This window comes from Mesorhizobium sp. 8 (assembly GCF_006351905.1).
Lineage (GTDB): Bacteria > Pseudomonadota > Alphaproteobacteria > Rhizobiales > Rhizobiaceae > Mesorhizobium > Mesorhizobium composti.
Map to the genome: position 1 here is coordinate 4,194,633 of NZ_CP040914.1, position 223,781 is coordinate 4,418,413.

213 protein-coding genes, 1 tRNA gene, 1 other RNA gene, 4 pseudogenes and 1 riboswitch (2 of these 220 cut by a window edge) are annotated in these 223,781 nt (G+C 64.7%); of the genes and pseudogenes, 132 read left to right on the plus strand and 87 right to left on the minus strand.

The genetic code is table 11. The annotated features are described in order from the left end of the window. The 3 genes from pcaG to pobA form a co-directional block, all read left to right on the plus strand. Nucleotides 1-187 carry the 3' portion of a protocatechuate 3,4-dioxygenase subunit alpha gene (pcaG, locus tag FGU64_RS20145; protein WP_139954763.1) on the plus strand. Its footprint begins 440 nt before the window's first position, so 187 of the gene's 627 nt are visible here — the last part of the coding sequence; its start codon lies off the left edge, out of view; its stop codon occupies nt 185-187. A 63-nt stretch (nt 188-250) separates the two neighbouring features. Then, entirely contained in the window at nt 251-1,324 is a 1,074-nt protein-coding gene (locus FGU64_RS20150; RefSeq protein ID WP_139954764.1) for a 3-carboxy-cis,cis-muconate cycloisomerase, read from the plus strand. Between the two features lie 29 nt (nt 1,325-1,353). Then, complete coding sequence (gene pobA / locus FGU64_RS20155; protein ID WP_139955474.1) at nt 1,354-2,541, plus strand: 4-hydroxybenzoate 3-monooxygenase; 1,188 nt, start codon at nt 1,354-1,356, stop codon at nt 2,539-2,541. Here pobA and FGU64_RS20160 read toward each other — a convergent pair. Together FGU64_RS20160 and FGU64_RS20165 are read right to left on the minus strand one after the other, a co-directional pair. Then, nucleotides 2,531-3,610 carry a quinone-dependent dihydroorotate dehydrogenase gene (locus tag FGU64_RS20160; RefSeq protein WP_139954765.1) on the minus strand — a complete coding sequence of 360 codons (1,080 nt, stop codon included), beginning with the start codon at nt 3,608-3,610 and terminating at the stop codon, nt 2,531-2,533. The two genes, pobA and FGU64_RS20160, sit on opposite strands and share 11 nt — an antisense overlap. Continuing rightward, nucleotides 3,607-3,957, minus strand: a complete 351-nt coding sequence (locus FGU64_RS20165) for a DUF952 domain-containing protein (protein WP_139954766.1) — start codon at nt 3,955-3,957, stop codon at nt 3,607-3,609. The genes FGU64_RS20160 and FGU64_RS20165 overlap by 4 nt, the downstream gene beginning before the upstream one ends. A gap of 119 nt (nt 3,958-4,076) precedes the next feature. On the opposite strand from FGU64_RS20165, the gene FGU64_RS20170 reads away from it, so the two are divergent. Both FGU64_RS20170 and FGU64_RS20175 read left to right on the plus strand, forming a co-directional pair. Next, on the plus strand, nt 4,077-4,496 hold the full coding sequence (locus tag FGU64_RS20170; protein WP_139954767.1) for a hypothetical protein: 420 nt from the start codon (nt 4,077-4,079) through the stop codon (nt 4,494-4,496). Nucleotides 4,497-4,612: 116 nt separating this feature from the next. Then, nucleotides 4,613-5,272 carry a response regulator transcription factor gene (locus FGU64_RS20175; protein WP_139954768.1) on the plus strand — a complete coding sequence of 220 codons (660 nt, stop codon included), beginning with the start codon at nt 4,613-4,615 and terminating at the stop codon, nt 5,270-5,272. Between the two features lie 8 nt (nt 5,273-5,280). Here FGU64_RS20175 and FGU64_RS20180 read toward each other — a convergent pair whose 3' ends face one another. Then, nucleotides 5,281-8,763 (minus strand): PAS domain-containing hybrid sensor histidine kinase/response regulator, encoded by a 3,483-nt coding sequence (locus FGU64_RS20180; protein WP_139954769.1) that lies wholly within the window; start codon nt 8,761-8,763, stop codon nt 5,281-5,283. A 239-nt stretch (nt 8,764-9,002) separates the two neighbouring features. On the opposite strand from FGU64_RS20180, the gene mscL reads away from it, so the two are divergent. Beyond that, nucleotides 9,003-9,428 (plus strand): large conductance mechanosensitive channel protein MscL, encoded by a 426-nt coding sequence (gene mscL, locus FGU64_RS20185; protein ID WP_136358381.1) that lies wholly within the window; start codon nt 9,003-9,005, stop codon nt 9,426-9,428. A 103-nt stretch (nt 9,429-9,531) separates the two neighbouring features. On the opposite strand, the gene hemA is transcribed toward mscL, so the two are convergent. Next, entirely contained in the window at nt 9,532-10,809 is a 1,278-nt protein-coding gene (gene hemA, locus FGU64_RS20190; protein ID WP_139954770.1) for a 5-aminolevulinate synthase, read from the minus strand. 257 nt (nt 10,810-11,066) lie between these two features. Here hemA and galE point away from each other — a divergent pair, with 257 nt between their 5' ends. Continuing rightward, the gene (gene galE, locus FGU64_RS20195; protein WP_139954771.1) at nt 11,067-12,062 is read left to right on the plus strand and encodes a UDP-glucose 4-epimerase GalE; all 996 of its coding nucleotides are present in this window, start codon (nt 11,067-11,069) and stop codon (nt 12,060-12,062) included. 163 nt (nt 12,063-12,225) lie between these two features. Further along, nucleotides 12,226-13,479: a D-amino acid dehydrogenase gene (locus tag FGU64_RS20200; protein ID WP_139954772.1), complete on the plus strand. Its 1,254-nt coding sequence runs from the start codon at nt 12,226-12,228 to the stop codon at nt 13,477-13,479. A 2-nt stretch (nt 13,480-13,481) separates the two neighbouring features. Here FGU64_RS20200 and msrB read toward each other — a convergent pair whose 3' ends face one another. Both msrB and FGU64_RS20210 read right to left on the minus strand, forming a co-directional pair. Further along, on the minus strand, nt 13,482-13,991 hold the full coding sequence (gene msrB, locus FGU64_RS20205; protein WP_139954773.1) for a peptide-methionine (R)-S-oxide reductase MsrB: 510 nt from the start codon (nt 13,989-13,991) through the stop codon (nt 13,482-13,484). 109 nt (nt 13,992-14,100) lie between these two features. Further along, nucleotides 14,101-14,730, minus strand: coding sequence for a class I SAM-dependent methyltransferase (locus FGU64_RS20210; protein WP_139954774.1), 630 nt, complete (start codon nt 14,728-14,730; stop codon nt 14,101-14,103). Nucleotides 14,731-14,868: 138 nt separating this feature from the next. On the opposite strand from FGU64_RS20210, the gene argB reads away from it, so the two are divergent. The 3 genes from argB to FGU64_RS20225 are packed head-to-tail and all read left to right on the plus strand — an operon-like array spanning nt 14,869 to nt 16,261. Further along, nucleotides 14,869-15,762 carry an acetylglutamate kinase gene (gene argB / locus FGU64_RS20215; RefSeq protein WP_139954775.1) on the plus strand — a complete coding sequence of 298 codons (894 nt, stop codon included), beginning with the start codon at nt 14,869-14,871 and terminating at the stop codon, nt 15,760-15,762. Between the two features lie 12 nt (nt 15,763-15,774). Further along, nucleotides 15,775-16,017, plus strand: a complete 243-nt coding sequence (locus tag FGU64_RS20220; protein WP_136358367.1) for a DUF4160 domain-containing protein — start codon at nt 15,775-15,777, stop codon at nt 16,015-16,017. Then, nucleotides 16,007-16,261, plus strand: coding sequence for a DUF2442 domain-containing protein (locus FGU64_RS20225; RefSeq protein WP_168734544.1), 255 nt, complete (start codon nt 16,007-16,009; stop codon nt 16,259-16,261). Before FGU64_RS20220 ends, FGU64_RS20225 begins: the two co-directional genes overlap by 11 nt. On the opposite strand, the gene FGU64_RS20230 is transcribed toward FGU64_RS20225, so the two are convergent. Next, nucleotides 16,262-16,738 carry an Lrp/AsnC family transcriptional regulator gene (locus tag FGU64_RS20230; RefSeq protein WP_139955475.1) on the minus strand — a complete coding sequence of 159 codons (477 nt, stop codon included), beginning with the start codon at nt 16,736-16,738 and terminating at the stop codon, nt 16,262-16,264. 134 nt (nt 16,739-16,872) lie between these two features. On the opposite strand from FGU64_RS20230, the gene phhA reads away from it, so the two are divergent. Continuing rightward, entirely contained in the window at nt 16,873-17,706 is an 834-nt protein-coding gene (gene phhA, locus FGU64_RS20235) for a phenylalanine 4-monooxygenase (protein ID WP_139954776.1), read from the plus strand. Between the two features lie 18 nt (nt 17,707-17,724). Here the strand turns inward: phhA and FGU64_RS20240 are convergent, their stop codons facing one another. Together FGU64_RS20240 and FGU64_RS20245 are read right to left on the minus strand one after the other, a co-directional pair. Then, nucleotides 17,725-18,216 carry a MarR family transcriptional regulator gene (locus tag FGU64_RS20240; RefSeq protein ID WP_136358360.1) on the minus strand — a complete coding sequence of 164 codons (492 nt, stop codon included), beginning with the start codon at nt 18,214-18,216 and terminating at the stop codon, nt 17,725-17,727. Between the two features lie 94 nt (nt 18,217-18,310). Continuing rightward, complete coding sequence (locus FGU64_RS20245; protein WP_139954777.1) at nt 18,311-19,069, minus strand: GGDEF domain-containing protein; 759 nt, start codon at nt 19,067-19,069, stop codon at nt 18,311-18,313. 161 nt (nt 19,070-19,230) lie between these two features. On the opposite strand from FGU64_RS20245, the gene FGU64_RS20250 reads away from it, so the two are divergent. Both FGU64_RS20250 and FGU64_RS20255 read left to right on the plus strand, forming a co-directional pair. Continuing rightward, a complete protein-coding gene (locus FGU64_RS20250) occupies nt 19,231-19,938 on the plus strand; it encodes a pyrimidine 5'-nucleotidase (protein WP_139954778.1) in 708 nt (235 codons plus the stop codon). Continuing rightward, the gene (locus FGU64_RS20255; RefSeq protein ID WP_246671164.1) at nt 19,935-20,822 is read left to right on the plus strand and encodes a DUF817 domain-containing protein; all 888 of its coding nucleotides are present in this window, start codon (nt 19,935-19,937) and stop codon (nt 20,820-20,822) included. Before FGU64_RS20250 ends, FGU64_RS20255 begins: the two co-directional genes overlap by 4 nt. Here FGU64_RS20255 and FGU64_RS20260 read toward each other — a convergent pair. Further along, a complete protein-coding gene (locus FGU64_RS20260) occupies nt 20,800-21,639 on the minus strand; it encodes an LOG family protein (protein ID WP_139954780.1) in 840 nt (279 codons plus the stop codon). The two genes, FGU64_RS20255 and FGU64_RS20260, sit on opposite strands and share 23 nt — an antisense overlap. A gap of 141 nt (nt 21,640-21,780) precedes the next feature. Between FGU64_RS20260 and dapD the strand changes: the two genes are divergently transcribed. Genes dapD through FGU64_RS20275 form a run of 3 tightly spaced genes read left to right on the plus strand, consistent with a single transcriptional unit; the run spans nt 21,781 to nt 23,394 of the window. Next, nucleotides 21,781-22,635 carry a 2,3,4,5-tetrahydropyridine-2,6-dicarboxylate N-succinyltransferase gene (gene dapD, locus FGU64_RS20265; RefSeq protein WP_139954781.1) on the plus strand — a complete coding sequence of 285 codons (855 nt, stop codon included), beginning with the start codon at nt 21,781-21,783 and terminating at the stop codon, nt 22,633-22,635. Nucleotides 22,636-22,689: 54 nt separating this feature from the next. Further along, nucleotides 22,690-22,989, plus strand: a complete 300-nt coding sequence (locus tag FGU64_RS20270) for a DUF4282 domain-containing protein (protein WP_139954782.1) — start codon at nt 22,690-22,692, stop codon at nt 22,987-22,989. 33 nt (nt 22,990-23,022) lie between these two features. Further along, nucleotides 23,023-23,394 carry a DUF805 domain-containing protein gene (locus FGU64_RS20275; RefSeq protein ID WP_139954783.1) on the plus strand — a complete coding sequence of 124 codons (372 nt, stop codon included), beginning with the start codon at nt 23,023-23,025 and terminating at the stop codon, nt 23,392-23,394. A 3-nt stretch (nt 23,395-23,397) separates the two neighbouring features. Here FGU64_RS20275 and FGU64_RS20280 read toward each other — a convergent pair whose 3' ends face one another. Then, on the minus strand, nt 23,398-24,426 hold the full coding sequence (locus FGU64_RS20280) for a 2-dehydropantoate 2-reductase (RefSeq protein WP_139954784.1): 1,029 nt from the start codon (nt 24,424-24,426) through the stop codon (nt 23,398-23,400). A gap of 101 nt (nt 24,427-24,527) precedes the next feature. Here FGU64_RS20280 and dapE point away from each other — a divergent pair, with 101 nt between their 5' ends. Next, a complete protein-coding gene (gene dapE, locus FGU64_RS20285; protein ID WP_139954785.1) occupies nt 24,528-25,715 on the plus strand; it encodes a succinyl-diaminopimelate desuccinylase in 1,188 nt (395 codons plus the stop codon). A 7-nt stretch (nt 25,716-25,722) separates the two neighbouring features. Then, a complete protein-coding gene (locus FGU64_RS20290; protein ID WP_139954786.1) occupies nt 25,723-26,316 on the plus strand; it encodes a transporter in 594 nt (197 codons plus the stop codon). Between the two features lie 21 nt (nt 26,317-26,337). Here the strand turns inward: FGU64_RS20290 and FGU64_RS20295 are convergent, their stop codons facing one another. Further along, on the minus strand, nt 26,338-27,201 hold the full coding sequence (locus tag FGU64_RS20295) for a prephenate dehydratase (protein WP_136358340.1): 864 nt from the start codon (nt 27,199-27,201) through the stop codon (nt 26,338-26,340). A 9-nt stretch (nt 27,202-27,210) separates the two neighbouring features. Further along, a complete protein-coding gene (locus tag FGU64_RS20300; protein WP_139954787.1) occupies nt 27,211-27,939 on the minus strand; it encodes a 3-deoxy-manno-octulosonate cytidylyltransferase in 729 nt (242 codons plus the stop codon). A 187-nt stretch (nt 27,940-28,126) separates the two neighbouring features. Here FGU64_RS20300 and FGU64_RS20305 point away from each other — a divergent pair, with 187 nt between their 5' ends. From FGU64_RS20305 to FGU64_RS20335, 7 genes are all read left to right on the plus strand, one after another. Further along, nucleotides 28,127-28,777 carry a cytochrome c family protein gene (locus FGU64_RS20305; protein WP_139954788.1) on the plus strand — a complete coding sequence of 217 codons (651 nt, stop codon included), beginning with the start codon at nt 28,127-28,129 and terminating at the stop codon, nt 28,775-28,777. A gap of 155 nt (nt 28,778-28,932) precedes the next feature. Continuing rightward, on the plus strand, nt 28,933-30,816 hold the full coding sequence (locus tag FGU64_RS20310) for an extracellular solute-binding protein (protein ID WP_139954789.1): 1,884 nt from the start codon (nt 28,933-28,935) through the stop codon (nt 30,814-30,816). Continuing rightward, on the plus strand, nt 30,816-32,693 hold the full coding sequence (locus FGU64_RS20315; protein WP_139954790.1) for an extracellular solute-binding protein: 1,878 nt from the start codon (nt 30,816-30,818) through the stop codon (nt 32,691-32,693). The genes FGU64_RS20310 and FGU64_RS20315 overlap by 1 nt, the downstream gene beginning before the upstream one ends. 59 nt (nt 32,694-32,752) lie before the next feature. After that, entirely contained in the window at nt 32,753-33,859 is a 1,107-nt protein-coding gene (locus FGU64_RS20320) for a microcin C ABC transporter permease YejB (protein WP_139954791.1), read from the plus strand. Further along, a complete protein-coding gene (locus tag FGU64_RS20325) occupies nt 33,859-35,025 on the plus strand; it encodes an ABC transporter permease (protein WP_139954792.1) in 1,167 nt (388 codons plus the stop codon). The genes FGU64_RS20320 and FGU64_RS20325 overlap by 1 nt, the downstream gene beginning before the upstream one ends. Then, nucleotides 35,022-36,653: an ABC transporter ATP-binding protein gene (locus tag FGU64_RS20330; protein WP_139954793.1), complete on the plus strand. Its 1,632-nt coding sequence runs from the start codon at nt 35,022-35,024 to the stop codon at nt 36,651-36,653. The genes FGU64_RS20325 and FGU64_RS20330 overlap by 4 nt, the downstream gene beginning before the upstream one ends. A 28-nt stretch (nt 36,654-36,681) precedes the next feature. Continuing rightward, nucleotides 36,682-37,623, plus strand: coding sequence for a glyoxylate/hydroxypyruvate reductase A (locus FGU64_RS20335; protein ID WP_139954794.1), 942 nt, complete (start codon nt 36,682-36,684; stop codon nt 37,621-37,623). Nucleotides 37,624-37,639: 16 nt separating this feature from the next. On the opposite strand, the gene FGU64_RS20340 is transcribed toward FGU64_RS20335, so the two are convergent. Then, a complete protein-coding gene (locus tag FGU64_RS20340; RefSeq protein WP_139954795.1) occupies nt 37,640-37,981 on the minus strand; it encodes a hypothetical protein in 342 nt (113 codons plus the stop codon). Nucleotides 37,982-38,198: 217 nt separating this feature from the next. On the opposite strand from FGU64_RS20340, the gene rpe reads away from it, so the two are divergent. Beyond that, entirely contained in the window at nt 38,199-38,873 is a 675-nt protein-coding gene (gene rpe, locus FGU64_RS20345; protein WP_139954796.1) for a ribulose-phosphate 3-epimerase, read from the plus strand. Between the two features lie 6 nt (nt 38,874-38,879). On the opposite strand, the gene FGU64_RS20350 is transcribed toward rpe, so the two are convergent. Together FGU64_RS20350 and pncA are read right to left on the minus strand one after the other, a co-directional pair. Further along, nucleotides 38,880-40,292 carry a sodium:proton antiporter gene (locus tag FGU64_RS20350; protein ID WP_246671165.1) on the minus strand — a complete coding sequence of 471 codons (1,413 nt, stop codon included), beginning with the start codon at nt 40,290-40,292 and terminating at the stop codon, nt 38,880-38,882. A gap of 161 nt (nt 40,293-40,453) precedes the next feature. After that, nucleotides 40,454-41,053, minus strand: coding sequence for a bifunctional nicotinamidase/pyrazinamidase (gene pncA, locus FGU64_RS20355; RefSeq protein ID WP_139954797.1), 600 nt, complete (start codon nt 41,051-41,053; stop codon nt 40,454-40,456). Between the two features lie 215 nt (nt 41,054-41,268). Between pncA and FGU64_RS20360 the strand changes: the two genes are divergently transcribed. The 6 genes from FGU64_RS20360 to FGU64_RS20385 all read left to right on the plus strand — a co-directional run bounded on the left by FGU64_RS20360 (nt 41,269) and on the right by FGU64_RS20385 (nt 48,536). Further along, the gene (locus FGU64_RS20360) at nt 41,269-42,123 is read left to right on the plus strand and encodes a xanthine dehydrogenase family protein subunit M (RefSeq protein ID WP_139954798.1); all 855 of its coding nucleotides are present in this window, start codon (nt 41,269-41,271) and stop codon (nt 42,121-42,123) included. Continuing rightward, entirely contained in the window at nt 42,120-44,879 is a 2,760-nt protein-coding gene (locus tag FGU64_RS20365; RefSeq protein WP_139954799.1) for a molybdopterin-dependent oxidoreductase, read from the plus strand. Before FGU64_RS20360 ends, FGU64_RS20365 begins: the two co-directional genes overlap by 4 nt. Nucleotides 44,880-45,018: 139 nt before the next feature. Beyond that, nucleotides 45,019-46,554, plus strand: a complete 1,536-nt coding sequence (locus FGU64_RS20370) for a 6-hydroxynicotinate reductase (RefSeq protein WP_139954800.1) — start codon at nt 45,019-45,021, stop codon at nt 46,552-46,554. Beyond that, a complete protein-coding gene (locus tag FGU64_RS20375) occupies nt 46,551-47,537 on the plus strand; it encodes a UPF0280 family protein (protein WP_139954801.1) in 987 nt (328 codons plus the stop codon). The genes FGU64_RS20370 and FGU64_RS20375 overlap by 4 nt, the downstream gene beginning before the upstream one ends. Beyond that, nucleotides 47,530-48,114 (plus strand): amino acid synthesis family protein, encoded by a 585-nt coding sequence (locus FGU64_RS20380; RefSeq protein WP_139954802.1) that lies wholly within the window; start codon nt 47,530-47,532, stop codon nt 48,112-48,114. The genes FGU64_RS20375 and FGU64_RS20380 overlap by 8 nt, the downstream gene beginning before the upstream one ends. Next, nucleotides 48,111-48,536, plus strand: a complete 426-nt coding sequence (locus FGU64_RS20385) for a MarR family transcriptional regulator (protein ID WP_139954803.1) — start codon at nt 48,111-48,113, stop codon at nt 48,534-48,536. The genes FGU64_RS20380 and FGU64_RS20385 overlap by 4 nt, the downstream gene beginning before the upstream one ends. A gap of 9 nt (nt 48,537-48,545) precedes the next feature. Here the strand turns inward: FGU64_RS20385 and FGU64_RS20390 are convergent, their stop codons facing one another. After that, nucleotides 48,546-50,138: a trimethylamine methyltransferase family protein gene (locus FGU64_RS20390; RefSeq protein ID WP_139954804.1), complete on the minus strand. Its 1,593-nt coding sequence runs from the start codon at nt 50,136-50,138 to the stop codon at nt 48,546-48,548. A gap of 172 nt (nt 50,139-50,310) precedes the next feature. Beyond that, nucleotides 50,311-51,801 carry a PLP-dependent aminotransferase family protein gene (locus FGU64_RS20395; protein WP_136358299.1) on the minus strand — a complete coding sequence of 497 codons (1,491 nt, stop codon included), beginning with the start codon at nt 51,799-51,801 and terminating at the stop codon, nt 50,311-50,313. 332 nt (nt 51,802-52,133) lie between these two features. Here FGU64_RS20395 and pgi point away from each other — a divergent pair, with 332 nt between their 5' ends. The 3 genes from pgi to FGU64_RS20410 all read left to right on the plus strand — a co-directional run bounded on the left by pgi (nt 52,134) and on the right by FGU64_RS20410 (nt 55,934). Beyond that, a complete protein-coding gene (gene pgi, locus FGU64_RS20400) occupies nt 52,134-53,720 on the plus strand; it encodes a glucose-6-phosphate isomerase (RefSeq protein WP_246671380.1) in 1,587 nt (528 codons plus the stop codon). Between the two features lie 8 nt (nt 53,721-53,728). Further along, nucleotides 53,729-54,445: an HAD family hydrolase gene (locus FGU64_RS20405; RefSeq protein WP_139954806.1), complete on the plus strand. Its 717-nt coding sequence runs from the start codon at nt 53,729-53,731 to the stop codon at nt 54,443-54,445. An 892-nt stretch (nt 54,446-55,337) separates the two neighbouring features. Further along, complete coding sequence (locus FGU64_RS20410) at nt 55,338-55,934, plus strand: DUF2239 family protein (RefSeq protein WP_246671166.1); 597 nt, start codon at nt 55,338-55,340, stop codon at nt 55,932-55,934. Nucleotides 55,935-56,135: 201 nt separating this feature from the next. On the opposite strand, the gene nudC is transcribed toward FGU64_RS20410, so the two are convergent. Together nudC and FGU64_RS20420 are read right to left on the minus strand one after the other, a co-directional pair. Beyond that, nucleotides 56,136-57,080, minus strand: coding sequence for an NAD(+) diphosphatase (gene nudC / locus FGU64_RS20415; RefSeq protein WP_139954807.1), 945 nt, complete (start codon nt 57,078-57,080; stop codon nt 56,136-56,138). A gap of 40 nt (nt 57,081-57,120) precedes the next feature. Next, a complete protein-coding gene (locus FGU64_RS20420; RefSeq protein ID WP_139954808.1) occupies nt 57,121-57,540 on the minus strand; it encodes an HIT family protein in 420 nt (139 codons plus the stop codon). Between the two features lie 137 nt (nt 57,541-57,677). On the opposite strand from FGU64_RS20420, the gene ffs reads away from it, so the two are divergent. The 6 genes from ffs (at nt 57,678) to FGU64_RS20450 (ending at nt 63,551) form a co-directional block, all read left to right on the plus strand. Continuing rightward, nucleotides 57,678-57,774, plus strand: an RNA gene (ffs, locus tag FGU64_RS20425) — signal recognition particle sRNA small type. Nucleotides 57,775-57,899: 125 nt separating this feature from the next. Beyond that, nucleotides 57,900-59,753 carry a DNA polymerase III subunit gamma/tau gene (locus FGU64_RS20430; protein ID WP_139954809.1) on the plus strand — a complete coding sequence of 618 codons (1,854 nt, stop codon included), beginning with the start codon at nt 57,900-57,902 and terminating at the stop codon, nt 59,751-59,753. A 39-nt stretch (nt 59,754-59,792) separates the two neighbouring features. Next, nucleotides 59,793-60,116 carry a YbaB/EbfC family nucleoid-associated protein gene (locus FGU64_RS20435; protein ID WP_139954810.1) on the plus strand — a complete coding sequence of 108 codons (324 nt, stop codon included), beginning with the start codon at nt 59,793-59,795 and terminating at the stop codon, nt 60,114-60,116. 317 nt (nt 60,117-60,433) lie between these two features. Beyond that, on the plus strand, nt 60,434-61,558 hold the full coding sequence (locus FGU64_RS23585) for a cell wall hydrolase (RefSeq protein ID WP_246671167.1): 1,125 nt from the start codon (nt 60,434-60,436) through the stop codon (nt 61,556-61,558). A 104-nt stretch (nt 61,559-61,662) separates the two neighbouring features. Continuing rightward, nucleotides 61,663-62,268: a recombination mediator RecR gene (gene recR / locus FGU64_RS20445; RefSeq protein ID WP_136358285.1), complete on the plus strand. Its 606-nt coding sequence runs from the start codon at nt 61,663-61,665 to the stop codon at nt 62,266-62,268. 62 nt (nt 62,269-62,330) lie between these two features. Then, nucleotides 62,331-63,551: a lytic murein transglycosylase gene (locus FGU64_RS20450; protein WP_246671381.1), complete on the plus strand. Its 1,221-nt coding sequence runs from the start codon at nt 62,331-62,333 to the stop codon at nt 63,549-63,551. A 135-nt stretch (nt 63,552-63,686) separates the two neighbouring features. On the opposite strand, the gene FGU64_RS20455 is transcribed toward FGU64_RS20450, so the two are convergent. Further along, nucleotides 63,687-64,688 (minus strand): LLM class flavin-dependent oxidoreductase, encoded by a 1,002-nt coding sequence (locus tag FGU64_RS20455; RefSeq protein ID WP_139954811.1) that lies wholly within the window; start codon nt 64,686-64,688, stop codon nt 63,687-63,689. Between the two features lie 95 nt (nt 64,689-64,783). After that, a complete protein-coding gene (locus FGU64_RS20460; protein ID WP_246671382.1) occupies nt 64,784-66,796 on the minus strand; it encodes an AI-2E family transporter in 2,013 nt (670 codons plus the stop codon). A 302-nt stretch (nt 66,797-67,098) separates the two neighbouring features. Here FGU64_RS20460 and FGU64_RS20465 point away from each other — a divergent pair, with 302 nt between their 5' ends. Beyond that, nucleotides 67,099-67,527: a DUF6481 family protein gene (locus tag FGU64_RS20465; protein ID WP_136358281.1), complete on the plus strand. Its 429-nt coding sequence runs from the start codon at nt 67,099-67,101 to the stop codon at nt 67,525-67,527. Nucleotides 67,528-67,688: 161 nt separating this feature from the next. On the opposite strand, the gene sugE is transcribed toward FGU64_RS20465, so the two are convergent. Both sugE and FGU64_RS23770 read right to left on the minus strand, forming a co-directional pair. Beyond that, nucleotides 67,689-68,003 carry a quaternary ammonium compound efflux SMR transporter SugE gene (gene sugE / locus FGU64_RS20470; RefSeq protein WP_139954813.1) on the minus strand — a complete coding sequence of 105 codons (315 nt, stop codon included), beginning with the start codon at nt 68,001-68,003 and terminating at the stop codon, nt 67,689-67,691. A gap of 147 nt (nt 68,004-68,150) precedes the next feature. Beyond that, nucleotides 68,151-68,276 (minus strand): hypothetical protein, encoded by a 126-nt coding sequence (locus FGU64_RS23770; RefSeq protein WP_281405281.1) that lies wholly within the window; start codon nt 68,274-68,276, stop codon nt 68,151-68,153. A gap of 181 nt (nt 68,277-68,457) precedes the next feature. Between FGU64_RS23770 and FGU64_RS20475 the strand changes: the two genes are divergently transcribed. Together FGU64_RS20475 and FGU64_RS20480 are read left to right on the plus strand one after the other, a co-directional pair. Then, nucleotides 68,458-69,420 (plus strand): cation diffusion facilitator family transporter, encoded by a 963-nt coding sequence (locus tag FGU64_RS20475; protein WP_139954814.1) that lies wholly within the window; start codon nt 68,458-68,460, stop codon nt 69,418-69,420. A gap of 43 nt (nt 69,421-69,463) precedes the next feature. Next, nucleotides 69,464-69,871: a GFA family protein gene (locus tag FGU64_RS20480; RefSeq protein WP_139954815.1), complete on the plus strand. Its 408-nt coding sequence runs from the start codon at nt 69,464-69,466 to the stop codon at nt 69,869-69,871. Between the two features lie 217 nt (nt 69,872-70,088). Here FGU64_RS20480 and FGU64_RS20485 read toward each other — a convergent pair whose 3' ends face one another. Beyond that, entirely contained in the window at nt 70,089-71,339 is a 1,251-nt protein-coding gene (locus tag FGU64_RS20485) for a DNA recombination protein RmuC (protein ID WP_139954816.1), read from the minus strand. A 95-nt stretch (nt 71,340-71,434) separates the two neighbouring features. Here FGU64_RS20485 and def point away from each other — a divergent pair, with 95 nt between their 5' ends. Continuing rightward, nucleotides 71,435-71,965 (plus strand): peptide deformylase, encoded by a 531-nt coding sequence (gene def / locus FGU64_RS20490; RefSeq protein ID WP_139954817.1) that lies wholly within the window; start codon nt 71,435-71,437, stop codon nt 71,963-71,965. 7 nt (nt 71,966-71,972) lie between these two features. Here the strand turns inward: def and FGU64_RS20495 are convergent, their stop codons facing one another. Beyond that, on the minus strand, nt 71,973-72,212 hold the full coding sequence (locus tag FGU64_RS20495; RefSeq protein ID WP_136358268.1) for a hypothetical protein: 240 nt from the start codon (nt 72,210-72,212) through the stop codon (nt 71,973-71,975). A 158-nt stretch (nt 72,213-72,370) separates the two neighbouring features. On the opposite strand from FGU64_RS20495, the gene fmt reads away from it, so the two are divergent. From fmt to truA, 3 genes are read left to right on the plus strand one after another with little or no spacing between them, the layout of a single operon-like run. Continuing rightward, nucleotides 72,371-73,312, plus strand: coding sequence for a methionyl-tRNA formyltransferase (gene fmt, locus FGU64_RS20500; RefSeq protein WP_139954818.1), 942 nt, complete (start codon nt 72,371-72,373; stop codon nt 73,310-73,312). After that, a complete protein-coding gene (locus FGU64_RS20505; RefSeq protein WP_139954819.1) occupies nt 73,309-73,815 on the plus strand; it encodes an N-acetyltransferase in 507 nt (168 codons plus the stop codon). Before fmt ends, FGU64_RS20505 begins: the two co-directional genes overlap by 4 nt. A 13-nt stretch (nt 73,816-73,828) precedes the next feature. Beyond that, nucleotides 73,829-74,572, plus strand: a complete 744-nt coding sequence (truA, locus tag FGU64_RS20510; protein WP_139954820.1) for a tRNA pseudouridine(38-40) synthase TruA — start codon at nt 73,829-73,831, stop codon at nt 74,570-74,572. 297 nt (nt 74,573-74,869) lie between these two features. On the opposite strand, the gene FGU64_RS20515 is transcribed toward truA, so the two are convergent. Further along, the gene (locus FGU64_RS20515; RefSeq protein ID WP_139954821.1) at nt 74,870-76,807 is read right to left on the minus strand and encodes a long-chain-fatty-acid--CoA ligase; all 1,938 of its coding nucleotides are present in this window, start codon (nt 76,805-76,807) and stop codon (nt 74,870-74,872) included. Nucleotides 76,808-77,242: 435 nt separating this feature from the next. Here FGU64_RS20515 and FGU64_RS20520 point away from each other — a divergent pair, with 435 nt between their 5' ends. The 5 genes from FGU64_RS20520 (at nt 77,243) to FGU64_RS20540 (ending at nt 82,539) form a co-directional block, all read left to right on the plus strand. Further along, nucleotides 77,243-78,826, plus strand: a complete 1,584-nt coding sequence (locus FGU64_RS20520; RefSeq protein WP_230978783.1) for an ABC transporter substrate-binding protein — start codon at nt 77,243-77,245, stop codon at nt 78,824-78,826. A gap of 90 nt (nt 78,827-78,916) precedes the next feature. Further along, entirely contained in the window at nt 78,917-79,921 is a 1,005-nt protein-coding gene (locus tag FGU64_RS20525) for an ABC transporter permease subunit (protein ID WP_136358257.1), read from the plus strand. A gap of 10 nt (nt 79,922-79,931) precedes the next feature. Beyond that, nucleotides 79,932-80,846, plus strand: a complete 915-nt coding sequence (locus FGU64_RS20530) for an ABC transporter permease subunit (protein WP_139954822.1) — start codon at nt 79,932-79,934, stop codon at nt 80,844-80,846. Nucleotides 80,847-80,848: 2 nt separating this feature from the next. Then, nucleotides 80,849-81,703, plus strand: coding sequence for an ABC transporter ATP-binding protein (locus FGU64_RS20535; protein WP_136358253.1), 855 nt, complete (start codon nt 80,849-80,851; stop codon nt 81,701-81,703). After that, nucleotides 81,700-82,539 carry a dipeptide ABC transporter ATP-binding protein gene (locus FGU64_RS20540; RefSeq protein ID WP_139954823.1) on the plus strand — a complete coding sequence of 280 codons (840 nt, stop codon included), beginning with the start codon at nt 81,700-81,702 and terminating at the stop codon, nt 82,537-82,539. The genes FGU64_RS20535 and FGU64_RS20540 overlap by 4 nt, the downstream gene beginning before the upstream one ends. Before the next feature lie 137 nt (nt 82,540-82,676). Here the strand turns inward: FGU64_RS20540 and FGU64_RS20545 are convergent. Continuing rightward, nucleotides 82,677-82,752: transfer RNA gene (locus FGU64_RS20545), tRNA-Thr, on the minus strand. 212 nt (nt 82,753-82,964) lie between these two features. Here FGU64_RS20545 and FGU64_RS20550 point away from each other — a divergent pair. Continuing rightward, complete coding sequence (locus FGU64_RS20550) at nt 82,965-84,182, plus strand: hypothetical protein (RefSeq protein ID WP_139954824.1); 1,218 nt, start codon at nt 82,965-82,967, stop codon at nt 84,180-84,182. A gap of 8 nt (nt 84,183-84,190) precedes the next feature. Here FGU64_RS20550 and FGU64_RS20555 read toward each other — a convergent pair whose 3' ends face one another. Together FGU64_RS20555 and FGU64_RS20560 are read right to left on the minus strand one after the other, a co-directional pair. Further along, entirely contained in the window at nt 84,191-85,876 is a 1,686-nt protein-coding gene (locus tag FGU64_RS20555) for a cisplatin damage response ATP-dependent DNA ligase (RefSeq protein ID WP_139954825.1), read from the minus strand. Then, complete coding sequence (locus FGU64_RS20560) at nt 85,876-86,886, minus strand: ligase-associated DNA damage response exonuclease (protein WP_139954826.1); 1,011 nt, start codon at nt 86,884-86,886, stop codon at nt 85,876-85,878. The genes FGU64_RS20555 and FGU64_RS20560 overlap by 1 nt, the downstream gene beginning before the upstream one ends. A gap of 138 nt (nt 86,887-87,024) precedes the next feature. Between FGU64_RS20560 and FGU64_RS20565 the strand changes: the two genes are divergently transcribed. Then, a complete protein-coding gene (locus FGU64_RS20565; protein ID WP_139954827.1) occupies nt 87,025-87,939 on the plus strand; it encodes a methyltransferase domain-containing protein in 915 nt (304 codons plus the stop codon). Nucleotides 87,940-87,960: 21 nt separating this feature from the next. On the opposite strand, the gene FGU64_RS20570 is transcribed toward FGU64_RS20565, so the two are convergent. Then, nucleotides 87,961-88,899, minus strand: a complete 939-nt coding sequence (locus tag FGU64_RS20570) for an IS110 family transposase (protein WP_139950424.1) — start codon at nt 88,897-88,899, stop codon at nt 87,961-87,963. 383 nt (nt 88,900-89,282) lie between these two features. On the opposite strand from FGU64_RS20570, the pseudogene FGU64_RS20580 reads away from it, so the two are divergent. Together FGU64_RS20580 and pdeM are read left to right on the plus strand one after the other, a co-directional pair. Beyond that, nucleotides 89,283-92,003, plus strand: a pseudogene (locus FGU64_RS20580) (ligase-associated DNA damage response DEXH box helicase); the annotation flags it as partial. A 128-nt stretch (nt 92,004-92,131) separates the two neighbouring features. Beyond that, nucleotides 92,132-92,845 carry a ligase-associated DNA damage response endonuclease PdeM gene (gene pdeM, locus FGU64_RS20585; protein ID WP_139954828.1) on the plus strand — a complete coding sequence of 238 codons (714 nt, stop codon included), beginning with the start codon at nt 92,132-92,134 and terminating at the stop codon, nt 92,843-92,845. 276 nt (nt 92,846-93,121) lie between these two features. Here the strand turns inward: pdeM and FGU64_RS20590 are convergent, their stop codons facing one another. The 3 genes from FGU64_RS20590 to FGU64_RS20600 all read right to left on the minus strand — a co-directional run bounded on the left by FGU64_RS20590 (nt 93,122) and on the right by FGU64_RS20600 (nt 98,860). Continuing rightward, nucleotides 93,122-93,910 carry a TIGR02186 family protein gene (locus FGU64_RS20590; RefSeq protein WP_139954829.1) on the minus strand — a complete coding sequence of 263 codons (789 nt, stop codon included), beginning with the start codon at nt 93,908-93,910 and terminating at the stop codon, nt 93,122-93,124. After that, nucleotides 93,910-94,833 (minus strand): sulfite exporter TauE/SafE family protein, encoded by a 924-nt coding sequence (locus FGU64_RS20595; protein ID WP_136359421.1) that lies wholly within the window; start codon nt 94,831-94,833, stop codon nt 93,910-93,912. The genes FGU64_RS20590 and FGU64_RS20595 overlap by 1 nt, the downstream gene beginning before the upstream one ends. Nucleotides 94,834-95,020: 187 nt before the next feature. Further along, on the minus strand, nt 95,021-98,860 hold the full coding sequence (locus tag FGU64_RS20600; protein WP_139954830.1) for an SEL1-like repeat protein: 3,840 nt from the start codon (nt 98,858-98,860) through the stop codon (nt 95,021-95,023). Nucleotides 98,861-99,306: 446 nt separating this feature from the next. On the opposite strand from FGU64_RS20600, the gene FGU64_RS20605 reads away from it, so the two are divergent. The 9 genes from FGU64_RS20605 (at nt 99,307) to FGU64_RS20645 (ending at nt 109,496) form a co-directional block, all read left to right on the plus strand. Further along, complete coding sequence (locus FGU64_RS20605) at nt 99,307-99,768, plus strand: MerR family DNA-binding transcriptional regulator (protein WP_139954831.1); 462 nt, start codon at nt 99,307-99,309, stop codon at nt 99,766-99,768. A 260-nt stretch (nt 99,769-100,028) separates the two neighbouring features. Next, nucleotides 100,029-101,822: an acyl-CoA dehydrogenase C-terminal domain-containing protein gene (locus FGU64_RS20610; RefSeq protein ID WP_139954832.1), complete on the plus strand. Its 1,794-nt coding sequence runs from the start codon at nt 100,029-100,031 to the stop codon at nt 101,820-101,822. Between the two features lie 33 nt (nt 101,823-101,855). Beyond that, nucleotides 101,856-103,025, plus strand: coding sequence for an acyl-CoA dehydrogenase family protein (locus tag FGU64_RS20615; RefSeq protein ID WP_180375579.1), 1,170 nt, complete (start codon nt 101,856-101,858; stop codon nt 103,023-103,025). Between the two features lie 28 nt (nt 103,026-103,053). After that, nucleotides 103,054-104,262 carry an acetyl-CoA C-acetyltransferase gene (locus FGU64_RS20620; protein WP_139954833.1) on the plus strand — a complete coding sequence of 403 codons (1,209 nt, stop codon included), beginning with the start codon at nt 103,054-103,056 and terminating at the stop codon, nt 104,260-104,262. A gap of 3 nt (nt 104,263-104,265) precedes the next feature. Then, on the plus strand, nt 104,266-104,850 hold the full coding sequence (locus tag FGU64_RS20625; RefSeq protein ID WP_348639773.1) for a cysteine hydrolase family protein: 585 nt from the start codon (nt 104,266-104,268) through the stop codon (nt 104,848-104,850). 10 nt (nt 104,851-104,860) lie between these two features. After that, complete coding sequence (locus FGU64_RS20630) at nt 104,861-107,065, plus strand: 3-hydroxyacyl-CoA dehydrogenase NAD-binding domain-containing protein (RefSeq protein WP_139954835.1); 2,205 nt, start codon at nt 104,861-104,863, stop codon at nt 107,063-107,065. A 148-nt stretch (nt 107,066-107,213) separates the two neighbouring features. Beyond that, nucleotides 107,214-107,798, plus strand: a complete 585-nt coding sequence (locus FGU64_RS20635; protein WP_139954836.1) for a thioesterase family protein — start codon at nt 107,214-107,216, stop codon at nt 107,796-107,798. A gap of 78 nt (nt 107,799-107,876) precedes the next feature. After that, the gene (locus FGU64_RS20640; protein WP_139954837.1) at nt 107,877-108,593 is read left to right on the plus strand and encodes a helix-turn-helix transcriptional regulator; all 717 of its coding nucleotides are present in this window, start codon (nt 107,877-107,879) and stop codon (nt 108,591-108,593) included. A gap of 3 nt (nt 108,594-108,596) precedes the next feature. Next, a complete protein-coding gene (locus tag FGU64_RS20645) occupies nt 108,597-109,496 on the plus strand; it encodes a thermonuclease family protein (RefSeq protein WP_139954838.1) in 900 nt (299 codons plus the stop codon). Here FGU64_RS20645 and FGU64_RS20650 read toward each other — a convergent pair. Beyond that, complete coding sequence (locus FGU64_RS20650) at nt 109,462-111,111, minus strand: lysine--tRNA ligase (RefSeq protein ID WP_139954839.1); 1,650 nt, start codon at nt 111,109-111,111, stop codon at nt 109,462-109,464. The two genes, FGU64_RS20645 and FGU64_RS20650, sit on opposite strands and share 35 nt — an antisense overlap. Before the next feature lie 150 nt (nt 111,112-111,261). Here FGU64_RS20650 and FGU64_RS20655 point away from each other — a divergent pair, with 150 nt between their 5' ends. Further along, nucleotides 111,262-111,675: a tellurite resistance TerB family protein gene (locus FGU64_RS20655; RefSeq protein WP_139954840.1), complete on the plus strand. Its 414-nt coding sequence runs from the start codon at nt 111,262-111,264 to the stop codon at nt 111,673-111,675. A gap of 15 nt (nt 111,676-111,690) precedes the next feature. Here FGU64_RS20655 and FGU64_RS20660 read toward each other — a convergent pair whose 3' ends face one another. Next, complete coding sequence (locus FGU64_RS20660) at nt 111,691-112,557, minus strand: transporter substrate-binding domain-containing protein (RefSeq protein ID WP_246671169.1); 867 nt, start codon at nt 112,555-112,557, stop codon at nt 111,691-111,693. Between the two features lie 209 nt (nt 112,558-112,766). Between FGU64_RS20660 and FGU64_RS20665 the strand changes: the two genes are divergently transcribed. Beyond that, nucleotides 112,767-114,716, plus strand: coding sequence for a glycosyltransferase family 2 protein (locus FGU64_RS20665; protein WP_139954841.1), 1,950 nt, complete (start codon nt 112,767-112,769; stop codon nt 114,714-114,716). Nucleotides 114,717-114,737: 21 nt separating this feature from the next. Here FGU64_RS20665 and FGU64_RS20670 read toward each other — a convergent pair whose 3' ends face one another. Further along, nucleotides 114,738-115,682 carry a DUF937 domain-containing protein gene (locus tag FGU64_RS20670; RefSeq protein ID WP_139954842.1) on the minus strand — a complete coding sequence of 315 codons (945 nt, stop codon included), beginning with the start codon at nt 115,680-115,682 and terminating at the stop codon, nt 114,738-114,740. A gap of 308 nt (nt 115,683-115,990) precedes the next feature. Here FGU64_RS20670 and FGU64_RS20675 point away from each other — a divergent pair, with 308 nt between their 5' ends. Continuing rightward, the gene (locus tag FGU64_RS20675; RefSeq protein WP_136359401.1) at nt 115,991-116,185 is read left to right on the plus strand and encodes a hypothetical protein; all 195 of its coding nucleotides are present in this window, start codon (nt 115,991-115,993) and stop codon (nt 116,183-116,185) included. An 18-nt stretch (nt 116,186-116,203) separates the two neighbouring features. Here the strand turns inward: FGU64_RS20675 and FGU64_RS20680 are convergent, their stop codons facing one another. From FGU64_RS20680 to FGU64_RS20690, 3 genes are all read right to left on the minus strand, one after another. Then, entirely contained in the window at nt 116,204-117,577 is a 1,374-nt protein-coding gene (locus tag FGU64_RS20680) for a glutamate--cysteine ligase (RefSeq protein WP_139954843.1), read from the minus strand. Between the two features lie 290 nt (nt 117,578-117,867). Beyond that, nucleotides 117,868-118,602 carry a 16S rRNA (uracil(1498)-N(3))-methyltransferase gene (locus FGU64_RS20685; protein ID WP_139955481.1) on the minus strand — a complete coding sequence of 245 codons (735 nt, stop codon included), beginning with the start codon at nt 118,600-118,602 and terminating at the stop codon, nt 117,868-117,870. 251 nt (nt 118,603-118,853) lie between these two features. After that, nucleotides 118,854-119,489, minus strand: coding sequence for a DNA-3-methyladenine glycosylase I (locus tag FGU64_RS20690; RefSeq protein ID WP_139954844.1), 636 nt, complete (start codon nt 119,487-119,489; stop codon nt 118,854-118,856). 220 nt (nt 119,490-119,709) lie between these two features. On the opposite strand from FGU64_RS20690, the gene FGU64_RS20695 reads away from it, so the two are divergent. Together FGU64_RS20695 and FGU64_RS20700 are read left to right on the plus strand one after the other, a co-directional pair. Further along, the gene (locus FGU64_RS20695; protein WP_139954845.1) at nt 119,710-120,477 is read left to right on the plus strand and encodes a L,D-transpeptidase; all 768 of its coding nucleotides are present in this window, start codon (nt 119,710-119,712) and stop codon (nt 120,475-120,477) included. A 202-nt stretch (nt 120,478-120,679) separates the two neighbouring features. After that, nucleotides 120,680-121,609, plus strand: a complete 930-nt coding sequence (locus tag FGU64_RS20700; protein WP_139954846.1) for a bifunctional 5,10-methylenetetrahydrofolate dehydrogenase/5,10-methenyltetrahydrofolate cyclohydrolase — start codon at nt 120,680-120,682, stop codon at nt 121,607-121,609. A 249-nt stretch (nt 121,610-121,858) separates the two neighbouring features. Here the strand turns inward: FGU64_RS20700 and glcF are convergent, their stop codons facing one another. From glcF to FGU64_RS20725, 5 genes are all read right to left on the minus strand, one after another. Continuing rightward, nucleotides 121,859-123,178 (minus strand): glycolate oxidase subunit GlcF, encoded by a 1,320-nt coding sequence (gene glcF / locus FGU64_RS20705; RefSeq protein ID WP_139954847.1) that lies wholly within the window; start codon nt 123,176-123,178, stop codon nt 121,859-121,861. A gap of 9 nt (nt 123,179-123,187) precedes the next feature. Further along, the gene (locus FGU64_RS20710; protein ID WP_139954848.1) at nt 123,188-124,393 is read right to left on the minus strand and encodes an FAD-binding protein; all 1,206 of its coding nucleotides are present in this window, start codon (nt 124,391-124,393) and stop codon (nt 123,188-123,190) included. A 160-nt stretch (nt 124,394-124,553) separates the two neighbouring features. Beyond that, nucleotides 124,554-124,910, minus strand: a complete 357-nt coding sequence (locus FGU64_RS20715; RefSeq protein ID WP_246671170.1) for a DUF559 domain-containing protein — start codon at nt 124,908-124,910, stop codon at nt 124,554-124,556. Between the two features lie 158 nt (nt 124,911-125,068). Beyond that, a complete protein-coding gene (locus FGU64_RS20720; RefSeq protein WP_139954850.1) occupies nt 125,069-126,565 on the minus strand; it encodes an FAD-linked oxidase C-terminal domain-containing protein in 1,497 nt (498 codons plus the stop codon). Between the two features lie 340 nt (nt 126,566-126,905). After that, the gene (locus FGU64_RS20725; RefSeq protein WP_139954851.1) at nt 126,906-128,231 is read right to left on the minus strand and encodes a DUF3422 family protein; all 1,326 of its coding nucleotides are present in this window, start codon (nt 128,229-128,231) and stop codon (nt 126,906-126,908) included. A 221-nt stretch (nt 128,232-128,452) separates the two neighbouring features. Here FGU64_RS20725 and FGU64_RS20730 point away from each other — a divergent pair, with 221 nt between their 5' ends. The 3 genes from FGU64_RS20730 to FGU64_RS20740 are packed head-to-tail and all read left to right on the plus strand — an operon-like array spanning nt 128,453 to nt 131,200. Then, entirely contained in the window at nt 128,453-129,250 is a 798-nt protein-coding gene (locus FGU64_RS20730) for an FCD domain-containing protein (RefSeq protein ID WP_139954852.1), read from the plus strand. Between the two features lie 16 nt (nt 129,251-129,266). Beyond that, nucleotides 129,267-130,403, plus strand: coding sequence for an alpha-hydroxy acid oxidase (locus FGU64_RS20735; protein WP_139954853.1), 1,137 nt, complete (start codon nt 129,267-129,269; stop codon nt 130,401-130,403). 35 nt (nt 130,404-130,438) lie between these two features. Next, nucleotides 130,439-131,200, plus strand: a complete 762-nt coding sequence (locus FGU64_RS20740; RefSeq protein WP_246671171.1) for a metallophosphoesterase — start codon at nt 130,439-130,441, stop codon at nt 131,198-131,200. Here the strand turns inward: FGU64_RS20740 and FGU64_RS23775 are convergent. Together FGU64_RS23775 and FGU64_RS20745 are read right to left on the minus strand one after the other, a co-directional pair. After that, complete coding sequence (locus tag FGU64_RS23775; protein ID WP_269142576.1) at nt 131,176-131,304, minus strand: hypothetical protein; 129 nt, start codon at nt 131,302-131,304, stop codon at nt 131,176-131,178. The genes FGU64_RS20740 and FGU64_RS23775 overlap by 25 nt on opposite strands. Before the next feature lie 420 nt (nt 131,305-131,724). Continuing rightward, nucleotides 131,725-132,423 (minus strand): type 1 glutamine amidotransferase, encoded by a 699-nt coding sequence (locus tag FGU64_RS20745; protein ID WP_139954854.1) that lies wholly within the window; start codon nt 132,421-132,423, stop codon nt 131,725-131,727. Between the two features lie 91 nt (nt 132,424-132,514). Here FGU64_RS20745 and FGU64_RS20750 point away from each other — a divergent pair, with 91 nt between their 5' ends. After that, nucleotides 132,515-133,165: a hypothetical protein gene (locus FGU64_RS20750; RefSeq protein ID WP_139954855.1), complete on the plus strand. Its 651-nt coding sequence runs from the start codon at nt 132,515-132,517 to the stop codon at nt 133,163-133,165. 22 nt (nt 133,166-133,187) lie between these two features. Here the strand turns inward: FGU64_RS20750 and FGU64_RS20755 are convergent, their stop codons facing one another. Then, nucleotides 133,188-133,460, minus strand: coding sequence for a hypothetical protein (locus FGU64_RS20755; protein WP_139954856.1), 273 nt, complete (start codon nt 133,458-133,460; stop codon nt 133,188-133,190). A 146-nt stretch (nt 133,461-133,606) separates the two neighbouring features. Here FGU64_RS20755 and hisS point away from each other — a divergent pair, with 146 nt between their 5' ends. The 4 genes from hisS (at nt 133,607) to FGU64_RS20780 (ending at nt 139,093) form a co-directional block, all read left to right on the plus strand. Then, nucleotides 133,607-135,112: a histidine--tRNA ligase gene (gene hisS, locus FGU64_RS20760; protein WP_139954857.1), complete on the plus strand. Its 1,506-nt coding sequence runs from the start codon at nt 133,607-133,609 to the stop codon at nt 135,110-135,112. 180 nt (nt 135,113-135,292) lie between these two features. Further along, nucleotides 135,293-136,408, plus strand: a complete 1,116-nt coding sequence (locus FGU64_RS20770) for an ATP phosphoribosyltransferase regulatory subunit (protein WP_139955483.1) — start codon at nt 135,293-135,295, stop codon at nt 136,406-136,408. A gap of 136 nt (nt 136,409-136,544) precedes the next feature. Continuing rightward, entirely contained in the window at nt 136,545-137,246 is a 702-nt protein-coding gene (hisG, locus tag FGU64_RS20775; RefSeq protein ID WP_139954858.1) for an ATP phosphoribosyltransferase, read from the plus strand. An 86-nt stretch (nt 137,247-137,332) separates the two neighbouring features. Then, the gene (locus tag FGU64_RS20780; protein ID WP_139954859.1) at nt 137,333-139,093 is read left to right on the plus strand and encodes an AMP-binding protein; all 1,761 of its coding nucleotides are present in this window, start codon (nt 137,333-137,335) and stop codon (nt 139,091-139,093) included. A gap of 47 nt (nt 139,094-139,140) precedes the next feature. Here the strand turns inward: FGU64_RS20780 and FGU64_RS20785 are convergent, their stop codons facing one another. Continuing rightward, nucleotides 139,141-139,818, minus strand: coding sequence for an MIP family channel protein (locus FGU64_RS20785; protein ID WP_139954860.1), 678 nt, complete (start codon nt 139,816-139,818; stop codon nt 139,141-139,143). Nucleotides 139,819-140,003: 185 nt separating this feature from the next. Between FGU64_RS20785 and FGU64_RS20790 the strand changes: the two genes are divergently transcribed. The 5 genes from FGU64_RS20790 to FGU64_RS20810 all read left to right on the plus strand — a co-directional run bounded on the left by FGU64_RS20790 (nt 140,004) and on the right by FGU64_RS20810 (nt 146,020). Continuing rightward, nucleotides 140,004-141,290 carry an RsmB/NOP family class I SAM-dependent RNA methyltransferase gene (locus tag FGU64_RS20790; RefSeq protein ID WP_139954861.1) on the plus strand — a complete coding sequence of 429 codons (1,287 nt, stop codon included), beginning with the start codon at nt 140,004-140,006 and terminating at the stop codon, nt 141,288-141,290. Between the two features lie 130 nt (nt 141,291-141,420). Beyond that, a complete protein-coding gene (locus tag FGU64_RS20795) occupies nt 141,421-141,879 on the plus strand; it encodes a PaaI family thioesterase (protein ID WP_136359381.1) in 459 nt (152 codons plus the stop codon). Between the two features lie 289 nt (nt 141,880-142,168). Next, nucleotides 142,169-142,807, plus strand: a complete 639-nt coding sequence (locus tag FGU64_RS20800; RefSeq protein WP_139954862.1) for a 5'-methylthioadenosine/S-adenosylhomocysteine nucleosidase — start codon at nt 142,169-142,171, stop codon at nt 142,805-142,807. Between the two features lie 107 nt (nt 142,808-142,914). Next, entirely contained in the window at nt 142,915-144,471 is a 1,557-nt protein-coding gene (gene guaA / locus FGU64_RS20805) for a glutamine-hydrolyzing GMP synthase (protein ID WP_139954863.1), read from the plus strand. 292 nt (nt 144,472-144,763) lie between these two features. Then, on the plus strand, nt 144,764-146,020 hold the full coding sequence (locus tag FGU64_RS20810; RefSeq protein ID WP_139954864.1) for a site-specific integrase: 1,257 nt from the start codon (nt 144,764-144,766) through the stop codon (nt 146,018-146,020). Here the strand turns inward: FGU64_RS20810 and FGU64_RS20815 are convergent. The 3 genes from FGU64_RS20815 to FGU64_RS20825 form a co-directional block, all read right to left on the minus strand. Next, nucleotides 145,974-146,270 carry an AlpA family phage regulatory protein gene (locus FGU64_RS20815; protein ID WP_139954865.1) on the minus strand — a complete coding sequence of 99 codons (297 nt, stop codon included), beginning with the start codon at nt 146,268-146,270 and terminating at the stop codon, nt 145,974-145,976. The two genes, FGU64_RS20810 and FGU64_RS20815, sit on opposite strands and share 47 nt — an antisense overlap. Nucleotides 146,271-146,513: 243 nt before the next feature. Next, entirely contained in the window at nt 146,514-146,732 is a 219-nt protein-coding gene (locus tag FGU64_RS20820) for a hypothetical protein (RefSeq protein WP_139954866.1), read from the minus strand. Nucleotides 146,733-147,272: 540 nt separating this feature from the next. Next, nucleotides 147,273-148,151, minus strand: coding sequence for a DUF1236 domain-containing protein (locus tag FGU64_RS20825; protein ID WP_139954867.1), 879 nt, complete (start codon nt 148,149-148,151; stop codon nt 147,273-147,275). 423 nt (nt 148,152-148,574) lie between these two features. Between FGU64_RS20825 and FGU64_RS20830 the strand changes: the two genes are divergently transcribed. After that, nucleotides 148,575-149,704, plus strand: a protein-coding gene (locus tag FGU64_RS20830) for an IS3 family transposase (protein ID WP_139950890.1) whose coding sequence is annotated in 2 segments (ribosomal slippage) — nt 148,575-148,818 and nt 148,818-149,704 — 1,131 coding nt in all. Because the reading frame shifts where the segments join, the coding sequence is not laid out codon by codon here. Here FGU64_RS20830 and FGU64_RS20835 read toward each other — a convergent pair. The 8 genes and pseudogenes from FGU64_RS20835 to FGU64_RS20880 all read right to left on the minus strand — a co-directional run bounded on the left by FGU64_RS20835 (nt 149,652) and on the right by FGU64_RS20880 (nt 158,789). Next, complete coding sequence (locus FGU64_RS20835) at nt 149,652-150,194, minus strand: pyridoxal-phosphate dependent enzyme (RefSeq protein ID WP_139954868.1); 543 nt, start codon at nt 150,192-150,194, stop codon at nt 149,652-149,654. The genes FGU64_RS20830 and FGU64_RS20835 overlap by 53 nt on opposite strands. Continuing rightward, nucleotides 150,188-151,138, minus strand: a complete 951-nt coding sequence (locus FGU64_RS20840) for a kinase (protein ID WP_246671172.1) — start codon at nt 151,136-151,138, stop codon at nt 150,188-150,190. The genes FGU64_RS20835 and FGU64_RS20840 overlap by 7 nt, the downstream gene beginning before the upstream one ends. A gap of 1,280 nt (nt 151,139-152,418) precedes the next feature. Then, nucleotides 152,419-154,266 carry an ATP-binding protein gene (locus tag FGU64_RS20850; RefSeq protein WP_139954870.1) on the minus strand — a complete coding sequence of 616 codons (1,848 nt, stop codon included), beginning with the start codon at nt 154,264-154,266 and terminating at the stop codon, nt 152,419-152,421. Continuing rightward, entirely contained in the window at nt 154,263-155,534 is a 1,272-nt protein-coding gene (locus FGU64_RS20855) for an SIR2 family protein (RefSeq protein WP_139954871.1), read from the minus strand. Before FGU64_RS20855 ends, FGU64_RS20850 begins: the two co-directional genes overlap by 4 nt. A 335-nt stretch (nt 155,535-155,869) precedes the next feature. After that, a pseudogene (locus tag FGU64_RS20860) lies at nt 155,870-156,181 on the minus strand (N-6 DNA methylase); the annotation flags it as partial. A 182-nt stretch (nt 156,182-156,363) separates the two neighbouring features. Next, the gene (locus tag FGU64_RS20865) at nt 156,364-156,996 is read right to left on the minus strand and encodes a glutathione S-transferase (RefSeq protein WP_139954872.1); all 633 of its coding nucleotides are present in this window, start codon (nt 156,994-156,996) and stop codon (nt 156,364-156,366) included. Nucleotides 156,997-157,356: 360 nt separating this feature from the next. Continuing rightward, entirely contained in the window at nt 157,357-158,160 is an 804-nt protein-coding gene (locus tag FGU64_RS20875; protein WP_246671173.1) for a LysR family transcriptional regulator, read from the minus strand. Between the two features lie 206 nt (nt 158,161-158,366). Continuing rightward, nucleotides 158,367-158,789 (minus strand): nuclear transport factor 2 family protein, encoded by a 423-nt coding sequence (locus FGU64_RS20880; RefSeq protein WP_139954874.1) that lies wholly within the window; start codon nt 158,787-158,789, stop codon nt 158,367-158,369. 172 nt (nt 158,790-158,961) lie between these two features. On the opposite strand from FGU64_RS20880, the gene FGU64_RS20885 reads away from it, so the two are divergent. Beyond that, the gene (locus FGU64_RS20885) at nt 158,962-159,885 is read left to right on the plus strand and encodes an AraC family transcriptional regulator (protein ID WP_180375580.1); all 924 of its coding nucleotides are present in this window, start codon (nt 158,962-158,964) and stop codon (nt 159,883-159,885) included. A gap of 138 nt (nt 159,886-160,023) precedes the next feature. On the opposite strand, the gene FGU64_RS20890 is transcribed toward FGU64_RS20885, so the two are convergent. The 3 genes from FGU64_RS20890 to FGU64_RS20900 form a co-directional block, all read right to left on the minus strand. Next, nucleotides 160,024-161,037 carry an NAD(P)-dependent alcohol dehydrogenase gene (locus FGU64_RS20890; RefSeq protein ID WP_139954876.1) on the minus strand — a complete coding sequence of 338 codons (1,014 nt, stop codon included), beginning with the start codon at nt 161,035-161,037 and terminating at the stop codon, nt 160,024-160,026. Nucleotides 161,038-161,275: 238 nt separating this feature from the next. Then, nucleotides 161,276-162,034, minus strand: coding sequence for an alpha/beta hydrolase (locus tag FGU64_RS20895; protein WP_139954877.1), 759 nt, complete (start codon nt 162,032-162,034; stop codon nt 161,276-161,278). 179 nt (nt 162,035-162,213) lie between these two features. Further along, nucleotides 162,214-163,083 carry an NAD(P)H-binding protein gene (locus FGU64_RS20900; RefSeq protein WP_139954878.1) on the minus strand — a complete coding sequence of 290 codons (870 nt, stop codon included), beginning with the start codon at nt 163,081-163,083 and terminating at the stop codon, nt 162,214-162,216. A gap of 118 nt (nt 163,084-163,201) precedes the next feature. On the opposite strand from FGU64_RS20900, the gene FGU64_RS20905 reads away from it, so the two are divergent. Next, complete coding sequence (locus FGU64_RS20905; RefSeq protein WP_210239044.1) at nt 163,202-163,678, plus strand: MarR family transcriptional regulator; 477 nt, start codon at nt 163,202-163,204, stop codon at nt 163,676-163,678. 583 nt (nt 163,679-164,261) lie between these two features. Here FGU64_RS20905 and FGU64_RS23590 read toward each other — a convergent pair. The 4 genes from FGU64_RS23590 to FGU64_RS20925 form a co-directional block, all read right to left on the minus strand. Next, on the minus strand, nt 164,262-164,882 hold the full coding sequence (locus tag FGU64_RS23590; RefSeq protein ID WP_139954879.1) for an NAD(P)-binding domain-containing protein: 621 nt from the start codon (nt 164,880-164,882) through the stop codon (nt 164,262-164,264). 47 nt (nt 164,883-164,929) lie between these two features. Continuing rightward, the gene (locus FGU64_RS23595; RefSeq protein WP_246671174.1) at nt 164,930-165,358 is read right to left on the minus strand and encodes an NAD-dependent epimerase/dehydratase family protein; all 429 of its coding nucleotides are present in this window, start codon (nt 165,356-165,358) and stop codon (nt 164,930-164,932) included. 558 nt (nt 165,359-165,916) lie between these two features. Continuing rightward, nucleotides 165,917-166,519, minus strand: a complete 603-nt coding sequence (locus FGU64_RS20920) for an NADPH-dependent F420 reductase (protein ID WP_139954880.1) — start codon at nt 166,517-166,519, stop codon at nt 165,917-165,919. A gap of 70 nt (nt 166,520-166,589) precedes the next feature. Next, nucleotides 166,590-167,324, minus strand: a complete 735-nt coding sequence (locus tag FGU64_RS20925) for an SDR family oxidoreductase (RefSeq protein WP_139954881.1) — start codon at nt 167,322-167,324, stop codon at nt 166,590-166,592. Between the two features lie 268 nt (nt 167,325-167,592). On the opposite strand from FGU64_RS20925, the gene FGU64_RS20930 reads away from it, so the two are divergent. Beyond that, nucleotides 167,593-168,489, plus strand: coding sequence for a LysR family transcriptional regulator (locus tag FGU64_RS20930; RefSeq protein ID WP_139954882.1), 897 nt, complete (start codon nt 167,593-167,595; stop codon nt 168,487-168,489). Between the two features lie 295 nt (nt 168,490-168,784). On the opposite strand, the gene FGU64_RS20935 is transcribed toward FGU64_RS20930, so the two are convergent. From FGU64_RS20935 to FGU64_RS20955, 5 genes are all read right to left on the minus strand, one after another. Further along, complete coding sequence (locus tag FGU64_RS20935; RefSeq protein WP_139954883.1) at nt 168,785-169,804, minus strand: ABC transporter substrate-binding protein; 1,020 nt, start codon at nt 169,802-169,804, stop codon at nt 168,785-168,787. Between the two features lie 20 nt (nt 169,805-169,824). Further along, the gene (locus FGU64_RS20940; protein ID WP_139954884.1) at nt 169,825-170,571 is read right to left on the minus strand and encodes an ABC transporter ATP-binding protein; all 747 of its coding nucleotides are present in this window, start codon (nt 170,569-170,571) and stop codon (nt 169,825-169,827) included. Beyond that, complete coding sequence (locus FGU64_RS20945) at nt 170,568-171,347, minus strand: ABC transporter permease (protein WP_139954885.1); 780 nt, start codon at nt 171,345-171,347, stop codon at nt 170,568-170,570. Before FGU64_RS20945 ends, FGU64_RS20940 begins: the two co-directional genes overlap by 4 nt. Nucleotides 171,348-171,379: 32 nt before the next feature. Further along, a complete protein-coding gene (locus FGU64_RS20950; RefSeq protein ID WP_139954886.1) occupies nt 171,380-171,988 on the minus strand; it encodes a YkoF family thiamine/hydroxymethylpyrimidine-binding protein in 609 nt (202 codons plus the stop codon). Further along, a riboswitch (TPP riboswitch) is annotated at nt 171,979-172,091 on the minus strand. Its footprint overlaps the gene before it by 10 nt. A gap of 141 nt (nt 172,092-172,232) precedes the next feature. Further along, nucleotides 172,233-173,762, minus strand: coding sequence for a winged helix-turn-helix domain-containing protein (locus FGU64_RS20955; protein WP_139954887.1), 1,530 nt, complete (start codon nt 173,760-173,762; stop codon nt 172,233-172,235). On the opposite strand from FGU64_RS20955, the gene FGU64_RS20960 reads away from it, so the two are divergent. Continuing rightward, a complete protein-coding gene (locus tag FGU64_RS20960; protein ID WP_139954888.1) occupies nt 173,761-174,234 on the plus strand; it encodes a hypothetical protein in 474 nt (157 codons plus the stop codon). The genes FGU64_RS20955 and FGU64_RS20960 overlap by 2 nt on opposite strands. A 198-nt stretch (nt 174,235-174,432) precedes the next feature. On the opposite strand, the gene FGU64_RS23600 is transcribed toward FGU64_RS20960, so the two are convergent. From FGU64_RS23600 to FGU64_RS20970, 3 genes and pseudogenes are all read right to left on the minus strand, one after another. Further along, nucleotides 174,433-174,903, minus strand: coding sequence for an IS5 family transposase (locus FGU64_RS23600; protein ID WP_246671175.1), 471 nt, complete (start codon nt 174,901-174,903; stop codon nt 174,433-174,435). Between the two features lie 2 nt (nt 174,904-174,905). After that, a pseudogene (locus tag FGU64_RS23605) lies at nt 174,906-175,178 on the minus strand (transposase); the annotation flags it as partial. Between the two features lie 132 nt (nt 175,179-175,310). Continuing rightward, nucleotides 175,311-175,667: pseudogene (locus FGU64_RS20970) on the minus strand (SDR family oxidoreductase); the annotation flags it as partial. A 179-nt stretch (nt 175,668-175,846) separates the two neighbouring features. Between FGU64_RS20970 and FGU64_RS20975 the strand changes: the two are divergent. The 5 genes from FGU64_RS20975 to FGU64_RS20995 all read left to right on the plus strand — a co-directional run bounded on the left by FGU64_RS20975 (nt 175,847) and on the right by FGU64_RS20995 (nt 181,954). Then, nucleotides 175,847-176,461 (plus strand): glucose-6-phosphate isomerase family protein, encoded by a 615-nt coding sequence (locus FGU64_RS20975; protein ID WP_139954889.1) that lies wholly within the window; start codon nt 175,847-175,849, stop codon nt 176,459-176,461. A 76-nt stretch (nt 176,462-176,537) separates the two neighbouring features. Then, nucleotides 176,538-177,530 carry a sugar ABC transporter substrate-binding protein gene (locus FGU64_RS20980; protein WP_139954890.1) on the plus strand — a complete coding sequence of 331 codons (993 nt, stop codon included), beginning with the start codon at nt 176,538-176,540 and terminating at the stop codon, nt 177,528-177,530. 215 nt (nt 177,531-177,745) lie between these two features. Next, entirely contained in the window at nt 177,746-179,260 is a 1,515-nt protein-coding gene (locus FGU64_RS20985) for a sugar ABC transporter ATP-binding protein (protein ID WP_139954891.1), read from the plus strand. 131 nt (nt 179,261-179,391) lie between these two features. After that, the gene (locus FGU64_RS20990) at nt 179,392-180,357 is read left to right on the plus strand and encodes an ABC transporter permease (RefSeq protein WP_210239046.1); all 966 of its coding nucleotides are present in this window, start codon (nt 179,392-179,394) and stop codon (nt 180,355-180,357) included. Between the two features lie 52 nt (nt 180,358-180,409). Then, a complete protein-coding gene (locus FGU64_RS20995) occupies nt 180,410-181,954 on the plus strand; it encodes an FGGY-family carbohydrate kinase (protein ID WP_139954893.1) in 1,545 nt (514 codons plus the stop codon). A gap of 8 nt (nt 181,955-181,962) precedes the next feature. On the opposite strand, the gene FGU64_RS21000 is transcribed toward FGU64_RS20995, so the two are convergent. Together FGU64_RS21000 and FGU64_RS23610 are read right to left on the minus strand one after the other, a co-directional pair. After that, on the minus strand, nt 181,963-183,000 hold the full coding sequence (locus tag FGU64_RS21000) for a sugar-binding domain-containing protein (protein ID WP_139954894.1): 1,038 nt from the start codon (nt 182,998-183,000) through the stop codon (nt 181,963-181,965). A 590-nt stretch (nt 183,001-183,590) separates the two neighbouring features. Beyond that, a complete protein-coding gene (locus FGU64_RS23610) occupies nt 183,591-183,950 on the minus strand; it encodes a helix-turn-helix transcriptional regulator (RefSeq protein WP_246671176.1) in 360 nt (119 codons plus the stop codon). 118 nt (nt 183,951-184,068) lie between these two features. On the opposite strand from FGU64_RS23610, the gene FGU64_RS21010 reads away from it, so the two are divergent. From FGU64_RS21010 to FGU64_RS21070, 13 genes are all read left to right on the plus strand, one after another. Continuing rightward, entirely contained in the window at nt 184,069-184,635 is a 567-nt protein-coding gene (locus FGU64_RS21010; RefSeq protein WP_139954895.1) for a hypothetical protein, read from the plus strand. A 131-nt stretch (nt 184,636-184,766) separates the two neighbouring features. Then, nucleotides 184,767-184,967, plus strand: a complete 201-nt coding sequence (locus FGU64_RS21015; RefSeq protein WP_246671177.1) for a DUF6499 domain-containing protein — start codon at nt 184,767-184,769, stop codon at nt 184,965-184,967. 244 nt (nt 184,968-185,211) lie between these two features. Further along, a complete protein-coding gene (locus tag FGU64_RS23615; RefSeq protein ID WP_246671383.1) occupies nt 185,212-185,523 on the plus strand; it encodes a DUF2285 domain-containing protein in 312 nt (103 codons plus the stop codon). Nucleotides 185,524-185,644: 121 nt separating this feature from the next. Then, entirely contained in the window at nt 185,645-185,926 is a 282-nt protein-coding gene (locus FGU64_RS21025) for a helix-turn-helix domain-containing protein (RefSeq protein WP_139954896.1), read from the plus strand. 15 nt (nt 185,927-185,941) lie between these two features. After that, complete coding sequence (locus FGU64_RS21030) at nt 185,942-186,979, plus strand: replication initiator protein A (protein WP_139954897.1); 1,038 nt, start codon at nt 185,942-185,944, stop codon at nt 186,977-186,979. Further along, a complete protein-coding gene (locus tag FGU64_RS21035; protein WP_139954898.1) occupies nt 186,976-187,494 on the plus strand; it encodes a DUF2840 domain-containing protein in 519 nt (172 codons plus the stop codon). Before FGU64_RS21030 ends, FGU64_RS21035 begins: the two co-directional genes overlap by 4 nt. Further along, nucleotides 187,491-188,036: a S26 family signal peptidase gene (locus FGU64_RS21040; protein WP_139954899.1), complete on the plus strand. Its 546-nt coding sequence runs from the start codon at nt 187,491-187,493 to the stop codon at nt 188,034-188,036. The genes FGU64_RS21035 and FGU64_RS21040 overlap by 4 nt, the downstream gene beginning before the upstream one ends. Nucleotides 188,037-188,103: 67 nt before the next feature. Further along, nucleotides 188,104-188,439 (plus strand): DUF736 domain-containing protein, encoded by a 336-nt coding sequence (locus FGU64_RS21045; protein ID WP_139954900.1) that lies wholly within the window; start codon nt 188,104-188,106, stop codon nt 188,437-188,439. A 4-nt stretch (nt 188,440-188,443) separates the two neighbouring features. Then, nucleotides 188,444-189,355: a lytic transglycosylase domain-containing protein gene (locus FGU64_RS21050; RefSeq protein WP_139954901.1), complete on the plus strand. Its 912-nt coding sequence runs from the start codon at nt 188,444-188,446 to the stop codon at nt 189,353-189,355. After that, on the plus strand, nt 189,352-189,672 hold the full coding sequence (locus FGU64_RS21055) for a hypothetical protein (protein WP_139954902.1): 321 nt from the start codon (nt 189,352-189,354) through the stop codon (nt 189,670-189,672). The genes FGU64_RS21050 and FGU64_RS21055 overlap by 4 nt, the downstream gene beginning before the upstream one ends. Before the next feature lie 935 nt (nt 189,673-190,607). Beyond that, nucleotides 190,608-191,729: a DUF3363 domain-containing protein gene (locus tag FGU64_RS23620; protein WP_246671384.1), complete on the plus strand. Its 1,122-nt coding sequence runs from the start codon at nt 190,608-190,610 to the stop codon at nt 191,727-191,729. Nucleotides 191,730-191,919: 190 nt separating this feature from the next. Next, a complete protein-coding gene (locus FGU64_RS21065; RefSeq protein WP_139954904.1) occupies nt 191,920-193,911 on the plus strand; it encodes a conjugal transfer protein TraG in 1,992 nt (663 codons plus the stop codon). Nucleotides 193,912-193,921: 10 nt separating this feature from the next. Beyond that, the gene (locus FGU64_RS21070; protein ID WP_139954905.1) at nt 193,922-194,368 is read left to right on the plus strand and encodes a CopG family transcriptional regulator; all 447 of its coding nucleotides are present in this window, start codon (nt 193,922-193,924) and stop codon (nt 194,366-194,368) included. A 440-nt stretch (nt 194,369-194,808) separates the two neighbouring features. Here the strand turns inward: FGU64_RS21070 and FGU64_RS21075 are convergent, their stop codons facing one another. After that, the gene (locus FGU64_RS21075) at nt 194,809-197,268 is read right to left on the minus strand and encodes a membrane-bound PQQ-dependent dehydrogenase, glucose/quinate/shikimate family (RefSeq protein WP_139954906.1); all 2,460 of its coding nucleotides are present in this window, start codon (nt 197,266-197,268) and stop codon (nt 194,809-194,811) included. Between the two features lie 107 nt (nt 197,269-197,375). Here FGU64_RS21075 and FGU64_RS21080 point away from each other — a divergent pair, with 107 nt between their 5' ends. From FGU64_RS21080 to FGU64_RS21155, 16 genes are all read left to right on the plus strand, one after another. Beyond that, complete coding sequence (locus tag FGU64_RS21080) at nt 197,376-198,116, plus strand: cytochrome c3 family protein (RefSeq protein ID WP_246671178.1); 741 nt, start codon at nt 197,376-197,378, stop codon at nt 198,114-198,116. Then, on the plus strand, nt 198,100-201,048 hold the full coding sequence (locus FGU64_RS21085) for a TAT-variant-translocated molybdopterin oxidoreductase (protein WP_139954907.1): 2,949 nt from the start codon (nt 198,100-198,102) through the stop codon (nt 201,046-201,048). The genes FGU64_RS21080 and FGU64_RS21085 overlap by 17 nt, the downstream gene beginning before the upstream one ends. Next, entirely contained in the window at nt 201,041-202,405 is a 1,365-nt protein-coding gene (gene nrfD / locus FGU64_RS21090; protein WP_139954908.1) for an NrfD/PsrC family molybdoenzyme membrane anchor subunit, read from the plus strand. The genes FGU64_RS21085 and nrfD overlap by 8 nt, the downstream gene beginning before the upstream one ends. Further along, nucleotides 202,402-202,929, plus strand: a complete 528-nt coding sequence (locus tag FGU64_RS21095) for a DUF3341 domain-containing protein (protein ID WP_139954909.1) — start codon at nt 202,402-202,404, stop codon at nt 202,927-202,929. The genes nrfD and FGU64_RS21095 overlap by 4 nt, the downstream gene beginning before the upstream one ends. A gap of 53 nt (nt 202,930-202,982) precedes the next feature. Further along, entirely contained in the window at nt 202,983-203,462 is a 480-nt protein-coding gene (locus tag FGU64_RS21100) for a cytochrome c (protein ID WP_139955490.1), read from the plus strand. Continuing rightward, nucleotides 203,459-204,577, plus strand: a complete 1,119-nt coding sequence (locus FGU64_RS21105; RefSeq protein WP_139954910.1) for a hypothetical protein — start codon at nt 203,459-203,461, stop codon at nt 204,575-204,577. Before FGU64_RS21100 ends, FGU64_RS21105 begins: the two co-directional genes overlap by 4 nt. Further along, the gene (locus FGU64_RS21110) at nt 204,570-205,022 is read left to right on the plus strand and encodes a hypothetical protein (protein WP_139954911.1); all 453 of its coding nucleotides are present in this window, start codon (nt 204,570-204,572) and stop codon (nt 205,020-205,022) included. The genes FGU64_RS21105 and FGU64_RS21110 overlap by 8 nt, the downstream gene beginning before the upstream one ends. Beyond that, nucleotides 205,019-205,771 carry an SCO family protein gene (locus tag FGU64_RS21115; RefSeq protein WP_139954912.1) on the plus strand — a complete coding sequence of 251 codons (753 nt, stop codon included), beginning with the start codon at nt 205,019-205,021 and terminating at the stop codon, nt 205,769-205,771. The genes FGU64_RS21110 and FGU64_RS21115 overlap by 4 nt, the downstream gene beginning before the upstream one ends. Then, complete coding sequence (coxB, locus tag FGU64_RS21120) at nt 205,768-206,727, plus strand: cytochrome c oxidase subunit II (RefSeq protein ID WP_139954913.1); 960 nt, start codon at nt 205,768-205,770, stop codon at nt 206,725-206,727. The genes FGU64_RS21115 and coxB overlap by 4 nt, the downstream gene beginning before the upstream one ends. Then, nucleotides 206,724-208,379 (plus strand): cytochrome c oxidase subunit I, encoded by a 1,656-nt coding sequence (ctaD, locus tag FGU64_RS21125; RefSeq protein WP_139954914.1) that lies wholly within the window; start codon nt 206,724-206,726, stop codon nt 208,377-208,379. The genes coxB and ctaD overlap by 4 nt, the downstream gene beginning before the upstream one ends. Further along, a complete protein-coding gene (locus FGU64_RS21130; RefSeq protein ID WP_139954915.1) occupies nt 208,376-209,014 on the plus strand; it encodes a cytochrome c oxidase subunit 3 in 639 nt (212 codons plus the stop codon). Before ctaD ends, FGU64_RS21130 begins: the two co-directional genes overlap by 4 nt. Nucleotides 209,015-209,022: 8 nt before the next feature. Further along, nucleotides 209,023-209,292: a cytochrome C oxidase subunit IV family protein gene (locus tag FGU64_RS21135; protein WP_139954916.1), complete on the plus strand. Its 270-nt coding sequence runs from the start codon at nt 209,023-209,025 to the stop codon at nt 209,290-209,292. Between the two features lie 187 nt (nt 209,293-209,479). Then, nucleotides 209,480-210,106: an NAD(P)H-dependent oxidoreductase gene (locus FGU64_RS21140; RefSeq protein ID WP_139954917.1), complete on the plus strand. Its 627-nt coding sequence runs from the start codon at nt 209,480-209,482 to the stop codon at nt 210,104-210,106. A gap of 137 nt (nt 210,107-210,243) precedes the next feature. After that, nucleotides 210,244-211,212 (plus strand): SDR family oxidoreductase, encoded by a 969-nt coding sequence (locus FGU64_RS21145; protein ID WP_139954918.1) that lies wholly within the window; start codon nt 210,244-210,246, stop codon nt 211,210-211,212. A 142-nt stretch (nt 211,213-211,354) separates the two neighbouring features. After that, nucleotides 211,355-211,858, plus strand: a complete 504-nt coding sequence (locus FGU64_RS21150) for a ferritin-like domain-containing protein (protein WP_139954919.1) — start codon at nt 211,355-211,357, stop codon at nt 211,856-211,858. A gap of 17 nt (nt 211,859-211,875) precedes the next feature. Next, nucleotides 211,876-212,187 (plus strand): plasmid stabilization protein, encoded by a 312-nt coding sequence (locus FGU64_RS21155; RefSeq protein WP_139954920.1) that lies wholly within the window; start codon nt 211,876-211,878, stop codon nt 212,185-212,187. 13 nt (nt 212,188-212,200) lie between these two features. Here the strand turns inward: FGU64_RS21155 and FGU64_RS21160 are convergent, their stop codons facing one another. After that, nucleotides 212,201-212,407: a hypothetical protein gene (locus tag FGU64_RS21160; protein WP_139954921.1), complete on the minus strand. Its 207-nt coding sequence runs from the start codon at nt 212,405-212,407 to the stop codon at nt 212,201-212,203. Between the two features lie 31 nt (nt 212,408-212,438). On the opposite strand from FGU64_RS21160, the gene FGU64_RS21165 reads away from it, so the two are divergent. After that, nucleotides 212,439-212,792: a DUF982 domain-containing protein gene (locus tag FGU64_RS21165; RefSeq protein WP_348639774.1), complete on the plus strand. Its 354-nt coding sequence runs from the start codon at nt 212,439-212,441 to the stop codon at nt 212,790-212,792. A 20-nt stretch (nt 212,793-212,812) separates the two neighbouring features. After that, nucleotides 212,813-213,097 carry a DUF982 domain-containing protein gene (locus tag FGU64_RS21170; RefSeq protein WP_139954922.1) on the plus strand — a complete coding sequence of 95 codons (285 nt, stop codon included), beginning with the start codon at nt 212,813-212,815 and terminating at the stop codon, nt 213,095-213,097. A 109-nt stretch (nt 213,098-213,206) separates the two neighbouring features. Here the strand turns inward: FGU64_RS21170 and FGU64_RS21175 are convergent, their stop codons facing one another. The 4 genes from FGU64_RS21175 to groES all read right to left on the minus strand — a co-directional run bounded on the left by FGU64_RS21175 (nt 213,207) and on the right by groES (nt 215,854). After that, complete coding sequence (locus tag FGU64_RS21175; protein ID WP_139954923.1) at nt 213,207-213,422, minus strand: hypothetical protein; 216 nt, start codon at nt 213,420-213,422, stop codon at nt 213,207-213,209. Nucleotides 213,423-213,560: 138 nt separating this feature from the next. After that, nucleotides 213,561-213,785: a hypothetical protein gene (locus FGU64_RS21180; RefSeq protein ID WP_139954924.1), complete on the minus strand. Its 225-nt coding sequence runs from the start codon at nt 213,783-213,785 to the stop codon at nt 213,561-213,563. A gap of 67 nt (nt 213,786-213,852) precedes the next feature. Further along, nucleotides 213,853-215,481, minus strand: a complete 1,629-nt coding sequence (gene groL, locus FGU64_RS21185) for a chaperonin GroEL (RefSeq protein ID WP_139954925.1) — start codon at nt 215,479-215,481, stop codon at nt 213,853-213,855. A 58-nt stretch (nt 215,482-215,539) separates the two neighbouring features. Next, a complete protein-coding gene (gene groES, locus FGU64_RS21190) occupies nt 215,540-215,854 on the minus strand; it encodes a co-chaperone GroES (RefSeq protein ID WP_139954926.1) in 315 nt (104 codons plus the stop codon). 218 nt (nt 215,855-216,072) lie between these two features. Here groES and FGU64_RS23840 point away from each other — a divergent pair, with 218 nt between their 5' ends. Together FGU64_RS23840 and FGU64_RS21200 are read left to right on the plus strand one after the other, a co-directional pair. Continuing rightward, on the plus strand, nt 216,073-216,534 hold the full coding sequence (locus FGU64_RS23840; RefSeq protein ID WP_348639775.1) for a hypothetical protein: 462 nt from the start codon (nt 216,073-216,075) through the stop codon (nt 216,532-216,534). A gap of 24 nt (nt 216,535-216,558) precedes the next feature. Further along, on the plus strand, nt 216,559-216,837 hold the full coding sequence (locus FGU64_RS21200) for an usg protein (RefSeq protein WP_139954927.1): 279 nt from the start codon (nt 216,559-216,561) through the stop codon (nt 216,835-216,837). Here the strand turns inward: FGU64_RS21200 and FGU64_RS21205 are convergent. Together FGU64_RS21205 and FGU64_RS21210 are read right to left on the minus strand one after the other, a co-directional pair. Next, nucleotides 216,830-217,141, minus strand: a complete 312-nt coding sequence (locus FGU64_RS21205; protein WP_139954928.1) for a DUF982 domain-containing protein — start codon at nt 217,139-217,141, stop codon at nt 216,830-216,832. The genes FGU64_RS21200 and FGU64_RS21205 overlap by 8 nt on opposite strands. 125 nt (nt 217,142-217,266) lie before the next feature. Next, nucleotides 217,267-217,479 (minus strand): hypothetical protein, encoded by a 213-nt coding sequence (locus FGU64_RS21210; protein WP_139954929.1) that lies wholly within the window; start codon nt 217,477-217,479, stop codon nt 217,267-217,269. A gap of 228 nt (nt 217,480-217,707) precedes the next feature. On the opposite strand from FGU64_RS21210, the gene FGU64_RS21215 reads away from it, so the two are divergent. Together FGU64_RS21215 and FGU64_RS21220 are read left to right on the plus strand one after the other, a co-directional pair. Beyond that, nucleotides 217,708-218,208 carry an Hsp20 family protein gene (locus FGU64_RS21215; protein WP_139954930.1) on the plus strand — a complete coding sequence of 167 codons (501 nt, stop codon included), beginning with the start codon at nt 217,708-217,710 and terminating at the stop codon, nt 218,206-218,208. Between the two features lie 95 nt (nt 218,209-218,303). Further along, nucleotides 218,304-218,810 carry an Hsp20/alpha crystallin family protein gene (locus FGU64_RS21220; protein WP_139954931.1) on the plus strand — a complete coding sequence of 169 codons (507 nt, stop codon included), beginning with the start codon at nt 218,304-218,306 and terminating at the stop codon, nt 218,808-218,810. An 858-nt stretch (nt 218,811-219,668) separates the two neighbouring features. Here FGU64_RS21220 and FGU64_RS23625 read toward each other — a convergent pair. Next, entirely contained in the window at nt 219,669-220,091 is a 423-nt protein-coding gene (locus FGU64_RS23625; RefSeq protein WP_348639776.1) for a DUF1515 family protein, read from the minus strand. A 589-nt stretch (nt 220,092-220,680) separates the two neighbouring features. On the opposite strand from FGU64_RS23625, the gene FGU64_RS21230 reads away from it, so the two are divergent. Both FGU64_RS21230 and FGU64_RS21235 read left to right on the plus strand, forming a co-directional pair. Next, nucleotides 220,681-222,003 carry a homoserine dehydrogenase gene (locus FGU64_RS21230; RefSeq protein ID WP_139954932.1) on the plus strand — a complete coding sequence of 441 codons (1,323 nt, stop codon included), beginning with the start codon at nt 220,681-220,683 and terminating at the stop codon, nt 222,001-222,003. Nucleotides 222,004-222,088: 85 nt separating this feature from the next. After that, nucleotides 222,089-223,576: an FGGY family carbohydrate kinase gene (locus FGU64_RS21235; protein WP_139954933.1), complete on the plus strand. Its 1,488-nt coding sequence runs from the start codon at nt 222,089-222,091 to the stop codon at nt 223,574-223,576. Between the two features lie 25 nt (nt 223,577-223,601). Here FGU64_RS21235 and FGU64_RS21240 read toward each other — a convergent pair whose 3' ends face one another. Then, on the minus strand, nt 223,602-223,781 hold the 3' portion of the coding sequence (locus tag FGU64_RS21240; RefSeq protein WP_139954934.1) for a sugar-binding transcriptional regulator. 780 nt of this gene lie beyond the right edge of the window; the window shows 180 of its 960 coding nt (coding positions 781-960); the start codon falls outside the window, past its right edge — the gene reads right to left on this strand; the stop codon is at nt 223,602-223,604.

Sequence of the window (223,781 nt, forward strand, 5' to 3'; positions counted from 1 at the left end):
GCATACGCGCATGTATTTCGCCGACGAGGAAGCGGCCAACACAGAGTGCCCGGTGCTGGCGCGCGTCGAGCACAAGGTACGCGTGCCGACCTTGATCGCGCCGCGTAGCGAAGGCAAGGATGGCGTGGCCTATACGTTCGACATTCGCTTGCAGGGCGAGAAGGAAACCGTGTTTTTCGACGTTTGAGCGACGATCCGCTGTGGGAAGGCCGACCATGACCGAGCTTCCAGCAACTCCCGGAGCGGTCCGGTGACCGGTGCCCCGTCCCGGCCGTTCCTTGCGGCGCTCGTCGGTGACGAGAAGGTCGAGGCGCTGTTTTCGAACGAGGTCGAACTGGCGGCGTTGCTGGCTGTCGAGGTGGCGCTTGCCGACGCCGAGGCGAAGGCGGGCCTGATCGCGGTGGAGGCCGCCGCTCGCATCGGAGACGTATGTCGGACATTCTCGCTGGATCGGCAGAGGCTGGCCGAGGGCCTTGCGCGCGACGGCGTCGTCGTGCCGGACCTCGTGCGTCAATTGCGCGAGGCGGTGGGCGAGCCGCATGGCGATGCGGTGCACAAGGGCGCGACCAGCCAGGATATCGTCGATACAGCCCTGATGCTGAGACTCAAGCGCGTCGCAGGCATCGTGGAGAAGCGGCTGGACGCTCTCGTGGCCGGCCTGCGCGACCTGGCCGCCCGCGACGGTGCCGTGACGCTGATGGCGCATACGCGCATGCAGGGAGCACTTGCCATCACCGCCGCCGACAAGATCGAGACATGGCGCGCGCCGCTCGAGCGGCAGGCCGAAGAACTGCGGCGGCTTGGCCCGTCGATCTTCGTCGTGCAGCTTGGAGGCCCTGTCGGCACGCGCAGCGGATTCGACGGCAAGGGAGACGTGGTGGCACGCGAAATGGCGAAGGCGCTCGGCCTCGCCGACGCACCTTGCTGGCACTCCGAGCGCGACCGGATCGCCCGTTTCGCCGCGTGGCTGTCGCTGACCTCGGGCCTGCTCGGCAAGCTCGGGCAGGATGTCGCGCTGATGGCACAGAGCGAGGTTGGCGAGGCTGAGATTTCCGGCGCGGGTGGCTCGTCTTCCATGCCGCACAAGGCCAATCCCGTATCGGCGGAGGTGCTGGTGGCGCTCGCCCGCTTCAATGCCGGCCTGCTCGGTACGCTCAACCAGGCGCTGGTGCACGAGAACGAACGTTCGGGGGCGGCTTGGACGCTGGAATGGCTGGTGCTGCCGCAGATGGCGATAGCGACGGCGGCAGGGTTGACGACCGCGCGCGGACTGGTGAAGGCGCTGCGCATCCGGCCGTCGCGCGCCGTGGACCGATACGACTGAGCCGGCAGGCCGAGGGGGAGGGGAATAAAATACGCACGCAAGTCGTCATCGTCGGTGCCGGTCCCGCCGGCCTGCTGCTCGGTCGCCTGCTCGAAAACCACGGCGTCGAAACCGTCATCCTCGAGCGCCGCAGCGCCGGCTACGTCCTCGGCCGCGTCCGCGCTGGCGTGCTGGAGCAGAAAACGGTCGAACTGCTGGAGCGAGCCGGCGTTTCGCACAGGCTGCATGAGGAAGGGCTGGTGCATGACGGCGTCGAACTGAGCTTCGACGGCGAGCGCCATCGCATCGATTTCCGCGCCCTCGTCGGCCGCACCGTCACGGTCTACGGCCAGACCGAGGTGACGCACGACCTGATGGACGCGCGCGCGGCGTCCGGTGCGGCAACCGTCTACGAGGCCGAGAACGTATCGCTGCACGGTTTCGATGGTGATTCGCCGAAGGTCCGCTACGTCAAGGACGGCATCGGCCACGAGATCGCCTGCGACTTCATCGCCGGATGCGACGGCTTCCATGGCGTGTCGCGCGCCAGCGTGCCGGCCGGCGCGCTGCAAACCTTCGAGCGCGTCTATCCATTCGGTTGGCTCGGCCTGATGGTGGAGAAGCCGCCCGTTTCCGACGAATTGATCTATGCCAACCACGAGCGCGGCTTCGCGCTCTGCTCCATGCGCTCGCGCCATCGCAGCCGCTACTATGTGCAGGTTCCGCTGGACGAGCGGGTGGAAGACTGGTCCGACGACCGCTTCTGGGACGAGTTGCGCCGCCGCCTCGACGCCGAAACGGCTGAGAGGATTTCCACCGGCCCGTCGATGGAAAAGTCGATCGCGCCGCTACGCTCCTTCGTCGCCGAACCGATGCGCTTCGGCAGGCTGTTTCTTGCCGGCGACGCCGCTCACATCGTGCCGCCCACCGGTGCCAAAGGGCTGAACCTCGCCGCCGGCGATGTCGGCCTGCTGGCCGATGCGCTGGTCGAGTTCTATGCGGAGCGTTCGGCGGCCGGCATCGACGCCTATTCGGCGCACGCGCTGGCGCGGGTGTGGGCGGCCGAGCGCTTTTCCTGGTGGATGACCTCGCTGCTGCACCGGCTGCCCGACATGGACGGCTTTACTCGCCGCATCCAGCGCGCCGAGTTCGACCAGTTGCGGTCGTCCGAGGCGGCCGCCCGCGCTATGGCGGAGAGCTACACCGGTGCTTTTGGCGCAGAAAGCGTCATGCGCTGATTGGCTTGGCTGCCCATGCGTCGAGACGGGTATCGCGCAGATCCCGGATCGAGGCCGCGCCCTCGCGGTCGAGCGCGCGGCTCAGGCCCGAAACGATCCGGCCCGGCAGCGCCGGCCCGCCATAGATCAGGCCGGTGTAGAACTGCACGAGGTCGGCGCCGGCGCGGATTTTCTCCAGTGCCGTCTCGGCTGAATCGACGCCGCCGACGCCGATGAGGATGCGATCCGGCCCGAGCAGCCTGCGCATGCGGGCCACCATGGCGGTCGAGCGCTCGAACAACGGCCGCCCGGAAAGCCCGCCGGTTTCGGTTGCCTTCGCCGATTTCAACGGCGGCCGCGCGATGGTGGTGTTGGAGACGATGACCCCCTCGATGGCCTTTTCGGTCACTTCGGCGGCGATGTCTTCGAGGTCGGCTTCGGTGAGATCGGGCGCGATCTTGAGGAAGACGGGCGGCTGTGCGGCAGCCTTGCCGCGCGCGGCCACGACGCGGGACAGAAGCTCGGCGAGCTGCTCGCGTCCCTGCATGGTGCGCAGGCCCGGCGTATTCGGCGAGGAGATGTTGACGGTGAGGTAGGAGGCCAGCGCCGCGAAACGGGCGACGCCGGCCTCGTAGTCGGCGACGCGGTCGGCGCTGTCCTTGTTGGCGCCGATGTTGACGCCGACGATGCCCCCGCGCCGCTTGCGCGCGACCAGCCGCCGTTCGGCCGCCGCATGGCCCTCGTTGTTGAAACCCAGCCGGTTGATGACGGCGCCGTCCTCGGTCAGCCGGAAGATGCGCGGTTTCGGATTGCCCGGTTGCGGAAGCGGGGTGATCGTGCCGACCTCGGCGAAACCGAAGCCCAGCGAAAGCAGCGCGTCCGGCACCTCGGCGTTCTTGTCGTAGCCCGCGGCCATGCCGAGCGGATTGGGAAAGGTCAGCCCGCAGGCCGAGACCGCGAGCCGGCTGTCGGGAGCCGGCCGAACGGCGACCGGCAGGCCTGAGCGCAGCGCCGCGATCGACAGGCCATGCGCGCGCTCCGGATCGAGGCAGAACAGCAGGCGCCGGCCGATCGCGTCGAAGGCGCTCATTCGTCCTCCAGCGGCGGGAAGATGTGCGACCCGTCGGCGCCAAGCGGCAGCGGCTTCACCCACGACACGGTGTCGAGGGCGAGGGGGCCGTAGAGATGCGGGAACAGCGCGCCGCCGCGCGACGGTTCGTAGCGCAGCGCCGGGCCGAGCCTGTCTCCGTCGATCGCAGCCACGAGCAAGCCGGATTGCCCGGCGAAATGTCGCGCTGCGGTCTCGCGCACCTGGTCGGCGGTGGAGAAATGGATGAAGCCGTCGGCAAGGTCCACGGGCGCGCCGTCGAACCGGCCTTTCGCTTCGGCCTCGCGCCACAGCGCCTGAGGGACTATCTTGTAGATGATCGCGGACATTGCCGCCCTATAATGCGAATGTCCGGCGCGGAAAAGGGCAGGGCGGGGTTGTCCCCATTTCGGGCGCAAAGCCCTGTCATGAAACTCGCTGAAACGGGTATCGGACGAAGGAGGAAGAGATGCGTTTTGCCAGCCTTGCTGCCTGCCTTGCCCTGATGCCGCTTGTCGCGGTTCCCGCCCACGCCAACGATGTCGAACGCTACAGACTGGAGAAATCCGCCAATGGCTACGTGCGCATGGACACCCAGACCGGCGCCATGTCGATCTGCGAGGAGAAGGAAGGCCAACTCGTCTGCCGCGTCGCCGCCGACGAGCGCAGCGCCTTCCAGGACGAGATCGACCGGCTCCAGGACAAGGTGAAGGGTCTCGACGAGCGTGTATCGAAACTGGAGAATTCTCTGTCGCAGAAGCTGGAATCGAGCCTGCCCAGCGAGGAGGATTTCAACAAGACGATGAGCTACATGGAACGCTTCCTGCGGTCCTTCATGGGGATCGTCAAGGATATGGAAAAGGAAGAGCCTGCTCCGCAGAAAACGTGAAAGGGAGCTTGTTGAAAGCGGCAATTCCAGTCTTTGCCGCTTGAAAACGCCGACCGTGGCCTCATAATCCGATCGCTGATCCCAGGACATAACAAGAATGGGGATTGGGAGGGACTATGCCTGGCGGCCACCGCTTCGTCATCGCCGACGACCATCCCCTGTTCCGAGGTGCCTTGCGCGAGGCGATCGCCGGCACCGGTGCCGTTGCCGCCATCCATGAGGCCGGTGACTTCGAAAGCGCCAAGGCGCTGCTTCTTTCCAATGGCGACATAGACCTCGTCCTGCTAGACCTTGCCATGCCAGGGGCGAGCGGCCTGTCCGGCCTCATCTCGCTGCGCGGCATCCATGCGACGGTGCCGATTGTGGTGGTCTCGGCGCACGACGACCCGGCGACGATCCGGCGCGCGCTCGATCTCGGCGCCTCCGGCTTCATCTCCAAGTCCGCCAGCATGGAAGAGATCCGCTCTGCCATCCAGGCGGTGTTGTCGGGGGATATCGCCGCTCCCATTGGCATCGACCTCGGCGTCGAGCGTGATCCCGAGGTTTCCGACCTCATCAAGCGGTTGCAGACGCTCACCCCGCAGCAGACCCGCGTTCTCGGCATGCTGGCCGAGGGCCTGCTCAACAAGCAGATCGCCTATGAACTCGGCGTTTCCGAAGCGACGATCAAGGCGCATGTCTCGGCCATATTGCAGAAGCTCGACGTCGACAGCCGCACCCAGGCGGTGATCCGGCTGTCCAGGATCGGCGGTGACCCGCTGCAGGCGGCAGGCTGATCCGAAGCCTATTCCGCCGCCGATGCGAGAGGGCGCACGCGCGCCATCATCGTGCGCAGCACCGCCGGCTTGAGCGGCTTGTTGACCACCGGCACGTCCAGCTCCGCCGCGGCGGCGCGCACCTCCCCTGTCCGGTCCGCGGTGATCAGCACGGCCGGAATATGCTCGCCGTGCAGCGCGCGGATCGCCGCGATGGCGTGCAGCCCGGTCTCGCCGTCGAGATGGTAGTCGGCCAGCACGATATCCGGGCGCTTCAGGCCGGCGCCGATCTCGCGCGAGCCTGAAAGCGTCGTCACGCTGCATTCCCAGCCCTCCAGCAACAGCCGCATGCCTTCCAGGATACGCGCATCGTTGTCGATGCAGGTGACCTTGAGCCCGGCGAGCGAGTTGGCGGGGCGCGACCGGGACGTTGCCTTCGCTTCGTCGTCCGTGACCTGCGCCGTCACCGGCATCAGCACGGAAAAGCGGGTACCCTTGCCCGGCAGTGAGAAGATGCGGATTTCCAGCCTCAGCACGCGCGCGATACGGTCGACGATGGACAGGCCCAACCCCAGGCCGCTCGCTTCGCGCGCCCCCTCGTCCAGGCGGGTGAATTCGTGAAAGACCGTGCCGAGCTTGTCGCCGGCTATGCCGATGCCGGTGTCGATCACCTGCACTTCAGCAAGGGATCCGCGCCGCCGCACCCCGACAAGGATACGGCCGCTTCGCGTATACTTGATCGCGTTGGAGACAAGGTTCTGGATCAGCCGCCTGAGGAGATTGCGGTCGGTGGCGACGCTGAGCGAAGACGGCACGATGACGAGTTCGAGCTTCTTGCCCGCCGCCATCGGGCGGAAATCCGTGCCGATCTGCTTCAACAGCCCGTCCAACCGGAACGTCGTCTCCTCCGGCTTCAGCGCGCCGGCGTCGAGTCGGGAAATGTCGAGGACGGCGCCCAGGATCGTCTCCACCGATTCCAGCGAGGATTCGATGTTGGCCGCTGCCTGCGCGGTCGGTCCCTTGCCGGCTTTCTCGATCAACGAGGCGCAATAGAGCCGCGCTGCGTTAAGCGGCTGCAGGATGTCGTGGCCGGCGGCGGCGAGGAAGCGCGTCTTGCCGAGATTGGCTTCCTCAGCCAACATCTGCGCCTGCGCCAGTTCCTCGTTCACGCTGGTCAATTCGGCGGTGCGGCGCGCCACCCGCTGCTCGAGCGATTCGTTGACGCGTTTCAATGCCTCCTCTGCCGCTACGCGCGGCGAGATATCGGCATAGGTGGCGACGATGCCGCCGTCCGGCATCGGATTCGAGCGCAGCTCCAGGGTGCGGCCGCTGGTTGTGAGCGTCATCTGCCAGGGGCCGTCGAAGGCGGTGAAACGGTTGAGGATGCCGACATGCTGGTCGGCGGCGATGTCGCCGCGCTCCGCCAGATAATGCAGGACTCGGTCGAGCGAGACGCCGACCTGTCCCATCTCGTCGGGCAGGTCGAACAGCGCGCGGTACTGCCGGTTCCAGCAGGTCAATCGAAAATCCTTGTCGAAGACGGTGATGCCTTGTTCCATCTGGTCGAGTGCGATCTGCAGAAGGTCGCGATTGTGCTGGAGCGCTTCCGTCGCATCGTCGAGCAGCCGCAGCGTGTCCTTGGTCTCGCGGTCGTTGCGCCTGATGAGCAGCGACAGCACCAGCCGTGCCGTCGACGAGCCGACCGCGCTCGCCAGCAACTGTTCGGAAAAGCGCATCACGTCCATGCTCGCCGGCTCGTTGCCGTGCAGCACGATGCCGCCGTCGCTGGCGAAGCTCTGGAAAGAGCGCTCGGTGCGCTCGACGCCGAGATAGCGCGAGATGGTGTCCTTGAGGTCGTTGACCGTGGTGGCGGTGCGGAAGCGCCTGAGCGAAGGCATCGGGTTTGCCTCGCGCGGCACGAAGATGGCGGCCTGTATGCGCTCCAGCGGCGCCGCCGCGCGCGACAGCGAACCCAGCACGTAGAAAAGGATGTTGATCGACAGGCTCCACAGCACGCCATGGTTCAGCGGTTCGGCGAGCGTCCCGAACAATGCCTGAGGTTTCAGGGCGGCCCAGCCAAACAGGCCGTTCGCGACGATGGTGTTGTCGGGCGCGGCGAGCGAGGGGAACAGAAGCGTATAGCCCCACACCAGGAAGCCGGCCGTCATGCCGAGGGCCGCTCCGCGCGCATTGGCGCCCCGCCAGATCAGCCCGCCGATCAGTGCCGGCGCGAACTGGGCGATGGCGGCGAACGACATCAGGCCGATGGAGGAGAGCCGGACGCTGTCGGTGCTGGCGCGATAGTAGAGGAAGGCGATGAACAGCATCGCGAAGATCGAGGCGCGCCTGACGTTGAGGATCAGCGTCGACCAGTCGCCGCTCTCCGAAGCCGCCGTCTTGATGACGCGGCGCACGAACAGCGGGATGACGAGGTCGTTGGAAATCATGATCGCCAGCGCCACGCTTTCGACGATGACCATCGCGGTGGCGGCCGACAAGCCGCCGACGAAGGCGATGATGGCGAGCGCGTCATGGCCGGAAAGCAGCGGCAGCGACAGGACGTAGAGATCGCTGCTGGTGCCGGCGCCGACTTGCGCCAGCCCGGTCAGGGCGATCGGCAGCACGAAGAGATTGATGGCGACGAGATAGAGCGGGAAGACCCAAGTGGCGGTGCGCAGTTCCGCTTCCGAGCGGTTCTCCACGATGGCGACGTAGAACTGACGCGGCAACATCAGCATGGCAAAGCCGGAAAGCCCGCCGAGCACCAACCATGTGGCGAGCGACGTGCCGGTGCCTATCGCGCGGCGCGCCTGCGGGTCCGCCGCCAGCGTTCCGATCATGTCGCCCGGCCCGCCGAAGACGGCGAACGTCACCATCAGGCCGATGGCGACGAATGCCGCCAGCTTCACCACCGATTCCACCGCGACCGCCAGAACCAGCCCGTCCTGGTGTTCGGTGGCGTCGGCGTGACGCGTCCCGAACAGCACCGCGAACAGGGCGAGCAGCATGGCGACGATCAGAGATATGTCGCTGACGAACGGGTCGAAGGACGGCGGCGAGCCGGTATAGTGCTCGACCATCAGGCTCACCGAGCCGGAGATCGCCTTGAGCTGGAGGGCGATATAGGGAACCGCGCCGATGGTGGCGATCAGCGTCGCTATGGCCGCCACGGCCGAGCTCTTGCCGTAGCGGGCAGCGAGAAAATCGGCGACCGAGGTGATCTTTTCGGCCTTGGCGAGCCTGACGATGCGCCTCAGCAGCGGGAAGCCGAACAGGAAAACCGCTGCCGGGCCGATATAGATACCGAGATATTCGAGCCCGCGCTCGGAGGCGAGGCCGACCGAGCCGAAGAAGGTCCACGACGTACAGTAGATGGCGAGGCTGAGCGCATAGATGAAGGGGCGCGCCTTGCCCGGTCCATGCACGGCCGAGCGGCGGTCGCCGAGGCTCGCCACGCCGAACAGGAGCGTGACGTAGAGCAGTGCGATGAAGACGATGAACCAGCCTTGCACGCCGCAAGAACCTCCCTTGTCCTGCAGGCAATCACAGCCGGGCGGGCGAGTCTATCGCGACCTTGGGCGTGGTGGCGCGCCGGCGCGGGGGCGTAAATATTAGCGTAGGATAATCAAAATCGGCACGACCTTTTGCCGATGGTGCGGCGTCCGCTTTTTGCTATTGTGCGGCGGCGTTGCTGCCGGATGCGTACGAATGGGGCGGCAGCAGACGAAAGCAAGGGGATACGGAGGACCGCATGCTCAAAGAGTTTCAGGAATTCATTTCCAAAGGCAATGTGATGGACTTGGCCGTCGGCGTCATCATCGGCGCCGCTTTCGGGAAGATCGTCGATTCGCTGGTCAACGACATCATCATGCCGATTGTCGGCGCCATCTTCGGTGGCCTCGACTTCAACGACTATTTCTTCGGATTAAGCTCGACCGTCACTGCCACCACCCTGGCGGAAGCCAGGAAGCAGGGCGCCGTCTTCGCCTATGGCAGCTTCATCACGGTGGTTCTCAACTTCCTCATCCTGGCCTGGATCATCTTCATCATGGTCAAGGCGGTGAACAACATGCGCCGTCGTCTCGAGCGCGAAAAGCCGGCGCCTGCAGCCGCACCGCCGCCGGCCGACGTTGCATTGCTCACCGAGATTCGCGATTTGCTGGCCAAGCGCGCCTGATCGGCGGCACCTCGCGATCCGAACAGAAAACCCCGGTCCGTTACGGCCGGGGTTTTTCTTGTCGCGTTGGTGAAGCGCCGCCTGGTTGTGGGCAAAGCCGGCGTCAGCCGCCGGATGTCGGCACCAAAAGCGGAATGATGCGCTCGCTCTCGGCGACGGCAGGGCGGCCGGCGGCAGCGTAGGGAATGCCCAGTGCGTCCCAGGTCTCGACCAGAGCGGCCTGAAGCTCGGCAATCAGCGCGTCGGTGTGGAAGGGGCTTGGCGTGATGCGCAGCCGCTCCGTGCCGCGCGGCACCGTCGGATAGTTGATCGGCTGGATATAGATGCCATGCACGCCGAGCAGGCGGTCGCTGGCCATCTTGCACAGTTCCGGGTCGCCGACGAGCACCGGCACGATGTGTGTCGGCGTGTCCATCACCGGCAGGCCGGCGCCGGCAAGCACGTCCTTGGTGCGCCGGGCCTGGCGCTGCTGCGCCTCGCGTTCGACCTGCGAAGTCTTGAGATGGCGGATGGCGGCGGTGGCGGCTGCGGCGACAGCCGGCGGCAGCGCCGTGGTGAAGATGAAGCCGGGCGCATAGGAGCGCACGGCGTCGATGACGCTCTGCGTGCCGGTGATGTAGCCGCCCAGCGTGCCGAACGCCTTGGCAAGCGTGCCTTCGATGACGTCGATGCGGTGCGCCAACCCCTCGCGCTCGGTGATGCCGCCGCCGTGCGGGCCGTACATGCCGACCGCATGCACCTCGTCGATGTAGGTCATGGCGTTGTATTTGTCGGCAAGGTCGGCGATCTGCGCGATCGGCGCGATGTCGCCGTCCATCGAATAGACGCTCTCGAAGACGATCAGCTTGGCGCGCTCGCGGCCCGCCGTCTGCAGGATGCTTTCCAGATGCGCCACGTCGTTGTGGCGGAAAATTTTCTTCTCGGCCCCGGAACGGCGCACGCCTTCGATCATCGAGGCATGGTTCAGTTCGTCCGAGATGATGAGACAGTTGGGCAGGAGCCGGGCGATGGTGGAGATCGCCGCCTCGTTGGAGATGAAGCCGGAGGTGAAGACCAGCCCCGCCTCCTTGCCGTGCAGGTCGGCCAGTTCGGTTTCCAGTTGCACCAGCGGATTGCTGGTACCGGAAATGTTGCGGGTGCCGCCGGCGCCGGTGCCCATGCCGCCGGCCGCCTGCTGCATGGCCGCCACGACATCGGGATGCTGGCCCATACCGAGATAATCGTTGGAGCACCAAACGGTGATTTCCTGCGTCCGGCCGTTGGCCCGCCACAGTGCGCGGGGAAACTGGCCGACGATGCGCTCCAGGTCGGCGAAGACCCGGTAGCGCCGCTCCGCGTGGAGCTGGTCGATAGCATCCTCGAAGAACCGCTGATAGTTCATGTCGTCTTCCCAAGTTTGCGCGGGATCATAAGCATGGGGCCGGCCGTCGTCCATTCCGCGCTTTCGGTCAAAATGCCACGCCTGCCACAGGTGATAATGACGCCGGCGGGGCGCTTATTGCAGGCTTTCCGGCAACTGGGTTTCACGACGATGCTTCCGGATGCAGCGCAATGTTACCACCGCTTCTTAAGGCTTTTGCGCTAGGAGGACAGCGGCGGACGGCTTGATACAGTTTTCACGCGAGCAAAGAGGTCCAGATGGCGGTTCTTGTGACGGGCGGCGCCGGCTATATCGGCAGCCACATGGTCTGGGAGTTGCTGGATGCCGGCGAGGAGGTCGTCGTCATCGACCGCCTGTCCACCGGTTTCGACTGGGCGGTGGCGCCGGAAGCCAGGCTGGTCGTTGGCGACGTCGCCGACAGGGACCTTGTCTCCACGGTGATGCGCGAGAACGGCGTCGATGCCGTGATCCACTTCGCCGGCTCGATCATCGTGCCGGAATCGATGGCCGATCCGCTCGCCTATTACGAGAACAACACCTGCAAGACCCGCACGCTGATCGAGACGGCGGTGCGGCAGGGGGTGAAGAACTTCATCTTCTCCTCCACTGCCGCCGTTTATGGCGGCGCCGGGATGGAGCCGGTGGGCGAGGACGCACGGCTGGCGCCGGAATCGCCATACGGCCTGTCCAAGCTGATGAGCGAGTGGATGCTGCGCGACGCCGCCGCCGCGCACGACCTGCGCTACACGGCGCTGCGCTATTTCAACGTCGCCGGCGCCGACCCGAAGGGCCGCACTGGCCAGTCGACGCCGGGCGCCACCCATCTCATCAAGGTCGCTTCGGAGACGGCGCTCGGCAAGCGGCCGTTCATGCAGGTGTACGGCACTGACTATGCGACGCCGGACGGCACCTGCATCCGCGACTATATCCATGTCAGCGATCTCGCCGCTGCTCACAGGCTTGCCCTGCAGCGCCTGCGCGCCGGCGGGGAGAGCCTGATCGCCAATTGCGGTTACAGCCACGGCTATTCGGTGCTGGAGGTGATCGAGGCCGTGCGCCGCGTCTTCGGCCGCGATTTCGACGTCCGCATGGGCGAGCGGCGGCCGGGCGACGCGACCGCCGTGGTCGCCAATTCCGATCTTGCCCGCCGCGAATTCGGCTGGAAGCCGCAACGCGACGACCTCGACCTGATCGTCAAGGACGCGCTGAACTGGGAGCGCGCGCTGACGGGCAAAAACTCCGTCCGCGCCTGATTCTCTGGAGCGTTTTGCAGCCGGACGGAATCATCTGGCGTTGCATAGATGCGGCTAGAATCTAGCGGCTGGACCAGCCGCCGAGGCTCGAAACGGCCATCGAGACACGCTATGGGATTGTCGGCGGGCCGATGGGTCACGCACGATCTTGCGTGAGGATTGCATGAGAATTCTGGTTCTGGGCGCCGGTGTCGTCGGCACGGCGGCGGCCGCGTATCTCGCCAGGGACGGTCACGAGGTGACGGTCGTCGAGCGGCACGATCAGGTGGCGCGCGGCACCTCCTATTGCAATGCCGGCCTCGTCTCGCCAGGCGACGCCACTGCCTGGGCTTCGCCGGAAGCGCTGAAGACCTTCTTTCGCGGCATTTTCAACCACAATCTCGGCATCCGCGTCAGGTTGCGGGCCGATCCCTATTTCTACCTCTGGAGCCTGCGCTTCCTGCGTCAGTGCACGACACCGCGCCTGCGTGCCAACAGTCTCGCCAAGCTCAGATTGGCGCTCTATGCGCGCGATTGCATCAACGAACTGTCGGCCGAGGCCGGCATCGGCTACGACGAGCGCAAGCGCGGCATCTTCTATTTCTTCCGCTCCCAACGGAGCTTCGACACGGGCTCGGCCAATTATCGCTTTCTCGGCGAACACGGCCTGCCCATCGAGATCGTCGGCCGCGACCGCATCGCCGAGATCGAGCCGGGTCTGGCGGCGGTGAAGGACAAGATCGCCGGCGGCATCTATTCTCCTGTCGACCAGACGGGCGATTCGCGCCAGTTCACCGAGCGCCTCGCGGCCTACGCGGCGGACAAACTCGGCGTCGTCTTCCGCTTCGGCACCACGGTCGAGGCATTTGACACCGAGGGAGACCGGGTACGTGCCGTGCGCACCTCGGCCGGGCCGCTCGAGGCGGACGCCGTTGTGCTTTGCATGGGGCCGGAGAGCGGCCTGCTCGGCCGTCGCCACGGACTCGACCTGCCGGTCTATCCGGTGAAGGGTTATGCCATGACCGTTCCGCTCGAAGACCCGTCTAAGGGGCCGACCATGGGTGGTGCCGACGAGGACAGCCTGATCGGCTATTCGCGCTTGGGCGACCGGCTGAGGGTTTCGTCCACCGCCGAGTTCACCGGCTTCGACCGCAGCTGGCGGCCGCGCGACTTCGCCTCGATCTTCCGCGCCGCGCATGACCTGTTCCCCGGCTCCTTCGACGAGAAGAAGGCCGAGCTTTGGGCCGGTTTGAGGCCGATGATGCCGAGTTCGGTTCCCGTCATCGGCCGTGCGCGCTATCGTAACCTCTACCTGAACACCGGCCACGGCCATCTCGGCTGGACCACGTCCTGCGGTTCGGGAAAGGTGCTGGCGGACCTTGTCGCCGGCCGCGAGCCGGAGATCGACACGCAGGCGCTGCAATACGGGCACGAATAGGGTCAGGCGGTCGCCGGCTTGAAGGTGAGCGCCACGCCGTTGATGCAGTGGCGAAGCCCGGTCGGCGGCGGACCGTCGTTGAAGACGTGGCCGAGATGGCCTCCGCAGCGCCGGCAATGCACTTCCGTGCGCACCATGCCGAGCGTCGTGTCCTTGTGCTCGCCTACAGCCTTGGGAATTTCCTGCCAGAAACTCGGCCAGCCGGTGCCGGATTCGAATTTCTTGTCGGAGGAATAGACCGGCAGGTCGCAGCCGGCACAGGCGAACACGCCCTTGCGATGCTCTTCGAGCAGCGGGCTGGAGCCGGGATATTCGGTGCCTTCGTGCCTGAGCACGTCGTACTGCGCCGGCGTCAATTGCGCCTTCCATTCGGCGTCGGTTTTGGTCACTTCGAACGTTTCGGCCGTGGCGGCGCGGGCGGGCTCGGGGCGCCCCATGCGCAACAGGGAAACGCCACCGGCCACGAAGGCGATGCCGGCGGCACCGTTCAGAAGAAAGTTGCGGCGGTTCATCGGTTCGATCCTTCCTGTCGTTTCTTGCCAGTTTCCCGGTTCGCGGGGAAATCAATTGCGGGTGAGGGCGACCGGCTGTTCTTCACATTCGCGGCAGGATGGGCGTTTGTTACGTCTCCTTGCGGAAAGTGCCGAAATGAAAGCGCTGCATCGCGCCCCAAGGCGTCGCGTGTTCATGGCGGCGGCTGTCGACGAGGCGGAAACCTACCCCCAGTGTCATAGCGAGGCTTTCGGCATCGTGGCGGCAGACCCGCAGGCCGCTGCATCGCTCCGGTCCGTCCGGCGCGAAGGTGCCGATGATGGCGTGCCCGCCTTTGCGCAGCGCCGAACGTAGACGTTCCACATAGGCTTTCCGGTCTTCGGCATCGGTCAGGAAATGAAAGGCGGCGCGGTCGTGCCAGATGTCGTAGGTGCGGGCAGGCTGCCATTTCCTGACGTCGGTCACGATCCAGTCGATGCGGCCGGCCTCGGGGCCCATGCATTTCCTTGCCGAGGCCAGTGCCGCCTCCGATATGTCGAGGACTGTGAGGTCGCCATAGCCGAGCGCCAGCAGCCGGTCGACCAGAACCGAAGCGCCGCCGCCGATGTCGATGACCGCGCTGTCAGACGTCGCGCCGGCTTCTTTCAACAGGTCCAGCGAGGGCGCCGGCTCTTCCTGATACCAGCTTACGCCGGTGACCGGCTTCGTCGAATAGACCTCCTGCCAGTGGGTTCTCGCGTCGAAATCGCCTGTGGTCATGTTTGAAGCTCCGTCGCTGGCAGATGACGCCGCAGGCAATGCAAAGACAAGAGCCGATGGCGCCGGGATCGGTTGCCCTCGCCGGGATTTGCCGGTATGACCGCGCCATCCTCCCCCCAGCCAACCGGGACGTTTGCCATGACGGACATTGCCGCCACCGCCGAGGCGCAGGCCGCGCTGCTTTCGGCCGCCCTGCCTTACATGCAGCGCTACGAGAACAAGACCGTGGTGGTCAAATACGGCGGCCACGCTATGGGCAACGCCGACCTCGGCAAGGCCTTCGCCCGCGACATCGCGCTGCTCAAGCAGTCCGGCGTCAACCCGATCGTCGTCCACGGCGGCGGGCCGCAGATCGGCGCCATACTGGACAAGATGGGCATCGAATCGAAGTTCGAGGGCGGTCTGCGCGTCACCGACGCCAAGACCGTCGAGATCGTCGAGATGGTTCTGGCCGGCTCCATCAACAAGGAGATCGTCGCCCTCATCAATGCCGAGGGCGAATGGGCAATCGGCCTGTGCGGCAAGGACGGCAACATGGTGTTCGCCGAGAAGGCCCAGAAGCGCGTCCGGGACCCCGACAGCAACATCGAGCGCGTGCTCGACCTCGGCTTTGTCGGCGAACCGGTGGAGGTGGACCGCACCTTGCTCGACCTGCTCGCCCGCTCGGAGATGATCCCCGTGCTGGCGCCGGTGGCACCCGGCCGCGACGGCCACACCTACAACATCAACGCCGACACCTTCGCCGGGGCCATCGCCGGCGCGCTCGGCGCGAAGCGCTTGCTGTTTTTGACGGACGTGCCGGGCGTGCTCGACAAGGACAAGAAGCTGATCGACGAACTCACGGTGGCTCAGGCGCGCGCGCTGATCGCCGACGGCACGATCTCTGGCGGCATGATCCCCAAGGTTGAGACCTGCATCGAGGCCATCGACCGCGGGGTCGAAGGCGTCGTCATCCTGAACGGCAAGACGCCGCACGCCGTGCTGCTGGAACTTTTCACCGAGCATGGCGCCGGCACGCTGATCGTGCCGTGAGGCACGATCAGCGTGCCTGTCGTTTTCCGGCGTAACGGTTATCGCTTTCATTTCTATTCCAACGAAGGCGATCCGCGTGAGCCACAGCACGTCCATGTGCTGAAGGATGGCATTGACGCGAAGTTTTGGCTGTGGCCGGACGTTGTGGTAGCCTATAATGACGGGTATAGCGCACGGGTCCTGCGTGAACTGACCGGCATCATAGAACAACACCGCGACGAGATCGCGGTAGCTTGGGATGAGCATTTTGGTTAAGGCGAAAGCCGTCGGCTTCGACGAGGACAGCATGTGGGTCGACCTGTCGGACGGCCGCCGCCTTGGTGTGCCGCTCGCGTGGTTCCCGCGACTGCTCCATGCCAGTCCCGAACAGCGCGCGGATGTCGAAATCAGCACGCGCGGCCTGCATTGGGAGGAACTCGACGAGGATATCTCGGTTGAAGGCCTTCTGGCTGGGCGCGGCGACCAAACCCGCCCGAAGGCGAAAGCCGCCGCCGAATAATCAGCCCCGCAAATGGCCCAGCGGCACATGGCCGGGGCCTTTGATATTCTGCAGGACGAGTTGGGTGTGCACGTCGCGCACACCCTTTAAGCGCATCAGCCGGTGCATGACGAAGGTATTCAACTCGTCCACCGAAGGCACCATGACGTGCAGCAGGAAATCGTGGTCGCCGGTCATCGTCCAGCAGGCCGAGACCTCGTCCATGCGCTGCACCGCGTTGATGAAGATTTCCGGCGACTCGTCGCTGTGGCTGGTGAGCCGGACCTGGACGAACACCTCCACCGCAAGCCCCAGCGCGCGGCGGCTGAGTTGGGCCGAAAAACCCTTTATGACGCCGCTCCGCTGCAAGGCCTCGAAACGCCGCGCGCACGGTGTCGTGGAGAGGCCGATTTCCTGTGCCAGTTCCGATATCGGCTTGCGGCCGTCATGCTGCAGCGTGTCGAGCATCTTGATTTCGAAGGCATCGAATTGAGGCAATTCAACCTCCAGAAAAGTCATTCCTGGTTGATTCTAGCTCGATTGCCTCCTTCGCGCCAGAACTGAGGCAGGTTTGCCTCGCCTCCGCGCGCTATCCTTCTTCGACGATCAGAACGACCCGCGAGGAGGAAGCCATGTCGATCAGCGTCGCCGAATATGCCCGTGAATGCGCCGCGCAGGGGTTGCGCGGCAACTACGCCGTCTGCCGTTCCGATTTCACGGTGGCGCAAGGATACGACTACAGCGCCGAAGAGCAGGACGTGTGGCGCACGCTGTGCGATCGCCAGACCAGGCTGACGCGCCGGCTGGCGCATAAGTCCTACCTGGACGGCATCGATGCGCTCGGCCTGCTCGACCGCATTCCCGATTTCGGCGAGGTGAGCGACAAGTTGCGGAAACTGACGGGTTGGGAGATCGTCGCCGTGCCGGGCCTGATCCCGGCCGCGCCCTTCTTCGATCATCTCGCCAACCGCCGTTTTCCCGTCACCAACTGGCTGCGGACGAAGGAAGAGCTCGACTACATCGTCGAGCCGGACATGTTCCACGATTTCTTCGGCCATGTGCCGATCCTGACTCAGCCGGTCTTCGCCGATTTCATGCAGATGTATGGCGACAAGGCTGGCGATGCGATCGCGCTGGGAGGCGACGAGATGATCACCCGGCTCTACTGGTATACAGCCGAATACGGGCTGATGCAGGAACCGGGCCAGCCGCTGAAGGCCTTCGGCGCCGGGCTGATGTCTTCCTTTACCGAGCTTCAGTTCGCCGTCGAAGGCGCGGATGCCCATCATGTGCCCTTCGACCTGGAGACGGTGATGCGCACCAGCTACGAGATCGACAAGTTCCAGCGCGCTTACTTCGTGCTGCCGTCCTTCGATGCCCTGAAGGACGCCTTCGGCAAGGCCGACCTTACGGCCATCGTCGGACGCTGGAAGGAAAAGCCGGCGCTCGACCCCGCCACGGTGTGAGGTTCCGGCCGGTCGCCGCTATGCCCTGAGGGCACGTCCCTTGGGATGCAGCCGCGCAAGCTGTTCGCGCTGGAGATCGGCGGCCGAAGTCAGGAACTCCAGCACCGTGCCGAGCTCGACGTCGCTGAAGGCTTGCAGGCGCCGCCGGCCCTCGCGGGCGAGATCGCCATAGTAGCGCTCGCACAGCCGTTGCGTGTCTTCCGTCGCCTCGACGATCACCTTGCGCCGGTCGTCGGGATCGCGCTTGCGTCTCACCAGGCCGCGCGCCTCGAGCCGGTCTGTCAGCGCGGTGACGGCTGCTGGTGTAAGGCCCGACACCGTTGCCAGCGTGCCGGCCGTCTGCGGCCCGTTGTAGAGCATGCTGACGCAACGCCGTTCGCCCAGGCTGAGGCCGCTCATCTCGCCAACGGCATCGTCATAGGCCTGCGTCTCGTCCTGCCAGCGCATGATGGCATGTTCGATGGCGTCCAGCAGACCGTCGCGCACTTCGCCGGATAGTCTTACTTCCATGGCGGAAATATCAATTTTTCGAATGTTTCGACAATCTGACTATAAGCCCTGGAGGGGCAAGACGCAACGTTGCCTCGATAGCCGGCGGGAGGGTTCAAGCCGCCTTCGGCACGGCCTCGACGATCACCAGATTCCGGCCGCTGTGCTTTGCCTCGTAGAGCCGGCGGTCGGCGCTGCGCATCAGGTCCGGTATCTTCGCTCCCTGGGGACAAAGCGCGCCGCCGATGCTGACGGTGAGCGGGATGGCCTGCTCGCCGTCCGGTTGGAAGCGGATGGCTTCGACTTCGCGGCGGATGCGCTCCGCGATCTGGCTGGCTTCCCGTTCGTCCGTCCCGGGAAGGAAAGCGCAGAATTCCTCGCCGCCGATGCGGCCGAGCACGTCGCCCGCTCGCACGCCGCGCTTGATCGCCGCGGCAATCAGCAGCAACGCCTCGTCACCGGTGAGGTGGCCGAAATTGTCGTTGATCGACTTGAAATGATCGGCGTCGATGATCAGCAGCGCGCCACGGTCCGCTTTGCGGCGCGACCGTTCAAGCATGGCAAAGAAGCTTTCCCGGTTGAGCATGCCTGTCATGTCGTCGCGCCGGGCCTTTTCGGCCAGCCGTCGATGCGCCGCCGCGAGCTGGGCGTGCGCGCGGGCGAGGTCGCGATGGGCTGCCTTGAGGCGCGCGCTCTGGCTGAACATGAGTGCACTCACCGGCCAGGCCGTGATGAGCGGGCAGACGATGCACAGCCACAGGGCCACGCCGTCGAGCCGGCCGCCGAGGGACGACAGGACAAATCCGCAGATCGACACCGAGATGGCGATGGCGGCGATGGTTACGGCAGTGGCGCGCAGTGCAGTCCGAATCATCCGCAGGTCCTCCTTGCCGCCCCTTCGCATCGGGGGCCTGAAGACCGGCTTTCAGCGATGGATAAAATTTGAACGACCGTGCCAATTTTGCCCAAGTCCGCTCGCAAAGGTTGTGGATAATGCCCGCTGTCCCGAAGGCCGTTTCGTGCCATAAGCAGTCCATGACCGAGTTTCCTGATCCCGCCCGCTTCTCCCACGTCACCGACTGGGTGTTCGACCTCGACAACACCCTCTATCCGCATCACTCGAACCTGTTTTCGCAGATCGACGTGAAGATGACGGCCTATGTCTCGGAACTGCTGTCGTTGTCGCGCGAGGACGCGCGCAGGCTGCAGAAGGAACTCTATCTTGAGTACGGCACCACGCTGAGCGGGTTGATGGCGCGCCACGGCATCGATCCCGACGATTTCCTGCAAAAGGTGCATGACATCGACTATTCCTGGCTGGTGCCCGATCCTACCCTCGGCGCCGCCATCCGCCAGCTGCCGGGGCGCAAGTTCATCTTCACCAACGGCGACCGTGGCCACGCAGAGCGCGCCGCAAGGCAGCTCGGCATCCTCGATCATTTCGACGCCATCTTCGACATCGTCGCCGCCGGCCTGACGCCGAAGCCGGCGCGCCAAACCTACGAGAAGTTCGCGGCGCTCCATGCGGTCACCGGCCACAACACCGTGATGTTCGAGGATCTCGCCCGCAATCTCGCCGTGCCCAAAGCGCTGGGCATGACGACGGTCCTGATCGTGCCGCGCAATTTCGAGCCGACCTTTTCCGAAATATGGGAACGCGATCCGGACAACGACGACGACGTCGATTTCGTCACCGACGATCTGTCCGGCTTCCTCACCGCAATCGTGGGCGCGCCCGTTTGAGGCGTTTCACCTCGGTCGAGGCGGCCATCGATGCGGCTGCCCATCGGGTGCTCGACCGGCTGCCGGCGAATGGCATCTCGGGGGCCGTCGTCGAATTCCTCGTCTTCGGCCTGAAACAGGGCTGGGCCTGCCTGTTCGGCGGCGCGATGCTCGCCCTCATCCTCGCCACGCGCTTCCTGTGGCCGGACCATGCGGCGCTGGCCCGCTACGACTTTCTCTTCCTGGCGGCATTGGGAATCCAGCTCGCCATGCTGCTTTTCCGCCTCGAGACCACGGCGGAAGCCAAGGTGATCCTGGTCTTCCACATCGTCGGAACCGTCATGGAATTGTTCAAGACGTCTGCGGGGTCGTGGATCTATCCGGAGGACAGTTTCTTCCGCATCGGCGGCGTGCCGCTGTTTTCCGGCTTCATGTATGCCGCCGTTGGCTCCTATCTCGCCCGTATCGGCCGCATCTTCGACATGCGTTATTCGAACTACCCACCGCTGTGGACGACGGTCGTACTGTGTGCGGCGATCTATGGAAACTTCTTCGCCCACCATTTCATCGTCGACCTGCGCTATGGCCTGTTCGCGGCAACGGTGCTGCTCTACTGGCGCACGGTCGTTCATTACCGCGTCTTCCGCTTCCGGCATCGGATGCCGCTGCTGGTCGGCTTCCTCCTGGTGGCGCTGTTCATCTGGTTTGCCGAGAACATCGGCACATGGTCGCACGCCTGGCTCTATCCGGGCCAGGCGGACGGCTGGACGCTGGTTTCGATAGCCAAGCTTGGCTCCTGGTTCCTGCTGATGATCATTTCCTTCGTGCTGGTCAGCCTCGTGCACCGGCCGCGCCCGCTCGAAGCGGAAGAGCAGGACGGTTCTACAGTTTGTAGAAGCGCTTGATGATCTCCCACGCCTCGTCAGCCGTCTCGGCGTAGTCGATAATGTCCTGGTCGCCGGGGGTGATGGTGCCCTGCTCGGCGAGGAAGTCGAGGTTGAGCGCCTTTTCCCAGAAGGAACGGCCGAACAAAATGACCGGCACGCGTTCCATACGTCCGGTCTGGATCAGCGTCAGCGTCTCGAAGAACTCGTCCATCGTGCCGAAGCCGCCGGGGAAGACGGCGACGGCCTTGGCGCGCATGACGAAGTGCATCTTGCGGATGGCGAAGTAGTGGAAGTTGAAGCACAGCTCCGGCGTCACGTAGGCGTTCGGCGCCTGCTCGTGCGGCAGGACGATGTTGAGGCCTATGGAAGGCGCGCCGACGTCGTCGGCGCCGCGGTTGCCGGCCTCCATCACGCCCGGTCCGCCGCCGGTCACCACGACGAACTCGCGATAGTAGGACGTGGCGGAATGCTGCGAGCACAGCCGCGCGAACTTGCGCGCCTCGTCGTAATATTTGCTGTTGGCCTCGAGGTTCTTCTTCTGCGTCTCGTTCTTGGCCGCCCAGGCGGCACCGCCCGGTTCGGGCAGGCGCGCGCCGCCGAACAGGATGACTGTCGAGCGGATGCCGCGCTCGGCGAGAATCATCTCGGGCTTCAGCAGTTCGAGCTGGAGGCGCACCGGACGCAGCTCGCGCCGCGTCATGAAGTCTTCGTCGTTCCAGGCCAGACGGTAGGTGGCGGCGCGCGTCTGCGGCGTGTCCGGCACGCTCTTGACCCGCTCCAGATCCTCGCCGGAGTGCGGCAGAGGCGTCCAGCCCGTCGGTTCCATAGGATCCATGTCGCTTATCCCCAAATCTGCTCTGACGGCGCCGTCCCGTGACGCCGTCGCGATTGACCCCCATACTGCCTTCAAATAGGGTCCGCCCGCCTTTCAGACAGGTTAAGAACCGCCCCTTAACAGCTTGGTAACGGAGAGATCATGTCGAAGCCAGACCTGGCCAGCCTCGAAACGACCCTCGACAAGGCCTTCGAGGAGCGCGATGGCGTCTCGACCGCCACGCGCGGCGAGGTGCGCGATGCTATTGAAACGGCACTCGACCTGCTCGACAAAGGCGTCGCGCGCGTTGCCGAACGGCAGGCCGACGGCAAGTGGCACGTCAACCAGTGGCTGAAGAAGGCCGTGCTTCTGTCCTTCCGGCTGAACCCGATGGAGGTCATCGCCGGCGGCCCCGGCAACGCCGTTTGGTGGGACAAGGTAGCCTCGAAGTTCGAGGGCTGGGGAGCGATGGACTTCGAGAAGGCCGGCTTTCGGGCCGTCCCCTCGGCGGTGGTGCGCCGCACGGCCTATGTGGCGCCGGGCGTGGTGCTGATGCCGTCCTTCGTCAATGTCGGCGCCTATGTCGATTCGGGAACGATGGTGGACACCTGGGCCTCGGTCGGCTCCTGCGCCCAGATCGGCAAGAACGTGCACCTCTCGGGCGGCGTCGGCATCGGCGGCGTGCTGGAGCCGATGCAGGCCGGCCCCACCATCATCGAGGACAACTGCTTCATCGGCGCGCGTTCGGAGGTGGTGGAAGGCTGCATCGTGCGCGAGGGCTCGGTGCTCGGCATGGGCGTCTTCATTGGCCAGTCGACCAAGATCGTCGACCGCGCCACCGGCGAGGTCTTCTACGGCGAGGTGCCGGCCAATTCCGTCGTCGTGGCGGGTTCGCTGCCCGGCAAGCCGCTGCCCAACGGTGAACCCGGCCCGAGCCTCTATTGCGCCGTCATTGTCAAGCGGGTCGACGCGAAAACCCGCTCCAAGACCTCGATCAACGAATTGCTGCGGGATTGACCCTCGAAGCCGGCGCAAGCAAGCTGCCGCCGCTTCGAATTGTGAGAGGGAACAATGCAGCTAAGCGATTTTTTCAGTTTCGAGAGACTCATAACGCCGAGCGTCATCAAGATCGTCTACTGGCTGGGTATCGCCGTCCTGCTTGTGTTCGGCGTCGCCAGCTTCTTCATGGGCCTGCTCTCCGGGTCGCTCGGCGCCGGTCTCTTGTCGCTCGTCGGATCGGTGCTGGGCCTGCTCTTGTGGCGGGTGATGTGCGAACTCTATATCGTGATCTTCGGGATGTTCGACCGTCTCGGCCAGATTCGGGACGGTCTTTCGCAACAGCAGCGGGGATACGCGCAGCCGCCTCTGTGACGGCAGCGTTTCTCAAGCGGAAAATGGCCAGCCTTGTCTGATCGAATCCAACTCTCCTGGCTTTTCTTCAGGACCTCGGGCCGCGTCAGTCGCGCGGCCTATTTTCTTGGCGGCCTGCTGGTCGCCATCGCGCAGGCTTTCCCGCTCTATCGCTTCACGCTGGTGCCGGAGGGCACGGCCGAAAGCGAGACATGGGCGCTGCTGTTCATGGTGGCCTTCCTCGGCTCGCTATGGTCGAACGTGGCGCTGGCTATCAAGCGCCTGCACGATCTCGGCAAGCCCGGCATGATGGCGTTCGTCCTGTTCGTGCCGGTGGTTTCCATCGTCGCGTTCCTCGTGCTGTGCCTGTTTCCGGGCGATCCGGGACCGAATCGCTACGGCTCCCGCACCAACGCGCCGGCCTGAGCGTCAGTCGAAAGCGTCCGGAGCAAGTCGCGGCACGCCGGACCCGGCCCGCTCGGCGGCGCGGACAAGCGCGATGGTGCGTTCGATGGTCGGCGCCGCCGTGCCGGCCCGTTTTGCCAGCCTGAGCACGGCTCCTTGCAAGGCATCGACCTCGGTTGGCCGGCCGCGTTGGAGATCGTCCCACATCGAAGACCGGGCTTTCCCGTCGATCGCCAGCATGCGCCGGGCGAGCAGCGCGAACAGCCAGTCGGGCAGGCGCAGGATGGACGGCAAAAGGGCAGGGGGCGCACCGCCTGCCGCTGCCACCGGCCGGATGCCGGACGCTTTCATGGCCGTCAGCGCCTCGTCCATCTGGCGGGCCAGCACGAGTCGCCAGCGCCGGTCGGCCAGTTCGGCCGCGAGCGGCAGGTCCGACAGCGCCACGAGAGCGTTGTTGAGGTTGAAGAGCAGCTTGCCCCACAAAACGTCCTCGATATCGGCGTGAGCCGCGCTCACGCAGCCTTCGACCGACAGCAGTTCAGCCAGTCCCGGCACGCCGGCGCCGACCAGCACCGTTCCCTCGCTGGCCCGGTGCATGTGGAGCGGGCGTTCGCCCTCGCTGGATTGCGCCACGTTGAACGGCACCATTCCGGCAAGGACCGGACGGGGAGCGGTCAGGCTCCTGATGCGGTCTGCATTGTCGACGCCGTTCTGCAGGCTGACGACGATGGCGTCGGGCCGCGCATGCGCAGCGACCAGCTTGCCCATCTCTTCCGTCGCCCCGCGCTTGACGGTGACCAGCACGACATCGGCCCCGGCCAGCACAGCCGGGTCCGCGCTCGCATCGACGGCATCGGGCGCCAGCAGGCGGTCGTGGCCGTCGAGGTCGGAGATGCGCAGCCCGTTCTCGCGCAATGCCTGCTCGATTCGCGGCCGGGCCAGGAACGTTACCTTTCGTCCGGCACGGGCGAGACAGCCGCCGACATAACAGCCTATTCCGCCTGCGCCGGCGACGACGATATGGGCGTCCGTGCTGATCTTCCGTGTCTCCATGGCCGGCGACGATACACAATCGCGGCCGGACTGTCGGCAGGGTCGCGCTGGCCCAACAGCCCATCGTGACAGGTCGCGCGCTTTGTTCTAACCCTTCGCCCATGACGCTGCCCGTTGATCCCGCCGAGAACCTCGCCGCCCTCATCCGCTGTCCGTCGGTGACGCCCGCCGAAGGCGGTGCGCTGGCGGTGCTTCAGACGATGCTGGTGCCGCTGGGCTTCGCCGTCGAGCGGCCGGTCTTTTCTGAAGGAGGCACGCCGGACATCGAAAACCTCTATGCCCGTCGCTCCGGCAACGGCCCACACCTGATGTTCGCCGGCCATACCGACGTCGTGCCCGTTGGCGACGAGGCGGCCTGGGCACATCCGCCCTTTGCCGCAGAGGTCGCCAAAGGGGAAATGTACGGCCGCGGCGCCGTCGACATGAAGGGCGGCATCGCCTGCTTCGTCGCCGCCGTCGCCCGCCATGTCGAGAAGAATGGCGCGCTGAAAGGGTCCGTCTCGCTGCTGATCACTGGCGACGAGGAAGGACCGGCGATCAACGGCACCGTCAAGCTGCTCGAATGGGCCGCCGGGCGCGGCGAGACGTGGGACGCGGCGCTCGTCGGCGAGCCGACCAATCCGGACAAACTCGGCGACATGATCAAGATCGGCCGCCGCGGTTCACTGTCCGGCGTCGTCACCGTCAACGGCAGGCAGGGCCACGCCGCCTATCCGCATCTGGCCGACAATCCGGTGCGCGGACTGATGGCGCTGGTCGACGCCCTGCTCGCCCCGGCCTTCGACGAGGGGACGAGGGATTTCCAGCCGACCAATCTGGAGGTGACCTCCGTCGACGTCGGCAACCCGGCCACCAACGTCATCCCGGCGAAAGCGACCGCCACTTTCAACATCCGCTTCAACGACACCTGGACGGCGGAGAGCCTGCAGGCGGAAATCCACAACCGCCTCGACGCAGCCTCGCGGCGCAAGACTTACCGCAAGGGCCGCAAGGAGCCGGTGGACTACGACCTTGTCTGGAAGGACGGGCCGAGCCATGTCTTCCTCACTCGGGACGACAGGCTGATTGACGCGCTTTCAGGTTCGGTGCATGCGGTAACGGGCTCGATGCCCGCGCTTTCCACGTCCGGCGGCACGTCCGATGCGCGCTTCATCAAGGACTATTGCCCGGTGGTCGAGTTCGGGCTGGTGGGCAAGACCATGCACATGGTGGACGAGCGCGTCGCCCTTGCCGATCTTGAGACGCTGACGCAGATATACCAGCGTTTCCTCGAGGACTGGTTCGGGTAGCGGCGCCATGCTGTCGGGGCAGGACATATCGGCCTCCCTTTCGGGGGCGTGGCGGCTGATGCGGGGCAAGGCCGACGGCCTGCGCCTGCTCGATCTTTCCGCCGACGGCTTCTGGAATTCCTTCTTCGCCATTGTCGTCGCCCTTCCGGCCATGGCTGTCGGCTGGGTCGGGGTCGCCGGCGAGATCGGCGATCCGGATGCGGTGGTCTCGCGCCTTTCTATAGTTCTGCGGCTGGCGGTGGTGGACCTCGGAACCTGGGTGCTGCCGCTGTGCGGGCTAGCCTTCGTCGGCCGGCGCGTCGGCATCGGTGACCGCTTCGTGCACTATGTCGTGGCCAGCAACTGGGCCTCGGCCATCGTCGCCTGGATCATGCTGCCGGCTGCGCTGGTCAGGCTGGTCGCGCCGGCGAGCGACCAGTTCGCCGTCCTGCTGTCGCTCGCCCTGTTCCTGCTGACCATGGTCTTCACCTGGCGCATGACCAACGCCGCCGTCGGCAAGGGCGCGGCGATCGCCACGGCCGTGTTCGTCGGCATGTTCGTCGGCTCGCTGGCCGTCCTGTTCGCCCTGCAGGCACTGCTCGGCATCACCGTCGCGGAGTGAACGGCGCCAGTCCTGAGGGGGTTAGTCCGCCAGCTTCCACTGCTCGCGCGAATCCGCGCGCGGGTAGACGCCGACGATGCGCACCTCTCGCGTGAAGAAGCGCAGTTCCTCCAGCGCGTTCTTCACCCCCGGATCGTCCGGGTGGCCTTCGATGTCGGCATAGAACTGGGTCGCGGTGAAGGCGCCGAGCTGGTAGCTCTCCAGCTTGGTCATGTTGACGCCGTTGGTGGCGAAGCCGCCCATCGCCTTGTAGAGCGCCGCCGGCACGTTGCGCACGCGGAAGAGGAAGGTCGTCATCATCCGGGCGTCCGGCGTCGGCCGCTCGACCCACTGTTTGGACTTGGTCAGCACGACGAAGCGGGTGGTGTTGCTTTCGATGTCCTCGACGTTCTCCTCGATGACGTCCAGCCCGTAGAGCTTGGCGGCGAGCGCCGGCGACAGCGCCGCCATGGAACGCTGCTTTTCCTCCGAAACCAGCTTCGCCGCACCTGCCGTATCGCCGGCGATGACCGGCTTCCAGCCGTTCCTGCGAATGTATTTGCGGCATTGGCCGAGCGCGTGGATGTGGCTGTGCACGGTCTTGATCTCGTCGCGCTTCACGCCCGGCAGCACCATGAGCTGAAAGTGGATCGGCATGAAATATTCGCCGACGATGTGCAGCTTCGATTCGGGCAGGAGATGATGGATGTCGGCGACGCGGCCGGCGATGGTGTTCTCGATCGGTATCATTGCCAGATCGGCCTTGCCCGTCTCGACCGCGTTGAAGGCCTCCTCGAAGGTGGGGCAGGGCAGGGGTTCCATGCCGGGATACATGTCACGGCAGGCGCTGTCGGAGTTGGCTCCCGGCTCGCCCTGGAAGGAAATCCTGTTGGTCTTTTCCGGCATCGTCTCGTCTCAGTTTGAAAGAATCTGGCGGGCCCGCTCGAGGTCCTGCGGCGTGTCCACGCCCAGCGGCACCGAACGCACGATCTCGGCGTCGATGCGCATGCCGGCCTCCAGCGCGCGCAACTGCTCCAGCCGCTCGCGCGTCTCCAGCGGCGACTGCTTGAGGGAGACGAATCGCTCCAGCGCGGCGCGGCGATAGGCGTAGAGGCCGATGTGATGATAGAGCGGCCCGTCACCCCACGGCGCGGTGGCGCGGGTGAAGTAGAGCGCCTTCAGCCGGGTGGGCGAAAGCGGCGAACCGACGATCTTGACCACGTTCGGGTTGGTTTTCTCGTCTTCGTCGATGATCTCGACGCCGAGCGTGGCGATGTCTACGGCCGCCTCCTCGAACGGCTTCAGCGCCGCCTTGATGACGGCAGGCTCGACGGTCGGCAGGTCGCCCTGCACATTGACGATCGTCTCCACTTGGCCGGCCGGATCGAGCGTCGTCAGCGCCTCGAAGATGCGGTCGGAACCCGACTGGTGGTCGGCGCGCGTCAGCACGGACTCGAAGCCGTGCGCGCGCACAGCCTCGGCGACCGCCTCCGTGTCGGTGGCCACCACGACGCGCCCGAGATCGCTTTCTGCGGCGCGGCGCGCCACATGCACGATCATCGGGGCGCCGGCTATATCGGCGAGCGGCTTGCCCGGCAGGCGCGTCGAGGCCATGCGGGCAGGGATGAGAAGAAGTGTGGACATGGTTGGCTAGGGCGTCGAAGAAGAGCGTGGAAAGTGTCAAAAAGTCTCACTGGCTGCGCTCTTATAGGTGTTGCAACGCCCAAGCAAAAGACCTAGTTTCCGCCCGATTTGGCCGCCTTGCGCGCGGCCGCGATACCGACGGACGGATGGACGGATTCGGTCCCGCCGGACAAGGGAGATGGGGTGCATGGACTCTTTCGAGATCAACAAGGTGATCGGCGGCCTGCTGGGAACCGTTTTCGTGGTTTTCTCGGTCGGGCTCGTATCCGACGCCCTGTTCGCCTCGCCTTCTCCCGAGAAGCCCGGTTTTGCCATCGAGGCCACTGAAGAGCCTGCCGGCGGCGCTGCTGGTGGCGAGGCCGCTGGCCCGAAGCCGGTCGCCGAATTGCTGCCGGCGGCCAGCGCCGACAAGGGCGCCGCTATCTTCAAGAAGTGCGAGGCCTGCCATTCCGGCGAGAAGGGCGGCCCGAACAAGGTCGGCCCCGACCTGTGGGATATCGTCGACCGCCCGGTTGCCGAGCATGAAGGGTTTTCCTATTCGGCCGGCATGAAGGAATTCTCCAAGGGCGGTTCGGAAAAGTGGACCTACGACAATCTCTATCATTTCCTTTTGTCGCCGAAGGCTTTCGTGAAGGGCACGGCGATGGGCTTCGCCGGCCTCAAGAAGGACGAGGACCGCGCCGACCTGCTCGCCTATCTGCGCACGCTGTCGGATAGCCCGAAGCCGCTGCCGGAGGCTGCTGCGGCACCGGCCGAGACGAAGCCGGCCGAGGCAAAGCCTGCTGCTCCGGCAGAGGGCGAGAAGCCCGCCGAACCGGCGCCGGCGCCCGCGCAATAACGCATTTGTCAGAGCTGAATTCTTGAAAAAGCCGGGTTCGTCCCGGCTTTTCTGTTAGAAAACGCGCATAAGGCGCCGCAAAACGCCCTGATGCGGTTTCCACATGCGCCGGATGGACTAGATTGTTCGCAATCGGCCACGGGACGAGGAGCAGGATGAAGGCGATACCGAAGACGTTTCCCGCGCTGGCGGGCCTCGCCGTCGTTTTCCTGCTCGGCGTTGCGGCCGCCGCTTCCGCCGACGAATGGCGCACCTCGGGCTGGCTGATCCGCGAATCCAAGTACGGTGACAACTTCCAGCGTTACGACTACGTGAACCCCGATGCGCCGAAGGGCGGCACGCTGAATTCCACCGTGGTCGGCACTTTCGACAGCTTTAACCCCTATGTCGTCCAGGGCTCCCCGGCCGCCGGTTTTTCCCAGTTCGGCGGCGGACTGCTCTACGATACGCTGATGGAGCAGGCGATCGACGAGGGCAGCGTCTACCACCCGCTGGTGGCGGAGGCCTACAAGTTCCCCGCCGATTATTCCTCCGTCACCTACCGGTTGAATCCCGCCGCCCGGTGGCACGACGGCCAGCCGATCACGGTGGACGACGTGGTCTGGTCCTTCAACGTGCTGAAGGCCAACAGCCCGATGTACAACCGCTATTTCGAGAACGTCACCGAGGCGGTGGCGGTTTCCGACCGCGAGGTCGAATTCCGCTTCAACCAGAAAGGCAACCGCGAACTGCCGAATATCCTCGGCGACCTCGTCGTACTGCCGAAGCACTGGTGGGAGGGCACCGACGCCAGCGGCAAGAAGCGCGATATCACCAAGCCGACGCTGGAAATACCGCTCGGCTCCGCCGCTTACAAGATCAAGAGCTTCAAGCCGGGCTCCGAGATCATCTGGGAGCGCGTGCCGGACTACTGGGGGGGCAAGCTGCCGGTCAAAGTCGGCCGCGAGAATTTCGATACCCGCCGCTACACCTATTTCCTCGACGAGAGCGCCGAATGGCTGGCCTTCATCAAGGGCGGCTGGCAGGACATCAATCCGGAAAACAGCGGCCGCGGCTGGATGACCAAATACGATTTCCCGGCGATCAAGGCCGGCGACGTCATCAAGAAGGAATTCAAGGCGGAGTCGCGCGCCAACATGCAGGGCTTCGCCATGAACACCCGCCGGCCCCTGTTCCAGGACCGGCGTGTGCGCCAGGCGCTGTCCTATCTCTACGACTTCGACACCATCAACCGCACGCAGTCCTTCGGCCTGAACACCCGCATCACAAGCTACTTCATGGGCAGCGACCTCGCTTCCAGCGGCTTGCCGCAGGGCGAGGAACTGGAGCTTCTAAACCAGTACAAGGACAAGCTGCCGCCGGTACTGTTCACGCAGGAATGGAGCCTGCCCGCCTTCGACAAGCCGCAGGCCGAACGCAGGATCCTCAAGCAGTCCGTCGACCTGCTGGCTTCGGCCGGCTGGGTGATCAAGGGCGGCAAGATGGTGAATGCCAAGACAGGCGCGCCGTTCCGCTTCGAAATCCTCGACTTCCGGCAGGGTGCGGAAGCGACGATGATGCCCTACGTCACCATGCTTAGGAAGATCGGCATCGACGCCACGCTGCGCTTCGTCGACCAGTCGCAATACGTCAATCGCCTCAACGACTTCGATTTCGACATGACCACGGTGGTGCTGCCGCAGTCGGATTCGCCCGGCAACGAACAGCGCGACTTCTGGTCCTCGAAGGCGGCCGATTCGCCCGGTTCGCGCAATTACGAAGGAATCAAGGACCCAGTCGTCGATGCGCTCGTCGACAAGGTAATCTTCGCCAAAGACCGCGACGACCTGACGGCGGCGACGCGTGCGCTGGACCGCGTTCTGTTGTGGAATTTCTATGTCGTGCCGCAATTCACCCGGCCGGACGTCTGGCTGGCCTACTGGAACAAGTTCGGCATCCCCGACAGGCAGCCGACCTATATCGGCCCGGACATCGAATCGTGGTGGATCGATCCTGAGAAGGAGAAGGCGCTGGCGGCCAAGTACAAGAGCGTTGATTGATGGGCGGCGAGGTGCGTCTTTCCAGGCGGGAGCTGATGGCGCTGGGCGGGGCGGCCGCTGCGGCAGCACTCGTGCCCGGCCGCGCTTTCGCCAATACCCCGACGGAAACGAAACTGCACGGGCTTTCGGCCTTCGGCGAGCTGAAATACCCGACCGACTTCAGCCATTTCGGCTACGTCAACGCGGATGCGCCGAAGGGCGGAACCATCAATTTCGCGCCGCCGAATTCCACCTTCAACCAGAGCTTCCTCACCTTCAACACCTTGAACTCGCTGGTGTTGAAGGGCGATTCGCCGCCGCGTACCGAATATTGCTTCGATTCGCTGATGGTGAGCGCGCTGGACGAGCCGGACGCGGTCTACGGGCTGCTGGCCGAGTCCGTGACGCTTTCGGCCGACCGCAACACCTACACTTTTGCCCTGCGGCCCGAGGCGCGCTGGCACGACGGGTCGCAGCTGACGGCTGCCGACATCGTCTTCGCGTTGAAACTCTACAAGGAAAAGGGCCATCCCAACCTGTCGCAGGCACTGCGCTGGATGACCGATGCCGTGGCCGTCGATGCCGCGACGGTGCGCCTGACCTTCAGCGGTGAGCAATCGAGCCAGAACATCCTTGCCGTCGCCCAGATGCCGATCGTCTCGAAGGCCTACTACACCGCCAACGACTTCGAGGCGGCGACGATGGCGCCGCCGCTGGGTTCGGGACCATACAAGATAGGCCGGGTGTCGGCCGGGCAGTTCGTCGAATACGATCGCGTCGCCGACTATTGGGGACGCGATCTGCCGGTGAATCGCGGCCTTTACAATTTCGATCGCATCCGCATCGATTTCTACCAGAACCGCCAGGCGGCCTTCGAGGCCTTCAAGAAGGGCGACACGCATTTCCGCGAGGAGTTCACGGCGCGCGTCTGGGCGACCGGCTACGACTTTCCGGCGCTTACGCAGGGCAGGGTCGTCAAGCGGGAGTTTCCCGGCGAGAAATGGCCCGACATGCAGGCGGTGGCGCTCAACCAGCGCCGGCCGCAGTTCAAGGACGTGCGGGTGCGCCGCGCCATCGGCCTGTGTTTCGATTTCGAATGGACGCAGCGCACGCTGTTCTACGGCTCCTACGACCGCGCGCAGTCCAATTTCGAGAAATCCGACTACAAGGCCGAAGGCCTGCCTTCGCCGCAGGAACTGGCACTGCTGGAGCCGTTCCGCGCCGAACTGCCGGCCGAGGTTTTCGGCGAGCCGCCTTTGCAGCCGGTGTCGGACGGCTCCGGGCGCGACCGCAAGATACTCGGCCAGGCGGTGAAACTGCTTACCGAGGCCGGCTGGAAACGCTCGGGCGAGTTCGTCGTCGACGATAAGGGCGAGCGGCTGAAGGTCGAGATATTGGCCGAGGACGACGGGCTGGTGCGCCTGTTCACGCCGTGGATGGAGAAGATGCGCACGATCGGCATCGACGCCACCATCCGCCAGGTGGACCAGGCGCAGTATGAACAGCGGCAGAACGACTACGATTTCGATTTCATCCTGCTGCACTGGTCGATCGGCGCCACACCGACGGAGGATTCGCTGGAAGTCCTCTATCATTCGCGCTCGGCCACGATGCCCGGCATGCGCAATTATCCGGGCACCCAAAGTCCCGCCGTCGATGCGCTTGTCGCCGCGGCCGGGCGGGCGCAAAGCCGCGCGGAATTGACCGCGGCGCTGAAGGCGCTCGACCGGGTCTTGCGCGCGCGCCTCGACTGGATTCCAACATACTACCTGGCGAATCACCGCGTCGCCTATTGGGACATGTTCGACTTCGTCGAGCCGAAGCCCGACTACGGCTTCCCGGCGGAGATACTGTGGTGGTTTGACAAGGAGAGGGCGGCGAAGATTGGCAAGGCCTGAGAAGCGGATCGGCCCGAGGGGCACGGTCATTGGAGGCCGGACATGAGGGGCGAGGCCTGATGGGCGCCTATATCCTGCGTCGCCTCCTGCTGATGATCCCGACCCTGCTCGGCATCATGGCGGTGTCCTTCGTCATCGTCCAGTTCGCGCCGGGCGGCCCTGTCGAGCGCGTCATCGCCCAATTGACCAACCAGGGCGGCGATTCCGGTGATCGTCTGGGCGGCGGTGGTGGTGGCGACGTCACCGCCGGCGGCGGCTTCGAGGCAAGCGGCGGTGCCGATTCGCGATATCGCGGGGCGCAGGGGCTCGATCCCGAATTCATCGCCAAGCTGGAGAAGCAGTTCGGCTTCGACAAGCCACCGCTCGAGCGCTTCGGCCTGATGATCTGGAACTATGCCCGCTTCGATTTCGGCCAGAGCTATTTCCGCGACGTTTCCGTGGTCGACCTGATCCTGGAGAAAATGCCGGTATCGATCTCGCTCGGCCTGTGGATCACGCTGATTTCCTATCTGATCTCGATCCCGCTCGGCATCCGCAAGGCGGTGAAGGACGGCTCGTCCTTCGATACCTGGACCAGCGCCATCGTCATCGTCGGCTACGCCATTCCCGGCTTCCTGTTCGCCATCCTGTTGATGATCCTGTTCGCCGGCGGCTCGTTCTGGGACCTGTTCCCGTTGCGCGGCCTGACCTCGGACAACTGGAGCCAGCTCTCCTGGCCGGCCCGCGTCCTCGACTATTTCTGGCACCTCACCTTGCCGCTTACCGCGATGGTGCTGTCGGCCTTCGCCACCACGACGCTGCTGACGAAAAACTCCTTCCTCGACGAGATCCGCAAGCAGTACGTGGTCACCGCGCGCGCCAAGGGCCTGTCCGAGCACCGGGTGCTCTACGGTCACGTCTTCCGTAACGCCATGCTGATCGTCATCGCCGGTTTCCCCGGCGCCTTCATCTCGGCCTTCTTCACCGGCTCGCTCTTGATCGAGAACATCTTCTCGCTGGATGGGCTCGGCCTGCTCGGCTTCAAGTCGATCGTCGATCGCGACTATCCCGTCGTCTTCGCCAACCTCTATATCTTCTCCCTCATCGGCCTGTTCATCAGCCTGGTGTCGGACCTCACCTACACCTGGATCGACCCGCGCATCGACTTCGAGCGGAGGGACGTCTGATGTCGGATGTCCAGTTGAAGGCAGCCGTGGAAACGCAGCGCGAGGAAGTCGGCGCCCGCCCGGTGAAACGGCCGTGGCTGTCGCCGCTCAACAAGCGCCGCTGGGCCAATTTCAAGGCCAACCGGCGCGGCTACTGGTCGCTGTGGATTTTCCTCGCGCTGTTCGTGCTGACGCTGTTTTCCGAGTTCATCGCCAACGACAAGCCGATCATCGTCTCCTACAAGGGCGAGATCCTGTTCCCGGTGCTGGTGGCCTACCCGGAAGAGAAATTCGGCGGCTTCTATGCCGTCACCGATTATCGCGACCCGGTGATCCGCGACGAGATCGAGGCCAATGGCTGGATGATCTGGCCGCCGATCCGCTATTCCTATCGCACCGTCAACAACGCCGTGCCGGAGGCCGCACCATCCAGGCCGTCGTGGCAATATGACGTCAAGACCCGCTGCGCCCAGTACCCCGAGGGCGAGAACGATCCCGACTGCATCGTCGGCAACTGGAACTGGCTGGGCACCGACGACCAGGCACGCGACGTGCTGGCGCGCGTCATCTACGGCTTTCGCGTCTCGGTTCTGTTCGGCCTGATCCTCACGCTGGGCTCGGCCGTCATCGGCGTCTCGGCCGGCGCCATACAGGGCTATTTCGGCGGCTGGGTGGACCTTCTGTTCCAGCGCTTCATCGAAATATGGTCGGCCATCCCTGTCCTCTACCTGCTCTTGATCGTCGCTGCGGTGCTGCCGCCCGGTTTCTTCATCCTGCTGGGGTTGATGCTGCTGTTTTCCTGGGTCGCCTTCGTCGGCGTGGTGCGGGCGGAGTTCCTGCGCGCCCGCAACTTCGAATACGTCAACGCGGCGCGTGCGCTGGGCGTCCCCAACCGCACGATCATCTTCCGCCACCTTCTGCCCAACGCCATGGTGGCGACGCTGACCTTCCTGCCCTTCATCCTCAACGGCTCGATCTCGACGCTGACTTCGCTGGACTTCCTCGGCTTCGGCCTGCCGCCGGGCTCGGCCTCGCTCGGTGAACTCCTGAAGCAGGGCCAGCGCAACCTCAACGCGCCATGGCTCGGCATCGCCGGCTTCGTCACGCTGTCGATCATGCTGTCGCTGCTGATCTTCATCGGCGAAGCGACCCGCGACGCCTTCGACCCGAGGAAGACGTTCAAGTGAGCGCCTCGCCCCTCCTCTCTATCCGCGATCTGTCCGTCGCCTTCACGCAGGGCGGCGCGGAAAGCCTCGCCGTCGACCATGTCTCGTTCGACATCGCCAAAGGCGAGACGCTGGCTCTGGTCGGCGAGTCCGGTTCGGGCAAGTCCGTCTCGGCGCTGTCGGTGCTGAAGCTTCTGCCCTATCCGTCGGCCAGCCACCCGTCGGGCGAAATCCGCTTCGACGGCAAGGACCTGATGGCGCTTGGCGAGAAGGACCTGCGGCGGGTGCGCGGTAACAAGATCACCATGATCTTCCAGGAGCCGATGACCTCGCTGAACCCGCTGCACACGATCGAACAGCAGATCGTCGAGGTGCTGTCCCTGCATCAGGGCATGCGCGATGAGCAGGCGCGGGCGCGAACGCTGGAACTGCTCAACGAGGTCGGCATCCGCGAACCGGAAAAGCGGCTCGGCGCCTATCCGCACCAGTTGTCCGGCGGCCAGCGCCAGCGCGTCATGATCGCCATGGCGCTCGCCAACGAGCCTGAACTTCTGATCGCCGACGAGCCGACGACGGCACTCGACGTCACGGTGCAGGCACAGATCCTCGAACTGCTTGCCAGGCTCAAGCAGAAGAACGGCATGTCGATGCTGTTCATCACACACGACCTCGGCATCGTGCGCAAAATCGCCGACCGTGTCTGTGTCATGACCAAGGGCAAGATCGTCGAGACCGGACCAACGAAGGAAATCTTCGACAATCCCAAGCATGAATACACCCGCCACCTGCTCGCCGCCGAGCCGAAGGGAAAGCCGCCGGCGCCCGATCCCGCCGCCCGGCCGGTGATGATCGGCGAACAGGTCAAGGTCTGGTTCCCAATCAAGCAGGGCTTCTTCCGCAAGGTCGTGGACCATGTGAAGGCGGTGGACGGCATCGACGTGACCGTTCGCGCCGGCCAGACGCTGGGCGTCGTCGGCGAATCCGGCTCCGGCAAGACGACGCTGGGGCTGGCGCTCGCCCGCATGATCTCGTCGAAGGGAGAAATCCGCTTCGACGGCCGTGACATCGACAAACTGTCCTTCAACGCCATGCGCCCGCTGCGGCGCGAATTGCAGATCGTCTTCCAGGACCCCTACGGCTCGCTCAGCCCGCGCATGTCGGTGGCCGAGATCATCGAGGAGGGGCTGCGCATCCACGAGCCGAAGCTCGGCGCCGATGCCCGCGACGGCCGCGTGGTCGACGCGCTGAACGAGGTCGGACTCGATCCGGCCACCCGCTTCCGCTACCCGCATGAATTCTCCGGCGGCCAGCGCCAGCGTATCGCCATCGCGCGTGCCATGGTGCTCAATCCAAAATTCGTGATGCTGGACGAGCCGACATCGGCGCTCGACATGAGCGTGCAGGCGCAGGTGGTCGACCTGCTGCGCGGGCTCCAGGCCAGGCACGACCTCGCTTATCTCTTCATCAGCCACGACCTGAAGGTGGTGCGTGCGCTCGCCAACGACGTCATCGTCATGCGAAACGGCCGCATCGTCGAGGCTGGACCAGCCGATCAGATTTTTGGAAATCCGCAAACCGACTATACTCGGGCCCTGATATCGGCCGCATTCCGCATCGAGACGGCACCGAGCGGCGCGGTGAGCGAGTAGGTGATTGAGGGAATACGAAATGCCCGTCATGGACAAAGGCCGCGTTCTTCTGGCGCTGACCGGTTTCCACCCGCAGCGCTGGCATGAGCTCCTGTCGACGGAGCGTGAGGTGGTGCTGGAGCCGGATGGGCCCGCCGATCCCTCCATCGCCTATGCGGTGGTGTGGAAACACCGGCCGAACCTTCTGACGTCGCTGCCCAACCTGCGTGTGATCTTTTCCATCGGCGCCGGCGTCGATCATGTCTTCGCCGATCCCGGCCTGCCCGACGTCCCGATCGTCAAGATCGTCGCCGACAACCTGACCCAGCACATGACCGAATATGTTGTGTGGCGGGTGCTCGACCATCATCGCCAGGCTATGCTCTACCGCAGCCAGCAGGCCAAGAAGATCTGGCATGAGGCGCCGCAACGCCCGGCGGGAGACATTTCCGTCGGCATCATGGGGATGGGCACGCTCGGCCGCGCGGCCGCGTCGATCCTCAAGTCGCTCGGATTTTGCGTCAACGGCTGGTCGCGACGCGAACAGGCCGTCGAAGGCGTATCCACCTTCGCCGGCGACGCCGGGCTGATTCCCTTTCTCAACGCGACCGATATCCTCGTGGTGCTTTTGCCGCTGACGCCGGCCACCAGGGGCATTGTCGATTACGACCTGCTCAAGCAGTTGCGGCGGCGCAACGGGCTGGGCGGCGCGGTGCTCATCAATGCCGGCCGCGGCCGGTTGCAGAAGGATGCCGATATCGTGCGCGCGCTCGAGGACGGCACGCTGAAGGAAGCGAGCCTCGACGTGTTCGAGGTCGAGCCGCTGCCGAAGACCAGCCCGCTCTGGGCTCATCCCAAGGTGTTCGTCACGCCGCATGCCGCGGCCACTTCGGACCCCAACCATCTGGTGCCGATCATCCTTCGGCAGATGGACGCGTTCGAACGCGGCGAGCCCTTGCGGGACCTTGTGGATCGCGAGGCCGGTTACTGAGCCTCGGAAGCCCGGCTCACGCCTTGGGTGATGCCGGGATGCACTTGCGCCGCACCATCGAGCGGTTCATGGCGTCGATCTCGCCGCGCGCCTGCTCGACCGCCTGTTGCGCCTTCGAGCGCGTGTCGGGCACCACCGGCCCGAGCCCCAGCGGCGTCGCGCTGACGACCGGCTTGGCGTTCTCATCGAGGTAGTAGCGGCTCATCAGCGATTGACGCTTGGCCAGAAGGGTGTTGCAGGGCGTGCTGTCATAGGGCAGCGACGACATGATGTTGCGTTCCTGGTGTCCCACCAACGAATCGGAACCGCAACTCGCCAGAAACAGGCACAGCGGCAGAACTATCAGACTCGCACGCATCTTGGCCTCCGTTTCCGCGACCGGGGTCGCTTATCCTGCGCTATTGACCGTGACCGGGCGATCGTCGTCAAGAGCGCATCCTGCCGGGCATTGCCTCGACGGTTTCCGCTGTGGCGGCGGGGAATGAAGCGGGACGGCTCCGGTTCCTGCGGATTCCAGTCGACAAGCGCAGCACGGGTCGTTACGGCGTGGGCGGCTTTTTGGAGAACGAAGGCGAATGGCTGAAGGAATCGTGATCGCGCCGTCGGTGCTGTCGGCGGATTTTTCCAGGCTGGGCGAGGAGGTCGAGGCGGTGGCTGCCGCCGGCGCCGACTGGATCCACCTCGACGTCATGGACGGGCATTTCGTGCCTAACATCACCTTCGGTCCGCCCGTCATCAAGGCGATCCGCAATCGCACGGACAGGTTCTTCGACTGCCACCTGATGATTGCGCCCGCCGATCCCTATCTCGCCGCCTTCGCCGATGCCGGCTGCGACGGCATGACGGTGCATGCCGAGGCCGGCCCGCATCTCGACCGCTCGCTCCAGACGATCCGCAACCTCGGCAAGAAGGCCGGCGTCTCGCTCAATCCGGGAACGCCCGAGAGCGCCGTCGAATACGTGCTCGACCGGCTCGACATGATCCTCATCATGACCGTCAATCCGGGCTTCGGCGGCCAGGCCTTCATTCCCGCGATGATCGACAAGGTGAAGCGCGTCAAGGCGATGATCGGCGACAGGCCGATCCGCATCCAGATCGACGGCGGCGTGTCGCCTGAGACGGCGCCGCTCCTCAGCAGTGCCGGCGCCGACACCTTCGTCGCCGGCTCCGCCGTCTTCAAGGGCGGCACCGCCGCAGCCTATCGCGCCAACATGGATGCCATCCGCGCCGCCGCCGAGGCGGCCAGATAGGCAGCCTCAGTCGAAGAAGATCCAGCTCGACAGGATGAAGGTCGGGATCAGCACCACGCCCGACCACGCCATGTAGCCGAAGAAGCTCGGCATGTTCACACCACGCTGGCGGGCAATGGCGTAGACCATGAAGTTGGGCGCGTTGCCGATATAGGTATTGGCGCCCATGAAGACGGCGCCCGCCGAGATCGCCGCCAGCGTCGTCGCCATGTCCGTCATCAGGTGCTGCGCGTCGCCGCCGGCGAGTTCGAAGAACACCAGATAGGTCGGCGCGTTGTCGAGGAAGGACGACAGCACGCCCGTCAGCCAGAAATAGGCGAGGTCGTTCGGCCCGCCCGAAGCGGTCGTCACCATCGCCACCAGCGGCTTCAGTGCCCCCTCGTCGCCGGCCTGAAGGATCGCCACCACCGGCACGATGCACACGAAGATTGCCGCGAACAGCTTCGCCACCTCGGCGATCGGTCCCCAGTTGAAGCCGTTCGCCTCGCGGTATTCCTTGCGCGAGACGGCGAGCGAAGCGAGCGCCAGCAGCAGGATCAGGCCGTCGCGCACCAGGTTCTGCAACTCCAGCGCGACGCCGTAGATCGAAACGCTGACGCCTGGCTTCCAGTAGGCCGAAAGCAGGATGGCGGCGATGACGCCGGCCAGAAGCGGCAGGTTCGGCAGGCCGCGCACGCGCACCTTGGAGTCCGGCGTCGGGTCCTTCACCTTCGGCAGGCCGCCCTCGCGGCGATGCAGGATGATATCCAGAACGAGGAACGCCGCCAGCACTACGCCGCCGACGAAAAGCGTGTCGGGCAGGATATGGATGGTGGTCCAGAAGAAATCGACGCCGCGCAGGAAGCCGACGAACAGCGGCGGATCGCCGAGCGGCGTCAGCGAGCCGCCGATGTTGGAAACGAGGAAGATGAAGAACACCACGACATGGGCGTTGAAGGGCCGATTGTCGTTGGCGCGGATGATCGGCCGGATCATGATCATCGAGGCGCCGGTGGTGCCGACCACCGAGGCCATCAGCGCGCCGATCAGCAAAAGCCCGACATTGGTGAGCGGCGTACCATGGATGTTGCCCGCCACCAGGATGCCGCCGGCAATGGTGAACAGCGCGAACAGAAGGATGATGAAGGGCATGTATTCGGTGAGCAGCGCATGCAGCACCGCTTCGGTCGCCAGATGCGGGCCGAAGGCGAAAGCCAGCGGCACCACCACCAGCGCGGCCCAGACGGCGGCGATCTTGCCGTAATGGTGTTCCCACGTGTGGTGGAAGAGTAGCGGGCCTGTTGCGATGGACAACAGCAGCCCGGCGAAGGGCAGTGCCCACCAAAGCGACATGGTGGCGCCCGGCAAGCCCTCGGCGGCAAATACCGGACCGGCGGTCAACACGGCAATCAACGTCGCCAGGATTTTTACTGGATACACTCTGTCCCCCTTAATCGATCGTCGTGCGTCCTTCGAGGCTCGCTTCGCTCGCACCTCAGGATGAGGACCGGTTGTGCCAGCCTCTCTTGGGCGGAGAGCACGACCTCCCTCATCCTGAGGTGCGAGCGAAGCGAGCCTCGAAGGACGCACAATCGGCACCATCAAACCAGCCGCACCCCGGTCTCGCGCATGCGCTTGAGCATTGTCTCCACCGAACCGTTCAGGTCGATGCCGCGGCAGGCGTCCAGCCGCACGGTTGCATCGAACCCCTGGTCGACTGCATCGAGCGCCGAATAGGCGACGCAGAAATCGGTCGCCAGCCCGGCGAAGGTGACGGCGCCGATGCCGCGCTCGCGCAGATACCCGGCAAGTCCGGTCGGCGTCCTGTGGTCGTTCTCGAAGAAGGCCGAATAGCTGTCGATGGCCGGCCGGAAACCTTTGCGGATGACAAGCTCCGCCTTCGTCCAGGCGAGGCCGGAATGGAAATCCGAGCCGGCGCTGCCCTGGATGCAGTGATCTGGCCACAGCGTCTGCGGCCCGTAGGGCATGTCGATCGTCTCGAAAGCCTGCTTGCCTGGATGGCTGGACGCGAAGCTCGAATGGCCGGCCGGATGCCAGTCCTGCGTCATCACCACGTGGTCGGCATGGCGGATCAGGTCGTTGACCAGCGGCACGATCTCGTCGCCGCCAGCGACAGCCAACGCGCCGCCGGGGCAGAAGTCGTTCTGCAGGTCGATGACGATCAGCGCTTCCCCGGCCAAGCCAGCCTCCTGTCCTGTGTGGATGCCGGTCGAGCCGCCGGCGGCGGTCGAAACTTGACCAGATGGCGCGCCGCGTCAACCCGCCGAATCCGGAACGTGCTCGCGCGGGTTGTCTTTGACAATGGCGGGGGGCTTGATATCATTCGTATACAAATGAATTGCCGGCCACGTACCGGCAGCTCCTTGCGAGGGAAGGAGCGACGGGAAGGCAGAGCGTGACGCGTTACGCGAAACCCACCATTCTCAGTGAGGCGCTGGCCTTGCTCGGCGAGCGGCCGTGGCGGCTGTTGGCCGGCGGCACGGATTTCTATCCGGCTCTCGGCAACCGCCCGCTGAAGGAGGATGTGCTCGACATCAACGGACTGGCTGAACTGCGCGGCATCGCCGACAGCGGTGACCATTGGGTCATCGGCGCGCGCACCACCTGGACGGATATCGCCCGCCATCAATTGCCGGCCGCTTTCGATGCGCTGCGACAGGCGGCGCGCGAGGTCGGCTCGCCGCAGATCCAGAACGTCGCCACCGTTGCCGGCAATCTCTGCAACGCATCGCCGGCGGCCGACGGCGTACCGGCGCTGCTTACGCTCGACGCCGAGGTGGAATTGTGCTCGACGGCCGGCGTGCGGCGCCTGCCGCTCGACCAGTTCATCCTCGGCAATCGCCGTACCGCGCTCGGCGCCGGCGAGATGGTTACCGCCATCCGCGTGCCGAAGCGGTCTGCCGTCGGCGGTTCCGCCTTCGTCAAGCTGGGCGCGCGTCGCTATCTGGTGATTTCCATCGGCATGGCGGCCGCTCGCCTGGTGGTGGAAGGGGGCGTTGTCCGCGAGGCGGCCGTAGCGATCGGTGCCTGCTCGGCAGTGGCGCGAAGGCTGGCCGGCGTCGAGGCCGCGCTGCGCGGTATGCCTGTTCCCGCCTTGCGCGATGCGGTTCTGGCGGCACCCATGGACGAGCTTTCCCCGATCGACGACGTGCGCGGCAGCGCTGCCTACCGCATCGAAGCGGCGCGCGAGATCGTCGTCCGCGCAGTGATGGCGGCCGCCGGGCCGGGCGAGGGGAGGCGGGCGGCATGAGCGAAGGGCGCATCGATATCGCCTTCCACGTCAACGGCGCGCCGGTTTCGCTCGTCGTGCCGCCGGTTCGGCGGTTGTCGGCGGTGCTGCGCGACGAACTGCGCCTCACCGGCACCAAAGTTGGCTGCGACGCCGGCGACTGCGGCGCCTGCACCGTGCTGCTCGACGGCGAGCCGGTCTGCGCCTGCCTGACGCCCGCTGCGTCGGTGAACGGCGCGACGGTGACGACGGTGGAAGGATTGGCCAACGGTGCGTTGTCGGCCTTGCAGGCTTCCTTCCTCGCCCATGGCGCGGCGCAATGCGGCGTCTGCACGCCCGGCCTGCTGGTCGCCGGCACGGCGCTGCTGGAAAAGGTACCGCTTCCGAGCGAGGCGCAAGTGCAGGATGCGCTGGGCGGCGTGCTCTGCCGCTGCACCGGCTACCGCAAGATCGTCGCGGCGGTGATGGACGCGGCGGACTACGGTTCAAACGCCGGCGGCATCGATCGCCACCTCCCGGCCTCCGGTCACGCCGTTGGAGCGCGTATTGCCAGACTGGACGGCGTACCCAAGATCAACGGTACCGAAGCCTTTGGCGGCGATTCCTTCCCCGCCGATGCGCTTGCCGTGCTGGTCGTGCGCTCGCCGCATCACCACGCCCGCTTCGTTTTCGGCGATCTTGACGCCTGGGCAAAAGCCAAATCCAGCGTCGTCGGCATCTTCACCGCTGCCGACATTCCGGGCAAAAACTGTTTCGGCGTCATTGCGCCCTTCGCAGACCAGCCGGCGCTGGCCGAAGGCTTGGCACGCTTTCGCGGCGAGGCGGTGGCGCTTGTCGCCGCCGAGCGCGACGCGGTGGCTGGCCTCGACCTGTCGGATTTCCCTGTCGAGTGGACCGAACTGCCAGCCATGCTGCAACCGGCCGAAGCGCAGGCGGACGGCGCATCGCTGATCCATGCCAACCGGCCCGGCAACCTGCTGACAAAGGGCTTCGTCGAGCGCGGCGACCCGGAGGCGGCGCTGGCGGGGGCGGCCGTCGCCGCCACGCAGACAATCGAAACCTCTTATGTGGAGCATGCTTATATCGAGCCCGAAGCCGGCTATGCGGCTTGGGACGGCGACACGCTGACGGTCGTTGCCTGCACGCAGGCGCCCTACATGGACCGCGACGATACGGCAAAGGTGCTCGGCCTTTCACCCGATAAGGTACGCATCGTGCCGACCGCCACCGGCGGCGGATTCGGCTCCAAGCTCGACGTCTCGCTGCAACCGCTGATCGGGCTGGTGGCGATGAAGACGGGCCGGCCGGCGGCGCTTGCCTACACGCGTTCCGAATCCATGATGTCCACCACCAAGCGCCACCCCGCCGTCATGCGGGCCAGCATCGGCGCGGACGCGCAAGGCCGCATCGCCGGCATGGTGTTCGAGGGCGATTTCAACACCGGCGCCTATGCGAGCTGGGGGCCGACCGTGGCGAATCGCGTGCCGGTCCACGCTTCCGGTCCTTACCGCACGCCGAACTACCGCGCCGAGGGCCGTGCCATCCACACCAACGGGCCGATCTCCGGCGCTTTCCGTGGTTTCGGCGTGCCGCAGGCGACGATCATGCAGGAGACACTCTACGACGAACTGGCGGACAGGCTGGGCATCGACCGGCTCACCTTCCGCCTCGCCAACTGCCTGCGCGACGGCGACGAGACCGTCACCGGGCAGAGGCTCGAAGGCGTCGGCATCGCCGCCTGCCTGGAGGCGCTGGAGCCGCATTGGCATCGCGCGCTGACCGAGGCTAAAGCCTTCAACGCCGCGAACGCGGACCTCAAGCGCGGCGTCGGCGTGGCGTCATGCTGGTATGGCTGCGGCAACACCTCGCTGCCCAATCCCTCGACCATCAAGATCGGCATTTCCGCTGCCGGCGAGGTGGTGCTGCATCAGGGCGCCGTCGATATCGGCCAGGGCTCCAATACGGTGATTTCCCAGATCGCCGCCGATGCGCTCGGCCTGCCGCTGGCCGCGATCCGACTGAAGGGCGCCGACACCGCCATCACCCCCGACGCCGGCAAAACCTCCGCCTCGCGCCAGACCTTCGTCACCGGCAAGGCGGCCGAAAAGGCGGCCCGCGCGTTGCGCGAAAAGATCCTGCGCTTCGCCAACGTGTCGGAGGCGGCGCAACTGGCGCTGGAAGCGGGCGTGCTCGTCATCCGCGAAGGGGAAGCCACCCGCCGCATCAACCTCGCCACGCTCGCCGCCGACGCTGATGGCTTGGCCTTCGTCGCGCAGGAGACCTACGACCCGCCGACCCTGCCGCTGGACGAGAAGGGGCAGGGCAAGCCCTATGCCGTCTACGGCTACGGCGCGCAGGTGGCCGAGCTTGAGGTCGACATGAAACTCGGCACGGTGAGGCTGATAAAGATCACCGCCGCGCACGACGTCGGCAAGGCGATCAATCCGCTTCTGGCGGAAGGCCAGATCGAGGGCGGCATCGCGCAGGGCATCGGGCTGGCGCTGATGGAGGAATACATCCCCGGCCGAACCGAGAACCTGCACGACTATCTCATTCCCACCATCGGCGACGTGCCGCCGATCGAAACCATCCTGGTCGAAGTGGCCGATCCGGAAGGGCCGTTCGGCGCCAAGGGTTTGGGCGAGCATGTGTTGATCCCGACCGCTCCGGCGATCCTCAACGCCATCCGCCATGCCACCGGCGTGCTGGTGAAGAAGGTACCGGCGACGCCCTCGCGGGTGCTCGCCGCGATCAGGGCAAAGGGGATGGAAGCATGAGATGTCTTCGCTCAAGGATACCCCCACCCCTAGCCCCTCCCCTCAAGGGGGAGGGGAAGCTGCCGCAAGCCAAGTCCCCCTCTCCCTTGAGGGGAGGGGCTAGGGGTGGGGGTGCCTCGGCAGGCGGGGAGCTCTTATGATGAGCGAACTTTCCGAGCGCTTCGAGACGCATGACCCCGGCGCAAAGAAGGTGGCGGAAAAGATCCGCTGCGATGCCTGCCCGGTCATGTGCTACATCGCCGAGGGCCGCACCGGCGCCTGCGACCGCTACGGCAATGTCGGCGGCAACATCGTGCGCATGGACCCGCTGACCATCCTCGATCACGCCGCCGAGACCGGCGCCGCCGTCGTGCCGTTCGACGACGGCGAGGCGTGGGACGGCGAACTGGTCGACACGCGCCGCCGCTTCGTCTCGGCCATCGGTGCCGGCACCACCTATCCTGATTATAAGCCGGCGCCTTTCATCGTCAGCCAGGAGGTCGAGGGCGTCGATCTGGTGACTGTGGTGACGGAGGGCATTTTCTCCTATTGTGGCGTCAAGGTGAAGATCGACACCGACCGCCATATCGGCGATGAAACGGCCGTCGTGCGCGCCGGCGGCGAGGCGATCGGCCACGTCACCACCGGCGAATACGGCTCGCAGATGCTGTCGCTCGGCGGCGTGCATCACCTCACCGGCGGTTCCAAGCAGGAGGGCCGCGCCACCTGCGACGCCATGCTGGCGCTCTGCAACAAGGAGCCGGTCGAGCTTGCCATCGACGGCGGCGCCACCGTCGTCGTGCAGGCGGGCCGCCCGCCGGTCATCGACGGCAAGGCGGAAAACCGCATGCGCGTCGGCTGCGGCTCGGCCACCATCGGCATGTTCGCCACGCAATGGCGCGGGCTGGTGGACGAGGTGGTGGTGGTGGATGACCACATCACCGGCGTCGTTTCCGAGCATCAGGCCGGCAAGGTGCTGGGCTGGGAGGATACGGGGATAAAAATCCTTGGCCGCCGCTCGACGCCCGGCCGCTATTTCAAGGTGTCGGAGCCGGGGCTGGGCTGGGGCGGCACGACGATCTCCGACCCCTTGTCGATCCTCGGAGAATGGAACGCCAAGAAGGGCGCGCGGCCTGGCCTGTCGCTTCTGATGGTCTCCACTACCGGCGAGCAGTTTTCCTATTACGAGCTGGATGACGATCTGAAGCCGGTCGAAAGGCCGTTTCCCGAGCGGCTGCGCAAGTCCGTCGACCTGATCGAGGACAATTGCGAGCCTGCCCTGTGTACCGTGCTGTTCGTCGGAGGGGCAGGGGGCTCGCTGCGCGCCGGCGTCACCGAGAACCCGGTCAACCTCACCCGCTCCGTGCATAGCCTGCAGACCTACGTCACGGTCGGCGGCGCACCCTGCTATGTCTGGCCGGGCGGCGGCATCACGCTGATGGTCGATGTCAGCCGCATGCCCGACAACGCATTCGGTTACGTACCGACGCCGGCGCTGGTGGCCCCCATCGAATTCACCTTGCGCCGCGACGACTATCTGAGGCTCGGCGGTTACGAGGCCGAAATCCGCAGCGTCGGGGACGTGCTGGCACGCGGCGGCGAGTACCTCAATCCACGCCGCACCGCCGGTGCCCCGGTGGACAATCCGTGGCCGCCGCTGGTGCAGGCGCGGCGGCGCGAGGGGCCGGAGCGATGAACGGCCCGCAGGTGCATTGGCTGGACGACGGGCGGCGACTGCACCTCAACCACGGCCCCATCGACCTGATCGTGGAAGCCTTCGGGGCGGCCGGGGAACGGCAAGCAGCCTATGCGCAGGCGGTCGAGCGCTTCCAGACGATCCTGACCGAACTGGTGGCGGAATTGCCGGAACTGCGTAAGCCGGCTCGCTCACTGACCCCCACCCCTGACCTCTCCCCGCAAGGGGGAGGGGGACTTGGGCGCGGCAGCTTCCCCTCCGCCTTGCGGGGAGGGGTCAGGGGTGGCCAGGCACTCCCGTCGTCGCCTTTCACCGGTCCCACCGCCCGGCGCATGGCGGCCGCCGTCGCCCCGCTGGCCGAAACTTTCATCACGCCGATGGCGGCGATAGCGGGCTCCGTGGCCGACGAAATCCTGGCGGCGATGCTGATCGGACGCCGGCTCGACCGCGCCTATGTCAACAATGGCGGCGATTGCGCTCTGCACCTCGCCGAGGGCCAATCCATGCAATTGGCGATTGCCGGCACCGGCCACGGCCTCGCCGACCGCGTCACGATCCGGGCCGAAGACCCGGCGCGCGGTGTCGCCACCAGCGGCTGGCGTGGCCGATCGTTCTCGCTGGGCATCGCCGATGCCGTCACCGTGCTTGCCCGGACCAGCGCCGGGGCCGACGCGGCGGCGACGATCGTCGCCAACGCCGTCGACCTGCCCCGCCACCCGGCCGTCATCCGACAGCCGGCCTGCGACCTCGCGCCTGACAGCGATCTCGGTGAACGGCTTGTGACCACCGGCGTCGGCGTCTTGTCTCCGACCGAGGTCGGCGCGGCGCTGGAGAGCGGCATGGCCGTCGCCGAAGACTTGCGCCATCGCGGGTTGATCGCGGCGTCGGCGCTGTTTCTTGCCGGGCAATCCCGCATTAGCGGCCCGATATCGCTTCCGGCTGTCTCCCATTCGACAGAAAAGAAAGAACTCGTCCATGCCTGAATTCCCCATCCGCAGGATCGCGGTCCAGATCGAAGACATTTTTCACGAAGGCGGTCCGGTAGCTAGGCAGCCGCGCCGACGCGCCGTCGCCTTCGGCATCGTGAAGAATCCCTTCGCCGGCCGCTACGTCGAAGACCTCCAACCGGCGATGGAGGACCTGAAGCCGCTCGGCCTCGACCTGACCGACCGGTTGATCGCGGCGCTCGGCGGCAACATCGCGGCCATCGACGGTTACGGCAAAGGGGCTATCGTCGGCACCGAAGGCGAGATCGAGCATGGCGCGCTGTGGCATGTGCCGGGCGGATACGCGATGCGCGAACGCCTCGGCCAGGCAAAGGCCATAGTGCCGTCAGCCATGAAGGTCGGCGGCGCCGGCGCCACGCTCGACGTGCCGCTCGGCCACACCAACGCCGCCTATGTGCGCAGCCACTTCGACGCCGTCGAGGTGCGCGCCGCCGATGGGCCGCGGCCGGACGAAATTCTGTTCTGCCTCGCCATGGCCTGCGGCCCGCGCATCCACAACCGCATGGGCGGGCTGGAGGCAAAGGACATCAAGGTCTGGGACGGCCAGCGATGACCGTCGGCCCGGATGGCGGCTATCATCTGCAGGAGCAGATCGGCTTTGTCCTGCGCAAGGCCAACCAGCGCCATCTGGCCATCTTTTCCGCGCGCATCGGCGACCTGACGCCGCCGCAGTTCGCCGCGCTCGCCAAGCTCAAGGAGGTCGGCGAGACCTCGCAGAACCAGCTTGGCAGCCTGATCGCCATGGATGCGGCGACCGTGAAGGGCGTCATCGACCGGCTGAAAGCGCGCGGTCTGGTCGAGATCGGCAAGGACGGCGCCGACAAGCGCCGTCTGCTCGTCAGCCTTACGGCGGAAGGGCGCGACCTGATCGGACGTCTGGTACCGCTCGCCGCCGCGATCACCGGAGAAACGCTGGCGCCGCTGACCCGGCGCGAGGCCGCCACGCTGCTGCGCCTGCTCGGCCGGATCGCCTGAAGCGCCTTCTTAGCCGCCCATGCCGCTGCGCGGCAGCTGGATAAGCTCGCCGAAGCGGGCGCGCAGTTTCTCGTCGACGCTGCGCGGCACGTGGCGCGGGAAACGCTCGGCCAGCACCCGCTTCTTCTCGGCGATGGCCCGCTGGAGAATGTCCGGCTTGCCCTTCTCGTTCCATTCCTTTGGCGAGAAGCGGTCGCCGACAGCCGGATAGAAATATTCGGTCTGCATGAGCCTCAGTGTCTGCTCGTGGCCGAGATAGTGGCCCGGGCCGTTGAGGCAGACGTCGGCGATCGTATCGACCGAGAGCGCCGCGTCCGTCACCTCGATGCCGCGCACGCAACGCTGGCACATGCCCAGCATGTCGTTGTCGATGATGAGGCTTTCGAGACAAAAGCCGAGAAGCGAGGCGTGCATGCCGGCCGATTCATATACGAGATTAAGGCCGGACAGGCCTGCCATGACGTCGGTGATGCCTTTTTCGAAGCCGGACTGGATGTCGGGCAGTTTCGAATCGGCCATGCCGGCGGCCGAGCCACCCGGCAGGTCATAGAACTGCGCCATCTGCGCGCAACAGGCGGTCAGCAGCGCCTGCTCGGCCGAACCGCCCGACATGGCGCCGGTCCTGAGATCCGAGACGAACGGCCACGTGCCGAAGATCGCCGGATGGCCGGGTTTTATCGCGTTGACGTAGATCAGCCCGACCAGCACTTCGGCCACTGCCTGCACCACGGCCCCGGCGATCGCTGCCGGCGCCGTCGCACCTGCCTGTCCGGCCGAGAGCAGCAGGATCGGGATGCCGCCTTCCACGCAGGCTTCCAGCACGCCGCAGGCGTCCTCGGCGAATTTCATCGGCGGCACGACGAAGCAGTTGGAATTGGAGACGAAGGGCCGGGCGCGGAAATTCTCCTCGCCGCCGGCAATCGTATAGAGCATCTCCAGCGCCGGCTTCACGTTCTCGCGTACGGTGAACGACGTGCCGACATGCTTCGACGTGCCCATCACGCAGGCGTAGAGCGTGTTGAAATCCATGTCGAGCGGGTCGGGAATGTCGCGCGGCACCATCGGCCGCTGGAAGAAATGGATGTTATCCAGCCCGTCGACGATGCGGGCGGCGTCGTAGATGTCCTGCAACAGCGATTCGCGATAGACGCGCTTCTCGACATCGACGAGATGAACGGCCGCGCCCGCCGTGCCGTAATGCACGCGCTTGCCCTGGATCACCATGTCGTGCTTCGGGTCCTGGCCGTGCAGCGTGAAATTGCGCGCCGCGCGCTTGATGGTGTCGAGCACGAGGTTGCGCGGGAAGCGCAGGCGCCCGTCCTCGCCCAACGTCGCGCCGGCCTTGGTCAACGCTTCGATGCAGGAGGGAATGGCGTTGGCGAAGCCGACGGTTTCCAGCAGCGTCAGCACCGCCTCGTGGATGCGCTCGAGGTCGTTCTGCGAAAGCGGCGCGTAACGGCCGCCTTCGAGGCCGGCGCGCACCGGCCTGATATCGTCGGCCAGCGGCGCGGCCCGCATGGCACGGCGCGCTTCGCGCCCGCCGGAGCGGCGTGAACGGTGTTCTTCTCCCGGCGCGTCGAGCTTCTCGGCAGTCTCAGACATCACGACAACTCCACCCATGCGGCGAAGCCGGCCGGTAGCGGTTGATCCGCCTTGGTCCAGCTCTGTTCCCGCATCGGACTATGCCGTCATGTCTGGCCCATCAGCATGAGCCAGCCGATTCCGCCGGATGGGCCAGCCCTTGCGTCAGCTGTCGCGCAGCGGAAGGCGATGCTCAGGCGGCCGCCGGTCGGCGCCCCGCTGCCGTCGCAAGCTCCCGTATGCCGGGTTCGATGTGCTGCAGCGCAATCGAGGAAATGCCGAGCCGCATGAAGCGCGACGGCCGGTCGGATCGGTCGAAGAAGCGGTCGCCCGGCTCGATGATGACGCTGCGGCTGGCCGCCGCCGCCGCGAGGTCGCGCGAATCCGTGCCGCGCGGCCCCTCCAGCCACAGCGAGGTGCCGCCGGCCGAATCGGTCGAGCGCCATTCCGGCAGGAAGGCGTCGATCGCATGCACCAGCCGCTTGCGCCTCTCCTCGAACGCCGCCGAAAGCCGGCGCACCAGCGCCTCGTGATGGCCGAGCGAGAGGAACAGTGCCACTGCACGCTGGTTGTTCGCCGGCGGATGGCGCAGCATGAAGCGGCGCAGCGCCCTGAGTTCCGCGATCAGCCCAGCCGAGGCGACGATGTAGCCGAGCCTGAGGCCCGGCGCCAACGTCTTCGACATCGAGCCGACATAGATGACGCGCCCCGAGCGATCGACGCTCTTCAGCGCCTGCTGCGGCGCCTCGTCGAGCAGCTGGCTGTCGTAGCCGTCCTCGATGATGATCTGGTTGTTGCGGTTGGCGCGCGCCAGAAGGTCCTGCCGCCGTTCCGCCGAAAGCGGCACCATGGTCGGACAATGATGGCTGGGCGTGACGAAGACGAAGCCGGAATCGGCCGGAATGGCCGAGGTCACGATGCCGGACTCGTCGACCGGCACCGGCTGCACGTCGGCGCCCGCCAGCTTGAAGATGGAGCGCGCGTCGGGATAGCCGGGGTCTTCCATCGCTACCTTGGAGCCCTTGGTCATCAACAGCGAGGCCAGCATGTAGAGCGCGTTCTGGGCGCCCAGCGTGACGATGATCTCGTCGGGATTGGCGAAGATGCCGCGCCGCGGCAGCAACCGCGCCTGGATCTGCTCAATCAAGAGCGGGTCGTCGCGATCCACCATGTCGGACGCCCAGTTGCGGATTTCCAGCACCGCCAGCGCCATGCGATTGCATTCGCGCCATTCGGCGGTCGGGAAAAGCGCGGGGTCGAACTGACCGTAGACGAACGGATAGGACGACTTGATCCAGTTCTCCTGCTTATTGGGCGGCGGCATGTCGGAGGCGGCGATCTGCCGGCGTGCCTTCCAGTCGATCTCGTTCTGCTGCTCGGGCGACTTCTGCGGCTTGGCCGGCGTGGCGAGCACTTCCGGGTTGACGAAATGGCCGCGCCGCTCGCGCGCCACCAGGAAACCCTGGTCGACCAGCTGCTGAAAGGCGAGCACCACCGTGCCGCGCGCCACGCCGAGCTTCTCCGCCAGGATGCGGCAGGAGGGAAGCGGCATGGACGCGGCGATCTGGCGATCGAGGATGGCGGCGACGATCGCCTGCCTGATCTGCGCCTGCAGCGTCTGGCCCGACTCGGCAGAGATGCGGAACAGGCCCGACCAGATGGCCGTGTCATTACGCTGTGGCATAAAAGCTCTCCTCGATGGTCAGTCTTTTTAATCTTGGTGGACCAGTGGACTGTATGCTTGGCATAAGCCATTGCGCCAATCAATTTTTCTGATTTCTCCGATTTATGCCAATGATCCATCAGCCGGCCCGGGAACCGATCGCGGCCGGTTGAAACGGTTGAAAATTCCGCCGATAGTCCGCGCCCGCCCGCGGCGGGACAAAACCGCGTTACCGGCCTCCCGCCGGTGGCACGCGGTCTGCTAAGTTGCGCCGCAAACCGCTGAGGAGTCCTGCCGTGGATCACAATGCCTTCGCCAAGCAGCTTGCCGCGCTCGGCAGTCACCGCGCCGCCATGAAGATGGACATGCGCGCCGCCTTCGCCGCCGATCCGCAGCGCTTCGACAAATTCTCCGCCACCGACGGCGACCTTTTGCTCGACTGGTCGAAATGCGCGGTCGACGAGGAGGCGATGCGCCAACTCGTAGCACTTGCAGGTGCAGCCGGCGTCGAGGAAAAGCGCGCCGCGATGTTTTCCGGCAAGCACATCAACATCACCGAGGACCGCGCCGTGCTGCACACGGCACTGCGCGACCTCGACGGCAAGGGCCTGCATGTCGACGGGCAGGACGTGAAGGAGGACGTCGAGTCCGTCCTCGCCGCCATGACCGCTTTCGCCGACGCCGTGCGCTCCGGCAAGGCGGCCGGCGCGACCGGCAAGGCGATCACCGACGTCGTCAACATCGGCATCGGCGGCTCCGACCTCGGCCCGGCCATGGCGACGCTGGCGCTGGCGCCCTATCACGACCGGCCGCGCAGCCACTATGTCTCCAACATCGACGGCGCCCATATCCACGACACGCTGAAGGGGCTCGATCCGGCGACGACGCTGTTCATCATCGCCTCCAAGACCTTCACCACGGTCGAGACGATGACCAATGCCGAGACGGCCCGGCACTGGATCCAGGAAAAGCTCGGCAAGGAGGCTGTCGGCCACCATTTCGCCGCCGTCTCCACCGCGCTCGACCTCGTCGCGAAGTTCGGCATCCGGCAGGAGCGTGTGTTCGGCTTCTGGGACTGGGTCGGCGGCCGTTATTCGGTTTGGGGCGCCATCGGCCTGCCGGTGATGATCGCCGTCGGCCCGGAGAACTTCCGCGCCTTCCTGCGCGGCGGCGCCGAGATGGACGCCCATTTCCGCGATACGCCGCCCGAGAAGAACCTGCCCTTCCTGCTCGGCCTCGTCGGCTTCTGGCATCGCGTGGTGTGCAAATATCCGGCCCGCGCCGTCATCCCCTACGACCAGCGCCTGTCGCGCCTGCCGGCCTATCTCCAGCAGCTCGACATGGAATCGAACGGCAAGAGCGTCACCGTCGATTCGAAGCCGGTGACGACGCCGACGGGGCCTCTGGTGTGGGGCGAGCCCGGCACCAACGGCCAGCACGCCTTTTTCCAGCTGCTTCACCAGGGCACCGACATTATCCCGGTCGAGTTCCTCGCCGCTGCCATCGGCCATGAGCCGAACCTGAGGCACCACCACGACCTGCTGCTCGCCAACTGCCTTGCGCAGTCGGAAGCTCTGATGAAGGGCCGCACGCTGGAGGAAGCGCGGGCGCAGATGCTGGCCAAGGGGCAAAAGCCCGATTTCGTCGACCGCATAGCCCCGCAGCGGGTTTTTTCCGGCAACCGGCCCTCGGTCACCATCCTCTACGAGAAGCTCGACCCGCGCACGCTCGGCCGGCTGATCGCGCTCTACGAGCACCGCGTCTTCGTCGAGGGCGTGCTTTACGACATCAACTCCTTCGACCAGTGGGGCGTGGAACTCGGCAAGGAGCTCGCCACGCAGCTGTTGCCTGTCGTGGAAGGCAAGGAGAGTGCCGCAGGCAGGGACGCCTCGACCGCCGGCCTGGTGGGACATATCCGGCGGCTGGGCGCGAAGGGGTGAGGCGGCAATTGGCAACCATCAAGGGGATCCTGTTCGACAAGGACGGCACGCTGGTCGATTTCAACGCCACCTGGTCGGCGGTCGCCGATTTCATGGCGATGGAGGCGGCGGACGGCGACCGGCCGGCGGCCGACGAACTGCTCACCGTGGCCGGCTACGATTTCGATGCGCGGCGTTTCAAGGCCGACTCGATCTTCGCCGCCGGCACCAACCGCGACGTGGTGGAGGCGTGGTTTCCGCAGCTGTCGCGGCAGGAGCAGGGCGCCGCCCTTGCCCGCTTCAACGAGATCACGGCCGTGGAAGGATCGCGCAAGGCGGTGGCGCTGCCGGGCATACCGGCAGCGCTGACGGCGCTGCACGGGCGCGACTACCGGCTCGGCGTCGCCACCAACGATTCCACCAGCGGCGCGGAAAAGACGCTGCTGGCCCTCGGTATCGCTCAGCTTTTCGACGCCGCCTACGGCTACGACGCCGTGGCCAACCCCAAGCCGGCGCCCGACGTGGTGCTGTCCTTCTGCGACTTGACCGGACTGAAGCCGGCCGAGATCGCCATGGTGGGTGACAACCGCCACGACCTCGACATGGCCCGCGCCGGCGGCTGCGGGCTGGCGGTCGGCGTGCTGTCCGGCACCGGCACGCGCGCCTCGCTGGCGCCGATGGCCGACGTGGTGCTGGACTCGGTGGCCGACCTGCCGGCGTTCCTGGAGGAATTGGGCCGGAACTGAGCGCCGTCGTTCCCCCTCTCCTTTGAGGGGGTGAGAAGCGGTCCGCGCAGCGGACGAAAAGCCAATTGCTTGGCTTTTCGAGCGACGAACGGTGAAAGACCGGTTCGCCTCGGGCGGATCAAACCTCCGGTGGACGTTTTGAAGGTCTTGAACGCCCGAAGGGCTGGGAGCCATAGCGGAGGCCGTGGCCGGGCGAAGCCCGGTCGGGAGGGGTTCGCCTACGCGAACTTCATCATCGCCACGCTGCCTTTCGGCCCTGGCCATTGTCAAAGAGCCGACCTCATTGTTTGAGGTCGGGAAGCGGGCGCGGGGGCCGTGCCTGCTAAGTTAAATAGTGGCGCGGCATCCCGCGCCCGCCGGTGTCTTGCCTCCCCGAGGGTCGTTGCCGCCTTTCGGGCGGCCCGCTGGCTCGGTCGAGGCCCGGACTTGGGGGTTCATCGCCCAGCCGCCTACCGCAGACGACCAGCCCGGCACCGTCTCCCGCCACAAGCGCCCGGTTCGCGACCCGCGTTCCCGCACAGGAGATGGCAGGCAGTATGAGGCGGATGAAAAGGACGGGGATAGATTTCGGGAAGATTTTTCAGAATCGCACTCCGTCCAGCACCCCTCATCCGACCTCGCTGTCGCTCGGCCACCTTCTCCCACAAGGGGAGAAGGGAGGAGTTTGCGCCTCCGCTGCGGCAAATCTCCAGCGTTGACGATTGGCCGTGAGGGTGACGCGGCCTTGCCTTCTCCCCTTGTGGGAGAAGGTGGATCGGCGCGTAGCGCCGAGACGGATGAGGGTGCTGGACGGAGTACGGCCTGGGCATCGTTGTTCCTGGCGTGGCAAAGGTCGTGTTACATCGATGTATTTTACCCGGGTAATATTGACGGGCGCGCGTCGGACTGTTAAATGCGCCGCATGGAACAGAACATCATCACCGTTACCGCTTTTGCCGGCGACCGGCTTTTCGCCTCCGGGCAACCGGCCGAGGTTGCGCTTGCCCTGAAGGCGGCCGCCGCCATGCCCGGCGACGTGCCGTTGCTGGCCTTCAACGACCGCAGTGGCCGGCAGGTCGATTTCGACCTGAGCGGAACCGACGCCGAGATTGTGGCCCGGCTGGCGCCGGCACAGGACGGCGCCGACCACGGCGAACCGGCCGCGCGCCGCGGCGCCGGCCGGCCGAAGCTCGGTGTCGTGGCGCGCGAGGTCACGCTTCTGCCGCGTCATTGGCAATGGCTGGCCGAGCAGCCGGGCGGCGCTTCGGTGACCTTGCGCAAGCTGGTCGATGCCGCCCGCGCCGCCGACGCCGGCAAGGCGGCCGCGCGCACGGCGCAGCAGGCGGCCGACCGCTTCATGGCGGCGATGCTGGGCAACCGGCCGGGCTACGAGGAAGCCGCGCGCGCGCTCTACGCCGGCAACCGGGACCGCTTCCTTGCGGTGTCCGAGCCATGGCCGGCGGACCTGCGCGACCATGCCCGGCGGCTGGCCGAGCCGGCTTTCGGCTGAAAAAGCACGGCGGGCCGATACCCCCGCCCCTGGCCCCTCCCCGCAAGGGGGGAGGGGGACGCCGACATCGCCGTTTTGTCCAAAACCGGCAACGTTGGTGGATATGGAAGCGCCGCATAGTCCCCTCCCCCTTGCGGGGGGTAGGGGTGGGGGTACAGCGCCCGATCCGACAGCCTGCCGGCAGGGGCAAAACCCGCCGGTTCAGATGCCGTTTTCGACCCAGGCGCGGATGAGCGTGTGGGCGATCGCGCCTTTCGCCGGCGTGACGAGCCCGCTCGGATGCTCGCGCGCCAGCATCTGCCGCACCTCGTCGCGGAAGAACCAGCGGCAGTCCTCCAACTCGCCGAGGTCTGGCTGGATATCCTCGTTGAGCGGTTCGCCGAAACAGCCGATCATCAGCGAATAGGGGAACGGCCACGGCTGGCTGGCGTGGTAGACGACGCGGCCGAGACGGATGCCGGCCTCTTCCATCGTCTCGCGCCGCACCGCGTTCTCGATCGTCTCGCCCGGCTCGATGAAGCCGGCCAGCGCCGAATAGGAGCCGGGCGCGAAGTGGGGGCTGCGCCCGAGCAGGCATTTTTCGCGCGTCGCGGTCAGCATGATCGCCACCGGGTCGGTGCGCGGAAAATGGTCGGCGCCGCAGGAGGGGCAGTGGCGCCGGTAGCCGCCGGCGCGCGTTTCGCTGGCATGGCCGCATTTCGAGCAGAAGCGGTGGCTGGCGTTCCAGGCAAGCAGCGCGGCTCCCTGTGCCAGTGCGCCGAGCGCGGCCGCATCGATGAGGCCCTGCATATAGACCGAGCGGTAGTCGATGGCCTTGACCGTCGCTGGCAGGTCGTCCGCGCCGATGCCGGCCGATGCGGCGAGGATGGGGCCGCTTGCGTCGAAGCCCAGAAGCACGGCCTCGCCGAGGCGGGGCTTGAACGCCTCGCTTTCGGCCAGCCCGTACCACGGATCGAAGGTGCCGCCGTCGAGCTTCAGGCAGATGCGGCCGTCGCCGAGCAGCATCAGCCGCGTGCGCGGATCGGCCAGTGCCTTCTCGACGCAGTCGTCGGCGCGGTTTTCCGACTGCCGGTCGATCCGGTTGCCGGCGAAGCCGACGAACTGGCTGGGCTCGGCCGAAGGCGCGTCGAAAAGGGCAAAGGTCATGGCGGCTGTCGGAGGATGTGTTCGGTTGGCGGGGTAGCTCTTATAGCGCCGCCTTCACGGTCTGGGCAAACTGGTGGAAATCAGCGCGCTGGTAGGGTTCGCGCAGGCCGTGGCCCCAGACCGGGCCGGGCCAGCCGGGGTCGCCCTCCGAGCGCGCCACCACATGGATATGCAATTGCCGCACGATGTTGCCGAGGGCCGCTGTGTTGATCTTGGTGCAGTCGGTCGTCTTCTTCAGAGCCTGCGCCACCATGTTGACCTCGAAGGTCAGCATCGCCTGGTCGAGCGGGGTGAGGTCGTGGATTTCCTCGATGCCCGGCCGCTGCGGAACCAGGATGAGCCAGGGCCAGCGGCGGTCGTTCATCACCCTCAACTCGCACAGGCCCAGCCATATCAACGGCTCGCTGTCCGCTTCCAGCCGGGCGTCGAGCGTGAATCCGGCCTTGAGGCCAGGCATCATCGGCGTTTCCCTCGTTTGTGACGAGGCTATTGCGGCGCCACGCCCCCCGCAAGCGATTCATGAGGGGACAACGGCAAGCCCATGCGGATTTTTGCCGGGCCTTGCATTCTCGCGCCGGATTGACGATATGGAAGACGGGAGGTTGGTGGTGGACGATCCACTCGCCAACCGGGTCAGGTCCGGAAGGAAGCAGCCCTAACGAGCCCGGAACGGGTCATTGTTCCAGCCTCCCGCCTTCTCCTCCCGCGACCTCCGTTCGGCGACCCCTTTGGTGATGTTGACGGCGCATCGGCACGCGGGCGAAACTCGTTGCGGAATCGGCTGCCGAGGCGGCCTCAGCACAAACCCCGTCGAGGCCGATGAGCGAAGCCGGACCAAGCGAATCGGAAAAGGGCGTGACTGAAAAGACGTCCGGCGCCTATCGCGTCCTGGCGCGAAAATACCGCCCCTCCGATTTCTCCGAACTGATCGGCCAGGAGCCGATGGTGCGCACGCTCACCAACGCGTTCGCCACCGGCCGCATCGCCCAGGCCTGGATGCTGACCGGCGTGCGCGGCGTCGGCAAGACGACCACGGCGCGTATCCTCGCCCGGGCCTTGAATTACAAGACGGCCGACGTCGACCGTCCCTCCGTCGATCTCTCGGTGCCCGGAGAGCATTGCCAGGCCATCATGGAAGGCCGCCATGTCGACGTCATCGAGATGGACGCCGCCTCCCATACCGGCATCGACGACATCCGCGACATCATCGACCGCGTGCGCTACGCGCCCGTCGCCGCGCGCTACAAGGTCTACATCATCGACGAAGTGCACATGCTGTCGACGCCCGCCTTCAACGGCCTGTTGAAGACGCTGGAGGAGCCGCCGCCGCATGTGAAGTTCATCTTCGCCACCACCGAGATCCGCAAGGTGCCGATCACGGTGCTGTCGCGCTGCCAGCGCTTCGACCTGCGCCGCATCGACGCCGGCGCGCTGGTCGGGCATCTCGCTTCGATCGCCGAAAAGGAAGGCATCGCCGTCGATGCCGAGGCGCTGGCGATGATCGCCCGCGCGGCGGAAGGCTCGGCCCGCGATTCGCTCTCCATCCTCGACCAGGCGATCGCCCACGGCAGCGGCAAGGTGGATGCTGGCGCCGTGCGCGCCATGCTCGGGCTGGCCGACCGCGCCCGCATCGTCGACCTGTTCGAGCACGTCATGAAGGGCGATGTCGCCACCGCGCTTACGGAACTGCGCCAGCAATACGATGTCGGCGCCGATCCGGCCGCCGTGCTGACCGACCTTGCCGAGTTCAACCACCTCGTCACCCGCCTGCGCTTCGTGCCCGAAGCCGCCGACGACGCCACCCTGTCGGAGGAGGAGCGCCGGCGGGGCAGGGACTTTGCCGGAAAGCTGTCGGTCCGGGTGCTGTCGCGCACATGGCAGATGCTGTTGAAGGGCATCCCCGAGGTGCAGAATTCCAACCGGCCGCTAGCGGCGGCCGAGATGGTGCTGATCCGCCTCGCCCATGCCGCCGACCTGCCGACGCTCGACGAGGCGCTGAAGACGCTGGAGGGCGGCGGCACCGCCTCTCAGCCGTCCGCGTCATCCTGCCCGGCTTCCTCTGCGTCGGCGCCGGTATCGGGCAGCGCGGTTGCGCAGGCGCGCATGCCGTCCGGCGGTGGCGGCTCCGCCCCGGCGATGCGGTTGGTCGAGGCACAGTCGGAGACCGCGCCGCCGGTGCCGGTCGCCGCAGTCCGGCCCGCCATCGAGGAACCCCCGGCGCCGGCGCTGAAATCGCTGGCCGATATCGTGGCGCTGGCCGAGCAGCACCGCGACGGGTTGGTCAAGGCGATGCTGCGGCGTTACGTGCGTCCGGTCAGGATGGAGCCCGGTCGGCTCGACGTGGCGCTGACCGAGGACGCGCCGCGCACGCTGCTCAACGACCTGACGACGAAGCTGCGCGCCTGGACGGGCCGCAACTGGCTGGTGTCGCTTTCCAAGGAGGAGGGCGGACAGACGCTGGCCGAGATGGAATCCGCCCGGCGCGAGAGCGCTTTCCTCGACGCGCGCTCCGACCCGACGGTGGCGGCCATCCTCGCCCGTTTCCCCGGCGCCAGGATCATCGACGTGCGTATTCCCCAAGCGGTCGACGATGCAGCGGCCGAGGATGACGGGGACGACACCGACGGCCTGCCGGAGGACCCCGTGGACCCGGCGGTCGACGACGACGAATAGCGCCGCGGCCGGCAATGTGACGAAAAGAAGGATACGACCATGAAGGATCTGCTCGGGCTGATGGGCAAGGCGAAGGAAATGCAGGCCAAGATGCAGGCCATGCAGGAGGAGATCGCCGTCATGGAGGCCTCCGGCCAGGCCGGCGGCGGGCTGGTTTCGGTGACGCTGACGGGCAAGTTCGAGATGAAGGCGCTGAAGATCGACCCCTCGCTGTTCAAGGAGGACGAGGTCGAGATCCTGGAGGACCTGATCCTCGCCGCCCACAACGACGCCAAGGCCAAGGTCGAGCAGGTGGTGCAGGAAAAGACCAGGGAACTGACCGCCGGCCTGCCGATGCCGCCCGGCATGAAACTGCCGTTCTGACAGGCCGCCCGAGATATTGCCGGGCCACGACGAAAACGGTGCATGGCAGGCGCCGCAGCGCAGACGAACACCGGTCGCGGGCCGGTCCGGCGGAATTGCCGGATCGAGCCTCGAAGTCTGCCACAATTTGCCCTGTTATCACGCCTTGTAACGACGCGAGCGGATTGTTGATCGCGTCCAAGGCCTTGCAAGACGGCCTGTAAGCTGATCGCTAACCATTTGGCCATCTTTCTGCCCGAAACGATCTCATTCTTGCCACGACTTGGCTCGCTAGGATTTCGGGGGACGGGAGCAGCAGCAACAGTGAGGCGGATCAATTGACTAGCCAGCGATGGAAGGTGCCAGCCCTGCTGTGCGCCGCGCTTTCGCCGTTTCTTCTGGCCGGTTGCAGCCAGACGACATCCCACGGCATGTCCGTTGCCAGTCTCGCCAGTTCCGTCCTGCCTTCCGCCGACGGTTCGACCCGCGTCCGCCCCTATCGCTACACGTCCCGCGACAAGGAATGCCTTGAACGGGCGATGTTCTTCGAATCCAACCGCTCCAGCCGCGCCGGCATGGTCGCTGTCGGCACCGTGGTGATGAACCGGCTGCGATCCGGCAAACACGGCAACACCATCTGCGGCGTGGTCGGCGAGCGCAACCAGTTCGCGCCCGGCGTGATGACGCGCAAGATGAACTCCCGCGCCATGCCCGACGTGCAGGAAGCCGCCGAGGCGGTGCTGAAGGGCGAGCGCTCGAAGAAACTGAAGAACGCCATGTTCTTCCATACCGCCGGGCTGAAGTTCCCCTACAAGAACATGCACTATGTGCTGGTCGCCGGCGGCAACGCCTTCTACGAGAAGCGCGGCCGCAACTGGCAGCCGCTGCCCGACGAGCAGCAGACGATGGTCGCCTTCGCCGGCGATACGCCGGATGCCGCCGGGAAGGCGATCACGGTCGCCGCGGCCGAGTCGGCGAGCGATGCCGGCGGATTGCCGGGCGTGCAGCAGGTCGACCTGCCCGACACCGCGCCGGTGATGACCGCTGCGGCGAGGCCGGCTGCGCGGCCTGCCGAAAAGCCGGTCGCGGTCGCATCCGCCGATCCCGCGCCGCTGCCGCAGAACAGCCCCTTCGCCTTCGCCTCCTCCGACGAGGCGATGGCCGACGGCTTTGACAATGCGGCGCCCCAGGCGGCTGCGCAGAAGAAGCGCAGCCGTGTAGCCGCGCCCGCCCCGCAGGCTGTCGTCGAGGTCGCTTCCGCCGAGCCGTCGCCGAAAGCGCAGAAGAAGATCATCGATTCCGTGCCGTTGCCGACGGCCCGGGCCAGCATGGTGAAGGCGGCGTCCGCCAAGCCCTCGAAGCCGGCCAAGGCGCAGGCCGTGCTGGTTGCCGAGGAAGAGCCCTTGGCTTCGCGCTTTGGCCGCGACGACGATTCCGGCATCTCGATGAGCTTCGCCCAGTAGCACGACACGGGTCGCCGTGGCGCGACCGCGAGGAACCGCGCGTTTGTGCGGTTCCGTTCCCGGCCCACTCCCCAGTGCCCGGCATTCGGCTTATATGCTCTGCCATGTCGAAGCGAATCGCCGGCCCCGAGATCGAACGCCTCATCCAGCTTCTGGCCAAGGTGCCGGGGCTCGGGCCGCGCTCGGCGCGCCGCGCGGCGCTCCATCTCATCAAGAAGAAGGAACAGTTGCTGGCGCCGCTGGCCGATGCCATGGGCGAGGCCGTGGACAAGGTGCGCGTCTGCTCGACCTGCGGCAACGTCGACACCGCCGATCCCTGCATGATCTGCACCGATCCGCGCCGCGATGCCGCGACACTGATCGTCGTGGAGGACGTGTCGGACCTGTGGGCGCTGGAGCGCGCCTCGGCCATGAACGTGCGCTACCATGTGCTCGGCGGCACGCTGTCGCCGCTCGACGGCATCGGCCCGGAGCAGCTCAACATCCGCGCGCTGGTCGACCGTGTCGCCGGCGGCGAGGTCAAGGAGGTGATCCTGGCGGTGAACGCCACCGTCGAGGGCCAGACCACGGCGCATTACCTCACCGACCAGCTTGCCGATTTCGACGTCAAGGTGACGCGGCTGGCGCATGGCGTGCCGGTCGGTGGCGAGCTCGACTATCTCGACGAGGGCACGCTTGCCGCCGCATTGAAATCGCGGACGGCTTTTTGAGCGGGGGCGAGCGCGTCGTGACTTTTGGTGACAAGTTCCGCCACGCCGGGTTCTTCGGGTTCCTGCTTCAAGCCGCATCGGTCCTGCTGGTCCTTGCCGCCCCCGCTTCCGCCGCGAAGGTCGACGGGCAGTTCCGCGCCTGGCTGCAGACCGACCTTTGGCCGGACGCCGAGGCAAGGGGCATCTCGCGCAAGACCTTCAATCAGGCTTTCGACGGCGTGAAGCCGAACCTCAAGCTGCCGGACCTCGTCATGCCCGGCGAAAAGCCTTCGACGCCCAAGGTCCAGCACCAGGCGGAATTCGGCTCGCCGGGGCCTTACTTCGCCGAAAAGACGCTGGCGCCGGTCGCTACCGGCGGACGCGCCCGCGCCGGCCGGTATGCCTCCACGCTTGCAAGGATCGAGCAGCGCTACGGCGTGCCGGGTGGCATCGTGCTCGCCGTCTGGGGGCGCGAGACCGGCTACGGCGCGGCCAGGCTGCGCTACGACGCCTTCGAGGTGCTGGGCACGCGCGCCTTCCTGTCGGCCACCAAGCGCGACATGTACCGCACCGAACTCATCGCCGCGCTGGAGATCGTCCAGAAGGGATTGGAGCCGGTGGGCGCGATGAAGTCGTCATGGGCCGGCGCGCTCGGCCAGCCGCAGTTCATGCCGACCTCCTTCCTCAAGCATGCGGTGGATTTCGATGGTGACGGCCGCGTCGACATCTGGGATTCTGTTCCCGACACGCTGGCTTCCATCGCCAATTATCTCGCCGACTACGGCTGGGTGAGGGGGCGCGACTGGGGCTTCGAAGTGACGGTGCCGGACAGCGTTTCGTGCGCGCTCGAAGGCCCGGATCGCGGCAGGAAGATTGCCGACTGGGGCAAGCTCGGCATCGCCCGGGTCGGCGGCAAGCCGTTTCCGGCCAGCGAGGCGAAGGCTGAAGGGTATCTCATGATGCCGGCCGGCCGCCATGGCCCGGCCTTCATCGTCACGCCGAACTTCTACGTCCTGAAGGAATACAACACCTCGGACCTCTACGCCCTGTTCATCGGCCTGTCCGCCGACCGCATCGCCCATGGCGACAGGCGGTTCTCGGGCGAGTGGGGCGCCGTCGGCGGCCTCTACCGCTCCGACATCGCCGCCATGCAGCGGGCGCTGGAGAAAAAGGGTTACGACGTCGGCAGCGTCGATGGCCTGCCCGGCTTCAGGACGCGCCGCTCCATCGGCGAATGGCAGCAGAAGAACGGCCGCGCCGCCACCTGCTTCCCCGACGAGAAGCTGGTCAAGGCGGTGAAGTGACTTCCTTCTCCCCGTTTACGGGGAGAAGGTGGCGGCAGCCGGATGAGCGGCAGTACAAGCTTTCGCGAGTGGGCGCTGCCCCTCACCCGACCCTTCGGGCCACCCTCTCCCCGTAAACGGGGAGAGGAAAGGGCGCTACGCCGCCGCCGCCATCTCCTTGTGGACGTCGGCCAGGATCTCGAACGAGCGTACGCGCGCCGCGTGGTCGAACACCTGCGCCGTCACCATCAGTTCGTCGGCGCCGGTGCGGGCGATGAAGGCCTCGACGCCGCGCCTGACCGTTTCGGGCGAGCCCACCACCGCCTGCGCCAGCGCATGGCCGAGCATGGCGCGGGCATTGGCGTCGAGGTCGCGGCCGTAGCCTTCGACAGGGGCGGGCAGCTTGCCCGGCCGGCCGCTGCGCAGGTTGACGAAGGCCTGCTGCAGCGAGGTGAACAGGAAGCGCGCCTCGGCGTCCGTAGGCGCGGCGACGACGTTCAGCCCCAGCATGACATAGGGCTTGTCGAGATGCTCCGAAGGCTGGAAGCGCGAGCGGTAGACTGAAAGCGCGTTGTCCAGTTCGGCCGGCGCGAAATGCGAGGCGAAGGCGTAGGGCAGGCCGAGCAGGGCTGCGAGCTGCGCGCCGTAGAGGCTGGAGCCGAGGATCCACACCGGCACGTCCTGCCCTTCGCCGGGCACGGCGCGAAGGCGCTGGCCTTCCGCCGCCGGCTGGAAGTAGCCCATCAGTTCCACCACGTCCTGCGGGAAATTGTCCACGCCGGCGTCGAGATTGCGGCGCAGCGCGCGGGACGTCAGCATGTCGGTGCCGGGCGCACGGCCGAGCCCGAGGTCGATGCGGCCGGGAAAGAGGGCGGCAAGCGTGCCGAACTGTTCGGCGATGACCAGCGGCGCGTGGTTGGGCAGCATGATGCCGCCGGCGCCGACGCGGATGGTCTTCGTGCCCGCCGCGACATGGCCGATGACGACGGCGGTGGCCGCGCTGGCGATGCCCGGCATGTTGTGGTGCTCGGCCAGCCAGTAGCGCTTGTAGCCGAGCCGTTCGGCGTGGCGGGCGAGGTCGAGCGAGTTGGCGAGCGACTGCGAGGCGGTGCCGCCTTCGACGATAGGGGACAGGTCGAGGACGGACAGGGCTGTCATGCGAAAATCTCCGGTGCTCGCGACCATATGGGGGCGCGGCGGCGAGGGCGCAAGCGAACGCGCGCGGACTGGCCCATGCCCGCCCGCCGATGCGCTCAGGCTTTCTGGGGCTGCCTGGCCGGCGCCGGCTTGCGCGCCGTGCGTCCGTTCGCGGCGGGCCTGGCCGTCTCCTGCTTGCCGGAAACCGCCTTGGCGGGACGCCGGCGTCGTACCGGCCGCCGCTTCGGCAGCGCCTTCAGCGGTCTGGCGCTTTCCTGCGCAAGCGCGCGCCGCACCGTTTCCGTGATCGTCGTGGTGACGAAATCCGCTCCGGTCCCGTCCTCGGTGATCGAGCCCCGCCGATTGCCATTGGCTTCCATTGGCACCAGCAGGCCGACGCGAAGCTTCGCCTTACGCCGCTTCAGCCGCCGCACCGCGTGACGAGCCTGCGCCAGCGAAGCGGCGTTGAGATAGGTCACGACGACGGTGTCGGCCTCGCCCAGCGCCAGCGCGCCGAAGCGTTCCGGTTCGAAGGTCTGATAATCGGCGATCGCTGTCTCCGCGCCCTGGATTTCCAGCACCTGCGCCACCATGGCGGCGGCCGCGTCGTCGATCTCGCCGCGTCCGCCGATGCAGACAAGGCTGCGGCCTTCGCCGTCTGGCAGGTCGGGGCCGGCGTCGTCGTTGTCCTCGGTGTCCGCTCCGGCTTCGTTTTTCCCGGCCTCGTCGTCGGCGCCGTTTTCTTCCACCTCGTCCTCAGCGAGGTCGGCGAGCTCCTGCACCAGCGTGCCGGCGGCCGTCGCGAAACGCACGCGCTGCTCGTGGGTCATGACGCCGCGCTGGCGGTCGACCTCGCCCAGCACCAGGGCGGGCAGCGCCACCTCATCGTAGAAATCGACGAGATATTCGTCTTCCAGATAGTCCTCCGCGTAGTCGGCGGCCTCATAGGGGTCGCCGGCAAGCAGTCGCTGATAGACGCGGGCGTGCGGCTCCAGCACCGGCTCGTTGCCGAGCAGCACGCCGAGGAACTCGAACTGCGAGACGTGCCGGCCGAGCACGACGAGACACACCGTCAGCGGTGTCGACAGCACCAGGCCGAGCGGCCCCCACAGCCAGGCCCAGAAGATCGCCGCGACGATGATGGCGAGCGGCGACAGGCCCGTTTCCGAGCCGTACAGCCATGGTTCCAGCACATTGTTGGAGATCAGCTCCATGGCGATGAACAGGGCAGCCGTCCACAGCAGCGGCGCCCAGCCCGGCGACACCGCCAGCGTGAGCAGCAGTGGCATCAGCATGCCGATGGCCGGCCCGATATAGGGCACGAAGCGCAGCACCAGCGTCAGACCGCCCCACAGAAGCGCGTTGGGGATGCCGAGCAGCCACAGGCCGGCGGTGATCGGCACCGCGTAGATCGTGTTGATGACCAGCTGCATCAGCAGGTAGCGGCCGACGCGCTTGCCGGCGTCCTGCAGCGCCTCGGTGGTCTTGTGCAGGTCGCCATAGCCGACCAGCCGGATGAAGCGGTCGCGCAGGTCCTCGCGCTCCAAAAGCATGAACACCACCACGACGATGACGAGGCCGGCCATCGAGAACGGGCTGATCAGCGGGACGACGATGTTGTTGAGGATATCGAGCGGGCTCTGGCGCGAGACGATCTCGACCGGCAGCGGCTTCTGTTCCGGCGTTTCGGCGCTTTGCGTGCCGGCCTGGAGCTCCTGGCCGACGCGCTCGGCCGCTCCCGTCAGGCGCTCGATCAAGCCGCCGCCGGCGCCGAGTTCCTTCAGCGAGCGGATCTTCTCGACGACGTTGGTCTGATAGGTCGGGATGTTCTGGGCGAGGTTGGAGACCTGCGAGGCGACCAGGAAGGCGAAGCAGGCGATGACGATGAAGGCCGAGAGCACGGTGAGCGTCACGGCGACCACCTTCGGCACCGCCATCTTGCGCAGCGCCGAGACGATCGGCGCCAGCGCGAAGGTCAGCAGGATCGCGATCGCCAGCGGCAAAAGCACGTCCTTGCCGAGATAGAGGATGGCGGTGACGCCGACGATGGTGACGACCGGCGGCACGGCAATGCGGGTGAGGTCGCCGTTCGCTGCTTCCGGCGGGGCAGCGGCTGCTTCGCGGCGGATTTCGGAATTCGTCGTCAATGGCTTCCCCCTCACAGACAGGCGCCGCCGGGAAGGCCGTGCGGGGATGGCGGCTAGAACGCCCATGCGCTTCGCCAAATCCCCCGGCGATGCGGCCGCCGTCAGTCCTCCCGGTCCCCTTGTCGGGCCGTGCGCAGGAACGCCGCTGCCCGGGCAAGGTTCCGTCCCCCTCCCAAAGTCGCAGCCAATTCACGGATTTTCATGGCTGGCATACCGTTTTGGCGCTTGAACTTGCCATTATCGCGCGTATGTAAGCCTCGCGAATTGACTTCAGGGAATGACACTTGGCTATCTACAGGGAAAAAGACATCTTCGAGCGGCGCAATGCCGCAAATCAGGCAAAGAAGGCGCTTCTGGAGCGCTTCAAGGCAAGACCCGCGGCGGATGACCCGGCCGTGCTGGCCCGTCAGGCGGAACGCAAGGCTATTTTGGAAGCCCGCGCCATCCGCGAGGCCGAAAAGGCGAAATTGAAGCAGGAGAAGCTGGCGCGCGAAGCGGCCGAAAAGGCTGCCCGCGAAGCCGAAGAGGCGCGCCTGCGTGCCGAGGCCGAGGCCAAGGCCGCGGAAGAGGCTAAGGTCCGCGCGGCCGAAGAGGCCGAACGGCTCGCCGGCGAGCTCGCCGACGAAGCGGCTCGCAAGGCCAAGCGCGACGCCCGCTACGCGGCGCGCAAGGCCCGCGTCGGCCGCACGCCTCCGGGCTTCTCCGCCCGCTGATTTGTTTCGGATTTGAAACAAGCCCGGCCACCGAACGGTGGCCGGGCTTTTGGCGTTTCAGCATTTGCAGCCGGACCGCATCGTCCGGCGCCGCGCGGGCGCGCTGACCGGATCAATCCACAGCAGCGGGATCGTGCGCGCCGGAAGGCCGGTTGCTCCGGTCAGGCCACCAGCTTGAGGCCGGCGATGCCGCAGACGATCAGGGCAATGCAGCCGATCCTGACGGCGGTCGCCGGGTCGCCGAGCAGCCACATGCCCAGGATCGCTGTGCCGACCGTGCCGACACCTGTCCAAACCGCGTAGGCGGTTCCGACCGGCAGGTCCTTCAGCGCCAACCCAAGCAGGCCCATGCTGATGATCATCGACACGATCGTCAGCACTGTCGGCATCGGTCTGGTGAAGCCGTCCGTATATTTCAGGCCGATTGCCCAACCGACTTCGAAAAGACCCGCGAAAAAAAGAAGAGTCCACGGCATTGGCCGCTCCTTGTGAAATGGCGAGCCGTCCAGCCGTGTATCGAGCCAAGGGCAAAAACCCCGGCGCGGGGTCGTCCCCGCGCCTTCGATATAAGGGAGGCAGGCAGCCGGTTCAACGAAAACCGGCCGTCGAGCCGCCGAAGGGGCCTATTTCTCCTTGATGCGGATCGCCTGAACGGGCGGCGGCGGCGTCTTTCCCGCTGCCGCCGGCTTCTTGGCGTCCTTCTTGGGTTTTCGGACTTCCTTCTTCGCCTTCATCGCGCCTTTGGCCATGGCCTGTCCTCCAGTCTGTGGGGAACGGAATCAAGCAAGAGTTGCGGCCGACCGCAAGGGGGATAAACAACCGCCGTCCGCAAAACCGGCCGTGTCGGCAATGTTGCAGCGCGGTTGCAAAACTCACTGTGCATCCGCCTTGCGGGCGCTATGTTGGCAAGATCGTTAGACGGATGGCACCATGGCAGGACACGGCGGCTCGAGACGGGTGATCTATGCGGCGCTGGCCGGCAACCTGGCCATCGCGCTGACCAAGTTCGCCGCCGCCTTTTTCACCGGCTCGTCGGCCATGCTGTCGGAGGGCGTGCATTCGCTGGTCGATACCGGCAATGGCGGCCTCCTGCTCTATGGCATGCATCGCGCCGCGCGGCCGGCGGACAGCACGCATCCGTTCGGCCATGGCCGCGAGCTTTATTTCTGGAGCTTCATCGTAGCACTCCTGGTGTTCGCGCTGGGTGCCGGCGTTTCCTTTTATGAGGGCGTCATGCACATCATGGCGCCCGAGCCGGTCGCCAACCCGATGGTGAACTATGTCGTCCTCGGTTTCTCGCTGCTGTTCGAGGGCGGCTCCTGGTGGGTGGCGCTGAAGGAGTTCCGCAAGACCAAGGGCCGGCTCGGCTGGTTCCAGGCGGTGCGGCTGAGCAAGGACCCGAGCGTCTACACGGTGCTGTTCGAGGACAGCGCCGCCCTGCTCGGCCTTCTCGTCGCCTTCGCCGGCATTTCGGCTGCCGAATTCTTCGACATGCCCGAATTCGACGGCGTCGCCTCGCTCGGCATCGCCGCGATCCTGGGAGCGACCGCTATATTCCTGGCGCGCGAGAGCAAGGGCCTGCTGCTCGGCGAGCCGGCTTCGCGCGAGGTGCAGGCGAAGGTGCTGGCGATCGCTCAGCAGGACGCGGCGGTGCAGCGGGCCAACGGTCTCGTCAGCGTCCATATCGGCCCCGAGGAGATCATCGCCGGCCTGAGCGTCGAGTTCGAGGACCATGTCGCGGCCCCCGAGATCGAGGCCTGCGTCGAACGCATCGAGGCGCGGTTGAAGGCCGAGGTGCCGACGATCAAAAGCCTGTTCGTCAAGCCGCAGACGACACGGACATGGGAAAGGCGCCGGCAGCAGATGGCCGATGCCTCGGATGACGAGGTGTGAACCAAGGGCGGAGTGGCGAGGAAACCAGACCGGGAGATGTGACATGAAGATCGACGGCGGGTGCCATTGCGGCGCCATCACCTATGAAGCGGAGGTCGATCCCGAAAAGACCTCCATCTGCCATTGCACGGATTGCCAGCAGATCACCGGCACGGCCTTCCGCGTCACCGTCTTTGCGCCGGAAAGCGACTACCGCATCACCGCCGGCACGCCGAAGGAATACATCAAGGTCGCCGAAAGCGGCGCCAAGCGCGCTCAGGGTTTCTGCGCCGACTGCGGCTCGCAGCTCTATTCGACCTCGGTCGGTGACGGCCCGAAAGTCTACGGCATCCGCGTCGGCACCGCCCGCCAGCGGCAGGACCTTATCCCGCGACGCCAGACCTGGCATCGCTCGGCGCTGCACTGGCTGCCGGAGTTCGACGGACTGGAGACGGTGGAGAAGCAGAGCTAGGCGCCTGCGGGTATGGCGATCGCGTACGGCGCGCACCCCCACCCCTAACCTCTCCCCGCAAGGGGGAGGGGGGACTTTGCGGCGCAGCTACAGTCTGCCAACCTTGCCGATTTTAGATGAAACGGCGGCGTCAGCGTCTCCCTCCCCCTTGCGGGGAGGGGTTAGGGGTGGGGGTCTACGCCATAGGCGACCACGCCCAGCGAGGCGTCAAACCCCTTCAATCGTCGCCCTCGACCACCCGCAGCCTGAGCTGCCCGGTCTTGGAATCGGCGACGCGCTTGCCGACTGCCGCCGGCTGGCGTGGTTCGTCTTCCCCGCCGTCCGGCGAGCCGAACTCCAGCGCCTCGATCTTCTGGCCGCGCTTCGTCACTTTGGAGGACGAGACAAGGATGTCGTCGATGTCCTTCGCCGCCTGGCCGAAATGCGCCTGCAATTTGCGCACGCGCTCGTCGAGGCGGCCGACGTCCTCCATCAGCCGCACCACCTCGCCCTGGATCAGATGCGCCTGCTCGCGCATGCGCGCGTCCTTGAGGATCGCCTGCACCACCTGGATCGACAGCATCAGAAGCGACGGCGAGACGATGACGATGCGGGCGCGGTGCGCCCGCTGCACCAGTGCCTCGAAGTTTTCGTGGATCTCGGCGAACACCGATTCGGACGGCACGAACATGAAGGCCGTGTCCTGCGTCTCGCCCTGGATGAGGTACTTTTCCGAAATATCGCGGATATGCACCTCGATGTCGCGGCGGAAGGCCTGTGAGGCGACCTTTTGCGCCGCCTCGCCCTCGGCGGCGCGGATGGCGTTCCACGCCTCCAGCGGGAATTTCGCGTCGACGACCAGCGACGGCGTGTCGTTCGGCATCCTGATGATGCAGTCCGGCCGGCTGCCGTTCGACAGCGTCGCCTGGAACTCGTAGGCGCCGTGCGGCAGGCCGTCGGCGACGATCGCCTCCATGCGCGACTGGCCGAAGGCGCCGCGCGTCTGCTTGTTGGACAGGATCGCCTGCAACTGCACTACCTGGCCAGCGAGCGACTGGATGTTGCCCTGCGCGGTGTCGATGACGGCTAGCCGCTCCTGCAACCTGGCGAGGCTTTCGTGCGTCGAGCGGGCCTGCTCGCTCATCGACTGGCCGAGCCGTCCTGTCATGGCGTCGAGCCGGTTGCCGATCGCCTGCGTCAGTTCCGCCTGACGCGAGCCGAACACCTCGGCCAGCGTCCCCATGCGCCCCTGCATCTCGGCCTGCGCCTGCAGGATGCCGGCCATGCGCGCCTCGGCTTCGCGCGCTGCCGCCGCCTGCTCGGCCGCAGCGGTTGCCCGCGCCTTGCCGGCGCGCCAGACGGCGGCGACGAGCAAAGCAAGCAGGATGAAAAGCAGCACGCCCGCGAACGCCAGCGCGCCGCCCACCGTGACGGTGCTGGCGCCGAGGCGGAAAAGCGGGGCAGACAGGAAGGCGGCGCTTTCGTTCATCGCGCCAGCATAGACGATTCGCCCGGTGTCGAAAGATCAAAACGTGAACAATCATTGCCGTTGACGCTCGCCAGCCGAGGTCTTAGGTGAGGCGCATGTCGATCAAGCCGCTCATCATCCTTCCCGATCCCGTGTTGCGCCAGCTTTCCAGGCCGGTGGAGCGCGTCGACGCGCCGCTCAGGCAACTCGCCGACGACATGCTGGAAACGATGTACGACGCGCCCGGCATCGGGCTGGCGGCCATCCAGATCGGCGAGCCGCTCAGGCTGCTGGTCATCGACCTCGCCAAGGAAGACGAGACGCCCGCGCCGCATGTCTTCATCAACCCGGAAATCCTCGAAAGCGCCGACGCCCGCTCGGTCTACGAGGAGGGGTGCCTGTCGATCCCGGACTATTATGCCGAGGTCGAGCGCCCGGCCTCGGTCCGGGTGAAATATCTCGACCGCGACGGCAAGGAGCAGGAGATCATGGCCGAGGGGCTGATGGCGACCTGTCTCCAGCACGAGATCGACCACCTGAACGGGGTCCTGTTCATCGACCATATCTCCAAGCTGAAGCGCGACATGGTGGTGAAGAAGTTCCGCAAACTGGCCAAGGACAAGGCCCCCGGCCGCCTGGTGGGGTGATCCGGCCTCACGACAGGATCGCCGCCAGCCATTGCAGCCCGAGCCGGCCAAGGGCGACAAGCCATGGCCACAGGCTCGGCGCCAGTGCCAGCGCCACCACCATCCACAGGCCGAGCGGCCGGATGCGCAGCACCAATGTGCGATGCCGGACCGTCTCGGCGACGCCGGCCCTGTATTGTGTGTCACGTGCTTCCACGCCTGCGATGGCGGAATGCAGGGCAGGACGAGATTCGCGCTGCTTGCCCATGGCGCAACTCCTTCGATGTCGGATGCCTTGAGGGTAAGGCCGTGCAGAGGACCGTGGATAAGTCGGGACGAGGTTCCTGCCATTTCTCGCCAGCGGCTTGACCCGAGGCGTGGAAAGCCGTTCAAACCGTCCCCACCGGATCGAAGCCGGGGAGAAAAATGCCGCTTCGCATCGTCTTCATGGGCACGCCCGATTTCTCGGTGCCGACCTTGCGCGCGCTGGCCGGGGCCGGTCACGAGATCGTCGCCGTCTACACGCAGCCGCCGCGCGCCGCCGGCCGGCGCGGGCTGGAACTGACGTCGTCACCGGTGCAGCGCGAGGCCGAACGGCTGGGCGTCGAGGTGCGAACGCCCGTCTCGCTCAAGGGCGAGACCGAGCAGCAGGCCTTCGCCGCGCTGAACGCCGACGTCGCCGCCGTCGTCGCCTATGGCCTTCTGTTGCCGAAGCCGGTGCTGGACGCGCCCCGTCTCGGCTGCCTCAACGGCCATGCCTCGCTTCTGCCGCGCTGGCGCGGCGCCGCTCCCATCCAGCGTGCCATCATGGCCGGCGACGTCGAGACCGGCATGATGGTGATGAGGATGGAGGAGGGGCTGGACACCGGCCCGGTCGGGCTGGTTGAAAAAGTGGTTATTGGTGCCGACATGACCGCCGGCGACCTGCACGATCGCCTGATGGACGCAGGCGCCGCGCTGATGGTCGAGGGGCTTCGGCGGCTTGAAACCGGCGCGCTTTCTTTTACCGAACAGTCAAAAGAAGGCGTGACCTACGCAAAAAAGATCGATAAAGGCGAAACCCGCATCGACTGGACCCGGCCGGCGCCCGACGTCCACAACGCCATTCGCGGCCTGTCGCCGTTTCCCGGCGCATGGTGCGAGGTCGCTGTCGGCGGTAAGCCGGAGCGGCTGAAGCTGCTGCGCTCGACGCTGGCGGACGGCATGCAGGCCGGCGAACCGGGCGAGATCCTGGATGGGCAGCTGACGGTCGCCTGCGGCAGCGGTGCGGTGCGGCTCACCGAGGTGCAGAAGGCGGGTGGCAAGCCCGCAGCCGCTGACGATTTCCTGCGCGGCACGAGACTGGAAAAAGGAACGAGACTGTCATGAGCATGATGTCTATCCGCGCGGCCACGCCGCGCGACCGCGAGGCGATCCGCCTCGTCGAGGAACATGCCTTCGGCCAGCAGGCGGAGGCAGGTCTTGTCGACGCGCTGGTCGGCGGCGGCGATACGGTGCTGGAACTGGTCGCGGTGGACGAGGGCCAGGTGGTCGGCCACATCCTGTTTTCGCGGCTCGCCGTACAGAACGGCGGCAAGTCTTTCCCAGCGGTGGCGCTGGCGCCGCTGGCGGTCGAGCCGTCCTTCCACGGCACCGGCATCGGCGGCGCACTGGTGCGCGAGGGGCATCTCAGGCTGAAGGAAGCGGGCGAGACGCTGGCCATCGTGCTCGGCGACCCGGCCTATTACGGCCGCTTCGGCTACAGCCATCAGCGCGCCGCCGGCTTCGACAGCGAATACCAGGGCGAAGCCTTGCAGGCGCTTGCCTGGGGTGAGGCGCCGGAAAGCGGGCAACTGGTCTACGCGCCGGCCTTCTCGGCACTGGCCGCCTGACCCCTTTTCCGGGATGCCGCGCTTCCGCCTAGACATCGAATATGACGGCGGCCCCTATGCCGGCTGGCAGCGGCAGGCCGGCCAGCATTCGGTGCAGGCGGCCATAGAGCAGGCGCTGGAAAAATTCTGCGGCGAGGCGATCACCTTGCGCGGCGCCGGCCGCACCGATGCCGGCGTCCATGCCACCGGCCAGGTCGCCCATATCGATCTGGCGAAGGACTGGCGGCCGGACACCGTGCGCGACGCCGTCAACGCGCATCTGCAACAGGCCGGCGAGCGCGTCGCCGTCCTTGCCGCGAGCGTCGTCGCCAACGATTTCGACGCCCGCTTCTCAGCCAGGGCCCGGCACTACGTCTACCGCATCGCCAACCGCCGCGCGCCGCCGGCGCTGGACAAGGGCAAGGTCTGGTGGGTGCCGAAGCGCCTCGATGCCGAGGCGATGGATGAGGCGGCGAAGCAGCTTCTCGGCCGGCACGACTTCACCACCTTCCGCTCGGCGCAATGCCAGGCCAACAGCCCCTTGCGCACGCTCGACCGCCTCGATGTGAGGCGCAGCGGCGATACGATCGAGATCTTCGCCTCGGCCCGCTCCTTCCTGCACAACCAGGTGCGCTCCATGGTCGGCTCGCTGAAGAAGGTGGGCGAGGGTGCGTGGACGTCCGAGGACCTGAAGGCCGCGCTCAATGCCCGCGACCGCGCCGCCTGCGGCCAGGTCGCGCCGCCGGACGGGCTGTTTCTGGTTGGCGTGAATTATTGAGGCAGTTTGCCAGTTGGGCCTGTCGCGGTACCCCGTCCTTACACGGCAGTGTTATCGCATATGGCGTGGCCCCCTCTCCGTCGCGCTACGCGCGCCACCTCTCCCCCCGTTCCGGGTGGAGAGGATAGGCCGGTCGCAGGCTTGGCGCCCATCCTCGCCCTCACGAAGTGGGGGAGAGGTGGCTCGGGCGTAGCCCGAGACGGAGAGGGGGAAACACCTATGTGATGCCCTTGCCTTCAGGAGGAAGTACGCGCAGGGCCTGAAAAAATTCCGTATATGACAGCCCCGCCGCGATCCTCACCCCCGCAGCTGCCGCCGCAAAATCTTGCCGACATTGGTCTTCGGCAGTTCGGTGCGGAACTCGACGTGGCGCGGGCGCTTGTAGCCGGTCAGCCGCTCGCGGCAGAAGGCGAGCAGGTCGGCCTCGGTCAGCGCCGGGTCCTTCCTGACGACGAAAAGCTTCGGCACCTCGCCGGACTTCTCGTCCGGCACGCCGATGGCCGCCACTTCCAGCACGCCGGGATGCTGCGCCGCCACTTCCTCCAGTTCGTTCGGGTAGACGTTGAAGCCTGAGACCAGGATCATGTCCTTCTTGCGGTCGACGATCTTGGTGTAGCCCTGCGGGTCCATGAACCCCATGTCGCCGGTCTTGAAGAAGCCGTCGGCGGTCATCACCTTGGCCGTCTCGTCGGGCCGCTGCCAGTAGCCGGCCATCACTTGCGGCCCGCGGATGCAGATCTCGCCGACTTCGCCGAGCGGCACCGGTTCGCCGTCGTCGTCGCGGATGGAGAGTTCGGTCGAGGGCAGCGGCAGGCCGATGGTGCCGGTGAAGGCGTCGGCGTCGAAGCGATTGGCGGTCGCCACCGGCGAGGTCTCCGACAGGCCGTACCCCTCCGAGATCATGCAGCCGGTCAGTTCCTTCCAGCGATCGGCGACGGATTTCTGCGCGGCCATGCCGCCGGCGAAGGTCAGCACCAGCGGTCTGAAATCCAGTTTGCGGAAATCCTCATTGTTGAGCAGCGCGTTGAACAGCGTGTTGAGGCCGGGGAAGATGTTGATCTTGTATTTCGCCAGTTCCTTGACGAAGCCCGGAATGTCGCGCGGATTGGTGATGAGCAGGTTCTGCGCGCCCTGCTGCATGCCCATCAGCGCGTTCACCGTCAGCGCGTAGATATGGTAGAGCGGCAGCGGGCAGACATAGACGAGGTTGGCCGGTCGCGGCCGCTTGATGAAGGCCGTTTCCACCCACAGCGCGTTCTGCGCCACGTTGGCCAGCACGTTGCGATGGAGCAGCGTCGCGCCCTTGGAAACGCCCGTCGTGCCGCCGGTATATTGCAGGAAGGCGACGTCGTCGGCCGACACCTCGGCCGGCTTGAAGGTGCCGGCGCGTCCGGCCCTGAGCGCGGCAGCGAACTTTATATGGCCGGGCAGCGACCACGCGGGCACCAGCTTCTTCACCCGCCGCACGACGAAATTGACGATCGTCCCCTTCAGCCCGCCCAGCATTTCGCCGAGCGAGGCGACGACGACGGTCTTCACCGCCGTCTTGGCCACCACGGACTGCAAGGTCGAGGCGAAGTTCTCCAGGATGACGATGGCTTCGGCGCCGGAATCCTTCAACTGGTGTTCCAGTTCGCGCGGCGTGTAGAGCGGGTTGACGTTGACCACGACGTAGCCGGCCCTGAGCACCGCCATCATCGCCACCGGATATTGCAGCGTGTTCGGCATCATGATGGCGACGCGCGCGCCCTTCGCCAGACCGCGCGATTGCAGGAAGGCGCCGAAGTCTGCCGACAGCCGCTCCGTCTCGGCGTAGCTGATGGTCTTGTCCATACAGGTGAAGGCCGGGCGGCTGGCGAAACGCTGGCAGGCCTCCACCAGAAGCGCGCCGATCGATGACGCCGGCAGCGGGCCGATCTCGGCTGGGATGATGTCCGGATAGCTCGCCAGCCACGGCTTGGCCGCCTCGCCCGATGCGATGGCGGCACTCGCCTTCGGCAACGACTTAGGCGCCGTCCGGGCCTTGGGTGCTGTCTGCGCCGCCTGCTTGCGCGCGGCGACCGGCGCAGCCTTCGCCTTGGCGGGGGCGACAGGCTTGGCCGCGGCTTTCGCCGCCGGCTTGGCGCCCGTCCGCTTTGCGACTGCCGGCTTGGCATCCGTCGCCGGCTTGGCGCCTGCCTGTCTTTTTGTGTCCGCCGCCTTCTTCCTGGTCGTCGTGCCGGCTGACTTCGCCACCTGCTCCTCCCCGATAGGTGTCCCGGTGGATGCGGGCCGGGATTTGCCGGCATCGCATCCTTGCGGACTATCTATCGCGACAATCCCAAAGCTGCGCAAGTCTTGCCCCAAGGGCAGGCCGGCAAGGAATTCGTCGCACCGCGTCTTTCGGCGCGGATGCGGTCGGGCGCAGGTTTCGCCGGCGCTGTCGGTAGGCAGGAAAGGCGGAGAAAATTTTGCTTATCACGCGAAAAAGACAGCCATGAAAACTGCGTGATATATTCGACGAGGAACGGTTTTGCTAAGAATGTGGCTTTTCTTGGAACGTCGTTCCGCATGCCGTGCGGTAAGCAAACTGGGTGTTCCAAAGCTTTGAAAACGATGCTTATATGCGGCCTCCGCGAGCCTGATAGAGGGGCTTGGAAAAACTTCAGGGAGTTCTCAATGAAAAAGAAAATGGCTTTTGCGGCTGCGTTGCTGGCCGCAACGGTGCTGGGAGGCGTGGCCAACGCAAAGACGCTGGTCTACTGTTCGGAAGGGTCGCCGGAAGGCTTCGACCCCGGCCTCTACACCGCCGGCACGACGTTCGATGCGTCCTCGCGCACGGTCTACAACCGCCTCGTCGAGTTCAAGCACGGCTCCACCGAGCTCGAGCCCGGCCTCGCCGAGAGCTGGACGATTTCCGATGACGGCCTGGAATACACCTTCAAGCTGCGCCAGGGCGTCAAGTTCCAGACCACCGACTTCTTCACGCCGACGCGCGAGTTCAACGCCGACGATGTGATCTACTCCTTCGAGCGCCAGCTCAAGGCCGACAATCCGTGGAACAAGTACGTCGCCGGCGCTTCCTGGGAATATTCGGCCGGCATGGGCTTCCCCGACCTCATCAAGGGAATAGAGAAGGTCGACGACCACACCGTCAAGTTCGTGCTGAACCATCCCGAGGCGCCGTTCATGGCCGACCTCGGCATGGACTTCGCCTCGATCCTGTCGAAGGAATATGCCGACAAGCTGGCCGCCGACGGCAAGATGGAGCAGATGAACCAGCAGCCGCTGGGCACCGGCCCCTTCACCTTCGTCGCCTACCAGCCGGATGCGGCGATCCGCTACAAGGCCAATGACAGCTACTGGAACGGCAAGCCGAAGATCGATGATCTCGTCTTCGCCATCACCACCGACGCCTCGGTGCGCCGGCAGAAGCTGGAAGCCGGCGAATGCCAGATCTATCCGTATCCGAACGCGGCTGACGTCCAGGCGCTCAAGGACAACAAGGATCTGAACGTCGAGGAGCAGGCCGGCCTCAACGTCGCCTATCTCGCCTACAACACGCTGGTCGCGCCCTTCGACAAGGCCGAGGTGCGCCGCGCGCTGAACGAGGCGATCAACAAGAAGGCGATCGTCGACGCCGTCTTCGAGGGCCAGGCGCAAGTCGCCAAGAACCCGATCCCGCCGACCATGTGGTCCTACAACAACGACGTGAAGGATGACGAATACAACCCCGACGCGGCCAAGGCCGCGCTGGAGAAGGCCGGCGTCAAGGATCTCAAGATGAAGATCTGGGCGATGCCGGTTTCGCGTCCCTACATGCTGAACGCCCGCCGTGCGGCGGAGCTGATGCAGGCGGACCTCGCCAAGGTCGGTGTCACCGCCGAGATCGTCTCCTATGAGTGGGCCGAGTACCTGAAGCGCTCGTCCGACAAGGACCGCGACGGCGCCGTCATCCTCGGCTGGACCGGCGACAACGGCGATCCGGACAACTTCCTCGACACGCTCCTGGGCTGCACCGCCGTCGGCGGCAACAACCGCGCCCAGTGGTGCAACAAGGAGTTCGACGATCTGGTGAAGAAGGCCAAGCAGACCTCCGACCAGGCCGAACGCGCCAAGCTCTACGAGCAGGCGCAGGTGGTCTTCAAGAAGGAGGCGCCCTGGGCCACGATCGACCACTCGACGGTGTTCATGCCGATGTCGAAGAAGGTCACCGGCTACACCCAGGACCCGCTCGGCATCCATCGCTTCGACAACGTCGACATCGCCGAGTAATCCTCCAAACAGCGCCCGGCTCCGGCCGGGCGCTTGCTTATCCGTCCCTGGTCGGTTGCTCCGGCCGGGGCGAGATGTCATAGGACATCCATGCTCAAATTCTTCTTCGGTCGGCTGCTGGTCCTGATCCCCACTTTCATCGGGGTCTCGATCATCGCCTTCGCCTTCATCCGCCTTTTGCCGGGCGATCCGGTCATGCTGATGTCGGGCGAACGCGTCATGGACCCGGCGCGCCACACCCAGATCATGCATGAACTCGGCATGGATCGGCCGATGGTCGTGCAGTACCTTTCCTATATCGGCGGCATCCTGCAGGGCGACTTCGGCACCTCCATCGTCACCAAGCGACCGATCATCCAGCAGTTCTTCGCGCTGTTCCCGGCGACGCTGGAACTCTCCGTCTGCGCCATCATCTTCGCCATCGTGCTCGGCATTCCGGCCGGCGTCTTCGCCGCCATCAAGCGCGGCTCCTTCTTCGACCAGTCGGTGATGGGGGCGGCGCTGGTCGGCTACTCGATGCCGATCTTCTGGTGGGGCCTGCTGCTGATCATCCTGTTCTCCGGCATCCTGCGCTGGACGCCGGTGTCGGGCCGCATCGACCTGCTCTATTTCTTCCCATCCGTCACCGGCTTCATGCTGATCGACTCGCTGCTGTCCGGCCAGAAGGGCGCCTTCACCTCCGCGCTCAGCCATCTCATCCTGCCGACCATCGTGCTCGGCACCATTCCGCTCGCCGTCATCGCGCGCCAGACGCGCTCGGCCATGCTGGAAGTGCTGTCGGAGGACTATGTGCGCACCGCCCGCGCCAAGGGCCTTTCGCCCTTCCGCGTCGTCGGCATCCATGCGCTGCGCAACGCCATGATACCGGTCATCACCACCATCGGCCTGCAGGTCGGCGTGATGCTGGCCGGCGCGATCCTGACCGAGACGATCTTCTCCTGGCCGGGCATCGGCAAGTGGATGGTCGATTCGGTGTTCAAGCGCGACTATCCCGTCATCCAGGGCGGGCTGCTCTTGATCGCCGCCATCATCATGATCGTCAACCTGATCGTTGACCTGCTCTACGGGCTGGTCAATCCGCGCATCCGGCATTGAGGAGAGGACGATGGCTGACACGACCGCCAAGACCGCTTCCTCCCTCGACGAGATGTCGCCGCGCCGGCGCCAACTCGCCGAGTTCTGGTTCTATTTTTCGGAAAACAAGGGCGCCGTCATCGGCCTGTGGTTTGTCCTTGCCCTCATCATCGTGGCGGTTCTGGCGCCGCTGATCGCGCCGCACGAGCCTTACCAGCAGTACCGCGACGCCGTGCTGGTGCCGCCGGTCTGGCAGGACGGCGGGCGCTGGGAGTTCCTGCTCGGCACCGACGCGGTCGGCCGCGACATCCTCTCGCGCCTTCTGTTCGGCGCACGCTATTCGCTGTTCATCGGCATCGTCGTCACGGCCATCGCGCTGGTCGCCGGCATCCTGATCGGCGTCGTCGCCGGCTATTTCCGCGGCTGGGTCGATACCGTCATCATGCGGCTGATGGACATCATCCTGGCCTTCCCCTCGCTGCTCCTCGCGCTGACGCTGGTGGCGGTGCTGGGGCCGGGCCTCGACAACGCCATGATCGCCATCGCCCTCGTCTACCAGCCGCATTTCGTGCGCCTGACGCGCGCGGCGGTGATGTCGGAGAAGACGCGCGACTACGTGGTGGCCGCGCGCGTCGCCGGCGCCGGCCCGCTGCGCCTGATGTTCAGGACCATCCTGCCCAACTGCATGGCGCCGCTGATCGTGCAGGCGACGCTCTCCTTCTCCAACGCCATCCTCGATGCGGCCGCCCTCGGCTTCCTCGGCATGGGCGCGCAGCCGCCGACGCCGGAATGGGGCACCATGCTGGCCGAGGCGCGCGAGTTCATCCTGCGCGCCTGGTGGGTGGTGACGCTGCCCGGCCTCGCCATCCTCATCACCGTGCTCGCCATCAACGTCATGGGCGACGGCCTGCGCGACGCGCTCGACCCCAAGATGAAGAGGTCGTGACCATGGCCCTGCTCGAGATCGAAAACCTCGTCGTCGAGTTCGAGACGGCATCAGGTCCGTTCCGCGCGGTTGACGGCGTATCGCTCAAGGTCGACGAGCGCGAGGTGCTGGCGATCGTCGGCGAGTCCGGTTCCGGCAAGTCGGTGTCGATGCTGGCGATCATGGGCCTTCTGCCCTGGACGGCGAAGGTTTCCGCCGACAAGGCGTTGTTTAACGGCAAGGACATGCTGGGCATGAGCCAGTCCGAGCGCCGCCGCATCGTCGGCCGCGACGTCGCCATGATCTTCCAGGAGCCGATGGCGAGCCTCAATCCGTGTTTCACCGTCGGCTACCAGATCGAGGAGGTGCTGCGCTTCCACCTCGGCCTCGACAGGAAGAAGCGGCACGCCCGCGCCGTCGAGCTGTTCACGCAGGTCGGCATCCCGAACCCCGAGGAGCGGCTGTCCTCCTATCCGCACCAGATGTCGGGCGGCCAGTGCCAGCGCGTCATGATCGCCATGGCCATCGCCTGCAATCCCAAGCTCCTGATCGCCGACGAGCCGACCACGGCGCTCGACGTCACCATCCAGAAGCAGATCCTCGACCTGTTGATGAACCTGCAGGCCGAGAACGGCATGGGCATGATCATGATCACCCACAATATGGGCGTGGTGGCCGAGACGGCCGACCGCGTCATCGTCCAGTACAAGGGGCGCAAGATGGAGGAGGCGGACGTGCTGTCGCTGTTCGAGGCGCCGAAGAACGCCTACACCCGCGCGCTTCTGGCGGCCCTTCCCGACAACGCCACCGGCGACCGGCTGCCGACGATCGCCGGCCTGATGCTGGAAGGCAACGCTTCCGTGGCGGCCTCGCAATGAGCGCCGGCGCCGAAATCGTCGTCGAGGGCCGCGACATCAAGCGCGACTACATCGTGCCGGGCGGCGTGTTCAAGCCGGCGCGCACGGTGCACGCGGTCAAGGGTGTGTCCTTCAAGGTGGAGAAGGGCAAGACGCTGGCCATCGTCGGCGAATCGGGCTGCGGCAAGTCCACGCTGGCGCGCATCATCACCCTGATCGACCCGGCGACCTCCGGCGAACTTCTGCTCGACGGCCACAAGGTCGATATCGCGGCCGGGCGACCGACGCCGGAACTGCGCCGCAAGGTGCAGATCGTCTTCCAGAACCCGTACGGCTCGCTCAACCCGCGCCAGAAGATCGGCGACGTTCTGATGGAGCCGCTGGTCATCAACACCGACACGCCGGCGGCCGAGCGGCGCGACCGTGCCTACGACATGCTGCGCAAGGTCGGGCTGGAGGACAAGCACTTCAACCGCTATCCGCACATGTTCTCCGGCGGCCAGCGCCAGCGCATAGCCATCGCGCGTGCGCTGATGCTGAGGCCGAGCCTGCTTGTGCTGGACGAGCCGGTCTCGGCGCTCGACCTTTCCGTGCAGGCGCAGGTGCTCAACCTGCTCGCCGACCTGCAGGACGAGTTCCAGCTCACCTACGTCTTCATCAGCCACGACCTGTCGGTGGTGCGCTACATCGCCGACGACGTGATGGTGATGTATTTCGGCGAGGCGGTGGAATACGGCAGCCGCGACGAGGTCTTCACCAACCCGCAGCACAGCTACACAAAGACGCTGTTCGCGGCCACGCCCCGCGCTGACGTCGACAGCATCAAGGCCAGGCTGGCGAAGAAGGCCGCCGCCTGACCGCAAGCCGTGGATCATACCTTCGGTTTGGAGTGTCGAATCGAACCCTTCGGGTTCGCAAGCCCGACCGGGCGTCGCGCGGCCAGCGCGCCCCATCGGAGCCGTAAGCGAAGCGAACTGGCGTGAGATCGAACAAGTGGTGCCGCTTGCGTGACTCGAACACGCGACCCTCGCATTACGAATGCGATGCTCTACCAACTGAGCTAAAGCGGCCCGCGGAGCGTGGCGCTCCGAGAATGCGGCGGTGATAGCCGCAAGCGGGCGTAAATTCAAGATGCGTCGTCGGCTATTGTGCGCGGCTTTCGCGCCGCAGGAAAACGGTGCGCGGGCAGGCCGGATTGCCGGCTATGCGGTCCACACCCGTTGATTGATTGCCCGGCTGCGTTTAACCATCATGTTTCTGACGCCGCGTAGAGGATTGGTGCTTGGATCCGATCGAGAAAGCGATCCGCAACGCCTTCGAGAAGGGCAATGCCGACGACAGGGCGTTCCGCGAGAAGGTGTATCGCTCGGCCTTCGCCGCGCTCGACCGCGCCCTGCAGGCCAATCCGGGCGTGACGGTCGAGGCGGCCATCAACCGCCGCAAGGCCATGCAGGCCAAGATCGCCGAGATCGAATCGGAATTCCTGCCGGCCGTGGATATTGCCCCGCCGGCGCCCGGCGCCGACGATGCGGCACCCGCCGTCGACATCGGCGGGCCGCGATCGAAAGACGCGTCGTCCACAGCCGCTCCCGCCGTCGAGGTTTCGGGGGCGGGCTCCGGCCCGGTTCCGTCGGTCGAAATGCCGTCCGTCGGTGGCGCTTCCGCGTCGCCTTCGGTCGAGGCCGGGCGGCCGCAGGAGAGGGGCGCTCGTGTCGAGCCTGAGTTTTCTCCTCGGCCGGACGCGGCAGCGGCGCGGGCGCGTGTCGAGCCGTCCGTCGCCGACATCACGCCTGCTCCGGCGCTGGCCGGCAGCGCGCCTGCCGAGGCGGCCGCGAACGTGGCGCCCGACCGCGACGAGCGGCGGACCCGCCGCCGCTTTCCCACCGGTCTGGTCGTCGGCGTGCTCCTGCTTGCGGCCATTGCCGCCGGGGCGTGGTGGGCTGTGCAGTCCGGCCTGTTCAGGCTGCCTGGAGAAATCGGTTCGTCGCGGCCGGCAGAAGATGGGGATCAGGCGACGGCGCCGGCGGAAGGCGCCTTGCAGAAGCCGGGCGAGGCGGACCAGCGCAACTGGATCACCGTCTTCGCGCCGAACGATCCCACCCATGTCAACGCCCCTTCGGACGCCAAGGCCGAGGTGATGCAGGACGACAGCGGCTCCTTCCTGCGCGTCCGTTCCGGAAAATCCGGCTCGGCCGTCAGCTTCGACGTCGGCCAGGGCGTGCTGGAGCAACTGGCCGGCAAGCATGCCGTCTTCGACATCGTCGCCCGCGCCGAGGAAGGCAAGGACACGCAGATGTCCATCGACTGCAATTTCGGCGAGCTCGGCGATTGCGGCCGCAAGCGCTACGCCGTCGGCCACGAGAAGAACGAATATCTGTTCGACGTCGACTTCCCCGACAAGCGTCCCGGTGCCGCCGGCGCCATCGCCGTCAATTCCGACTTCGACGGGCAGGGCAAGTCGGTCGATATCTACGAGATCAGGGTGTCGGTCGTCGAGTAGAGCACTGCTCAGTCGAGCAGGGCCTGCAGCGTCTCGATGCGGTCGGCCTCGGCGGGCGGTTTGTCCCAGCGCAGGCACGAGACGCGCGGAAAGCGCATGGCGACGCCCGACTTGTGCCGGGTGGAACGCGCCAACCCCTCGAAGGCGACCTCGATCACCAGTCCGTTCGTCTTGTCGGCGCGCACCGAACGCACCGGGCCGAAGCGCTCGACGGTGTTGTCGCGCACATATTTGTCTATTCTGCGCAGTTCCTCGTCGGTGAAGCCGAAATAGGCCTTGCCGACCGGCACCAGTTCCTCCTCGCCTTCCGGCCCCGACCAGACGCCGAAGGTGTAGTCGGAATAGAAGGAGGAGCGCTTGCCGTGGCCGCGCTGGGCATACAAGAGCACGGCGTCGACGGTGTGCGGGTCGCGCTTCCATTTGAACCACGGGCCTTTCGGCCGCCCGGCAAGATAGGGCGAATCCCACCGCTTCAGCATCACGCCTTCGATGATCGGATGCGGCGGCGCGGTGCGCTTTTGCTCCAGTTCGTTCCAGCCGGCGAACGCCACCAGCGGCGACAGGTCGAAGCGGGCCGGGTCGAGCGTAGGGACGAACGCTTCCAGCCGCTCGCGCCGTTGCCGGAAGGCGAGGGCGCGCAGATCTTCGTCGCCCGCCTGCAACAGGTCGTAGCAGCGCACGAAGGCGGGGTGGCGCTCGCGCATGGCCGCCGACACGCTCTTGCGGTTCAGCCGCTGTTGCAGGTCGGAAAAGGTGCCGGTGGCGGATGGCGTGCCGACCAGCAGTTCGCCGTCGAGCACGCCGGAGAAATCGACGGCGCCCGCCAGGTCTGGGAAGGCACCTGCGACGTCGTCGCCGGTGCGCGAATAAAGCCGCACCGTGCCGCCTTCCGCCACCACCTGCACGCGGATGCCGTCCCATTTCCATTCGGCGGCGTAGTCGGCCGGGTCGAGCTTCTCGAAATCGCCGGCTTCGATGGCATGGGCGAGCATGACCGGCCGGAACAGCCCCTTCGCCGTCGTGTCGGGCTTCGGTGCCCGGCCTTCCAGCCAGGCGAACAGGTCGGCATAGGGTGGTGAAAGGCCGTGCCAGAGCTCCTCGATCTCGGCCACGTCGACCTTGCCGAAAGCGGCCAGCGCCTGCTTGGCGAGCCGTGCCGAAACGCCGATCCGCAAGCCGCCGGTGACCAGCTTGATGATGGCGAAGCGGGCGGACGTTCCGGCGCTGTCGAGCAGCCGGGCTAGTACCTTCGGCCCGTCCGAGCGGCTGGCCGATTGCAGGGCCGAGACGACGTTTGCCAACGTTGGGGCTGTTCCGTCGTTGTCACCCCCACCCCTGACCCCTCCCCTCAAGGGGGAGGGGGACTTGGGCGCGGCAGCTTCCCCTCCCCCTTGAGGGGAGGGGTCAGGGGTGGGGATATTCCGCTCCGGCCAGACGAGGGAAACGGTTTCCGCGAGGTCGCCGACATAGTCGTAGGAGTAGGAAAACAGCACCGGGTCTATGCGCTCCTCCACCAGCGCCCGCAGCATGGCGGGTTTTACGGACGCGATGGTGAGGTCGCCGGTGATCGCCGCCAGCGCCAGGCCCCGGTCAGGGTCTTCCACCGAGCGGAAGTAGTCGGTCAGCAAGGTCAGCTTGCCGTTGCGCGACGGCGTCAGCACCAGCCGGTCGAGGAGTTCTGCGAAGCGGTTCATCAATCGCCCTCGTCCTCGTAGCCGACCAGATTGAGCGGCCGGGCGGCGATGCCCTGAAGCTCGCACCAGCGCACCAGCGCTTCCTCGCGGCCGTGCGTGACCCAGATCTCGGAAGCGCCGGTGTCGTGGATGGTGTCGGTCAGTTCGTCCCAGTCGGAATGGTCCGAGATGATCAGCGGCAGCTCCACGCCGCCTTGCTTGGCGCGCTGGCGGATGCGCATCCAGCCGGAGGCGAAGCAGGACAGCGGGTCGGGAAAGCGCCGCGCCCAGCGGTCCTGGAAAGCGGATGGCGGGCCGATGACGACGGCGTCGGCGAAATCGCCCTTCGAGCCGGTCTCGACGGTGGCGGGCTCCAACCTGCCGAGGTCGATGCCGCGGCTCTGGTAATAGTCCGAAATCGTCGTCAGCGCGCCGTGTATATAGATCGGCCTGTCGTAACCGGCGTCGCGCAGCAGCCGCATGACGCGCTGCGCCTTGCCGAGCGCATAGGCGCCGACCAGATGGGTGCGCTCGGGGAACTGCGCTACCGATTTCAGCAGCCGTGCGATTTCTTCTTCGGCCGGCGGATGGCGGAACACCGGCAGGCCGAAAGTCGCCTCGGTGATGAAGACGTCGCAGGAAACCACTTCGAACGGCTCGCTGGTGGCGTCCGGGATGCGCTTGTAGTCGCCGGAGGCGACGATGCGCATGCCGCCGTGCTCGACCGCGATCTGCGCCGAGCCGAGCACATGGCCGGCCGGATGGAAGGTGACGGCGACGCCGTTGACGTGAAGGGTCTCGCCGAATGCGGCCGGCTGCGTCGTACCGGCGAAATCCTCGCCGTAGCGCAGCCCCATGATGTCCAGCGTCTCCCGCGTCGCCATCACCGCGCCATGGCCGGAGCGCGCGTGGTCGGAATGGCCGTGGGTGACCAGCGCCCGCGCCACCGGCTGCACGGGATCGATGAAGAAATCGCCAGGCGGACAGTAGAGGCCTTCGGGGTGGGGGCAGAGCAGGTCCTTCGCGCGCATGCGGCAAGGATAGGCTTTTATTCACCGGCGAAAAGCCGCCCGCGCAACGCTCCTGACTCCCCGCTTGCAAGTTGAAGAAAGTTGGATCATAGCGAGCGCCCCGGCGCTTCTCGCCGGCGGACCCTAGAGACCTCGACCATGAAACCGCTTCAGGCTTCGTCCGGTGACGTGCTTGCCGATCGTCGTGCCGGCTATGCGGAAATGCTGTTCTCGTCCGGCGACCATGCCGCCGCCGCCGACCTGATGCGCGACGCGCTGGACCTTTCGCCCGGCTGGGCGCTGGGCTGGTTCAGGCTGGGCGAGATGCGCGAGGCCGCCGGCGCGCTCGACGCCGCCGCGGAAGCCTGGACGACCGCGTTGGAACTCGATCCGCGCGACCGGCCGGGCGCGGCCCTCAAGCTGGCATTGATCGGCCGCGCGCCGTCGGCCGAGACATCGTCCAGCGCTTTCGTCGAGGCGCTGTTCGACCAGTATGCCGACACCTTCGACGCCGCGCTGGTGGAGAAACTCGCCTACCGCGTGCCCGCGCTGCTTTCCGATGCGATCCATATGCAGGGACGCAATACGTTCCGGCTGGCGCTCGACCTCGGCTGCGGTACCGGCCTGATGGGCGAGGTGTTGCGGCCCCATGTCGAGCGTCTGGAAGGGTTCGACATTTCTGGCCGCATGCTGGCCAAGGCGCGCGCGCGAGCCATCTACGACCGGCTGGAAAAGGCCGACTTGCAGGATTTCCGCTACGAAGGAGGTCGGCCGGACCTGATCGTTGCCGCCGACGTCCTCATCTATCTCGGAGCTCTGGAGCGTGTGGCGAAAACCGTCGCCGGCCTGCTTTCGCCGGGGGGCCTGTTCGCCTTCTCGGTCGAGCGGCTGGCGAGGGAGGGCGATTTCGCCCTCCAGCCGTCCCGCCGCTACGCGCATTCGGAGCCGTATGTCCGCCGCCTTCTGGGCGAGAACGGCCTGGACGTGCTGTGGCTGGAGGAACACGTCCTGCGGCTGGATCGCGGCGAGCCGGTGGTCGGGCTGATCGTGGTGGCGTCTTTCCCTCCCCCTTGAGGGGAGCGACTATCTGAGGTGTCAAGTTGCATTTGCGAACTCGGTGCGCGCGTCGCGTGCTTTTGCGTTGAGGATGACGAGTAGCTTGCGGGCGAGCGCGATGCGGATGACCATCTTCTCTTTTCCGGCGGCCTGCAGCCGCTGATGGAAGGCGGCGAGATGCGGGTCGTATTTGGCGGCGAGCCTGGCGATGAGAAAGAGCACACCGCGCGGCCCGGCGCGGCCACCGCGCAGGTGACGTCGGCCGCTACGCCTGCCGCTGTCGTTGGCCATCGGCGCCAGCCCGGCGAGCTTGGCGATTGCCTTGTTGGAAAGGATGCCGATTTCGGGCAATTGAGCAAGCAGGCGGGCCACGGTGCGCGAAGCCACGCCCTTGATCGAGCGGAAGGTCCGATCGAGCCTGGCCCACAGCGGGTCGTCGTCGATCAACGAGGCGATCTCGCCCTCGATGCGGCGGCTCTGGCGCGTGAGCAGCGCGATGACCTCTTCGAGACTTGCGACCGTCTCGGCATCGGCCGCCGCGCTCCTGCGCTGCTTGTTGACGGTCAGGTCGGCGCCGAGCTGGGAAAGTCGGACCATCAGAGCTTTGAGCCGCGCCTGCGCCGGGCTGGGCGGCGGCGTCGGCATGATCTGCTTGGCTTCGGCGAAGCGGGCGATGACGGCGGCGTCGATCCGGTCGGTCTTCTCCAGGAAGCCAATCCCCTCAGCGAAACAGCGCACGTTGCGCGCGTTGACGATACCGCAGGGCTGGCCGGCCTGCCACAGCAGCAGGAAAGCCAGCCGCTCATAGCCGCCCGACGCCTCCATGACGGCGAGTTCGGCACCATGGTCCCGGCAGAAGCCGGCGAGCCCGGCAATGCCGGCCGCGTCGTTGCCGAAACGCTCTGCCGTCGCGCCTGGCTCGACATGGGCGTCGAGCCAGTCTTTCGAAACATCAACTCCACAAATGGTCCTGCTCACGGTAACCTGCCTTGTGCGTGCGGTTGAAGCCAAGCGACTATTCGGTCGTGCGTGACGAGGCGAAGATCCCTGGCTCCCCTGCGGTTGTGGCCGGAGGGTGTACGGGCGACTTCGCCAAGCCTCGAACCGGATGGCCATCCGGTTCGAGGCTCAGTCGCTTTCCTCGCACAAATCCTGCCTGCGTGCAGATACAAGGGTGGCCCGAAGGGCCGGGAGGGGTCGTCGCGGCAGTGCTCCGGCGCTATCAGCGTTGGTGGCGTTGAGGTGACCCCTCCGGCCTCGCTTTGCTCGGCACCCTCCCCCCAAGGGGGAGGGAAACCCGTGATCCCTTTTTGTTCCATTTTCCGCTTGGCCTTTGATCCGCCCCGCGCTACCTGTGTCGCGTGACCGCCGAGCCGCGCCCGACCGACGTCAATGAAGCCGCCCACCTGCCAGAACCGTTCGTCAGGTGGTTCGCGGCCAAGGGCTGGGCGCCGCGCGCCCACCAGCTCGACCTTTTGGCGCGGACCGAGGCCGGCCAATCGACGCTGCTGATCGCGCCCACCGGCGCGGGCAAGACGCTGGCCGGCTTCCTGCCTTCGCTGACGGAACTGGCCGTACGCGGCAGGCGCAAGCCCGGCGAACCGAGGCGGGGCGTGCATACGCTCTATATCTCGCCGCTGAAGGCGCTCGCCGTCGACATCCAGCGTAATCTCGGCAAGCCGGTCGAGGAGATGGGCCTGCCCATCGCCATAGAGACGCGCACCGGCGACACGCCCGCCCACAAGCGCCAGCGGCAGAAGCTGGCGCCCCCGGATATTCTTCTCACCACGCCCGAGCAGCTTGCCCTGCTGATCGCCGGCGGCGACGCCAGGCGCTTCTTCGAGGATCTGAGCGTCGTTATCTTCGACGAACTGCATTCGCTGGTCACCTCCAAGCGTGGGCATCTGCTGTCGCTGGGATTAGCGCGGCTGCGCAGCCTCAAGCCGGATTTGCGCGCGATCGGGCTTTCCGCGACGGTGGCCGAACCGGACGAGTTGCGACGATGGCTGGTCGGGCAGAACCCACCTTCTTGGGCAGCGACCCCCACCCCTAACCCCTCCCCGCAAGGGGGAGGGAAAGCTGCCGCGCCCTCTCAAGCCATCATCAAGACGAAAATCTCCTCCCCGCGTGGAGAGATCTCGGACGGGGGCGTGTCGCAGACAGAATCCCCCTCCCCCTTGCGGGGAGGGGTTAGGGGTGGGGGTAGCGAGCGGCCCGCCCATGAAAGTCGGCCGCTTACCCCAATGGCCGGTCTCGTCACCGTGGCCGGCGGCGCGAAGCCCGACATCTCGATCCTCGATTCCGAGCAGCGCGTGCCGTGGGCGGGGCATTCGGCACGCTATGCGATCCCCGAAATCTACGACCAGATCCGCCGCCACAGGACGACATTGCTGTTCGTCAACACGCGCAGCCAGGCCGAGCTGCTGTTCCAGGAGCTATGGCGGGTGAACGAGGACTCGCTGCCGATCGCGCTGCATCACGGTTCGCTCGACGTCGGCCAGCGGCGCCGCGTCGAGAAGGCGATGGCCGACAATGCCTTGCGCGCCATCGTCGCCACCTCGACGCTCGACCTCGGCATCGACTGGGGCGACGTCGACCTCGTCGTCCATGTCGGCGCGCCGAAGGGCGCGAGCCGGCTGGCGCAGCGCATCGGCCGCGCCAACCACCGCATGGACGAGCCGTCCAAGGCGATCCTCATTCCCGCCAACCGCTTCGAGGTGCTGGAGTGCCGCGCAGCCCTCGACGCCAACTATCTCGGCGCGCAGGACACGCCGCCCCTTTTGGCAGGTTCGCTCGACGTGCTCGCCCAGCATGTGCTCGGCACCGCTTGCGCCGCCCCCTTCGACGCGGACCAGCTTTTTGCCGAGGTGACGGGCGCGGCCCCCTATGCCGGGCTTGACCGCACCACCTTCGACCGCGTCGTCGATTTCGTTGCCACGGGCGGTTATGCGCTGAAAAGCTACGAGCGCTACGCCCGTATCCGCAAGACGAAGGAGGGGCTGTGGCGCGTCACCCATCCGCGCGTCGCCCAGCAATACCGGCTGAACATCGGCACCATCGTCGAGATGCCGGAACTCAACGTGCGTTATGTGCGGTCGGGCAGGGTGGCGGGCTATGGTGGCAGGGTTCTGGGCAAGGTCGAGGAATATTTCGCCGAGACGCTGCGGCCCGGCGACAATTTCCTCTTCGCCGGCAAGGTGCTGCGCTTCGAGGGCATCCGCGAGAACGAGTGCGTCGTCTCCTCGGGCGGCTCGTCGGCGCAGATCATCGTGCCGTCCTATGCCGGCGGAAAATTCCCGCTGTCGACCTATCTGGCCGACCAGGTGCGCGGCATGCTGGCCGATCCCGAGCGCTGGCAGGCGCTGCCGGAGCAGGTGGCCGATTGGCTGAGACTCCAGAAGGAAAAATCCATGCTGCCGAAGCGCGGCGACCTTCTGGTCGAGACCTTTCCGCGCGCCGATCGCCATTTCATGGTCTGCTATCCCTTCGAGGGAAGGCTGGCGCACCAGACGCTCGGCATGCTTCTGACACGCCGGCTGGAGCGGGCCAACGCCCGCCCGCTCGGCTTCGTCGCCACCGACTATTCGCTGGCCGTGTGGGCGCTGGACGACATGGGCGCGCTGTTTTCGGCGGGAAAGCCGTCGCTCGGGCAACTGTTCGACGAGGACATGCTGGGCGACGACCTTGAGGAATGGCTGAACGACTCGTGGATGCTGAAGCGCATGTTCCGCAATTGCGCCGTCATCTCCGGCCTGATCGAGAAGAAGTTTCCGGGGCAGGAAAAGACCGGCCGGCAGGTCACCGTCTCGGCCGACCTGATCTACGACGTGCTGCGCAGCCACGAGCCGGACCATGTCTTGTTGCAGGCGACGCGCGCCGACGCCTCCGCCGGCCTGCTCGATGTCGGCAGGCTGGCCGACATGCTCTCGCGCATCCGTGGTCGAATCGTGCATAGGAAACTGGAGCAGATTTCGCCGCTGGCCGTGCCGGTGATGCTGGAGATCGGTCGGGAATCGGTGAACGGCAGGGCGAACGAGAGCCTGCTGATGGAGGCTTCCGACCTGATCGCCGAGGCGATGGGCGAGGCCGGCGAGGCGCCGGCGCGCAACGGACCGGTGGTGACGCTGCATGGCACCGCGCCGAAAGCCGGCCATGCCGAGCGAAAGAGGATTGGAACCGCCGATTATGGCCGTCGCAGCGTGAGATCGAAATGACCGCAGTTCACCGCGCCAACGCCATCGCTGCCGCGGGCCTTGTCGGCCTCGCCGGCGAATGCGCGGTCTGCGACCCGCGCGGCGTGCTCTATTTCCCCGATTTCGGCCTGCTCGCTGTCTCCGACCTGCATCTGGAGAAAGGTTCCGCGATCGCCCGGCGCGGTGCGCTGATCCCGCCCTACGACACGGTGGCGACGCTGGCGCGGCTGGCCGAGGCGGTGGCCGACTACCAGCCGCGCACCGTCGTCAGCCTCGGCGATTCCTTCCACGACGGCTGGGGGGCGGAGCGGCTGCCGCTGCCGTTCCGCCAGCGGCTGGAGGTTTTGATGACCGGCCGTGACTGGTTCTGGGTGACCGGCAACCACGACCCGGACGCGCCGGCCGACCTGCCGGGTGAGACGGTGCGGGAACTCGCATTCGGCTCGCTAATCCTGCGCCACGAGCCGTCGGGCACCTATGTCGAGGGCGAGGTGGCCGGCCACCTGCATCCCTGCGCCCGCATCGTGCAGCGCGGCCGCTCGGTCAGGCGCCGCTGCTTCGCCGGCGACGGCTCGCGCATGATCATGCCGGCCTTCGGTGCCTATACCGGCTCGCTCAACGTGCTCGACCGCGCCTATCGCGGCCTGTTCAGGCACGAGACGCTGATGGCCTACATGCTGGGCGCCGACCGCGTCTTCGCCATGCCGGGCTCGATGCTCAGGCCGGGGTGATTTTTGCCGGGCTTGGCTGGAGCAACGGTCGCCGTTTCTGCTTCGCGCGAGACGGGCCGTCGCATATGGCGCATTTCCCCCTCTCCGTCTCGGCTTCGCCGAGCCACCTCTCCCCCACTTCGTGAGGGGAGAGGATAGGCGTCCAGCTTGGCTCCCATCCTCTCCCTCCGGAACGGGGGGAGAGGTGGCGCCGCGAAGCGGCGACGGAGAGGGGGCAGCACGCCTTACACAATTATCCAACCCCGGTGGGGCAGGACATTGCCAATTTGCCTCGGTTCAATCCTTGCGGAAGACGATGCGGCCCATCCAGCCCGTCAGCATCGCCAGCGACACCGACAGGAAGCCGTAGAAGAAGCCATGATTGTGGGCGAGGCGGAAGACGGCCTGCTCGAAGCCGGATTTGCGGATTTCGAGCTGCGCCGAGCTTTCCTTGACGAACACGCCGTTCTTGAACAGGAAGGCGCGGGCCTTGTGCGTGCCCACCGGCACGTCCGGCGCCAGCCTGACCGTGGCACGGAAGAGGTTCTGCGACAGGAAACGCACGCCGCCGACATTCTCGCTGTAGAGGCCGGTCGCCGTCTTGCGCTGGCGCAGCGCCTTGGTGAATTCGGCGATGGTCGTCGGTGGCGCCTCGGGGTCGCCCGGCTGCATGTAGATGTTGTTGGCGCCGAGCGAGAGCTGCTTGTAGCTGTCGGGCTGGGTGATGTCCTGGAAAGGACGCGTCGAGGCCACCGAATAGGAGACCGGAACGTTCTCGAACTGCTCGGATTCCAGGTTGATCCAGACGCCGAGCACGCGGTCCTTGCGCCGCACGACGACCGGCCGCGCTGGCCCCTCCAGCACGACGACCACATCGTAGCGGCCTTGCCGGGCGATCTGCGGGTCGGCGTCCTCGAGCGCGCCGAAGATGGTGAGATCGGCGCCCGAGAATCCGGCGGTGATGGAAACGGCGTCGGTCGACAGGCCGATCTGGATGCCCTCCTCGTGCGGCGTCTGGGCGCGCGCGGCCGGGATCGCCGTCGCCAGCGCCAGCATCGCAAGGAGAGCAAGCCTTGCCGGATGCATCAGCCCATCCCCGGCACGGAAAGGGAGTAGAGGTTCGGCGGCGTGGCGAACAGGTCGACCGCCAGCCTCAGCGCCACCGCCAGCACCAGCAACGCCAACAGCGCGCGCAGCTGCTCGCCGCGCAGCCGCTGCCCCGCCTTGACGCCGTACTGGGCGCCGGCGACGCCGCCCACCATCAACAGGAAGGCCAGCATCACGTCCACCGTCTGGTTGGTGCTGGCATGCACCAGCGTCGTGTAGGCGGAGGTGAAGATGATCTGGAACAGCGAGGTGCCGATGACGACGTTGGTCGGCACGCGAAGCAGGTAGATCAGCGCCGGCACCATGATGAAGCCGCCGCCGACGCCCATGATCGAGGACAGGAAGCCGATCGCCACGCCGAGCCCGATCACCGGAATGACGCTGACGAACAGTTTTGAGGCGCGGAAGCGCATCTTCAGCGGCAACCGGTGGATCCAGTTGTGCTGGCCGGACTTCTTCAGCGTCGGCGCCGTGCCCGAGCGCGTCGCGCGCAGCGCGTTGACGCTTTCGTAGAGCATCAGCCCGCCGACGGTGCCGAGCATGACGACGTAGAGCAGCGAGATGAACAGGTCGAGCTGGCCGAGCGAGCGCAGCAGCGCGAATACCCATATACCGAACGTCGAGCCGACGACGCCGCCGGCAAGCAGCACCCCTCCCAGCTTGAAGTCCAGCGTGCCGCGCTTCATGTGCGAGAGCGCGCCGGAGAAAGAGGAGGCGATGACCTGGTTGGCGCCGGTGGCCACCGCGATCGCCGGCGGGATGTTGTAGAAGATCAGCAGCGGCGTGATGAGGAAGCCGCCGCCGACGCCGAACATGCCCGACAGGAAGCCGACCGCGGCGCCCATGGCGAGCAGCACGAGAATATTGACGGAAATTTCCGCGATCGGGAGATAGATGCCCACCCGTCCGTCTCGACCAGTTTACCCTCGGGCCGGTAAAGCCCAGGCCGGTATAACACCGAAAAGCTAATCTGTTCTTGCGCCGGCAGCGCGGCGGGATTTTTCCCGCCGCGCTGCCGAAACGAAAACCATCTCAACCGTTTAACAGGCGAAACTATGGCCGGGCGTCACGTCAGCGACGCCGTCCGCCTCATTTGCGCGCCAGAAGCGCCTTCACCAGCTTTTCGTCGACCGTGCCGGTCGCTTCCAGCCCGTTGTCGCTCTGGAAGGCCATGATCGCCTTCTTGGTCCGGTCGCCCATGACGCCGTCCGTGCCGCCGGCGTCGTAGCCGTTCTTGTTGAGGATCTTCTGGATGTTCTGCACCGCCTTCTTCATGTCGATGCTGGCGGTGGTGGTGGGAACGTCCTGCCAGGCGTCGGGGATGTCGACGGTATTGGCGGAGGGATCGAGCGGCTTTGCCTTCCACAGTTCGACGGCGGCGCGTGCCTTTTCCAGCTGTTCGGGACGCAGCGCGTTGGCGATCTCGTCGCGCTTGGCGGCGGCGTCCTTGTCGCCGGTCTTGGCGACCAGCGCGAACCACTTGTAGGAGGCCTCCAGGTCCTGCTTCATGCCGACGCCCTTGGCCGCCAGGATGCCGAGGTTGAACTGGCTGTCCTTGACGCCGAGATCGGCGGCCTCCTGGAACCAGTGCGTGGCCGACTGGTTGTCGGTGGTGCCGTCGGCCGCCATGGCGTAGAGCACCGCAAGGTTGTGCATGGCGCTGGCGTTGCCCTGCTCGGCGGCGAGTTGGTACCAGGTCTTCGACTTGGCGATGTCGCGCGCCACGCCGGTGCCCTTCTCGTAGAAATTGCCGATGCGGTACTCGGCCGGCGCAAAACCGAGGTCGGCCGCCTTCTGATACCATTTGGCCGCCTCGGCCATGTCTTCCTTGACGCCACGCGCCTCGGCGTAGCGCGAGCCGAGCTCGAACAGCGCCTTGGGATCGCCCTTGGCTGCGGCCTCGCGCAGCGCCGGCGGGTTGATGCCGGCCGGCACTTCGATTGCCGCGTCGGCAGCCGGAGCGGTGGGCGCGACGGCGTTGGTGGTTTCGCCGACGCTCGCGACCTCGGTGTTTTGAGCCGGCGCGACCGGTGTGGCTTCGACCGGTGCTGCCGATACGGCCTGCGTATCATCGGCGGGGATGGCGTTGCTCGCCTTCGCGGCGGCTTCCGCCGTGGCCATATCGTCCTGTTCCGCGATCTGGCTCTGCCCGTCGGTGGCGGCTGCCGCATTCTGCTGCGGCTTCGCGTCCGGCTCGTTGTCGACCACGCGGACAGGCGCGGCATCGCCGGAGTTCGTCGGTGTGGCGGCGCTCTCTACCGGAGCGGAAGGCGTGACCGGCGCTGTCGCGGCCGACGTGTCGGCAGCCATCGCGACGCGGCTGTCGGCGATCCGTGCCGGCTCGTTGGCTGCGGTCTGCTGCGGATCGGACAGGAAAGCCTTGCCGAGCTGCAGGCCGGCCAGCGCCAGCATGATCGCGGCGGCGGCCATCAGGATCGGCTTGCGCCGCGCCTTGATGAGATCGCCGATCCGCAGTGCCTTGACCGGTCCGGCCACTGTGGACTGGCGCTTGAGCGCCTCGGCTTCGGCTGCTGCCGCCTGGGCGGCGCGGCGGGCGGCGGCGATGAAATCGGCCTTGGCGACGTCGCCTTCGCCGCCCCTGGCCGGCTGGCCGCGTTCGTCGCGCACCCGCTTCATGATGGCGTTGAGGTCGGGCGCGCCCGAACCGGGTTCGAGCGGCCGGTTGATCAGTTTGGGCTCCAGCGGCTCGTCGATGTCGACGGCAGGCGCTTCGGCCGTGGCACCGGCGGCGGGTGCCGCTTCGGTCTGCTCGCTCTGCCGGCGCAGCTTGAAGGCGCGTGCAAGGCCACCGAGCCGCGACTTGCGGTCGCCGCCCTGCTCCACGGTTTCGGAGCCGAGCGCTGCGCGCGCCGCATCGGCGGCGGCTTCGGCCGGGGTGCGGACCATCGGCTCCTTGCCGGCCGGGATGCCCGGTGCGTCCAGGTCGCCGGCCAGCGGCAACGCTTCGCTGATGTCGAGCGCCGGCGCCTCGCGCACGGCGATCTTGGCGCGGGCAGGTTCGGCGACGGGCTCGGCAGCAGGTGCGCTGGGGCCGCTTTCCAGCGAGCCCAGCCGGTCGACGATCTTCAGCAGCGTGTCGTGGATCGCCTCGAAGGTCTTTGTGTTGCGCTCGTCGGAACGGCGCGTCAGCCCCTCCAGCGTCTTGAGGTCATTGGCCAGGCCGGCGACGGCCGCGGTCTCGGGGCCTGCCCCGGTCAGCGTGCGCACGGCGTTTTCCGCCGCTTCGCGCGCGGCTTCCAGGATTGAATCGCGGCTGGACGTCAGGCTCTTCTCGATCCGGTCGATGCGCGGCGCGATATCCTCGAACACCGGCAGCGGCGTTCCCGGCTGCGACAGATGCGCCGAAAGGCCGGAAACCTGCGCCTCCAGCGAGCGGATCAGCTCGGGGTCGACGGCGGCGACTTGCGCGGCCGAGGAATCCAGCCGGTTCGAGATCGCCTCCAGCCGGCTTTCCAGCGCGCGGATGGCCGTCTGCCCAGCGGCGTCGGGAGCGCTCGTCTCCAGCCGCTTGGCCAGCGCCGTGAAGCGGGCGTCGATCGCTTCCATGATGCCGCTCGCCTCGAAGGCGGCTTCCGGCGAGCGCCGGTCCAGTTGCTCGGCGACCTCGTTGAGGCGGCGTTCGAGATCGTGGAAAAGCAGGTTGCCGTGCTCGATGGCCTCGCCCTGGCGGCGCTCGATCATGTCGGACAGCACGTCGAAGCGCTGTTCGATGCCGTGGAAGAGCGCGTCGGTCTGTGGCAGGGCAGGGGCGTGCTCGATACGCTGGGCGATGTCGGCGATCTGCGCGCCGAGCCGCTCCATCGCATGTTCGGGCAGCGTGGCGCGGGCGGCGAGGTCGTCGACGCGGCTGGACAGCGTATTCAGCCGGTCCATCATCTCGTTGCCGGGACGGTCCGCCGCGACCTCTTCGATCTGCTGGGCGAGCGATTCGATGCGCCGCTCGATGCGCTCGAACGAGGCGGGGTCGAAGGCGGCCGATTGCGCCGCCACGGTGGAGGCGACGATGGCGCGCGAAATCTCGTCCAGCCGCTCGTCGATCAGGCCGAAGGTGTCGTTATGGCTGCCCTGCTGGTTGACGAAGTGGTCGACCGCGCCGGCCAGCGTGCGCACCTTTTCCTCCAGCGAACGCAGCGACAGCGATTCGGGCAGGTTGGAGACGGCCGAGCTGATCTGCTCCAGCCGCTCGCTCAGCGCGGCGATGCCGGCGTCGCCCCGCTCGGCAAGCTGGCCGTTGCCCAGCCGGTTCTCGAAAGCGCTCCAGCGGCGGTCGAAGTCGTCCCAGCGGCGGTCCAGCCCGCGCACGCTTTCCTCGCGCGCCAGCGTGTCGAGCGCCGATTTCACCTGTTCCAATTCCAGCCGCAGCAGATTGACGTTCTTGTCGTCGCTCCTTTCGGCGAGCGTCTGGATGGCGCCGGACAGCCGCTCGAACTCCAGTCCGAGCTCGGCGCTGCCCTTGGCGGCCGGCGTGGCGCGGAAGGAGCGCTCGATTTCCTGGCGCAGGGCCTGGAATTCGCGATGAACGCCGACCGACATCTGCTGGCGCAGTTCCTCGCGAAGGCCGCGCAGTTCTCCGGCGATCCTGCTGGCGGCGGCGACGCCGTCCTCCTGGTCGCGCATGCGGTCGATGTCGCGGGCAAGCGCGTGGTAGGCCTGATCTGTGACACCCGGCCGGCGCGCCGGCTGATAGGAGCGCTGTTCCTCACGGCGCGGCATTTCGGGAGCGGCCCGCTCACCGTAGGGATAGGCGTGGCCGTAGCGCGGATCGCCGGCGCCGCGCGCGTCCTGGCGGGGTGCCTCGAGCCGCTGCCCAAGGGCCTCCAGCGATCGGTTGAGCTCTTCCAGCGTGCTGTGCGGCCTGCGCTGCCTGCCGGCATTGAGGGTATCGAGGTAGGACCGCTTGCTGTTCATCGAAACGCCCGTTTCCGAAATGGCCGGAACGATCCGGCTTTTCCTTCCCTGTCGGGGGACCGCAGCGGCAAGGCCGGGCGGAAGCGCGCTTCCGGGTTGGCCCCGCTCCGAGAAACCGTGAACAATTCGATACAGGATAAACACGGATGACCGACATGCGCACGTTTCGCCCAACGTGGTAAACAAGCCGTTAACCAAGCTTAAGAAGCTTTGGCGATTGTTCGCAAACAGGGGGCTTGCAACGGGCGCATAGCCGGTTTGCGCGAAACGCTGTTGCTTTCGCCGCATTGCACCATTATACCCTTACGTAAACGTAAGAGGTGTGCGGTTCGTGCGCTGCTTGCGCGTTTTTTGTTGAAACCGACCGGAAGCCAACGCCCCGACCGCTTCCATCAGGCGCTGCCGGCTCGATCGCCGCGGCGCCCCACCGGGGAAAGTCTAGATCCATGACCCTGACGACGACCGGCCAGACCGTGGCCAACATCAACAATGCACCCAAGGATATCGCCGACGATTTCGTGCGCATCGGCGAGATGGCCAAGACGTTCGGCGTGACGCTGCGCACGCTGCGTTTCTATGAGGACAAGGGCCTTCTCAGCCCCAAGCGCGACGGCGCCACGCGTCTCTACACGCGCCGCGACCGCGCACGGCTGAAGCTGATCCTGCTTGGCCGCAAGGTCGGTTTCTCGCTGCGCGAGGTCAAGCAGATCATCGATCTCTACGATCCAGCCGGCTCGAATGCCCGCCAGCTTCGCCTGGCGCTCGACAAGTCGGAAAAGCAGCTCGTGCGGCTGAACAAGCAGCGCGCGCTGATCGACGACGCCATCGGCGAGTTGACGACGATGATAGGTACGGTTCGCCAGCTGCTGTCGGAACGCCATCCGGCGCAATCCAGCGCAACCAACTGAGCGGGCCTTTCCGCCGATCCGCCGATGCATAGGATTATAGCGTCGGCTGCGTTTTCGGCTCCCGCCGATCCCGCCTCGTGATAGCCTGCTGCCCGGAAGGGCGGCGGGCTTTTTTCGTTGGCGCAACGCCGCGTCAAAAACGCGCGCGATCCAAAATTGACGTTTACGCAAACGTCAATTTTTGCTATGCGCCCTTCGATGTCGGTTCGCGCGGTCGCTCAGGGCGGCGCGGACCTTCCATGCTGGGCGGAGGACAAGTCATGCCGATCTATCAGGCCCCGGTGCGCGACACGCTGTTCGTGCTCAACGAAGTGCTCGGCATCGAGCGCCATTCCAACCTGCCGGGTTTCGCCGACGCCACGCCGGACATGATCGAGGCCATCCTCACCGAGGGCGCCAGGCTCGCGGAGGAAGTCATCCAGCCGACCAACCGCGCCGGCGACCTCGAAGGTTGCACCCGCCACGACGACGGCTCGGTGACGACGCCGAAGGGCTTCAAGGAAGCCTATAGGCAATATTGCGAGGGCGGCTGGATGGGGCTGGCGGTGCCGGAAGAGCACGGGGGGCAGGGCCTGCCCTATGTGCTCCACAACGCCGTCGGCGAATATGTGGCGGCCGCCAACATGGCGCTCTTGATGTATCCGGGCCTGACCCAGGGCGCCATCGCCGCCATCATCGCCCACGGCTCCGACGAGCAGAAGAAGCTCTTCCTGCCGAAGATGGTGGATGGTTCGTGGACCGGCACCATGAACCTGACCGAGCCGCATTGCGGCACCGATCTCGGTCTGTTGCGCACGAAGGCGGTGCCGAACGGCGACGGCACCTATAAAATTTCCGGCCAGAAGATATTCATCTCGGCCGGCGAGCACGACATGGCCGACAACATCGTCCATCTGGTGCTGGCCCGCATCGAGGGCGCGCCGGAAGGCACCAAGGGCATCTCGCTGTTCATCGTGCCGAAGTTCAAGCTCGACCAAGACGGCAAGCCCGGCGCCCGCAACGCCGTCTCCTGCGGCTCCATCGAGGAGAAGATGGGCATCCACGGCAACGCCACCTGTGTCATGAACTACGACGAGGCGGAGGGCGTTCTGCTGGGTGCCGAGAACGGCGGCCTCAAGGCCATGTTCGTGATGATGAACGAGGCGCGCCTCGGCGTTGGCCTGCAAGGCCTGTCGCAGTCTGTCGTTGCCAGCCAGAACGCCGTCGCCTACGCCAAAGAACGTTTGCAGGGCCGCTCGCTGACCGGCCCGAAGGCGCCGGACAAGAAGGCTGACCCGATCATCGTCCACCCCGACATCCGTCGCATCCTGATGACGATGAAGGCGTGGAACGAGGCCGGCCGCGCCTTCATGCTGTGGACGGCGCTGAAGTCCGACATCGCCCATCGCTCGCCCGACGCAAAGGACGCCGAGGCGGCCGACGATATGCTCGGCCTGATGACGCCGGTGCTGAAGGGCGTCTTGACCGACAAGGGCTTCGAGCACGCCGCGATGGCCCAGCAGGTCTTCGGCGGCCACGGCTACATCGAAGAGAACGGCATGAGCCAGTTCGTGCGCGATGCCCGCATCGCCATGATCTACGAGGGCGCCAACGGCATCCAGGCGCTCGACCTCGTCGGCCGCAAGCTGGCGATGAACGGCGGCCGCGCCATCCAGGCCTTCTTCAAGGAGGTCGGCGATTTCTGCGAGGAAAACCGTTCCGACGAGAAGATGGCGCCCTTCACCAAGGCGCTGAAGAAGGGGCTGAACGATTTGCAGGCCGCTTCGTTGTGGCTGATGCAGAACGGCATGAAGAACCCCGACAATGCAGGTGCCGCCTCGACCGACTACATGCACCTCACCGGCCTCGTCGTGCTCGGCTATATGTGGAGCCTGATGGCAAAGACCGCGCAGGCGGCATTGGCCGGCGCCGGCGACGGGGCTTCCTTCTACGAGAACAAGCTCACGACGGCGCGCTACTTCATGGAGCGCGAGATGCCGGGTACCGCGGCCCACCTCGCCCGCCTCTCGTCCGGCGCCGACAGCATGATGGCGCTGCCGGCGGAGGCGTTCTAGGATCGGATAGCTGCCAGTATCGGAGGTCGCCCTATGACCAATCCCGCCGAAGTGCTCGGACTGCCGAAACCTGTATGGATCACCGAAGACGTCGCCATGCTCTACGACATGGCGCACCGCTTCCTCGTCGACGAGATCGCGCCGCACTACGACGATTACGAGAAGAACGAGATCGTCGACCGTTCCGCCTGGGAAAAGGCGGGCGCGGCGGGCCTGCTGTGCGCCTCCATGCCGGAGGAATATGGCGGTGCCGGCGGTACGTTCGCGCATGAAAGCGCCATCATCGAAGCGATCGGCCATGTCGGCGTCGACGGCTTCGGCATCGGCCTGCACAACGCGATCGTCGCGCCTTACATCCTCCGCTACGGCTCGGAGGAGCAGAAGAAGAAGTGGCTGCCGAGGATGGCGAGCGGCGAGCTGATCGGGGCCATCGCCATGACCGAGCCCGGCGCCGGCTCCGACCTGCAAGGCGTCAGGACGCGCGCCGAGAAGGCCGGCAACCAGTACCGCATCAACGGCTCGAAAACCTTCATCACCAACGGCCAGAACGCCAACCTGATCGTCGTGGTCACCAAGACAGATCCGGCCAAGGGCGCCAAGGGCACCTCGCTGATCGTCGTCGAGACGGACGAGGTGGAAGGTTTTCAGCGTGGCCGCAACCTCGACAAGATCGGGTTGAAAGCCAACGACACCTCCGAACTGTTCTTCAACGACGTTGCCGTGCCGACCGCCAACCTGCTCGGCGCCGAGGAGGGGCAGGGTTTTATCCAGCTCATGCAGCAACTGCCGCAGGAGCGGCTGATGATCGGCACCACGGCCATCGCCATGGCCGAACGCGCTCTGGCCGCCACCATCGACTACGTCAAGGAACGGCAGGCTTTCGGCCAGAAGATCATCGATTTCCAGAACACCCAGTTCAAGCTGGCCGAACTGAAGACCGAGATCACCATCGGCCGCACCTTCTACAATGACTGCGTGGCGCGCCATCTCGCCGGCGGGCTCGACCCGGCTACCGCCTCGATGGCGAAATACTGGCTGTCGGATTTGCAGGGCAGGGTGGTCGACGAATGCCTGCAACTGTTCGGCGGCTATGGCTATATGAATGAATATCCGATCGCTCGCATGTACCGCGACGCCCGCGTGCAGCGCATCTACGGCGGCACCAATGAGATCATGAAATTGCTGATCGCGCGCTCGCTCTGACGCGACCAGCTATCCGAGGAGACGAAGAATGGCCGAGGCTTATATCTACGACGCCGTGCGCACGCCGCGCGGCAGGGGCAAGAAGGACGGATCGCTGCACGAAGTGCCGGCGGTGCGCCTTGCTGCGAAGACGCTGGAAGCCGTGCGCGACCGCAACGGCCTCGACACGTCGACCGTCGACGACATCATCTTCGGCTGCGTCGATCCGGTCGGCGAGGCCGGCGCGGTCATCCCGCGCGCCGCAGCCTTCGAGGCCGGCTATGACGACAAGGCGCCGGGCATGCAGATTTCGCGCTTCTGCGCCTCGGGCCTCGACGCCGTCAATTTCGGCGCCGCCAAGATCGCGCAGGGCGCCGACGACATCGTTATCGCCGGCGGCGTTGAATCGATGAGCCGCGTCGGTATGGGTGCCGCCGGTGGCGCCTGGTTCATGGACCCCTCGGTCGGCCTGCCGGGCTGGTTCGTGCCGCAGGGCATTTCCGCCGACCTGATCGCCACCAAATACGGATTCTCGCGCGACGATGTCGACGCCTATGCGGTGGAGAGCCAGCAGCGCGCCGCGCATGCCTGGGAAAAGGGCTGGTTCAAGAATTCCGTCATCCCGATCAAGGACCAGAACGGGCTGGTGATCCTCGACCATGACGAGCATATGCGCCCGACCACCGACATGCAGTCGCTGGCCGCGCTCAACCCGTCCTTCGTCATGCCCGGCGAGATGGGCGGCTTCGACGCGGTCGCGGTGCAGAAGCATCCGGAGATCGAGGAGGTGAACCACGTCCACCACGCCGGCAATTCCTCCGGCATCGTCGACGGCGCGGCCGCTGTGCTGCTCGGCTCGAAAAAGGCCGGCAAGATGCTTGGGATGAAGCCCCGCGCCCGCATCCGCGCCTTCGCCAACATCGGTTCCGAGCCGGTGCTGATGCTGACCGGCCCGGTCGACGTGACGGAAAAGCTTTTGAAGCGCGCGAAGATGAAGACCTCCGACATCGACCTGTTCGAGCTGAACGAGGCCTTCGCGTCGGTCGTGCTGCGTTATATGCAGGCTTTCGAGATTCCGCACGACAAGATCAACGTGAATGGTGGCGCGATCGCCATGGGCCATCCGCTCGGCGCCACCGGCGCGATGATCCTGGGCACGGTGCTGGACGAACTTGAACGGCGCGACCTCAACACCGCGCTGGTGACGCTGTGCATCGGCGCCGGCATGGGCACCGCGACGATCATCGAGCGGGTGTAGGCCGTGGGCGCCTTGCCGACAGACGCAGCGCTGATTCTCGTCGACGTGCAGATGGCGTTCGTCGAATGGGAGCGTGCGGGCCTGCGCCGCAACAATCCGCAGGCGGTCGCGAACATCGCCCGCCTGCTGGCGGCTTTCCGGGCGGCCGGCCTGGCCGTGTTCCATATCCGCCACGCCTCGACGTCGCCTGACTCGGCGCTTCGGCCTGACAGGAGCGGCTATCGGCCGATGGAGGAGGCACGCGAGCGCGACGGCGAGCCCGTTGTCGTCAAGCACGTCAATTCCTCCTTCATCGGCACCGATCTGGAGAAGCGCCTGATCGATGGCGGCCATCGGACGCTGGTGATTGCCGGCATCACCACCAACCATTGCGTCGAGACGACGACCCGCATGGCCGGCAATCTGGGCTTCGATGCGCGTCTCGTCGGCGACGCCTGCTACACATTCGATCGCATCGGGCTGGACGGCGAGGTCCGCCGTGCCGAAGCCATCCACGATATGACCCTGACCAATCTCAATGGCGAGTTCGCCTCAATCGTAACAAGCGACGCCATCGTCACGGCCCTCGCCGAACCGGCCGCGTCGTAAGGAGGATTCGATGACCTACAGGAACTTCACCGTCGAAACCGACGCCGACGGCATCGCGCTCGTCACCTGGGACATGCCGGACCGCTCCATGAACGTCTTCACCGAGGAGGTGATGGACGAGCTGGACAGGATCATCGACCAGGTCGTCGCCGACACAGCCGTCAAGGGCGCGGTCATCACCTCCGGCAAGGAAACCTTTTCCGGCGGCGCGGATCTGACCATGCTGAAGCGCCAGCTCGAGCGCTTCCACGCCGAGCGGGCGAAGGACCCGGAAGCGGCGACGAAGATGCTTTTCGAGGGCGCCGGTCGCATGACCTGGCTGTGGCGCAAGCTGGAAACCTGCGGCAAGCCGTTTGTGTCGGCGATCAACGGCACCTGCATGGGCGGCGCCTTTGAGCTGTCGCTCGCCTGCCATGCCCGCGTCGCCGCTGACAGCGAGGCGGTCAGGATGGCGCTGCCCGAGGTCAAGGTCGGCATTTTCCCCGGCGCCGGCGGCACCCAGCGCGTGCCGCGCCTGACCGACCAGCAGCAGGCACTGCAGATGCTGACCTCCGGCCAGAATCTCACGCCGCAGAAGGCCAAGGCCATGGGGCTGATTACCGAGATCGCGCCGCCGAAGAAGCTGGTCGAGACGGCCAAGGCGCTGATCAAGGGCGGCTTGTCGCCGGTCGCGCCGTGGGACCAGAAGGGCTTCAAGCTGCCCGGTGGCCCGGTCTATTCGGTCGCCGGCGCGAATCTGTGGCCGCCGGCCATCGCCATCCTGCGCCGCGAGACATACGGCAACTATCCGGCCGCCACGGCGATCCTGAAATGCGTCTATGAGGGCCTGCTGGTGCCGTTCGACACGGCCTTGCGGATCGAGCAGCGCTATTTCACCGAGATCATGCAGTCGAAGGAAGCTGCGGCCATGATCCGTTCGCTGTTCGTCTCCCTGCAGGAACTGAACAAGGGCGCCCGTCGCCCCGAAGGTGTGCCTCAGACCAGGTTCAAGAAGATCGGCGTGCTCGGCGCCGGCTTCATGGGCGCCGGCATCGCTTATGTCACCGCAAAGGCCGGCATCCCGGTCGTGCTGCTCGACCGCGACGTGGAGTCGGCCGAGAAGGGCAAGGCGCATTCGGCCGGCATCATGGACGGGCTGATCAAGAAGGGCCGCGCCAAGCCGGAGGACAAGGACAGGCTCCTGTCGCTGATAGCGCCCACCGCCGACTATGCCGCCCTCGACGGCTGCGACCTCGTCATCGAGGCGGTGTTCGAGGATTCAGGCGTGAAGAAGGCGGCGACCGAGCAGGCCGAGGCGGTGCTGAAGTCCTCCGCCGTCTTCGCCTCCAACACCTCGACCATTCCGATCACCGCGCTGGCGAAGAACTCGGCGCGGCCGAAGAATTTCATCGGCATCCACTTCTTCTCGCCGGTCGACAAGATGATGCTGGTCGAGATCATTCTGGGCAAGAAGACAGGCGACAAGGCGCTGGCCCGTGCCATCGACTATGTGCGCGCCATCAAGAAGACGCCGATCGTCGTCAACGACACGCGCGGCTTCTACGTCAACCGCTGCGTGCTGCGCTACATGTCGGAAGCCTACAAGATGCTGATCGAGGGCGTGCCGGCGGTGATGATCGAGAACGCCGCCAAGGCAGCCGGCATGCCGGTCGGGCCGCTGGCGCTGACCGACGAGACGGCCATCGACCTTGCCCAGAAGATCATGAAGCAGACCGTTCGCGATCTCGGCGACAAGGCCGTCGACCCGAAGCAGATGGAACTGATCGACACGCTGGTCGACAAGTTCGATCGCAAGGGTCGCAAGAACGGCAAGGGGTTCTACGACTATCCGGCGAAGCCCGCGAAGAAGAAGCTGTGGCCGGGCTTGAAGGATCTTTTCCCGCAGAAGAAGCCGGAAGACGTCGACTTCGAGGAACTGAAGCAGCGCCTGCTCGCCGTCATCGCGCTGGAAGCGGCGCGCGTGATGGAGGAGAAGATCGTCACCGACCCGCGCGAGGCCGACGTCGGCTCGATCCTCGCCTTCGGCTTCGCGCCCTATACCGGCGGCACACTGTCCTACATCGACGGCATCGGTGCGAAAAAGTTCGTCAAGCTCGCCAAGGACTTGCAGAAGAAATACGGCGCCGAGTTCAAGGCGCCCAAGCTGCTGGCCGACATGGCTGAGAAGGACGACAGCTTCTACCGGCGGTTCGATCCATATGGGAAAGCGGCGTAGCCGTTGCTCTCCTCGCCCCGTTTACGGGGAAAGGATGCCGGCAGGCAGGTGAGGGGCGGCATCGAGTTCTGCAATCTTGGCGCCGCCCCTCATCAGTCACCTCGTGACACCTTCTCCCCGTAAACGGGGAGAAGGAAAGGATGCCCCCATGTATGTCTGGTTCCGTCTCGCCCGCATGGTGCTCACCGCGAAATCCCGCGGTCCCTACCGCATGGGCGGCGAGAGCCGGCTTGCCTTCCGCTGTTTGCCGAGCGACATCGACAGCAACCTGCACCTCAACAACGCCCGCTACATGATGCTGGCCGATGTCGGCCGCATCGACATCTTCCTGCGTGCCGGACTGCTCAGGCTGGCGCGCGAGCGCGGCTGGGCGCCGATGCTGGGCGGCTTGCAGACCGTGTTCGTGCGCGAGATCCGGCTGTGGCGCCGCTTCGAGGTGGTGTCCACGGTCGAGACGTGGCAGGGCACGCAGGTGATCGGCGGCCATCGCTTCGTGCTGGAGGACGGCCGCACCGCGGCGCAGGTGCTGACCACCGCCGGCATCTACGACCGTCGTGGCAAGCGCTTCGTCGAGATGGACGAGGCGCTCACCGCCCTTGGCCACGATCTCGTGCCGCGTCCGCCGACCGAGGCCGAACAGGTGTTCATGGCCTCCCACGCCCGCCTTCGCGATCTCGCCAAGAACGGGGCCGGCAACGGGGAAGGCGGCGAAGGCCTGGTCAACAACGGGTGAAAGGCGGCGCGCGGCGCTGGACAAGCATCGTTGCGCTGCCTAAAACGGACAGGTATTTTTTCCTTTCGGAAGGCAGCCATGCTTTCGCACGACCGCGTCTGGGCGGCCATCGACGCGCTGGCCGAGCGCTATTCGCTCTCGGCTTCGGGCCTCGCCAAGCTGGCGGGGCTGGATTCGACCGCCTTCAACAAGTCCAAGCGCCTGTCGGCCGACGGGCGGCCGCGCTGGCCATCCACGGAATCGCTGGCCAAGATCATGGAGGCCACGGGCGCCTCGCTGGACGAATTCGTCGCGCTGGTCGAGGCTGGCGTCGCCGGCCGTACCGGCCGCCGGACGTCCGGTCGTGGGGCGCCGGTGCCGTCCTCCTTTTTCGACCATCCCCCTTTTGACAGGCCCTTGCCGCAGCAGCGGCCGACGATCCCGCTTGTCGGCTTCGCGCAGGCCGGCGCCGGCGGCTTCTACGAGGATGCCGGCTTTCCCGCCGGCCATGGGCTCGACCTGATCGAACTGCCGGCGCAATCCAGCGAGACCTCCTATGCGCTGAAGGTGCAGGGCGATTCCATGCTGCCGCTCTATCGTGACGGCGACGTGCTGATCGTCCAGCCCGGCGCCACCGTGCGCAAGGGCGATCGCGTCGTCGTCAAGACGACCGGCGGCGAGGTGATGGCCAAGGTGCTGGAGCGGCAGACGCCGCAGGCCATCGCGCTTCTCTCGCTCAACCCCGCGCATGCGAACCGCGAACTGCCCATGGTCGAGATCGAATGGGTGGCGCGCATCGTCTGGGCGAGCCAGTAGAGGATGCGTCCCGCCCACGCCGCCGCTGCCGCAGCCATCCTCGTGGCGATGTCGGCGGCGATCATAGCCAGCGGCCATCGCCTTGCCGTGCCGGCGGATGAGATCGTCATCACGCCGGAGGATATTCCGGACATGCCGGCCGCGTCGGAAACCGGCCCGGAAACCGGCATGGACGACGGGCAGGCCGGGGACGAAGCCTCGACCGAAGCGATCGAGCCGCAGCAGCCTGACGACGCCTTGATCCGGTCCCGCGCCATCGATCCCGAATTCGTCGCCCCGCCGTCGACGGGCGCCGCGCCGCTGGAGCGCGCGGAGCCCCGCCCGCCGCTCAGCAACCTGTCGCTGGCGATGCCGCCCAAGCCGAAGATGCCGGACGAATGGAAAGGCAAGCCCCTGTTCCAGCCGCTGGCGACCGCCGCCGGCGTCTTCCAGGCGATGGGCTATACCGTCGCCATTTCCGGCGTCGATGCCGTCATGCCGGACGAGAGCTGCACCGATGCCGCCGGCAAGGAATGGAATTGCGGCATGCGCGCGCGCAGCGCCTTCCGCGCCTTCCTGCGCGGGCGCGCGCCGATCTGCACCGTGCCGCCCGAGGGCGGCCGCGACACCATTTCCGCCGCCTGTCGCATCGGCAAGCAGGATATCGGCGCCTGGCTGGTGGCGAACGGCTGGGCGAAGGCGGCCAAGGGCGGCCCCTACGCCAAGGCCGAGGAGGTCGCGCGCAAGGAGCACATGGGCGTCTTCGGCGTGGCCCCCGATCTGTCGAACCTGCCGCCGGAGCCGCCGCCGGTCGAGGCGCCTGTCGAACCCTCGCCGTCGATCCTCGACCTGTCGGGCGAGCCGCCGCCCCCGTCTACACCGCCGCCCGCTACGCCAGGCTTCCCGCCAGCGCCCGCTCGATGAGGGCGCGCGTCTCGCCGACGCCGTAAAGCGCGGCGAAGGAGCCGAAGCGCGGGCCGCGTTCCTGGCCGATCAGTACCTCGTAGATCATCTGGAAGAAGGCCACCGAGACGCCGGGGCCGCCCTCGGGCGCCTGCTTGGAATGGTCCTGGTAGCGCTCGATCTTGCGCGCGACGTTGAGCGCGGCATTCTGGATCGCCTCGCCGTCGGCGCCCGCCGGCAGCGCGGCCAAGGCAGCGGCCAGCTTCGCCAGCGCGTCGCGCTCGACCTCGTCCGGCGCGCGGTACTTTTTCTGCGGCTTCACGAAATCGTCGAAGTAGCGGATCGCATAGCTGACCAGCCGGTCGAGCTCGGGATTGGTGGCCGCCGTCACGCCCGGCGCATAACGCGAGATGAAGCCCCACAGCACGTCGCTGTTCTGCGCATTGGAGGCGCTGACGAGGTTGAGCAGCAGCGCGAAGCTCACCGGCAGGTCGATGGCCGGCGGCTGGCCGTCGTGCATGTGCCACACCGGATTGCCGAGCCGGTTCTTCCAGTCCTGCTTCGGATAGGCCGACAGGAAGGAATAATATTCGTCCACCGCCTTCGGGATGACGTCGAAATAGAGCTTCTTCGCCTGGCGGGGCCGCTGGAACATGTAGAGGCCGAGGCTCTCGGTCGGCGCGTAGGTCAGCCATTCGTCGATGGTCAGCCCGTTGCCCTTCGACTTCGAGATCTTCTGGCCGTGCTCGTCGAGGAACAGTTCGTAGACGAAATGCTCGGGCGCGCGGCCGCCGAGGATGACGCAGATCTTGTCGTAGATCGCCTGGTTGGTCTGGTGGTCCTTGCCGAACATCTCGAAGTCGACGCCGAGCGCCGCCCAGCGCATGCCGAAATCCGGCTTCCACTGCATCTTCACTGCGCCGCCGGTGACCGGCAGCGTGGTTTCCGTGCCGTCCTCGTCGTCGAAGGTGATGGTGCCCGCCTTGGCGTCGACATGCTTCATCGGCACGTAGAGCACGCGCCCGCTCTTCGGCGAGATCGGCAGGAAAGGGCTGTAGGTCGCTTGCCGCTCCGGGCCGAGAGTCGGCAGCATCACCTTCATGATGGCGTCGTACTTCTCGACCGCGCGCAGCAGCATCGCGTCGAAGCGGCCGGACTTGTAATAGTCGGTGGCGCTGGCGAACTCGTAGTCGAAGCCGAACGTGTCGAGGAAGCGCCTCAGCATCGCGTTGTTGTGGTGGCCGAAACTCTCGTAGTCGCCGCCGAACGGGTTCGGCACGACGGTGAGCGGCATGTGCAGGTAAGGTTCGAGCGCCGCGCGATCCGGTACGTTGTCCGGGATCTTGCGCATGCCGTCCATGTCGTCGGAGAAGCACAGCAGCCGCGTCTTCACCTTGTCTTCGGTCAGCACCCGGAAGGCGTGCCGCACCATCGTGGTGCGTGCCACCTCGCCGAAGGTGCCGATATGCGGCAGGCCGGACGGGCCGTAGCCGGTCTCGAACAGAATGGTCTCGGGAAAGCCCGTCTTCTCGTAGCGTTTGACGATCTTTTTCGCTTCCTCGAACGGCCAGGCTTTGCTCTCGGCTGCGGCTGCGAGGATTTCGGGCGAAAGGTCGATCATGTTGGATCGCGTCATGAAGCTGGTCCTACGGGGAAGAAAGGCCGCTGACGGCGGCACGAGGCATGCTCTATGCGCGCGAGCCTTAAGCGTCAACGGCAGGAGGCTTTTTCCTTGCGGCGTTGCCGGCGCCTTCCTACCTTGCCGGCAACGCAACGAGGGAAAACCATGCCTGTTCCGACGACCCATGAAGCGCTGATCTACCTGATGGTGATCGCTTCCGCCTCCGACCGCGAGATGTCCGACGCGGAGCTTGGCCGCATCGGCGCCGTGGTGCGCAGCTGGCCGGTTTTCGAGGATTTCGATGCCGACCGCATCATCGACGTGGCGCAGGATTGCCAAAGGCTGTTGAACGACACTGAGGGGCTGGAGGGCGTGCTCGACCTCGTCGCTGGCGTGCTTCCGGCACGGCTGAGGGACACCGCCTACGCGGCTGCCTTCGAGGTGGCCGCCGCAGACCTCGAGATGCGGCTGGAGGAAGTGCGCGTGCTCCAGTTGATCCGCCGCCGGCTCGATCTCGATACGCTGACGGTGGCGGCGATCGCGCAGGGCGCCAAGGCCCGCCACCGTACCCTGACGTAGCCTGTTGCTGACCGTTCAGTAGAAGCTGACCGGAAAATAGCGCAGGTAGAGTTCGGCGAAGGTGCCTTTCACCGAGATTTGTTGCAGCGCATAGTCGAAGGCCGCGGCAAGGGCGGGATTGTCGGCCTTGACGGCGATCGATAGCCCCGTGCCGAGATATTCCGGCGCGATGTAGGGGCCGCCGGCGAAGCGGCAGCAATCGGCCGAGTCCGAGCCGTCGAGCCAGAAGGAAAGGCGCATGCCGTCGCCGAAGGCGGCGTCGAGCTTGCCGGCCTTGAGGTCGGCGTAAAGCTCTTCCGGCTTGGCGTAGGTCGCGACCTGCACCTTGCCGAAATCGTCGCGCAGCAGGCGTTCGTGGCCGCTGCCGGCGACGACGCCGATTTTCTTGCCTTGCAGGGAGGCGTAGATCGGCTCGGCGACCGGCTTGGCCTTCGGCACGACGAAACGCGCCGGAAATTGCAGGTAGGGACGTGAAAAGGCGTATTTCTCGCGTGTCTTGGCCGTCACCGCGATGCCGGCCAGGATGGCTTCGCCCTCGCCCTTTTGCAGCGCCGCGTCGAGCTCGTCCCACGGCAGCGCCTGGATCTCGCATTTGGCGGCAAGGCCGAGCTCGGCGCAGATCGCCCGCGCCAGGTCGATGTGCAGGCCCGACAGGCGGCCGCTGCCGTCGAGGAAATTGAACGGCGGAAAGTCCGTCGTGGTGAGGAAGCGTAGGCGCGGCATGGCCGCCAGATCGGGCTTCGCCAGCCGCTCCTGCGAGTCCCAAAGAATGGGCGCCTGCGGTCCCGCTGCGGCTGCCGGCCCTGACACACCCGACAGGCTTGCGCCGAGGCAGAGCGCGCCGGCATAGATCAGGGCAACGGCAAGGCGGCGCAAGGTCACGCGAGGTTCTCCATCGACCCCCGAGCTTGTCTTATGAAAACGGCGAGATCACAACGGATTTCGGTTTCCTCGGTGTAAATAAAAGCTATTCTCGGGTTGTATCGACTGCCGCGCGAGGGGTTGCGGGGCAGACGGCCGTGGGGGCGGCCGGAGGAGGAGGGAGCCGTCGCTGAACATCACGGCGGCAGGACGGGGGACGGCGAGCCATCATGGGCTCATACGAATTTCCGGGCGGGGAGGGGCTCCCGCACGGATCGCCAGCCTATCCGCTGAATGATCCGGCCGCCGCGGCCGGGCCGGATTATGGCGTGCTGCTGGCGGAGGTCTTTTTTCCCGAACTGGTCGAATGGCGCGGCGTGCTCGCCAGGCTCGGCGTGCCGCCGCAGACGGCCTACGAGGTCGCCGCGCGTGCCCATATTGAAGGCGGCGACTTCGCCGCCGGCCTTGTCGACTGCGGCATCGACCAGGGGCGGCTGGTGCGCGCGATGGCGGCAGACCTGGGAATCGCGGCGGCCGAGCAGGTCGATCCCGAGCGGCTGATCGTCAGCGACGCGCATGCGCTGGTCCTGCTGCGGCGTCATGGCGGCCATGTCCCGGTCAAGCTTTTCGAGAAGGGCGGGGACGTCTCTTTCCTCATCACGCCCGAGCGCATCCGCCTCGGCGTCGTGCGCGAGCGCGTGCGCGCCAGCCCGGCCTTGGCCGGACGGCTGAAGATCGTCCCGGCGGCGGCGCTGCGCGCGGCGGTGCTGCAACGCACGCGGCCGTTTCTGGCCAGGAACGCGGTCGGCCGTCTGTTCGAGCGCCTTCCCCAGATGTCGGCCCGTGTCGTCGCCCAGGCGTGGCAGGGCATCATCGTCGGCTTCGTCATGACGGCCATCCCCGTCGGGCTCGTGCTCATGCCCTTGCAGATGCTGGCCTTTCTCCACGCCGCCGCCACCTTCTTCTTCTTCGCCTGCGTGGCCCTGCGTTTCGCTGCGGTGGCCGCGCCCAGGCCGCGGATCGTGCGGCCGAAACTCGGCCTGCCGCCGCCGAACGCACCGCTTTTTTCCGTGCTCGTGGCGCTCTACAAGGAGGCCGAGGTGGTGCCGCACCTGCTGGCCGCGCTCGATCGCCTCGTCTGGCCGCGCGAGAGGCTGGAGATCAAGCTGGTCTGCGAGGCCGACGATGCCGCCACGCTTGCCGCTATCCGCGTGCACGCGCTGCCGGCGCATATGGAGGTCGTCGAGGTGCCTCCCGGCCAGCCGCGCACCAAGCCGAAGGCGCTCGCCTATGCGCTGCCGATGACCGGCGGCGAGTTCGTCGCGCTCTACGACGCCGAGGACCGGCCCCATCCCATGCAACTCGTGGAGGCCTGGCAGCGCTTCCGCAGCCATGGCCCCGACCTTGCCGTCGTGCAGGCGCCGCTGGAAATATCCAACCGCCATGCCGGCATGATCGCGCGCATGTTCGCCTTCGAATATGCCGGCCTGTTCAGGGGGCTGCTGCCCTGGCTGTCGAGCCGGGGCCTCGTCCTGCCGCTCGGCGGGACGTCCAACCATTTCCGCCGCGCCGCACTTGACGAGGTTGGCGGCTGGGATCCGTTCAACGTCACCGAGGACGCCGATCTCGGCGTCAGGCTGGCGCGTTTCGGCTACACGGCCGAGACGATTTCCTGCCCGACTTACGAGCCGGCACCGACGCGCTTCGGCGTCTGGCTGCCGCAGCGCACGCGCTGGTTCAAGGGCTGGTCGCAGACCTGGCTGGTGCATATGCGGGCGCCGCGCCGCCTTGCCGCCGACCTCGGCTGGCGCTCTTTCCTGGTGGCGCAGGTGCTGTTCGCCGGCATGCTGGCCTCGGTCATGCTGCATCCGCTGCTGCTTGCCACCTTCGCCATGATCGTCGTCGACCTCGTGACGCGTACCGAGCCGATCGGCACGGCGCGCTCGCTGCTGCTCCTTGTCGATGTCGTCAACATCGGCTGCGGCTACGCCTCCTTCCTGCTGCTCGGCTGGCAGACATTGACCCGGCGGGAACGCAGCGGTTTCTGGAAAGTGGTGCTGGCGACGCCGCTCTACTGGGCGATGATGTCGGTCGCCGGGTGGCGGGCGGTCTGGCAGTTGTGGCGCCGCCCGCATTTCTGGGAAAAGACCCCGCACGAACAGTTCACAGCCGATCCCTGAGCGGGTGGTCGGCGGCTCAGCTCAGCGGTTGCGGTCCATGCCGCGCAGGAACTGGTCGAACACCGAACCCATGTTCTTCTCGTAGTCGTCGCGCTGCTGGCGGCCGGTCTCGAACATCTTGCCGAAGATGTCGTCGTAGGGGTTGCGTGGCCTGCCGCCGGGATTGGCCGGCTCGGGGTCCGGCTGCGGTGCCTGCCGTTGCCGTGCCTGCCCGCTCTGCTGGCCGCCGCCCATCATGTCCTCGAGGATCTTGCCCCAGGGATTGTCGCCGAGGGGGTTCTGCCCCTGCTGCGCACGCCCCTGCGGCGCCTGCTGCTGGCCTCCTCCGCCGCCGAACATGTCCTGCAGCACCTTGCCGAACGGGTTGTTGCCGAGCGGATCGAACGGGTTCTGGCCCTGCGGCGCCTGCCTCTGCTGCGGCGCGGGCTGACCGCCCATCATGCCGCCGCCCTGCTTCATCATTTCCTCGATGATCTGGCCGAGCGGGTTGTTGGCGCTGCCGAAGCCGCCGGCCTGGGCGCTCTGCATGCCAGCCTTCGGCATCTGATTCGTCGTCTGCTTGAACAGGCCGCCCATCAGCATCGAGGCGATGACCGGCAGCATCTGCTGCAAGACCTGGCTGCCGATGCCGGTGGCCTGCGCCGCCTGCGCGGCCACCGCGCGCGACAGGTCCTTGGAACCGAAAAGCTGGCCGAGCACGTCGTTGCCCTGGTTCACGCCCTGCTGCGAGAAGGCCTGATTCGCGTTCTCGAAGAACTGGCCGTACTGCCCGCTGGCCAGCGCGTTCATGAAGCCGCCGAGGCCCTGGGCATCGGACGTGCTGCGCTTCAGGCCCTGGCTGAAGGCCGGCAACAGCGCTTCCACCGCAAGCTGCGCCTGCTGCTGGGAAAGATTGAACTGCCTTGCCAGGAGTTCGAGGCCCTGGCCGTTCTGGGCCTGCGCCAGCATGTCGAACAAGGGCATCATCGCTATTCCTCCCGGCGATCCGATAGCGCCAGCCTAGAGTGTTTTGGCAACGGATTGAAGGGCTACTGGTACAGGAGGTAGCGGGAGAGGGTGGACGCGACGGTATGTTGCCTGAAGCCTCCACCCAGCGTTGCCGGACGGTCGCCGCCGCGCCCTGCTTACGCCTATGTCAGCCGGGCCGGGAACGATAATGACGTTTTGTTTCAGATTGATCCAAACCGTTTTGAATCAATTCCCCGCCCGGACCTTTCCGATTTGCATAGAAGCGGATGCTAAAACGATGGTGGCGGCGGCATCAAGGAGAGACAATGCAGACTGATTTCGCCGTCGTGCGGCAATATCTCGAAGGCGCGTGGCTTCACGTGCATGGTGACGACGAGCTTGCGTGCCAGTTGCGCGAGGCGCTCGACCACCTGATCGAGCGGGTCGCCGTAGCCGAATGCAGCCGGCCCCAGCGTCGCGCCGAAATCCTGCACTTTCCCAAGCGCGCGCAGCGGTCCTGACCCGCTGCCGGATCGCCGTCAGTAGGCGTATTCGAGGAAGACCGGCTCGATCGAATCGCCCCAGCGCATGTGATAGGCGCTGAGCATTTCCTCGGCGCTGGTGGTGCCGCGCGCCATCACTTCCTCCAGCGTCGACAGGAACGACGTCTCGTCATAGCCGTCGCGGTTCAGCCGATGGCGCCGCTTCAACCCGTCGCGCGAGATCGCCAGCACGTCGCGGGCGACTTCGCGCAAGGTGGTGTTGCGGAACGGCGCGGCAATGCCTTTTTCAGGCACCGCGTCGCGCATGGCGAGCGCCTCGGCATAGGTCCAGTCGGCCGTCAGCGCCTCGATGGCGTCAAGTGCTGCCTCGTCGTAGAGCAGGCCGACCCAGAAGGCGGGCAGGGCGCAGATGCGCCGCCATGGTCCGCCGTCGGCGCCGCGCATTTCCAGGAAACGCTTCAGCCGCACGTCGGGGAAAAGCGTCGACAGGTGGTTTGCCCAGTCGCCCATCGTCGGCATGCCGTCCGGCACCTCCTTGCGGGCGGCGCCGGCCATGAACTGGCGGAAGGTCATGTGCGTCATATCGTGATAGCGACCGTCGCGGATGACGAAATACATCGGCACGTCGAGCGCCCATTCGACATAGTCGGCGAAGCCGAAATCGGGCGAGAAGCAGAATTCCAGCATGCCGGAGCGCTGGTTGTCGGTATCGCGCCAGATGTCGCCGCGCCACGACAGGAAGCCGTTCGGCTTGCCTTCGGTGAAGGGCGAGTTGGCGAACAGCGCCGTCGACAAAGGCTGGAGCTTGAGCGACACCTGCATCTTGCGCCGCATGTCCCGCTCGCTCTCGAAGTCGAGGTTCACCTGGATGGTGCAGGTGCGGTACATCATGTCGAGGCCCTTGGTGCCGACCTTGGGCATATAGCGCGTCATGATCTCGTAGCGCGACTTCGGCATCTTCGGCGTCTCGGCAAGCGACCATTTCGGGCTGCCGCCGAGGCCGAGAAAACGGATGCCGAGCGGTTCGGCGATCTCACGCAACTGGGCGAGATGCGCGTTGCCCTCGCGGCAGGTCTGGTGGATCGTCTCCAGCGGCGCGCCCGAAAGCTCGAACTGGCCGCCCGGTTCGAGCGAAATGGCGCCCTGTCCGGTCGGCTCGACAAGGCCGATGATGCGGCCGTCGTCGATGATCGGGTCCCAGCCGAGCTTTTCCTGCATGCCTTCCAGAATGGCGCGGATGCCGCGCTCGCCGCCGTAAGGCACCGGGGCGTTGCCGTCGGTGTAGAACGGGAATTTCTCATGCTCGGTGCCGATGCGCCATTTGTCGCGCGGCTTGTTGCCGGCGGCGAGATAGCCGACGAGTTGGTCGAGGCCTTCTATCGGCTGATTGTCCGTCGTGTCGCGCGCCATGCAACCTCTTCTGGCGTCCTGTCGGGAGCGCCCCGCTCACTAGAGCATGTCTCCCGAAAGTGGGAACTGGTTTCGGGACAAAGACATGCGTAAAATCAGGAATCTAAAGCGTGCCGGGCGAATCCGGAAGATCGCGGCACGCTTTAGCGGCCTCAGGCCGCGGCGGCTTGATGGACGATAGCAGGCCGCGCGATCAAGCAAAATTTGCTGAGCCATGCGTCAACGGAGTTGAATGTTTGTCCGGGCGCAAACGCGATGGCGGCAAGACCCTGTCGTGGGCAGGGAACGGGCTACCAGTCTCCGGCGGTCGCCTGGATGACGGCGAGTGCCGCCACCGCCGCCGTATCGGCGCGCAGGATGCGTGGCCCGAGCGGGATGGCGGTGACGAAGGGCAGCGCCCGCAGCATCCTTCTTTCGTCGTCCGAAAAGCCGCCTTCCGGCCCGACCAGCAGACCGAGTTTTTTCTCCGTCAGCGCCTTCAGGGCGGGCAGCGGGTTGTTGGTCGAGGCGTCCTCGTCGCAGAAGATCAGCCGTCGCCCGGCATCCCAGCCGGCCAGCAGCCGGTCCAGCTTTTCGGATTCACGAACTTCCGGAACCGCCAGGATGCCGCATTGCTCGGCCGCTTCGACGACGTTGGCGCGCAGGCGTTCGATACCGGGCTTCGCAACCTGCGTATGCTGGGTGGCGACCGGCTGCAGAACGCCGGCGCCCATTTCCACTGCCTTCTGCACCAGGTAGTCGAGCCGCCCCTGTTTCAGCGGCGCGAAGCAGTAGACGAGGTCCGGTAGCGGCGGCTGCGGCCTTTGCTCTACCAGAACGGTCAGCCGCACGGTCTTTTTGGTTCGGCCGGCAATCGCCGCCGACCACTCGCCGTCGCGGCCGTTGAACAGAAGGACCTCGGCGCGCTCCGCCAGCCTCAGCACGTTGGTGAGGTAATGGCTCTGCTGCGGATCGGCCTCGATCTCGGTCCCGGCGGCAAGGTCGTGCGGCACGAACAGCCGCTGCATTCTGTAGTTGGCGCGCATGGCCGATCCATGCGGCAGGCGACGAGCGCGGTCAAGGCGGGTCATGTTCTTCGTAGCCCGAGTTCGGCTTAGCGAAGGCTAATCACCCCCACTCCGTCTTGCTGCGCAAGCCACCTCCCCCCTGACAGGGGGAGAGGAAGGGCGCCAGGATTGCGGCCGGCTTTCCTCTCCCCCCGTCGAACAGGGGAGAGGTGGCCCGCGTAGCGGGACGGAGTGGGGGTCGACGTCTCTGCTCGAATTCAGTCCGCGTGTCACCCCGGACGCTTGAACGCCTTGCGCTCGGCTTCGATCCTGGCGCGACAGGTGCAGCCTTCGAGATGGTCGTTGACCAGCCCCATCGCCTGCATGAAAGCATAGACCGTCGTCGGGCCGACGAAGCTCCAGCCGCGTTTCTTCAGCTCCTTGGAAATGCGCGCAGAGACGGCCGTGGTCGGGTTGGCGCGGATATGCGCGAGATCCACCACCGCCGGCCGTTCGTTCGCCGCCGGCTCGAAGCGCCAGAAGAAGGCAGCCAGCGAACCGGCCTCGTCGGCCAGTTCGCGCGCCCGTTTCGCGTTGTTGATGGTGGAGACGATCTTGCCGCGATGGCGGATGATGCCGGCATTGGTCAGCAGCCGCTCGACATCAGCTTCGGTGAACTTCGCCACCCGCTCGAAGTCGAAGCCGTCGAAGGCTTCGCGAAAATTTTCGCGCTTGCGCAGGATGGTCAGCCAGGACAGGCCCGACTGGAAGCCTTCCAGGCAGATCTTCTCGAACAGCCGCCGGTCGTCGGCCACTGGCCGGCCCCATTCATTGTCGTGGTAGGCGAGGTAGTCCGGCAGGTTGCCGGGCCAGGCGCAGCGCACCGCGCCGTCGGGTCCGGTCATCAATCCTGTTGCGTCGCTCATGCTCTATCCATTGGTTAACCGGCCATGCCACGGCTTTACGGCCGCTTTACCAGATTCCTGAACCGGCCGGTAACCGTACCGGAAGGTTTACTGACAAAGCGGCATTTTACTGATTTCGATTCACTTTTCGGTTTCCCTCAGGCGCCACCATGGCGGCAGGCGAAGGGGCGGGACACCCGTTTCCCGCCGTCCAGACGATCGTGTTCGAGAGTACGTCCCGATGATGAGATTCCTTTTGCCGCTCGCCGGCGTCGCCGTCCTGCTGGTTGCTCCAGCCAATGCCGGCGACCGTTATGCCGAGCGTCCGCCCGTCGTGGTCAGTCCGGACCTCTCGGCACCGTGGGTGCTGCAACTCCAGGGCGCGCCGCGCGTCATGCGCCAGAGCCGGCAGGCGGTGGAACAGCCCCGTCTGCGCCAGCGCCGGCAGGCCGTGCGGCAGGCGGAACCGGACCAGACCCGCACAGCCGCCGTGCCGCGCCCCGCCGCAGGACAGAATCGGGCGCGCCGCACCATCATGGTGCCGAAGCAGATGAACCCGATCTACCTGCCGCAGGAAGTGGCCTACGACGGGAAGGAGAAGCCGGGCACCATCGTCATCGATACGCACCAGAACTTCCTTTATCTGGTCGAGAAGGACGGCAAGGCGCGGCGCTACGGCGTCGGCACCGGCAAACCGGGCTTCGAATGGGCCGGCACGCATAAAGTCACCGCCAAGCGCGAATGGCCGGACTGGCGCCCGCCGGCGGCGATGATCAAGCGCGAAGCCGCCAAGGGCCGTTACCTGCCGACCTTCCTGGCCGGCGGCATCGAAAATCCGCTCGGCGCGCGCGCGCTCTACATCGGCACCACCGAATATCGCATCCATGGCACCAACCAGCCCTGGACCATCGGCGGCGCGGTGTCGTCCGGGTGCATTCGCATGCGCAACGAGGACGTCGTCGATCTTTACGAGCGCGTGCCGGTTGGCACGACGGTCGTCGTCATGTAGATTCTCGGGACAACGGGGGACGGGCCGTGTGGGGACATGGCCGGTCACGGAAGGGCAGCCGGGCAACCGCGCTGCCCTTTCGCTTTGCACTGGCCCGCAGTATTTGTGCGTCGCACAAGAGGCAGTGCTGTTCGCATTCGTGCCGCCACGACCGGGCGGGCGATGCTAACACCACGGCCGGACAGCCGCGGAGAATCGATCCATGTCCCTTCCAGACGACAGCCGCTATCTGAAAGGCGGCCCCGTCGCCCAGCGCATCATCGCCGCCGTGCGGCGCGACGCCGAAGAAGCACGGGCCGACGGTTTTCCACCGAAGCTGGTGTCGATCACCGTCGGCGACGTCGCGGCGGTGGATGTCTATGTCCGCAACCAGCGCGCCAAGGCGGCACTTGCCGGCATCGATTTCGAGGAGCGGCGCTTTCCCGCCGACCTGACGGCGGCCGAACTGGAAGCCGCCATCCAGGGCATGAACGCCGATCCGCGCATCACCGGTATCATCGTCCAGCGCCCGGTGCCGGCGCATATCCCGATCAAGGCGATCCAGGCCGCCATCCATCCAATCAAGGACGTGGAAGGCATGCACCCGGCCTCGATCGGCAACATCGTCTACAACCAGCTCGACCTCGCGCCCTGCACGGCAGCCGCCTCGGTCGAACTGCTCAAGGAAACGGGCCTCGACCTGAAAGGCCTGGAGGTGGTCGTGGTCGGCCATTCCGAGATTGTCGGCAAGCCGATCGCTTTCCTGTTGATGAGCGAGGGCGCCACGGTAACGGTGTGCCACCACATGACGCGCTCGGTGGCCGCGCATGCGCGCCGCGCCGACGCGCTGTTCGTGGCGGTCGGCAAGCCGCGCCTTATCAAGGCCGATATGGTCAAGCCGGGTGCTGCCGTCATCGATATCGGCATCAACACCGAGATCGGCCCCGACGGCAAGGAACGCATCGTCGGCGACGTCGACACCGACAGCGTCAAGGACGTCGCCTCCTGGATCACGCCGGTGCCGGGCGGGGTCGGGCCGCTCACCGTCGCCATCCTGCTGCGCAACACCATGGTGGCGCTCAACCGCCAGCGCGACCTTTACCGCGCGACTTATGGCGTGGGGGACAATGGCGTGAGGATCGCGGCGGAATAGCGGGGCTGCGCTGCCCGGCGCGCTTCATTCTCTATCGTAGCGCCGCCACTCATTGTCCTGCCGGACATTTCTCCCCGTAAACGGGGAGAAAGAGGCGGACGGAACGTCGTCGCCCGTTCTGCGACATTGGCGATTCGCGAAACCATCGACGCAAGCGCCCCTCTCCCCGTTTACGGGGAGAGGATGCCGGCAGGCAGGTGAGGGGCGGCGCCGACTATCGAAAATTCACGCATCGATCGGTTCGCAGGTTCATTCCCCCGCCATCGCGACCTTCGCCACGCCCTTCGGCCGCTCCCCGCCATAGGCCCAGTCCAAAAGCTGCACCGTATGCACCACCGGCATGTCCGCCGCCGAGGCGATCTGGGTGATGCAGCCGATGTTGCCGGTAGCGACCAGCGCCGCCCCCGTCGCCTCGATGTTTTTCACCTTGCGGTCGCGCAAGCGCGCCGAGATTTCCGGTTGCAGCATATTGTAGGTGCCGGCCGAGCCGCAGCACAGATGCCCCTCGCGCGGCTCCTTCACCACGAAGCCGGCGCGCGCCAGAAGCTCCTTCGGCTGGCGCGTGATCTTCTGGCCGTGCTGCATGGAGCAGGCCGAATGATAGGCCACCGCGATTCCCGGCTTCTTCGCCGGTTCCGGCAGGTCCAGCGTGGCAAGATATTCCGTCACGTCCTTGGCCAGAGCCGAGACTTTCGCCGCCTTGTCGGCATAGGCCGAATCGAGCCGCAGCATGAAGCCGTAGTCCTTGATCGTCGTGCCGCAGCCCGATGCGGTAATGACGATGGCATCCAGCCCGCCGGCCTCGGCCTCGCGTGTCCAGGCATCGACGTTGCGTCGTGCATCGGCCAGCGCTGCGTCCTCCTTGCCCATGTGATGGACCAGCGCGCCGCAGCACCCTTCGCCGCGCGGCACCACGACTTCGACGCCGAGGCGGGTGAGCAGCGACACGGTCGCCTCGTTGATGGCCGGATCGAGAACGGATTGCGCGCAGCCGGTGAGCAACGCCACGCGCCCGCGCCGCGCACCTTTGGCGGGATGACTGCCGGGCCGGGACACCGGCGATGCGGCCGGCACCGTCTTCGGCGCCAGTTTCAGCATCGCGGCGAGCGGTTTCAGCGCCGTGCCCTCGAACAGGCCGGCGCAGGGACGGCCGAGCTTCGCCAGTTTCAGCGCGGCGCGGAAGCGAGCGGGGTAAGGCAGCACGAAGGCGAGCAGCGCCCGCACCAGCCGGTCGGGCAGGGGGCGCCTGTAGGTCTTTTCGATATGGGCGCGGGCATGGTCGACCAGGTGCATGTAGTTCACGCCCGACGGGCAGGTCGTCATGCAGGCGAGACAGGAAAGGCAGCGGTCGATATGGGTGACGATCTCCTTGTCCGCCGGCCTCCCGGCCTCCAGCATGTCCTTGATGAGGTAGATGCGGCCGCGCGGGCTGTCGAGTTCGTTGCCCAGCGTCACATAGGTCGGGCAGGTCGCGGTGCAGAAGCCGCAATGCACGCATTTGCGCAGGATCTTTTCCGATTCCGCCACATGCGGATCGGCGAGCTGCTCGGGTGAGAAAGTCGTCTGCATGATGTCCGCCTAGGCCATGCGGCCGGGGTTGAGGATAGCCTTCGGGTCGAACTCACCCTTCAGCCGCGCCGAAAGGGCGGCGAGCGCCGGCGGCTGCGGCTGGAACACCGGCAGCGCCGCGCGATCCGCCGCGCTGGCGCGCACCAGCGTGGCGTGGCCGCCGCCGTGCTTCTTCACCAGCGCGCGCATCAGGTCGGCTTCCGGCTCGCCGCTTTCCATGCGCAGCCAGGCGAGCCCGCCCTGCCAGTCGTAGAAGGCGTCGACGGCCGTCTGCCGGCGCAACGCCATGACCATGGCGTGGCCGTCGGACGGCGCCATCGAAACGCGCCAGACCGGCCGCTCGTCGTTCCCGGCGAAGGGCGCGCAGTCGCGCACTTCGCCCCACAGCAGCCTGGATTTTTCGCCGGCGATTTCCTCCAGCGGGCCAGCATTTTTCAAGAGCGCCGTCAGCATGGCGAGTCGGGCAGTGACGGACGGCGCGAACCCCTCGACGCGCAGCAGCGTCGCGGCATCGCTGCCGAAGCGGCCGCCATTGACGCGCGCGACGGCAGGATAGGGCAGGTGCGCCGCACTTGAGACTTCCGCGCTGGAGCCCATGGCGAGCGCCATGGCGGCCACCGCCTGCTCGTCATAGAGCCCACGCACGGCAAGCGTCGTCTCGGTCTCGGCGGCGGGCAGCACCTTGAAGGTGACGTCGGTGACCGCCGCCAGCGTGCCCCAGGAGCCGGCCAATCCCTTGGAAAGATCGTAGCCGGTGACGTTCTTGACCACGCGCCCGCCCGACTTGAACGCCTCGCCGCGTCCCGAAACGGCATGGATGCCGAGGATATGGTCGCGCGCCGCGCCCGCCTTGAGCCGGCGCGGACCGGCAAGGTTCGCCGCCAGCACGCCGCCGATGGTGCCGCGCCCCGGTGCCTCTCCGAGCAGTGGGCCGTAGTCCAACGGCTCGAAGGCGAACTGCTGGCCATTCTCGGCGAGCAGGGCCTCGATTTCGGCAAGCGGCGTGCCGGCCTTCGCAGAGAGAACCAGTTCGGCCGGTTCATAGAGGGTTACGCCGGTCAGTCGGGAGAGGTCGAGCGTATGTTCAGCCTGCACCGGCCGGCCGATGCTTTGCTTGGAGCCGTGGCCGAGGATTTCCAGCGGCGCCTCCTCCGCCAGCGCCCATTGCACGGCGGAAAGCGTTTCGGCGGCTGTGGTGGGTGTGAAGATGGTCATGGGTGTGCCAACCCCCTCTCCGTCGCGGGCTCCGCCCGCGCCACCTCTCCCCCGCTGTGCGGGGGCGAGGAACTGCCAATCGCGAACGCCTCGGTTCCTCGCCCCCACGGAGTGGGGGAGAGGTGGCGCGCGAAGCGCGACGGAGAGGGGGCTGCGGCTGTCACGGTGCGCGATCTTTGCCAGCTTTGGCCATGACGAAGCGCAAATCGGCGGAGATGACGTCCTCGGCCAATCGCCCCTCAACCGCTGCCAATATCGTCTCGAAGACGCTCGGCACGTGCTTCAACGCATCGACGCTCCAAAAGCGCAGCACCGAGTAACCTTCCGCTCGCATGAATTCGTCACGTTGTCGGTCATAGTCGTTGTCAGCATGCTGACTGCCGTCCAACTCCACCACAAGCTTGTGCTCGCGACAGACGAAATCAGCGAAGTAAGGGCCGATTGGCACCTGACGTGCGAATTTATAGCCGCCGAGCCGCTTGGCCTTTAATTCGTTCCAGAGAATTGCTTCGGCCATGTTGTCGCCATGGCGGAGTCGGCGCGCGCGGGCGATTCTTTCCGGTGAGCGACGGCTTGGCTGATCGGGAGCCCCCCTCTCCGTCGCGGGCTCCGCTCGCGCCACCTCTCCCCGGCTTCGCGGGGACGAGGAACCCAGGTCGTGTGATGCCCTCGCCATCAGAACCTCGGAATATCCGGGAACGCGACTTGCCCCTTGTGCACATGCATCCGTCCCAGTTCGGCGCATCGCCGCAATTGAGGAAACACCTTGCCGGGGTTGAGCAGGTGGCCGGGGTCGAAGGCGCATTTCACCCGCATCTGCTGGTCGAGATCCGTTTCGTTGAACATTTCCGGCATCAGATCGCGCTTTTCGACACCGACGCCGTGTTCGCCGGTCAGCACGCCGCCGACCGCCACGCACAGGCGCAGGATGTCGGCGCCGAAGGCCTCGGCGCTTTCCAGTTCGCCGGGCTTGTTGGCGTCGTAAAGGATCAGCGGATGCAAATTGCCGTCGCCGGCGTGGAAGACGTTGGCGACGCCAAGCCCGTATTTCTCCGAAAGCTCTCTCATGCCGTGCAGAACGCGCGGCAGTTCCTTGCGCGGGATGGTGCCGTCCATGCAGTAATAGTCCGGCGAGATGCGCCCGACGGCCGGGAAGGCTGCCTTGCGCCCGGCCCAGAAGGCCAGCCGCTCGTCCTCGCTTGCCGAAATGCGGCAGGTGGTCGAGCCGTTCCTGATGGCGATCGCCTCGACCGCGCCGATCAGGTGGTCGACCTCGACCGCCGGCCCGTCCAGTTCGACGATCAGCAGCGCCTCGCAGTCGAGCGGATAGCCGGCCTGGACGAAATCCTCGGCCGCGCGGATGGCCGGCGCGTCCATCATCTCCATGCCGCCGGGAATGATGCCGGCGCCGATGATGTCGGCGACGCATTGGCCGCCCTGCTCGCTGGTCGGGAAACCGATCAGCAGCGCGCGCGCCGTGTCCGGCTTCTTCAGGATGCGCACAGTCACCTCGGTGACGACGCCGAGCAGACCTTCCGAGCCGGTCATGATGCCGAGCAGGTCGTAGCCTTCGGCATCGAGATGCCGGCCGCCGAGGCGGATCACCTCGCCGTCCATCAGCACCATTTCGATGCCGAGCACGTTGTTGGCGGTCAGCCCGTATTTCAGGCAGTGCACGCCGCCGGAATTCTCCGCCACGTTGCCGCCGATGGAGCAGGCGATCTGCGAGGAGGGGTCGGGAGCGTAGTAGAAACCCTCTTCCTCCACCGCCCGCGTGATGCCGAGATTGGTGACGCCGGGCTGGGCGACGACGACACGGTTCGGGTAATCTATCGACAGAATGCGGTTGAAGCGGCTCATCACTAGCAGCACCGCGTCCTCCAGCGGCAGCGCGCCGCCGGACAGCGAGGTACCGGAGCCGCGCGGCACGACACGGATTTTATGCTCGTTGCAGTATTTCAGCACCCGCGACACCTGCGCCACCGTTTCCGGCAGCACGACGACAAGCGGGAGTTGCCGATAGGCGGTGAGCCCGTCGCTCTCGAAGGCGCGCATCTCGTTGACCGTCTCGACGACGCCTTCGCCCGGCACGATGGCGCGCAGATCGGCGACGATGGTCGCACGGCGGGCCATCGTCTCGCTGTCTGCCTTCGGCATGGCAAGCCCGGACATGACATATCCTTCCGTCGAACTGGTAAAAAGCTTTTACCAATTAGCGGAGCTGCATGCAAATGCTGCTTTCGGCGAATTCGGAAGCGGCGGAGCGCGTCGCATTCCGCAGCGGCAATTGGCCGCGTGGCCCTCCCATGCGGAAAGTACAGCGCGTATGGCACCGCCCCCTCTCCGTCGCGCTTCGCGCGCCACCTCTCCCCAGAGGGGCGAGGAACCCAAGCTGGAGAAGCGCCGGCATCGCGGCCACAGTTCCTCCCCCCGTTGGGGGGAGGTGGCGCGCGAAGCGCGACGGAGAGGGGCAATGCGCCACAGGCGATGGCCTCCCTTCAGTAGGTTGGCGTTACTCTCCCGCCGGCCGATCTTGCTCGGCATGAGAGTGTCGGATGCGCCTGACACCCCACCACACGGCAAGCACCGCGACCGGGACCGCCGCCGCCGTCACCGCTTCCGGCGAGAAGGTGTGGCCGAAGGCCGAGGCGCCGCCCTTGGCGAGATAGCCGATCAGGCCAACGACGTAGTAGGAGACGGCCGCCACAGACAGGCCCTCCACCGTCTGCTGCAAGCGCAGTTGCAGCCGGGCGCGGTTGTTCATGGAGGCGAGCAGGTCGCGGTTCTGCTTTTCCACCTCGACGTCGACCCAGGTGCGCAGGAGCGTCGTGGCGCGGGTGAGTTTCCGGGAGAGGTTCGCCTGCCGTTCCTCGACCGAGCGGCAGGTGCGCATGGCCGGCGCGACCCGGCGCTGGAGGAAGCCCGCCCAGGTGTCGTGGCCGGGCACCGGTTCCTCGTCCAGCGCCTCCAGCCGCTCGCGCACGATGCCGTCATAGGCGCGGCTGGCGCCGAAGCGGTAGAGGCTGGCGGCGGCGTCGGCCTCGAGTTCGGCCGCAAGCTCGGTCAGGTCGGCCAGCAGTGCGTGGCTGTCGCGTGCATCAGTGTCCTTCATCTCGCGCGTGATCGTCGCCAGCCGGTCCTCGATACGCCGCACGCGCGCCGACAGCGCCAGCGCCAGCGGCAGGCCAAGCACGGCCAGCGTCCGGTACGTCTCGATGTCGATCAGCCGCTGCGACAGCGCGCCGGTCGAGGCCGGCGTCAGCCCACGGTCGAGCACCAGCATGCGGGTCAGCCCGTCGCCGTCCTGGCGGAAATCGGTGACGATGGCGGCCTTGCCGTGCTCGACCAGCGAGTAGCACAGGCTGGTCGGGTCGAAATTGGCGATCAGCTTCTCGGCCGCCGGCGTCCATTTGCGGATCTCCAGCCTGATGCCGGAGATCACGGTGCCGGGCGGCGAAAAGCCGTTGCCGAAGGGAGAGTCTTCCTGCTGGGGGCCGCCCTTGCCGAGCATGCCTTCCCACAGATAGGTGGAAAATTCCGTGTGCCGCTCCCAGCGCAGCGTGCCGGTGCCCCACTTCATCGCGTGATGGCGCGCCTGCCGGTCGGGGGCGGCAATGCCGAGCCGCCGCGACAGTTCCGACAGCACCGCATGGTCGACGCTCGATCCCGCCTCGGTCATGAAGGAAAGCTGCACCAGCACCCTTGGCCCTTCGACCAGCGGATAGGGCCGCGCATGCACCTCGCCGAGCGCGCCCGGCCGGCCCTCGTGGGTGGGAAAGCCCAGCACCGCGCCAGCGGCGCGCGGCCTGAATTCCAGATTCGATGCCTCGTCCGACACGGCCGGTCCCCCGGTTTGCCGCAGGTCCGCGACAGGGCCTTGCGTGCGACGTTCGCCTCTAAGGTCAATCGCGGCGGGAGGCAAATGCCGAATCCGGCAAGGCCAGCGCAGGGGGGGCGACCATACGCCGAACGGTTGACCTGGAATTGGATAAATTATTTGACCAGTTGGCGACGCTGCCTGTATTCTAAGCGGCAGGGCTTCATTCGCGGGCATTTCCGTTGAGCGACATCTTTTCCCGCATCGAGCATTCGCGCACGGCCGACGAGGTGATCGGCCAGATCGAGACGCTGATCCTCGAAGGCGTGCTGCGCACCGGCGATCGGCTGCCCGGCGAGCGCGACCTCGCCCAGCGCTTCGAGGTATCGCGGCCGATCCTGCGCGACGCGCTGAAGACGCTGGAACTGCGCGGCCTGCTGGTCACCCGCCACGGCGGCGGCACCCATGTCGCCGACGTGATCGGTCAGGTCTTCTCCAAGCCGGTGATGGACCTGATCTCCACCCATCGCAAGGCGGCAGGCGACTATCTCGAATACCGCCGCGAGATCGAGGGGATCGCGGCCGAATACGCCGCCCGGCGCGCCACGCCCGACGACATCGCGCTGCTCGATGCCATCATGGCGCGCATGGACGATGCCTACGACAGCGGCGACTTCGAGGACGAGGCCGAGATCGACGTCGAGTTCCACCATGCCGTCGGCGAGTGCGCCCACAACATCATCCTGCTGCACACGCTGCGCTCGTGCTACCGGCTGCTGTCGGAAGGGGTCTTCCGCCACCGGCTGCTGGTGTTCACCTTGCCCGGCGCGCGCGAGGAACTGCTGGCGCAGCACCGCGCCATCTACATGGCCGTCAAGGCTGGCGACCCTGCCGCCGCACGCAAGGCGGCGATGGATCACATCGCCTATGTCGAGCGCTCGATGGCCGAGGCCGAACGCACCGGCGACTGGCAGCGCGTGTCGCGGCTGAGGCTGCGCCAGCGCGCCGGCGAACACGAATTGCAACGCAAACGATCCTGAACCTGGGAACCTTTCGATGAGCCTCCATCTCACCATCGACGACCTCAAGAGCCAGGCGCGCCGGCGCGTGCCGACGATGTTCTTTGATTATGCCGATTCCGGCGGCTGGACGGAGAGCACCTATCGCGCCAACGAGGAGGATTTTAAGAAGATAAAGTTCCGCCAGCGCGTGCTGGTCGACATGGACAACCGCACGCTCGAAACGACCATGATCGGCGAAAAGGTGTCGATGCCGGTGGCCCTGGCGCCGACCGGCTCGACCGGCATGCAGCACGCCGACGGCGAGATGCTGGCGGCGCAGGCGGCTGAGGAATTCGGCGTGCCGTTCACGCTGTCGACCATGGCGATCTGCTCTATCGAGGACGTCGCCTCGGTGACGAAGAAACCTTTCTGGTTCCAGCTCTACGTCATGCGCGACAAGGATTTCGTCTATAACCTCATCGATCGCGCCAAGGCCGCGAACTGCTCTGCGCTGGTGCTGACGCTCGACCTGCAGATCCTGGCGCAGCGCCACAAGGATCTGCGCAACGGCCTGTCGGCGCCGCCGAAGATGACGCCGTCGAACATTCTGGACATGGCCATCCGCCCACGCTGGGTGATGGGTATGCTGGGCACCAAGCGACGTACGTTCCGCAACATCGTCGGCCACGCCAAGGGCGTCACCGACCTGTCTTCGCTGAAAGCCTGGACCGACGAGCAGTTCGACCCCTCGCTGTCGTGGAAGGATGTGGAATGGATTCGCGAGCGCTGGGGCGGCAAGCTGATCCTGAAGGGCATCCTCGACAAGGAGGATGCCGAGATGGCGACCAGGACCGGCGCCGACGCCATCATCGTCTCCAACCACGGTGGCCGCCAGCTCGACGGAGCGCCGTCCTCCATCTCGGTGCTGGAGGAGATCGTCGATCATGTCGGCGACCGCATCGAGGTGCATATGGACGGCGGCATCCGCTCCGGCCAGGACGTGCTCAAGGCGCTCTGCCTCGGCGCCAAGGGCACCTATATCGGCCGGCCGTTCCTCTACGGGCTCGGCGCCGACGGCAAGCGCGGCGTCACCAGGGCGCTGGAGATCATCCGCAAGGAACTCGACATGACGCTGGCGCTGTGCGGCCGCCGCGACATCAACACGGTCGGCAAGGACATGCTCTACCGATAGGATACGCCGGCAGTTATCGAATCGGCGGAGCCTTGATGCCGGGACTTCATTTTCGCGACGCCCGCGCGCCGAAAGGCATGCGCCTCTACGCCATCGGCGACGTGCATGGCCGGCTGGATCTGCTTGCCGCCATGTACGATGCGATTGCGGCCGAGATCGCGCGGGACGGCGTGGCGGACTGGCGCGTCGTCCATCTCGGCGACTACGTCGACCGCGGCCCGGATTCGAAGGGCGTCCTCGACTTCCTGATCGACAGGCGGACGCGTGACGCCCGCTTCCTTTGCCTGTCGGGCAACCACGAGCAGGGACTGCTCGATTTCCTCGACGCACCGAGCGCCACCGGCCTGTTCGTCCGATTCGGCGGCGTGGAGACGGCGCGCTCCTACGGTGTCGAGCTGACGGCCGGATCGATCGAGGCGGGGCATCGCGCGCTGGCGGCGGCCATTCCCGCCGGCCACAGGGAATTCCTGCGCTCGCTGCCGACCTCGGCCAGCTTCGGCGATTTCTTCTTCTGCCATGCCGGCGTCAGGCCCGGCACGCCGCTCGCCCGTCAGGATCCGCACGATCTCGTCTGGATTCGCGACGAGTTCCTGCTGCACGCCGGTCTCTACGAGAAGGTGGTCGTCCATGGCCACACGCCGGGTACGGCCGCCGATATCCGGCCGAACCGGGTCAATCTCGATAGTTTCGCGGTCGGGTCGGGAAGGCTGAGCGCTCTGGCGGTGGAAGGCGGCGCCAAGCGTATCCTGGAGGCGACGGTCGAAGCCGTCTCTCAGCGCGCCGCGACGACGCCGTAGCCGTCCACGGCGAGGTGGTTGTTGGCTGCGTCGGCCGCGTAGATGCCGACGCCGCATACGACGATGGCGGCCAGCATGGCGAAGGACAGGAGGGCTGCTTTCACGGTTGTGATCCCAGGTTTTGAAGCCGTTCGCATGGCTGCACGGACGCGGTTACCAATGTGTTGAAAACGCGGCTTTTGCTTCAAGGTTTCGGCAATTGCGCGCTTCTAGGGTCGCTCTGTTTCGGTGGTGTGTCGTGCCGGCAACACCGAGGGACGGTGCCGGTTGCGATGCCGTTGCAGAGCGGTCGCGCTGATAGGCTATCGGCCGGCCACAGGCCAAGCGCGAAAGACGTCGTCCACAACGGATTTTCAGGGGCGTGGCGGATATGCCACGATTTGTCGTGCGTCCTTCGAGGCTCGCTGCGCTCGCACCTCAGGATGAGGACCGTTTGGAGAAAACCTCAACAAGCGGGGCCGGTGCACGACCTCCCTCATCCTGAGGTGCGAGCGCAGCGAGCCTCGAAGGACGCACTGCTTGGTTCAGATCGCCGCCACCCAGGCACGCGCGATGGCGATGCCGCGTTCGTCGGCGTCCGCGCCGAAGCTGGCGGCGTCCGCTTCCATCGTCTCAGTCCAGTCGGGGCGTTTCTGCGCGATGAGGTCGCCGAACTTGGCGCTCCATTGCCGCACCAGCGCCCGGTCGGCTTCGAAATGGAACTGGAAGCCGTAGGTGGCGCGGCCGACGCGGAAAGCCTGGTTTTCCGCCACCGCATTGCCGGCCAGGCGCACGGCGCCGCCGGGCAGAGAGAAAGTGTCGTCGTGCCACTGGAAGGTCGGGAAGGAGGCCGGCAGGCCGCCGAGCACGGTGTCCGCCTTCGCCTCCGGCGCCAGCGACACCTTCTGCCAGCCGAATTCGCGGGCGGTGCCGATGTGGTTCTCGCCGCCGAAGGCGCGGGCGATAAGCTGGCTGCCGAGGCAGATTCCCAGCACCGCCTGCTGCCGGTCGGTGAAGGTGCGGATGAGCTTCATCAGGTCGGGAAAGTAGGGATACGCCTCGTCCGCCAGCGCATTCTGGCCGCCGCCGAACATCACCAGCGCGTCATGGTCCGTCGTGTCCGTGGGTAGCGCGTCGCCGAGATAGGGCCGGTAGAGGTCGATCTCGGCATTCGCCTCGGCAAGGGCGGCGCCCACGTTGCCGAGGCCGGTCCCGTCATAATTCTCGACAATCAGTACCCGCATGACCATCCTGACAGCGTTTGGAACGCGCGAGCACTATCATGCCGGCCGGAGGCGGGCCAGCAAGGCGCGCCCGACAGGCGGAGAAAACGCTATGCCACTGCAAAACCGCGTCGATCCGTTCGGGGCGATCCACGCCGTGCCCGAACGCGGCCTGTTTACCGGCAATCGCGGCATCATCCACGATCCCGAAACGAAGACGCTGCTTCGCAAGCGCTGGGCCTTGCCGGCCTGGATCGTCTGCGAATGCGTCTTCCGCGACGTGCGCCGCGAGCCGATGGGTCGCAACCGCAAGGGCAGGCCCGGCGAGCCGGACAAGGCCGGCTGGACCGAGCTGTTCTTCTTCGACGAGGTGACGGCGCTGGCGGCGGGGCATCGCCCCTGCTTCTACTGCCGGCGCGAACGGGCGGCCGATTTCCTGGCGCGGTTCGGCGCGGCCTTCGGCATCGAGGAACCGCGCGCGCCGATGCTGGACAAGCGCCTGCATCGCGAGCGCCTCGCCTCGGGCGGCACGCCGCCTCCTGTCGGGGCAGGGGAGCTTGCCGCCCTGCCGGATGGCGCCATGGTGGCGGACGGGTCGCGCGCCTACGCCCTGCGCGGCGGTGCTGCGCTGCCGTGGAGCTTCGCCGGTTACGGCAAGCCGGTGCGCTTCGGTTCGCTGGGAAACACGCTGAAAGTGCTGACGCCCGCCGCGACGCTGGCCGTGCTTCGGCAGGGCTACCGCCCGGTGTGGCGCGAACAGTGATGAGAGCCAGCGTCTTCGCTGGTCAGGCGCCGCCGCCCGAGAGCGCGAAACCGACGACCACGGCGGCGACCGTGGCGAAGGCGGGATAGACGACCAGCAGGCCGGTGACCAGCGCATCGCCGAGTCCCGCGCCTTTGCGCGGCGGCGCCACCGGCTCGAACGGGCCGGCGGCACTTGCCGAGGGCGCGCGCATGCTCGCGGCGGCCGGCTTCAGCCGCGCTGCATTCCTGTCGATGATTTCGATGTCGCCCCTTGCCGCCATGGCCATGCCGCGAAAACGGCGAAATTGTTTCAATCCGTGTGCATTTTTGTTTCCATGCCGGGCAGGCCAAAGCGCGCACCGTAAGCTTGCCGCTGCAAACGCCATCGGCTAGGACGCTCTCGCCCGCCCGAACCTGTCACCGGGGCGCGGCGATCAAGCTGAGACAGCGGGGACCGACCATGGCCGACAAATCGCAGAAGATGCTGGCACGCCTGCCGCGCGGTTTTGTCGATCGCCATGCCGATGACATCCGCGCCGTCGAACTGATGATGGGCAGGATCAAGGCCGTCTACGAGCTCTACGGCTTCGAGCCGGCCGACCAGCCGCTGATCGAATACACCGATGCGCTCGGCAAGTTCCTGCCCGACCAGGACCGCCCGAACGAAGGCGTCTTCTCCTTTCAGGACGACGACGAGCAATGGCTGTCGCTGCGCTACGATCTCACCGCGCCGATGGCGCGCTTCGTGGCGGAAAACTACGACCGCCTGCCGAAACCCTTCCGCAGCTACCGTGCCGGCTGGGTCTTCCGCAACGAGAAGCCGGGGCCGGGGCGCTTTCGCCAGTTTATGCAGTTCGACGCCGACACGGTCGGCACGCCGGGCGTCGCGGCGGACGCCGAAATGGCAATGATGATGGCCGACGTGATGGAGGCGCTGGGGATTGCGCGCGGCGACTACGTCATCCGGGTCAACAACCGCAAGGTGCTGGACGGCGTGCTGGAGGCGATCGGCCTCGGCGGCGACGATAACGCCGGTCGCCGGCTGACCGTGCTGCGCGCCATCGACAAGCTGGACAAAGTCGGCCCGGACGGCGTGCGCGATTTGCTCGGCAAGGGCCGGCTGGACGACAGCGGCGATTTTACCAAGGGCGCGGGACTGACGGCGGAGCAGGCTGAGAAGGTGCTTTTGCTGACGACGGCATCCGACAGCGATCCGGCGGTGAAATTGCAGGCGATGCGGGCGGCCGTTTCCGGTTCCGCGCGCGGTGAGGATGGCGTGCAGGAACTGGCCGATATCGGCGCCATGATTGCCGCAGCCGGTTACGAAGATGGCCGAGTGAAGATCGATCCTTCCGTCGTGCGGGGTCTCGAATACTACACCGGCCCCGTCTACGAGGCCGAGCTGCTGGCCGAGATTCCAAACGACGAGGGCAAGATCGTCCGCTTCGGCTCGGTCGGCGGCGGTGGGCGCTATGACGGGCTGGTGTCGCGCTTCCGGGGCGAACCGGTGCCGGCGACGGGCTTTTCCATCGGCGTGTCGCGCCTGATGACGGCGCTGAAGAACCTCGGCAAGCTCGACACGTCCAACGTGATTGCGCCGGTGGTGGTGCTGGTGATGGACCGCGACACGGAAAGCCTCGGCCGCTACCAGAAGATGGTGTCGGACCTGCGCAAGGCCGGCATCCGCGCCGAAATGTATCTCGGCGGCGCCGGCATGAAGGCGCAGCTGAAATATGCCGACCGGCGCGGCTCGCCTGTCGCCGTCATTCAGGGCGGCAACGAGCGCGAGGCCGGCCAGGTGCAGCTGAAGGACCTGATGGAGGGTGCCAGACAGGCAGCCGCCATCGCCGACCACGCCGAATACAAGGAGGCCCGGCCGGGCCAGGCGACGGTCGCCGAGGCCGATCTGGTCGCCGAGGTGCGAAAAATCCTCGACGCACAGGCTGCGGAGCGCGGCCGTGGGTAAGGATGCGCCGGCGCTCCCCCTCCCCCTTGAGGGGGGCCGAAGGACGACCGCGAAGCGGTCGGGAGGGGTCGCCGCGGCCGCGCTCGGCGTTCTGTTGGTCCCTCGCGCTGCTGCAACGACCCCCTCTGGCCGCTTTGCGGCCATCTCTCCCTCAAGGGGGGAGAGTGGGCGGTGCGCACCATGACCGCCCTGCCGTCCTTCGCCGCCGATATCGCCGCGCTGCTGGCCGAGCGCGAGGCCGGCGTGGTCGACGTGGCGGTCCTGCAGCCGGCCAACCCGTTCCTCGACATGGCCGGCGAGGATCTGCGCCGCCGCATCTTCCTCACCGAGAGCGAGACGGGCGAGACGCTGTGCCTGCGCCCCGAATTCACCATCCCCGTCTGCCGCGATCACATCGCCAGCCAAGCCGGCACGCCGCGCCGCTACGGCTATATCGGCGAGGTCTTCCGCCAGCGCCGCGACGGCCCGTCCGAATTCTTCCAGGCCGGCATCGAGGACCTTGGCGAACGCGATACGGCTGTCGCCGACGCCCGCTCGGTGGCCGATGCTTACGCACTTTTGATGCGCGTGTTGCCCGACACGCCGCTGGCCGTCACGCTGGGCGACCAGACGCTGTTCGAGGCGGTGTTGGCAGCCCTCGGCCTGCCGCGCGGCTGGCGCATGCGCCTCGCCCGCGCCTTCGGCTCCAGGGAGGTGCTGGAGGCCGCGCTGGCTGACCTCGCCGACCCGCCGCGCAACGGCGCGCTGCCGGCCCCGGTGGCGCTGCTGGCGCTAGACGGCGACACTGAGGCGCTCGCCGCCTACGTCGCCGAGGGCATGGAGCAGGCAGGCCTGCCGGCAACCGCCGGCCGCACGCCGGCGGACATTGCCCGCCGCCTCATCGAGAAGGCGCAACTGCGCTCGATCCGCCTGTCCGGCGAGGCTTTCGCCGCCCTCAAGGGCTTTCTGGCCATCGAGGCGCCGCTGCCCGATGCCGCAGCTTCCCTCGAAGCCTTCGCCGCCGACGCCGGCCTGCTGCTCGGGCAGGCGCTGGAGAATTTCCGCCGCCGCGCCGAGGCGCTTGCCGGCCATGGCTTGCCGGTCGAGACGATCCGCTACGACGCCGCCTTCGGCCGCCCGCTGGATTACTACACCGGCCTGGTCTTCGAGATCGGCGTCGCTGGGGCTGGACGCCCGCTGGTCGGTGGCGGCCGCTACGACCGGCTCTTGACGCTGCTCGGCGCCAGGACGTCCATTCCCGGCGTCGGCTTCTCGGTCTGGCTGGACCGCATCGCGGCGGTGCGGGAGGGCAAATGAGTCTTTTGTTTTGGACCCCCACCCCTAACCCCTCCCCGCAAGGGGGAGGGGAAGCTGCCGCGCCCCTGTCCCCCTCCCCCTTGCGGGGAGGGGTTAGGGGTGGGGGTATTCTGGCCGCGACGGGCGAGGCTCTCCCATGACCGTCACTCTCGCCCTCCCTTCGAAAGGCCGGCTGAAGGAGCAGGCGCTGGAAGTGCTGGCCAAGGCCGGGTTGGCCGTCGGCCTGCCTCAGGACGAGCGCAAGTACCACGCCCGCATCGAGACCTGCCCCGGCGTCGAGGTGGTGTTCCTGTCGGCCTCCGAGATTGCCGGCGAAATCGGTGCCGGCGCCGTCGACCTTGGCGTCACCGGCGAGGATCTGGTGCGCGAAACCCTAGCCGAGTGGGAAGCGCGCGCCGAGATCGCCGCACGGCTGGGCTTCGGCCATGCCGACGTGGTGGTGGCGGTGCCCGAGATATGGCTGGACGTCGACACCATGGCAGACCTCGACGACGTCGCCGCCGACTTCCGCCAGCGCCACGGCAGGCGTCTGCGCATCGCCACCAAATACTGGCGGCTGACCCAGCAGTTCTTCACCGCCAAGCACGGCATCCAGGTCTATCGCATCGTCGAAAGCCTCGGCGCCACCGAGGGTGCGCCGGCGGCCGGCTCGGCCGACATCGTCGTCGACATCACCTCGTCCGGCTCGACGCTGCGCGCCAACCATCTCAAGGTCTTGTCGGACGGCGTTATCCTGCGCTCGCAGGCCTGCCTCGTGACGTCGCGCAGGCAACGCGCGCCGGCTGACGAGGCGCTGATCGCCGAAATCGCTGACAAAGTGGCGAAGGCGGTGGGCTGAAGCAGGGCGGCCCCTCCTACCATAGCGCCATTGCGCCTTGGCCTCCCGGTGCTAGTTTTCATTCCCCGCATGCGAAGGAGGAGTCCATGGCAACCGGAACCGCAACGCTGTCCAGCGCAAGGACTGCCGGGAAGGCGGCCGAGACCTTCATCGAACCGAGGGACGGCATCGCCCATGTCTCGGGCGACCGCTCCGTGCCGCTGCTGCACAAGACGATTCCCCAGCAGTTCGCCGAAACGGCGCAGCGTCATGCCGACCGCGACGCCGCCGTCTTCCTGGGGCAGGACCGGCGCTTCACCTGGGCCGAGCTTGCCGAGACGGTCGATGCCTTCGCCGCCGGCCTTTTGGCGCTGGGGCTCGAAAAGGGCGATCGCATCGGCATCTGGTCGCCGAACCGCTGGGAATGGCTGGTCACCCAGTTCGCCACCGCCCGCATCGGCCTGATCCTCGTCAACATCAATCCGGCCTATCGGCTTTCGGAGCTGGACTATGCGCTGAACAAGGTGGGTTGCAAGGCGCTGGTCACCGCCGCCAGCTTCAAGACCTCCGACTATCTCGGCATGCTGACCACGCTCGCGCCGGAACTGGCGACAGCAGAACCGGGCAAGCTCCGCGCCAAGAAACTGCCGTCGCTGGAGATCGTCATCCGCATGGGCGAGGAGGCTTCGCCCGGCATGCTCAACTTCGGCGACGTGCTGGCGATGGGCGGCCGCGACGAGCACGAAAGGCTGGACGCCATTTCCGCCACGCTGAAGCCCGACGACGCCATCAACATCCAGTTCACCTCCGGCACCACCGGCGCGCCGAAGGGCGCAACGCTGACGCACGACAACATCGTCAACAACGGCAATTTCGTCACCTCGGCCATCAAGCTGACCGCCGAGGATCGGCTGTGCATCCCGGTGCCGTTCTACCATTGCTTCGGCATGTCGATGGGCTCGATGGGCTGCGTCACCAAGGGCGCGGCGATGATCTTTCCGGGCGAAGGCTTCGAGCCCGGCGCCACCTTGAAGGCCATCGAGGCCGAGCGCTGCACCGGGGTCTACGGTGTGCCGACCATGTTCGTGGCCATGCTCGACCATCCCGATTTCAAGACTTTCGACCTGTCCAGCCTGCGCACCGGCATCATGGCCGGCTCGCCGTGCCCCATCGAGGTGATGAAGAAGGTCATCTCGCTGATGAACATGCGCGAGGTCACCATCGCCTACGGCATGACCGAGACCAGCCCCGTCTCCTTCCAGTCGAGCACCGACGACCCGCTGGAAAAGCGCGTCTCCACCGTCGGCCGCATCCAGCCGCATGTCGAATGCAAGGTCGTCGACGCCGAGGGCCGCACCGCCGCGGTCGGCGAGGCGGGCGAACTGTGCACGCGCGGCTATTCGGTGATGAAGGGCTATTGGGAGGACGCGGAAAAGACCGCCGAGGCCATCGACCCGGAAGGCTGGATGCACACCGGCGACCTCGCCACTATCGACGCCGAAGGCTTCGGTAACATCGTCGGCCGGGTCAAGGACATGGTCATCCGCGGCGGCGAGAACGTCTATCCGCGCGAGGTGGAGGAATTCCTCTACCGCAATCCCAAGGTCCGCGAGGTGCAGGTGTTCGGCGTGCCGGACAAGAAATACGGCGAGGAACTCGCCGCCTGGATCGTGCTGAAGCCCGGCGAGAGCGCTACCGAGGACGAGATCAGGGCCTTCTGCCAGGGCCAGATCGCCCACTACAAGATCCCGCGCTACGTCCGCTTCAAGGACAGCCTGCCGATGACCGTCACCGGCAAGGCGCAGAAATTCGTCATGCGTGACGCGATGAGCGAGGAGCTTGGCCTGGCGGAAGAAAAGACGGCATGAAAAAGGCCCCTTGCGGGGGCCTTTTCCGTTTGCCGTGAGATACCGGCTCAGTCTTTCTCGAACACGCCGGTCTTGGCGATGATGCCGGCGATCGCGCCGCCGACCAGCGGGGCGACGATGTAGAGCCACAGCTGGCCGATCGCCACGCTGCCCGAGAACAGGTTGGGGCCGATCGAGCGCGCCGGGTTCAGCGAGTTGCCGGAAACCGGGATGAAGCCCAGATGCAGCGCCGCCAGCGTCAGGCCGATGATCAGGCCGGCCAGCATGTTCATGTGCTTGGCGCTGGTCGAGGCCAGGATGACGAGCACGAAGGTGAAGGTCGCGATCATCTCGGTCAGGAAGACCGAGGAGGTACCCCACTTCGCCGGGTCCCACGTCGTCGCCCCGAAGTTGGAGATCGGATCGCCGGCCTTGCCGGAGACCATGATCCACAGCGCGACCGTCGCCAGGATGGCGCCTACGATCTGGGCGATCCAGTAGGTGATGACGTCCTTCGCCGGCAGGCGGCCGGCGAGGAAGAAGCCCAGCGTCACCGCCGGGTTGAGATGCGCGCCCGAGATCGGGCCGATGGCGTAGGCCGCCGCGACCAGGCCCAGGCCGAACGCAAGGCCGATGCCGATCTGGCCGAGCGGCAGCGCCGTGCCGAGATCGCCCGTCACGATGGCCGCGCAGCCGATGAACACAAGCAGGAACGTGCCCAGCACTTCCGCGAGAAACAGTTTCATTTTTCCCTCTCCTCGTTGGATGTCGCCACGCCGTCTCGGCCCGCGAATCACAGGCGGAAGGATATGTCGGCCCTTGCAGGTTGCAAAGCAGGCGCGGTGCACCCGGACGCGCGCGGTTCGTGCGCTTGTGAAGTCGGGCCGCTGCCGCTACAGCGGGGCCGGATCAACCGCGAACGGCAGGAACGATGCGACTGGGCGGAAGGCTGGCGGCAGCCATCGAAGTGCTGGAGGACATCGGCCGCAGGCACCGCCCGGCGGCGGATGCGCTGCGGGACTGGGGCCTGTCGCATCGCTTCGCCGGCGGCGGCGACCGCGCCGCGATCGGCAACATCGTCTACGACGCGCTGCGGCGGCGGCGTTCCGCCGGCTGGCTGATGGACGGCGATGCGCCCCGCGCCCTCGGCTTCGGCGCCTTGCTGCTGGAATGGGGCCAGACGCCGCAAAGCCTGAACACGGCACTCGAGGGCGACAAGTTCGCGCCCGAATCGCTTTCTCAAGCCGAACTGGCGGCGGCGTCCCGCTCCCTGCTCGACGCGCCGGATGCCGTGCGCGCCGATTGCCCGGACTGGTGCGCGCCGCTGCTGCAAGGCGCTTTCGGAGCCGACTGGATAGCGGAAGCGGGCGCCCTTGCCGCGCGCCCACCGCTCGACCTGCGCGCCAACACGCTGAAGGCGAGCCGCGACAAGGTGATGGCCGAACTGGCGCTTGCCGAGGCGGGCCCGACCGTGCTGGCGCCGGACGGCATCCGTATCCCGCCGATCGAGGGCAGCGGTCGGCACCCCAACGTGCAGGCCGAGCCGGCTTTCCAGAAAGGCTGGTTCGAGGTGCAGGACGAGGGCTCGCAGGTCGCAGCACGGCTGGCGGGGGCTGCGCCCGGCATGCAGGTGCTCGACTATTGCGCCGGCGCCGGCGGCAAGACGCTGGCCCTGTCGGCTGCGATGGAGAATCGCGGGCAGATCTTCGCCCACGATGCCGAAAAGCAGCGGCTGGCGCCGATCTTCGAGCGCCTGCGGCGCGTCGAGTCCCGCAATGTGCAGGTCGTCGCCAAGCCGGCCGAGCTTAGCCCCCTCTCGGGCCACATGGACATCGTGCTGATCGACGCTCCCTGCACCGGCTCCGGTACGTGGCGCCGGCGCCCCGACGCCAAATGGCGATTGACCGACCGGCAGCTGGAAGCGCGCCGGGCCGAGCAGGCGGCGATCCTCGATACGGCCTCGGGTTTCGTAAAGCCCGGTGGACTGCTGGTCTACGTCACCTGCTCGGTGTTCGAGGCGGAGAATGGCGGCCAGATAGACGCGTTTCGTGCCCGCGACGGCGTCTTCTCGGCTGTCGATCATGCTGCCCTGTGGGAAACGCACTTTCCCGGCCACGCGGCTGCGGCGCGCATCGACAGGGAACGCGGCGTCTCGCTTTCGCCCGCCCGCAGCGGCACCGACGGCTTCTTCTTCTGCGCGCTGCGCCGGCTGGGGTGAGGGGCGCTGGTTTTCCCTCCCCTCAAGCGGGAGGGGAAAGTCCGTGCATCTTGCTGCACCGCACAAATCGCGATTGCCTGCCGTCGCGGCCTCTGCGATAACCGCGATCGTTAGCAGCGAAAGCACCCGCATGGCAGCCAAGATCGTTCCGGCCCCCGACTATGAAGAGCGCGTGCGCGCCTCCTTCGCCCGCCAGCAGGCGATGGCGACCATCGGCGCCGACCTGACGCTGGTGACGCCCGGCATCGTCGAGATCGAGATGCCCTACAGCGAGGCGCTGACACAGCAGCACGGCTTCCTCCATGCCGGCGTGATCTCGACGGCGCTGGATTCGGCCTGCGGTTACGCCGCCTTCTCGCTGATGCCGGAAGACGCGGCCGTGCTGACCATCGAGTTCAAGGTCAACCTGCTGGCGCCCGGCAGGGGCGAGCGCTTCCTGTTCCGCGGCTCCGTCACCAAGCCGGGCCGCACCATCATCGTCGCCGATGGCCAGGCCTACGCCATCGCTGCCGATGGAGAAGCCAAGCTGATCGCCACCATGACCGGCACCATGATGACGGTGACCGGACGCGAGGGAATGCAGGGGTGAGACGCCGGTTTGCGCAGCAAATCGAAAGGTCCGGTGGACCTTTCGAAGGCGTCGAACGCCAGGGAGCTGCGGAGCAGCGGGTCCCTGGCCGGATAGGATTTGCGCAGCAAATCGAAAGGTCCGGTGGACCTTTCGAAGGCGTCGAACGCCAGGGAGCTGCGGAGCAGCGGGCCCCTGGCCGGATAGGGTTTGCGCAGCAAATCGAAAGGTCCGGTGGACCTTTCGAAGGCGTCGAACGCCAGGGAACTGCGGAGCAGCAGGCCCCTGTCCGGATAGGGGCCGCGCAGCCGTGACGAACCCCGTCACGCGCGTCGCCGGCAAGACGGTCCTGTTCGCGATGGCGGCCGAGGCCGAATACGGCCCGCACCTGCGCCGCCTGTTCACGCCGTTGATGACCGGCGTCGGGCCGGTCGAGGCCGCTATTGCCATGGGCGCCGAACTCGCCCGGCTGCAAGGGCAGGGCGCATTGCCGGACCTCGTCGTCTCCCTCGGCTCGGCCGGTTCGCGAAGGCTGGAACAGACGGGCGTCTACCAGGCGGTCTCGGTGAGCTATCGCGACATGGATGCCTCGCCGCTCGGCTTTAAGAAGGGCGTCACGCCCTTCCTCGACCTGCCGGCGATCGTACCGCTGCCGCTGCGCGTTCCCGGCATCGCCGAGGCGACGCTGTCGACAGGTGCTGCCATCGTTTCGGGTGCCGCCTATGACGCGATCGCCGAAGACATGGTGGACATGGAGACCTTCGCGGTGTTGCGCGCCTGCCAGCTTTTTTCCGTCCCGCTGATCGCCCTGCGCGGCATTTCCGACGGCGCGGCAGACCTACGCCATGTCGGCGACTGGACGGAGTACCTGCACGTCGTCGACGAAAAACTAGCGGTGGCCGTCGAGCGTCTTTCCGAAGCGCTCGCAACAGGTACGCTCGCGCCTTGAATCTACGCGCGAAGGCGCTTGCCCTATGCATGAAGCGCTTGAATCGGACTGTCGGTTCTGCGCGCCAACCCATTGCGCCGACTCGACTTTGTCTTTAAAGGCTCGCCATGACGACACATCCCGACACCGTTCTCATCATCGACTTCGGCAGCCAGGTCACGCAGCTCATCGCAAGACGGGTGCGCGAGGCCGGCGTCTACTGCGAAGTCGTGCCGTTCCAGTCGGCCGCCGAGGCTTTCCAGCGCATCCGGCCGAAGGCCGTCATCCTGTCCGGCAGCCCGCATTCCACCGTCGACATCGGCAGCCCGCGCGCGCCGGACGCGGTGTTCTCGGCCGGCATCCCGGTGCTCGGCATCTGCTACGGCGAGCAGACCATGTGCGCCCAGCTGGGCGGCAAGGTCGAGACCAGCCACCATCGCGAATATGGCCGCGCCTTTCTCGAAATCCAGGACGATAGCGCGCTGTTCGAGGGCGTCTGGCCCAAGGGCACGCGCCATCAGGTGTGGATGAGCCACGGCGACCGCGTCACCGCGCTGCCGCCCGGCTTCCGCGTCGTCGGTACTTCCACCGGCGCGCCCTTCGCGGCGATCGCCGACGAGAGCCGGAAGTTCTACGCTGTGCAGTTCCACCCCGAAGTGGTGCATACGCCGGACGGCGCCAAGCTGCTCAGGAATTTCGTCCACCACATCGCCGGCCTGCGCTCCGATTGGACGATGGCGGCCTATCGCGAGCAGGCGGTCGAAGCGATCCGCAGGCAGGTCGGCAAGGGCAAGGTGATCTGCGCGCTGTCGGGCGGCGTCGATTCCTCCGTCGCTGCCCTGCTGATCCACGAGGCGGTCGGCGACCAACTCACCTGCATCCTCGTCGACCACGGTCTGATGCGAAAAGATGAGGCCGCCGACGTGGTGGCCATGTTCCGGCAGCACTACAACCTGCCGCTGATTCTGGTCGACGCCGCGGACAAGTTCATCTCGGCCCTTGAAGGCGAGAGCGACCCGGAAAAGAAGCGCAAGACCATCGGGCGGCTGTTCATCGAAGTGTTCGAGGACGAGGCGAAGAAGCTCGGCGGCGCCGATTTCCTGGCGCAGGGCACGCTCTATCCCGACGTCATCGAAAGCGTCTCCTTCACCGGGGCCACCTCCTCGACCATCAAGTCGCACCACAATGTCGGCGGCTTGCCCGAGCGCATGAACATGAAGCTGGTGGAGCCGCTGCGCGAACTGTTCAAGGACGAGGTGCGGGCGCTGGGCAAGGAACTCGGCCTGCCGGAAAGCTTCATCGGTCGCCATCCCTTCCCCGGTCCGGGTCTCGCCATCCGCTGCCCCGGCGGCGTGACGCGCGAGAAACTGGAAATCCTGCGCGAGGCCGATGCGATCTATCTGGACGAGATCCGCAAGGCCGGCCTCTACGACGCCATCTGGCAGGCTTTCGCCGTGCTGCTGCCGGTGCAGACGGTCGGCGTCATGGGCGACGGCCGCACCTACGATTCCGTGCTGGCGCTGCGCGCCGTCACCTCGGTGGACGGCATGACGGCGGATTTCTACCACTACGACATGGAATTCCTCGGCCGCACCGCCACTCGCATCATCAACGAGGTGAAAGGCATCAACCGCGTCGTCTACGACGTGACCTCGAAGCCGCCAGGAACGATCGAGTGGGAATGATTCAGGCCCGTCGGAACACCGCCGATTTTACGCCAGAGTTCGACGTATCCAATTGAAAACAAAAATAAAAATGGCCGTCGACTTTCGATAACTATCGGCGGGCACAGTTTAGCTCTGGCGGACTGCCTGACGGACCTCCGGCATATTGCTCATCCGAATTTTTCAAAGTACCGTCATCGGCAATGAGGCGCGTGACGGTACTTTTTTTCGTCTAACCTTTTGATGATTAATACAAATCATCGTCGCGGGCCTTCGGAATTGTGCTGACGGTACTTTTCGGGAGGCAGTGAGAATGCTGACGGATGCGGCCCTTAAGGCATTGAAGCCGAAAGATAAAATCTACAAGGTTGCGGACCGCGACGGGATGTACGTGCGCGTTATGCCCAGTGGCGCGATCTCGTTCCGCCTGGACTACAGGCTCAATGGCCGTCGGGAGACCGTCTATCTGGGGAAGTACGGACGGGACGGAATTTCGCTCGCCCGGGCACGAGAGAAGTGCATCGACGCCCGCCGGGCGATCAGCGAGGGCCGGTCTCCTGCGATCGAGAAGCAGCGCGAGAAGCGGCGGCTGAAGGAGGCGAAGAGCTTTGGCGAATTTGGCGAGAAGTGGCTGACTGCCGCACCGATGGCGGACAGCACACGGGCAATGCGGCGCGCCATCTTCGAGCGTGAGCTACTTCCGGTCTGGCGAAACCGCTTGCTCAATGAGATCATGCCGGATGATCTGAGAGCACACTGCGCCAAAATCGTTGAGCGCGGCGCTCCCGCCACGGCCATCCATGTGCGCGACATCCTAAAGCAGATTTATGGCTTCGCGATCCTGCACGGAGAGAAGGTGGCCAATCCCGCGGAAGAAGTTGGCCCGGCATCGATCGCGACATTCGTGCCGAAGGACCGTGCACTGTCGCCGACTGAGATCCGCGTCATGCTCAAGCAACTTGAGGGCGTCGCCACCTTGCCCACCATTCGGCTGGGCATGAAACTGTACCTGCTCACGATGGTACGCAAGAGCGAACTGCAGGACGCAGTATGGGAGGAGGTGGACTTTGAGAACGCTGTCTGGACGATCCCAAAGGAACGTATGAAGCGCTCGAAGGCGCATAACGTCTATCTGTCGCGCCAGGTGCTCGACATCATGGTCGCGCTGAAGACCTGTGCAGGTAATTCGAGGTACCTTCTGCCGTCGCGCTACGATGCCGATTCTCCGATGTCGCGCGCGACCTTCAATCGGGTGACTTACGCTGTAGTCGACCGGGCGAAGGCCGAGCGTCTGCCTCTGGAACCGTTCACGGTCCATGACCTCCGGCGCACGGGCTCAACTCTGCTGAACGAACTAGGCTTCAACAGCGACTGGATCGAAAAGTGCTTGGCACATGAGGACGGACGCTCGTCGCGCGGCGTCTACAACAAAGCCGAGTATGAAGTGCAGCGTCGGCACATGATGCAAGAGTGGTCGGACATCGTGGACGCTTGGGTGGACGGCAGGAAATACGTGCCCACGCTCATCCCGCCCTCGATGCCACTTCTAGAGCCTGATCCTGCTCTTTGACAGGCCGACTCCTGCGTTGCTTCACATCCGGGCTCGGAGCGCGAAGAATCGGCATTGAACGACGGGCCGCAAGCCACGCCTGAACCTCATCCAAATCCCAAACGACGCATCTTGGGGACAAGGCAAAGCGTCGGGGAAATTCGCCACGCTGCTCCATTTCGTAAATTGTGCTGTCCGCCAATGGAACGATCTCGCGCAATTGCTGCCGCCGGATCGTTTTCTTGATGGGCGTGTTCGCATGAGTGCGCACGTTGCGTCTCCTATGACTCAAAGTGAGGAGATAGAGAGCATAGATCCGGAAGGATGGAAGCCGCCATTACCCCGCATCGGGCATTTGCGCGCCATGGCGTGCACTTCGGACGGTCTAGCTGCCTCGCACCATCACCTTCTAACTACGAATCTGGGGGTCAGGAGTTCGAATCTCTTCGGGCGCGCCATTCCATCTAACTGAAATTTATATTATTTTTGGCATTTCGCGTGGTGGCGCACCGGCTTAGTTATCAAAATTAAGCCGGTTTTTCAGCCGGTTTTGGAAAGCCGGATACTCCTTCGAATTCCGTCGTAGCGTGGCGTACGCGCTGAACAGGGCGAATGAATGCCTTGGTCTCCGCAGCATCAACACCGGCGAGATTTCGTCGGCGTCGTCAGCGCGCGAGAACAAATGCCCGTAGGTATGCACGCCCATGCGCTCCTGTACGACCTTGGACGGCAAGGCAAAGCCCTCCTCCATGCGGCCCTAGAGATAGATGTGGCCTTAGCGCAGTCGGATAGAGCGCTGCTGAATACCGGGCCGAATTCGTCCTATCTGCGGATTCGCTACTCCCCCGAACATAAGTAACCGCCGCTATCCCTACACTACCGTCGCGACCTAAGTCCGGAGTAGCGCGTCGAAATTGCAGGAAGGATCAACCGAGGAGCTGGAGAATATCTGTCGCAACGCGGCGGCGTACTTTACGCTCGGCATGCTTCAAGAGGCTTTGCTCCTCTGGGGTATGGGGCCGGGAGAGCCTTGATCGCTTTGAAATGCTATGCTCGGGGCGATCGATCAGTCCTTTGAGGATGGTATCGATTTTGAGGGTATGAGGGGTCCGCGACTGAGCAACTATACACTTGTGTGCGCTCGGTTAAGTCTCCTGACATGGAGACGCCCAATCGCGGAGAGCGCAAGGTCGATTGGAGAAAGCGTCTCTTTTCAATTTCAACAGGATGAACGGGCCACGCCAAAGCGGTGGCCCGTGCCGGAATGATATCGTTAGGCCGTCAGGATGGCCACGATCTCCAGGCTGTCGGGATCGACGATGACGATCCGGCCGTCGGCCAGTACAAAATACTCGTAGCTCTCATAAGCTGGCACGATCTTGACGATGCGGGCGGGCAAGCGATGCAGATGCACGTGGCGCGGCACCGCCGTGCCGACCGTTATCTCGAAATCGATCTTGGAGACGGGCTCCACCTTTGCCTCATGGATCACGTTGACAATCTGGGTTTTCTGCTCGACCGTCACATTGCTGATCGAAGCCGTCGAGTTCTTGTCGGTTGTAGTCGAGCTTTGGCCCTGCGCTTCATTCGTGGTCGTGCTGCCGCTGCTCTGCCCGGACTGCTGCTCTGTCTGCCCTGTCGAGCCTTCGGCCTTGTTGGTGGTCGTGCCGGAAGACCCTTCGGCGGCGGTGCCGGATCCTGCCTGTCCTGTCCCCGTCTTACCCTCAGCCTGTGTATTGTTCTGCCCCGTGTCCGAGCCCTGGGCGGCCTTGCCGGACTTCTCTTCCGACTTTCCTTGCGCGGTCGTTCCTCCGCTCGCATCGTTGCAGTCGGTCGCGCCAGCCGGGCAGGCGCTGCCGCTCTTGCCCTGTGCCGATCGTTTTTCCGTCGTCGACGCCTTGCCCTGGCTCTGCTGCTTGGTGTCGCCGTTGGCCGAGCCCTGGGCTTTCCGTTCGGTGGTGCTGCTCGTGCTGTCCTCGGTCTTGCTGCCGGCGCCCGACTGCGACCCTGAGCAATCGGCGCTGCCCACCGTGCAATTGGTCATTCCGGACTGGCCGGTGGACTCGCCCGAAGGCTGACTCTGCGCGAGCGCTACGCTGGACGCAACGCCAAGGCCGAGCACCAACATGCTCTTGATGACAATCTGTTTCATCTGGTTCTCCTCGGATTGTGGTCCCTCGCGGTTTCAAATCCCTCTCTTCCAGCTTTTGTTCCGGGAGGCGCTAATGTAGCCGATCACGAATGTTTGCAGCCTCTTCCGCTACGGAAGGTTGCGTCGATCGTTCGAACTTATTGCGTTTCGATGGAACAAAATGGGCCGCCAGGAGGTTTTTGGCTCGCTCCCTTGCCAGCCTCCCCCTCCATGGCGCCCGGAGCAAAGCCCGCCCGGCAATCACTGCCCCGGACGGGCTTTTTCAATTCGACTCGGGCGAACAACAAGAGCAATGTAACTGAGCGGGGCGGCGTGGCCCTGGGAGGAAATCATGCCGCGTCTTAACACATGGCAGAGCGGTGGTTGAATAGCCCCTAGATTTGTGGACGCCTTCTTCCCTAATTTTGAGGCAAGGAGGCCGTGATGGGGACTGGCAATTTCAGTGACGAGTTCAAGCGTGATGCGGTCGCGCAGATCACCGAGCGGGGCTACCCCGTTGCGGAGGTATCGAAGCGGCTCGGCGTCAGCCAGCACTCGCTCTACGCGTGGCGCAGGAAGTTCTCGAAGCCATCCGGTTCGACTGATGGCGATCAGGCGGCGGAGATCCGTCGGCTGAAGAAGGAACTGGCACGCGTCACCGAGGAACGCGACATCTTAAAAAAAGCCACCGCGTATTTCGCCAAGGATGCAAGGTGAGATACGCGTTCGTTGCCGAGCATCGCCAGCAGTTCAAGGTGCGGGCGATGTGCTGCTGCCTGCGCATCCGACCCAGCGGCTTCTATGCATGGCTGAAGAGCCCGTTGAGCAGACGGGCTCGGGAAGACGCACGTCAGACTGATCTGATCAGAAAGGCCTGGAAGGAGAGTGGCAGGGTCTATGGTTATCGCAAGCTGCACGACGACCTCCTCGATCAGGGAGAGACCAGTTGTGTCAATCGCATCGCCCGTCTCGCGAAGCTGGCCGGGATCAAGGCACAGATCGGCTACAAGCGCCGGCCCGGTTCCCATGGCGGCAAGCCATCAGTCGTGGTCGACAACACCTTGGCTCGACAGTTCGATGTCGATTCGCCGGACAAGGCGTGGGTGACAGACATCACCTATATCCGGACCCAGGAGGGCTTTGCCTATCTGGCCGTGGTGATCGACTTGTTCTCGCGCCGCGTCATCGGTTGGTCATTGCAGAGCCGCCAGACCACCGACGTCGTTCTGCAGGCGTTGCTGATGGCCGTGTGGCGTCGAAAGCCGAAGAGCAAGGTCCTGGTCCACTCGGATCAGGGCTCGCAGTTCACCAGCATGGACTGGGCAGCCTTCCTGAAGCACCACAATCTCGAGCACTCGATGAGCCGTCGCGGAAACTGCCATGACAACGCCGTGGCCGAAAGCTTCTTCAATCTCCTCAAGCGCGAGAGGATACGGCGCAGGACCTACCGAACACGCGAAGAGGCAAGGCAGGACGTGTTCGACTACATCGAAATGTTCTACAACGCGAAGCGCAAGCACGTCAGAAACGGGATGCTGTCACCCGTCGAGTTCGAAAGGCAGCAGGAAATGTAACCCGAGGGCGTCCACGAAACTCGGGGCTATTCAGTTCGGCCAGCCTGGCATAGGCAAGCCAGTTTCCGGGATTGTCGTATTGCCGTGGCCAGAAACAGTTCGGGTCGTCACGTCGAACGTGTTCCAGGCACTGGAGACGCCGCAGTTGATCGCCGTTGCCGCTGGAATCCTCTACGATTGTCACGACTGCCCCGAGCCGTTCGAGGCGCTCAGTATACTTCGCGTCAATGAGGCTCGAAGCGGTGATCAAGGTGAGCTGGTATCGGCGGGCGGCCGATAGCAAAGCAAGAGCCATGCCGAAGGTGCCTGAGGTCGTCTCGACGATGTGTGCCCCCGCCTTGATCCCGCCGTCGGCGGCGGCCCGGTCCAGAATGTAGCGCGCGGGCATGAGCTTCATCAGCGGAAACACGGCAGCGACCAGATTGGGCGACAGTGTTGCCATCCGAGGCGTCTCGAGCGCGCGGAAATAGTCGCAGTCCAACGCTACCATGACGCGCCTTCGTCATTGATCTTGTAAAATTGGACGTCGCTGAAGCCGGCTTGTTGTGCTGCGGCTGCTGCGCGTTCGGCAAGCCGCTGTACATTCGTCCCAGCCAGATCGAAGAGGACTCCGATCAGTGAACCGCTATGCGCGACCTGGACGCCGCATGCGCCGGTTTCCCGGGCGATTTCGATCACCCGGTCGAAATCTTGCTTGGGTAGATGCCGCTGGCTGATTTGTGCGCTGACCGTTGCTGCTCGCCCTGCACAGTAGGGGTCCTGATATCGCACAGCGCGAGACACTAGCGCCCTGACAACTTGGAATTGCTGGATCTCTGCGCTGTTGTACCGGGCCGGCAGGAGCTGCAGCGTATCGATGGGCAGTCCGCAGTTTGCCTTAAACCCGACAACCAGCAGCGGCGGTAACGAGCCGCCGAAATTTTCCAGGATCCGGCCTTCTCGCTGAGCGAAAAGAACGGCTTGATCGTCAAAGGCGATGGCGTCGCTGGCTTGCTCCGCGGCCACGGCCAACATAGCGATGCGCGTTGGGGTCAGATGGACGTCATGAGCCGCAGCCACCGCACGAATGGCGGCTACAACATCGGCGGTCGATGACCCGTATCCGTGGCCGACTGCAATGGCGCTGCGGATAGAAAGGATGCCTCCCAGGTTGCCTCCCAGATGCTTGAGCGCAAGACGCGCTGCTGCCGCTGCCTTGCATTTGGAGGCGGGGTCTGTCGTGAGCGCGCTCGATTCTGTTCGCGTGAAAGTGGCGCTTGACCTGAGTTTCGTCAGCGGAAGAGTGACCAACCCACGGTGAAGCTGTCCGCCATCGTCGTGAAATACGCCCTGCACCAGTTCGCCATGATGTGCGATTGCTGTTGCTGCCCCACTCAACTGTTGTGGGTCGCCCTGCCGTACCAAATTGCACATCGAGGCCACAGCCGCCTCCACCGATCCTTTTCGCCAGCACAAAGAGTGGCGTTCGCGTCATACGATGCCCGTCATTGGATTCCGGCATTGACCGAACGAGCACGGCCAAGCAATCGATGCGTCCAGTGCATGAAGCGGTTACAGACCGCATCTTTGAAGTCGGTTTCCAGCTTTGATTTCAATGTCTCGATATCGGCAGCTTCGCGCCGCCAATGCGGCCGTTCAGAACCACTTTCAGATCACCTTGAAGCAGACATTCCGAGATCTGCGCCCCGAAAATTTTATCGAGTAAATCACGCAAGCTGGATACCAGGGGCCTCCAATGCCTAACCTGCCGGCTCTTCGCTTATCGATTCATCGGACGCAACGCTATCCAGAGCAGGCGCCGAATATGCTCTTGCTGGCGCGTCAGGATCCAATACTCCCCATTGGGTTTTCTCGTAACTCATAAGTGGTCGTCCGAGTACTGACACGGTGCCAGATTCTTTATCTGGCCAGTACACGCCAACCGGCACAGCGTTGGCGTGCTCGTATATTTTCACAACTTGGATAGGTCCGCCGATGGATGGGTGGGCACCGCCACGAATGAGATCCCGTAGAACTTCAAGGGGTTCCATGTCGAAAGACCCTTCGGCCAGCTTCGAGCGATCGCGCAGAACGGCAACTAGTTTTGCTTTCGCTGCCTGAACCGGAGCTTCGTCGCCAGAATATGCAATAAGCTTGGCTGACCCTGCCGATTGGCCTCCCCACTCCTTTGCCGGTCTAAAGGTAAATCCGTGGACGGATCTGTCGTAGTGAAGAGTCCAGACGCGAAATGCTTTGTTCTTCCAGGAGTATCCGGACAGCATAAAGAGTGCTTCGGGGTCATCTGGGACTTTCTGCCCACGAGGAAGCCCAGAAATAAAAGACCTCGAATGGTTGAACATTCGGATCAGATGGCCCTTAAGCTCTTCAAGATCGAGAGCCCGGCTCGATGCGGGAGGATGCATTCTGATTGAATTGTATGCTTGGAGCATTAGCGGATAGGCATCGGATGTGTTGCCCGCGAATGACAGTACCGAGTCCGAACGCGGAAGAAGCATTATCTTGGGATTTGCGTCCCAGTATTGGCCCCCGACAATCGGCTATCCGATGCGATGACCAGCTCGCGAACGTGTCCAACCGTGCGTAACCAAGCCATGCCGAGTGTCATAGTCATGTACCTTAAGGTTGAACTCGGTTCCGATTGCGCGGGGGCGTTGGATCGGCTGTGCCCGCGCATGCAGGCCATGGTGATAGCACGATAGTCCCGAGCCAAATTTTTAGAATGGCACCTTGTCGTCGAAATCATCCGCAAATTGCGGGTTTGTCGGCTGGATCGGCGGCGGAGGTGGAATAACGACAGCTTGGGTCGGCGGCGGCGGAACCGGTGGGACGGGAACTGCCGGCACAGCGGCTGCTACTGCCGCCGCTGCACGCTCCCTGCGTCCGCGCCAGAAGCTCTGGAACTCCGGTCCCTTCGAATCCGGCGGATATTTGGGCGGGTGGATGAACAGCGGCACCGGGGCGGGGATATCGGGGCCGATCACCACTGCTTCGCCGGGCGCCAGCATCGGCACGAACTGCGCTGCGCCGCGATCGAGGTCGCCGCAGGCGCGCTCGACCGTTTCGCGGTCCTGATCGTTGGTGAGCCGGTGCACGAACAGCGTTCCCAACTGGCTCATGACGTCCTGCGGAATGTCCCTGGGCCGCTGCGTGGCAAGGACGCAGGTCAGGCCGTATTTGCGGCCTTCCTTGGCGATCAGCCCAAAGGAATCGAGCTTTACTGTGCTGTGCTCGTCGCCGACCGAGCGTCCGAGGAACTGATGCGCCTCGTCGAGAAACACAACCAGCGGCGACGTGCGAAACGCGCCGGCTCTCGCTTCGGCCAGCAGGAACCGGCCGATGACGTTGAGCAGGATTTCGCGGGTATTGTGCTCGAACCGCACATCCTTGAAAGAGATCACCGCGATGTCGCGGCTGTCGTCGGCCAGGAACGCGCGCAACTCGGTCACCAGCGACGTGCCGTTGGTCTTGAAGATGCATTCGAGCTCGCGTGAGCCGATCAGCGTGTTGATCCGTGCAATCAGCGATTCACAATATCCGAGCGAATTCTGGTCGGTGTTGCCAAACGCCGCGGCATTGCCCTGACTGCTCGCCCAGACGCATTCGTTCTTCACCTGCTCCGCAAGGTTGGTGATGTCGAAGTCGCACGCCGGATCGTGGAGATACGCGGCATGCGCGTGCAGCGCGTTGAAATATGGCGCGCGCGGTCGTCCAGCCTTTTCGACCAGGCCGTTGTTGACGAACACACCCGCTGGAGGCGCGGCGGCGCTGGCCGCGACCAGCTTGAGGCTCTTGATCGCTTCCCTGAGCCTTGGCCCCTGACTCTGGCCAGACGGCCTGAACAGCGAGAACAGATCGTCCTCGGTGATCTGGCGATAGGGGAAATGGACGCGTCTGGCCGCCCCGGCGGGTGCGTCGAACACGAAAACCTTGTCGACATTGCCCATGTCGGCGAACTCGCCGGTCGGATCGAGCACGATCGCCCGGCCGCCCGCCTTCTTCAACTGCTGGACCAGCGTGGCGACGGTCCAGCTCTTGCCGCCGCCGGTGGCGCCGAACACCCCGCAATGGCGGCCGAAGATCTTCTCGGGCGGCAGGCAGACATCGACGCCGTCCGCAGCGTCGATCCGCCCGATGCTGAGCGTCAGCTCGTCCTCATTGGCCACCGCATTACGGATCAGCGTCGCCAGCTGACTGGGTTCGGCAAGATACACGCCGTCGCCAATCCGCGGAAAATCGGGCAGGCCGCGCCTCAGCTTGTTCGAGAGTTGCTCGACCGCCGCCAGCAGTTGAATCTTGCCGATCGGATTGGTGACCGCGGATTTGCCGAGTGACGGTTCGACCGTTAGCCGCTCGCCATCGGGAATCTTGGTCTCGACAATCCGGCCGAGAATCTGGAACCGCTCGCAATCGACGAACACAAAGTCGCCGACTGCGCCGAGCGACAGACCGCGACGCTCTGGCACCGCCGCTGCATTGGGCAGGTTCACATGGACATAGGAGGCGGTCGCTTGGGTGATTGTGCCGATATAGCGTTCGGGATTGATCGGGTTGATGCGGGTCACGTCGTCGGCGCCCCCGCGTCCCGGAGCGTTCTGACACGCTGCATGTGCCGCTCGCGATCGGTTTCGCCGACCAGGTCGGGAAGAGCGGAAACCAAATCCTGGAACCGGCCGTTAATGAGATGGATACGCGCATCGCCGCCGGCCACCATGCGCTTGAACGCGGCTAGGAACGGGTTCTTTGGATCGGCGACGGCGAGCATCGTCTGCGACGCGGCATCCAGCTCGGCCGGCGGCACGAATGCCGGATCGCAGATGACCAGTCGCAGCGACATGTTGGCCTCGACCGCCGACAGGATTGGCCGGCTGATATGGTCGTCATTGAAGCCGAAGCCCGAAATCAGCAGCGCCGTGTCGGGCTCGCGCAGCGCCGCCTGGAACGCACCGATCATGTCGAGATAGGGCGCCTCGAAGCTCTCCTGATACTTGCTCGAGCGCGGATAGATCAGCACCGGCTTGCCTTCCGGAGCCCGCGACCGGTAGATGTCGGCGGCCTGGCGACGCCAATCGAGCGAGCCGTGCAGCTTGTAGAGGTGGAAAACATTCTCAATGTAATCGGGTGCGTCGCGCTGGCCCGAGCGGCGCACGATGTCAAACTCGAAATGGCTGCGGTCATAGACTTGATCGAGACCGTGCGAGAAGCCGTCGATGATCGTGAACCGGTGCCGCCGCGCCGCTTCCTCGAAGCACAGGTCGTAGTTGGTCGTAAACAGCTTCGACCGTGCCTTGCGAACGCCGCGGCGCCCGATTTTCTGGATCAATCCCGCATGGGCATCGAGGTTGGTGGTGCGATCGACAAAGTCGACGCGGGCAAGGATCGCCTGTTCGGCCGCTTCCACGAAATCATGGATCCGGATGTAGGTTGGGTCGGTGACCGCGGTCTCGTGCAGTTCCAGATAAAGTTTGCACAGTGTCAGCAGCCGCTCGATATTGTCGTCGATCTTCGCGCTGGCAAAGGTATCACACACCGCCTGGAACGCTGGTGCGCCGACCTTCGCCTGCACCGCTACCCAGACGTCCGACATGCCCGCCGGCGACAGCTTGGCCGCGTCGTTGGTCGCCGCGAACGACGAACCGGTGCCGGTCAGCACGACGACATTGGTCGCGTTGAGGACATTGAGCAGCGCGCTTTCGACGACGCGCTGAGTCCCCGCTTCCTCGATGCGCTCGCCGTCGGCGCTCATCTTGTCCTTGAACAGCCGCCAGCCGTCGCCAGACACAAACAGGCGCAGATGTGCAGCATCGGCTGTCTTGCCATTCCAGTAAGTCATCCGCCCCCAAACCACATCATTCCTATAGGCGGGCAGCCTAGCATCATTTATCGCACAGGGGAGTGCGGAAGTGCAGCCCGCTTTGACCTCCACTGAATTTACGAGCCCAAGGCGATCATTGGTGGCTTTCTGTCTGTCCGCTTCTGGCAACCTAAGCTGGAAAGCTGCCAATCATCGAGGCTATTGCCGATGGCTACTTCCCGTTATGATTGCGGGCAATGGGGCTCTAGTGATCGATTCCCAAATGCGGAGTTCTTGGAAATGAAGGGCAGGTGATTTCCGGCTCCTCGGTGACATTTATCGCTTGTGTCCGTGATTATGGGGGTCGGCGTGCCGGCGCGCGGCGAGCCGTTCGGGTCGACGCCCTTCAGCGTCGACATATTGGTGGCGAAGCTGAGCTTCCTGAACTCCTGTGCCTCGTCGACGATGACATGGTCGACGCCGATCTCGGCGATGGTCACAAGATCGTCCTTGGGCGTGGCGAGCGACTCCAGACACTCCTGCGAGCCCTCCTTCAGGCGCTCGAGGCACTTGCGCGGGACCCGATCCTCTTCGTCGGTGTCGAGAAGAAGCTTCTCGTAGAGCTCCAGCTCATCATGGATCATTTGCTGCTCGAAGACGGCCGGCACACCGAGAAGCGCTGCGTGCAGTCGATCCGTCTCCACCGATCGCGGCGGCGCCGGGATTGAGATAATTTGGATAGTCGATCAGTGCATAGGCTGCGATGGTTGCGGCTTCCACAAGGGTATCTAGCATGATCTGATCCAGGGCTTGCATCAGGTGCCCGGAAGGCCCTTCACAGATGTAAAGTCGAAATGATCATCCAGTCTCACGCTGGTGGCGCCGCATCCTGCGTTTCGCCGAACAGCGGCGTCGCCCGCATCGACGCTCGATCGGCGAACGCTTCGAACCACATTGCGAGCTTGGGACGACCGGTTCGGAAATCCGGAAGTTCGCGGAACACCAGCCAGTCGAGCGTGGTCGCCAGCGCGATCTGACCGACGTCGATTTCCTCGCTCGGTGCCCAGGTAACCTCAAGCCAGTCGTACGTCTCCACGAGCTTAAGCGTGTAGCCGTCCGCCAACGGCGGATAGCGCAGATGCTCTGGCCGGCGCGCCGTTTCCCAGCGCAGCGCGATACCGGAATCGGCAAGGCCCTGGGCTGCCGCCTGGATCTGAAGCGCGCGCCACCGCGCCTCGCCTTTAGCGGGGATGAGTGGGCGGTTCGCATGCAGAGTGTCGAGATAGGCGCAGATAACATCCGAATCGAACAGCGCAGGCCCGTCGTCCCGGAGCAACACCGGCACCTTTCCGAGCGGGTTCTGTGCGAACACCTCGGTATTCTTCACCGTCGGACTGGTCTCGCAATGGAGAACCTCGATCCGATCGGCGAGGCCGGCTTCGTGCACGAACACGAGTGCCTTGCGGGCATAGGGAGAGTGGGTCTGGTAGAGAAGCTTCACGAACGGTCTCCGAGTTACAGCGCGCATGCGCGGTTGAGGACGGCTGCCAGGACCGCTGTGAGTCGCTTCGCCGTCGGCAGTGCAGAATTCATTGGGCGAGGGCGAAGAGGCCCCACGCGCCCAACCGATCGTGCTCAAGGAATGGCTTCTCGCGCCTCTGTTTGCGATCGATGAAGCCGTCGAACGGATCAGAACTAGTTCAATTACGGAATATATTTGCGACCCCACAACTGCAAAGCTGGTCCCTCCTTCGGCTCGAGATCAGTAGATCCCGCACGGTGCTGCGTGGTCGCCGCAAGACGGTTGGATGCAGGCGCGACGGTTTCTGAAGCCACCTTCGCGGCAGCAGAGCGAATACTCCTAGCCCGCAAGGAATGCGCGAATCTCAGCGGCCAGCGCGTCCGCCACCTTTGCGCAGGGGCTAATATGCGGTGACCGGAGCATCAGTACATCGAAGTGCAAACTTCCTCCAATGCCATCGACTTCCACGACCCCGGCCGGCGGATTGCGGCTGATGAGACGCTTCGGCATCAATCCCAAACCCATACCCTGACGCACCATTCCCAGTTGCAGACCCGCATGCTCGATTTCGGCCGACACCACCAAGGGAAGGTTCATCTTGGCCAGCCTGCGGGTAAGGCGCTGCCGGACGTCACATCCTTCGGGACTCAGCACCCAGCCGACCTGCTTTTCCGGCCCGGCGTCGAAATCGCGAGAGGCGACCGAAACCACCTCCTCTTCACCGATTTGCTCGGCGTCATAAAAGCGTGATCCGTCGGATAGAATGACCGCAGCGTCGAGATGCCCTAACCGATGCTGCTCTGCGAGTTCGCCACTCCACCCGGATTTGAGGCGAAGGGAGACACGAGGGAATTGACTGATGACGGCGGCAACACTCTCTGCGAGTTCCTCATGCGCAAGGCCATTAACCAGGCCGAAGCGGAATACACCTTCGGGTTCGGGAATTGCGGCAATGGACTTCAGGTTTTCGAAAGCGTCGAGAATTTCTCGGCTGCGGGCGACGACCTCATATCCCATCGGCGTCAGGATCGGCGGTTTTTGTCGGCGGTCGAGAAGTTTTGTCCCGAGGGCCTGCTCAAGGCGCTGGATCTGACGGCTGACGGCAGGCTGCGTCAGCGGAAGCCGCTGCGCGACCTTCTGCATGGCCCGTTCCTCTGCGAAGAGAACGAACGTTCGCAGTTCCTGAAACATGTCTGGCCCGCATAAAAGTTTTTATCTTTATGAATCGAAGTATCGTCGTGAGCAAGCCCATTCTCTCTAAACCCGAAAAATACGAATACCCGAGTCTGCCATCTGATCGGCCGTCCCTCTGCAAGTGATGGGCAGATATCGAACTCGAGGGTCTGCTTTTAGATCATGCTGTTGGCGTGCAACTTGCTTTGCTCGATGGGCTGCCGCACCTCCCAATGTTCGACAAGTCTGCCCGCATCCAGTCGGAAGATGTCGACAATGGCGAGGCCCTCCTCTGCCGGTTCCCGCTTCGCATGCATATGCACCATGACGAAGTCCCCTTCAGCAAAAATCCTCTTCACCTCTCCTCTTACGAAAGGAAACGAAGCTCTGAGCTGCTGCACATAAGCTTTGAAGCCATCTGCACCATCCGCAATGTTCGGATTGTGTTGAATATATTGCTCGCCAAAATGCACCGAAGCTGCTTCGATATCTCCTTCGTTTACCGCCTTACGGATGAAGTCGAGGACGATTTCCTTATTGGCCTCTAGGGTCGATTTTTGAACGGCGGCAGGCGACGACCCCGACGGATGAACAGGCATAGTTGACTCCTTTGATTGGCGTTGCTGAGCCCGTCGTGAACAGCGGGGTCGAGCGTGCGAGCTACCCCAACATAGTCGGCCGCAGGATTGAGATGGTCGATGCTCCAAACCATCAAATTGTTATCCGATCCTCTCATTGTGTGGACTGCTTCCATCTGGGAGAATGGCTCTCATGGACGTGTTGTCAGAAGTGCTCGCAACGCTGAGATTTGGTGGTGCAATGATTGGCAGCGCCACGCTCCGTCGGCCGTGGGGGATTTCGGTCGATCCAACGCGGAATGCCGCCATCCATGTCATAAGGCGGGGCGAATGCTGGCTGCGTTTGAATGGCGAAAAGGAACCAGTTCGCATTGGTGAGGGAGATGTAATCCTTGTCGCAAGCGGCGTCGGACATACGATCAGCGACCCCGCAGATGCACCGACGGCATCAATGTCTACCGTACTCGCAGCGAATCACAACGAATCGGAATCGAAGCACCGCGGCAGCGCGACTACTCTTCTTTGCGCGAAATATTCCCTTGGCGGCAACGGGCCACATCCGATCATTCCGTTGCTTCCACCGCTTATCCATCTAAGTCGCGAGCAGATTGTCGCCAACGAATCGTTGCGGCTCGCGATGGAGCTTTTGCGGCTGGAAGCTGACGGCAATCTGACGGGTCACGACATTGTGGCTCCGCGCCTTCTCGACGGCCTGTTGATCTACCTGTTGCGCGCATGGATCGAACATCAACCACTCGGGGCGGGAGGATGGTTTGGGGCCCTGCGCGACAGGGGTATCGCACGAGCCTTGCGTCTCATCCATGAGCGCCCTGCTGAAAGGTGGACTATCGTCTCCCTCGCCGACAGCGCCGCACAGTCTCGGGCCACATTCGCGCGCCGCTTCACCCGACTCGTTGGCGAACCACCGCTGTCCTATCTTACCCGCTGGCGCATGAACCTTGCCGCAAAGGCTTTACGGGAAACTGACCAGACCATTGGCGAGATCGGACGCGCCGTTGGCTATGAATCGTTGCCGTCGTTCTCTCAAGCGTTCAAACGTGCGACAGGCAGATCGCCTGGCCTCTACCGCAATGCCCCCTACCTTCCGACCGATTGATACGCCGCCACCGGATTGTGTGAGGTGCTCCCCCCGTCATCGGATCGCCTGGGGCCGGAATTCCCAAGGTGTTTAGTTCCGGTGGCGGAAGCTGTCGCTAAGCCTGGTATCGGCGGCTCGTTGGGCCGCGGCTGTCCCCTAGCTGTGAACCAGCCCCAGCTTGCCAAAATGCTCTCCTTCCTCAAGGAAACGGAATGCCTTGGCAGCATCGAGCCAAGAGAATGTACGCTCGATGACAGGCTTCAGATTCTGCGCCTCAATAGCACGGTTCATAGCCTCGAACGATTCGCGTGAACCGACGGGAATGCCGCGAACCTGAACCTGTCTGGTGAATATTTCGAGGGGGTTGATTGCTCCCTCCTTGCCGCCGAGATAACCGATAACATTAATCTGGCCGCGCCGAGAGGAAGCCTTGAGCGATTGGGCGAAACTCTGCGGGCCACCGACCTCTATTACATGGTCGACCCCGCGGCCCTCCGTAATCTCGAGCACGGCATCGGACCATTGGGGGTTCCGTCGGTAGTTGATGCCTGCGAAGGCCCCGAGCTCCCGGGCGCGTTCCAGTTTCTCGTCGCTGCTGGACGTGACGATGACCCTTGCGCCGCTTGCACGAGCAAATTGCAGACCGAAAAGCGAGACACCGCCAGTTCCCTGGGCCAGCACCGTTTCCCCAGCCTTGATGCCCCCTTCCGTGACGAGCGCGTGCCACGCTGTAACCGCGGCACACGGCAGGGTGGCTGCCTCGACGTCAGTCAGGTTTCTGGGCGCCAAAACCGCCGCTTGCTCATCGAGCACTGCATATTCGGCGAGCAGGCCGCCAATCGGACCTCCAAGCTGATAAGCCGGCTCCGCCATGCGAAAGGAGCCGCCGATCCAGCGTTGCCAGAACGTGCTGCAAACCCGATCGCCAACCCTGAAGCGCGTGACCTCCTCACCGATTGCCACGACCTCGCCGACGCCGTCCGACAGCGGAACGAGGGGGAAGTCGAAGGCGGTGTGGTAAGTTCCGTTGGCAATCTCCACGTCGCGATAGTTCAAGGCCGTGGCCTTCATCCGAATCAGAATTTCCTGACGACGCGGCGTGGGTATGGGACGTTCGACGATGCGAAGCCTGTCGGCGCCGTGACCGTCCTGAAGAACCATGACTTTCATGAAGAGGCATCTCCTGTTGTTCAGATGCCACGAGAATGGGCCTGCCAGCGACAGTATTCAAATTCATAATATGCAAAATAATTATGCTAGAGCAGCATGTTTATGGATCTGCAAACGATCATCCTCTTTGCTCTTGACGCTCGCAGCCGGCGGCGGCCCTTGAGCTTGGGCCGCAGGTTCTCGAACTCGTGAAACTCCCAATCGAAGGAGGGCATGATCGACGCAGGGAAATTGGAGCTCAGCCTTGCTGATAATTCAGGCAGGCCAGCACCGACCTGGCAAATAAGGTGGCGTCTTCCGCCATCATCAGGTGGCCGGTATCTGGAATATTTATCCGCATGGTGCAGGCGGTGTTCGCCCAATCCGGAACGTCCCACCCCGCCGCCGAACGCGCGCCGGCAATCAGGTAAACCGGCGTCGGCGACGCCACCAGGCTACGAATGCCAGCGAGATATTCGTCGCGGCCGGTGGCGGCAACGACAGCCTTGGCCTGCGCCTTGATGGTAGACGCCGGCTGATTGGAGAGCAGGTCTCTTGCAAGCGCGGAGGTCCACGGGGTGATCGGGACCCCGGCAGCAGCGATCCAGGCATCAGGATCAGCCTTGTAGCCATCTATGATCGAGGCGACTTCGGATACCTGCTTTCCGGCAATCTGCCCGCACCAGAAAGCATCCTTCAGCGTGAAATTGCCCTCTACACTGGTGAAGGATGCGACAAGCTCGGGGCAAAGCACGCAAACCAACGCAGACACAGCGCCGCCAACGGAATGGCCGACGAGATGGACCTTCTGGTCCCCAAGGCGCCTGATATATGCTGCGACATGACCTGCCTGATCATTCAGCGTTAGATGTTCAACATCACTGTCCTGATATTGCCCATAGCCGATCAAGTCAGGCGCATAAACGTCGGTATCGCCAAATGCGCCCACTATCTTCGGATCTGCCAAACTTCCGAACAGGCCATGCACAAGAACAATCGGAGCATTTGAAAAAGCCATCGCCAAAGTCCATTATTTAGTGTCATTCGAGGCCGAGCTATCTAAAACCAACTCGGGATCCACGCGGTAACCGACGGCCGCCAGCCGCCGCGGTCGTGTACAGCTGACGCGCGCAATCCGCTTGGGGAGGTGACACCGCTGAGGGACGTTCGGGCTGCCAGAAGTATCGCGGTTCCAGACTAGCTCTCTCCGTCAACAACACGGCGAAAGGCGTCAGCGTTTGCTTCGCACCAACTACGGAATGAGCGAGGCGGCCTGCTTATCAAGTCCTGGACAGTGGTAGTTATCAAGCCCTTCGTATCGGATCGCATTGATCTCAAACCTTCGACCAAGGCAGCGGCGAGCGAAGGAGGGGCACCGTTCGGATAGCGAAACCTCACGACTTCCTCGGGTGAGGCGACATCTCGAATGGTGATCTCTCTGCCGATAACTGCCGAGATAATAGCTACCTGCTCCGCAACGGTAAGCGCTTCGCGGCCAGTCAACGTATAGGCTTTGCCGGCATGGCCATCTTCGGTGAGCGCCACGGTAGCGACGGCGGCAATATCGGCCGGGTCGATCAGTGCGGCACGTCCCGGCCCAGTGGGATCGAGTACGTAGCCGGACTCGCGCAAGGTCTGCATCCAGTCGAACGTATTGGTCGTGAACCCACCGGGGCGAAGAAAAGTCGCCGGAATCCCCGATGCATGAATGAGTTGTTCGCGTTCGTGATGCCAACGGCCCATAGGAGGCAGGGGTGTAATCGCAACAGCATAACTCGAAAGATAGACAATGCGTCTTATTCCCGTTTCCTTGGCAGCCAGCAGCGCCGTTTTCGCCGCCTTGTGCTCAATGCCTGGCACCAACAGGAAAAGTCTGTCTGCGCCTTGATAGGCTTTGGATAAGGAGGACAGATCCTCCAATTCGCCGACAGCCACGTCGGCAGCCGCCGGGAGTCTCGTCGCTTTGGAGGCGTCGCGAACGAGTGCCCGTACGTTTTCGCCACGCTCGACCAGCTGACAAACGAGTTCGGTGCCGACGTGGCCTGTTGCTCCGGTTACTACGATCATTGCATTGTCACTTGTCTGGCGGGATAATCATTTACCGGTTAACGTTAACCGGTAAATGATATGCATGTCAAGCGTTCGGCGGGCACCGTCCGGAAGTTTCCGAGCACATGAACAAGAATTGAAAGCATTTGCGTTGGAGAATTTAATGCCTGAACTGCTAGACCTCTTCGGCAACACCTCGAAGGTTGTCCGGGCTGTCACTGACGCGGCGCTACGCGACCATGGCCTTCGATTGGGGCAGGATCACTTGCTAGCGGCGCTTTGGAGGCGCGATGGCCAGACTCCTGGCGAAATCGCTGTCGCACTTCGTGTCACCACTCCCGCAATTACTAAAGGCGCTACGGTGCTCGAGAAATCGGGTTTGCTCGAACGGCGCGCCGATGATCGAGACAACCGTCTGGTCCGCCTTTGGTTGAGTGAAAAGGGGCGCGCGCTTCAAAGGCCTGTAGAGGAGACTCGATTGCAAGTTGAAGAAAGATTGACCACGGCCCTTTCAAGCGCCGAGATGAAAGCTCTTGTGCGCAGCCTCGAGAAATTACTTGTCGCTGGGAGCGATATTCTCGCGCCCCGCCACGAGATAGACGATCACGAATAGCGACCGCTCCACATGACGTGTTGATCTAACGCGAGAAAGGTTGAGCGGCCGAAGGCAAATCGTGCTGTTGTTTCGTGACATCCAGTAGTTCCTCGAAGCGAGGGGCGCGGGCCATCTGCTCGATCTATGAAATAGATCCGAACGAGATGGGTGGCGGCCGCCCTGGGCCAGCGACCGATCGGTATTTCTCTGGAACAATTTCATCCTGCACCGATGAATTCCTCCCATCCGCGCTGTCCTTGTCCATAGCCGAGCCCGGATGGTCCGGCGGCCTCACACGCTCAGACGATGGGTATGCAAAAAATGCTTCATTGCCGCCCTGCCTCAAAACCCCACGCGGCAAAGTAGTAATTTCCGAACAAAATTACTAGTTTCTGGAAATGGGACTTCCGACCCGTGGAAGCGGCTGCTTTCGGGAAGCGATCAATGATCAGGAACGACCGAAATTAAGGTCGGCTGCAGAACGGCAGCTTGCCGCCTGGTGATCTCCAGAACCGGACAGTCCGGTGTCGGCCCCCAACCGGCCACTCGTGACGCTCCCATTGGTGTTGCGGGTCTCCCGTTGAGGAGGTGCGGCGGCGATTCAGTCGATCTCGACGTTCATGGCGAAGTCCCAGGTGCCGGCGCCGTTCTTGGCCAGGCCGATCATCATCAGGCCGAGCGCCTCGAGCGTGTGGGCCATGTGCAGGCCGCCGACGTCGAGCGGACGCAGCCCGAGGCTTTCGAGGAAGGCAGAGACGCGCGCCTTCGCCTCCGCATCGTCGGCTGCGATGAATGCGTCGAGCCGTCCGCCCTTGGCGAGGACATGACCGAAGATCGTGTTGAACGCCTTCACGACATGCGCGCCGGCGGGGAGGCCTTTGGCTGTCTCCTGCGCACCGGAACTGTCGTGGGGCGTGACGAGGCCCGAGAGGTCGGGGGCAACCGGGTTGGCGATGTCGACAATCACCTTGCCGTCGAGCGCGTCCCCAAAGTCGGCCACCGCGGCCGCCGCGCCGGAGTAAGGCACGGCGAGGATGACGATGTCGCCCGCAGGCGCGGCGCCGTACGTCCCCGTGGTCGCGCCGGACCCGAGCTTGTCGGCCAGCGCCCGCGCCTTGGCGGGGTCGCGGGTGACCACCTCGACGATATGCCCGGCCTTGGCGATACGGCCGGCGATCGCCGTGGCCATGGTTCCTGCGCCGACGATGCTGATAGTGCTCATGTTCGATCTCCTGATGTTTGGAATGCTACTTGTGGCCTTGACCAGGATCAGCCGGCCGGGAAGTAGTGGCCGTTTTCCATGTCGGCGATCAGACCCGGCTGAGCGGGCTCCCAGCCGAGGGTCTGGCGGGTGACGAGGCCGGATGCCGGAACGTCCAGCGTGACCAAATTCGCGAGGAACCCGAAGTATCCCGGCAGCATCAGGACGTCGGCGGGAATGGGCACGGCGGGCAGGCCGAGGCGGCCGCCAATAGCCTCGGCGATTTCGCGGAACGGGATACCCTCGTCGCCGACCGCGTGCCAATTTTTGCCGGCTGGGGCCTTCTCCAGCGCCAGGCGAAACAAGGCGGCGAGATCGCGAGCGTGCACGGCTGACCAACGGTTTGCGCCGTCTCCGGGATAGCCGATGACGCCCTTCTCCTTCGCGAGCCTGATCAGCAGCGGAAGGAAGCCGGCATTGTCGGTCGTGCTGTGCACGATGGGAGATCCGCACAATCGAAGACCGTACGCCCCGCTCAGCGAGGCCGACCGCAGTGGTTTCCACGATGTTGCGAACCCGCAGCGTGCCCTTATATGTGTCGCCCGCTGGAAGGGCCGGATCGTCCTCTGTGGCTGGCCGGCCCAGCCCTTCCCAACCGGGTGAACCAATGCTTCCCGATACGACCAGCGGCTTTCCGGTCCCCGCCAGTACCTCGCCGTAGGCAAGCATGATCTGGGCCTCCGCTGCAGCCACGGCGTCGATGCCGCCGGACGGAAGCAGGTCCTGCCGGTGCGCGACGTGAATGACGCCGTCGGAGTCGGCGGCCGCCGCCTTGAGCCCGTCGATATCCTCGAGGCTGCCGTGCCGAGCCTTCGCGCCGAGCGCGGTCAGCTTGGCTGCGGACTCGTCCGAGCGGGCCAGGGCGGTGACCTCGTGGCCGGCGGCAACGAGCTCGGAGATGATGTACGGACCAGAATGGCCGGTCCCCCCGGCGACAAAAACATGCATGGTACTGCTCCTTGTGGGCGATGCGGGAAGTCGGGGGGCGGGCGTGCTCAGCCGTCGAACTTGACCAGGTCCTTGAAGATCAGTTGACCCCAGCTATTTCCACGCGCCTGCACAAGCAGCCCGCCTTCAGAAAGCCCGCCAAGTTTGATCGGCGCGAAACCGACATTTTCCGCGAGCGCACTGATCTCCGCCGCGGCGCCATCATCGTCGCTCGCCAGGAACACGACCCTCCTGCCACCATGTACGGCCGGATCCTGGGCAAGGACCGCGGCGACCAAATGGTTGAAGCCCTTGACCAGTTTTGCACCAGAGAAGGCCTGAGCGACGAACCGGGAAGAAGGCTGTCCTCCCAGTTCCTCAGGGGGCACGCCGTAGGCATTGGTCACATCGACGATGGTCTTGCCCTGCCAGTTGGAAAGCGCCTTCGCGACATCCGGGTGCTGTTCGAAACGGACGGCCAGAAAGACGATGTCCGCTTTGACGGCGTCAGCCAGTGTTTTGGGAAGGATTGTGGGTCCGATCGCGCTTGCAGCGGATGCAAAGCTTTCCGGGTCGCGCGTGGTAGCAACGGATACTTCGATGCCCCTGCGGGCGAACGCCTTGGCCAGAGCCTGGCCGATATGGCCGAAGCCGATGATTGCGTAGCTCATCTATATTCTCCTTGGGTTGATCACGCCCTACGGCGCTCCGAACAATCGAATGGAGAGCCGGGCGTGCGTGTCAGAGTTGCGCCAGGCCGCCGTCGACGGCGACTTCGCTGGCGGTCATGAAGCTGCTGTCCGACGAGGCGAGAAAGGCGGCCACCGCTCCGATCTCCGCCGGATCGGCCATCCGCTGGAGCGGATTCATTGAGGCAAAGACCTTCTGACCCTCCTCGCCCAGCGCTTCCTTCGCGAGTTCGGTCGCGGTCGGGCCGGGCGAAATCACGTTTACCCGGATGCCGGTGCCCTTCAGATCCTCCGCCCAGGTCCGCGCGAGGTTGCGTACTGCCGCCTTGCTCGCGCTGTAGGCGCTGAATGCCGGGGCGCCCGTGGTGCCGGCGCTCGATCCGGTCAGGATGATCGAACCGCCCTGGCCCATCAGGGGCAGCGCCTTCTGGACCGTGAAGATCGTACCCTTCACATTGGTGTCGAAGGTTACGTCGATGTGCCCGGCGGTGATCTGGCCGAGCGCAAGCTGGCTTCCCACCCCGGCATTGGCGAAGACGATGTCGAGGGTTCCGCGCTCGGCCTTCACCGCCGTGTACAGCCGGTCGAGGTCGTCTGGATCGGAGACCGAGCCTTTCACCGCGCGGGCATTTGAGCCGAGATTGGCCACAGCGGTGTCGAGCGCTTCCTGCCGGCGGCCGAAGATGAAGACAAAGGCCCCCTCTTCAATGAAGCGCTTTGCCGCGGCAAGGCCGATGCCAGTGGCGCCGCCTGTGATGACTGCAACCTTACCTTCAAGCTTTCCCATGACTTTCCCTTTCGTGGTGTCGGGACAGCATTTGTCCCCGAGAACCTCGAAATGGGTCCGCCGGCGTTAGTTGTGGAGTGCGCAAGCGCGCATATCGGTGGTGCGAAATCGATCCGGCCGGGCGACTGTCGCCAGCCGCGACGATCCCTATCCATCTCCCAAAAACCGAGCCGCGCTCGTCGGCATATGCTATAATGACCGCCTTATTGCCCTTCGGCGTGTTAGATATGAGCTTTGGAAGAAGCACCGTGCGGTGCGAGGTTGCACCATGATCGACTGGGACGACGTCCGCTATTTTCTTGCTGCCGCACGCGGAGGCTCGGTCCGAGCCGCCGCCGAGCGCCTCGGGGTGAATCACTCGACCGTGCTGCGACGCATCGCCCAGCTCGAGCAACGGCTGGGCGTGCAGATGTTCGAAAAGCTGCCCTCTGGCTACCGCCTGACTTCTGCGGGCGAGGAGGTCCTCGAATTTGCGGAGCAGATGGAGGCGTCATCACATTTGCTGGAGACGCGCATCTTCGGTCGCGACCAGGGTGCGCGCGGGCTTTTGCGGGTGACGCTTCCTCCGTTCCTCGCCACACACCTGCTCATGCCGGATCTCGCCGACTTCGCGCGTCTGCATCCGGACATCGAGATGGAAATCTTGTCGTCGGGCGAGGTAGCGAATCTCACCAACCGGGATGCTGATGTCGCAATTCGTATCGTCGCCAACCGCAAGACCCTGCCGCTCAATCTTTACGGGCTGAAGGGACCTGAGTTGTTCAGCGGCGTCTACATGTCTCGTGATCGACTAGCCGCGTGGCGTGCGGGCGCGGCGAATCCCATCCGATGGATCGTCATAGATGATCATGGAATTCCGGACTGGGCACGCGAGGCAGAGGTCCACACCACAGCAGTTCCTTTCAGGACCCCGGACGCCGAGACACAGATTGCAGCGGCGCAACAAGGGATCGGAATGACGAAACTGCCATGCTTCGTCGGAGATGCCGACTCCTTGCTGGTGAGGGTGCCGGGCACCGACCTGCCCATGCATGGAACGCTCTGGCTTCTCACACAGGGGGAGACGCGCAAGACCAAGCGCGTGCGGCTCTTCACCGAGTTCGTATCCCGCAGGCTCGCCGCCTACGCGCCGCTTCTCGCAGGGCTGTCTGTATCGGGCGACTGATGCGGAGCAGGTCGCTGGCGATGCGTGCAGTTGACGAGCGCCTGTAAGAGGATAGCCCTGGAGGCACCACCCGGTGGAAGGGGCTCTAACAGCGCTTTATCCAAAGTTGTTCCTGAAAACCGTCGTTCCGATTTTGGCCCCGGCTCTGCCGCCGGTCGCGAGCCAAACGAATGTCAAGTTTTGGCGGCGACGGAGGAACCCGGACGGCGGTAATGAGGTCGTATTCGGAGCGGCAGATTTCCGGGGAACCTTCCCCAAGACCGGACCGTCCGGAGACGGCCCCCAAGCTGTCTCGTTATGCACCGGCGAGATATTCATTCGAGAAGTAGTCGCCGAAATCGGGGCGGGTCGTCAGCGCATCTCCCGTCGCGTCGCGCAGGATACCGGCCGTAAACAAGAATCCACCCATCGCCTCGATCTTGCTGCGATCGATTTCGCCGACGGTCCCATCCGGGCGGGCAAGGTAGTTGCCCTCCACCAGCGCCTTCATGGAAGCGCGGATGAAGGCGGGGTTGGTGACCATGCCCTTGTTGGCCTCCACCAGCAACGCCGCAGCCTCGTCGGGATTGGCGGCCGCGAAGGCATAGCCGTGACGGGTTGCCCGCCCGAAGGCCGCCGCTCTTTGCGGATGCTCGGACAGGTAAGCATCGCTCGAGACGATGAATGTCGTGTGCTGGTCCGGCACGCCGTAATCTGCATAACGGAAGGCGCGCTGCGGCTTGTTTTCCAGTTCGGCCTTGATCCCTTCCCAAGTGTAGACCTCGAGTGTGAAATCCACCGCGCCGTTGGCAAGCGCTTCGTAGGCTGAGGTGCCCAGCGTCACCGTTTCGAACCTACCCACGCCGCCGCCGTTGCGGATCAGCGTACCGATCAGCGCATTCTCCCAGTCGCTGCCGAAGCCGCCATAGGTCTTGCCGTCAAGGTCTCTCGGACGCTGGATATCCGCTCTGTCGGCCTTGAACACCAGACGCCCTGTTTCGGTCTGCACGACGGCATAGACGGCCTTGAGGTCAGCCCCGGCTGCACGCTGGGTGAAGAAGCCGATCGCGCCGCTGACGCCGAAATCGGCCACCCAATTGCTGACCAGTGTGCCCGATGCGGTGTCGGCATAGGGCAGGATCTCAACATCCAACCCTGCCTCGGCATAGAAGCCCTTGTCGCGCGCGACATAGAGGCCGACATGGTTGGTGTTGGGCGTCCAGTCGAGCGCAACTGTCACTTTCTTGCGGCCGGCCTCTGCCCAGGTGGGGGTTGCGCAGGCCATGCCTGAGGTGAGGCCGAGCAAGAGTGCATCGCGGCGGTTGATCGTGGTCATGGGTCGGGTGCTCCAATGGTTCAGGCTTCGAGAAGCGTTTCCAGCACAGCGGCTTCCACCACGCTGGCGTCCCGCAGACCGGTGGCGCCGGCGTGGCGCGGTCGTGGCAGCGGAACGGAAAACTCGCGGACGACGCGAGCCGGACGTGCTGACAGGACGTAAATGCGATCTGACAGGAAGACAGCCTCGCGTACGTCGTGCGTTATCAGCAGCGCCGTCCAGCAGTGGCGCTGCCACATGGCCTCCAGCCAGCGCTGCATGCTGGTGCGGGTAAGCGCATCGAGCGCGCCGAACGGTTCGTCCAAGAGCAGCATGTCCCGCTCCTGCACCACGGTGCGCAGAAGGGCGGCGCGCTGTCGCATGCCGCCGGAAAGCTGGGCCGGATAATGGTTCTCGAACCCTGCCAGCCCGAATTCCGGAAAGAGCGGCAGCACCTTTTCCCGCGCAGGCTTGCGCCCCATGCCCTGCACCTCGAGGCCGAGGGTGACGTTGTCGAGGATGCGCCGCCACGGCATGAGGGCGTCGCGCTGGGGCATGAAGGCGAAGCGGCCGACTTCCGGACCAAGCGGCTGGCCCTCGCAGCGTATGCTGCCGCTGTCGGCACGGATGCCGCCAATCAGCATCTGGAACAGGGTAGACTTGCCCGCACCCGACGGGCCGAGGATCGACACGAACTCGCCTGCGTGTACGTCGAGCGAAATGCCGTCAAGGACAGGCGTAGTTCCGAAAGCCTTGCGGATATCTTTGAGTTCGAGCTTCGGCGTCATGGCGCCGGCTCCCGCTGCAGGCGTAGCCAGGGCATGGCCAGACGTTGGACGAGCACCGTGGCGGCGAACAAGAGCAGGGTCAGCGTCGCGCTTACGCCGACCGCGGCGAGCACGAGGTCGGGCCGAAAATTGTTCTTGGCGTTGAGAATGTAGATGCCCAGGCCGCGCGCCGCGCCGGCGTATTCGGCGAAGATCGCACCGACGACCGCGTAGGTGATGGAGATGCGCAGGCCGGCGAAGAAGAAGGGCGCTGCCGATGGAAGGCGAGCGAGCCGGAAACTTCGCCAGCGCCCTGCGCCCATGGAGCGCAGCAGCATCGATATCTCCTTTTCCGTCGACTCGTAGCCCTGCACCAGCGCGACCAGCATCGGAAAGAAGGTCACCAGCGCGACCAGCATGATCTTCGGCATCAGCCCGAAGCCGAACCAGAGCACGACGAGCGGCGCGATGGCGACCAGCGGCAGCGTCTGGCTAACGATGAAGACAGGAAACAGCGCCCGCCGCATTGCTTGCGAGAAGTCGAGCAGGATGGACAGGACAAACGCCGTCGCCAGCGAGCAGCCGAAGCCGAGCAACGTCGCGCGGATGGTGGGCAAGGTATTGTCCCACAGTGCTGCGCGGTTCACCCATGCCTGTTCGGCTACCCGGATAGGAGACGGCAAAGTGGTCGCACTGATGCCGGACAGATAGGCATAGAACTGCCAAGCAAGCAGCAACGACGCGATGGCGATCGCGGCAGGCCCCGTCCGGGCCAGTAGGGAAAGTGTTTTGGACATGGTGCAGGCGCCTTGCGCGGACAGCGCGAGGCTCAGACGGCGGTCGGGCTGTTGGCCGAAACGGTGAGGTCGAGCGCCAGATGGCCTTCGGGAGAGCCGAAGCGCAAAAAGGCCTCGCTGAGCGTGGCGAATACCGGACCGGCATCGCCGCGTAGCGTGGTGCAGAAATTCTTCGACCGGCCGAACACGCCTGAGCGCTTCATGAAGTCGATGCAGCCGTAAATCTCGTCCATATGGTGGGCGGCGCCCAGCGGGTAGAGCGAGAGCTGTGCGCCGACTTTCTGGCCTGTTGCGGTTGCGTTTGTCACGGCGGCCAGCGCGGCATCGATCCGCTGGGCAAGCGGGGTGGTGGCCTCCAGTCCCTGGATGGGCGTGCAGATCGGATCATCCGGCTCGCCGGGGCAGCCTCGCGACACGGTAGCGTGCAGTACGCAATGCACACCGCGCTGGGACGCGGCCACGTGGAGGTCGCGCATGGCGGGAAACAGCTGTTCGGGCGGGCCGACCAGAAGGGTGGAAAGATCATCTGTCTCGATCCGGAAGCGGTCCCGGTATGGATCGAGTGCCGACAGGCTGCCGAGGATGACACGGACGAAATCGTCCGTCATCGGGTACAATGCGACTTGTGCGCCAGAAAACATGATCCGCCTTGCTCCGCTGGTATTATCCAGATCAGCTTGAGGGTTTCGCGGCATGGCGCTGCGGTCTCAGCCCCGGCAATACGGAGCACCCCTGTGGTGAGGCGGTACTCAACACAAATTTGGCGACGGCGCAAGGCGTCTATGTAATTACCCTCGGGAGGCAGCGGCGATGGAAGAACGCAACAATCGCTTGTAGAGCGGTTAGATTAATTCCGACTTCACGCCGGAGGAGATATAGCAGCCGCTAAAGCGGCAAACCCGCCTTGATATAGCCGTCGAGGAAATGTTGCCGGTCCTCATCGCGCCTAAAATGCTGCATAGCTGCCCAACGCGATCCGAGAAAGCCTGGATTAATCTCCAGGAACCGGCTGGCTTCCTCGTGAGCTTCTTTGAGCCGACCGAGTTGCGCCAGGCTCGCGGCAAGGATGCGCTTTGCCGGTAGCCGGCCGACCTCCTCCTTGCAGAGAACCCCGACCGCCTCGGCATAGTGGCCGGCGGCATAGTATGCGAAGCCAAGGTCCCAATAGTACCAACCCGGCGGAAAGGGGTTGAGCCGGAGAGCATTCTCGGCCAGTTCGACGGCATCGTGAGGCTGGCCTTGCAGGACCCTCAAGCCCGCCATGTTCACCATCGTATCGGCATGGTTCGGGTTGATCCGCAGCGCCGTTTGTAATGCGGCTTCCGCCTCATCGAGTTTGCCCTCGCAGAGCCGGGCATACCCAAGCACGCTATGCGCCATGGGATCGTTCATATCGAGCGACATGGTTTTCTGGGCGCAAGCGAGCCCCAGGGCCTGGTTCGCGTCGAAGTCCTCCCCGTACTGGATCGCCGCGCTGTAGTACGAGACGGCCAGCCATGCATAGGCCTCCGCCAGATCCGGATCGAGCTCAATGGCCTTGGCAAGGAAAGTACGAGCGAGATCGTTCCCCGCGGGTGAGTGCATGACAAGAACGCGCCCGCGAACGAGGAAGTCATACGCTTCGATCGTCGTCCGGCGCCGGGGCGTATCATCGAGCACCGGTCCAAGCGGCAGCACGTCAGACAAGGCCGCGACGACCTTGCGTACGACCAGATCCTGCAGACCAAAGACGTCGGCCAGATCGCCATCGAAGTGCTCGGCCCAAAGGCATCTGTTCATCGTCGCCTCGGTGAGGCGAACCCCAATTCTGACCTGGCCTGCGACGCGGCGCACGCTTCCCTCGACGACATGGCGGGCGCCGAGTTCCTTCGCGATCGATTGCGTATCGGCGGACCTTGACTTGAAAGCGAACGATGAATGGCTCGCGATCACAAGGAGGCCAGGCACCTTCGACAGGTCGGCGATCAGATCCTCCACCAGACCGTCGGCGAAATGCGCCTGCTCCGGATCGAGGCTCATATACGAAAAGGGCAAGACTGCGAGGGAGGGGTCCGCTTCGAGCGCCCGGCCGGCGTCGATGATGGGAGCCTCGCGCTCCTGGATGGTGAGCGGGCCTGCGAAACGATAGCCCACCCGTGGGAAAGTCGCGATCCACTCTTCCCCGTCCGGCGAGACCCGAAGCCGTCTCCGGAGTGTGGCGATCTGAACCGTCAGGTTGCTTTCTTCAACATTGGTATCTGGCCAGGCGGCATCCATCAAAACCGCCTTGGGCACCACCTGACCGCGCGCCTCCACCAGAGCCTGCAGCAGCGCGAAGAGTTTGCTTCCCATCGCAACAGGAAGGCCGTTCTCGAAGAGTGCGCTGCTGCCAGCGTCGAGCACGAAGGGGCCGAATGCGAAGCGCTGAGGCGCCATGGCCTATCATACGACCTTCGGACGAAATTTTGTGGCTTTCGGAAAAATTTTGGAATCTGTTCGGAGCGTCTTCAGGATTGCCGCCGCGAAATCGCCGATGCTCTCCACCTCGGGCCAGCCTAAACGGGACCTGGCCAAAGCTTGGCAAAGCACCAGGGGAGTTAATCATATGGCAAAGCTAACATTGGCGACGAGCGTGCTTGCCGGCGTGACCGCGCTTTGCGGCGCTGCCGCAGCCGATTCCTCGATGGTCGGCCCTACATACATCGGGGATCGTGCGGCGGACCCCGAGGACGAGACGTTCGCCTATCTGGTGAAGCCTGATGAAAGTGATCATCCGATCGCTTTCATCGGCCCGGCCCGCAATTTCGGCCCCGTAACCGGCGAAGCGGAGAAGGACACGATCGGGTACCTGCCGCTGCTCGCAGTGCAGGGAGATGGCTTTTGGTCATTTGTGCTCGCGCGCGAGTGAGGTTTCAAATGCGGCGAGGACTATGGAATCGCCGCCTGCCGTGACGGGTCGCCGCCTGCCCACCGATTCTCGCGGGCTGTCTGATGACGTAAACAGACATTTGATCAATCGACCTGATGGGAGGCCACTTTACCTGTGTTCGGAGAACAAAATCGGAATCGCTCATCACGGTGGATCAGATCCACGCCGTCGCGATAATTAGCGCTCGTGGACAAAGGGTATCCATAGTTTGACTGCGGCGATGGCGACGAAGCCGAGGTAGGATTCCTTGGTTTTGTCATAGCGGGTTGCAACGCGCCGCCAGTTCTTGAGCTTATTGAAGAGCCGCTCGATCTGGTTGCGCCATTTGTACTTGGCTTTGTCGTGTGGGATCAGCTCGCGCCTGTTGCTTTTTGAGGGGATGACGGCCTCGACCTTGGCGCTGGAGATTTCGTCGCGAATGGCATTGGCGTCGTAACCTTTGTCGGCGAGGAAAGCCTCGATCCGATTGGAGATCATTCGGAACAAGGGCGCAAAGCCTTGTGTGTCATGCGTTTGTCCGGGCGTCAGGATGAAGCCGAGCGGACGGCCTTTCGCATCGCAGCGGGCATGGAGCTTGGAGGTGAAGCCGCCGCGCGATCGACCAAGCGCCTCGGTCTCCTGAGTCCCCTTTTTATGCCGACCGCACAATGATGTGCCCGGACAACAGTGCTGTCGATCATGTCGGCGCTTCGATCCCGCTCGACCATCTCCGCCAGCGTTTCGAGCATCGCCTCGAACACGCCGGTTTCGACCCAGCGTCGATATCGGCGGAAGACGCTGTTCCATTTGCCGTATTCATCTGGCAGGTGTCGCCATTGCGCTCCCGTGCGCGCCATCCACATCATGCCTTCGAAATAGCGCCGATTGTCCTGGGCTGGGCGGCATCCGCGTCCTTGCTCAGCGGGAAGAAGCGGACCGATCACCGCCCATTCATCGTCCGTCAGACCAATCCGTTCGCCCAAGGCTGCCTCCAAATGGAAGCCTTGAATCAAAACCCGATTCCCCAGTCAACCTTTGTCCACGAGCGCTAGTCACGCCGAACTCGGGAACGCGGCTCACAAAACGGAGATCATGCCGCCGTCGACATAGATGATTTGACCATTGACGTAGTCCGAGGCTCGCGACGCGAGGAAGATGGCGGTGCCGATCAACTCTTCAGGCTTGCCCCAGCGTCCTGCCGGCGTCCGGCCCTTGACCCAGGTGTCAAACTCCGGATCGTTGACGAGCGCCTCGTTCATGTCGGTCAGCATATAGCCGGGGACGATCGCGTTGGCCTGAATGCCTGATTTCGCCCACTCGGCTGCCATACCGAGCGTCAGCATCTTTATGCCGCCCTTGGCGACGGTGTAGGGAATGACTGTGGCGCGCGCGAGTTCGCTCGTCAACGAACCGACGTTGATGACCTTGCCGTGTTCTTTGTGAGGGAAAGGCGGAGCGCCACAGCGAGCCTAGTCCCGAAAGTGTCCTTCCTTGGCAGTCCTATCCGCAATAAGCCTTGACGCGCGTCCGGGCCGCTGGTATCCGTTTCGTCAATGGGACATTTTTAATACCTATCGGGACAAAATAAGTCCCTTCATGCGGAGGCGTACTGATGCGAAGTGAACCGGTTCTGACGTCAAAGGACAGCATGAATTCGGTGCTGGGTGTGCCCTGGGCGGCAACGCTCGATTTGAGGTCGGGCGCTCTATGGCCGCCTTCGCACGTTGTCACGTGCCGCCTCAGCGATATGGCGGGGCGCTATGCTGACCGCGCCGCGGAGCAGGAATTGTTGAACCAATCTGATCCGCTGATCTATCGGGCAGACGAGATCCTCGCGCCGGAAACGCGAGGCGAACTGCACACCAGCGTCACCGTGGTTTTTCCAGGTAAGGTTGGTGACGAATACTTCATGAGCAAGGGCCACTACCAGGTCGATGATGCTGCGGTGAAGGTCTATCTGGCCGTCTCCGGCACAGGCTACATGCTGATGCAGAACGCGAAGGGCGATACCATGGAGGTCCCCATGGCGCCGGGCACGATCGTCTATTGTGCCGCAGGCTGGGCGCAGCGAACAGTCAATGTCGGCAACGATCCATTCGCCTACTTCAAATACTGGCCAGCGGATGGAGGTCACGACTACGAGCGCGTCGCTCGCGAAGGCGGATTCCTCAAGCGGGTCGTCAAGCGCAACGGTCGCCCGCAAGTCATAGATGCAAAAGATATCTGATCGCGCAAATGATGCTTGAGCAATCGGCGAGCAGGTTGAACCGCATAAAGAATCCAATAGTAATCAGGGAGGAAGAATGATGTATAAGAAAATATCCACAGCAATCTCGTTCGCAATGACTCTCACATTGCTACCTGCAGCGCTCGCTACCGGTTCCGGTGCGGCCGCCGCTGACGAGCCACTGAAGGTTTCGTGGATTTTGTCCAAGGCAGCGGCGCAAGCCGACCACCGGGCTCTCGATGGCTTCAACAGCTACATCAAGGAAAACAATTTGAACTGGACCGTCGACGTATCCGACGGCAAAGGGTCACCGGCCACAGCCGCTGAACTCCTTGAAAATGCGGTTCAACGCGGCTCTTCGGTAATCATCCTATCAATGGTAGATATGCGCGCCTCGCAGGCGTCTCTTGATAGTGCAAGCGCGGCCAAGATCCCGGTCTTCACGATCGATGCCGGATGGACGCCCGGTGTTGTGGTCGACATCACCGCAAACAACTTTGCGATGGGCGCAATCATCAACGCCTACATGGCTGATCGTCTGGGTGGAAAAGGCGGCGTAATCGCCTTCAAGGAAAACTCCCATCACGGCGTGCGCAAGCGCGGCAAGGAATTCGACGTCGTCATGGGCGAGGCACCCGGCATCAAGGTTCTCGCCGACCATCAGATCGATGTCACCAATTTCTACGCTGACTCGAAAAACGCGATGGAGGATTTCATCACCCGCTTTGGCGATGAGGTCAACGGCGTGTTCGCCGGCTGGGACGAGCCCGCAATGGCCGCCGCCGATGCGATCAAGGAGGCCGGGCTGAAGAATGCGTTCGTGGTCGGCATCGATGGAAATACGGCCGCGATGAAGTACATTCGAGACGGTGGCCCGTTCGTGGCGACGGTCGCGCAACCGTTCGAGAAGATGGGCTCGCAAACTGGCCAGTACATCTCTGACATCGTTGTCAATGGAAAGGATCCGGATACCGTCATACCGGTCAAGCAGGTTTACCTGCCAACCTGCCTGATCACGGCGCAGAATGTGCCTCCGGAAGGCGAGCTGCCGTGGAAGGCATGTGAGTGACCCCTTCGACAAAAGTGAAGTAGGGTTGTTCACGTAAGGAACGTCTACTGTACGTCTCCCGAAACCGAGAAACCGTTTCGGGAGAGGTGCACGACGTACAGAGCCAGAGCGTGCAAGCGGCTGCAAAAGATCGCGACACCCTTTGGTTTTCGAGACCGAGATTGCTTCCCCACAATACGGTATACTAGCCGACCAACAGGCGTGGACACTTCGGCATGAGCACAGTGGAAACAGACCTCGTTGCCTCCGACGCTATTTTTCAGGCGCAAGACATTTGCAAGCAGTTTGGCCCGGTCCGTGCGCTCAACAACGTCAATTTGACGGTCCGTAGAGGCGAAGTGCATGCGCTCTTGGGTCAAAACGGCGCCGGCAAATCTACTTTGGTGAAGATAATTGCCGGCGCCGAACGCCCCGATAGCGGTCGGCTTCTGGTGGATGGTGAACCCTTGCGAGCCGGAGACCCTGACGCCGCGGTCAGCCGCCGCGTCGCTTACGTCAGCCAGGAAGGCAGTCTCAATCCCGGTTTTACCGTCCCGGAGAATGTCTTTCTTGGACGGGAGAAGACGCGCTTCGGACTGCTGGACCGCAAGCGTATGCGTAGGGAGGTTGAAGAGGTCCTGGCTGAGTTTGGCCTCGACCTGGATCTGCACCATGAGGTCCGCGCCCTCAATCCGGCCAAGCGAAAGCTTGCCGAGATCGTACGAGCGCTTGCGCTGCGGCCATGGCTGCTCGTCCTCGATGAGCCAACCGCCGCGTTGCCGCAACCGGATGTCGATCATCTGTTGTCGATTATCCGCCAATTGGCCGAAAGCGGCATCGGTGTGCTGTTCATCTCGCACTATCTGAGCGAAATTTTTTCCGTGGCTTCAACGGCAACCGTGCTGCGCGACGGCGAACTGGTTTGGACTGGGCCGATGAGTTCGACCAACGCCACCGCGCTGGTCCGCCACATGATCGGAAACGAGGTTGAGGCCGTGGCGCCGCCAAGAGGCGACGCGATCGCCGGCGCACCAGTTTTGGAAGTGCAAAACCTGTCCACTGCGGATGGTCGAGTGCAAAGTGCAAACCTTGCAGCGCACTCCGGCCGTGTTCTTGGCATTTTCGGTGTCGTAGGTGCCGGCAAGAGCGAATTGCTCGAAGCGATTTTCGGACTGCACCCGGCAACCGGCGGCAAGATCAGCCTAGGAGGTCAAAAGGTCGACCGATGGGGCCCGCGCGAAGCTATCAGGGCCGGCATGGCCCTTGTGCCCGAAGACAGGTTGTCCAAGGCACTGCTGGCCGGGCGCAGTATCGCGTGGAACGTCGCAATGCCGTATTGGAACAGCCTGAGCCGCGGATTTTCTATCGGCGGCCGGGAAGCCAAGCTGGGCGACGAAGTCATTTCCGAACTCGGTATTACCGCCCCGGGCAGCCACACCTTGGTCGAACATCTGAGTGGCGGCAACAAGCAGAAGGTTTCGGTTGGCAGGTGGCTCGGCACGCACTCCGCGGCCCGCATCTTCCTGTTCGACGAACCTACCCAAGGGTTGGACGTTGGCGCACGTGCAGGGGTTTACCGGCTCATGCGCAATCTGGCCGACAATGGCGCATCAATCATCGTCGCCTCGTCGGATCTCGAAGAAGTGCTGGCGATTAGCGATGACGTCATTGTCATCAAGAACGGAAAGACAACTGCCTTGAACGAAAATGAAAGCCGTGAGGCTGCGGCGGTTCTGGCCGCGGCAACTTGACGAAGCCGTCGTCTGTGACGGCGTAAAACGGTTGAGGATGTATGATGACAAAGACTGTCGATGCGGCGCGGGATACCCGGTCGCCAGCCCGATCGGACAAGGGCCCGCAGCGGAACCAACAAGTGGCGAACATGAGCCTGACCGAAGGGCTCCGCCGGTATGGTACTTTGCTGGCATTGCTCGTGATCTGCGTTCTGCTTGCACTGACCACGCCCCGCTTCCTCACTGTCAGCAATCTCTCAACGGTGCTGGTGCAGCTTTCCATGCTGGTGGTGGTGGCAAGTGGCCTCACCGTTGTCGTCGCTTCCGGCGAGTTCGACCTTTCGGTGGGTGCGGTCGCCGGCCTTGCGGGCGTCCTGACCACCGGCCTGCTCGCTCATCTGGGAACCGACGTTGGGCCGGCGGTTGGAGCCGGCGTTGCGGTGGGGGCGGTTGTTGGGCTGCTCAACGGCTTTCTGGTTGCAGTTGTCGGGCTGCCTAGCCTTATCGCCACTTTAGGGATGATCTCGGTCGTTACGGGTCTGAACCAATGGTACACCCAAGGCCAGGCCGTTTACGGGGGGCTGCCGGACAGCTTCGCCGTATTGGGTCGAGGCGCATTGTTCGGCATTCCGGTTCCGATCCTCATCATGCTGGCAATCGTCGTCATTTCCTACATTCTGCTCGAGCGCTCGGCGACGGGTCGGCACCTCTATACGATCGGAGACAACAAGGACGTCGCCCGGCTTGCCGGTATTTCGGTCCGCTGGAACAAGATCTTCGCTTTGGTCTTCTGCGGGGCTTGTGCTGGGCTGGCAGGCGTCATCATGGCCTCCCGTCTCGGCTCAGGCCAGCCGGCAGCAGGCGATCACTTTCTCATGGACGGTCTGGCCGCCGTATTCCTTGGCATGACGGCTTTTTTCCTCGGACAGGCAAACCTGCGCGGTACTGTGGTCGGCGCGCTCATCATCGGTGTGCTTCGCAATGGCTTCAATCTTCTGGGCTGGCCTTACTACATTCAGGACATCGCTATGGGCGTCATCATGATCGGCGCCATCACTGTCGCCGCCTCCAAGGGAGCGGTACGGATGCCCAGCGTTACGGCAATGTTCAAATGAACTGCACTTACCCCATCTTGGCCGGCTCTAGCGCAACGCTTTCGGTGACGCGATGACTGGCGCAGCGACGCTCGGCCTTGACTTCGGCACGGGTTCTGGCCGTGTCGTCATGATCGACCTGAACATCGGCGGCGTCATCGCAGAGCATACGGTGGGGTATCAGAATGGCCTCCTCGACGAAGCGAGGGCGCCAGAAATGAATCTCGCCCCGAACTCCGCCATCCAGGACCCGGGCGATTTCATCCTCGCTGCTGAACAGTTGCTGACCTGGGCCGCGCGGGCCGCCGCCGAACTGGGCTTCGAAATCCACGCCATCGGCATTTCGGCTACCTCCTGCACCATACTTCCTGCCTTGCACGACGGTACCCCGCTATTGCACACGCCAGCCTTTGCCGGTCGGCCGCACGCTTTCGCCAAGCTCTGGAAGCATCATGCGGCGGATCACTACGCAAAGCGGATTGCGGCGGCCTGCCCGAGCTTTCTGGGGCGATACAACAACCAGACGAGCTCTGAATGGTCACTGGCAAAAGCCTGGCAGACAATGGCTGAAGACCCTCCGCTGTGGGAAGCGGCGGAACGCTGGATCGACGTCGGTGATTGGATTGTTTGGCAGCTCACCGGCACGGAAACGCGCTCCGCAAGCCATGCCGGGTGCAAGAACCATTGGCAGCCGGATCTGGGTGGTTATCCCGAGGAAGCCAGCCTCGAAGCAATAGAACCGGGACTTGGCAGTTGGCTAAGCAAGCTGGCGCCGCCCCATCCGCTTGGCACCTCGGGGGGACCCCTAACACGCCGCTGGCAAGACGTGACGGGCATCGGTGCTGCGGCGCTCGTCGGGGTCGCCATGGTTGACGCCGAGGCGGCCGTGCTGGGTTCAGACGTCGACACGCCCGGCATATTGGTGGCCGCGGCAGGGACGTCGACCTGCCATATAAGCCTGTCGGCACAACCGACGCCGGTGGTAGGGATCGAAAGCCTGGTCTATGGCGGCGCCGTGGACGGACTATACGACTACTGCACCGGTCAGGCGGCCAGCGGGGATATGCTGGCGTGGCTGTCGAGGATGTTGGCTTTTGGCGACAGCTCCACCCCCGAAGCAGTTCTTGAAACACTTGTCCAAGAGCTTGAGGGGTCAGTTAGCCCAAGCCCGATCCAGGTGATGGACTGGTGGAACGGCTGCAGGACGCCCCTGGGACAAGCAGACCTTGGCGGCATTGTCACCAACATCAAGACGACAACCACGCCGGTCGAAATCTACCGGGCCATGCTGGAGGCAGGAGCGATGGGCATGCGTTACGCTTATGACCTCCATCGCCAGGCCGGGCCTATCCACGAGATTCGCATAACCGGGGGAATGGCCAGGTTCCCTGCTATCATGCAGATCTATGCAGACGTCATGGGTCAAATGGTCCGAGCCAACTCGACGGTGCTGGGCTCAGCCCGTGGGGCCGCCATTTCTGCCGCGAAAGCAGCCAAATGGGTCGTGCCCGCCAGCCTCGGCTATACCGACTACGAGCCGCGCCAGAGCGAACGCTACGGCGAACACTACCGGCAGTATTGCCGGCATATCGAACAGGCATCGGCGTCAACGTCTTGACGGCATGTTCATCGCGAGACGCTCTCGTCGGAGAGAATGGCGCGCGCTGTCGCTTCATCGGTGACCAGAATGTGCTGCAAACCAGTGTTGAGAAGTGATCTTATCGCCGCCGCTTTTGACGTGCCGCCGCCGACTGCGATCACATGGGCGGCATGACTCAAATCCTCCAGCCGCATCCCGACCCCACCCGCTGCTTCCACCACCTTACCTTTGATGTCGAAGAAGTAGCCGAGGGATTCGCTGACGGCCCCACGCTGTTCAAGGGTCTTGATCCGTGCGGCGGAAAACCGGCGGCGCGCGGCAACGCTTTTTAACGTCCCGACGCCTTGCACCACGACGGTCGCCGAACGGATGAAGTCGAAAATCTCGCGAATGGCGGGCTGCGCGTCGAGCAGGATGCTGACCGATTGCTCGCCAAGGTCGCTTGGCAGATGCAACAGCCGGTACTTTGCGCCCAGCGCCCGGGCAAACTGTGCAACGACAGTATTGGCCTCCGTTTCCAGAGCATCTCCCAGGCCGCCGCCGGTCGGTGCTATGGTCGCACCCGGATACTCCTTATGGCTGAAAAGATGTCGCGCCACATCTGCCAGTGTCGATCCGCCGCTGACGGCAACCACGTCCTTAGGACCAAGGACTTCCAGAATGGCTTCGCCTGCAGCGCGCGCCAAGGCCTCGCGTGCAACCACTTCGGTTTCGGAATCGCCTGGAACGATAAAAACGCGCCGCAAGGAAAATTCAACGGCCAGCATGCGTTGAAGGCTCCTTAGTTGCTGAAGCTCAGAGACGATCTGTCCAAGATCCGCGAGGATCTGCCGTCCAGCCACGGACAATGACACGCCGGATCCGCCCAACTCGGTCAGGCCAATCTCGCGCAAGATCTCGACTTCCGATCTGGTGATCCGCTCGGACCAACCCAGACGGTCGGACAGGATGCGGCGACCGACAGGTTCGCCCGCCGCCACGGCACGCAGTACGGTGTAGCGTCGCTCGACCAACTCTGCCATCTCTGGCGCTGCCGAAATGAGCACCGACAACGGACTTTGCATTGGCTTATCCGAGAGTTGCGATGGAATAGAACTTCTGATCCGAAATTAGACCCGTTCTGTCAACCGGCTACGCCGAGGCCACGGCAGTCGCTTTTGAATGCTGGATTGACGGGATGATTGCGCTGATTGAGTAACTGGCGATGGTGCCTCGCTCGATCCTTCCAGATGTCGACATCCGTTGGAGGTTTGCAGGTCGGGTGAGACCCAAAACCGCAACACGAGGCATTCCGGTTTGATGGATATTGTAGCAAGGTGGCGCGATGTTTGCCTCGCTAACTGCTTGGACGCGCTATCGGCGAGAAACCAAGCATAGATAGCAATCCGGTGCCAAAATGCTGGCGGCTGATCATCCTCGGCTTCCTACTACGAGGCGCACCGCCGCGCGGCACTCTCTCGGGAGCACGGTGACTCTATCGAGTTCTGGCACCGGGCCAAAGTGGCTGCGGAAATCGCCCGTATCGATCCTACGGCAGAGATGAATTTGGAGACTCTACGCCGGGTCGTTGATTAAGAGTTCGGGGAATGTTGACTGTCTTGGCCGGCTTTGCGCTCCATGATTTCCACGCTTCGACCTCCAACACGCGATTTTGTCATCGGTCAGTTTTTCGCAATCGGATGCCGTTGTCGGAAAGAACCTCGATGCCAGCTTTCTCAAGAGCTTTGACGATGCTGATCAGATTGTTCGCGATCGGAGTTCTCGCGCCCCGCTCGAAGTCTGCAATTGTCTGACGCGCGACATTTGCAGCCCGCGCCAGATCGTCCTGACTCCATCCGAGCATTGCACGAGCTCCACGGCACTGCTCAGCGCTAAAATTAGGTACCCGATCCTCATTATTTTGATTGACGTCAATCAATTTGTATAATAACCCTATTGCGAAATACAGTCGAAAAGGCGCTGGAACGCCCTTTTTTGACCTGACCAAAGCCAAGCTGTTGGGAGCTCGGATCATGGCTGATTCCGACAATACCACGACTTTGCCTTTCGTCACGCCTGGACTGGAGCACGGTAGTTCGCCCAGGCTCGCCGATGCACAGACCTTGGCTCTCCTCTAAACTGGTAGTCGGTCAATGGTCGATCCCGCGCTCATCCTTTCTCTTGCCTGGATCGAGGCGCAGGCGACGACATTGGCTTCTTGCGTTCAGCAGCAAGAAGCTGAAACCGAACTCATGAAAGATGGCGGTTGCCCATTCATATCGACTGAGGTGCCGGAAAGCGGGGAAGGGAGGAGAGCCGAAGTCCGCTACTTGGCCGCCCGGAAGGTGGAATTGGAAAACGCCACGGAAGCGGAAATCTTGCTGGAGAAAATTGCAACCACACCCGCCATCTCGTTGGCGGGTGTGGTTGCCAAGCTCGCAGTCGTCGTTCGTGAGGCCGAAGACAACAGCGATCTCTCCGAATTTCCGCTGCCACATATCCGCTCGGCATTGGCTGACCTGCGACGTCTCACGGACGAAACGATAGGCGACGACTTCCCCACATTGCCCGGTTGTGATCGGTCGATCGGATCGATTTTCGAACAGCCGGCATCCTCCATCGCCGCCTGGCGCGCATTCCGTGCGTGGAGCCAGGGCGATGACGAAGCTTATCGAACCTGGACGGACACCTTCAGGACACTGCAAAGCGCACGCCAGTAGACGATTTCGACGTCGGCCGATCCGCCAGTCCGAGGAACGCCGCTTTCCAACAATCCATCGTCAATGACGGAATCCAAGGATACCGCACACGTCCGCGCCGCCCTATCAAACTTTTGAAAGGGAGAGAGCGGATGCGGATGAAACCGGACTCATCGCGGTGGCGTGACCCACATGCATATGCGTTCGTCAAGGATGCCGCCGCCGATGTGATCGCCTGGGAATTCTTGCGCCGGAATCCTGACTACCAGCGTGATTTCACTGCGTCCCGCACGACCAAGGCCATGCGCGAGCTGCGCAAACGTTGGGGTTTGCAGTTTCGCCGCCAGGCCTGACCAGTCCGCTGCCGAACAGCCTGTTTATTGGGCGCCTGAGATCGATCCAGGCGTCATCAATCTCATCGAGACGCCGGATCCTTTGCAGGTAAGTCAGAGGAGGGCGGCGGACATTTCATACCTCCAAGGCGAGCGTGATGAAATCGCACTTCACATCCGTCCATCGCCTGCAGGCCAGCAACTGGTATTCCTGGACGGTGCGCAGCCTGGCCAACCGGTGGCCGCCATTATTCCACTCGACGAAATGGCATTCGATCGGCTCTCATCAATCGAGCGATTTATCCACTCGATCGGCGACAAACACCGCCCTGACACCCGGTTGAGCCAAGCCCAGCGGCGGCGTCTGGGCCATATGTTGCGATGCCTCGACGGCCGGGAAGAGGAGGCATCGCACTTCGAAGTCGCGACGGTGTTGTTCGGTCGGCGGCTTGTCAGTCGGGAAAGCTGGCCTGACTCGTCCTTTCGATACCAGACGCGTCGCCTCGCGCACGACGGCATGAAGATGGTCGCACAGGGCTACCGCCAGTTGCTGCGCTTTAGACGGCGACATTCGTGATCCTGCACGCCCCGGGTGCGAAATAGCGTCACGCAATTCCGCACCTGATCCCCCTGTTTCTACTCCTCCATCCTGATCACGGATCATCGTTCATTCGCGACCGCAAGAAGGAGACACCCTCATGAACGCCACCACCGCCGCATTGCCGCCGCGCTACCTGCGCACGAAGGAAGCCGCGCACTTTCTCAGTCTTTCCGCCCGCACGCTCGAGAAGCACCGCACTTACGGCACCGGCCCTGCCTATCACAAGCTCGGAGGCCGCGTCGTTTACGCAATCGAAGACCTGCAATCCTGGGCACAGCGCGGCGCGATGACCTCGACCTCCGATCCGCAAGGTTCGGTCCTGCCAGCCAAGCGCCACGCCGCGTTCCCCATTGCCTACGCCGGGCGTGAAGTCCGCTGAACGGTAACCTTTCCTTTGTCAGCACGAATACGCCCTCCGTCGGAACGCGGTCAACTTGACCTATTCCACACGCTACCCGGCGATTTCGCGCCACGCGATGCGCAGGACCTTATGGCCTATCCTTTCTTTTCGCTCGCCAAATCGAGGCGCATCGCGCCCATCGATTTTCGTGCCGGCGATGTCGTCATTCGAGTTGAGGCTGTGCCCGATCATGGCATGGCGACCATTTGGGATGCCGACATCCTGATCTGGGCCGCCAGCCAGATCGTCAACGCACGGGACGCGGGCCTGCGTACGTCGCGGCTGATGGCGGCGACGCCTTACGAGATGCTCAAATTCATTGGTCGTGGCGTCTCACTGCGCGACTATCAACGCCTCAAGGCCGGGCTCGACCGCTTGCAATCGACGAGCGTCGTCACATCCATCCGGCAAGCCGCGGAGGGTCGCCGCCATCGCTTCTCATGGATCAACGAATGGCAGGAACGAACCAGCCGCGAAGGCCGCCCGTTCGGCATCGAACTGATCCTACCGGACTGGTTCTATCGCGCCGTCATGGACGACGCGCTCGTCCTCACCATCGACCGCGCCTACTTCAGACTGACGGGCGGCCTGGATCGCTGGCTTTACCGGCTTGTGCGCAAGCATGGCGGCCGCCAGCGCGCCGGTTGGCGCTTCGATATCCGGCATTTGCACCAGAAGTCTGGCAGCCTCGCACCGTTCAAGCGCTTTGCCTTCGAACTGCGCGACATCGTCCGCCGGCAACCGCTGCCTGGATATCGTTTGTTCACAGAAGTCGAAGCCAGTGGCCGTGTGTTGCTTGCTTTCGAACCGGCGCCGCCTGTTGACAGGCTCGTGCTATCGGGAACCCGAACCATCGTGCCATTGGGAACCGCACTATCGTGCTATCGGGAACCTGAAGTCGGTCTAAGTGACAAGCCTGAAAAGGAAATTCGTGCTCCTAACTTAGATTCTAACACTGAATCTAACCTAGATTCTGATGCGCGTGGAAACGCCAACCATGGTGCTGCGAACCGGTTGGGGCGCGTGCCATGAACGGAGAAATGAATCGTCGCGCGCACGACCGTCCGCTGCCCGACGAGCCTCAACCCTTCACCACCTTGGTCGAACTGACCTTCCAGAAACAGAAGGTTGAGCACTGGATACGTTTCGGCCGCAAGAGCTACGAAAAGATTCTCGACCGTCGCCGCAGCGTCGTCGGCTTCGCGCCGAACGCCGTCTTTGCCTTCGTCCGCTGGGCGGCCGGCGAGCACGGCACCATCATTTCCCGGCTCGATATTGTCCGCGCGATCGGCCGCGGCGAGCCGTTCCAGACACTGCCATTCGTGCGGCCGGGCGGCGACATCCTGTTGCGGCTCGACGCCTGGGCGAAGGTCGAGAAGGCATTGCAGGCGATCGACGCCGTGGAAGCGCTCGGCCTCGATGCGGCCGACGTGTCACCCGATCACTGGCGGCACGTCCACAACCGTTTGACCGCAGGCCTTGAGCCGGACGCCTATACGCCGGAACGTCATGCGGCGTGGCTCGGTCGCCGCAGGATCGCGCCATGACGCGCGCCGGTCTCATGTTCGCGACCGCGCTCGCTGCGTTCGCCGTCAGCTATCCCGGCCTCACGCCGATACCGGTCAAGTTGATCTGGAACGCATCGGCCAGCGTACCGATCGGCTTCTATACGACCGACTTCGCCGGCCCGTTCGAGGTGACTGATCTTGTCGCCGTGGACGCACCCGAACCGCTCGCGACCTTCCTCGCCGAGCGCGGCTATCTGCCCAAGGGCGTTCCGCTCCTCAAGCGCTTGCGCGCCGTCTCCGGGCAGACGGTTTGCCGGATCGACCACGTCATCACCGTCGATGGCGTGATTGCCGGCGCAGCGCTGGAGCGCGACCGCGCCGGTCGCGAGCTTCCAGTCTGGCAGGGGTGCCAGCGCATCCACACCGGCGAAGTCTTCCTGATGAACTGGCAGATCCGCGACAGCATGGACGGCCGCTATTTCGGACTCATCTCCACCGACCAGATTATTGGCCGCGCCGTGCCGTTGTGGACCGACGAGGAAGGCGACGGCCGCTTTGAATGGCGCGCGCTGACGCGGTGAGCGCGCGACGGGCGGCGCATGGCGTGTCGTCCGCTTTCATCATCACCGCAACAAAAGGAGACTATCCATGCCGCAGATCGGTCAATTCACCGCTGGCAAGAAGAACTTCGTCGGCACCATTCACACGCTCACAATCACGCAGGAACTGACTATCGTTCCCGCAGAGGAATCCGACACCGAGAACGCGCCGGATTACCGCGTCCATCGTGGCGATGCCGATGGCCCGGAAATCGGCGCGGCGTGGAATCGCACCGGCGATAAGGCCGGCGAATATCTGTCCGTGCTGCTCGACGATCCCACCTTGCCGCAGCCGATCCGCGTCAACCTGTTTCAGAACAGTAGCGACAAGGCGTCATGGTCGCTGCACTGGAGCCGTCCGAAGCAGCGCGACGAGCGGGACTGAGGCCATGCGGTCCTGCGTCATGCCAGCGCTCAAATCCCTCATCTCTTTGTTCGCGGAACAGCCGTCTCATCCCTTCGTCCCGCTCGACCGCAGGACGGTCGGCGCGCGCAGCGAAGATCAAGGGCGGCCAGCGGCCGGCGCTTCGCGCGGACCCTTGACCGTAGCGAGCACGCTGGCAGGCTGGGGGCGTGGCGGAGAAGGGCCGGCACGGCGTAATGCCGTTCTTGTCGTCGTCGGCGCGCTCGCGCTCTGCGCGGGACCGGGCGCGTCGATCGCGCAATCCATGCCGGCAAAGCGCAGCGTCGTCGCCGATCCTTATGCCGCGCACATTGCCGAGGCGTCGCAGCGTTTCGGTGTTCCCGAGCACTGGATTAGCGCGGTGCTGCGCGCCGAGAGCGCGGGCGACGTGCGTGCGGTCTCGGCGGCGGGTGCGATCGGGCTGATGCAGGTCATGCTCGGCACCTGGGCAGGCTTGCGTAATCGCCACGGCCTCGGCCGCGATCCTTATCAGCCGCACGACAACATTCTGGCGGGCACGGCTTACATGCGCGAGATGTGGGACCGCTACGGCAATGTCGCCGCGATGCTCGCGGCCTACAATGCCGGCCCCGCGCGCTATGACGAATACCGCACAACGGGCAAAGATCTGCCGGCGGAAACGCGCGCCTATGTCGCCGCGCTCCTGCCGGTTCTCGGCGGGGCGGCGGCACCCGATGCAGCGGTCCGGCGAGCCGCGCCAACGCCCGACTGGCGCGATGCGCCGCTGTTCGTCGTGCGCCCGAACGACAGCGCAACGGCTGCTGCGCCGCCGTCAGGCGACACACGCGCGACCGTTCCGGTGCGTGAGCGCCGCAATGCGGAGCCGCGTTTCGGCGGCATGTTCGTGGCGCGTGCGGGCGACGGAGCGACGCCATGAGGATGGCGTTCCCGCGCGCGCTCGCGTTCGTTCCGGTGTGCAGTCAGGCAAGTTTGCGCCTGGCTGCATTCCCGGTTGGAGAGGCAGAAACAGCGGAAAAGGCGGAGGGCAAGATTGAAGAAACCGGCACCCTGTCGGGCCGGTTTCCAAAATTGTCTTTGTCTGCACACTGGTTAGGCGGCCGTTTCCGGCACCATGGCTCTGAGGGCTGGAGTGCCGCGATTTCGTGCAACGCCATGGCGTTGCTGGTTTTCAATCGGCACCGTGGCCGCCGATTGCGCGATTTGCGCCGGTTTCGACCGGAGGCGCGTCCATGAGCGCCGATGACGAAAACCGCCTCCGGCCGAGGCCGGGCCGCATCCGTTTCGATACGCCGCCGCGCGCGGGCAAGACCAAGAGCTTTCTGACGCAGGCGAAGAAGATCGCGCGCCAGCAGCGCCGCACGTCGCCTCATGTCGGTTTCGGAACGGCGGTGTTCACGCCAGCAGCGCTGGCCGGCTCTCATTTGGTGCTGTCGAGCGGCAAGGGCGTGAAGCGCGGACGCGGCGCGGTTTTCGTCCGCTCCCGCAATCTCGGCGGCGGTGGATGGCAGCACCGGCAACCCGGCGCGCGCCGCGTCATGGTCCAGCAGCGCTATATTCTCCGTCCCGGTGAGAGCCGCAAGGCGCAATCCCATCTGCGCTATATCCAGCGCGACGGCACCTCGCGCGACGGCGAACGCGGGCAGCTCTATTCGGCCGGCGATGATCGCGCCGACGGCGACGCCTTCCTTGAGCGCGGCCAGGACGATCGCCACCAGTTCCGGCTCATCGTCTCGCCGGAGGACGGCGCGGAGTTGTCCGACCTCACGGCCTACACCCGCGACCTCATGAATCAGATGGAAGGCGACCTCGGCACGAAGCTCGATTGGGTCGCGGTCAACCACTACAACACCGGTCATCCCCATGTGCATGTCATCCTCCGGGGCAAGGACGAGCTGGGCGAAGATTTGGTCATCAACGGCGACTACATCGTCCATGGCGTCCGCGAGCGCGCCAGCGCTCTGGCGACGCTGGAGCTTGGTCCGGTCAGGGAGATCGAGCAGACCCGCAAGCTCACGGCCGAGATAGATCAGGATCGTTTCACGCGCATCGACAGGGCGATGGCGGAGGAAGTCCATGCGCGATTCCTTGACCTGCGCTACGAACCGGAAGAGCCGAAGCCGCAGTTCGAGCGCACGCTTCGTCTGCGCCGGCTCGCCAAGCTGGGCCGCATGGGCCTCGCAACGGAACATGCGCCGGGCGTGTGGGAATTGAACGAGCGGATGGAGCCGACCTTGCGCGAGATTGGCGAACGCGGCGACATCATCCGCTCCATGCAAAGGTCGCTCGCCGCCGATGGACTGGAGCGCGATCCTTTGACTTTCCACATCCATAAGACGGTGCCCGCCATACCCGTCACCGGTCGCGTGCTCGACAAATATCTCGCCAACGAGCTGGGCGACAATCTCACCGTCGTCGTGGATGGGATCGACGGCCGGACGCATCACATCTCCAACATCGACCCGAGGCAGTTGGAGGATGCACGGATAGGCAGCATAATCGACATCGGCCGGGCCGAGGCGAACGCCCGGCCATCAGACCGCGCCATTGCCGCGATAGCCGAGGACGGCATCTATCGGCCGAGCCGCCATCTGGAGCAGGCCAGATTCGAGGGGCGTGTTCCGGGCGGCGACTACGAGGGCTATGTCGATGCTCATGTGCGACGACTGGAGGCGCTGCGCCGCGCCGGGATCGCCGAGCGGATCGACGCCGACCAATGGCGCATCCCGGAGGACTTTGAGAAACGCAGCATGGCGTTCGACGCCGGACGCGGTGCTCAGGCCAATATCCGCGTCATCACCACCTTCGATCTGGAAAGCCAGATCACGGCGGACGGCGCGACCTGGCTCGACAGGCGACTGGTGTCGCCCGACGCATCCGACCTCGCGCCGACCGGCTTCGGTCAGCAGGTGCGCAAGGCGATGGAGCGGCGGCGCGAGCATCATATCGACCATGGCGATGCGACGCGGCAGCAGGACGGCCGCGTTACCTACCGGCGCAATCTGCTCGCTACCCTACGCGGGCGAGAGATCGGCCGCATCGGCGCGGACGCGGCGACCGCCAAGGCATTGCCGTTCCGTGCCGCCGCGGACGGCGAGACCGTTTCCGGTAAGTTCACCGGCACCGTTCAGCTATCCAGCGGCAAGTTCGCCATTGTCGAAAAGAGCCACGAGTTCACCCTTGTCCCGTGGCGTCCGGTCATCGACCGTCAGCTCGGCCGCGAGGTCATGGGCGTCGTGCAGAGCGGCACTGTGTCGTGGCAGTTCGGGCGCCAGCGGGGCATAGAAATATAGGTTGTCGTTGTCGCAACTTGGCCGACCGAATGGTACTGAGCGAGAGGCCACTATATTCAGGAGCACGCGGCCATCGTCCTATTCGTCGCCGACGCTATCCAGTAGCCCTTCGGCGCCATCTTTTCTGTTGCCTCTCGCGCGAAGGCTTATTCTCTGATCGGCTCCATCTCTTTTGCCGAATGGAGCCCTTATGCGCGGAGGCCGAATCCTTTGGGGCCAGATCGCCGTCGTCTTCACCATCGCCCTGGTGATGACGTGGGCGGCCACGCAATGGACCGCATGGCGGCTCGGCTTTCAGGTGCAGCTTGGCAACCCATGGTTCGAACTGGCGGGCTGGCCGATCTACTATCCGCCGGCATTTTTTTGGTGGTGGTTCTCCTTCGACGCCTATGCGCCTGCGGTCTTCACTGAAGGCGCCTTCATCGCGGCATCCGGTGGCTTCATCGCGATCGCCGCCGCCATCATCATGTCGATCCTTCGTGCGCGTGAGTCCCGCAACGTTGCCACATACGGTTCGGCACGGTGGGCTGAGGACAGGGAAATCTGCGCCGCCGGGTTGCTCGGCCCGGATGGTGTCGTGCTCGGCCGGTTTGAACGAAACTATCTACGCCATGACGGTCCCGAGCATGTGTTGTGCTTCGCCCCGACGCGATCCGGCAAAGGTGTGGGCCTTGTCGTGCCGACGCTTCTGACCTGGCCGGGAAGCTGCATCGTCCACGATATCAAGGGCGAGAACTGGACGCTGACGGCCGGCTTCCGCGCCCGGCATGGCCGCGTGCTGCTGTTCGATCCGACCGACGCGAAGTCGTCGGCATACAACCCCTTACTGGAGGTGCGACAGGGCGAATGGGAAGTGCGCGATGTGCAGAACATTGCGGATATTCTGGTCGATCCAGAAGGGAGCTTGGACAAAAGAAACCATTGGGAAAAGACCTCGCATTCGCTTCTGGTGGGCGCAATCCTCCACGTCCTCTATGCGGAGAAGGACAAGACGCTGGCGGGGGTCGCAAACTTCCTGTCCGATCCGCGCCGGCCGGTCGAAGCTACCTTGCGGGCGATGATGGACACGCCGCATCTCGGCGAGGCCGGTGTCCATCCTGTCATCGCGTCGTCCGCGCGCGAACTGTTGAACAAGTCCGAAAACGAACGCTCCGGCGTGCTTAGCACGGCCATGAGCTTCCTTGGCCTATACCGCGATCCCGTCGTGGCGCGCGTCACGGCGCGCTGCGACTGGCGCATTGCCGATCTGGTCGGAAGCGGCGAGGCAGTCAGCCTCTACCTCGTGGTGCCACCCTCCGACATCAACCGAACGAAACCCCTGATCCGACTCATCCTCAACCAGATCGGCCGCCGGCTGACCGAGGAACTGAAAGCCTCCGGCAAGCGTCATCGCCTCTTGCTGATGCTGGATGAGTTTCCCGCGCTCGGGAGACTGGATTTCTTTGAATCGGCGCTCGCCTTCATGGCCGGCTACGGCATCAAAAGTTTCCTGATCGCGCAGAGCCTCAACCAGATCGAGCGCGCCTACGGCCCGAACAATTCCATCCTCGACAACTGCCACGTCAGCATCGCCTTCGCAACCAACGACGAGCGCACCGCCAAGCGCGTATCAGATTCGCTCGGCACGGCGACAGAGTTGCGCGATTCCACCAACTACGCCGGGCACAGACTGTCGCCGTGGCTAGGGCATCTCATGGTGTCGCGGCAGGAGACGGCGCGGCCGTTGCTCACGCCCGGCGAGATCATGCAACTTCCGCCCGCTGACGAAATCGTCATGGTGGCGGGCACGCCGCCGATTCGCGCGACCAAGGCCCGCTACTATGAGGATGCGCGTTTCAAGGAACGCATCATGACGCCGCCCGATCCGGCCGCGCGCCCGAACGCCGCACGGCAAGGATCGGATGACTGGTCGCGCCGTGTCGTCACCGCAGCGAAGGCTTCGGCCACGAGTGCCGCCGCCGGCAGCATGGACGGCGATCCCGCCAATGCCGGCATTCGCCGCGAACCCGTATTGCCCGAGCACGAGGAAATCGTCGCGTCGTCGCGAACGCCGGAACAGGAGTTCGATCTCTTTGACGGCGAACCCGACGTCGACGCGGCGAAGGCCCGCGCGCTGCGCTCGCATATCCGTCTGGTCGCGCGGCAAGCGTCGCTCGACCCCGGCGATAACATCGAGCTTTAGGAGGTAACGCATGACGGCCCGCACCCGCATGAACGTCTATTTCAACCCGGAATTGCTCGTCCAAGTCGAAGTGCTGGCGCTGCGCCGGCAAGTCTCGAAATCCGCCATCATCGAGGCGGCCGTTGCCTCCTTCCTGTCAGGCGATTCCTCCGAGAAGCTGGAGGCGGCCATGTCGCGCCGGCTGGACAAGCTCGGCCGCCAGATCGACGGGCTCGACGAAGATATTGCCGTGCTCGGCGAGACCGTCTCGCTGTTCATTCGCTTTTGGCTGACCATCACGCCTCCCCTGCCGGAGACCGCCCAAGCCTCCGCGCGCGCGAAAGGTGTTGAACGCTTCGAGGGGTTCATGCAGACGCTTGGCCGACGGTTGGCGACGGGAGACAGGTTCCTTAAAGAGCTGTCGCGGGATGTAGACCGTTCCGGCTATAATACGAATGAGGGTGACCAAGGCGCTTGAGAATGGTGTCTCACTTAAACATGCAACTCGACCTACGTGACGCTGTCATTTCTTGAAAACTGCCATTCTCGATCTTTCGTATCACCCAGGATACTAAGGGAAGCCTATCTGTTCCACCGAGATAGACGTGCAGACTGATCTACCACCGAAGGGGCCCGTGGTGCATCTAGGCTGTTTCGGTTGAAGAACTAAGGGAATTCCAGACCCATGGCAGGCCGAGAGACATCCACCCCGCCGAGCGGCCTCTGAAAATGCGGCTTTTTCCCAAGTCGCCCCGAAAGCCGTCGTTCCGGTGCTGCCCCAAGTCTGCCTCGTTGAAACGCTCCATCGGGAAACAGAGTGCACGAACTACGTCGAAAACGCCGAATACATGTCAACTTAACGCTCTAGCTTAAGGCACAGGGGTTCGGTCATCCCATTGGGTTCGCGACGCTGCGCCATCAATCTTGTGGAAACGCATAAGCGATCACCTGATCTCCAATCTTTGTTTCCATAAAGTGGTGCCCGCCGGGAGCGATGACGACGTACTGCCGGCCGTCGACCTCATAGGTCATCGGCGTCGTTTGTCCGCCGGCCGGGAGGTCGGCTTGCCAGACGATCTTGCCGGTCTTGATGTCGATGGCGCGCAGTTTGTCGTCCGTCGCCGCGGCGACAAAGATCAGGCCACCTGCGGTCACCAGCGGACCGCCATTGTTCGGCGTGCCGATGTCGATCGGCAGCATCGAAGGAATACCCCATGGTCCGTTGTTGACCGCGCTGCCCAGGGGTTTGTCCCACAAGGTCTTGCCAGTTTTGAGATCGATCGCCCGGATATGGCCGTAGGGCGGTTCGGAGCATAGCAGCCCGGTCGGCAGCCGCCAGCCGGCATTGACGTGGATGGCGTATGGAGACCCTGCCTGCGGGTCGCCCTTGTCCGACACGGCCTTCGACATCTTGCCCTTGTCGATCGGCTTCAGGCCCATCTTGTCAGCCTCGGCGCGGGGCATCAGCTGGTTGTAGTTCGGCATGTCGTTGTAATTGGCGACAAGAACGCCACTTTGCGGGTCGACCGCGACGCTACCCCAGTCCGACCCGCCGTTGTAGCCTGGATATTCGATGAACGGCTTGTCCACGGTGGGCGGAGTGTATTCACCCTGATACGACGCCTGGTGGAACTGAATACGGCAGTAAAGCTGGTCAAGCGGGCTCATGCCCCACATGTCCTTCTCGGTCAACCTGGGCTGGTCGAGATGTGCGTAGGTCGAGTAGGGCTGCGTCTTCGAAAGCTTGTCGGGTTCGACGCCGCCCGTAGGCACCTTGCGTTCCTCGACCGGGAATAGCGGCTTGCCGGTCCTGCGGTCGAGCGCGTAAATGTGGCCTTGTTTGCTCGGTACGATGACGGCAGGCACGACACCGTTATCGGTCGGCAGATCGACCAGCGTCGGCTGCGAGCCGAGATCGTAGTCCCACAGGTCGTAGTGGACGGTCTGGAAATGCCAAACCGGCTTGCCGCTCGTCACATCGATGGCGACGATCGAGGAGTTAAACTCGTTCTCAAAATCCTTGCGGTTGCCGCCATAGTAGTCGACGGCGGAATTGCCGAGCGGCAGGTAGACATAGCCAAGCTCAGGGTCGGCCGCTGCGACGGTCCACATGTTCGGTGTGCCGCGCGTATAGGTATCGCCTTGCGGCGGTGCGCCAGTCCGATCGGGGTGGCCCATGTCCCAGGCCCAGACCAGCTTGCCCGTCGTGGCATCGTAGCCACGGACGACGCCAGACGGCGCGTCCTCGGCTTGGCCGTCCTTCACCTGCGCGCCGACAACAGCGATGCCGCGCACGATTGTCGGCGGCGCAGTGACCGAATACCAGCCGGGCACGGTTTCGCCGATGCCTTGCGTCAGGTCGACCATGCCCTTGTCGCCGAAATCGGCGCAGAGTTTGCCTGTCCTGGCATCAATGGCGATCAGGCGTGCGTCGAGCGTGCCCCATTCGATGCGGGTCGCGCAGGGCTGGTCGGCGACGGCATCTTTCACTGTGTAGTAGGCGACCCCTCGGCAGGTCGCGCCATAAGGAATGGCGTCGTCTGATACCTTGGGATCATAGCGCCATTCTTCCTTGCCGGTCGCGGCGTTGACGGAAATGACGATGCCCTTTGCGGAGCAGGCATAGAGATGGCCGCCGATCTCCAGCGGTGTGTTTTCCGGAGAATATTTGCCGTCCGCGGCCTTGCTAGGCATGTCGCCGGTGCGGAATGTCCAGACTTTCGTCAGCTTCGAGACGTTCTCGGCGGTGATCTGGTCAAGCGGCGAATAACGGCGCCCCAGTTCGGAACCGCCGTAGACCGGCCAGTCCTTGCCCGGCTTGTGGATCGTCGTGTCCGGCTGTCCGGTCCGGTTCTGCGCCGCCGGCGTAGCGGGCGGCGGGGCCGGCAGGGCTTCTTGCGACTGCGCTGCGCCTGTGAAGTGATGCATGCCCATTCCGGCCGCCATCAACACAACGAGGCCGGATACGGTCGCGTATCTCCCGCCGCTGCGGCGCGGGCGGACGGGTTCGTTGAAGGCCGGCAAGGCCAACAGAACGAAAATCAGAACGACGGTCGGCGCCAGCACGCGCGGCATCAGCCCCCAGCCATCAAGGCCGACTTCCCAATAGGCCCACGCCAGCGTTGCCAGCCAGGTCAGGCCATAGAGCCATATGCCGGCCGGATTGCCGGATAGCAGCAGGCCGCCGGCCACAACGAGCGCGATGCCGGTCGGCAGGTAGTACCACGAGCCGCCCAGCCAGATCAGCCAAGCGCCGCCGGCCCCCAGCAGCGCCCCGAGAACCACAAGCAATGCGCCGACGAACATGCACCACCAGAATGCAAGTCCTGAGTGTCGGAAATCGTGGTTGTCAGGCGAGTGAGCAGGCAAATCGGTCATGACAAAATTCCATCGGTCTTCAATCGTGATGTCGCCGAACGCCTCCAGTCGTTGATGGTTGCGAACTGATCACGGTTTGGCGCCGTCGCGCGCGTCACCATTTCGTGATGCGGAAGCCGACGCGGAACCTGACGCCCCAAGCCATCGTTAAGCCGCAACCGCCAATTCCATGCAGGCAAATCGGCGAGGGGATGCCGCAGATTTTTTCCAGCAACGCCAACGGCATCGCCCGCTTCGTTTTGTGGGGCGCACTGTTCGTCGGCATGTTCGTCGCGCTGGGCGGCACGGCGCTGTTGCGGTCCAGTTTCCTGACTGGAGTGGGCGAGGCGGTCGCGCAGCCAGTGCCCTTCAGCCACAAGCATCACGTGGGCCAACTCGGCATCGACTGCCGCTATTGCCACAACGGCGTCGAAACCTCGTCGTCGGCCGGCCTGCCGGCAACAGAGGTCTGCATGACCTGTCATTCGCAGCTTTTCACGAGCGCGGCGATGCTGGCGCCGGTCCGTGCGAGCCTGGCCAGCGGCAGACCGCTTCAATGGAAGCGCGTCAATACCGTCCCCGATTTCGTGTTCTTCAATCATTCGATTCACGTCGCCAAGGGCGTCGCCTGCGAGACCTGCCACGGCGAGGTCGACGACTTGCCGCTGATGGCTAGGGCGGAGCCGCTGTCGATGGAGTGGTGCCTGGGTTGCCACCGTGATCCGGAGCCCAACCTTCGGCCGCCGCAGGACATCTTCCTCATGCACTGGAAGCCGCCCGAGGATATCGACCGGATACGGAAGTCGCTGATTAGCGTGCTCGACATCCATCCCGTAACGATGACGGATTGCTATGTCTGCCACCGCTGAAACGAAACCCGCAGCCGCACAAAGCCCGGCTTCCCTGGCACACCGCGCGGCGGACAAGGACATCTGGCGCAGCCTGGAGGAACTGGCCGACAGCGGCGAGTTCAGGCGGTTCATCGAATCCGAATTTCCGGCCATCGCCGCACGCCTACCCATGCAAGTCAATCGGCGCACGCTGCTGAAACTCGCCGGCGCATCGCTGGCGATGGCTGGCCTGACTGCCTGCAGCGAGGTGGAGAGCATCGTGCCCTATGTCCGCCAGCCGGAAAATATCATTCCGGGCAGGCCGCTCCACTACGCCACCGCGCTGTCGAGCGAGGGCTACGGCATCGGCGTCATCGTTGAAAGCCATGAGGGGCGGCCGACCAAGATCGAGGGCAATCCCGACCATCCCTCCTCGCGTGGCGCGACTGATGCGATCATGCAGACCGCCGTCCTCGCCCTGTTCGATCCGGATCGCTCGCGCGTGCCGCTGAAGAACGGCGAACCGGCCGGATACGGCGATTTCCTGGCCGACATGGCGAAGCTGAGCGCCGATTGGGCAGCGTCGGGAGGGCAGGGTGGAGCGCTGCTTGTCGAAGCCACGACCTCGCCGACGATGAAGGCGCAACTCGAGGATCTGCGTAGCTGGTATCCGAAGCTCCGCGTCTATCGCCACGATCCACTCGCCGTTCCGGCAGGTACGGCCGCAACGGCAAAACTGTTCGGTCGCGCGCTGGCCCCGGTCTATCACTTCGACCGGGCGGACGTGATCCTGTCGCTCGACGCCGATTTTCTCGGCGAAGGGCCGGGGCGTCTTGCCTACGCCCGCAATTTCGCCGACCGCCGCCGCGTACGCAGGCCGGGCGATACGATGAACCGGCTTTACGTTGTCGAGTCCACGCCAACGCTGACCGGTACGGCTGCCGATCGCCGCAAGGCGGTGCGGCCGAGCGAGGTGGAGAGCCTCGCTGCCGCTTTGCAGGCCGGGCGAGCGCCCGCCCCGCAATGGTTTTCGGCTGCGATTGAGGATCTGGTAGGCGCGGGGCGAAATTCTCTCGTCGTTCCCGGCGAGCGGCAGGGTCCGTTCGTTCATGCGGCGGCGCATGGGTTCAACCAGCGATCCTGCGCTATCGGCACGACGGTGGATTTCATCGAGCCGCCCGATGCGTTGCGCGTCGACGGCGACCTTGCCGCGCTGTGCGACGCAATCGCCGGAAAGGAAGTCGACAGCGTCGTCGTGCTGGGCGCCAATCCCGGCTTCACCGCGCCGGCCGATCTCGACGTTCGCGCCGCCTTCTCGCGGCTCAAGCTTCTGGTGCATTGGGGCCTTTATCGCGACGAGACGGCGCAACTTGCGCATTGGCATGTTCCCGCCGCGCACGATCTCGAAAGCTGGAGCGACGTATCCGGCCATGACGGCACGGTTTCGATCGTCCAGCCATTGATCCGCCCGCTCTACGGCGGCCGTACCGCGCATGAAATGATTGCCGCGCTGGCCGGGCGCTTCGACGTCGACGCGCTCGGCCTGGTTCGCGAAACCTGGGCGAAAAGGCTAGACGACAGCGCCTGGCGCGAGGCGTTGCGTGACGGCCTCGTGGCTGGCAGCGCCGTTGCGCCTGTCACGGTCGAAACGGGCACGGGGCTCACCGATTTGAAACCGGAGCCGGTTTCGCAAGGATTGGAGGTTCGTTTCGCCATTGACCCCTGGCTGCGCGACGGCCGGCACGCCAATTGCGCCTGGCTGCAGGAACTGCCCCGGCCGCTGACCAAGCAGGTCTGGGGCAATGCGGCGCTGATCTCGCCCGCCACGGCCGGACGGCTGCAACTGGAAACTGGGCAGGTGGTCAACCTTGCGCACGGCGGCCGCAGCATCGATGCACCGGTCTGGATTATGCCCGGCCATCCTGATGAGACGGTGACACTGCCGCTCGGCTTCGGCCGCAGGACCGGCTCGATCGCTGCATTGGCCGGTGGCTTCGACGCGTACCGGTTGCGGACGTCGGATGCGATGTGGTTTGCCGGCGGCGTCACGCTCACCCCCCGCGCCGACACGGCCCGTCTGGTGACGACCCAGCATCACCACGCGATGGAAGGGCGCGCCATCGTGCGCCGCGCCTCGCTCGATCATTTCCGCGAACGCCCGGATTTCGTTCGCGACGACCTGCCGCCCGCGCCTACGGAATCGCTCTATCCCGACTGGCCCTATGACCAGGAGGCATGGGGCATGTCGATCGACCTTTCGGCCTGTATCGGCTGCATGGCATGCGTCTCGGCCTGTCAGGCTGAGAACAACAGCCCCACAGTCGGTCCCGACGAATGCGCGCTCGGCCACGAGATGCACTGGCTGCGCGTCGACCGCTATTATGCCGGTCCGCCTGACGACCCCGAAACCCTTTTCCAGCCGGTGCCCTGCATGCAATGCGAGAAGGCACCGTGCGAAATCGTCTGTCCGGTCAACGCCACTGTCCACACCCATGACGGCCTCAATGCGCAGGTCTACAATCGCTGCATCGGCACGCGCTACTGCTCGCAGAACTGCCCCTACAAGGTGCGCCGGTTCAATTTCCTGGAATACCAGCCCTATGGCGGAGAGGCAGGGCCTGAGCAGGCGGCTCACAATCCAGACGTTTCGGTGCGCTCGCGCGGTGTCATGGAAAAATGCACCTACTGCGCACAGCGCATTTCCGAAGCGCGCATCCATGCCCAAGTCGACAACCGCGCCATCGCCGACGGCGAGGTCGTCACCGCATGCCAGCAGGCCTGTCCGACACGGGCGATCAGCTTCGGCAACCTGAACGACAAGCGCGCGGCTGTCCTGCGCGAGAAGGGCGCGCCGCATTCCTATGCGTTACTTGAAGAGCTGAACACGCGCCCGCGCACCACCTACCTCGGCCGCATCCGCAATCCCGGCAACGCAGCCGCTGCCGCAGAAAAGGGGCGGACCGATGGCTAGAACTGCCGCCGTCGGAAGGGCGCCGCCGGTTCTGCGTGGCCGGCACGATTTTCCAGAGATCAGCGGACGCATCGCCGGCGTCGTCCTGAACGGGCGGCTGCCGCGCTATTTCTGGGCCGCTTTCTTCCTCTGCTTCGTCCTTGTGCTCGTGCTTTTCTACTCCATCACCTACCTGGTCGCGATCGGCGTCGGCAAACTGGGCATCGACATGCCGGTGGTATGGGGCACGATGATCTCCAACTTCGTCTGGTGGATCGGCATCGGCCACGCCGGCACGCTGATCTCGGCGGTGCTGCTTCTGCTGCGCCAGCCTTGGCGGGCCTCGATCAACCGCTTCGCCGAGGCGATGACGTTGTTCGCGGTGGCGATGGCCGGGCTATTCCCGATCCTGCATCTCGGCCGACCGTGGTTCTTCTACTGGCTGCTGCCGCTGCCCAACACGCATATGCACTGGCCGCAATGGCGAAGTCCTCTTGTGTGGGATTTCGCGGCGATCGCCACCTATGCGACCGTCTCGCTGCTGTTCTGGTTCATGGGTCTGTTGCCCGACCTCGCCATGTTGCGCGACCGGGCGAAAACGCGTGGCGCGCAACTGTTCTACGGCATTCTCGCAATGGGCTGGCGCGGCTCGGCCCGCCACTGGGCACGCTATCGCGTCGTCTATTACCTGATGGCGGCGCTGGCGACGCCGCTGGTCGTCTCGGTGCATTCGATCGTCTCGCTCGATTTCACCTTTGCCATCACCCCCGGCTACCATTCGACGATCTTCCCGCCGTACTTCGTCGCCGGGGCGCTGCTATCCGGCTTCGCCATGGTGCTCACCATCGCCATCCCGCTGCGTTGGGCGTTTTCGGTCGAGGACCTGATCACGCTGAGGCACATGGACAATGCCGCGAAACTGATGATCGCGTCGGGGCTGATCGTCGCCTATGGCTACGCTTCGGAAGCGTTCTTCGCCTGGTATTCTGGCGAAACGTGGGAACGTACGATGATGGTGCAGCGTGCCGTCGGTCCCTATTCGACGCTCTTTTGGATCATGCTCGCCTGCAATGTCGGCGTCCTGCAACTGTTGTGGTTGCGGCGCGTGCGCCTCAACATGCCGGCGCTGTTCGCCATTGCCGTCATTGTCAACATCGGCATGTGGATCGAGCGTTACGTCATCGTCGTCAGCGGTCCGAGCCGCGATTTCCTGCCCTCGGCCTGGCGCGACCAGTCGCTCACCTGGCTCGATTTCGGCATCCTGTTCGGCTCCATCGGCACTTTCTTCGCACTCATCTTCCTGTTCGTCCGTATCCTGCCGGCCATCACCATCTTCGAGGTCGAGGAACTGGCGGAAGAGACGGGGAGGGTGGCATGAGCCTCTACGGCCTTATTGCGGCCTTCGCCGAGCCGGATGCCCTGGTCCATGCGGCGAGCGCTATGCGCGACAATGGCTACCGGTGCATGGATGCCTTCTCGCCGTTCGAAATCCGCGAACTGGAAGCCATCCTGGCGATCCGCCCGACGCGCCTGCCCTGGATCGTGCTGGCGGGCGGCATCGCCGGCTTGGTGCTCACCTATGCGTTGATCCTCTATTCCGTCGAGATCGACTATCCGCTCAATGTCGGCGGCCGGCCGTTGCATTCATGGCCGCCCTTCGTGGTGATCGCCTTTGAGGCGGGAATACTGGGTGCGGCGCTTGCCGGCTTCGTCGGCTTGCTCTGGGCCAACGGGTTGCCGCGCTACCACCATCCCGCCTTCAACGCCGAAACCTTCAGCTACGCACGCGGCGGCAAGTTCTACCTGCTTGTCGAAACGGCCGATCCGAGGTTTCGCAAGGGCGTCACCAGGGGCCAGTTGACACGGCTGGGTGCCGAGACGGTGGAGGAGGTGGAAGCGTGAACGGGCGAGCGCCGCTGCTGCTCTTGCTTCTGCTCGCCGGCTGCGACCAGGACATGGCCCGCCAGCCGCGTTACGATCCGCTGGAGGCGAGCCGTCAGTTCGCCGACGGTGCCTCGGCGCGGACTCCCGTCAAGGGTACTGTGGCCCGCGACACCGACCTTTCGCCCCGTCCCGAAAAGATCCCTCTTCCTGTGACGATGGCAACGCTGGAGCGCGGCCGGCAACGTTTCGACATCTTCTGCTCGCCTTGTCATGGCCGCACGGGCGACGGTCACGGCATGGTGGTCCGGCGCGGTTTTCCCGCCCCGCCGACCTATCATCAGGACCGGCTGCGCGAGGCTCCCGACAGCCATTTCTACGATGTCATCACCAATGGCTACGGAGCCATGTATTCCTATGCGGCGCGCGTGTCTGCTGCCGACCGCTGGGCCATCGTCGCCTATATCCGCGCCTTGCAGCTTTCACGCCACGCTCCGGTCGCCGCCTTGCCCAAAACCTTGCAGGCCCGCCTGAACGCGGAGGCGCCGCAATGATGCGCCTTGCCGAACGCCCAGTCTTTATGGCGTTGGTCGTCGGTGCGGTCGGCCTTGTCTTGTCCGCCATAGGAGCTTTTTTCGACATCCATGCCACGCTGGCGGGCTGGCTGACGGCCGCGCTCGTGGCCACCGGCCTGCCGCTCGGTGCGCTCTCCATCCTATTGGTGCATGGCCTGACGGGCGGACGCTGGGGCGGCGCCATGCGAGCGCCGCTACGCGCCATGGTGGCGACGCTGCCGCTGGCGTTGCTGATGCTGCTGCCGGTGCTCGCATGCCTCGATCAGGTCTTTCCTTGGGCGGGCGATCCAAGTGTTCTGCCGGATAGCGTTCGCCTCAAGCTGGCTTATCTCAGCGCCCCCTTCTTCGTCGTGCGTTTCGTGGCCTGCTCGGCGATCTGGCTGGCGCTGACGTGGCTGGTGCTCGGCTGCGCCGCGACCGGCGGCGCGCTGTCCGGCAGGTCCTGCGCGCTCGGTCTGATCCTGCACGGTATCGCTCTCAGCGTCTTTTCCACCGACTGGATGCTGTCGCTCGAACCCGAGTTCACCTCGACCATCTATGCCATGATCGAAGCTTCGGCGCAGGTGGTCGGCGCAGGTGCGCTGGCGCTGCTCGTGCTCGCCGCACGGCGGCAGATCGAGGTGCTGCCTGGCGGCGAGCATGGCGTCGCGCTGAGCGAGGACGTTGCCAACATGCTGTTCGGTTTCGTGCTGATGTGGGTCTATCTCGCCTTCATGCAGTGGCTGATCGTCTGGGCCGGGGACCTGCCGACCGAAATCCACTGGTACATCGCTCGCGCACGCCATGGCTGGCAATATCTGCTCCTGGCCGTCATCGCTGTCGAATTTGCAATGCCGTTCGCGGGTTTTCTCAGCCGCCGACTGAAACGCAGCCATGTCGGGCTTCTGTGTCTCGGCGGCGCCGCCGCGGCAGGCCATGTCTTCGAGACCGTGTGGCGCGTCCGCCCGCCGCTCGGCGGATCGAGCCTGCTGTCGGGCTGGCATGATCTGGCCGCCTTCGCCGCCGTCGGCGGCCTGTGGGCGGCGCTGTTCCTCTTCGCGCTGACCGATCCCGAGCGGATAAGCCTGTGGCGGGGAAAGCCTGCGCATGGCTGAGAGCGTCCGTCCGCCCGAAACTCGCGACGTCTGGCCGAGGGCGCTGATTGCCTTCGGTGTCGGCCTTCTTGTTTTCCTTGCCGTTTCAGCCGTCGCGCTGAAATTCGTCTTCGACACCACGCCAGTCTGGCCGCCTCCCGGTCCGGCGGCAGAGAGCGACAGAGAGAGCCCAGCCTTGCAGCGCACGCCTGAGAGCGATCTCGCGGCCTTCCGCAGCAAGGAGGACAAGGAACTGACAACGCTCGGCTGGGTGAACCGCACCGCCGACATTGCCCGTATCCCCGTCGAAGAAGCGATGAAGCTGGTCGCGCAAGACGGCCTTCCGAATTGGTCGAAGAGTACTGCTGCGCTGGACGGAGAATGCACGCTGCTGGATCAGAATGTTCCGCGCGCTCCGCAAGTCGGGAACTGCCGTGGCGGAGCGAAGGCGGGAGCCGGACCATGAAGCCCGTACTCTGCATACTGTGTCTGTTGGCGGCCTGGCCCGTTCAGGCTGCCGACCGCCCGAGCTTCGATCCGAAGATCGGCGCGCAGCTCGATCTGCGACGCAGTTTCCGTGATGCTTCCGGGACGGAAGTGATTTTGTCTGCCATCCTGAGCGGGCGTCCGGCGCTGCTGGTCTTCGGTTACGACAAATGTCCGAACCTGTGCGGCGTCACGCAGCAGGCAGTCGCCTCCGATCTGAAAAGGACCGGCCTCGATCCCGCATCGTATCACGCGCTTTTCGTGTCGATCGATCCTGGCGAAACGACGCAGGATGCGGCCGCAGCGAAGGCCGGCATTGCTGGCGCCGCCGGCCCGCGCGGCCTGACAGCCTGGCGCTTTCTGACCGGCGCCGATGGCGGCGGCGCGGCCCTCGCCGCAGAGGCGGGGATGACGTTCGAGCGGCGCGACCGAATCGACCAGTACGTCCATCCGATCGCTGTGCTTGCGGTCACGCCGCAGGGCCAAGTCTCGCGCGTCCTGCCGGCGCTCTCTTTTGAGCCACGGGATCTCAGGCTCGCGCTGGTCGAAGCGTCGGCAGGAAAACTCGGCTCCATCGCCGACCATGTCTTCCTGCTTTGCGCCGGCTTCGATGCGTCGAGAGGCCAATATACCTCGATGATCCGGACCGTGCTCAAAATGGCAAGTTGGACCACCGTGCTTTTGCTGGGCGCCGGCCTCCTGCTGCTTTCCAGGCGGAGGCCGACATGAGCTTCGGCATCCCTTTCGCGCCGAGCGAGGCATCGTCGGCTGCGGCCAGCGTCGACACGCTGTTCTACACGCTGCTGGCCTTCACCACGGCGCTCGGCGCGTTTCTGACTCTGCTGGTCGTCGGCTACGCGGTCAAGTACCGGGCAGGCTCCGGCGCGGACCGCACCGGCGAACGCGGCCGCAGCCTGCCGCTGGAAATAGGCTGGACCCTCGCCAGCCTGATCATCGCCTTCGCCATCTTCGGCTGGGGGGCGACTTTGTTCATGCGGCGCGACCATCCGCCGGCCGACGCGCTGCAGATCGCCGGGCTCGGCAAGCAGTGGATGTGGGAATTCCGTCATCCTGGCGGCCAGCGCGAGATCGACGAGTTGCATGTTCCCGTCGGCAAGCCGGTCGTCGTATCGCTGGCATCGCAGGACGTGATCCATTCCTTCTTCGTGCCGGCTTTTCGGGTCAAGCAGGACGCCGTGCCCGGCCGCACCACGCACGTCTGGTTCACCGCCACCGAACCCGGCCACTATCATCTGTTCTGTGCCGAATACTGCGGCACGCAGCATTCGGAAATGGGCGGCTGGGTCGATGCCCTGCCTCCCGAGCAATATGCGGCGTGGCTGTCCGACCAGGGCGAGGGCGAGACGCTGGCCGCCACCGGCGAAAAGCTTTTTCGCGCGCTCGGCTGCTCCGGCTGCCATGGCAATTCCTCCAAGGTGCGGGCGCCACCGTTGGAGAATGTCTACGGTCGCCCGGTGGCGCTCGCCAATGATGCGACGGTGATCGCCGACGAGCGCTACCTGCGCGACTCTATCCTGCAGCCAAAGAAGGAGGTCGCCGCCGGCTACGAGCCGGTGATGCCGAGCTTCGATGGCCTGGTCGACGAGGCGGAGTTGCAGATGCTGCTGGCCTATTTGAAGTCGCTGTCGCCGCAGGGCTCGACGAACAGTGAGTCAATCCGATGAGCAGCGATGTTGCAATGCGGGCGAATTATCTGGAGGAGGGCGCTGGCCCGCGCGCCTGGCTGCTGACCACCGACCACAAGCGCGTGGCTTGGCTTTATCTTGTCTCGCTCACCGCCTTCTTCTTCCTCGGCGGAGCTTTTGCGGTGCTGATGCGCGTCGAACTGGCGACGCCCGGAGGCGACCTGGTTTCCGACGATGTCTACAACCGCCTTTTTTCGCTGCACGGTATCATCATGGTGTGGTTCTTCCTGGTGCCGTCGATCCCTGCGACGCTCGGCAACTTCCTCCTGCCGCTGATGATCGGCGCGCGCGATCTTGCCTTTCCGCGCCTTAACCTGGCGAGTTGGTACGTCTTTGTCTTCGGCAGCCTGTTCGCACTCTTCTCGGTACTGGCGGGCGGGTTAGACACCGGCTGGACGTTCTATACGCCGCTCTCGACGCTCTATGCCAATGGCTTCGTCTCGACCGCGGCGATGGGCGTCTTCATCGTCGGCTTCTCGAGCATCATGACCGGCATCAATTTTATCGTCACCGTGCATACGTTGCGCGCGCCGGGCCTGACCTGGTTCCGCCTGCCCATTTTTGTATGGACGATCTATGCGACCGCGCTGGTAATGGTGCTGGCCACACCTGTGCTTGCCGCCTCGTTGATCCTGATCGTGCTGGAACGGGTTTTCGGGATCGGCATCTTCAACCCCGACCTCGGCGGCGACCCGCTGTTGTTTCAGCACCTGTTCTGGTTCTACTCGCACCCGGCGGTCTACATCATGATCCTGCCCGGCATGGGCGTGGTGTCGGAGGTGCTGCCCTGCTTCAGCAGGCGGCCGCTGTTCGGCTACAAGGCGGTGGCGCTTTCCTCGATGGCGATCGCCGTTTTCGGCTTCCTGGTCTGGGGCCATCACATGTTCGTCTCGGGCCAATCGGCCTATGCGGGCGTGATCTTCTCCTTCCTCTCGTTCTGCGTCGCCATCCCGTCGGCGATCAAAGTGTTCAACTGGAGCCTGACGCTGCGCAAGGGCGAGATCACCTTCGAAGCGCCGATGCTCTACGCGCTGTTCTTCCTGGCGCTGTTCACCTTCGGCGGCCTTGCCGGGCTGTTTCTCGCCGCGCTCGCGGTCGACGTGCATGTCCACGACACCTATTTCGTCGTCGCCCACTTCCACTACATCATGGTCGGCGGCATGGTGACGGCCTATATGGCTGGGCTGCATTTCTGGTGGCCTAAGATGACCGGCCGGCTATATTCCGAGACTTGGGCTCGCGTGGCCGCCGCCGCCACCTTCATCGGCTTCAACCTGACTTTCTTCCCGCAATTCGTGCTGGGCTTCCTCGGCATGCCGCGGCGCTATCACACCTATCCGCCGGAATTCCAGTTCTGGCATGCGCTCTCGTCGGCCGGTGCGGTGGTGCTGGCGGCCGGCTACCTGATGCCGCTGTGTTATCTCGGCTGGTCGCTGTTCAGGGGCGCGCGCGCAACGGACAATCCTTGGGGTGCGACCGGGCTGGAATGGCAGACGGCGTCGCCGCCGCCACCGCACAATTTCGACCGGATGCCGACGGTCTCGCAGCCGCCCTATGCTTATCCGATGAAGGGGCTGGAGCATGAGCGTTTCAGCCCGCACAAGGACAAGGTGCGGGAGACTGCGGCATGAGTGCCTCGCCGCAAAGCGTCGCCTTCGACACGCCGGCACGCGAGAAAGCCGCTGACGCCTTCGGCATGTGGGTGTTCGTCGGTTCCGAGGCGATGCTGTTCGGCGCCGTCATGCTGGTCTTCTTCGTTGCCCGCGTCAGCTACGGACCGGCCTTCGCGGCGGCTTCGAAACATTTGTCGCTGACGCTCGGCGCCGTCAACACCGCCGTCCTGATCACCTCCAGTTTCACCATGGCGCTGGCGCATTTCCACGCCGACGCGGGGCGCTGGCGGGCCGCCGTGTGGGCCCTGATGGCCACCGCGCTGCTCGGCGTGGTCTTTCTGGTGATCAAGGGCACCGAATATGCAATGGAATTCCATGAAGGGATCGCGCCGGTGCTGGGCACGCCCTTCGCGTTCAGCGGCCCCGACCCGGTCCACGCCGCCTTCTTCTTCAGCCTCTACTTCGCGATGACCGCGCTGCACGGCCTGCACCTGACCTGTGGCATCCTCGTCATCGCCGGCCTGCTGGCGCTGTGGCGCGGCGCCGACCCGTCAAGCCGCGCGCGGCGCGTGCAGGCCGTCGGCGTTTACTGGCACTTCGTCGACATCGTCTGGGTGTTTCTTTTCCCCGTACTCTATCTGATCAACCGGTGAAGCGCATCATGAGCGAAATCCGCAAGCTTGCCGTCGCCTATGCCACGCTCCTGCTGCTGCTTGCGCTGACAGTCGGTTCGTCCTTCATCGATCTCGGCGGCTTCAATTCCGGACTGAACCTGGCGATCGCCGCCGCCAAGGCGGCGATCATCGCCGTCCTGTTCATGCACCTTGCAGCGGCGGGAACACTGCCGCGCCTGGCGGTTGCCGCCGCTGGCCTGTGGCTCGCCATCCTGTTCGGACTGACCCTTGCCGGCCAGTGGGGCGGCGGAAGCTGAAGGAAGATAGAACCAATCGTCGATCCGCGCGTTCGGTTTTTGCTAGGGGCCGTGTCAACCGGGCCTGACGGTATGGTGAACAGGAGGTCTTTTTCCCGGTTTCTCTTCCTGGCCAACGAAACGGCAGACGAGCACCTTATCCCGTCCGGCCCGTAGCGCCCGATGAACCCGGCTCCGGAAGGTGGACATGTCTGCGGACCTTACGTCTTTTGCGCTCAATTGCTCGCTCAAATCTTCCCGAGACGGGGAGAAATCCTCGACCGATCGCATCCTGCAGGAACTGAGTCGATGTCTTTTTGAACACGGCGTGGAAACCGCTGCTCCGATCCGCGCCGCCGATTTCAACATCAAGCCGGGAGTGCTGTCCGACGAAGGGGAGGGCGACGACTGGCCGTGTTTGCGGAACCGCATACTCGCCTCCGATATTTTCGTATTCGGCCTTCCGATCTGGCTGGGGCAACCCTCGAGCATCGCCAAGCGCGTCATGGAGCGGATGGATGCCTTCCTGTCGGAGGCGGACGACCGGGGCCGGATGCCGGCCGCAGGCAAGGTGGCGCTGGTGGCGATCGTCGGCAACGAAGATGGGGCGCATCATTGCCATGCCGAATGCTTTCAGGCGCTGAACGACGTCGGCTTCACGATTCCCGCAAACGCCGGCGTTTACTGGGTCGGAGAAGCCATGGGCAACGTCAACTACGTCGACCTTGCAAAATCTCCCGACGTCGTCACGGCAACGATGACTATGGCGGCGGCAAACGCGGTGCACCTGGCCCGGCTGCTGAAGCGGCAGCAATACTCCGGAGCGCCGGGATAGGATGCGAAGGGTGTTCGCGCCCCCGATGTTGCGATGGCAGCATAGATACATATTGGCCGTAATATTTCGTGACGCTGGCGGGCGCACAAAACACCGCTTCGCACGTTGCGTCTTCCATCAGGAAGGAGATGTCCCAGATGGCAAAGAGCAACCAGCAGTCCGCCACCGCGGCAAGACAAAGGCGCATTCAAAAGGACGTCGATCGCAACGATCGGGCCTCCGGCAAGGCAACCGCGAAACCGATGCAGGCTGGCGCCAGACGCTATCCCGTTCCGCCATTCCCCAGGCAGCACTATCCGAAACCCGGAGACGAACGCATTCTCGATCCGGCTCCGATGTACGATGCTCCTTACTATAAGGGCTCGGGCAAGCTCGAGAGCAGGGCAGCGCTCATCACAGGTGGCGATTCAGGCATCGGCCGAGCCGTGGCCGTGCTCTTCGCGCGCGAAGGTGCCGACGTGGCGATCGTTCACCTGGCCGAGAAGGGCGACGCCGCCATAACCAGGCAAGCCGTCGAGAACGAGGGGCGCCGCTGTCTGGTCATGGCCGGCGACGTGTCCAAGCGCGCCTTCTGCGAAAAGGCCGTGGCGAAAACCATGGAGGCGTTCGGAAAGCTGGATGTGTTGGTCAACAACGCGGCCTTCCAGGTCCATTCCGAAAAGTTCGAGGACCTGACCGAGGAGCATTTCGACGCGACGCTGAAAACCAATCTCTACGGCTATTTCCATATGGCGAAGGCGGCGGTCCCTCACATGCTGCCAGGCTCGGCCATCGTGAACACCGGCTCGGTCACCGGCATCGAGGGCTCGAAGGCGCTGGTGGACTATTCCATGACGAAGGGCGGCATCCATGCCTTCACCCGCTCGCTGGCGGGAAACCTGATCGGCAAGGGCATCCGCGTCAATGCGGTGGCGCCAGGCCCCGTCTGGACACCGCTCAACCCGACCGACAAGGAAGCCGAGGACGTGTCGCAGTTCGGCGCGAAGACGCCGATGAAGCGGCCGGCCCAGCCGGAGGAGATCGCGCCCGCCTACGTGTTTCTGGCTTCGCCCCAATGCTCCAGCTACATCACCGGCGAGATCCTGCCCATCATCGGCGGATATTGAGGACAGGCGCCGGCCCCGCAGCCGATCACTTATTCCTACAACGCGGAACGCTCCCGAACCTCGAGTGTTTGCCTCACACGCCGGAACCTTTCCGGTCGCCCCGGCAGGGGCAATCCCCAACCGATGAAGAAGGAATGAAGCCATGGGTTTCTTTTCAAAGGATATCCAGACCCTCGACGATCTGTTCGTCCACACGTTGCGCGATATCTACTATGCCGAAAAGCAGATCGTCGAAGCTCTTCCGAAGATGATCGAAAAAGCGACCGCGCCGGACCTCAAGGCCGGGTTCGAGAAGCATCTCGAAGAAACGGAGGGCCATGTCGCGAGGGTCGAAAAGGTCTTCGACATGCATGGCGTGGAAGCCAAGGAAGTCGATTGCCCCGCCATCGACGGCATCCTTGAGGAGGCCGACGAGGTCAGCGGCGAGGTTGAGGACAAGCAAGTCCTGGACGCTGCCCTGATCGCCTCGGCGCAAGCGGTCGAGCACTATGAGATCACCCGGTATGGCACGCTGATCGCATGGGCCAAGCAACTCGGCAGGGAGGATTGCGCGTCGGTGCTGGCCCAGAACCTCAAGGAAGAAGAGGCCACCGACAAGAAGCTTTCGGCGCTTGCGGAAACCAGGGTCAACCGCGAAGCGGCCTAGACCGAGGAGATATGACCATGCCGAGAGGCGACAAGGACAAATATACCGACAAGCAGAAACGCAAGGCCGAACACATCGAAGAAGGCTATGAGAAACGCGGCGTCTCGGAAGAGGAAGCGGAGAGGCGCGCCTGGGCGACGGTCAACAAGGAATCCGGCGGCGGCAACAAGTCCGGTTCCGGACGCGGCAAGGCCGATACCAATGTTGCCGCCAAGAAAGGCGGCCGTCTCGGCGGCGAAGCCTCCGCCGAACGCCCCGCATCAGAGCGGTCTGCTTCTGCCAAGAAGGCGGCGAAAACCCGCGAGCGGCACGAACATCACGCCCACTGAGGCGACGAAATCCTCAAAAGCAGAATCCGCTTCGGCAGGCCGGAGCGGGTTCTTTGCATGTCAGCTTCCACTGATGCGCGGTCACTTTCGCCGCGGCCGCGTCCGACTGGGCCAGGGCGATGACCTCGTGGCCGGCCGCGACGAGCTCGGAGAGATGTACGGACCGGTCCTGACGCAGGAGCGGATATGGCAAGTCTTGACGTCGGAAATCGGCCTTCACATATTTCTCCTGGTCGCTGCCGATTGCCGGGGTGACCATTCCTCAACCAGCTGAAATCGTTCAACCATTGGAGGTTTCAATGAGCGAGAGAACATTCGAAAGTCCCGTATTTGTGAGAGCCGCAGAAGGTCTCATCCAGGAGATCGCCTGTCTCGAGGATGCCTGCGACTTTCTCCATGAATGGCCCAGGCGCCGCCGTGGCGTGATCTATGAAACGGCGACGCGGGCGTGCCACCGCGCGTTCGATGGCCTTGTGCCGCTGAAGGCGGCGCGGGAGGCGTTCGCCGGCTTTGCCCGTTCGGCGAAAATCCTCGAGGATGTCTCCGTGGCGATGCCCTGGATAACCGGGCCGAAAGCCGGCGAGACTGGCGGCGTTGCCGCCTGACGCGACGAAGGGAGGATACGATGCTTTCTCAACCCTTCGAAAAGCCTGTCCGCGTGTGGGTCGGGCTCGGCTTTCCGCGGCAGCTGAACTCGGTCGTGGATGCCTACCAGTTCGTCACGGATTGGTGTGGAAACAGTCCGGAGCAAAGGGCGGCGATTCGCGCCTGCAAAGCCGCACTGGCCGGCGAAGTCGACGCAGAGACAGCACGCGGCATTCTCATGCAGTTCGCCAGGAAGAAAGACATTCTGGTCGAGGACGAGGCGACACCGAAAGCTGCAAGCTCCGGTCAACAGCTACACGTCTGATCTGCAGTGCGATCTCAGGGCGGCGACCCACGGTGTCGCCGCTCCTATCTCTTACGCAAATGCGCATCCGGATCCGTGTGCTCGGGTGGCGGTGTGATCTGCGAGCTTCCTACTCGATCCGTTTGATCCTGCCTTTTGACAGCCGAAAAATGCCGTCATGGCCGCCTTGCTCTGCAAAATCGTCCTGTAGCTCGCCCCAGGTGCCCAAAGGTTTGCCGCAGTCATCGCATTTGATTTCAGTCGCTTCGGTTGCACCGACGGGAATGCGAAGCCGGATCGTTCCGCAATAGGGACATTCGAGCTTGTGATCCAGATATTCCTGCATCGGTCCGGCCCTCGATCGCCCCCTATCGGCGACCATATCGGATTAGCGCTCTGTTGAAAGACCAAATGGCATTTGCGCACTACTCAGGACGTTGTGTGTTCCATTCTGGAGCGCAGTCAGCGAGAACCGATCTTGGTTTCACTCGACTGTGGATGTCTCCGATGCCGCCGACACCTGCTGCGCGGCAAGGAACATCAGCGTGGACGCTGCGGTGCGGCGGTTCCAGCCGGCGGATTCGGCCCTATCCAGCAGGCCCGTCAGCAGCGGCTTCAAGGCGCTGCGGCACTCCGTTTCATAGGCGAGGAACTCGCTCGGCGAACGGGTCGGCGTTGGAACGGATCCGATGTCGGTCATCTTGTTCATAGCATCCCCCGGATTATCTGCGAAATGCCCGCCCCCGGTGACGGGAGCGGGCCATTTGATCAGTGCCTCAGAAGTCCATGCCGGTGCCGGCGGGCATGGCGGGTGCAGTTTCCTTCTTCGGCTTTTCGGCGACCATAGCCTCGGTGGTGACCAGCAGGCCGGCGACCGAAGCGGCGTCTTGCAGTGCGGTGCGCACGACCTTGGCCGGGTCAATCACCCCCTGCCTGTAGAGGTCGCCGTACTCGCCGGTCTGGGCGTTCCAGCCCCAGGCGAAGTCGGTCTTCTCGCGCAGCTTGCCGACGATGATGGAGCCTTCAGCACCGGCATTCTCGGCGATCTGCCGGGCAGGTGCCTCGATGGCGCGGCGCACGATGTCGATGCCGTATTTCTGGTCTGCATTGTCGGCCGCCAACGTGTCGAGTGCCTTGACGGCCCTAAGCAGCGCCACGCCGCCGCCGGGCAGAATGCCTTCTTCGACAGCCGCGCGGGTGGCATGCAGCGCATCGTCGACCCGATCTTTCTTCTCCTTGACCTCGACTTCCGTAGCGCCGCCGACGCGGATCACCGCGACGCCGCCGGCGAGCTTGGCCAAGCGCTCCTGCAGCTTCTCGCGGTCGTAGTCGGAGGTGGTCTCCTCGATCTGCGCCTTGATCTGCGTGACGCGGCCCTGAATCTCTTCTTTGCGGCCGGCGCCGTCGACGATGGTGGTGTTCTCTTTCTCGATCACCACCTTCTTGGCGCGGCCGAGCATCTGCAGCGTGACGTTCTCCAGCTTGATGCCGAGATCCTCGCTGATCGCCGTGCCGCCGGTGAGGATGGCGATGTCCTCCAGCATGGCCTTGCGGCGATCGCCGAAGCCCGGCGCCTTGACGGCCGCGACCTTGAGGCCGCCGCGCAGCTTGTTAACGACGAGAGTCGCCAGCGCCTCGCCCTCGACGTCCTCGGCAATGATCAGCAGCGGCTTGCCGGATTGCACCACGGCTTCGAGCACAGGAAGCATGGCCTGCAGATTGCCGAGCTTCTTTTCATGGATGAGCACATAGGGCTCCTCCAGTTCGACCCGCATCTTGTCCTGGTTGGTGATGAAGTACGGGCTGAGATAGCCGCGGTCAAACTGCATGCCTTCGACGACTTCCAGCTCGGTCTCGGCGGTCTTGGCTTCCTCGACGGTGATGACGCCCTCGTTGCCGACCTTCTGCATGGCTTCCGCAAGGAAGCGGCCGATCTCGGCGTCGCCGTTGGCGGAAATGGTGCCGACCTGGGCGATCTCGTCGTTCTTCGTGATCTTGCGGGCGTTGGCCTTCAGCTCGGTCACCACGGCGTCGACCGCCTTGTCGATGCCGCGCTTCAGGTCCATCGGGTTCATGCCGGAGGCAACGGCCTTGGCACCCTCCCTGACGATGGCCTGGGCCAGAACCGTCGCGGTCGTGGTGCCGTCGCCGGCCAGATCGTTGGTCTTGGAGGCCACTTCGCGCACCATCTGCGCGCCCATGTTCTCGAACTTGTCTTCCAGTTCAATCTCTTTCGCCACCGTCACGCCGTCCTTGGTGATGCGGGGCGCGCCGAACGACTTGTCGATGACCACGTTGCGGCCCTTGGGACCAAGCGTCACCTTCACGGCATTGGCGAGAATGTCGACGCCGCGCAGCATGCGCTCGCGCGCGTCGGAATGGAATTTCACTTCCTTGGCAGCCATTGGATCACTCCTTCGATAGGCAGCTTTCTTTGACTGGTTGATATCGGGTTCGCGCCGGTCAGGCGGCTTTCTTCAGCGTGGCCGCCTGTTCGATCACGCCCATCACGTCGCTTTCCTTCATGATGAGCAGTTCCTCGCCATTCAGCTTGATCTCGGTGCCGGACCACTTGCCGAACAGGATGCGGTCTCCGACCTTGACGTCGAGCTCCACCAGCTTGCCGCTTTCGTCGCGCGCGCCGGGGCCGACGGCGATAACCTCGCCCTCCTGCGGCTTTTCTTTGGCGGTGTCGGGAATGATGATGCCGCCGGCCGTTTTTTCATCGGCTTCGATGCGGCGGATCAGGATACGGTCGTGCAATGGACGGAACGTCATATCGTTCTCCTTCGGGACAAACAGATTGTTGAAGTTCCTCTACACCGGACCAGCAATATCGGACCGGTGCGGGGCTCGCGCGACCCTTTCGGCGTCGCGTGCGCATATCGAGCTAGTTTTGCTGTTTTCCGGTTTCAAGAGGCTTCGCAAAAATTTTTGGCACTCGCACTGATCGAGTGCTAGTGCCATGAAAACATACGGCTAATCGGATCGCGACCGTGCATTTCCCGCTTGAATTTTTCGGACTGTCGAACAAAATTATCCCAAGCTTCGCCATAGGCGAGGCTGTGAAGTCGAAACCTGTGCAAAGGAGCTTTTTGGAAAGACGGAGGATCAAGATGGACCGACAGAATTCCACACCGATTATTCCCTCTCTCGTTCCTGAAACGTCCGACCTCGCGCTGGACCGACTGTTGTCGCCGGCGAGGCATTTCAGGCATCCCGACGACGTCCTGAACGACGATACGCTCGACATTCAGGAGAAGCGGGCGATCCTCTCGTCCTGGGCCTCGGACGCTTGCGCGGTGGAATCCGTTCCGGCGCTGCGTCGGCCGCCGGGAGCCGAGCAGCCGATCTCCTTCGACCAGATCATGGACGCGCTATGTCGGCTCGACGTGGCGGCTGTGCCATCGCGTTCGACGAGTGATCGACGGCACAGCTTCGGCCGTCTGGATGCATGAAGGTCTGAAGCAGAGGAGACGCATATGGTCACTGCGGTCAGCAGGGAATTCCGCCTGCAGATGGAAGGCTACGGCCTGACCACGGCCGAAATCCACTATCATCTTCCCGATCACCCGAGTCTGCTGCAACTCTACCTCTGGCAGGACTATGATTTGGCCCCTCACTTCCCGGAGCTGAAAGGCTTCCTCGGTTATTGGGAACGCGAACTGGAGGGCGCGCTGCACTCCGTGCGCGTCGCCCACCATCGCCTCATCGAGCCGTCGGAATGGCGCGTCGTCGACGGCGTCATTGCCATCAACTGAAGTTCATCTCGGGCCGCAGGCCGTCGATCATCGGTGCCGGACGCGATTTACGGGAAGCGCGCACTGCCGGGACCAATCCAGCCCGTTTGGCCGCCTTGAGGAAGGCTTTGTGCGCGTCGCGTGCGCTGCGCCATCCGTCTAGCGCATCCCGGCAGGCGCGTTCCGCCACGCGCCAGCTCCGCCCGCGCGCCCATTCGGGCCACTGCTGGTCCAGACACTCCAGCGCCTCGAAGCTGCTGGCGACATTGCGTGAAGCGTTGGGAAACTTGAGGGTAACAGGTTCGGGGAACCGAACGTCGTTCATCACTTCCTCCTTTTTTGGACGTCTTTTGCGAGCAAGCAATCGGATGGCGTCGTCTACGCGCATCTATGGTTGAGATGGGGACGCAGCGCGGAACATCAAGACCGTCTACGCTGGCACCGGAACGCTCAATCCTCGTCGGCATCCAGCAGATCGATCAGTTCCGCGACGCGCGTTCCAGGCAGCGGCCGTCCCTCGCCCATCAGCGCCTCGTCGCCGTTGAGCCAGGCCCAGGCTTCCCGCAGCTCCTCGAAGGAAGCGCCGGTGGACAGGATGTCGGCGACCAGCGTTGCGTCCGTCGGCCCAAGGACCGATACGATCTCTTCCCGCGTCATGGACATGGTCGCTCTCCTGCGCATTGATGTGGAAGGTGCTGACCGGAAGATTCCCGCCGGCGACGGCAAGACAATGCGCGTCGGCGAAGGACGTTCCGCGATCGACCTCTTGACGCGCGGAAAGCGAATTCCCAGATCGAATCCGCCGGCGCCCTTTTAGGGTCGGCAAGGTCAAGGAGCGCTCATCCTTGGCGCTCCTCGTACCCATGTTGCTCAGCAATGGAGGATATGGCTATGAGAACCGCATTCGATTTTTCCCCGCTTTATCGGTCGAGCATCGGCTTCGATCGTGTTTTCGACCTGCTGGAGAACGCGAGCCGGACGCCGAGCGTCGACAACTGGCCGCCCTACGACATCGCCAGGACAGGCGAAGACGCCTACCGCATCACCATGGCGGTGGCGGGCTTCGGCCAGGAAGAGCTAAGCATCGTACACGAGCCCAACATGCTTGTCGTCTCCGGCGAGAGAACGGCGGAAGACAACGGCGACTATCTGCATCGCGGCATTGCCGGGCGGCCGTTCGAGCGCCGCTTCGAGCTTGCCGATCATGTGAAGGTGACCGGAGCTGGTCTCGTCAACGGCCTGCTGACGATCAATCTCCAGCGTCAGATTCCCGAGGAGATGAAGCCGCGCAAGATCGAGATCGGCAGCAGCAGCGGCAAAGCCGGGTCCCGTATCGAAGCTGGGACTGCCAAGGCCGTGGGCAAGCAGATCGCTGACAAGCAAGCCGCCTGAGGCAATGCGGATGAAATCTGGCGCCGGACGCTGGCCGTCCGGCGGCGGACGGATTTGTCAAAGATGATAGCGAGACTGGCGAAAGGAGAATGACGATGAGCGTACGCGATCTTATTCCTTGGGGACGCGAGGAGAGTCGCGTCCCGAGCCTGTTCCGCGACAGCGAGCGTGATCCGTTCCTGTCGCTGCACCGCGAAGTGAACCGGCTGTTCGACGACGTTTTCCGCGGCTTCGACGGCGCCCTGCCGTCCGTCGGCAGGGCGTCTCCCTTCGGTGGGAACTGGCCGAGCGTCGAGATCTCCGACGACGACAAAGAGATCAAGGTGACGGCTGAAGTGCCCGGCATGGAGGAAAAGGACATCGAGATCATGCTCGATAACGGTGTGCTGATGCTGCGGGGCGAGAAGCGCTCGGAGACTGAGGACAAGGACCGGCAGTTCTCGGAACGCTACTACGGCCGCTTCGAGCGTCGTATCCCCCTCGGCTACGAGATCGAGGAAGACAGGATAGACGCCCGATTCAGGAACGGCGTCCTGTCCGTGACCTTGCCGAAAACGGCGAAAGCGCAGTCGCAGGCCAAACGCATCGCGATCAAGAGCTGACGTCTGGACAGCCTGGGAAGCGGCCGATGCCGCTTCCCAGGCTTTTCGACAAAGCTCGTCGACCCGCAGAGTGAATGATCCCGCCTCAGCTTAGTCCGCTTCCTGGATTTGAAACGAGATGCATATCTGAAAGCGACGCGCCGATGACTGAGTCTGCTTCCAAGCACGAACTTATGGGCGTTTTGACATCGTGAATGAGGCAAACTAAGTCGTCGATTTGAAATTCAAACATCTTGACGGGGCGTGAAGCCGGGCGACAGCTGTCGGAGAGCAGCCATCGCAAGCGGACCGTCAACTGGACGGTGGCTGTGGCAAACTCTTGGCGCGAAGCGGCTGGTCGATACCGACCCTCAAAAGATATGTCCTAAGTTTGGGCATGTACCGCCGCCTCAGGAAAGCGCGTCTCCCGGAAAGCCGTGGCAAGGTAGCACCTCGCAGGTCATCATTCCCGAATGGACGCAAGGATCATCCTTCATGATATCGCTGGCTTCCTCGAGTGGGACGATGAGAATGGCGACACCACAAATGGTATCTGCTTACCGGCCGACGCGCGCAGCACTAGTCGTCTTGTCTTTGAGCGCAGTGCAGGGCATCACAGGTTCAATTGCACGAAAACGGTATCGGATGTCTGCAGTCTGGCCTGACGCAAAGATCGTTGCAAAGCTCGTCCGCTGTTGCGGTCGTGGGATTTCGCTCGCATTCCTGGCGCTTGCCATATTGGCGATCTCACACCCTGCGGTATCGCAACTGAACTCCGACAGGTCGCTGGCGGCAACGTCGAAATCGATCGAAACCACTGCGAGCAAATCCGAGCAGGCAGGAGAGAAGCTGCTATCGGCTGGGCTGTGTTGGTGTCGTTCACAGGAGCAGTGCTTGGCCTTGACAGCGTTCTCTTAGACTGACGACAGCACTGAGCTTCAGTCTTTCCTTCGAGAAGATCAAAAAAAGCCTGCTCCGATTCGCCGGGGCGGGCGAACTTGTGCAAGAATTGCACAGGTTGGATTGTTTCCTGGCATCAGCTCCCGCGCAACATCCGCCATATGTCATGCCAGTAAGCCGCGATGAATGAAGCGCGGCCGCAGCGCCCATGCCGGTGACGCCGAGCGCTCCGAGCCCCATGTGCTTCCATCGTGTCAACTCGGCAGTGACCGCCTTCACTTCCGTCATGTCGTTGATCAATCTGGACGAACTCTCCGGTCTTGGCGATCTGATCCGACATGTCGTCGGCCTTGACATAAATCTTCGCCCGGCTTTGAGTCGACCGCTGTTCCGACTGTTCATAGGACAGGGCTACACGAGTGTCCGATTCCTTGATGTCGCGTCGAATTTTGGTGATGTCGCGCTGCATGTTTGCGTCGCCTTGAGTAGCCCGCCGATCATCTTTCGGGGCTCTTGTAGGAAGGTGCCGCCATGTGCCTGTTGCCCTATCTGCACTGCTAGCTCCAGCATCCGCGACGGGCGCAACTGCGATCATCGCCAAGAACGCGCTTGTAGCTCGGCCTGCCAGCCAGGATCAGCGCGACGGTCTCGTCCGGCGAGTGTTGCCTGACAGTCGGCAGAGGGGAGTACCATCTGCAATTGCTCTTTGCTGGTACTGGGGGCACCAGGGGTTCCAGCTTAAGCGTGTGGGCCAATCATCACGCGTTGAGAGAGAGCGTCGGCGCCATCTTCGTTGTCGTCGTCGTGCCCACTCAGGCGTTCACTTGCTCCCGAGGGTGTCACGCGTTGCTGAGCGTCTTCGATGTCTCAAGAGACTCTCCATTCCTACTGTTGTCCTTCGTATCGATCGTTCACAGATTGATTGAAAATATTTTCGTTTATGAATAGGATTGTTCAAACATGATGGCTGCTCAGAGGGAGGTCTTTCGAGATGCCGCATCCGCAATTCGCCGCAGAGCTGATTGAACGCGCCAAAGAAAAGGGACCTGTAACCATCGGATTGGCAGGGGCTGGCCAAATGGGCACCGACATCGTGGTGCAGGTGGCGCAGATGCCCGGCCTCCGAATCGGCGCGATCTCGGAGGTCCGGCCGCAGGCCGCCATTGATGCGGCTCTGCTTGCGGGCTTCGATCGCTCTGAGATCGTCACGGCCAATTCGCCTGTAGCCATCGAGGCAGCGATCGAGGCCGGCAAGATCGCCATCACCGAGGATCTCCAGGCGCTGGCCGCGGCTGGGCGTATTGATGCCATCATCGACGCCACGGGCAACCCCAACATCGGCACGCTGTTCGCTCTCGATGTGATGCGAAATGGCAAGCACATCGTTATGTTGAACGTCGAAGCCGACATCACCATTGGCCGCTTCCTGAAAGAGGAGGCCCGCAAGGCGGGCGTCGTCTACACTGGGGCCGCCGGCGACGAACCGGCCTGCACGATGGAGATCATCGGCTTCGCTCAAAGCCTCGGCTTCGAAATCGTTGCCGCAGGTAAGGGCAAGAACAACCCGCTCAAGCTCGACGCGATGCCGGCCGACTACCAGCGCGAGGCCGAAGAACGCAATATGAACGCGCGCATGCTGGTCGAGTTCGTCGACGGATCCAAGACAGCGATCGAGATGGTCGCGATCGCCAACGCGACCGGTTTGGTTCCGGATGTTCCCGGCATGCACGGGCCGACCGCCACGCTTCAGCAACTGGCGTCGGTCCTCTGCCCCAAGGAAGATGGCGGCATCCTCAACCGCAAGGGTGTCGTCGATTATTCTATCGGCAAAGGGGTCGCGCCTGGTGTGTTCTGCATTATCAAGACGCGGCATCCGCGCATCCTGGAACGCATGATCGATCTCAAGGTCGGCAAAGGACCCTATTTCACGCTCTACCGCCCCTATCATTTGACCAGCCTGGAAGTGCCGCTGTCGGCTGCGCGCGCTGTGCTTTACAAGCGCGCCGACATGCAGCCGCTCGACCACCCAGTGGCCGAGGCTGTGGCGGTAGCCAAGCGGCCGCTGGCCGCCAACGAGACGCTGGGCATGATCGGCGAGACGGACTACCGCGGCCATGCCATGACTTGGGAGGATGCGCGCCGCAGCGGCGCCATTCCAATCGGACTGGCGGAGCGCGCTAAGGTGATGCGGCCGCTCAAGGCCGGTGAACTGCTGACCTACGACAATTGCGTTCCCGACGATTCCATGGTGGTTACGCAGATTAGGCGACGACTGGACCAGTCCGATGGGCGCTTCGTGACGGATGCAGCCTAATCGTCCGCACTCCACTCCGCCGTATAGACGGCTGGCTTGGAGAAAGCTGTAAAGGGCCTTCATAGCGCCGCAAGGGGATCGAAGCATGCGCGACATCGTTGTCGGCATTGATGCCTCCACAACGTCGGTGAAGGCGATCGCTTTTGATCGGCACGGCCGCGAATTGCTTCAGGCGCGGGAATCCTATCCGCTTTCCAATCCGCACCCCGGACATTTTGAACAGGATCCCGAGGATTGGTGGTCGGCACTACTCAAGGTGCTTCGCACCCTTGCCGACGGCATAGGCACGGACCGTATCGCGGCAATGGCGATCGCCCACCAGCGCGAAACCTTTACACTGCTCGACGCTAGAGGTGCCGCACTTGTCCCAGCTATCCTGTGGCTCGACGAACGGGCGCGCCCGCAAGTGGCTCGGCTTTCGGCGCGGTTCGGGCGCGACCAGATACGCGAATGGACGGGAAAACCACCGGACCCAACGCCGGCGCTGTATGCCTTGGCCTGGCTGGCGGAGCACCGTCCGGAGGCGATGGAAAAGGCTACTGCCGTCGCCGACGTGAATGCATTTTTGGCATTGCGACTGACCGGCCGGCTGGTGACCGCCACGGCGAGCGCCGACCCGCTCGGACTGTTGGATATGGCGAGCCGACAATGGCAGCCTGAACTGGTCCAGGCTGCGGGGCTACGGCCCGAGCAAATGCCGGGGCTTGTTCCTCCCGGCTCTGAGATGGGACGCCTGCGTGAGGATGTAGCGTGGCAAACTGGCCTTCCGAGCGGTCTTCCATTATTTGCCGGTGCCGGCGACGGACAAGCCATGGGCCTGGGGATGGGAGTCGTTGGCGAAGGCAAGTCCTATCTATCGCTGGGTTCCGGCATCGTTGGCGGCACTTATTCCCGAAACTATGTGAACTCCGACGCCTTTCGAACCCTCGTATCGCCTTCCGGCGGCTTCATGCTGGAAACGGTGCTGCGCTCAGGCATGCAACTGGTCGAATGGATCGTGCGCACTACCGGTGGGCGTCCCGTCGCGGCACTAGAAGCGGAATCCCGCGTGGTCGCGCCGGGATCCGGCAATCTGCTCGTTCTACCCTATTGGGCAGGCGTGATGAGCCCCTATTGGGACGAAGCCGCGCGTGGTGCGATCTTCGGGCTTTCGCTAGACCACACGCCTGCTCATTTGTTTCGCGCTGCGCTGGAGGGCATGGCTTTCGAACAGGCGCTTGCAACGGAAGCGCTCGAAGAGGGTTGCGGACGTTTCGGCGGCGCCATCGTCGCAGCCGGTGGCGGCACACAGTCGGCACTGCTCATGGAGATCATGGCCAGCGCGCTCGAGAGACCGATTGCGATCTCGCCGGTGAATGAGGCGGCTGCGTTAGGCGCCGCCATGCTGGCCGCCGCGGGTCTCGGCTGGCATGCGGATGTCGCCGCCGCCAGTCTCGCCATGTCGGCCGAGGCCACACGCCAAGTGGAACCAACGGCCGAACTCGTAGACGCTTATCGCGCACGCAAGCCGATCTATCAGACGCTCTACCATGCGACACGGAACGTGCATCATCGCATGGCCGAAATCGAATAGCGACGTTCACCGGGCGGCTGTCTGACTAGGAAAGAAGCCCCTTGGCGGCATTCTCGTCAGTGACGAGAGCCGACACCTTAATACTGGTGAGCGCAGCGCGCATGACGTCGACCTTGTCGGCGCCGCCCGAAACCAGCAGAACTTTGCGGATATCGGACAGTGCCTGGAGCGGATAGGCGCATACCCGCCGATTGACATCATGGTC

What these genes read in the sequence shown, in the direction of transcription:
- FGU64_RS20160 (WP_139954765.1), bottom strand. Translation starts at nt 3,610, where the DNA reads ATGAGCGCCTTCGACGCGATCGGCCGGCGCCTGCTGTTCTGCCTCGAT.
- FGU64_RS20165 (WP_139954766.1), bottom strand. Translation starts at nt 3,957, where the DNA reads ATGTCCGCGATCATCTACAAGATAGTCCCTCAGGCGCTGTGGCGCGAG.
- FGU64_RS20170 (WP_139954767.1), top strand. Translation starts at nt 4,077, where the DNA reads ATGCGTTTTGCCAGCCTTGCTGCCTGCCTTGCCCTGATGCCGCTTGTC.
- FGU64_RS20175 (WP_139954768.1), top strand. Translation starts at nt 4,613, where the DNA reads ATGCCTGGCGGCCACCGCTTCGTCATCGCCGACGACCATCCCCTGTTC.
- mscL (WP_136358381.1), top strand. Translation starts at nt 9,003, where the DNA reads ATGCTCAAAGAGTTTCAGGAATTCATTTCCAAAGGCAATGTGATGGAC.
- hemA (WP_139954770.1), bottom strand. Translation starts at nt 10,809, where the DNA reads ATGAACTATCAGCGGTTCTTCGAGGATGCTATCGACCAGCTCCACGCG.
- galE (WP_139954771.1), top strand. Translation starts at nt 11,067, where the DNA reads ATGGCGGTTCTTGTGACGGGCGGCGCCGGCTATATCGGCAGCCACATG.
- FGU64_RS20200 (WP_139954772.1), top strand. Translation starts at nt 12,226, where the DNA reads ATGAGAATTCTGGTTCTGGGCGCCGGTGTCGTCGGCACGGCGGCGGCC.
- msrB (WP_139954773.1), bottom strand. Translation starts at nt 13,991, where the DNA reads ATGAACCGCCGCAACTTTCTTCTGAACGGTGCCGCCGGCATCGCCTTC.
- FGU64_RS20210 (WP_139954774.1), bottom strand. Translation starts at nt 14,730, where the DNA reads ATGACCACAGGCGATTTCGACGCGAGAACCCACTGGCAGGAGGTCTAT.
- argB (WP_139954775.1), top strand. Translation starts at nt 14,869, where the DNA reads ATGACGGACATTGCCGCCACCGCCGAGGCGCAGGCCGCGCTGCTTTCG.
- phhA (WP_139954776.1), top strand. Translation starts at nt 16,873, where the DNA reads ATGTCGATCAGCGTCGCCGAATATGCCCGTGAATGCGCCGCGCAGGGG.
- FGU64_RS20240 (WP_136358360.1), bottom strand. Translation starts at nt 18,216, where the DNA reads ATGGAAGTAAGACTATCCGGCGAAGTGCGCGACGGTCTGCTGGACGCC.
- FGU64_RS20245 (WP_139954777.1), bottom strand. Translation starts at nt 19,069, where the DNA reads ATGATTCGGACTGCACTGCGCGCCACTGCCGTAACCATCGCCGCCATC.
- FGU64_RS20250 (WP_139954778.1), top strand. Translation starts at nt 19,231, where the DNA reads ATGACCGAGTTTCCTGATCCCGCCCGCTTCTCCCACGTCACCGACTGG.
- FGU64_RS20260 (WP_139954780.1), bottom strand. Translation starts at nt 21,639, where the DNA reads ATGGATCCTATGGAACCGACGGGCTGGACGCCTCTGCCGCACTCCGGC.
- dapD (WP_139954781.1), top strand. Translation starts at nt 21,781, where the DNA reads ATGTCGAAGCCAGACCTGGCCAGCCTCGAAACGACCCTCGACAAGGCC.
- FGU64_RS20270 (WP_139954782.1), top strand. Translation starts at nt 22,690, where the DNA reads ATGCAGCTAAGCGATTTTTTCAGTTTCGAGAGACTCATAACGCCGAGC.
- FGU64_RS20280 (WP_139954784.1), bottom strand. Translation starts at nt 24,426, where the DNA reads ATGGAGACACGGAAGATCAGCACGGACGCCCATATCGTCGTCGCCGGC.
- dapE (WP_139954785.1), top strand. Translation starts at nt 24,528, where the DNA reads ATGACGCTGCCCGTTGATCCCGCCGAGAACCTCGCCGCCCTCATCCGC.
- FGU64_RS20290 (WP_139954786.1), top strand. Translation starts at nt 25,723, where the DNA reads ATGCTGTCGGGGCAGGACATATCGGCCTCCCTTTCGGGGGCGTGGCGG.
- FGU64_RS20295 (WP_136358340.1), bottom strand. Translation starts at nt 27,201, where the DNA reads ATGCCGGAAAAGACCAACAGGATTTCCTTCCAGGGCGAGCCGGGAGCC.
- FGU64_RS20300 (WP_139954787.1), bottom strand. Translation starts at nt 27,939, where the DNA reads ATGTCCACACTTCTTCTCATCCCTGCCCGCATGGCCTCGACGCGCCTG.
- FGU64_RS20305 (WP_139954788.1), top strand. Translation starts at nt 28,127, where the DNA reads ATGGACTCTTTCGAGATCAACAAGGTGATCGGCGGCCTGCTGGGAACC.
- FGU64_RS20310 (WP_139954789.1), top strand. Translation starts at nt 28,933, where the DNA reads ATGAAGGCGATACCGAAGACGTTTCCCGCGCTGGCGGGCCTCGCCGTC.
- FGU64_RS20315 (WP_139954790.1), top strand. Translation starts at nt 30,816, where the DNA reads ATGGGCGGCGAGGTGCGTCTTTCCAGGCGGGAGCTGATGGCGCTGGGC.
- FGU64_RS20320 (WP_139954791.1), top strand. Translation starts at nt 32,753, where the DNA reads ATGGGCGCCTATATCCTGCGTCGCCTCCTGCTGATGATCCCGACCCTG.
- FGU64_RS20325 (WP_139954792.1), top strand. Translation starts at nt 33,859, where the DNA reads ATGTCGGATGTCCAGTTGAAGGCAGCCGTGGAAACGCAGCGCGAGGAA.
- FGU64_RS20335 (WP_139954794.1), top strand. Translation starts at nt 36,682, where the DNA reads ATGGACAAAGGCCGCGTTCTTCTGGCGCTGACCGGTTTCCACCCGCAG.
- FGU64_RS20340 (WP_139954795.1), bottom strand. Translation starts at nt 37,981, where the DNA reads ATGCGTGCGAGTCTGATAGTTCTGCCGCTGTGCCTGTTTCTGGCGAGT.
- rpe (WP_139954796.1), top strand. Translation starts at nt 38,199, where the DNA reads ATGGCTGAAGGAATCGTGATCGCGCCGTCGGTGCTGTCGGCGGATTTT.
- FGU64_RS20365 (WP_139954799.1), top strand. Translation starts at nt 42,120, where the DNA reads ATGAGCGAAGGGCGCATCGATATCGCCTTCCACGTCAACGGCGCGCCG.
- FGU64_RS20370 (WP_139954800.1), top strand. Translation starts at nt 45,019, where the DNA reads ATGAGCGAACTTTCCGAGCGCTTCGAGACGCATGACCCCGGCGCAAAG.
- FGU64_RS20375 (WP_139954801.1), top strand. Translation starts at nt 46,551, where the DNA reads ATGAACGGCCCGCAGGTGCATTGGCTGGACGACGGGCGGCGACTGCAC.
- FGU64_RS20380 (WP_139954802.1), top strand. Translation starts at nt 47,530, where the DNA reads ATGCCTGAATTCCCCATCCGCAGGATCGCGGTCCAGATCGAAGACATT.
- FGU64_RS20385 (WP_139954803.1), top strand. Translation starts at nt 48,111, where the DNA reads ATGACCGTCGGCCCGGATGGCGGCTATCATCTGCAGGAGCAGATCGGC.
- FGU64_RS20390 (WP_139954804.1), bottom strand. Translation starts at nt 50,138, where the DNA reads ATGTCTGAGACTGCCGAGAAGCTCGACGCGCCGGGAGAAGAACACCGT.
- FGU64_RS20395 (WP_136358299.1), bottom strand. Translation starts at nt 51,801, where the DNA reads ATGCCACAGCGTAATGACACGGCCATCTGGTCGGGCCTGTTCCGCATC.
- pgi (WP_246671380.1), top strand. Translation starts at nt 52,134, where the DNA reads ATGAAGATGGACATGCGCGCCGCCTTCGCCGCCGATCCGCAGCGCTTC.
- FGU64_RS20410 (WP_246671166.1), top strand. Translation starts at nt 55,338, where the DNA reads ATGCGCCGCATGGAACAGAACATCATCACCGTTACCGCTTTTGCCGGC.
- nudC (WP_139954807.1), bottom strand. Translation starts at nt 57,080, where the DNA reads ATGACCTTTGCCCTTTTCGACGCGCCTTCGGCCGAGCCCAGCCAGTTC.
- FGU64_RS20420 (WP_139954808.1), bottom strand. Translation starts at nt 57,540, where the DNA reads ATGATGCCTGGCCTCAAGGCCGGATTCACGCTCGACGCCCGGCTGGAA.
- FGU64_RS20430 (WP_139954809.1), top strand. Translation starts at nt 57,900, where the DNA reads ATGAGCGAAGCCGGACCAAGCGAATCGGAAAAGGGCGTGACTGAAAAG.
- FGU64_RS20435 (WP_139954810.1), top strand. Translation starts at nt 59,793, where the DNA reads ATGAAGGATCTGCTCGGGCTGATGGGCAAGGCGAAGGAAATGCAGGCC.
- recR (WP_136358285.1), top strand. Translation starts at nt 61,663, where the DNA reads ATGTCGAAGCGAATCGCCGGCCCCGAGATCGAACGCCTCATCCAGCTT.
- FGU64_RS20455 (WP_139954811.1), bottom strand. Translation starts at nt 64,688, where the DNA reads ATGACAGCCCTGTCCGTCCTCGACCTGTCCCCTATCGTCGAAGGCGGC.
- sugE (WP_139954813.1), bottom strand. Translation starts at nt 68,003, where the DNA reads ATGCCGTGGACTCTTCTTTTTTTCGCGGGTCTTTTCGAAGTCGGTTGG.
- FGU64_RS23770 (WP_281405281.1), bottom strand. Translation starts at nt 68,276, where the DNA reads ATGGCCAAAGGCGCGATGAAGGCGAAGAAGGAAGTCCGAAAACCCAAG.
- FGU64_RS20475 (WP_139954814.1), top strand. Translation starts at nt 68,458, where the DNA reads ATGGCAGGACACGGCGGCTCGAGACGGGTGATCTATGCGGCGCTGGCC.
- FGU64_RS20480 (WP_139954815.1), top strand. Translation starts at nt 69,464, where the DNA reads ATGAAGATCGACGGCGGGTGCCATTGCGGCGCCATCACCTATGAAGCG.
- FGU64_RS20485 (WP_139954816.1), bottom strand. Translation starts at nt 71,339, where the DNA reads ATGAACGAAAGCGCCGCCTTCCTGTCTGCCCCGCTTTTCCGCCTCGGC.
- def (WP_139954817.1), top strand. Translation starts at nt 71,435, where the DNA reads ATGTCGATCAAGCCGCTCATCATCCTTCCCGATCCCGTGTTGCGCCAG.
- FGU64_RS20495 (WP_136358268.1), bottom strand. Translation starts at nt 72,212, where the DNA reads ATGGGCAAGCAGCGCGAATCTCGTCCTGCCCTGCATTCCGCCATCGCA.
- fmt (WP_139954818.1), top strand. Translation starts at nt 72,371, where the DNA reads ATGCCGCTTCGCATCGTCTTCATGGGCACGCCCGATTTCTCGGTGCCG.
- FGU64_RS20505 (WP_139954819.1), top strand. Translation starts at nt 73,309, where the DNA reads ATGAGCATGATGTCTATCCGCGCGGCCACGCCGCGCGACCGCGAGGCG.
- truA (WP_139954820.1), top strand. Translation starts at nt 73,829, where the DNA reads ATGCCGCGCTTCCGCCTAGACATCGAATATGACGGCGGCCCCTATGCC.
- FGU64_RS20520 (WP_230978783.1), top strand. Translation starts at nt 77,243, where the DNA reads ATGGCTTTTGCGGCTGCGTTGCTGGCCGCAACGGTGCTGGGAGGCGTG.
- FGU64_RS20525 (WP_136358257.1), top strand. Translation starts at nt 78,917, where the DNA reads ATGCTCAAATTCTTCTTCGGTCGGCTGCTGGTCCTGATCCCCACTTTC.
- FGU64_RS20530 (WP_139954822.1), top strand. Translation starts at nt 79,932, where the DNA reads ATGGCTGACACGACCGCCAAGACCGCTTCCTCCCTCGACGAGATGTCG.
- FGU64_RS20535 (WP_136358253.1), top strand. Translation starts at nt 80,849, where the DNA reads ATGGCCCTGCTCGAGATCGAAAACCTCGTCGTCGAGTTCGAGACGGCA.
- FGU64_RS20540 (WP_139954823.1), top strand. Translation starts at nt 81,700, where the DNA reads ATGAGCGCCGGCGCCGAAATCGTCGTCGAGGGCCGCGACATCAAGCGC.
- FGU64_RS20555 (WP_139954825.1), bottom strand. Translation starts at nt 85,876, where the DNA reads ATGAACCGCTTCGCAGAACTCCTCGACCGGCTGGTGCTGACGCCGTCG.
- FGU64_RS20560 (WP_139954826.1), bottom strand. Translation starts at nt 86,886, where the DNA reads ATGCGCGCGAAGGACCTGCTCTGCCCCCACCCCGAAGGCCTCTACTGT.
- FGU64_RS20565 (WP_139954827.1), top strand. Translation starts at nt 87,025, where the DNA reads ATGAAACCGCTTCAGGCTTCGTCCGGTGACGTGCTTGCCGATCGTCGT.
- pdeM (WP_139954828.1), top strand. Translation starts at nt 92,132, where the DNA reads ATGACCGCAGTTCACCGCGCCAACGCCATCGCTGCCGCGGGCCTTGTC.
- FGU64_RS20590 (WP_139954829.1), bottom strand. Translation starts at nt 93,910, where the DNA reads ATGCATCCGGCAAGGCTTGCTCTCCTTGCGATGCTGGCGCTGGCGACG.
- FGU64_RS20600 (WP_139954830.1), bottom strand. Translation starts at nt 98,860, where the DNA reads ATGAACAGCAAGCGGTCCTACCTCGATACCCTCAATGCCGGCAGGCAG.
- FGU64_RS20605 (WP_139954831.1), top strand. Translation starts at nt 99,307, where the DNA reads ATGACCCTGACGACGACCGGCCAGACCGTGGCCAACATCAACAATGCA.
- FGU64_RS20610 (WP_139954832.1), top strand. Translation starts at nt 100,029, where the DNA reads ATGCCGATCTATCAGGCCCCGGTGCGCGACACGCTGTTCGTGCTCAAC.
- FGU64_RS20615 (WP_180375579.1), top strand. Translation starts at nt 101,856, where the DNA reads ATGACCAATCCCGCCGAAGTGCTCGGACTGCCGAAACCTGTATGGATC.
- FGU64_RS20620 (WP_139954833.1), top strand. Translation starts at nt 103,054, where the DNA reads ATGGCCGAGGCTTATATCTACGACGCCGTGCGCACGCCGCGCGGCAGG.
- FGU64_RS20630 (WP_139954835.1), top strand. Translation starts at nt 104,861, where the DNA reads ATGACCTACAGGAACTTCACCGTCGAAACCGACGCCGACGGCATCGCG.
- FGU64_RS20635 (WP_139954836.1), top strand. Translation starts at nt 107,214, where the DNA reads ATGTATGTCTGGTTCCGTCTCGCCCGCATGGTGCTCACCGCGAAATCC.
- FGU64_RS20640 (WP_139954837.1), top strand. Translation starts at nt 107,877, where the DNA reads ATGCTTTCGCACGACCGCGTCTGGGCGGCCATCGACGCGCTGGCCGAG.
- FGU64_RS20645 (WP_139954838.1), top strand. Translation starts at nt 108,597, where the DNA reads ATGCGTCCCGCCCACGCCGCCGCTGCCGCAGCCATCCTCGTGGCGATG.
- FGU64_RS20650 (WP_139954839.1), bottom strand. Translation starts at nt 111,111, where the DNA reads ATGACGCGATCCAACATGATCGACCTTTCGCCCGAAATCCTCGCAGCC.
- FGU64_RS20655 (WP_139954840.1), top strand. Translation starts at nt 111,262, where the DNA reads ATGCCTGTTCCGACGACCCATGAAGCGCTGATCTACCTGATGGTGATC.
- FGU64_RS20665 (WP_139954841.1), top strand. Translation starts at nt 112,767, where the DNA reads ATGGGCTCATACGAATTTCCGGGCGGGGAGGGGCTCCCGCACGGATCG.
- FGU64_RS20670 (WP_139954842.1), bottom strand. Translation starts at nt 115,682, where the DNA reads ATGATGCCCTTGTTCGACATGCTGGCGCAGGCCCAGAACGGCCAGGGC.
- FGU64_RS20675 (WP_136359401.1), top strand. Translation starts at nt 115,991, where the DNA reads ATGCAGACTGATTTCGCCGTCGTGCGGCAATATCTCGAAGGCGCGTGG.
- FGU64_RS20680 (WP_139954843.1), bottom strand. Translation starts at nt 117,577, where the DNA reads ATGGCGCGCGACACGACGGACAATCAGCCGATAGAAGGCCTCGACCAA.
- FGU64_RS20685 (WP_139955481.1), bottom strand. Translation starts at nt 118,602, where the DNA reads ATGCGCGCCAACTACAGAATGCAGCGGCTGTTCGTGCCGCACGACCTT.
- FGU64_RS20690 (WP_139954844.1), bottom strand. Translation starts at nt 119,489, where the DNA reads ATGAGCGACGCAACAGGATTGATGACCGGACCCGACGGCGCGGTGCGC.
- FGU64_RS20695 (WP_139954845.1), top strand. Translation starts at nt 119,710, where the DNA reads ATGATGAGATTCCTTTTGCCGCTCGCCGGCGTCGCCGTCCTGCTGGTT.
- FGU64_RS20700 (WP_139954846.1), top strand. Translation starts at nt 120,680, where the DNA reads ATGTCCCTTCCAGACGACAGCCGCTATCTGAAAGGCGGCCCCGTCGCC.
- glcF (WP_139954847.1), bottom strand. Translation starts at nt 123,178, where the DNA reads ATGCAGACGACTTTCTCACCCGAGCAGCTCGCCGATCCGCATGTGGCG.
- FGU64_RS20710 (WP_139954848.1), bottom strand. Translation starts at nt 124,393, where the DNA reads ATGACCATCTTCACACCCACCACAGCCGCCGAAACGCTTTCCGCCGTG.
- FGU64_RS20715 (WP_246671170.1), bottom strand. Translation starts at nt 124,910, where the DNA reads ATGGCCGAAGCAATTCTCTGGAACGAATTAAAGGCCAAGCGGCTCGGC.
- FGU64_RS20720 (WP_139954850.1), bottom strand. Translation starts at nt 126,565, where the DNA reads ATGTCCGGGCTTGCCATGCCGAAGGCAGACAGCGAGACGATGGCCCGC.
- FGU64_RS20735 (WP_139954853.1), top strand. Translation starts at nt 129,267, where the DNA reads ATGAGCCTCCATCTCACCATCGACGACCTCAAGAGCCAGGCGCGCCGG.
- FGU64_RS20740 (WP_246671171.1), top strand. Translation starts at nt 130,439, where the DNA reads ATGCCGGGACTTCATTTTCGCGACGCCCGCGCGCCGAAAGGCATGCGC.
- FGU64_RS20745 (WP_139954854.1), bottom strand. Translation starts at nt 132,423, where the DNA reads ATGCGGGTACTGATTGTCGAGAATTATGACGGGACCGGCCTCGGCAAC.
- FGU64_RS20750 (WP_139954855.1), top strand. Translation starts at nt 132,515, where the DNA reads ATGCCACTGCAAAACCGCGTCGATCCGTTCGGGGCGATCCACGCCGTG.
- hisS (WP_139954857.1), top strand. Translation starts at nt 133,607, where the DNA reads ATGGCCGACAAATCGCAGAAGATGCTGGCACGCCTGCCGCGCGGTTTT.
- FGU64_RS20770 (WP_139955483.1), top strand. Translation starts at nt 135,293, where the DNA reads ATGACCGCCCTGCCGTCCTTCGCCGCCGATATCGCCGCGCTGCTGGCC.
- hisG (WP_139954858.1), top strand. Translation starts at nt 136,545, where the DNA reads ATGACCGTCACTCTCGCCCTCCCTTCGAAAGGCCGGCTGAAGGAGCAG.
- FGU64_RS20780 (WP_139954859.1), top strand. Translation starts at nt 137,333, where the DNA reads ATGGCAACCGGAACCGCAACGCTGTCCAGCGCAAGGACTGCCGGGAAG.
- FGU64_RS20785 (WP_139954860.1), bottom strand. Translation starts at nt 139,818, where the DNA reads ATGAAACTGTTTCTCGCGGAAGTGCTGGGCACGTTCCTGCTTGTGTTC.
- FGU64_RS20790 (WP_139954861.1), top strand. Translation starts at nt 140,004, where the DNA reads ATGCGACTGGGCGGAAGGCTGGCGGCAGCCATCGAAGTGCTGGAGGAC.
- FGU64_RS20795 (WP_136359381.1), top strand. Translation starts at nt 141,421, where the DNA reads ATGGCAGCCAAGATCGTTCCGGCCCCCGACTATGAAGAGCGCGTGCGC.
- guaA (WP_139954863.1), top strand. Translation starts at nt 142,915, where the DNA reads ATGACGACACATCCCGACACCGTTCTCATCATCGACTTCGGCAGCCAG.
- FGU64_RS20810 (WP_139954864.1), top strand. Translation starts at nt 144,764, where the DNA reads ATGCTGACGGATGCGGCCCTTAAGGCATTGAAGCCGAAAGATAAAATC.
- FGU64_RS20825 (WP_139954867.1), bottom strand. Translation starts at nt 148,151, where the DNA reads ATGAAACAGATTGTCATCAAGAGCATGTTGGTGCTCGGCCTTGGCGTT.
- FGU64_RS20835 (WP_139954868.1), bottom strand. Translation starts at nt 150,194, where the DNA reads ATGGTAGCGTTGGACTGCGACTATTTCCGCGCGCTCGAGACGCCTCGG.
- FGU64_RS20855 (WP_139954871.1), bottom strand. Translation starts at nt 155,534, where the DNA reads ATGACTTACTGGAATGGCAAGACAGCCGATGCTGCACATCTGCGCCTG.
- FGU64_RS20875 (WP_246671173.1), bottom strand. Translation starts at nt 158,160, where the DNA reads ATGCAGAAGGTCGCGCAGCGGCTTCCGCTGACGCAGCCTGCCGTCAGC.
- FGU64_RS20880 (WP_139954874.1), bottom strand. Translation starts at nt 158,789, where the DNA reads ATGCCTGTTCATCCGTCGGGGTCGTCGCCTGCCGCCGTTCAAAAATCG.
- FGU64_RS20885 (WP_180375580.1), top strand. Translation starts at nt 158,962, where the DNA reads ATGGACGTGTTGTCAGAAGTGCTCGCAACGCTGAGATTTGGTGGTGCA.
- FGU64_RS20890 (WP_139954876.1), bottom strand. Translation starts at nt 161,037, where the DNA reads ATGAAAGTCATGGTTCTTCAGGACGGTCACGGCGCCGACAGGCTTCGC.
- FGU64_RS20895 (WP_139954877.1), bottom strand. Translation starts at nt 162,034, where the DNA reads ATGGCTTTTTCAAATGCTCCGATTGTTCTTGTGCATGGCCTGTTCGGA.
- FGU64_RS20900 (WP_139954878.1), bottom strand. Translation starts at nt 163,083, where the DNA reads ATGATCGTAGTAACCGGAGCAACAGGCCACGTCGGCACCGAACTCGTT.
- FGU64_RS23590 (WP_139954879.1), bottom strand. Translation starts at nt 164,882, where the DNA reads ATGAGCACTATCAGCATCGTCGGCGCAGGAACCATGGCCACGGCGATC.
- FGU64_RS20920 (WP_139954880.1), bottom strand. Translation starts at nt 166,519, where the DNA reads ATGAGCTACGCAATCATCGGCTTCGGCCATATCGGCCAGGCTCTGGCC.
- FGU64_RS20925 (WP_139954881.1), bottom strand. Translation starts at nt 167,324, where the DNA reads ATGGGAAAGCTTGAAGGTAAGGTTGCAGTCATCACAGGCGGCGCCACT.
- FGU64_RS20930 (WP_139954882.1), top strand. Translation starts at nt 167,593, where the DNA reads ATGATCGACTGGGACGACGTCCGCTATTTTCTTGCTGCCGCACGCGGA.
- FGU64_RS20935 (WP_139954883.1), bottom strand. Translation starts at nt 169,804, where the DNA reads ATGACCACGATCAACCGCCGCGATGCACTCTTGCTCGGCCTCACCTCA.
- FGU64_RS20940 (WP_139954884.1), bottom strand. Translation starts at nt 170,571, where the DNA reads ATGACGCCGAAGCTCGAACTCAAAGATATCCGCAAGGCTTTCGGAACT.
- FGU64_RS20945 (WP_139954885.1), bottom strand. Translation starts at nt 171,347, where the DNA reads ATGTCCAAAACACTTTCCCTACTGGCCCGGACGGGGCCTGCCGCGATC.
- FGU64_RS20950 (WP_139954886.1), bottom strand. Translation starts at nt 171,988, where the DNA reads ATGTTTTCTGGCGCACAAGTCGCATTGTACCCGATGACGGACGATTTC.
- FGU64_RS20960 (WP_139954888.1), top strand. Translation starts at nt 173,761, where the DNA reads ATGGCCTATCATACGACCTTCGGACGAAATTTTGTGGCTTTCGGAAAA.
- FGU64_RS20955 (WP_139954887.1), bottom strand. Translation starts at nt 173,762, where the DNA reads ATGGCGCCTCAGCGCTTCGCATTCGGCCCCTTCGTGCTCGACGCTGGC.
- FGU64_RS20975 (WP_139954889.1), top strand. Translation starts at nt 175,847, where the DNA reads ATGCGAAGTGAACCGGTTCTGACGTCAAAGGACAGCATGAATTCGGTG.
- FGU64_RS20980 (WP_139954890.1), top strand. Translation starts at nt 176,538, where the DNA reads ATGATGTATAAGAAAATATCCACAGCAATCTCGTTCGCAATGACTCTC.
- FGU64_RS20985 (WP_139954891.1), top strand. Translation starts at nt 177,746, where the DNA reads ATGAGCACAGTGGAAACAGACCTCGTTGCCTCCGACGCTATTTTTCAG.
- FGU64_RS20990 (WP_210239046.1), top strand. Translation starts at nt 179,392, where the DNA reads ATGAGCCTGACCGAAGGGCTCCGCCGGTATGGTACTTTGCTGGCATTG.
- FGU64_RS20995 (WP_139954893.1), top strand. Translation starts at nt 180,410, where the DNA reads ATGACTGGCGCAGCGACGCTCGGCCTTGACTTCGGCACGGGTTCTGGC.
- FGU64_RS21000 (WP_139954894.1), bottom strand. Translation starts at nt 183,000, where the DNA reads ATGCAAAGTCCGTTGTCGGTGCTCATTTCGGCAGCGCCAGAGATGGCA.
- FGU64_RS23610 (WP_246671176.1), bottom strand. Translation starts at nt 183,950, where the DNA reads ATGATCCGAGCTCCCAACAGCTTGGCTTTGGTCAGGTCAAAAAAGGGC.
- FGU64_RS21010 (WP_139954895.1), top strand. Translation starts at nt 184,069, where the DNA reads ATGGTCGATCCCGCGCTCATCCTTTCTCTTGCCTGGATCGAGGCGCAG.
- FGU64_RS21015 (WP_246671177.1), top strand. Translation starts at nt 184,767, where the DNA reads ATGCGGATGAAACCGGACTCATCGCGGTGGCGTGACCCACATGCATAT.
- FGU64_RS23615 (WP_246671383.1), top strand. Translation starts at nt 185,212, where the DNA reads ATGGCATTCGATCGGCTCTCATCAATCGAGCGATTTATCCACTCGATC.
- FGU64_RS21025 (WP_139954896.1), top strand. Translation starts at nt 185,645, where the DNA reads ATGAACGCCACCACCGCCGCATTGCCGCCGCGCTACCTGCGCACGAAG.
- FGU64_RS21035 (WP_139954898.1), top strand. Translation starts at nt 186,976, where the DNA reads ATGAACGGAGAAATGAATCGTCGCGCGCACGACCGTCCGCTGCCCGAC.
- FGU64_RS21040 (WP_139954899.1), top strand. Translation starts at nt 187,491, where the DNA reads ATGACGCGCGCCGGTCTCATGTTCGCGACCGCGCTCGCTGCGTTCGCC.
- FGU64_RS21045 (WP_139954900.1), top strand. Translation starts at nt 188,104, where the DNA reads ATGCCGCAGATCGGTCAATTCACCGCTGGCAAGAAGAACTTCGTCGGC.
- FGU64_RS21050 (WP_139954901.1), top strand. Translation starts at nt 188,444, where the DNA reads ATGCGGTCCTGCGTCATGCCAGCGCTCAAATCCCTCATCTCTTTGTTC.
- FGU64_RS21055 (WP_139954902.1), top strand. Translation starts at nt 189,352, where the DNA reads ATGAGGATGGCGTTCCCGCGCGCGCTCGCGTTCGTTCCGGTGTGCAGT.
- FGU64_RS23620 (WP_246671384.1), top strand. Translation starts at nt 190,608, where the DNA reads ATGGGCCTCGCAACGGAACATGCGCCGGGCGTGTGGGAATTGAACGAG.
- FGU64_RS21065 (WP_139954904.1), top strand. Translation starts at nt 191,920, where the DNA reads ATGCGCGGAGGCCGAATCCTTTGGGGCCAGATCGCCGTCGTCTTCACC.
- FGU64_RS21070 (WP_139954905.1), top strand. Translation starts at nt 193,922, where the DNA reads ATGACGGCCCGCACCCGCATGAACGTCTATTTCAACCCGGAATTGCTC.
- FGU64_RS21075 (WP_139954906.1), bottom strand. Translation starts at nt 197,268, where the DNA reads ATGACCGATTTGCCTGCTCACTCGCCTGACAACCACGATTTCCGACAC.
- FGU64_RS21080 (WP_246671178.1), top strand. Translation starts at nt 197,376, where the DNA reads ATGCGGAAGCCGACGCGGAACCTGACGCCCCAAGCCATCGTTAAGCCG.
- FGU64_RS21085 (WP_139954907.1), top strand. Translation starts at nt 198,100, where the DNA reads ATGTCTGCCACCGCTGAAACGAAACCCGCAGCCGCACAAAGCCCGGCT.
- nrfD (WP_139954908.1), top strand. Translation starts at nt 201,041, where the DNA reads ATGGCTAGAACTGCCGCCGTCGGAAGGGCGCCGCCGGTTCTGCGTGGC.
- FGU64_RS21095 (WP_139954909.1), top strand. Translation starts at nt 202,402, where the DNA reads ATGAGCCTCTACGGCCTTATTGCGGCCTTCGCCGAGCCGGATGCCCTG.
- FGU64_RS21100 (WP_139955490.1), top strand. Translation starts at nt 202,983, where the DNA reads ATGGCCCGCCAGCCGCGTTACGATCCGCTGGAGGCGAGCCGTCAGTTC.
- FGU64_RS21105 (WP_139954910.1), top strand. Translation starts at nt 203,459, where the DNA reads ATGATGCGCCTTGCCGAACGCCCAGTCTTTATGGCGTTGGTCGTCGGT.
- FGU64_RS21110 (WP_139954911.1), top strand. Translation starts at nt 204,570, where the DNA reads ATGGCTGAGAGCGTCCGTCCGCCCGAAACTCGCGACGTCTGGCCGAGG.
- FGU64_RS21115 (WP_139954912.1), top strand. Translation starts at nt 205,019, where the DNA reads ATGAAGCCCGTACTCTGCATACTGTGTCTGTTGGCGGCCTGGCCCGTT.
- coxB (WP_139954913.1), top strand. Translation starts at nt 205,768, where the DNA reads ATGAGCTTCGGCATCCCTTTCGCGCCGAGCGAGGCATCGTCGGCTGCG.
- ctaD (WP_139954914.1), top strand. Translation starts at nt 206,724, where the DNA reads ATGAGCAGCGATGTTGCAATGCGGGCGAATTATCTGGAGGAGGGCGCT.
- FGU64_RS21130 (WP_139954915.1), top strand. Translation starts at nt 208,376, where the DNA reads ATGAGTGCCTCGCCGCAAAGCGTCGCCTTCGACACGCCGGCACGCGAG.
- FGU64_RS21135 (WP_139954916.1), top strand. Translation starts at nt 209,023, where the DNA reads ATGAGCGAAATCCGCAAGCTTGCCGTCGCCTATGCCACGCTCCTGCTG.
- FGU64_RS21140 (WP_139954917.1), top strand. Translation starts at nt 209,480, where the DNA reads ATGTCTGCGGACCTTACGTCTTTTGCGCTCAATTGCTCGCTCAAATCT.
- FGU64_RS21145 (WP_139954918.1), top strand. Translation starts at nt 210,244, where the DNA reads ATGGCAAAGAGCAACCAGCAGTCCGCCACCGCGGCAAGACAAAGGCGC.
- FGU64_RS21150 (WP_139954919.1), top strand. Translation starts at nt 211,355, where the DNA reads ATGGGTTTCTTTTCAAAGGATATCCAGACCCTCGACGATCTGTTCGTC.
- FGU64_RS21155 (WP_139954920.1), top strand. Translation starts at nt 211,876, where the DNA reads ATGCCGAGAGGCGACAAGGACAAATATACCGACAAGCAGAAACGCAAG.
- FGU64_RS21170 (WP_139954922.1), top strand. Translation starts at nt 212,813, where the DNA reads ATGCTTTCTCAACCCTTCGAAAAGCCTGTCCGCGTGTGGGTCGGGCTC.
- FGU64_RS21175 (WP_139954923.1), bottom strand. Translation starts at nt 213,422, where the DNA reads ATGCAGGAATATCTGGATCACAAGCTCGAATGTCCCTATTGCGGAACG.
- FGU64_RS21180 (WP_139954924.1), bottom strand. Translation starts at nt 213,785, where the DNA reads ATGAACAAGATGACCGACATCGGATCCGTTCCAACGCCGACCCGTTCG.
- groL (WP_139954925.1), bottom strand. Translation starts at nt 215,481, where the DNA reads ATGGCTGCCAAGGAAGTGAAATTCCATTCCGACGCGCGCGAGCGCATG.
- groES (WP_139954926.1), bottom strand. Translation starts at nt 215,854, where the DNA reads ATGACGTTCCGTCCATTGCACGACCGTATCCTGATCCGCCGCATCGAA.
- FGU64_RS21200 (WP_139954927.1), top strand. Translation starts at nt 216,559, where the DNA reads ATGGTCACTGCGGTCAGCAGGGAATTCCGCCTGCAGATGGAAGGCTAC.
- FGU64_RS21205 (WP_139954928.1), bottom strand. Translation starts at nt 217,141, where the DNA reads ATGAACGACGTTCGGTTCCCCGAACCTGTTACCCTCAAGTTTCCCAAC.
- FGU64_RS21210 (WP_139954929.1), bottom strand. Translation starts at nt 217,479, where the DNA reads ATGTCCATGACGCGGGAAGAGATCGTATCGGTCCTTGGGCCGACGGAC.
- FGU64_RS21215 (WP_139954930.1), top strand. Translation starts at nt 217,708, where the DNA reads ATGAGAACCGCATTCGATTTTTCCCCGCTTTATCGGTCGAGCATCGGC.
- FGU64_RS21220 (WP_139954931.1), top strand. Translation starts at nt 218,304, where the DNA reads ATGAGCGTACGCGATCTTATTCCTTGGGGACGCGAGGAGAGTCGCGTC.
- FGU64_RS23625 (WP_348639776.1), bottom strand. Translation starts at nt 220,091, where the DNA reads ATGAACAGTCGGAACAGCGGTCGACTCAAAGCCGGGCGAAGATTTATG.
- FGU64_RS21230 (WP_139954932.1), top strand. Translation starts at nt 220,681, where the DNA reads ATGCCGCATCCGCAATTCGCCGCAGAGCTGATTGAACGCGCCAAAGAA.
- FGU64_RS21235 (WP_139954933.1), top strand. Translation starts at nt 222,089, where the DNA reads ATGCGCGACATCGTTGTCGGCATTGATGCCTCCACAACGTCGGTGAAG.